General features: G+C 70.8%; 199 protein-coding genes and 1 pseudogene (1 of these 200 only partly in view). 94 read left to right on the top strand and 106 right to left on the bottom strand.

Annotated features, from left to right (window positions below; all coding sequences use genetic code 11):
• Positions 1-333, bottom strand: the 5' portion of a protein-coding gene (locus OG782_RS25110) for a M48 family metallopeptidase (RefSeq protein ID WP_406454566.1). Its footprint begins 291 nt before the window's first position; 333 of the gene's 624 nt are visible here — the first part of the coding sequence; it begins with the start codon at positions 331-333; its stop codon lies off the left edge, out of view.
• A gap of 186 nt (positions 334-519) precedes the next feature.
• On the opposite strand from OG782_RS25110, the gene OG782_RS25105 reads away from it, so the two are divergent.
• Positions 520-1665: a ThiF family adenylyltransferase gene (locus OG782_RS25105; protein WP_406454564.1), complete on the top strand. Its 1146-nt coding sequence runs from the start codon at positions 520-522 to the stop codon at positions 1663-1665.
• A gap of 41 nt (positions 1666-1706) precedes the next feature.
• On the top strand, positions 1707-3164 hold the full coding sequence (locus OG782_RS25100; RefSeq protein WP_406454562.1) for an ABC1 kinase family protein: 1458 nt from the start codon (positions 1707-1709) through the stop codon (positions 3162-3164).
• Positions 3165-3300: 136 nt separating this feature from the next.
• On the opposite strand, the gene OG782_RS25095 is transcribed toward OG782_RS25100, so the two are convergent.
• From OG782_RS25095 to OG782_RS25075, 5 genes are all read right to left on the bottom strand, one after another.
• On the bottom strand, positions 3301-3504 hold the full coding sequence (locus OG782_RS25095; RefSeq protein ID WP_406454560.1) for a hypothetical protein: 204 nt from the start codon (positions 3502-3504) through the stop codon (positions 3301-3303).
• A gap of 330 nt (positions 3505-3834) precedes the next feature.
• Entirely contained in the window at positions 3835-4158 is a 324-nt protein-coding gene (locus OG782_RS25090; RefSeq protein WP_406459267.1) for a hypothetical protein, read from the bottom strand.
• Between the two features lie 32 nt (positions 4159-4190).
• Positions 4191-4559, bottom strand: a complete 369-nt coding sequence (locus tag OG782_RS25085; protein ID WP_030915514.1) for a WhiB family transcriptional regulator — start codon at positions 4557-4559, stop codon at positions 4191-4193.
• Positions 4560-4732: 173 nt separating this feature from the next.
• Positions 4733-5068, bottom strand: a complete 336-nt coding sequence (locus OG782_RS25080) for a hypothetical protein (protein WP_406454558.1) — start codon at positions 5066-5068, stop codon at positions 4733-4735.
• 166 nt (positions 5069-5234) lie between these two features.
• The gene (locus OG782_RS25075; RefSeq protein WP_406454556.1) at positions 5235-7424 is read right to left on the bottom strand and encodes an ATP-dependent DNA helicase UvrD2; all 2190 of its coding nucleotides are present in this window, start codon (positions 7422-7424) and stop codon (positions 5235-5237) included.
• Positions 7425-7669: 245 nt separating this feature from the next.
• Here OG782_RS25075 and OG782_RS25070 point away from each other — a divergent pair, with 245 nt between their 5' ends.
• Together OG782_RS25070 and OG782_RS25065 are read left to right on the top strand one after the other, a co-directional pair.
• Positions 7670-7912, top strand: coding sequence for a mycoredoxin (locus OG782_RS25070; RefSeq protein ID WP_406454554.1), 243 nt, complete (start codon positions 7670-7672; stop codon positions 7910-7912).
• A gap of 158 nt (positions 7913-8070) precedes the next feature.
• Positions 8071-8883: a phosphotransferase gene (locus OG782_RS25065; RefSeq protein ID WP_406454552.1), complete on the top strand. Its 813-nt coding sequence runs from the start codon at positions 8071-8073 to the stop codon at positions 8881-8883.
• An 18-nt stretch (positions 8884-8901) separates the two neighbouring features.
• On the opposite strand, the gene nudC is transcribed toward OG782_RS25065, so the two are convergent.
• From nudC to OG782_RS25050, 3 genes are read right to left on the bottom strand one after another with little or no spacing between them, the layout of a single operon-like run.
• Positions 8902-9846 carry an NAD(+) diphosphatase gene (gene nudC / locus OG782_RS25060; protein ID WP_406454550.1) on the bottom strand — a complete coding sequence of 315 codons (945 nt, stop codon included), beginning with the start codon at positions 9844-9846 and terminating at the stop codon, positions 8902-8904.
• A gap of 44 nt (positions 9847-9890) precedes the next feature.
• Complete coding sequence (locus OG782_RS25055) at positions 9891-11285, bottom strand: dipeptidase (RefSeq protein ID WP_406454548.1); 1395 nt, start codon at positions 11283-11285, stop codon at positions 9891-9893.
• A 10-nt stretch (positions 11286-11295) separates the two neighbouring features.
• Positions 11296-14835, bottom strand: coding sequence for a UvrD-helicase domain-containing protein (locus OG782_RS25050; protein ID WP_406454546.1), 3540 nt, complete (start codon positions 14833-14835; stop codon positions 11296-11298).
• Between the two features lie 173 nt (positions 14836-15008).
• On the opposite strand from OG782_RS25050, the gene OG782_RS25045 reads away from it, so the two are divergent.
• Entirely contained in the window at positions 15009-15914 is a 906-nt protein-coding gene (locus OG782_RS25045) for an SAM-dependent methyltransferase (protein ID WP_406454544.1), read from the top strand.
• Positions 15915-15931: 17 nt separating this feature from the next.
• Here OG782_RS25045 and OG782_RS25040 read toward each other — a convergent pair whose 3' ends face one another.
• Together OG782_RS25040 and OG782_RS25035 are read right to left on the bottom strand one after the other, a co-directional pair.
• Positions 15932-19564, bottom strand: coding sequence for an ATP-dependent helicase (locus OG782_RS25040; RefSeq protein ID WP_406454543.1), 3633 nt, complete (start codon positions 19562-19564; stop codon positions 15932-15934).
• Between the two features lie 294 nt (positions 19565-19858).
• Positions 19859-20275: an MGMT family protein gene (locus OG782_RS25035; protein WP_406459265.1), complete on the bottom strand. Its 417-nt coding sequence runs from the start codon at positions 20273-20275 to the stop codon at positions 19859-19861.
• A 221-nt stretch (positions 20276-20496) separates the two neighbouring features.
• Here OG782_RS25035 and OG782_RS25030 point away from each other — a divergent pair, with 221 nt between their 5' ends.
• The 3 genes from OG782_RS25030 to OG782_RS25020 all read left to right on the top strand — a co-directional run bounded on the left by OG782_RS25030 (position 20497) and on the right by OG782_RS25020 (position 26595).
• A complete protein-coding gene (locus tag OG782_RS25030; RefSeq protein ID WP_406454541.1) occupies positions 20497-23253 on the top strand; it encodes a lysylphosphatidylglycerol synthase domain-containing protein in 2757 nt (918 codons plus the stop codon).
• Positions 23254-23333: 80 nt separating this feature from the next.
• On the top strand, positions 23334-24938 hold the full coding sequence (locus OG782_RS25025) for an alpha/beta hydrolase (protein WP_406454539.1): 1605 nt from the start codon (positions 23334-23336) through the stop codon (positions 24936-24938).
• A gap of 70 nt (positions 24939-25008) precedes the next feature.
• Entirely contained in the window at positions 25009-26595 is a 1587-nt protein-coding gene (locus OG782_RS25020) for an alpha/beta hydrolase (protein ID WP_406454537.1), read from the top strand.
• Positions 26596-26705: 110 nt separating this feature from the next.
• On the opposite strand, the gene moeZ is transcribed toward OG782_RS25020, so the two are convergent.
• The 12 genes from moeZ to OG782_RS24960 form a co-directional block, all read right to left on the bottom strand.
• On the bottom strand, positions 26706-27884 hold the full coding sequence (gene moeZ / locus OG782_RS25015; protein ID WP_406454536.1) for an adenylyltransferase/sulfurtransferase MoeZ: 1179 nt from the start codon (positions 27882-27884) through the stop codon (positions 26706-26708).
• Positions 27885-27969: 85 nt separating this feature from the next.
• A complete protein-coding gene (locus OG782_RS25010) occupies positions 27970-28812 on the bottom strand; it encodes a spherulation-specific family 4 protein (protein ID WP_406454534.1) in 843 nt (280 codons plus the stop codon).
• Positions 28800-29765 (bottom strand): NAD-dependent epimerase/dehydratase family protein, encoded by a 966-nt coding sequence (locus tag OG782_RS25005; RefSeq protein ID WP_311310369.1) that lies wholly within the window; start codon positions 29763-29765, stop codon positions 28800-28802. Before OG782_RS25005 ends, OG782_RS25010 begins: the two co-directional genes overlap by 13 nt.
• Before the next feature lie 136 nt (positions 29766-29901).
• Positions 29902-31254: a hypothetical protein gene (locus OG782_RS25000; protein ID WP_406459263.1), complete on the bottom strand. Its 1353-nt coding sequence runs from the start codon at positions 31252-31254 to the stop codon at positions 29902-29904.
• Between the two features lie 229 nt (positions 31255-31483).
• Positions 31484-33295, bottom strand: a complete 1812-nt coding sequence (locus tag OG782_RS24995; protein ID WP_406459261.1) for a DUF3492 domain-containing protein — start codon at positions 33293-33295, stop codon at positions 31484-31486.
• A gap of 190 nt (positions 33296-33485) precedes the next feature.
• Positions 33486-35075: a dipeptide ABC transporter ATP-binding protein gene (locus OG782_RS24990; protein ID WP_406454531.1), complete on the bottom strand. Its 1590-nt coding sequence runs from the start codon at positions 35073-35075 to the stop codon at positions 33486-33488.
• Positions 35072-36061 (bottom strand): ABC transporter permease, encoded by a 990-nt coding sequence (locus OG782_RS24985; RefSeq protein WP_406454529.1) that lies wholly within the window; start codon positions 36059-36061, stop codon positions 35072-35074. The genes OG782_RS24990 and OG782_RS24985 overlap by 4 nt, the downstream gene beginning before the upstream one ends.
• Entirely contained in the window at positions 36058-37041 is a 984-nt protein-coding gene (locus OG782_RS24980) for an ABC transporter permease (RefSeq protein ID WP_406454527.1), read from the bottom strand. The genes OG782_RS24985 and OG782_RS24980 overlap by 4 nt, the downstream gene beginning before the upstream one ends.
• 2 nt (positions 37042-37043) lie before the next feature.
• Positions 37044-38771: an ABC transporter substrate-binding protein gene (locus OG782_RS24975; protein WP_406454525.1), complete on the bottom strand. Its 1728-nt coding sequence runs from the start codon at positions 38769-38771 to the stop codon at positions 37044-37046.
• A 228-nt stretch (positions 38772-38999) separates the two neighbouring features.
• Complete coding sequence (locus OG782_RS24970) at positions 39000-39095, bottom strand: Ms4533A family Cys-rich leader peptide (protein WP_326738590.1); 96 nt, start codon at positions 39093-39095, stop codon at positions 39000-39002.
• Between the two features lie 167 nt (positions 39096-39262).
• A complete protein-coding gene (locus OG782_RS24965) occupies positions 39263-40645 on the bottom strand; it encodes a DUF3152 domain-containing protein (protein ID WP_406454524.1) in 1383 nt (460 codons plus the stop codon).
• Positions 40630-41595 (bottom strand): alpha/beta fold hydrolase, encoded by a 966-nt coding sequence (locus OG782_RS24960; protein ID WP_406454522.1) that lies wholly within the window; start codon positions 41593-41595, stop codon positions 40630-40632. The genes OG782_RS24965 and OG782_RS24960 overlap by 16 nt, the downstream gene beginning before the upstream one ends.
• A 109-nt stretch (positions 41596-41704) precedes the next feature.
• Between OG782_RS24960 and OG782_RS24955 the strand changes: the two genes are divergently transcribed.
• The 4 genes from OG782_RS24955 to OG782_RS24940 all read left to right on the top strand — a co-directional run bounded on the left by OG782_RS24955 (position 41705) and on the right by OG782_RS24940 (position 43584).
• Positions 41705-41920 (top strand): hypothetical protein, encoded by a 216-nt coding sequence (locus OG782_RS24955; protein ID WP_406454520.1) that lies wholly within the window; start codon positions 41705-41707, stop codon positions 41918-41920.
• A gap of 167 nt (positions 41921-42087) precedes the next feature.
• Positions 42088-42729, top strand: coding sequence for a TetR/AcrR family transcriptional regulator (locus OG782_RS24950; RefSeq protein ID WP_406454518.1), 642 nt, complete (start codon positions 42088-42090; stop codon positions 42727-42729).
• Positions 42730-42864: 135 nt separating this feature from the next.
• Positions 42865-43092, top strand: a complete 228-nt coding sequence (locus OG782_RS24945; RefSeq protein WP_024490505.1) for a DUF3107 domain-containing protein — start codon at positions 42865-42867, stop codon at positions 43090-43092.
• A gap of 222 nt (positions 43093-43314) precedes the next feature.
• Positions 43315-43584: a hypothetical protein gene (locus OG782_RS24940; protein WP_406454516.1), complete on the top strand. Its 270-nt coding sequence runs from the start codon at positions 43315-43317 to the stop codon at positions 43582-43584.
• Between the two features lie 6 nt (positions 43585-43590).
• Here OG782_RS24940 and OG782_RS24935 read toward each other — a convergent pair whose 3' ends face one another.
• Positions 43591-44325 (bottom strand): ferritin-like fold-containing protein, encoded by a 735-nt coding sequence (locus tag OG782_RS24935; protein WP_406454514.1) that lies wholly within the window; start codon positions 44323-44325, stop codon positions 43591-43593.
• 475 nt (positions 44326-44800) lie between these two features.
• On the opposite strand from OG782_RS24935, the gene OG782_RS24930 reads away from it, so the two are divergent.
• Positions 44801-46711 carry a DEAD/DEAH box helicase gene (locus tag OG782_RS24930; protein ID WP_406454512.1) on the top strand — a complete coding sequence of 637 codons (1911 nt, stop codon included), beginning with the start codon at positions 44801-44803 and terminating at the stop codon, positions 46709-46711.
• Between the two features lie 82 nt (positions 46712-46793).
• A complete protein-coding gene (locus OG782_RS24925) occupies positions 46794-47639 on the top strand; it encodes an alpha/beta fold hydrolase (RefSeq protein WP_406454510.1) in 846 nt (281 codons plus the stop codon).
• A 56-nt stretch (positions 47640-47695) separates the two neighbouring features.
• Here the strand turns inward: OG782_RS24925 and OG782_RS24920 are convergent, their stop codons facing one another.
• Positions 47696-48583 carry an NYN domain-containing protein gene (locus tag OG782_RS24920; RefSeq protein WP_406454508.1) on the bottom strand — a complete coding sequence of 296 codons (888 nt, stop codon included), beginning with the start codon at positions 48581-48583 and terminating at the stop codon, positions 47696-47698.
• Between the two features lie 222 nt (positions 48584-48805).
• On the opposite strand from OG782_RS24920, the gene OG782_RS24915 reads away from it, so the two are divergent.
• Positions 48806-48958, top strand: coding sequence for a hypothetical protein (locus tag OG782_RS24915; protein WP_198676864.1), 153 nt, complete (start codon positions 48806-48808; stop codon positions 48956-48958).
• A 77-nt stretch (positions 48959-49035) separates the two neighbouring features.
• Here OG782_RS24915 and OG782_RS24910 read toward each other — a convergent pair whose 3' ends face one another.
• The 3 genes from OG782_RS24910 to OG782_RS24900 form a co-directional block, all read right to left on the bottom strand.
• Complete coding sequence (locus OG782_RS24910) at positions 49036-49641, bottom strand: MarC family protein (RefSeq protein ID WP_406454506.1); 606 nt, start codon at positions 49639-49641, stop codon at positions 49036-49038.
• Between the two features lie 173 nt (positions 49642-49814).
• Positions 49815-50681: a PHP domain-containing protein gene (locus OG782_RS24905; protein WP_406454504.1), complete on the bottom strand. Its 867-nt coding sequence runs from the start codon at positions 50679-50681 to the stop codon at positions 49815-49817.
• 74 nt (positions 50682-50755) lie between these two features.
• Positions 50756-51400, bottom strand: a complete 645-nt coding sequence (locus OG782_RS24900; protein WP_406454502.1) for a DUF6758 family protein — start codon at positions 51398-51400, stop codon at positions 50756-50758.
• Positions 51401-51572: 172 nt separating this feature from the next.
• Here OG782_RS24900 and OG782_RS24895 point away from each other — a divergent pair, with 172 nt between their 5' ends.
• Positions 51573-52805 (top strand): MFS transporter, encoded by a 1233-nt coding sequence (locus tag OG782_RS24895; protein ID WP_406459259.1) that lies wholly within the window; start codon positions 51573-51575, stop codon positions 52803-52805.
• Positions 52806-52886: 81 nt separating this feature from the next.
• Here OG782_RS24895 and OG782_RS24890 read toward each other — a convergent pair whose 3' ends face one another.
• Positions 52887-53471 carry a suppressor of fused domain protein gene (locus OG782_RS24890; RefSeq protein ID WP_406454500.1) on the bottom strand — a complete coding sequence of 195 codons (585 nt, stop codon included), beginning with the start codon at positions 53469-53471 and terminating at the stop codon, positions 52887-52889.
• Between the two features lie 410 nt (positions 53472-53881).
• On the opposite strand from OG782_RS24890, the gene OG782_RS24885 reads away from it, so the two are divergent.
• Together OG782_RS24885 and OG782_RS24880 are read left to right on the top strand one after the other, a co-directional pair.
• Positions 53882-55003, top strand: coding sequence for a magnesium and cobalt transport protein CorA (locus tag OG782_RS24885; protein WP_406454498.1), 1122 nt, complete (start codon positions 53882-53884; stop codon positions 55001-55003).
• 33 nt (positions 55004-55036) lie between these two features.
• A complete protein-coding gene (locus tag OG782_RS24880; protein WP_406454496.1) occupies positions 55037-55555 on the top strand; it encodes a hypothetical protein in 519 nt (172 codons plus the stop codon).
• A 15-nt stretch (positions 55556-55570) separates the two neighbouring features.
• Here OG782_RS24880 and OG782_RS24875 read toward each other — a convergent pair whose 3' ends face one another.
• A complete protein-coding gene (locus OG782_RS24875) occupies positions 55571-56350 on the bottom strand; it encodes a hypothetical protein (RefSeq protein WP_406454494.1) in 780 nt (259 codons plus the stop codon).
• A gap of 205 nt (positions 56351-56555) precedes the next feature.
• On the opposite strand from OG782_RS24875, the gene OG782_RS24870 reads away from it, so the two are divergent.
• The 3 genes from OG782_RS24870 to OG782_RS24860 are packed head-to-tail and all read left to right on the top strand — an operon-like array spanning position 56556 to position 59552.
• A complete protein-coding gene (locus OG782_RS24870; protein WP_406454492.1) occupies positions 56556-57830 on the top strand; it encodes a magnesium transporter MgtE N-terminal domain-containing protein in 1275 nt (424 codons plus the stop codon).
• The gene (locus OG782_RS24865) at positions 57820-58374 is read left to right on the top strand and encodes a DUF1003 domain-containing protein (protein WP_406454490.1); all 555 of its coding nucleotides are present in this window, start codon (positions 57820-57822) and stop codon (positions 58372-58374) included. Before OG782_RS24870 ends, OG782_RS24865 begins: the two co-directional genes overlap by 11 nt.
• A 44-nt stretch (positions 58375-58418) precedes the next feature.
• Entirely contained in the window at positions 58419-59552 is a 1134-nt protein-coding gene (locus OG782_RS24860; protein ID WP_406454488.1) for an Mrp/NBP35 family ATP-binding protein, read from the top strand.
• A gap of 211 nt (positions 59553-59763) precedes the next feature.
• Here OG782_RS24860 and OG782_RS24855 read toward each other — a convergent pair whose 3' ends face one another.
• From OG782_RS24855 to sigE, 5 genes are all read right to left on the bottom strand, one after another.
• Entirely contained in the window at positions 59764-60423 is a 660-nt protein-coding gene (locus tag OG782_RS24855; protein WP_406454486.1) for a hypothetical protein, read from the bottom strand.
• 118 nt (positions 60424-60541) lie between these two features.
• A complete protein-coding gene (locus tag OG782_RS24850; protein ID WP_406454484.1) occupies positions 60542-61018 on the bottom strand; it encodes a sec-independent translocase in 477 nt (158 codons plus the stop codon).
• Positions 61019-61118: 100 nt separating this feature from the next.
• Complete coding sequence (locus OG782_RS24845; protein ID WP_406454482.1) at positions 61119-62870, bottom strand: trypsin-like peptidase domain-containing protein; 1752 nt, start codon at positions 62868-62870, stop codon at positions 61119-61121.
• A gap of 122 nt (positions 62871-62992) precedes the next feature.
• On the bottom strand, positions 62993-63994 hold the full coding sequence (locus OG782_RS24840) for a zf-HC2 domain-containing protein (protein WP_406454480.1): 1002 nt from the start codon (positions 63992-63994) through the stop codon (positions 62993-62995).
• Complete coding sequence (gene sigE, locus OG782_RS24835; protein WP_406454478.1) at positions 63991-64752, bottom strand: RNA polymerase sigma factor SigE; 762 nt, start codon at positions 64750-64752, stop codon at positions 63991-63993. The genes OG782_RS24840 and sigE overlap by 4 nt, the downstream gene beginning before the upstream one ends.
• Positions 64753-64934: 182 nt before the next feature.
• On the opposite strand from sigE, the gene OG782_RS24830 reads away from it, so the two are divergent.
• Positions 64935-65600, top strand: coding sequence for an O-methyltransferase (locus OG782_RS24830; RefSeq protein ID WP_406459257.1), 666 nt, complete (start codon positions 64935-64937; stop codon positions 65598-65600).
• Between the two features lie 150 nt (positions 65601-65750).
• Here the strand turns inward: OG782_RS24830 and OG782_RS24825 are convergent, their stop codons facing one another.
• Positions 65751-65918 carry a DUF3117 domain-containing protein gene (locus OG782_RS24825; protein WP_003966491.1) on the bottom strand — a complete coding sequence of 56 codons (168 nt, stop codon included), beginning with the start codon at positions 65916-65918 and terminating at the stop codon, positions 65751-65753.
• 313 nt (positions 65919-66231) lie between these two features.
• Between OG782_RS24825 and OG782_RS24820 the strand changes: the two genes are divergently transcribed.
• Complete coding sequence (locus OG782_RS24820) at positions 66232-67044, top strand: enoyl-CoA hydratase/isomerase family protein (protein ID WP_406454477.1); 813 nt, start codon at positions 66232-66234, stop codon at positions 67042-67044.
• Between the two features lie 51 nt (positions 67045-67095).
• Here OG782_RS24820 and OG782_RS24815 read toward each other — a convergent pair whose 3' ends face one another.
• Together OG782_RS24815 and OG782_RS24810 are read right to left on the bottom strand one after the other, a co-directional pair.
• Complete coding sequence (locus tag OG782_RS24815; protein WP_406454475.1) at positions 67096-67683, bottom strand: DNA-3-methyladenine glycosylase I; 588 nt, start codon at positions 67681-67683, stop codon at positions 67096-67098.
• On the bottom strand, positions 67680-68111 hold the full coding sequence (locus OG782_RS24810) for a DivIVA domain-containing protein (protein ID WP_406454473.1): 432 nt from the start codon (positions 68109-68111) through the stop codon (positions 67680-67682). The genes OG782_RS24815 and OG782_RS24810 overlap by 4 nt, the downstream gene beginning before the upstream one ends.
• 158 nt (positions 68112-68269) lie before the next feature.
• Here OG782_RS24810 and folP point away from each other — a divergent pair, with 158 nt between their 5' ends.
• Positions 68270-69142, top strand: coding sequence for a dihydropteroate synthase (gene folP, locus OG782_RS24805; protein WP_406454471.1), 873 nt, complete (start codon positions 68270-68272; stop codon positions 69140-69142).
• Positions 69143-69317: 175 nt separating this feature from the next.
• On the opposite strand, the gene OG782_RS24800 is transcribed toward folP, so the two are convergent.
• Both OG782_RS24800 and dapE read right to left on the bottom strand, forming a co-directional pair.
• The gene (locus OG782_RS24800; RefSeq protein WP_406454469.1) at positions 69318-70067 is read right to left on the bottom strand and encodes a TIGR00730 family Rossman fold protein; all 750 of its coding nucleotides are present in this window, start codon (positions 70065-70067) and stop codon (positions 69318-69320) included.
• 96 nt (positions 70068-70163) lie between these two features.
• Complete coding sequence (gene dapE, locus OG782_RS24795; RefSeq protein ID WP_406454467.1) at positions 70164-71243, bottom strand: succinyl-diaminopimelate desuccinylase; 1080 nt, start codon at positions 71241-71243, stop codon at positions 70164-70166.
• 35 nt (positions 71244-71278) lie between these two features.
• Here dapE and OG782_RS24790 point away from each other — a divergent pair, with 35 nt between their 5' ends.
• Both OG782_RS24790 and OG782_RS24785 read left to right on the top strand, forming a co-directional pair.
• On the top strand, positions 71279-72220 hold the full coding sequence (locus tag OG782_RS24790; protein WP_406454465.1) for a hypothetical protein: 942 nt from the start codon (positions 71279-71281) through the stop codon (positions 72218-72220).
• 287 nt (positions 72221-72507) lie between these two features.
• Positions 72508-72882, top strand: coding sequence for an ATP-binding protein (locus tag OG782_RS24785; protein WP_406454463.1), 375 nt, complete (start codon positions 72508-72510; stop codon positions 72880-72882).
• A 77-nt stretch (positions 72883-72959) separates the two neighbouring features.
• Here the strand turns inward: OG782_RS24785 and dapC are convergent, their stop codons facing one another.
• Both dapC and fdxA read right to left on the bottom strand, forming a co-directional pair.
• Positions 72960-74054 (bottom strand): succinyldiaminopimelate transaminase, encoded by a 1095-nt coding sequence (gene dapC / locus OG782_RS24780; protein WP_406454461.1) that lies wholly within the window; start codon positions 74052-74054, stop codon positions 72960-72962.
• 123 nt (positions 74055-74177) lie between these two features.
• Positions 74178-74498 carry a ferredoxin gene (fdxA, locus tag OG782_RS24775; protein WP_018956287.1) on the bottom strand — a complete coding sequence of 107 codons (321 nt, stop codon included), beginning with the start codon at positions 74496-74498 and terminating at the stop codon, positions 74178-74180.
• Between the two features lie 117 nt (positions 74499-74615).
• Between fdxA and OG782_RS24770 the strand changes: the two genes are divergently transcribed.
• Together OG782_RS24770 and OG782_RS24765 are read left to right on the top strand one after the other, a co-directional pair.
• On the top strand, positions 74616-75617 hold the full coding sequence (locus OG782_RS24770; RefSeq protein WP_406454459.1) for a GNAT family N-acetyltransferase: 1002 nt from the start codon (positions 74616-74618) through the stop codon (positions 75615-75617).
• 4 nt (positions 75618-75621) lie between these two features.
• Positions 75622-76461, top strand: a complete 840-nt coding sequence (locus tag OG782_RS24765) for a transglutaminase-like domain-containing protein (protein ID WP_406454457.1) — start codon at positions 75622-75624, stop codon at positions 76459-76461.
• Between the two features lie 127 nt (positions 76462-76588).
• Here the strand turns inward: OG782_RS24765 and OG782_RS24760 are convergent, their stop codons facing one another.
• On the bottom strand, positions 76589-78613 hold the full coding sequence (locus OG782_RS24760) for a GTP-binding protein (RefSeq protein ID WP_406454455.1): 2025 nt from the start codon (positions 78611-78613) through the stop codon (positions 76589-76591).
• A 407-nt stretch (positions 78614-79020) separates the two neighbouring features.
• Between OG782_RS24760 and OG782_RS24755 the strand changes: the two genes are divergently transcribed.
• The 3 genes from OG782_RS24755 (at position 79021) to thrS (ending at position 82164) form a co-directional block, all read left to right on the top strand.
• Positions 79021-79860 carry a hypothetical protein gene (locus OG782_RS24755; RefSeq protein ID WP_406454454.1) on the top strand — a complete coding sequence of 280 codons (840 nt, stop codon included), beginning with the start codon at positions 79021-79023 and terminating at the stop codon, positions 79858-79860.
• A 164-nt stretch (positions 79861-80024) separates the two neighbouring features.
• Positions 80025-80750 (top strand): class F sortase, encoded by a 726-nt coding sequence (locus OG782_RS24750; protein ID WP_406454452.1) that lies wholly within the window; start codon positions 80025-80027, stop codon positions 80748-80750.
• Positions 80751-80907: 157 nt separating this feature from the next.
• Positions 80908-82164: a threonine--tRNA ligase gene (gene thrS, locus OG782_RS24745; RefSeq protein ID WP_406454450.1), complete on the top strand. Its 1257-nt coding sequence runs from the start codon at positions 80908-80910 to the stop codon at positions 82162-82164.
• Position 82165: 1 nt separating this feature from the next.
• On the opposite strand, the gene OG782_RS24740 is transcribed toward thrS, so the two are convergent.
• Entirely contained in the window at positions 82166-83422 is a 1257-nt protein-coding gene (locus OG782_RS24740; protein ID WP_406454448.1) for an MFS transporter, read from the bottom strand.
• A 101-nt stretch (positions 83423-83523) separates the two neighbouring features.
• On the opposite strand from OG782_RS24740, the gene OG782_RS24735 reads away from it, so the two are divergent.
• From OG782_RS24735 to OG782_RS24725, 3 genes are all read left to right on the top strand, one after another.
• Positions 83524-84180: a sugar O-acetyltransferase gene (locus OG782_RS24735; protein ID WP_406454446.1), complete on the top strand. Its 657-nt coding sequence runs from the start codon at positions 83524-83526 to the stop codon at positions 84178-84180.
• A complete protein-coding gene (locus tag OG782_RS24730) occupies positions 84117-84674 on the top strand; it encodes a TetR/AcrR family transcriptional regulator (protein WP_406454444.1) in 558 nt (185 codons plus the stop codon). Before OG782_RS24735 ends, OG782_RS24730 begins: the two co-directional genes overlap by 64 nt.
• A 329-nt stretch (positions 84675-85003) precedes the next feature.
• Positions 85004-86812, top strand: coding sequence for a coagulation factor 5/8 type domain-containing protein (locus OG782_RS24725; protein ID WP_406454442.1), 1809 nt, complete (start codon positions 85004-85006; stop codon positions 86810-86812).
• Between the two features lie 122 nt (positions 86813-86934).
• On the opposite strand, the gene OG782_RS24720 is transcribed toward OG782_RS24725, so the two are convergent.
• Entirely contained in the window at positions 86935-87795 is an 861-nt protein-coding gene (locus OG782_RS24720; protein WP_406454440.1) for an ABC transporter permease, read from the bottom strand.
• Positions 87792-88700 (bottom strand): ABC transporter ATP-binding protein, encoded by a 909-nt coding sequence (locus OG782_RS24715; RefSeq protein ID WP_406454438.1) that lies wholly within the window; start codon positions 88698-88700, stop codon positions 87792-87794. The genes OG782_RS24720 and OG782_RS24715 overlap by 4 nt, the downstream gene beginning before the upstream one ends.
• Positions 88701-88833: 133 nt before the next feature.
• On the opposite strand from OG782_RS24715, the pseudogene OG782_RS24710 reads away from it, so the two are divergent.
• Together OG782_RS24710 and OG782_RS24705 are read left to right on the top strand one after the other, a co-directional pair.
• Positions 88834-90045: pseudogene (locus OG782_RS24710) on the top strand (sensor histidine kinase); the annotation flags it as partial.
• 308 nt (positions 90046-90353) lie between these two features.
• Positions 90354-91037: a response regulator gene (locus tag OG782_RS24705; protein ID WP_406454436.1), complete on the top strand. Its 684-nt coding sequence runs from the start codon at positions 90354-90356 to the stop codon at positions 91035-91037.
• A 62-nt stretch (positions 91038-91099) separates the two neighbouring features.
• Here the strand turns inward: OG782_RS24705 and OG782_RS24700 are convergent, their stop codons facing one another.
• The 8 genes from OG782_RS24700 to OG782_RS24665 all read right to left on the bottom strand — a co-directional run bounded on the left by OG782_RS24700 (position 91100) and on the right by OG782_RS24665 (position 98566).
• Complete coding sequence (locus OG782_RS24700) at positions 91100-91711, bottom strand: response regulator (protein ID WP_406454434.1); 612 nt, start codon at positions 91709-91711, stop codon at positions 91100-91102.
• Positions 91708-92886, bottom strand: coding sequence for a sensor histidine kinase (locus tag OG782_RS24695; RefSeq protein ID WP_406454432.1), 1179 nt, complete (start codon positions 92884-92886; stop codon positions 91708-91710). Before OG782_RS24695 ends, OG782_RS24700 begins: the two co-directional genes overlap by 4 nt.
• The gene (locus OG782_RS24690; protein ID WP_406454430.1) at positions 92883-93638 is read right to left on the bottom strand and encodes an ABC transporter permease; all 756 of its coding nucleotides are present in this window, start codon (positions 93636-93638) and stop codon (positions 92883-92885) included. The genes OG782_RS24695 and OG782_RS24690 overlap by 4 nt, the downstream gene beginning before the upstream one ends.
• Complete coding sequence (locus OG782_RS24685) at positions 93635-94570, bottom strand: ABC transporter ATP-binding protein (protein WP_406454428.1); 936 nt, start codon at positions 94568-94570, stop codon at positions 93635-93637. Before OG782_RS24685 ends, OG782_RS24690 begins: the two co-directional genes overlap by 4 nt.
• Before the next feature lie 219 nt (positions 94571-94789).
• Positions 94790-96571 (bottom strand): hypothetical protein, encoded by a 1782-nt coding sequence (locus OG782_RS24680; RefSeq protein WP_406454426.1) that lies wholly within the window; start codon positions 96569-96571, stop codon positions 94790-94792.
• A gap of 430 nt (positions 96572-97001) precedes the next feature.
• Positions 97002-97445 (bottom strand): DUF6113 family protein, encoded by a 444-nt coding sequence (locus tag OG782_RS24675; RefSeq protein WP_406454424.1) that lies wholly within the window; start codon positions 97443-97445, stop codon positions 97002-97004.
• Positions 97442-98341, bottom strand: coding sequence for an N-acetyl-1-D-myo-inositol-2-amino-2-deoxy-alpha-D-glucopyranoside deacetylase (gene mshB / locus OG782_RS24670; protein ID WP_406454422.1), 900 nt, complete (start codon positions 98339-98341; stop codon positions 97442-97444). The genes OG782_RS24675 and mshB overlap by 4 nt, the downstream gene beginning before the upstream one ends.
• 30 nt (positions 98342-98371) lie before the next feature.
• Complete coding sequence (locus OG782_RS24665; RefSeq protein WP_326738529.1) at positions 98372-98566, bottom strand: hypothetical protein; 195 nt, start codon at positions 98564-98566, stop codon at positions 98372-98374.
• A gap of 210 nt (positions 98567-98776) precedes the next feature.
• Between OG782_RS24665 and OG782_RS24660 the strand changes: the two genes are divergently transcribed.
• Positions 98777-100858 carry a prolyl oligopeptidase family serine peptidase gene (locus tag OG782_RS24660; RefSeq protein ID WP_406459255.1) on the top strand — a complete coding sequence of 694 codons (2082 nt, stop codon included), beginning with the start codon at positions 98777-98779 and terminating at the stop codon, positions 100856-100858.
• Between the two features lie 10 nt (positions 100859-100868).
• On the opposite strand, the gene OG782_RS24655 is transcribed toward OG782_RS24660, so the two are convergent.
• From OG782_RS24655 to OG782_RS24630, 6 genes are all read right to left on the bottom strand, one after another.
• A complete protein-coding gene (locus OG782_RS24655) occupies positions 100869-101915 on the bottom strand; it encodes a hypothetical protein (protein WP_406454420.1) in 1047 nt (348 codons plus the stop codon).
• A 254-nt stretch (positions 101916-102169) separates the two neighbouring features.
• On the bottom strand, positions 102170-103615 hold the full coding sequence (locus OG782_RS24650; protein ID WP_406454418.1) for a dipeptide ABC transporter ATP-binding protein: 1446 nt from the start codon (positions 103613-103615) through the stop codon (positions 102170-102172).
• Complete coding sequence (locus OG782_RS24645; protein WP_406454416.1) at positions 103605-104582, bottom strand: ABC transporter ATP-binding protein; 978 nt, start codon at positions 104580-104582, stop codon at positions 103605-103607. The genes OG782_RS24650 and OG782_RS24645 overlap by 11 nt, the downstream gene beginning before the upstream one ends.
• A gap of 13 nt (positions 104583-104595) precedes the next feature.
• Entirely contained in the window at positions 104596-105570 is a 975-nt protein-coding gene (locus OG782_RS24640) for an ABC transporter permease (RefSeq protein WP_406454414.1), read from the bottom strand.
• Complete coding sequence (locus OG782_RS24635; protein ID WP_406454412.1) at positions 105563-106486, bottom strand: ABC transporter permease; 924 nt, start codon at positions 106484-106486, stop codon at positions 105563-105565. Before OG782_RS24635 ends, OG782_RS24640 begins: the two co-directional genes overlap by 8 nt.
• A 106-nt stretch (positions 106487-106592) precedes the next feature.
• Positions 106593-108224 carry an ABC transporter substrate-binding protein gene (locus OG782_RS24630; RefSeq protein WP_406454410.1) on the bottom strand — a complete coding sequence of 544 codons (1632 nt, stop codon included), beginning with the start codon at positions 108222-108224 and terminating at the stop codon, positions 106593-106595.
• 506 nt (positions 108225-108730) lie between these two features.
• Between OG782_RS24630 and OG782_RS24625 the strand changes: the two genes are divergently transcribed.
• The 5 genes from OG782_RS24625 (at position 108731) to OG782_RS24605 (ending at position 114822) form a co-directional block, all read left to right on the top strand.
• Positions 108731-109747 carry an ABC transporter permease gene (locus tag OG782_RS24625; RefSeq protein WP_406454408.1) on the top strand — a complete coding sequence of 339 codons (1017 nt, stop codon included), beginning with the start codon at positions 108731-108733 and terminating at the stop codon, positions 109745-109747.
• Positions 109748-109820: 73 nt separating this feature from the next.
• On the top strand, positions 109821-111605 hold the full coding sequence (locus tag OG782_RS24620) for an ABC transporter substrate-binding protein (protein ID WP_406454406.1): 1785 nt from the start codon (positions 109821-109823) through the stop codon (positions 111603-111605).
• Positions 111606-111692: 87 nt separating this feature from the next.
• Positions 111693-112673: an ABC transporter permease gene (locus OG782_RS24615; protein WP_406454404.1), complete on the top strand. Its 981-nt coding sequence runs from the start codon at positions 111693-111695 to the stop codon at positions 112671-112673.
• 71 nt (positions 112674-112744) lie between these two features.
• Positions 112745-113710, top strand: coding sequence for an ABC transporter ATP-binding protein (locus tag OG782_RS24610; RefSeq protein WP_406459253.1), 966 nt, complete (start codon positions 112745-112747; stop codon positions 113708-113710).
• 26 nt (positions 113711-113736) lie between these two features.
• Positions 113737-114822: an ABC transporter ATP-binding protein gene (locus OG782_RS24605; RefSeq protein WP_406454401.1), complete on the top strand. Its 1086-nt coding sequence runs from the start codon at positions 113737-113739 to the stop codon at positions 114820-114822.
• Positions 114823-115417: 595 nt separating this feature from the next.
• On the opposite strand, the gene OG782_RS24600 is transcribed toward OG782_RS24605, so the two are convergent.
• The 8 genes from OG782_RS24600 to OG782_RS24565 all read right to left on the bottom strand — a co-directional run bounded on the left by OG782_RS24600 (position 115418) and on the right by OG782_RS24565 (position 127198).
• Complete coding sequence (locus tag OG782_RS24600; protein ID WP_406454399.1) at positions 115418-116560, bottom strand: ABC transporter ATP-binding protein; 1143 nt, start codon at positions 116558-116560, stop codon at positions 115418-115420.
• The gene (locus OG782_RS24595; protein WP_406454397.1) at positions 116553-117611 is read right to left on the bottom strand and encodes an ABC transporter ATP-binding protein; all 1059 of its coding nucleotides are present in this window, start codon (positions 117609-117611) and stop codon (positions 116553-116555) included. The genes OG782_RS24600 and OG782_RS24595 overlap by 8 nt, the downstream gene beginning before the upstream one ends.
• 11 nt (positions 117612-117622) lie before the next feature.
• Positions 117623-118573, bottom strand: a complete 951-nt coding sequence (locus tag OG782_RS24590; protein ID WP_406454395.1) for an ABC transporter permease — start codon at positions 118571-118573, stop codon at positions 117623-117625.
• A complete protein-coding gene (locus tag OG782_RS24585) occupies positions 118566-119495 on the bottom strand; it encodes an ABC transporter permease (protein WP_406459251.1) in 930 nt (309 codons plus the stop codon). Before OG782_RS24585 ends, OG782_RS24590 begins: the two co-directional genes overlap by 8 nt.
• A 169-nt stretch (positions 119496-119664) precedes the next feature.
• Positions 119665-121308 carry an ABC transporter substrate-binding protein gene (locus OG782_RS24580; RefSeq protein ID WP_406454393.1) on the bottom strand — a complete coding sequence of 548 codons (1644 nt, stop codon included), beginning with the start codon at positions 121306-121308 and terminating at the stop codon, positions 119665-119667.
• Positions 121309-121770: 462 nt separating this feature from the next.
• On the bottom strand, positions 121771-123645 hold the full coding sequence (gene typA / locus OG782_RS24575) for a translational GTPase TypA (RefSeq protein WP_406454391.1): 1875 nt from the start codon (positions 123643-123645) through the stop codon (positions 121771-121773).
• Between the two features lie 168 nt (positions 123646-123813).
• The gene (locus OG782_RS24570; protein WP_406454389.1) at positions 123814-124509 is read right to left on the bottom strand and encodes a hypothetical protein; all 696 of its coding nucleotides are present in this window, start codon (positions 124507-124509) and stop codon (positions 123814-123816) included.
• Positions 124510-124819: 310 nt separating this feature from the next.
• A complete protein-coding gene (locus OG782_RS24565) occupies positions 124820-127198 on the bottom strand; it encodes an ABC transporter family substrate-binding protein (RefSeq protein ID WP_406454387.1) in 2379 nt (792 codons plus the stop codon).
• Between the two features lie 328 nt (positions 127199-127526).
• On the opposite strand from OG782_RS24565, the gene OG782_RS24560 reads away from it, so the two are divergent.
• From OG782_RS24560 to OG782_RS24545, 4 genes are read left to right on the top strand one after another with little or no spacing between them, the layout of a single operon-like run.
• Positions 127527-127775 (top strand): hypothetical protein, encoded by a 249-nt coding sequence (locus OG782_RS24560; protein WP_406454385.1) that lies wholly within the window; start codon positions 127527-127529, stop codon positions 127773-127775.
• A 42-nt stretch (positions 127776-127817) separates the two neighbouring features.
• Positions 127818-128717, top strand: coding sequence for a hypothetical protein (locus tag OG782_RS24555; protein WP_406454383.1), 900 nt, complete (start codon positions 127818-127820; stop codon positions 128715-128717).
• The gene (locus OG782_RS24550) at positions 128718-130634 is read left to right on the top strand and encodes a fumarate reductase/succinate dehydrogenase flavoprotein subunit (protein WP_406454381.1); all 1917 of its coding nucleotides are present in this window, start codon (positions 128718-128720) and stop codon (positions 130632-130634) included.
• The gene (locus tag OG782_RS24545) at positions 130631-131407 is read left to right on the top strand and encodes a succinate dehydrogenase/fumarate reductase iron-sulfur subunit (protein ID WP_406454379.1); all 777 of its coding nucleotides are present in this window, start codon (positions 130631-130633) and stop codon (positions 131405-131407) included. Before OG782_RS24550 ends, OG782_RS24545 begins: the two co-directional genes overlap by 4 nt.
• Positions 131408-131452: 45 nt before the next feature.
• On the opposite strand, the gene OG782_RS24540 is transcribed toward OG782_RS24545, so the two are convergent.
• Together OG782_RS24540 and OG782_RS24535 are read right to left on the bottom strand one after the other, a co-directional pair.
• Entirely contained in the window at positions 131453-132004 is a 552-nt protein-coding gene (locus tag OG782_RS24540; protein ID WP_406454377.1) for an isochorismatase family protein, read from the bottom strand.
• 222 nt (positions 132005-132226) lie between these two features.
• Positions 132227-132682: a MarR family winged helix-turn-helix transcriptional regulator gene (locus tag OG782_RS24535; RefSeq protein WP_406454375.1), complete on the bottom strand. Its 456-nt coding sequence runs from the start codon at positions 132680-132682 to the stop codon at positions 132227-132229.
• A 172-nt stretch (positions 132683-132854) separates the two neighbouring features.
• Here OG782_RS24535 and OG782_RS24530 point away from each other — a divergent pair, with 172 nt between their 5' ends.
• Positions 132855-133910, top strand: a complete 1056-nt coding sequence (locus OG782_RS24530; protein ID WP_406454373.1) for a LacI family DNA-binding transcriptional regulator — start codon at positions 132855-132857, stop codon at positions 133908-133910.
• A 123-nt stretch (positions 133911-134033) separates the two neighbouring features.
• On the opposite strand, the gene OG782_RS24525 is transcribed toward OG782_RS24530, so the two are convergent.
• The gene (locus tag OG782_RS24525) at positions 134034-135011 is read right to left on the bottom strand and encodes an acetylxylan esterase (RefSeq protein ID WP_406454371.1); all 978 of its coding nucleotides are present in this window, start codon (positions 135009-135011) and stop codon (positions 134034-134036) included.
• A gap of 258 nt (positions 135012-135269) precedes the next feature.
• Here OG782_RS24525 and OG782_RS24520 point away from each other — a divergent pair, with 258 nt between their 5' ends.
• From OG782_RS24520 to OG782_RS24485, 8 genes are all read left to right on the top strand, one after another.
• Positions 135270-136520, top strand: coding sequence for a sugar ABC transporter substrate-binding protein (locus OG782_RS24520; RefSeq protein ID WP_406454369.1), 1251 nt, complete (start codon positions 135270-135272; stop codon positions 136518-136520).
• 5 nt (positions 136521-136525) lie between these two features.
• Positions 136526-137515, top strand: a complete 990-nt coding sequence (locus OG782_RS24515; protein WP_406454367.1) for a carbohydrate ABC transporter permease — start codon at positions 136526-136528, stop codon at positions 137513-137515.
• Positions 137512-138423, top strand: a complete 912-nt coding sequence (locus tag OG782_RS24510) for a carbohydrate ABC transporter permease (RefSeq protein WP_406454365.1) — start codon at positions 137512-137514, stop codon at positions 138421-138423. Before OG782_RS24515 ends, OG782_RS24510 begins: the two co-directional genes overlap by 4 nt.
• A gap of 112 nt (positions 138424-138535) precedes the next feature.
• Positions 138536-139738 (top strand): glycoside hydrolase family 1 protein, encoded by a 1203-nt coding sequence (locus tag OG782_RS24505; RefSeq protein WP_406454363.1) that lies wholly within the window; start codon positions 138536-138538, stop codon positions 139736-139738.
• Between the two features lie 281 nt (positions 139739-140019).
• The gene (locus OG782_RS24500; protein ID WP_406454361.1) at positions 140020-141489 is read left to right on the top strand and encodes a glucoamylase family protein; all 1470 of its coding nucleotides are present in this window, start codon (positions 140020-140022) and stop codon (positions 141487-141489) included.
• Positions 141490-141615: 126 nt separating this feature from the next.
• Positions 141616-142083: a hypothetical protein gene (locus OG782_RS24495; RefSeq protein WP_406454359.1), complete on the top strand. Its 468-nt coding sequence runs from the start codon at positions 141616-141618 to the stop codon at positions 142081-142083.
• 73 nt (positions 142084-142156) lie between these two features.
• Positions 142157-144280 carry a TPM domain-containing protein gene (locus OG782_RS24490; protein WP_406454357.1) on the top strand — a complete coding sequence of 708 codons (2124 nt, stop codon included), beginning with the start codon at positions 142157-142159 and terminating at the stop codon, positions 144278-144280.
• 146 nt (positions 144281-144426) lie between these two features.
• A complete protein-coding gene (locus tag OG782_RS24485) occupies positions 144427-145137 on the top strand; it encodes a PspA/IM30 family protein (RefSeq protein ID WP_406454355.1) in 711 nt (236 codons plus the stop codon).
• Positions 145138-145179: 42 nt separating this feature from the next.
• Here OG782_RS24485 and OG782_RS24480 read toward each other — a convergent pair whose 3' ends face one another.
• The 6 genes from OG782_RS24480 to OG782_RS24455 form a co-directional block, all read right to left on the bottom strand.
• On the bottom strand, positions 145180-147720 hold the full coding sequence (locus OG782_RS24480) for a SpoIIE family protein phosphatase (RefSeq protein ID WP_406459249.1): 2541 nt from the start codon (positions 147718-147720) through the stop codon (positions 145180-145182).
• Positions 147721-147913: 193 nt separating this feature from the next.
• Positions 147914-148342 (bottom strand): ATP-binding protein, encoded by a 429-nt coding sequence (locus tag OG782_RS24475; RefSeq protein ID WP_406454353.1) that lies wholly within the window; start codon positions 148340-148342, stop codon positions 147914-147916.
• A 194-nt stretch (positions 148343-148536) separates the two neighbouring features.
• Entirely contained in the window at positions 148537-149001 is a 465-nt protein-coding gene (locus OG782_RS24470; RefSeq protein WP_406454351.1) for a (deoxy)nucleoside triphosphate pyrophosphohydrolase, read from the bottom strand.
• A gap of 94 nt (positions 149002-149095) precedes the next feature.
• Positions 149096-149278, bottom strand: coding sequence for an SPOR domain-containing protein (locus tag OG782_RS24465; RefSeq protein WP_406454349.1), 183 nt, complete (start codon positions 149276-149278; stop codon positions 149096-149098).
• A gap of 236 nt (positions 149279-149514) precedes the next feature.
• Positions 149515-151248 (bottom strand): purine-cytosine permease family protein, encoded by a 1734-nt coding sequence (locus tag OG782_RS24460; protein WP_406454347.1) that lies wholly within the window; start codon positions 151246-151248, stop codon positions 149515-149517.
• Positions 151249-151489: 241 nt separating this feature from the next.
• Positions 151490-152242 (bottom strand): GntR family transcriptional regulator, encoded by a 753-nt coding sequence (locus OG782_RS24455; RefSeq protein WP_406454345.1) that lies wholly within the window; start codon positions 152240-152242, stop codon positions 151490-151492.
• 265 nt (positions 152243-152507) lie between these two features.
• Between OG782_RS24455 and OG782_RS24450 the strand changes: the two genes are divergently transcribed.
• The 3 genes from OG782_RS24450 (at position 152508) to OG782_RS24440 (ending at position 157775) form a co-directional block, all read left to right on the top strand.
• Positions 152508-153881: a glycoside hydrolase family 18 protein gene (locus OG782_RS24450; protein ID WP_406454343.1), complete on the top strand. Its 1374-nt coding sequence runs from the start codon at positions 152508-152510 to the stop codon at positions 153879-153881.
• A gap of 70 nt (positions 153882-153951) precedes the next feature.
• Positions 153952-155067 carry a pyridoxal-phosphate dependent enzyme gene (locus OG782_RS24445; protein WP_406454341.1) on the top strand — a complete coding sequence of 372 codons (1116 nt, stop codon included), beginning with the start codon at positions 153952-153954 and terminating at the stop codon, positions 155065-155067.
• Between the two features lie 107 nt (positions 155068-155174).
• Positions 155175-157775 (top strand): discoidin domain-containing protein, encoded by a 2601-nt coding sequence (locus tag OG782_RS24440; RefSeq protein ID WP_406454339.1) that lies wholly within the window; start codon positions 155175-155177, stop codon positions 157773-157775.
• Here OG782_RS24440 and OG782_RS24435 read toward each other — a convergent pair.
• On the bottom strand, positions 157762-158652 hold the full coding sequence (locus OG782_RS24435; RefSeq protein ID WP_406454337.1) for a DMT family transporter: 891 nt from the start codon (positions 158650-158652) through the stop codon (positions 157762-157764). The two genes, OG782_RS24440 and OG782_RS24435, sit on opposite strands and share 14 nt — an antisense overlap.
• Before the next feature lie 39 nt (positions 158653-158691).
• Between OG782_RS24435 and OG782_RS24430 the strand changes: the two genes are divergently transcribed.
• Positions 158692-159216 carry a MarR family winged helix-turn-helix transcriptional regulator gene (locus OG782_RS24430; protein WP_406454335.1) on the top strand — a complete coding sequence of 175 codons (525 nt, stop codon included), beginning with the start codon at positions 158692-158694 and terminating at the stop codon, positions 159214-159216.
• A 33-nt stretch (positions 159217-159249) separates the two neighbouring features.
• Here OG782_RS24430 and OG782_RS24425 read toward each other — a convergent pair whose 3' ends face one another.
• Entirely contained in the window at positions 159250-162075 is a 2826-nt protein-coding gene (locus tag OG782_RS24425; protein WP_406454333.1) for a family 20 glycosylhydrolase, read from the bottom strand.
• A 390-nt stretch (positions 162076-162465) separates the two neighbouring features.
• Between OG782_RS24425 and OG782_RS24420 the strand changes: the two genes are divergently transcribed.
• A complete protein-coding gene (locus tag OG782_RS24420) occupies positions 162466-163653 on the top strand; it encodes a hypothetical protein (RefSeq protein WP_406454331.1) in 1188 nt (395 codons plus the stop codon).
• Between the two features lie 143 nt (positions 163654-163796).
• On the opposite strand, the gene OG782_RS24415 is transcribed toward OG782_RS24420, so the two are convergent.
• Positions 163797-164960 (bottom strand): NAD(P)/FAD-dependent oxidoreductase, encoded by a 1164-nt coding sequence (locus OG782_RS24415; RefSeq protein WP_406454329.1) that lies wholly within the window; start codon positions 164958-164960, stop codon positions 163797-163799.
• A 412-nt stretch (positions 164961-165372) separates the two neighbouring features.
• The gene (locus OG782_RS24410; protein WP_406454327.1) at positions 165373-166287 is read right to left on the bottom strand and encodes a LysR family transcriptional regulator; all 915 of its coding nucleotides are present in this window, start codon (positions 166285-166287) and stop codon (positions 165373-165375) included.
• Between the two features lie 110 nt (positions 166288-166397).
• Between OG782_RS24410 and OG782_RS24405 the strand changes: the two genes are divergently transcribed.
• Both OG782_RS24405 and OG782_RS24400 read left to right on the top strand, forming a co-directional pair.
• The gene (locus OG782_RS24405; RefSeq protein ID WP_406454325.1) at positions 166398-166898 is read left to right on the top strand and encodes a hypothetical protein; all 501 of its coding nucleotides are present in this window, start codon (positions 166398-166400) and stop codon (positions 166896-166898) included.
• The gene (locus tag OG782_RS24400) at positions 166891-168552 is read left to right on the top strand and encodes a multicopper oxidase family protein (protein ID WP_406454323.1); all 1662 of its coding nucleotides are present in this window, start codon (positions 166891-166893) and stop codon (positions 168550-168552) included. Before OG782_RS24405 ends, OG782_RS24400 begins: the two co-directional genes overlap by 8 nt.
• A gap of 701 nt (positions 168553-169253) precedes the next feature.
• Here OG782_RS24400 and OG782_RS24395 read toward each other — a convergent pair.
• Positions 169254-170741: an FG-GAP and VCBS repeat-containing protein gene (locus tag OG782_RS24395; RefSeq protein ID WP_406454321.1), complete on the bottom strand. Its 1488-nt coding sequence runs from the start codon at positions 170739-170741 to the stop codon at positions 169254-169256.
• A 193-nt stretch (positions 170742-170934) separates the two neighbouring features.
• Positions 170935-171330, bottom strand: a complete 396-nt coding sequence (locus OG782_RS24390) for a hypothetical protein (RefSeq protein ID WP_406454319.1) — start codon at positions 171328-171330, stop codon at positions 170935-170937.
• Positions 171331-171866: 536 nt separating this feature from the next.
• On the opposite strand from OG782_RS24390, the gene OG782_RS24385 reads away from it, so the two are divergent.
• Positions 171867-172136: a type II toxin-antitoxin system Phd/YefM family antitoxin gene (locus OG782_RS24385; protein ID WP_385350713.1), complete on the top strand. Its 270-nt coding sequence runs from the start codon at positions 171867-171869 to the stop codon at positions 172134-172136.
• Complete coding sequence (locus OG782_RS24380) at positions 172129-172392, top strand: type II toxin-antitoxin system RelE/ParE family toxin (protein ID WP_126640886.1); 264 nt, start codon at positions 172129-172131, stop codon at positions 172390-172392. The genes OG782_RS24385 and OG782_RS24380 overlap by 8 nt, the downstream gene beginning before the upstream one ends.
• A 72-nt stretch (positions 172393-172464) precedes the next feature.
• On the opposite strand, the gene OG782_RS24375 is transcribed toward OG782_RS24380, so the two are convergent.
• The 3 genes from OG782_RS24375 to ychF all read right to left on the bottom strand — a co-directional run bounded on the left by OG782_RS24375 (position 172465) and on the right by ychF (position 175703).
• Positions 172465-173255 (bottom strand): IS5 family transposase gene (locus tag OG782_RS24375; protein WP_406459247.1). Its coding sequence is split into 2 segments (ribosomal slippage): positions 172465-172953 and positions 172956-173255, totalling 789 coding nucleotides; the frame shifts between segments, so codons are not numbered across the junction.
• 120 nt (positions 173256-173375) lie between these two features.
• Complete coding sequence (locus OG782_RS24370) at positions 173376-174152, bottom strand: hypothetical protein (protein ID WP_406454316.1); 777 nt, start codon at positions 174150-174152, stop codon at positions 173376-173378.
• 462 nt (positions 174153-174614) lie between these two features.
• The gene (gene ychF / locus OG782_RS24365) at positions 174615-175703 is read right to left on the bottom strand and encodes a redox-regulated ATPase YchF (protein ID WP_406454313.1); all 1089 of its coding nucleotides are present in this window, start codon (positions 175701-175703) and stop codon (positions 174615-174617) included.
• Positions 175704-175922: 219 nt separating this feature from the next.
• On the opposite strand from ychF, the gene OG782_RS24360 reads away from it, so the two are divergent.
• Positions 175923-176573 carry a DUF6542 domain-containing protein gene (locus OG782_RS24360; protein WP_406454311.1) on the top strand — a complete coding sequence of 217 codons (651 nt, stop codon included), beginning with the start codon at positions 175923-175925 and terminating at the stop codon, positions 176571-176573.
• 63 nt (positions 176574-176636) lie between these two features.
• Here the strand turns inward: OG782_RS24360 and ppgK are convergent, their stop codons facing one another.
• On the bottom strand, positions 176637-177374 hold the full coding sequence (gene ppgK, locus OG782_RS24355; RefSeq protein ID WP_406454309.1) for a polyphosphate--glucose phosphotransferase: 738 nt from the start codon (positions 177372-177374) through the stop codon (positions 176637-176639).
• 78 nt (positions 177375-177452) lie between these two features.
• On the bottom strand, positions 177453-178442 hold the full coding sequence (locus OG782_RS24350) for a 4-hydroxy-3-methylbut-2-enyl diphosphate reductase (protein WP_406454307.1): 990 nt from the start codon (positions 178440-178442) through the stop codon (positions 177453-177455).
• Between the two features lie 87 nt (positions 178443-178529).
• Between OG782_RS24350 and OG782_RS24345 the strand changes: the two genes are divergently transcribed.
• The 4 genes from OG782_RS24345 to OG782_RS24330 all read left to right on the top strand — a co-directional run bounded on the left by OG782_RS24345 (position 178530) and on the right by OG782_RS24330 (position 182408).
• Positions 178530-179912, top strand: a complete 1383-nt coding sequence (locus tag OG782_RS24345) for an APC family permease (protein ID WP_406454305.1) — start codon at positions 178530-178532, stop codon at positions 179910-179912.
• A gap of 158 nt (positions 179913-180070) precedes the next feature.
• Positions 180071-181282 (top strand): exodeoxyribonuclease VII large subunit, encoded by a 1212-nt coding sequence (xseA, locus tag OG782_RS24340; RefSeq protein WP_406454303.1) that lies wholly within the window; start codon positions 180071-180073, stop codon positions 181280-181282.
• An 86-nt stretch (positions 181283-181368) separates the two neighbouring features.
• Positions 181369-181635, top strand: a complete 267-nt coding sequence (locus tag OG782_RS24335; protein ID WP_406454301.1) for an exodeoxyribonuclease VII small subunit — start codon at positions 181369-181371, stop codon at positions 181633-181635.
• A 182-nt stretch (positions 181636-181817) separates the two neighbouring features.
• Positions 181818-182408: a malonic semialdehyde reductase gene (locus OG782_RS24330; protein ID WP_406454299.1), complete on the top strand. Its 591-nt coding sequence runs from the start codon at positions 181818-181820 to the stop codon at positions 182406-182408.
• A 136-nt stretch (positions 182409-182544) separates the two neighbouring features.
• Here OG782_RS24330 and OG782_RS24325 read toward each other — a convergent pair whose 3' ends face one another.
• Positions 182545-183063, bottom strand: a complete 519-nt coding sequence (locus OG782_RS24325) for a DUF4245 domain-containing protein (RefSeq protein WP_406454297.1) — start codon at positions 183061-183063, stop codon at positions 182545-182547.
• A gap of 141 nt (positions 183064-183204) precedes the next feature.
• On the opposite strand from OG782_RS24325, the gene glpX reads away from it, so the two are divergent.
• On the top strand, positions 183205-184236 hold the full coding sequence (gene glpX, locus OG782_RS24320) for a class II fructose-bisphosphatase (RefSeq protein ID WP_406454295.1): 1032 nt from the start codon (positions 183205-183207) through the stop codon (positions 184234-184236).
• 220 nt (positions 184237-184456) lie between these two features.
• Here the strand turns inward: glpX and OG782_RS24315 are convergent, their stop codons facing one another.
• Positions 184457-184828, bottom strand: a complete 372-nt coding sequence (locus OG782_RS24315; RefSeq protein ID WP_406454293.1) for a WhiB family transcriptional regulator — start codon at positions 184826-184828, stop codon at positions 184457-184459.
• 244 nt (positions 184829-185072) lie between these two features.
• Complete coding sequence (locus tag OG782_RS24310) at positions 185073-185741, bottom strand: DUF1707 domain-containing protein (protein ID WP_406454291.1); 669 nt, start codon at positions 185739-185741, stop codon at positions 185073-185075.
• A 186-nt stretch (positions 185742-185927) separates the two neighbouring features.
• Between OG782_RS24310 and OG782_RS24305 the strand changes: the two genes are divergently transcribed.
• The gene (locus OG782_RS24305) at positions 185928-187595 is read left to right on the top strand and encodes a fumarate hydratase (protein ID WP_406454289.1); all 1668 of its coding nucleotides are present in this window, start codon (positions 185928-185930) and stop codon (positions 187593-187595) included.
• 52 nt (positions 187596-187647) lie between these two features.
• Here the strand turns inward: OG782_RS24305 and OG782_RS24300 are convergent, their stop codons facing one another.
• The gene (locus OG782_RS24300; RefSeq protein ID WP_406454287.1) at positions 187648-188664 is read right to left on the bottom strand and encodes a LuxR C-terminal-related transcriptional regulator; all 1017 of its coding nucleotides are present in this window, start codon (positions 188662-188664) and stop codon (positions 187648-187650) included.
• Between the two features lie 158 nt (positions 188665-188822).
• Here OG782_RS24300 and OG782_RS24295 point away from each other — a divergent pair, with 158 nt between their 5' ends.
• A complete protein-coding gene (locus OG782_RS24295; protein ID WP_406459245.1) occupies positions 188823-190100 on the top strand; it encodes an MFS transporter in 1278 nt (425 codons plus the stop codon).
• A 457-nt stretch (positions 190101-190557) separates the two neighbouring features.
• Positions 190558-191859, top strand: a complete 1302-nt coding sequence (locus OG782_RS24290) for a M18 family aminopeptidase (RefSeq protein ID WP_406454285.1) — start codon at positions 190558-190560, stop codon at positions 191857-191859.
• Positions 191860-191995: 136 nt separating this feature from the next.
• Here OG782_RS24290 and OG782_RS24285 read toward each other — a convergent pair whose 3' ends face one another.
• The gene (locus tag OG782_RS24285) at positions 191996-193522 is read right to left on the bottom strand and encodes a ricin-type beta-trefoil lectin domain protein (protein ID WP_406454283.1); all 1527 of its coding nucleotides are present in this window, start codon (positions 193520-193522) and stop codon (positions 191996-191998) included.
• A gap of 107 nt (positions 193523-193629) precedes the next feature.
• Between OG782_RS24285 and OG782_RS24280 the strand changes: the two genes are divergently transcribed.
• The 4 genes from OG782_RS24280 to OG782_RS24265 all read left to right on the top strand — a co-directional run bounded on the left by OG782_RS24280 (position 193630) and on the right by OG782_RS24265 (position 199735).
• Complete coding sequence (locus tag OG782_RS24280) at positions 193630-195054, top strand: class II fumarate hydratase (protein ID WP_406454281.1); 1425 nt, start codon at positions 193630-193632, stop codon at positions 195052-195054.
• A 44-nt stretch (positions 195055-195098) separates the two neighbouring features.
• Entirely contained in the window at positions 195099-195785 is a 687-nt protein-coding gene (locus OG782_RS24275; RefSeq protein WP_406454279.1) for a DUF402 domain-containing protein, read from the top strand.
• A gap of 440 nt (positions 195786-196225) precedes the next feature.
• The gene (locus OG782_RS24270) at positions 196226-198142 is read left to right on the top strand and encodes a SpoIIE family protein phosphatase (RefSeq protein ID WP_406454277.1); all 1917 of its coding nucleotides are present in this window, start codon (positions 196226-196228) and stop codon (positions 198140-198142) included.
• A gap of 123 nt (positions 198143-198265) precedes the next feature.
• Complete coding sequence (locus tag OG782_RS24265) at positions 198266-199735, top strand: catalase (protein ID WP_406459243.1); 1470 nt, start codon at positions 198266-198268, stop codon at positions 199733-199735.
• An 86-nt stretch (positions 199736-199821) separates the two neighbouring features.
• Here OG782_RS24265 and OG782_RS24260 read toward each other — a convergent pair whose 3' ends face one another.
• A complete protein-coding gene (locus OG782_RS24260; protein ID WP_406454275.1) occupies positions 199822-202122 on the bottom strand; it encodes a transglycosylase domain-containing protein in 2301 nt (766 codons plus the stop codon).
• Between the two features lie 223 nt (positions 202123-202345).
• Here OG782_RS24260 and OG782_RS24255 point away from each other — a divergent pair, with 223 nt between their 5' ends.
• From OG782_RS24255 to OG782_RS24235, 5 genes are all read left to right on the top strand, one after another.
• Entirely contained in the window at positions 202346-203326 is a 981-nt protein-coding gene (locus tag OG782_RS24255; protein ID WP_406454273.1) for an SPFH domain-containing protein, read from the top strand.
• Positions 203323-203589: a hypothetical protein gene (locus tag OG782_RS24250; RefSeq protein WP_406454271.1), complete on the top strand. Its 267-nt coding sequence runs from the start codon at positions 203323-203325 to the stop codon at positions 203587-203589. The genes OG782_RS24255 and OG782_RS24250 overlap by 4 nt, the downstream gene beginning before the upstream one ends.
• Positions 203590-203695: 106 nt before the next feature.
• Positions 203696-204220: a PadR family transcriptional regulator gene (locus OG782_RS24245; protein WP_406454269.1), complete on the top strand. Its 525-nt coding sequence runs from the start codon at positions 203696-203698 to the stop codon at positions 204218-204220.
• A complete protein-coding gene (locus tag OG782_RS24240; protein ID WP_406454267.1) occupies positions 204217-204903 on the top strand; it encodes an ABC transporter ATP-binding protein in 687 nt (228 codons plus the stop codon). The genes OG782_RS24245 and OG782_RS24240 overlap by 4 nt, the downstream gene beginning before the upstream one ends.
• Positions 204900-207296 carry an ABC transporter permease gene (locus tag OG782_RS24235; RefSeq protein WP_406454265.1) on the top strand — a complete coding sequence of 799 codons (2397 nt, stop codon included), beginning with the start codon at positions 204900-204902 and terminating at the stop codon, positions 207294-207296. Before OG782_RS24240 ends, OG782_RS24235 begins: the two co-directional genes overlap by 4 nt.
• A gap of 24 nt (positions 207297-207320) precedes the next feature.
• Here the strand turns inward: OG782_RS24235 and OG782_RS24230 are convergent, their stop codons facing one another.
• Positions 207321-208286: a hydrogen peroxide-inducible genes activator gene (locus OG782_RS24230; RefSeq protein WP_406454263.1), complete on the bottom strand. Its 966-nt coding sequence runs from the start codon at positions 208284-208286 to the stop codon at positions 207321-207323.
• A gap of 132 nt (positions 208287-208418) precedes the next feature.
• Here OG782_RS24230 and OG782_RS24225 point away from each other — a divergent pair, with 132 nt between their 5' ends.
• Together OG782_RS24225 and OG782_RS24220 are read left to right on the top strand one after the other, a co-directional pair.
• Positions 208419-208973 (top strand): peroxiredoxin, encoded by a 555-nt coding sequence (locus OG782_RS24225; protein WP_103759525.1) that lies wholly within the window; start codon positions 208419-208421, stop codon positions 208971-208973.
• 12 nt (positions 208974-208985) lie between these two features.
• Positions 208986-209519, top strand: coding sequence for an alkyl hydroperoxide reductase (locus tag OG782_RS24220; RefSeq protein ID WP_123461342.1), 534 nt, complete (start codon positions 208986-208988; stop codon positions 209517-209519).
• A gap of 88 nt (positions 209520-209607) precedes the next feature.
• Here OG782_RS24220 and OG782_RS24215 read toward each other — a convergent pair whose 3' ends face one another.
• From OG782_RS24215 to OG782_RS24200, 4 genes are all read right to left on the bottom strand, one after another.
• Positions 209608-211020 (bottom strand): AI-2E family transporter, encoded by a 1413-nt coding sequence (locus OG782_RS24215; protein ID WP_406454260.1) that lies wholly within the window; start codon positions 211018-211020, stop codon positions 209608-209610.
• A 145-nt stretch (positions 211021-211165) separates the two neighbouring features.
• A complete protein-coding gene (locus OG782_RS24210) occupies positions 211166-211873 on the bottom strand; it encodes a transglycosylase SLT domain-containing protein (RefSeq protein ID WP_406454258.1) in 708 nt (235 codons plus the stop codon).
• Between the two features lie 389 nt (positions 211874-212262).
• Positions 212263-213585: a PhoH family protein gene (locus OG782_RS24205; protein WP_406454256.1), complete on the bottom strand. Its 1323-nt coding sequence runs from the start codon at positions 213583-213585 to the stop codon at positions 212263-212265.
• Between the two features lie 322 nt (positions 213586-213907).
• Positions 213908-214669 (bottom strand): isoprenyl transferase, encoded by a 762-nt coding sequence (locus OG782_RS24200; RefSeq protein WP_406454254.1) that lies wholly within the window; start codon positions 214667-214669, stop codon positions 213908-213910.
• 195 nt (positions 214670-214864) lie between these two features.
• On the opposite strand from OG782_RS24200, the gene mgrA reads away from it, so the two are divergent.
• Positions 214865-215905 carry an L-glyceraldehyde 3-phosphate reductase gene (gene mgrA, locus OG782_RS24195; protein ID WP_406454252.1) on the top strand — a complete coding sequence of 347 codons (1041 nt, stop codon included), beginning with the start codon at positions 214865-214867 and terminating at the stop codon, positions 215903-215905.
• 302 nt (positions 215906-216207) lie between these two features.
• Here the strand turns inward: mgrA and OG782_RS24190 are convergent, their stop codons facing one another.
• On the bottom strand, positions 216208-216735 hold the full coding sequence (locus tag OG782_RS24190) for a hypothetical protein (protein ID WP_406454250.1): 528 nt from the start codon (positions 216733-216735) through the stop codon (positions 216208-216210).
• Positions 216736-216787: 52 nt separating this feature from the next.
• Between OG782_RS24190 and OG782_RS24185 the strand changes: the two genes are divergently transcribed.
• A complete protein-coding gene (locus OG782_RS24185; protein WP_406454248.1) occupies positions 216788-217945 on the top strand; it encodes a winged helix DNA-binding domain-containing protein in 1158 nt (385 codons plus the stop codon).
• A gap of 85 nt (positions 217946-218030) precedes the next feature.
• On the opposite strand, the gene OG782_RS24180 is transcribed toward OG782_RS24185, so the two are convergent.
• From OG782_RS24180 to OG782_RS24170, 3 genes are all read right to left on the bottom strand, one after another.
• Positions 218031-218489 (bottom strand): hypothetical protein, encoded by a 459-nt coding sequence (locus OG782_RS24180; RefSeq protein WP_406454246.1) that lies wholly within the window; start codon positions 218487-218489, stop codon positions 218031-218033.
• Positions 218490-218558: 69 nt separating this feature from the next.
• Positions 218559-219377, bottom strand: coding sequence for a class I SAM-dependent methyltransferase (locus OG782_RS24175; RefSeq protein WP_406454244.1), 819 nt, complete (start codon positions 219375-219377; stop codon positions 218559-218561).
• A 102-nt stretch (positions 219378-219479) separates the two neighbouring features.
• Positions 219480-220337 (bottom strand): prepilin peptidase, encoded by an 858-nt coding sequence (locus tag OG782_RS24170; protein WP_406454242.1) that lies wholly within the window; start codon positions 220335-220337, stop codon positions 219480-219482.
• Between the two features lie 102 nt (positions 220338-220439).
• Between OG782_RS24170 and OG782_RS24165 the strand changes: the two genes are divergently transcribed.
• The 3 genes from OG782_RS24165 (at position 220440) to OG782_RS24155 (ending at position 223901) form a co-directional block, all read left to right on the top strand.
• Positions 220440-220820 carry a DUF192 domain-containing protein gene (locus OG782_RS24165; RefSeq protein ID WP_406454240.1) on the top strand — a complete coding sequence of 127 codons (381 nt, stop codon included), beginning with the start codon at positions 220440-220442 and terminating at the stop codon, positions 220818-220820.
• Positions 220821-221267: 447 nt separating this feature from the next.
• A complete protein-coding gene (locus OG782_RS24160) occupies positions 221268-223280 on the top strand; it encodes a hypothetical protein (protein WP_406454238.1) in 2013 nt (670 codons plus the stop codon).
• A 36-nt stretch (positions 223281-223316) separates the two neighbouring features.
• Positions 223317-223901: a hypothetical protein gene (locus OG782_RS24155; protein ID WP_406459241.1), complete on the top strand. Its 585-nt coding sequence runs from the start codon at positions 223317-223319 to the stop codon at positions 223899-223901.
• A gap of 151 nt (positions 223902-224052) precedes the next feature.
• On the opposite strand, the gene OG782_RS24150 is transcribed toward OG782_RS24155, so the two are convergent.
• Entirely contained in the window at positions 224053-224646 is a 594-nt protein-coding gene (locus OG782_RS24150; RefSeq protein ID WP_406454236.1) for a hypothetical protein, read from the bottom strand.
• Positions 224647-225136: 490 nt separating this feature from the next.
• Here OG782_RS24150 and OG782_RS24145 point away from each other — a divergent pair, with 490 nt between their 5' ends.
• Entirely contained in the window at positions 225137-225640 is a 504-nt protein-coding gene (locus OG782_RS24145; RefSeq protein ID WP_406454234.1) for a DinB family protein, read from the top strand.
• Here OG782_RS24145 and OG782_RS24140 read toward each other — a convergent pair.
• On the bottom strand, positions 225637-226572 hold the full coding sequence (locus OG782_RS24140) for a YihY/virulence factor BrkB family protein (RefSeq protein ID WP_406454232.1): 936 nt from the start codon (positions 226570-226572) through the stop codon (positions 225637-225639). The genes OG782_RS24145 and OG782_RS24140 overlap by 4 nt on opposite strands.
• A 321-nt stretch (positions 226573-226893) precedes the next feature.
• On the opposite strand from OG782_RS24140, the gene OG782_RS24135 reads away from it, so the two are divergent.
• Positions 226894-227520, top strand: coding sequence for a hypothetical protein (locus tag OG782_RS24135; RefSeq protein ID WP_406454230.1), 627 nt, complete (start codon positions 226894-226896; stop codon positions 227518-227520).
• Positions 227517-227843 (top strand): hypothetical protein, encoded by a 327-nt coding sequence (locus tag OG782_RS24130; RefSeq protein ID WP_406454228.1) that lies wholly within the window; start codon positions 227517-227519, stop codon positions 227841-227843. Before OG782_RS24135 ends, OG782_RS24130 begins: the two co-directional genes overlap by 4 nt.
• Before the next feature lie 40 nt (positions 227844-227883).
• On the opposite strand, the gene OG782_RS24125 is transcribed toward OG782_RS24130, so the two are convergent.
• Entirely contained in the window at positions 227884-228813 is a 930-nt protein-coding gene (locus tag OG782_RS24125) for a nitroreductase/quinone reductase family protein (protein WP_406454226.1), read from the bottom strand.
• 431 nt (positions 228814-229244) lie between these two features.
• Between OG782_RS24125 and OG782_RS24120 the strand changes: the two genes are divergently transcribed.
• A complete protein-coding gene (locus OG782_RS24120) occupies positions 229245-229913 on the top strand; it encodes a hypothetical protein (RefSeq protein WP_406454224.1) in 669 nt (222 codons plus the stop codon).
• A gap of 36 nt (positions 229914-229949) precedes the next feature.
• A complete protein-coding gene (locus OG782_RS24115) occupies positions 229950-230648 on the top strand; it encodes a tyrosine-protein phosphatase (RefSeq protein WP_406454222.1) in 699 nt (232 codons plus the stop codon).
• The last annotated feature ends 38 nt before the right edge of the window (positions 230649-230686 follow it).

Raw genomic sequence — 230686 nt, 5'->3', positions numbered from 1 at the left:
TCCATCGAAGTACTGCGCGGACAACCGCTCCGCGCGCTCGGCGAGTTCGGCGTCACCGAGGATGCGTTTGTTCTCCTGGGCGGCGAGTTTGTCGAGCATCACACTCACCCAGCGCTGCTCCTCGGCCTCGGACATCCGGGCGGGAATCAGCACGATGGTGCGGTCGCCCTCCCGGTACGCGGAGACCGTTCTGCTGCGCCGGGTGCTCCTGCGGACCTCGACCGCGCTCGTCGCCGAGGCACGGGGCGGATGGTCTGCCGCACTGCGCCGGTGGGTTCCGGCGCCGCGCGCGGAAGTCTCCCCGGCGAAGCCGGGTGACGGGTCGGCGGGCACGGCACGACGTTACCTGCTGCCCGTGGGAGAAGTCCCGCCTCAGGGACGGTTCACACATGATCCACCCCACGGCATGCACCATTTGAACGACTAATACCCACGCCTGTGGATAACTTTTCGCACGCTTCCGCGGCTCGCTGCATTCTGGCAACGGATCTCACACAGCCACACAGACCGGGGGAAGCCGTGCATCCGATGTTGAAGCCCGCACTGCGCCGCGCATGGCGCGGCCGCGGCACCGTGCAATTCGGAGTGACGCCCGCACACGCGGTGAAGGTCGGCCCGATGGATATCGCGACGGGCTGTTTCATGGAACTGCTCGACGGGACACGTGGGATGTCCCTGCTGCGCGAAGAAGCCAGAACGCTGGATCTGAATGACCATCAAGTAGACACGCTCGTGACGCGATTGACGGACGCCGGGCTGGTCGACGACGTACGGGCCGGCGGCCCGGAAGCCGACGCCCTGCGCAGCCGGTCGGACATCCTGGAGCGTCAGCGGCCCGACCTGGCGTCGCTCTCCGTCGTCCATCCCGAGCCCGGTGCGGGGATGCGCCGACTGGCGGCCCGTCGGTCCATGCGCGTTCAGGTGCGGGGAGCCGGCCGGGTCGGCGCGGCCGTCGCGGCGGTGCTCTCGGGATCCGGCGTGGGCCGGGTCGAGGTCCTGGACGGCGGATGCACCGAGCTCCGCGACGTATCACCGGGCGGCCTGCCCGCCACTGCCGTGGGAGAACGCCGGGACTCGGCAGCCCGGCAACTGGTACGCCGCTCGGCGCCGGGTCCGGCGCCACGCGCACCCGGGGCGGCGGGCGGTGCGGTCGTCGCGGAACCGGGCCTGTCCCTGATCGTGGTCGCCCCGCGCGACGGCTTCTCCGGCTACGTCCCCGATCCAGGCACGGCCGACCCCTGGATCAATTCGGGCACACCCCATCTCTACGCCGGTGTGATCGAGGCCACGGGCTTCGTCGGGCCCCTGGTGCTGCCGGGCGGCACGGCCTGTGCGGGATGCCTGGACCTCAACCGGCGGGACCGGGACCCGCAGTGGCCGCGGATGCTGGCTCAGTGGCAGTCCGGGCGACGCAACGCCGTGCAGGCCTGCGATCTGGGGCTGGCCACGGCGGTGGCGGGTCTCGCGGCGGCCCATGCGCTGGCCTTCCTCGACGGAGAGCTGCCCGCCAGCACCGGGGCCCGGGCGGAGGCCGCACTACCGCTGTTGGACTGGAGGTCCGAGCGGATCGGCGCGCACCTCGACTGTTCCTGTGGAGCGGCTGGGCACACTGAGGGGGTGCGCACCTCCGGGGCCGGCACGGCGCACGACACAATGGCCGGGTAACCGCCGCACGCAGCGCGGCAGTCTGGGATTTGGAGGGGCATATGTCTGATCTTCCCCGGAAGGCGGTCACCCGAACCGCCAAGCTGGCCGCGCTGCCTTTGGGGTTCGCCGGCCGCGCCACCTGGGGGCTGGGAAAGCGCATCGGCGGGAAATCCGCGGAACTGGTCGCCCGCGAGGTCCAGCAGCGCACCGCCGACCAGCTCTTCAAGGTCCTGGGCGAGCTGAAGGGCGGGGCAATGAAGCTCGGGCAGGCCCTGTCCGTCTTCGAGTCCGCCCTGCCGGAGGAGGTCGCCGGCCCCTACCGTGCGGCCCTCACCAAACTCCAGGAGGCCGCCCCGCCCATGCCGAGCGCCACGGTGCACGCGGTGCTCGCGGACCGGCTGGGCGAGAACTGGCAGGAGCTGTTCCTCACGTTCGAGGACAAGCCGTCCGCCGCCGCCTCGATCGGGCAGGTGCACCGGGCGGTGTGGCACGACGGCCGCGACGTGGCGGTGAAGGTGCAGTACCCGGGTGCCGGGGAGGCCCTGCTCTCGGATCTGACCCAGCTCAGCCGGTTCGCCCGGCTGCTCGGCCCGCTGATTCCCGGGATGGACATCAAGCCCCTCATCACGGAGCTGCGCGACCGGGTGTCGGAGGAGCTGGACTACGAGCAGGAGGCGCAGTCCCAGCGGGAACACGCCGAGGAGTTCGCGGACGATCCCGACGTCGTGGTCCCCGGTGTGGTCCACCAGAGCGACCAGGTCCTGGTCACCGAGTGGATCGACGGTGTACCGCTGGCCGATGTGATCACCGGCGGAACGGCCGGGCAGCGGGACCGGGCCGGTCAGCTGCTGGCCCGGTTCCTGTTCTCGGGCCCCGCACGCACCGGTCTGCTGCACGCGGACCCCCACCCGGGCAATTTCCGGCTGCTGCCCCCGGACGGTGACGAGGACGCCGGGGAAGCTCAATGGCGGCTCGGCGTCCTTGACTTCGGCACAGTGGACCGGCTGCCGGGCGGCCTTCCGCAGACCATCGGGGACTCCCTGCGGCTGACGCTGCAGGGCGATGCGGACGCGGTGTACGAGCTGCTGCGCGAGGAGGGGTTCGTCAAGGAGTCGATCGACCTCGCGCCGGACGCGGTGCTCGACTATCTCCTCCCGATCATCGAACCGGCCGAGGTGGAGGAGTTCACCTTCAGCCGGAGCTGGATGCGCAATCAGGCGGCCCGGATAGCGGACCCGCGCTCCCCCGCCCATCAGCTGGGCAAGCAGCTGAATCTGCCGCCCTCCTACCTGCTGATACACCGGGTGACGCTGAGCACGATCGGGGTGCTGTGCCAGCTCGGGGCGACGGTCCGGCTGCGCGAGGAACTCGAGTCCTGGCTTCCGGGGTTCCTGCCGCTGGAGGAGGCGGAAGAGCAGGAGGAAACGTCGTGGGCCGAGGACGGGCAGGCGGTGTACGAGATGGAGGCGGAGGACGAGACCGTGGACAGCGCCGCGGCCCCTGCGGACATCAAGTAGCCGCTCCCCGGCCGGACACCCGGCCGCGGACGGGGAAGCCATTCGCCCAGCCGGGGACTGCGGTGGCATTCGCCCGGCCGGGGAGGGAGAAGCTAGTCGCCCGGACCGCTGCCGACGGTGTTGTTCGGCGCGGCCGTCACCACCAGGCGGAGTCGAGGCGGCCCTCGATGGCCCTGATGTGGGTGCGGGAGCAGTCGTCACAGAAGTAGCGGCGGCTGCCGTTCTCCACGGCGAAGATCCAGGTCGGCGGTGCGCTGTCGCTCCCGGAGCGGGTTCCGCACAGGGCGCACACGATGCCCTGGGTGCCTGCTGTTCCGGGGCGATGAGTCTCCTCGTCCACCTCGTGACGATAACTCCGCTGCGGGGATCCGGCACGGCGCGGCGCTGCACGGCACACACACGTAACACAAGCCGCTCCGGTACAAGCCGCTCCGGTACAAGCCACTCCCGCACAAGCCGCTCCCGCACGAGCCGCTCCCGTACAAGCCACTCCCGCACGAGCCGCTCCCGCGCGGGCCGCCCACCGCACGACCGCGGGGCCGGTCCGAGTGGACCGGCCCCGCGGTAGGGGTGGTGACGTGGGTACTGCTTGCCGGGGAGCAGAGAGCGGCTGCCCCTCAGCGGATTCCTGCGGTGTGCGGACACTGCCGGGTGTCCGGTCCTGCTCGGTTCAGTGCATGACCGCCATGGCCAGCGCACGGCGGGCGCGCATCGAAGCTCGCTCGGCCCTGCGCTGCATCCGCCGCGCGGCGATCAGGCGCACGGCCTGACGCTCCGCATCGGCTTCCCGCAGGCGGTCGTGCATATGCGCACGAGCCAGGGCTTCTGGGATGAGTTGCATTTCACGGGTCCTGTTCTGACGCGAGTCGTTCGCGCCGATGATGGTGACGTCCGGCGTCGCGGAGCCGACGGGCTCTCTCGTGGGGATGGTCATTGGTGCCTGGTTTCGGGGGTCATGGGTCTGGGGACGGTCGATGGTTCCGATGCGCTTCATGGGTTTGGGGGCCGTGACCCCCAGTTCGGCGATCACGCCGCGACCGGGTTCTTGCGCGGACGGCCACGCGGACGCTTGCGAGCAACGACGACGCCCTGGATGAAGAGCTCGCCGCCCCAGACGCCCCACGGCTCGCGGCGCTCCTTGGCGCCGGCGAGGCAGGCCTCGACGAGCGGACAGGTGCGGCAGAGCGACTTGGCGTACTCGACGTCGGCCGGCGACTCGGCGAAGAAGACCTCCGGGTCGTAGGAGCGGCAGGGGACGGGTACGCCGAGGTTCTCGATGGCGTCGTCGAGCGCGGTGAGCGCAGTGAGCGGGATCAAGGTGGAGTCCTCCGTGAGGCCGGGCGGGGGGATCGTTTCGGAAGGCGGTACGGACGGGGCGTGCGCTTCGAGTTGCACGGTGGTGGTGTCCTCGTCTGGTCGTTTCCGGCCTGTTGGCCGGGGGGCGGCTGGTACCAGGTACTGCTTGTCCCGAGGCTCCTTCGTGCTGTCTCGTCCGTTCGGACAAAACAAAAGGGCCGCGGATCCCGAGTGGGGTTCCGCGGCCCTGAAGGCGCCGGCCTGATCGTCGATCAGGCTGGATCACTCCAGGGTTCAGGCCCACGGAAGGCCCACATCGTGTGGTGGTGCGTCGTCTGCTTCTTGGCTCCGGCTTCCGCTCCCGCACCGACGGCCGCAAAGGCATAGGCCTTGGCCTGTCCCTTCGCTACTGCTGCTGCCGGTGCCTGGGTCGGTCGCTCATTGCGCTCCCGCACGGGAAGGCTTGCCAGGGACAGCGGGCTGACGGCGGAAATGCCGGACATACCGGTGCCACGCAGCGAGGAATCCGAAGAGCAGGCGAGGCCGAGCGAGCAGGCGGAGACGACCGAGAGATCGGTCATTTTGTTGGTCTCGATGATGCTGATCACTTCAATCGCCTCCTCTCGGCGTCTCGGGGGACCGGCCAGGCCGGTCCTGCGTATTCGGAATAAGTACAGCACAGGATCAGGGCTTCAGAGAAGTCGCTGTTCCCGTGGTTAAGAACCTATGGTGACGACTGGGGCGGGCGCAAACTATTTTTTCGACGAGTTTTTCTCACATCTCCTCGTCGGGCTCCGCGAGCCCCTCGACCCCGTCCCCACCTGCGCAGATGTCCAGAACTGCGGCGCCGAACCTGCCCAGCTTCCGCGCGCCGACCCCGGAGATTCCCGCCAGTTCGCCCTCGCCGGCGGGCACGGCCTCCGCGATGGCCATCAGCGTCTTGTCGGTGAACACGCAGTAGGTGGGCTGGCCGATCTCCTGCGCGGCGGCCGCGCGCCAGTCGCGCAGCCGCTCGTACAGCGCCTCGTCCATGTCCGACGGGCAGTCGTCGCAGCGCATCAGCTTCATCTCACCGGCATCGGTGAGCGTCTTGCCGCAGACCCTGCACAGCGCGGGCCCGCGTCGCTTCCGCCGGGCCGGGGCCGGGCGCTCGATACCGCCGCCGCCACCTGCCGCGGCCCGGCCGCCGAGCGCCGCCGAACCGGGGCGCAGCCCGTTCAGGAACCGGCTCGGGCGGCGGCCTGCCCGGCCGCCGGGCGAACGGGCCAGCGACCACGACAGCGAGAGGTGGAAACGGGCGCGGGTGACGCCGACGTACAGCAGCCGGCGCTCCTCCTCGATCTGCTCGTCCGTCTTGGCGTAGGTGATCGGCATCATGCCCTCGGTCAGCCCGACCAGGAACACGGCGTCCCACTCCAGGCCCTTCGCGGAGTGCAGCGAGGCCAGCGTCACGCCCTGGACCGTGGGCGCGTGCTGGGCGGCCGCCCGCTCGTCCAGTTCGGCCACCAGGTCGGAGAGGGTCGCGCCCGGCCGGGCCTGTTCGAAGTCCTCGGCGAGCCTGACGAGAGCGGCCAGGGACTCCCAGCGGTCGCGCACGGCGCCGGACCCGGCGGGCGGCTCGCTGTTCCAGCCCTTGGTGGAGAGCACCGCGCGCACTTCGGCGGGCAGCCCCTCCGCCTCGTCCAGCAGGGAGTCGTTGCCCCCGGCCCTCGCCGCGCCGCGCAGGGCGACGCCCGCTTCCCGTACCTCTGCGCGTTCGAAGAACCGCTCCGCACCCCTGAGCTGGTACGGCACACCCGCGTCGGCGAGGGCCTGCTCGTAGACCTCGGACTGCGAGTTGACCCGGTAGAGCACGGCGATCTCACCGGCCGGAACGCCCGCGGCGATCAGGTCACGGATGCGGCGGGCGGTGCCCTCGGCCTCGGCGGGCTCGTCCGCGTACTCCAGGTAGGCGGGCTCGGGGCCGCGCTCGCGCTGCGAGACCAGTTCGAGCCGGTGCTCGGCGGCCCGGCCACTGGCCTGGGCGAGCAGTCCGTTGGCAAGGAGGACGACCTGGGGCGTGGAGCGGTAGTCCCGGACGAGTTTGACCACGGTCGCCCGGGGGTGGCGGGTGCGGAAATTCAGCAGGTGGTCGGGGGTGGCCCCGGTGAAGGAGTAGATCGTCTGGCTGGCGTCACCGACGACGCAGAGGTTGTCCCGGTCGCCGAGCCACAGGTCGAGCAGGCGCTGCTGGAGCGGGCTGACGTCCTGGTACTCGTCGACGACGAAGTGCTGGTACTGGCGGCGCACGTGGTCGGCGATGTCGTGGCGGTCCTGAAGGATGCCGACGGTGAGGAGCAGCACGTCCTCGAAGTCGATCACCGTGCGGTCGCGCTTCAGCTGCTCGTACATCGCGTAGACCTGGGAGATCTCGGCGGGATCGCGCGGGGCGTCCCGCTGGGACTTGGCGACCACGGCCGGATAGTCGGCGGGCACGGTCTGGGTGACCTTGGCCCACTCGATCTCGCTCGTGACGTCCCGCAGCTCGTTGCGGTCGAGCCGGATGCCGCAGCGGGCCGCCGCCTCGGCCACGAGCTGGACCTTGCGCTCCAGCAGCCTGGGCAGCTCGCCACCGACTGCTTTCGGCCAGAAGTACTGGAGCTGGCGCAGCGCCGCGGAGTGGAAGGTCCGCGCCTGCACCCCGCCCGCTCCCAGTTGCCGGAGCCGTCCGCGCATCTCTCCGGCGGCCCGGTTGGTGAACGTGACGGCAAGCACACTCGTCGGCTGGAGTATCCCCGCGCGCACCCCGTAGGCGATGCGGTGCGTGATGGCCCGCGTCTTGCCCGTACCGGCTCCGGCCAGCACGCACACCGGGCCCTGGAGGGCCACGGCGACCTCGCGCTGCTCGGGGTCGAGCCCGTCGAGGACGGCGTCGGCGGAGTCGGGGACCTGCGGGAAGAGGGTGGAATGCGTTGCTGATGTCACCCCGCCATGCTGCCAGGTCGAAAGGGGCGGACGGGGAAGTTGTCCACAGGGCTGCCCTGTCCGTCGTACTAATCAGGGGCGGGTCCGGCTAATCAGGGGCGGGTCCGGGAATGGTGGCCAGGTCACGTACGTTCCCCTTCAGTGCGGCAACGCACATCCCCGCTTCTCCGTGTGACGGAAGAGACCGAAACGGGATGTGGCGGGAATGCCGGGACGACCGATGAGACCAAAAGGAGCGCGAAGACATGCCGGGCACTGTGACGATGTACAGCACCACGTGGTGCGGCTACTGCCGTCGGCTCAAGGGCCAGATGGACCGCGAGGGCATCGCGTACACCGAGATCAACATCGAGCAGGACCCGGAGTCGGCGGCCTTCGTCGAGAAGGCGAATGGCGGAAACCAGACGGTCCCGACCGTGCTCTTCCCCAATGGCTCGACCCTGACGAACCCGAGCCTCGCCCAGGTGAAGCAGGCGCTGGGCGTCTGACCCACTGATGCACACGACCCCCGACCGGCCCGGCGCCGGATCGGGGGTCTTCGCATGTCCGCCCGCGCGGGGCCGAACCCGCTCGCCCCACCCGCCGGGTGGCCACGTTGTACGCATGTCCGCCCGCACGGGGCCGGCCCGGCGATAGCGTGACCGGCATGACGACCGAGGACGAGACGGCCGGCGAGGCGCTGGCCGGAGGCATGGCGAACGCGGGGGCGGTCTTCCGCCGGGGTGCGTGGGTGGAACGTCCGGCGCCGCACCACGCACGCGCCCTCCATGCCCATCTCCTCGCGTTGAAGGAGTCCGGATTCGACGCGGCTCCGACTCCTGTGGGTCTCACCGCCGACGGTCGTGAGCGGCTGACCTTCGTTCCCGGTGACGTGGCGCTGCCGCCGTACCCGTCCTGGGTGCTGACGGCGACGGCACTCCGATCGGTGGGGGTCCTGCTGCGCCGCCTGCACGAGACCGCCGCGGGCATCGGGGCCGGCCCGGACGTCGAGTGGCCCCAGGACCTCGCCGACCCGGAGGGAGGAACGATGGTGTGCCACAACGACGTCTGCCCGGACAACGTCGTTTTCCGCGACGGTCGTGCCGCCGCCCTGATCGATTTCGACCTGGCGGCTCCCGGACGTCCGCTCTGGGACGTCGCCATGGCTGCCCGCTACTGGGTGCCCATGCTCGATCCGGAATCCGCGGCTGCCATCTATCCCGCCGGGCTGGACGCGCCCGCACGGCTGCGGATCCTCGCCGACGGCTACGGCCTCTCGCCGCAGGAGCGCGGCGAGTTGCCCGGCGTGATCGAGCTGGCCACGGAGATCTGCCGGGCGTTCGTCGCCCGCCGCGTGGCCGACGGTGATCCCGTCTACGTGCGCGTGCTGGCCGAGCGTGGCGGGTGGCAGCGCTGGGACCGTATGCGGGCCTGGCTGGCCGCCCATCGTGAGACGTTCACGGTCGCGCTGCTCGACTGACCCGGCGGCCCCGCCCGGTCAGCCCGCCCGGACCGGCTTGGGGAGCGGCTTCCCGTACCAGATCTCGATCAGGCGGGCCGCGATCGAGATGCCGAACGGCGGCAGGATCTCGCCCGATTCGAAGGCGGCCGTCAGCTCCTCGCGGGAGAACCAGCGGGCCTCCTCGATCTCCTCGCCGTCGACGTTGATCTCGAACGTGGTGGCCCGTGCCATGAAGCCGAGCATCAGGCTGGAGGGGAAGGGCCACGGCTGGCTGGCGATGTACTCGACCTCGCCGACCGTGATGCCCGCCTCCTCGAACACCTCGCGGGCCACGGACTGCTCGATCGATTCGCCCGGCTCGACGAAACCGGCCAGCGTGGAGAACCGGCCCTCGGGCCAGTGGACCTGGCGGCCCAGCAGGGCGCGGTCCTGGTCGTCGGTGACGAGCATGATGACCGCAGGGTCGGTGCGCGGGTAGTGCTCCGCGCCGCACGCCTGGCAGCGGCGGATGTGGCCGGCTGCCGCGATCACCGTGCGCTCGCCGCAGCGCGAGCAGAAGCGGTGCAGCCGCTGCCAGTTCTCCAGCGCCACCGCGTGCGCCATCAGTCCCGCGTCGCGGGCGCCGAGGAGCAGGCCCGCCTCGCGCAGGCCCGCCGGGCGCGCCGACTGGTCCATGCGGCCCGGCAGCGAGTCCTTCTGGAGGGCGAAGTAGCTGACGCCGTCGTCATCGGTGCCGAGGAAGTAGCGGTGGGTCTCGGTGACCGGCGCCTCGAAGGCGGGGGTCATCACGAGTTCGGTGCCGTCGGCGGTGTCGTCGATCAGCGCCTGTCCGCCGGAGACGACGAAGACCCTGGTCGTCGGGTGGCTCCACGCAGCGGACAGCCAGGCCTCGTCGAGGCGGTGGTGCGCGGCGCGGTCGATGCCGCTCGGCGCGGTCAGACCGATGGGCCGGTCCGAGGTGGCGTTGTCGAAGGTGCTCACAGGTGCTTCCTACTCCCCCGGGATGGATCGGGTGTTCAGAGGATTCAGCGGAGTGCGGCTGCCAGTTCGCCCCAGAGATGAGCGGTGGTCTCCACGCCCTTGAACAGCAGGTCGAGTTCGACCTTCTCGTTGGGGGCGTGCCAGCCGTCGGACGGTACGGAGATGCCGAGGAAGAGGACGGGTGCGCCGAGGACGTCCTGCAGATCGGCGGCGGGTCCCGAGCCTCCTTCGCGGGTGAAGAGGATCTTCTGGCCGAAGGCCCGTCCCATGGCGCGGGCCACGGCCTGCAGAGCGGGGTGGTCCAGCGGCGTGAGGCAGGGCCGGGTGGCGGGGAGGAAGGTGATCCGGTGGCGGATCCCGGCCGGGATCCGGTCCTCGGCCCAGGCCTGCACGGCCTGCTGGACGTGGTCCGGGTCCTGGCCCGCGACCAGGCGGAAGCTGAGCTTCACCCGGGCCGAGGACGGGATGATCGTCTTGCTGCCTGCGCCCTGGTAGCCGCCGCCGATGCCGTTGACCTCGGCGGTGGGGCGGGCCCAGATGCGCTCCAGCGTGGAGTAGCCCGTCTCGCCGGACGCGGCCTGCGACTTGGCGGTGCGCAGCCAGGTGGCCTCGTCGAACGGCAGCTCGGCGAAGAGGGCGCGTTCGGTGTCGGTGAGCTCGGCCACACCGTCGTAGAAACCGGGGACGGTGACCCGGCCGTCGGCGTCGTGGAGGTCCGCGACGAGGCGGGCGACGGCGGTCGCGGGGTTCGGTACGGCGCCGCCGAACGAACCGGAGTGGATGTCCTGCGCCGGTCCGTGCAGCTCGATCTCGCACTCGGCGAGGCCGCGCATTCCGGTGCAGACGGTCGGCGTCGTCTCGTCCCACATGCCGGTGTCGGAGACGATCACGGCGTCCGCGGTGAGGCGGCCGGCCTGCCGCTCGACCAGGGCGCGGAAGTGCGGGGAGCCGGACTCCTCCTCGCCCTCGACCAGAAGCTTGAGGTGGACCGCGGGGCTGGTGCGGCCGGTGGTGGCGAGGTGGGCCCGGACGCCGAGGGTGTGGAAGAACACCTGACCCTTGTCGTCGGCCGCGCCGCGCCCGTACATGCGGCCGTCGCGGATCACCGGCTCGAACGGGTCGGTGTCCCAGCCGTCCTCGCGGGCGGCGGGCTGCACGTCGTGGTGCCCGTACACGAGGACCGTGGGGGCGTCCGGGTCGTCGGAGGGCCACTCGGCGAACACGGCGGGCGCGCCGTCCGTCTCCCAGATCTCGCTGACCGGGAAGCCGGTCTCCTTCAGCTTGGCGCACAGCCAGCCGGCACTGCGCCGTACGTCCCCGTCGTGCTCCGGCTGTGCGGATACGGACGGGATGCGCAGCCACTCGGCGAGGTCGTCGAGGAAGGCTGCGCGGTGCTGCTCGGTGTACGTACGGACGGCGTTGTCCGGGGTGTCGCTCATGACCTTCAGCTTATCCGTCCGTGGGAGGTGGCTCGTCCAGGAGGATCTTCTCCAGCTCCGGACGGCCCGGGAGGCGGGCCGGGCGGACGCTCTCGCCGCTGCGTACGAAGAGGAAGGTGGCCGTGACGTCGGTGAGCGCGAGGCCGTGCAGTTCGGCCCAGGCCAGGCGGTAGACGGCCAGCTGGAGGGGGTCGGCGGTGTTGGTGCGGCTGGTCTTCCAGTCGACGATCTCGTACGTGTCCCCGGTGCGGTACACCGCGTCGATACGGCCCCGGATCACCCGGCCGGCCAGGGTGATCTGGAAGGGCGTCTCCACGCGGTAGGGGGTGCGACGGGCGTACTCGGTGCGCTCGAAGGCCTCCTTGAGCTCGGCGAGATCGCGTTCGTCGGCGATGTCGGCGTCGCTCTCGTCGCCGCCGGGGAGCTCGTCGGGGCCGAGCATGGGCAGCGGCAGCTCCTCGAAGCGCGACTCGACCCAGGCGTGGAAGCGGGTTCCACGGCGGGCGGCGGGCTGCGGGGGGCGGGGCATGGGACGGGCCAGTTCCTGGGCGAAGCCGTCGGGGTCGTCGGCGAGGCGCAGCAGCTGGGTGGCGGAGAGCGAGGCGGGTACGAGGACGTCGCGCACGGTGGCCCGGGCGCGGCGCAGCTCCCCGGCGAGGGCGTCGAGGTCGCGGTCCCAGGACGCGAGGGTGCGGGACTCCTCGGGCGTGAGCCGGGAAGGCAGCCGCTCGGGGGCGCGGGCCGCCGGGACGTGCGGGGTCGGGGGTACGGGAGGCGGACCGCCGTCGGGGAAGGGGAAGCCGTCGTCGTCCAGGAACGGGTCGTCCTCGGGGAACGGCTCGTCGTCCGGGAAAGGGTCGTCCTCGGGGAACGGCTCGTCGTCCGGGAAAGGGTCGTCCTCGGGGAACGCCTCCTCGTCCGGGCGGAACGCGTCGTCCCGCTCGGACGACGGCTCCTCGTCGGGGAGGAACACGTCGTCCCGCTCGGACCACGGCTCCGGCGCCCCGTGCGTCTCCGTCAGCGGGCCCCTCGTGGCCAGGGCCTCCAGGTGGGCCATCACCGTTTCGGCGGCGGCCCGGCGGCGGGTCATCGCGGTGTCGTCGAGCGGGAGCGGCCAGGCGTGGTCGGCCGCGGCCTCGGCCAGGGCCGGGTTCTCCTCGTCCTCGGCCGGCTCGTCCGCCCACGCCTCGATCTCGCCGTGACCGGCCTCGCAGTGCTCGTACAGCGCGTGCAGGAAGGCGGACGGGCCGCGCGGCTTCTTCTGGGTCGGGCCCCACCAGTGACCGGAGCCGAGCAGCAGGGTGCGGGGGCGGGTGAAGGTGACGTAGCCGAGGCGGAGCTCCTCGGTGTGCTGGTGCTCCTTCATCTCCTCCTTGAAGCCCTTGAGCCCCTTGGCGTCGAAGGAGTGGAGGACGGGCAGGGTGGCCGTGTCGCCGCGCAGGGCGTGCGGAAGGACCTTGGACTGGGAGGTCCAGGCGTCCCGGGACTGGCCGCTGGGGAACTGGCCGGTGACCAGGCCTGGCACCGCGACGACGTCCCATTCCAGGCCCTTGGACTTGTGGGCGGTGAGGACCTTGACGGTGTTCTCGCCGCCGGGCAGCGCGTTGTCCAGGCCCTTCTCGTACTGCGCGGCGGTGCGCAGGAAGCCGAGGAAGGCGAGCAGGGTGGCCTCCCCGTCGACGGAGGCGAAGCGGGCCGCGACGTCGAGGAAGTTGGCGAGGGTCTCGCGCCGGCGGGCGGCCAGGGCCTGCGGGGACGCGGACAGCTCGACCTCGAGGCCGGTGGTGGCCAGGACCCGGTGCAGCACGTCCATCAGCGGGTCGGAGAGCGAGCGGCGCAGGTCGCGCAGCTCGGTGGCGAGGCGGGCGAAGCGGACGCGGGCCTCGGCGGAGAACGGAAGGCGGTCGTCCTGTTCGCCGCCGGAGCCGAGGAAGGTGTCCAGCGCGTCGGCCAGCGAGATCACCTCGGCCGGGTCCACTCCCTCGACGGCGTCGGCGAGCCGGCGGTCGGGGTCGAAGTCCTCGTCGTCGCCGTGGGCGGCGCGGTGGACGAGCAGACGGGCCCGGCGGCCGAGCAGCGCCAGGTCGCGGGGGCCGATCCGCCAGCGGGGACCGGTGAGCAGCCGGACCAGGGAGGCGTTGGCCCCCGGGTCCTGGAGGACTTCGCAGACGGCGACGAGGTCGGCGACCTCGGGCAGGTGCAGCAGCCCGGAGAGGCCGACGACCTCGACCGGAATGTCGCGGGCGACGAGCGCGGCCTGGATCTCCGGGAAGTCCCCGGCCGTGCGGCACAGCACGGCGATCTCACCGGGCGCCTTCCCGGTCCGTACGAGGTGGGCGATCGAGTCGGCGAGCCAGTCGGTCTCCTCGCTGTGCGTGCGCAGCAGGGCGCAGCGCACGAGGCCGTCGCGCTCGGCGCCCGGGGCGGGGCGCAGGGCTTCGACGCCCTCGTGCATGGCGCGCAGGGGTGCGGCGAGGCCGTTGGCCAGGTGGAGCAGGCGGCCGCCGCTGCGCCGGTTCTCGCTGAGGGAGTAGCGGGTGGCCGGGGTGCCGTCGGCGTGCGGGAAGTGGCTCGGGAAGTCGTCGAGGTTGGCGACGGAGGCGCCGCGCCAGCCGTAGATGGCCTGGCACGGATCGCCGACGGCGGTGACGGCGTGGCCGGACGCGGCGCCGTCGGGGCCGCTGCCGAAGAGGGCGGAGAGCAGGAGGCGCTGGGCGACGGAGGTGTCCTGGTACTCGTCGAGCAGGACGACCCGGTACTCCTCGCGCAGGATCGCACCGACCTCGGGGCGGGTGAGGGCGAGCCGGGCGGAGAGGGCGATCTGGTCGCCGAAGTCGAGCAGATCGCGGCTCCGCTTGGCCTCCCGGTAGCGACGGGTCAGGGAGAGCAGTTCGCGGCGGGCCCCGGCGGTCTCGGGGATCTTGCGCAGTTCGGCGTTGCTGAGCTTGGCGCTCTCCAGGGTGCGGAGCAGTTCCGTGTCGTACTCCGCGAGCAGGCCGGGTTCCACGAGGTGTTCGGCCAGCTCGGCGTCGAGGGCCAGCAGGTCGCTGACCAGGGTGGGGAACGACCTGGTCAGGGCGGGGTAGGGGCCGGGTGCTTCGCGCAGCACGCGGGCGGCGAGCTGGTAGCGGGTGGCGTCGGCGAGGAGCCGGGTGGTGGGTTCGAGCCCTATCCGCAGCCCGTGCTCGGTCAGGAGCCGCCCGGCGAACGCGTGGTACGTGGAGATGCCGGGTTCGCCCGGGGGGTTGTCGGGGTCGATGGCATCCGGGTCGGTGACCCCGGCGGCGATCAGGGCCTTGCGGACGCGCTCGGCGAGCTCGCCGGCCGCCTTGTTGGTGAAGGTGAGCCCGAGGACCTGCTCGGGGGCGACCCGGCCGGTCCCGACCAGCCACACCACGCGGGCCGCCATCACCGTGGTCTTCCCCGAACCGGCTCCGGCCACGATCACCTGCGGGGCGGGCGGCGCGGTGATGCACGCCATCTGCTCCGGGGTGAAGGGGATCCCGAGAAGCTCCTTGAGCTGCTCGGGATCGGTGATACGAGGGGACACTCCACAGAGGCTAACCGGCCGCACCGACAACCCGCGAAGCCGTGAGCGGGGCCACAGCCCCGGCGGGTGCGACGCCCCAGGGCCATCAGCATCCGGGCGGTAGTGCCCGTAAGCCGTGCGGGAACGTCTAGATTGACTGCTTGTCGCATCAACAGCCTTATGAGGACGGTCATATGAGCGCCGACGCACCCGCCCCTGACGCCACTGGGCTCAGGAAGCGCATCGACACGACGAAGGCGCACCCGGCGCGGGTCTACGACGTCTTCCTCGGCGGCAAGGACAACTACCCGGCCGACCGTGAGGCAGCGGCCATGGCCCTGGCCGCGAATCCGCGCGGCTACCTCACCGTGCGCCACAACCGGGACTTCATGCGGCGGGCGGTGACCGCCGCCGCGAAGGACGGGATCCGGCAGTTCCTGGATGTCGGCACGGGGCTGCCGACCCAGCAGAACGTGCACCAGATCGCGCAGGCCGTCGCCCCCGACGCGAGGGTCCTGTACGTCGACAACGACCCGGTCGTCCTCGTCCACGCCCAGGCCCTGCTCACCAGCGGCCCGGAAGGCCGTACCGACTACATCGAGGCGGACCTGCGCGACCCCGCCAGGATCCTCGAGGCCGCCCGCCGCACCCTCGACCTCGACCGGCCCGTCGCTCTCGTCCTGGCCGCCGTCCTGCACTTCATCGAGGACGACGAGGCCTACCCCGTCGTGAAGCAGCTCGTCGACGCACTCGCCCCCGGCAGCTGCCTCGTACTGAGCAACGTCAGTTCGGATCTCAACCCCGCCCAGGTCGGTGAGGTGACGAAGGCGTTCAAGGAGCGCGGCTTCGCGATGGTCCGCCGCACGCGGGCGCAGGTGGAGCGGTTCGTGACCGACAACGGTCTGGAGATGCTCGACCCCGGAGTGGTCCCGGTGCACCGCTGGCGTCCGGAGCAGGTCATCGATCTGGCCGAGGCCGCCGATCCCGACCCGGATTTCGTGGCCGGTCTGGACGAGGTGGACCGGACGCGCTACCGGGACATCAACGACGTCACCGACGCGGACATCAGTGTGTACGGAGTGATGGCCCGCAAGCACTGAAAGCGCCGGCGGGCGGCTCACTCCAGGACGTGCCGTCCCTCCGGCTGCGCGCTGCACGAGGCCCTGAAGGTGCAGTGGGTGCAGTGCTGGCCGGTCGTGGGGGTGAACCGTTCGTCCAGGACACGGCCCGCCGCGGTCGCCAGCAGATCGGAGACCCATTCGGTCTCGGGCGGCTCCTGGGCCTGCACCTTGGGAACGGCGTCGCCGCCCTCCTTCTTCGGGGCGGGCTGGCGCAGCTGTACGAGTTCGGCGCCGCCGGACTCGGGACGCCGGCCGTCGAAGACCTCGTCGACCGCGCCTTCCCGGACGGCCAGCTGGTACACGGCGAGCTGGGGGTGGCGGGCGACCTCGTCCTTCGTCGGGGACTGCTTGCCGGTCTTGAAGTCGACGACGTAGGCCCGGCCCTCGGCGTCCTGTTCGACTCGGTCCATGGAGCCGCGGATGCGTACCTCGTACTCCCCCGCCTCCAGCGTCACGTCGAAGTCGTGCTCGCTGGCGGCCGGGGTGCGGCCGGTGCGGTCCATGACGTGCCAGCGCAGGAAGCGTTCGAGGGCGATGCGCGCCTGTTCCTTCTCCTGCCGCGATTTCCAGGGTGCGTCGAAGACGAGCCCGTCCCAGACCGAGTCGAGCCGTTCCATGAGGACGGCGAGATCGGCTGGTGTACGGCCGGAGGCCACCTCGTCGGCCAGGACGTGGACGACGTTGCCGAAGCCCTGGGCCGCGGTCGCTGGCGCGTCGGCCTTCACCTCGCGCCCCAGGAACCACTGGAGCGCGCAGGTGTTGGCGAGCTGGTCGAGGGCGCTGCCGGAGAGGGCGACGGGATCGTCCCGGTCGCGCAGCGGGACGGCCGAACGGGTCGGCTCGTACAGGCCCCACCAGCGGTACGGGTGGGCGGACGGTACGAGCGGCTGCCCCTCGTCGTCGGTGAGCGCGGCGAGGCGGGCGAGGCGGTGGGCGGCCTCCTCGCGCAGGGCGTCGGATGCGGCCGGGTCGACGGTGGTGGCGCGCAGCTCGGCGACGAGGGCGGCGACGGCGAGGGGCCGGCGCGGGCGGCCGGTGACATCGCGGGGCTCGACGCCCAGCTCGGCGAGGAAGCGGGACGGCTGGTCGCCGTCGTCGGCGGGGGCCTTGACCGCGGTGACGACCAGGCGTTCGCGGGCGCGGGTCGCCGCCACGTAGAAGAGCCGCCGTTCCTCGGCGAGGAGAGCGCCGGGCGTGAGGGGTTCGGCGAGACCGTCGCGGCCGATCCGGTCCGCCTCGAGCAGTGAACCGCGCCGGCGCAGGTCGGGCCAGAGGCCCTCCTGCACTCCGGCGACGACGACCAGCCGCCACTCCAGGCCCTTGGACCGGTGGGCGGTCATCAGCCGTACGGCGTCGGGCCGCACGGAGCGCCGGGAGAGGGTGTCCGCGGCGATGTCCTGGGCGTCGACCTCCTCCAGGAAGTTGAGCGCGCCCCGGCCGCCGGTGCGCTCCTCGGCGCGGGCCGCGGTGTCGAACAGGGCGCAGACGGCATCGAGGTCACGGTCGGCGTTGCGGCCGCCCGCGCCGCCGCGCAGGGCGGCGCGCTCCAGCCTGCCCGGCCAGGGCGTGCCGGACCACAGCGCCCACAGCGCCTCCTCGGCGGTGCCGCCGCCTTCGAGGAGCTCGCGCGCCTTGCGCAGCAGCGCGCCGAGGCGCTGGGCGCCGCGGGCGTACGCCGGATCGTGCGCCACGAGCCGCTCCGGTTCGGCGAGCGCGCGGGCCAGCAGTTCGCCGGAGGGCGCGGGCACCCGGTTGCCGGCGGCGCGCTCCTCGTCGCGCAGGGCCCGGCCGAGCCGCCGCAGGTCGGCCGCGTCCATGGAGCCGAGGGGGGAGGTGAGGAGGGCCAGAGCGGTCTCGGTGTCCAGCCAGGACGCGGGGGCGGGGGCCTCGGATTCCGCCCCGGCCCCGGCCCCTGCCCCGGCTTCCGCCTCTGCCTCCGCCTCTGCATCCGCATCCACGTCCGCCTCAGGAACCTCCGCCTCTGCATCCGCATCCACGTCCGCCTCAGGAACCTCCGCCTCCGCCTCCGCGTCCACGTCCGCCTCAGGAACCTCCGCCTCCGCCTCCGCGTCCACGTCCGCCTCAGGAACCTCCGCCTCCGCCTCCGCGTCCGCGTCCACGTCCGCCTCAGGAACCTCCGCCTCCGCGTCCGCGTCCACGTCCGCCTCAGGAGCCCGGGCCCCCGGACCCGCGTCCGCGCTCCGGCGCAGGGCCGCCGTGGCCACCGTGCGCAGGGCGGTCAGGAGCGGGGCCACCGCCGGCTCGTGCCGCAGGGGCAGGTCGTCGCCGTCGACCTCCAGCGGGACGCCCGCCGAGGTCAGGGCCCGGCGCATCGCGGGGATCGTACGGCCGCCGGCGCGGACCAGTACCGCCATCTCGTGCCACGGCACCCCGTCCTCCAGGTGCGCCCGGCGCAGCAGGTCGGCGATGTTGTCGAGCTCGGTGGACGCGGTCGGGTAGGTGTACGTCTCGACGGCGCCGCCCTCGCGCACCGCGCCGAGCTCCCGGTGCGCTCGGACCTTCGCCGACGGCAGCCGGGTGAGCGGCATCCGGCGGGTGAGCAGCCGGGTGGCGGCCAGCAGCCCTTCGCCGGAGCGCCGCGAGGTGGTGAGCACGCCGACCGGGGCCGGGGCGTCGTCCGCACGCCGGAACACCTCGGGAAAGTCGAGGATGCCGTTCACATCGGCGCCCCGGAAGGCGTAGATCGACTGGTCCGGGTCGCCGAACGCGATGAGGTTGCGCCCCCCGCCGCCCCCCGGGGTGCTCCCCCGGTTGCCGGCCAGCGCGTGCAGCAGCCGTACCTGGGCCGGGTCGGTGTCCTGGTACTCGTCGACGAACACGGTGTCGTAGTCCCCGGCCAGCAGCGCCGACACCTCCGGGCGCTCCGCGAGGAGCACCGCGCGGTGGACCAGTTCCGCGTAGTCCAGCACCCCCTGGGCGTCCAGCACGTCGAGGTACTCGGCGAGGAACTCGGCGGCGGCGCCCCAGTCGGGCCGGCCGGTGCGCCGGGCGAAATCGGCCAGGGCGTCCGGTCCGAGGCCCAGCTCACGGCTGCGGGCGAGCACCGCGCGCACCTCGTCCGCGAAGCCGCGCGTCGTCAGGCAGGCCCGCAGCTCGTCCGGCCAGCGGATGTGGGCGCGCCCCTGCTTCTCCAGGTCGAGCTGGCCGGCCAGCAGATCGCGGACGGTGACGTCCTGCTCCGGTCCGGAGAGCAGCCGCAGCGGATCGGCGAAGAGGTCGGCGTCCTGATGGGCGCGGACCAGGGCGTAACAGAAGGAGTGGAACGTGGTGGCCTGCGGTCCGCGCACGGCACCGAGCCGGGCGGCCATCCGGTCGCGCAGCTCGACGGCCGCCTTGCGGCTGAAGGTGAGGACCAGGATGCGGGCCGGGTCGGCGCCCCGTGCGATGCGGGCGGCGACCGCTTCGACGAGGGTGGTCGTCTTCCCGGTTCCGGGTCCCGCGAGCACCAGCAGCGGGCCGCCGGGGTGATCAACCACCGCACGTTGCGCTGCGTCCAGGAGAGGGGGATCCACGGAACCCGGCAGGGTACGCACCAGCCGGTACGCACCCGTGGTCCCCTGCCGTGCGTGACGGTGGGGACTGTGCCGGGTGATGGAGGAGGAGCTCACGTGGGATCGCCGGTCCTGGTGGGTGTACGGGGAGTGAATGCAGACGTACGGGGAGTGGAGGTGCGGCGTCTGCCGCGAACTGAAGACGCTACTCCGGCGAAGGCCCCGAATGCGGCGGGACGACTGCGTGGATCGTCACGTTGCGCGGCCGCGGCGGGCCCCGCACTCGCCGCACGCCCCGCACGCGCCGCGCTCACAGCGAGATCCACCGCACCCGTGCCGCCCCCGCGTCACGCTTCCTGTACGCCGTACGGACCCGGCTCCACCGGATGTGCCCCCGGATGGCCGAAGCTGTCAGGTGTGAGCCGCTCCCCCGCCGTCGCCGCTGTCCGCCCCCGGACCGCCCTTCGCCTCGCCCGCCGGTCCTTCGGGCACGCCGTCCCACCGCGCACGTCTCATGTCGAGACGCGGAAGGTGGCCGTCCGCGCTCCGCGAGGCCTCGCGCAGCGGGGTGCCCTCCTCGCGGTAGTGATCCAGCGCACGCAGCTCGTGGCCGGGCAGCAGCCCGCCGTCGGCCCGCACCACGCGCCACCAGGGCACCGCTCCCCCGTACAGCGCCATGACCCGGCCGACCTGGCGCGGGCCGCCGTCCCCCAGCCACTCCGCGATGTCTCCGTAAGTCATGACGCGGCCGGGCGGGATCAGTTCGGCGACGTCGAGCACGCGCTCCGCGTACTCCGGCAACGCGTCGCTCGTCGGGTGTTCGCTCATCCGGCCCATCCTGCCGTACGCCACCGACAGTCCCGGCTGCTCCGGGCCCGTCCGCAGAAGGAGTGTGCGGCCGACGGGAATGGGGCGTATCTTGCGCATCGCGCGCCCCCGCATCACACCCTGATGCCTCCGTCCGTCCGCCGGCCGTGCCACCATCATGCGGGCGGTGACCGGTGATACGAGAACACGAAGACCAATCAGAGGCGACGAAGGAGCAGGGCGTGCAGCCACCGAAGGCGGCCGACGCCTCTGATGCGGAGCCCAGCCCGGACAAGGACCGGCAGGAACAGCGCCCGGACAAGGACCGGCAGGAGCCGGGCCCCGACCAGGAGAACGCCTCCGGGCGCCTGGCCGGCTCGACGCTCTCGACCTGCGAAGAGACACTGACCGACCGCGTCTCGGGTGACGAACCCCTCCTCCCTGCCCGGGTGCACCGCCCCTCCGACCTGCTGCGGCTCCTCATCGGGGTCCTGGCCGTCGTCGTGCTCTTCTTCGTCGCCGCCTTCGCCCACGGCACGACGACCGGCCTCGAACAGGACATCAGCAAGGGCACCGGCCAGGCGCCCGATCTGCTCATCAAGATCGCCGGACTGGTCTCCAGCATCGCCGTGCTGCTCGTCCCGGTGGCCTTCGCCATCGAGCGGCTGATCAAGCGCGACGGGCTGCGGATCGCGGACGGGGTCCTGGCGGCCGTACTGGCGCACGGGGTGACGCTCGCCACGGACCTGTGGGTCGCCAAGTCCGCCCCCGGCACCATTCAGGACGCCCTGACCCAGCCGGCTCCCGGTGACGCGCTCACCGATCCCGTGCACGGCTACCTCGCTCCGGTGATCGCCTATATGACGGCGGTCGGGATGGCGAGACGGCCGCGCTGGCGGGTCGTGCTGTGGGTGGTGCTGCTGCTCGACGCCTTCGCCATGCTGGTGGGCGGCTACACGACCCCGTTCTCGATCATCCTCACGGTGCTCATCGGCTGGACGGTGGCGTACGGCACGCTGTACGCGGTCGGCTCGCCGAACGTCCGGCCGACCGGCCAGCACCTGATGGCCGGTCTGCGCCACGTCGGCTTCCGCCCGGTCACCGCGATGCGCGCGGAGGACTCCCCCGACTCCGGCGACCAGAGCGACCGCGGGCGCCGCTATCTGGTGTCGCTGGAGGACGGGCCACCCCTCGATGTCACGGTCGTCGACCGCGAGCAACAGGCCCAGGGCTTCTTCTACCGGGTGTGGCGCAGGCTCACCCTGCGCGGCATCACCCAGCGGCGCTCCATCCAGTCGCTGCGCCAGGCGCTGGAGCAGGAGGCGCTGCTCGCGTACGCGGCGATCGCCGCCGGGGCCAACGCCCCCAAGCTGATCGCCACCTCCGAGCTCGGTCCCGACGCCGTGATGCTGGTGTACGAGCACATCGGCGGACGTTCACTGGACGCGCTGGAAGACAGCGAGATCACCGACGACCTGGTGCGCGGTGCCTGGCGTCAGGTGAAGGCGCTCCAGTCGCGGCGGATCGCGCACCGCAGGCTCACCGGTGACGCCATCCTGGTGGATCGTTTTGGCAAGGTGTTCGTCACGGATCTGCGCGGCGGCGAGATCGCGGCCGGTGATCTGGTCCTGCGGATGGACATCGCCCAGCTGCTCACCACCACCGGTCTGCGGGTGGGCGCCGAGCGCGCCGTGGCGGCCGCGCTGGCGGTGCTCGGCCCGGACGCCGTCGCGGACTGTCTGCCGCTGCTCCAGCCGATCGCGCTCAGCCGCTCCACCCGGGCGCAGCTGCGCAGGCTCGCCCGTGAGCGCTCGCAGCGCGAGCGCGAGGCCGTGCTGGACGCGTCGGACGCGGCCAAGCGGGCTCGCGCCCATGACGCGGAGCTCTCCCGGGACGCCGGGCGCAAGGCCGCCCGCAAGTCGCTGCGTACCGAGAAGCAGGCCGAGAAGCGGGCCATGGACGACGCGCTGGACGAGGCCCGCGAGGAGGATCTGCTCACCCAGATCCGCCGGGAGGTGCTGCTGATCCGGCCGCAGGCCCCGGTCGAGCCGGTCCGTCTGGAGCGCATCAAGCCGCGCACGCTGTTCAGCTTCATCGCCGGCGCCATCGCCGCGTACTTCCTGATCTCGCAGGTCACCGAGGCCGACTTCGGTGCGGTGGTCGAGCAGGCGGAGTGGGGCTGGGTGGCGGCCGCGCTCGGCTTCTCGGCGCTCAGCTACATCGCGGCCGCCATGAGCCTGCTGGGCTTCGTGCCCGAGCGGGTGCCGTTCGGCAAGACGGTGCTGGCCCAGGTCGCCGGATCGTTCGTGAAGATCGTGGCCCCGGCCGCGGTGGGCGGGGTCGCCCTGAACACCCGCTTCCTCCAGCGCTCCGGAGTCCGCCCGGGGCTCGCGGTCGCGAGCGTCGGCGCCTCGCAGCTGTTCGGCCTCGGCTGCCACATCCTGCTGCTCGGCGCCTTCGGCTATCTGACCGGTACGGAGAAGACGCCGTCCTCGCTCACTCCGTCCAGGACCGTGATCGCGGGGCTGCTGACGGTCGCCGTGCTGGTGCTGGTGGTGACGGCGATCCCGTTCCTGCGGAAGTTCGTCGTGACCCGGGTGCGGTCGCTGTTCGCCGGCGTCGTGCCGCGCATGCTCGATGTCGTCCAGCGGCCGCAGAAGCTGCTCACCGGCATCGGCGGGATGCTGCTGCTGACGGGCCTGTTCGTGATGTGCCTGGACGCGTCGGTCCGGGCGTTCAGCGGTCCGGACGTGCCGCATCTCAGTTACGCGAGCATCGCGGTGGTCTTCCTCGCCGGCAACGCGCTGGGGTCGGCGGCCCCGACCCCGGGCGGTATGGGTGCGGTGGAGGGTGCGCTGACGCTGGGTCTGATCGCGGTCGGCCTGCCCAAGGAGGTCGCGGCGCCCGCGGTCCTGCTGTTCCGGCTGATGACGCTGTGGCTGCCGGTCCTTCCGGGCTGGCTCTGCTTCAACCATCTGACGCGCAAGGGCGAGCTGTAGCGCGGGGCCGGTCCGCGGGCTTCCACCCGCTTGGACCGGCGCCCCGTGCACCCGCCCGGCCCCCGCCGCACGATGGAGCGATGAGGACCTCCCCTGCCCTGCGCGCCGCGGCCCTCGCGGCCACCGTGACCGTGCTGCTTCCCCTCACCGGCTGTTCGGAGGGCGGTGACGAGGACGCGCCCGGCCGGTCGACGAGTCCACCGCACGCGGCGAACGCCGCCGCGACCGGCAGCCCGGCCGGCCTCGCCGCCCAGGAGCTGAAGTGGAAGCCGTGTCCGGCCCCGTCCCAGGCACAGGGCGGGGGGACCAAGCCCTCCCCGCTGCCCGGCGGAGCGGCCTGGGAGTGCTCCTTCATGGACGTGCCGCTCGACTACGCCGAGCCCGGCGGCGACACCATCGAGCTGGCCCTCATCCGCGCGAAGGCCATCAACCGGAAGAAGCGGATCGGCTCGCTCATCTTCAACTTCGGTGGCCCCGGCGGCTCGGGCGTCGCCACTCTGCCCGCCTTCGGGACGGAGTACGACAAGCTCCGCACCCGCTACGACCTGGTGAGCTTCGACCCGCGCGGGGTCGGCCGCAGCGACGGGGTGGAGTGCGAGGACGACAAGCAGCTGGACGCGCGGTACGAGGCCGACGGGACACCGGACGACGCCGCCGAGGAGAAGGCGTTCACCGCGGACACGAAGGCGTACGCCGCGGCCTGCGAGAAGAACTCGGGCAAGGCGCTCCCCTTCGTCGGCACGACGAACGCCGCCCGCGACATGGACCTGATGCGCCAGGTGCTCGGCGACGACCGGCTGTACTACTTCGGCATCTCGTACGGCACCGAACTGGGCGGCGTCTACGCGCACTTGTTCCCCAGGAGCGTCGGCAGGGCGGTACTGGACGCGGTGGTCGATCCGACCGAGAACTCCGAGGAGTCCTCCCTCGGCCAGGCCAAGGGCTTCCAGCTCGCACTGGACAACTTCGCGCAGGACTGCGTGGCCCGGGGCGACGCCTGCAAGCTGCCGGGCGCCACCGCGGCCGAGGTCGAGCAGGGCGTGCTGGATCTCCTGGGCCGGCTGGAGAAGAAGCCCGTTCCGGGGCTCGGTTCACGGGAACTGACGCAGACACAGGCCACCACCGGCATCGCCGCCGCCCTCTACTCCAAGGAGACCTGGCCGCTGCTGGAGCAGGGCCTGGACGAGGCCGACGGCGGTAACGGCGGGCTGCTGCTGGCGCTCGCCGACTCCCTCAACGGCCGCTCCGAGGACGGTCACTACGACAATTCGGCCGCCGCCTTCACCGCCATCAGCTGCGCCGACTCCAAGGAACGCTTCACGCCGGCGCAGACCAGGGCGAAGCTCCCGGAGTTCCGCGACGCCTCGCCGGTCTTCGGCGACTACCTGGGCTGGGGCCTGATGGCCTGCACCGGCTGGCCGGTGGCGGGCGCCTGGGAGACCCCGGACGTCAGCGCTCCCGGTGCCGCACCCGTGCTCGTCATCGGCAACACCGGCGACCCGGCCACCCCGTACGCGGGCGCGAAGGCGATGGCCGACGAGCTGGGCCTTGGCGTCGGCGTGGAGTTGACGTACAAGGGCCAGGGGCACGGCGCGTACAACAGCGGCAACGCCTGTGTGCAGAAGGCGGTGGGCGGATACCTGCTGGACGGCAAGGTCCCGGCCGACGGGAAGGTCTGCGGATAGGGCGTAGCAGTACGCGCCCTACCATGGGCGAACTGCCGGACGGGCAGGCACAACGGGGAGGGACGTACACGTGGTCGCATACGTACGGGCCGGGGCGCTGGCCGCCGCCGCACTACTGCTGACGGGAGTGCTCGCGGGCTGCGAGGACGGCACGGACGACAAGCCGGGCAAGGGTGCGGACGGCGCCGGGGCCTCCTCGGCCGCGTCGGCGTCCCCGCCGTCCGCCGCTCCGTCGGCCGACGCGAGCGGCAAGCCCCTGCCCGCCTCCCTCACCTCGCAGCGTCCGGAGTGGAACCGCTGCAAGGCCCCCGAGGGCGGCTCCGCCCCGGGCTCGGAGTGGCGCTGTGCGACGGTCCGGGTCCCGCTGGACTACGCGAAGCCGGACGGCGACACGATCGGGATCGCGCTGATCCGCAAGGAGGCCCGGGACAAGGGCCGGCGCCTGGGCTCGATGCTGTTCAACTTCGGCGGCCCCGGCGGCTCGGGCGTCTCCATCCTGCCGCGCGCCGCCTCCTCGTACGGGAAGCTCAACACCCGCTACGACCTGGTGGGTTTCGATCCGCGCGGGGTGGCCGGGAGCGCCGGGGTGCGGTGCCGCACGGACCAGGAGCAGGAGTACGCCAACCGGAAGATCGACATGACTCCGGACACGGCGGCCGAGGAGGCGGCGTTCATGAAGGACGGCGCCGACTTCGGGGCCGGCTGCGAGCGCCGCTCGGGCAAGGTCCTGCCGTTCGTCGGCACGACGAACGCCGCCCGGGACATGGACCTGATCCGCGAGGTCCTCGGCGACAGGAAGCTGACGTACTTCGGTATGTCGTACGGCACCGAGCTGGGCGGCACCTACGCGCACCTCTTCCCGAAGAATGTGGGACGTACCGTCTTCGACGCCGTCGTCGACCCGACCGCGGACACCGTCGGCCACGCCCGCAACCAGGCGACCGGTTTCCAGCGGGCGCTGGACAACTACCTCAAGGACCGCGGCCAGGACCCCGAGGCGGGCACCCGGCGCATCGCGGCGCTGCTGAGGCGGATCGACGCCAAGCCGCTGCCGACGGGTACCGGCCGTGAGCTCAACGAGTCGCTGGCGATCACCGGCATCGTGCTGCCGCTCTACTCCAAGGACAGCTGGCCGACGCTCACGCAGGCCCTGGACGAGGCGGAGAGCGGCACCGGATCGATGCTGCTTCAGCTGGCCGACTCGTACAACGGCCGTGACGAGAACGGCCATTACGACACCCAGAACCATTCGCAGCGGGCCATCTCCTGCGCCGACACCAGGGCCAGGCCGACGGCGGCCGAGGCGAAGGCGACGCTGGCCGAGTTCAAGAAGCTGTCCCCGGTCTTCGGCGCGTTCCTGGCCTGGGACACCGCGGGCTGGTGCTCCGACTGGCCGGTGAAGGGTGAGCACGACACCCCGGAGGCGAGCGCTCCGGGCGCCGGTCCGATCCTGGTCGTGGGGACGACGGGCGACCCCGCGACGCCGTACGAGGGTGCACGGAAGATGGCGGACGAGCTCGGCAAGGGCGTCGGCATCCTGCTCACCAACAAGGGTGAGGGGCACGGCGCCTACGGCGGGAACTCCTGCGTGACGTCGGCGGTGGACTCGTACTTCCTGGACGGGAAGGTGCCCTCGGACGGCACGACCTGTTCGTAGCGGACCTCGCGCACGTCACTCGTTACGGAGACCTCGCGCACGCCGAAGGGGCCGGCCCGCATGACGCGGACCGGCCCCTTCGAAGCGTTCAGCCTCCAGAACGGGAGGCTTTAGTACACCGGCTTCTCGGGCTCGATCTGGTGGACCCAGCCGATCACGCCGCCGCCCACGTGGACCGCGTCGGCGAAGCCCGCCGACTTGAGGACCGCGAGGACCTCGGCGCTGCGGACACCGGTCTTGCAGTGCAGCACGATGCGCCTGTCCTGCGGGAGGTCCTGGAGGGCGTTGCCCATCAGGAACTCGTTCTTCGGGATCAGCTTCGCGCCCGGGATCGAGACGATCTCGTACTCGTTCGGCTCACGGACGTCGATGATCTCGATCTTCTCGTCCGCGTCGATCCACTCCTTGAGCTGCTTGGGAGTGATCGTGGAGCCGAGCGCCGCCTCCTGGGCCTCCTCGGACACGACGCCGCAGAAGGCCTCGTAGTCGATGAGCTCGGTGACGGTCGGGTTCTCGCCGCAGACCGCGCAGTCGGGGTCCTTGCGGACCTTGACCTGGCGGTACTGCATCTCCAGCGCGTCGTAGATCATCAGCCGGCCGACGAGCGGGTCGCCGACGCCGGCGAGCAGCTTGATGGCCTCGGTGACCTGGATGGAGCCGATGGACGCGCAGAGCACGCCCAGGACACCGCCCTCGGCGCAGGACGGAACCATGCCGGGGGGCGGCGGCTCCGGGTAGAGGCAGCGGTAGCAGGGACCGTGCTCGGACCAGAACACGGATGCCTGGCCGTCGAAGCGGTAGATGGAACCCCAGACGTACGGCTTGTTCAGCAGCACCGCGGCGTCGTTGACCAGATAGCGGGTGGCGAAGTTGTCCGTGCCGTCCACGATCAGGTCGTACTGGGCGAAGATCTCCATCACGTTCTCGGCCTCGAGCCGCTCTTCGTGAAGGATCACGTTCACCAGCGGGTTGATGCCCAGCACCGAGTCCTTGGCGGACTGCGCCTTGGACCGGCCGATGTCGGCCTGGCTGTGGATGATCTGGCGCTGCAGGTTCGACTCGTCGACCTCGTCGAACTCCACGATGCCGAGCGTTCCGACACCGGCGGCGGCCAGGTACATCAGGGCCGGCGATCCGAGACCGCCGGCGCCCACACAGAGCACCTTCGCGTTCTTCAGCCGCTTCTGCCCGTCCATCCCGACATCGGGGATGATCAGGTGGCGGGAGTACCTGCGGACCTCGTCGACGGTGAGCTCAGCAGCTGGCTCGACCAGGGGTGGCAGCGACACAGGAACCTCAACAATGCAGGTGGTCGGTTTCTACGTACTTCGGCTACGTACGGTTGTTCTTGCCGTAACACTGCCACGCCCCCTCTCATTCCGAGATACCCGGTCCGATCCGCGAGACAATTTCGTCCCAGTACCTGGGCAGTGTCGCGAATGGATCGCTTTGTCCACGCCCGTTCGCGGGATCCGCCTCTCCGGTGCGGTCGGTGAAGAAGATCGTCCCGGCGCCCTGCCAGCGGGCGATGCGCATCGCCTCCTCCAGATGGGTGCGCGGGACACCGTGGACGAAGTGGGCGAAACGGCCGGGCGGATAGGCGGCCGTCCACTCCGCCACCTGGGACCAGCGGTAGTCGGTCCAGGCGCCGCGGAAGGTGACGAGCTGGTCGGCGGCCTCGGCGTAACCCGGATACGGATGCGTGTCGTGCCCCAGCACCAGGTGTCCGCCGTCCGGCCCGCTGTCGCTGTCCTCCAGGAGCGCGGCGAGCGTGCCGGTGAGACGGCGTACGGCCGGGAGGCCGGACCGCTCCGCCGGGGCCCGGTCGAGGTAGAAGCCGTCGACCCGGTACCAGTCCAGGAAGGACCGGGCGTCGGCGGTCAGCTCGTCGAAGGGCCTGTGGCCGTGGGCCAGGTCGATCCGGCCGAGCAGCCTGCCGCCCGATGCCCGCACGGAGTCCAGCGGCTCCTCGCCGTGCACGGCGCGTTCACGGGCGTTGCGGAGCCGGCCCGCGGCCTCCAGGCAGTGCGGGTCGGGCCGGGTGCCGGGGCCGTTGTCGATGTCGAGAACGGCCCAGTGCAACGGGGTGCCGGGGCGGGTGAGTTCGGCCCATTCCACCGGTGCGAGCAGCGGGTGCGCGTAGCCGGGGACACCGAAGCCGAGCTGTTCGGCGCCGCTGGTGCGGCGGGCGGTGCCGGTACTGGTCAGATACGGCACGCCGCCTCCATCCAGATGTCCGCGAGGGACTCCTCCAGATTGATCCGGGGGCGCCAGCCGAGCCGGTCGCGGGCGGTACGGACATCGGCCTGCTGCCAGGCCCCGCAGCCGTCCGGGTAGGGGGACGGGGTGGCCGAGAGGTGTTCCATGACCGACTCGGTGGAGGTGCGCGGGGCTCCGATGGGCAGCCGGGCGGGGGGCGTGTCCAGCTCGTGGAGTGCGCCCGCGTAACCGGCGACCTTGGCGAGGACGGCGGCGGCGTCGCGCAGTCGTACCGCCCGGCCGGTGCCGATGTTGACGACCCCCTGCGCCGCGGAGAGCGAGGCGGCGTGCACGGCGCGCGCGACGTCGCGCACATCGACGAAGTCGCGCTGCACACCGAGGCCGCTGAGCTTCAGTTCGCCGTCGCCCGACTGCATGGCGCGGCGCATCGCCTCGGCGAGCCGGCCGAGCGGGGACCCGGCCGGGGTGCCGGGGCCGACCGGCGAGAACACCCGCAGCACGACCGCGTCGAGGCCGGAGCCGAGGACGAGTTCGGTGGCGGCGAGCTTGCTGACGCCGTACGGGCCGCCGGGGCGCGGGATGGCGTCCTCTGCGGTGGACGAGCCGGGCTGCGAGGGGCCGTACTCCGAGGAGCAGCCGACCTGGACCAGGCGGGCGGTGCAGCCGCTGCGGCGCATCGCCTCGCACACCGTTGCGACGGCGACCGTGTTGTGGCGGGTGAGGTCGCGGGCCCCGCCCCGGGTGGCGCCCGCGCAGTTGACGACGACTCCGGGGTGGACGGCGTCCAGGAAGCGGGTGAGCGCTCCGGGGCTGCCGCCTGCGAGGTCGAACCGTACGTCGGCGTCGTCGCCGCGGCCGAGCGCCGTGAGGTGCACGGCCGGGTCGGCGAGCAGCCGGTCGGCCACGAAACGGCCGATGAATCCGTTGGCTCCGAGCAGCAGCACCCTCATCGCGCGCCCCCTGGGTGCCGACGGCGGCCTGCCGGTGCGGGGGATTGGGGGGTCATGTCCGGTGTCTCCTTGGGGCAGTTGCGAGCGGTGCGGGACGGGACCCGCGGCGTCGGCTCCGCGGGGGCTCTGGTGTGCGTCAGGCGGCGGTGTGGGCGGACGCCCGGGAGAGGGCGACGATGGCGGTGGTCAGCAGACCGAGGGCGGCCGCGCCACAGGCGAGCAGGGGTACGCCTCCGGCGCCCGCCGCCTCGACGAGGGCGTCGACGGGGCGGGCGAGCGGGTCGAGACCGGGCAGCCGGCCCCCGAGGATCAGGGCGGGGGCCGCGGCCTCCACGGCGCAGGCGGCGGTGAGTCCGGTGGCGGCCGCTTCGGGAAAGCCGTGGACGGCGAGGAGCCGGGCCAGCAGGAGCAGCACCCCGAGGGCGGCGGCCCCGGCCTGCGAGCCGCCCCCCGCGATCCCGAGGCCGGCCAGGTACAGCAGGCCGGTGAGGACGCAGAGGAAGCCTGCGACGGCGCCGAACAGCAGGGGGCGCACGCCTGCGGCGAACTCCTCCAGTGCGCGGCTGCCGTTGAGTTTGCGGTGCGCGTGCACGGAGAAGAGGTGGGCGCACCAGGCCGCGGGTGCGACCGCCACGGTGAGCCCGAGCAGGGGCGCCGGGGTGATGTCCCAGGGGCCTTCGGGGCCGCCGCTGAGGACTTGGTGGAGCAGGGCGTCGCCGTACAGGACGTAGCCGAGGAGCCAGACTCCGCAGAGGCCGGCGGTGCCACCGGATCGCCCGTCGGCGCTGAGGGGGCCGGTGCGCAGGGCGAGGGTGAGCCCGATGAGCGCGAGGAGGGTCCCGCCGCCGCCGATGGCGAGCCGCGCCTCGCTGCCGAGCACCCCGTCGGTGAGCCGCAGTGCGACCAGGGTCGCCAGGCAGGCGGCGCCCGGCAGCAGGGCGCGCAGCGACCATGCGGCGCGCGTCTCGATGTCGCGCGCCGGTCCGAACGAGGCCCCCACGGGCTCCCCCGCGACGCCCGGGACCCGGGCGAACAGCTCCTCGGCGAGCGAGAACACATCGCGGTGCCGGTAGCGGGCGGCGGTGCGGTCGGTGACCCCGTGGGCCTCGAGTCCGGCGGCGATCTCCAGCGGATCGACGGCGCGCTCGCAGAGCTCGCGGTGCCGGTGCATGAGGGACTTCACGGGGTCGGCGGGACCGCGCCGTCCGGTGGCGAGCTTGCGCGCCGGGGCGGTGGGGGCCGCGTGGGCGATCTCGGGAGCGCGGGGGGTGGGGCGCGGCGCCGCCCCTTCGTCCGGGGTGGTGGGTGCGGGGTCCGGTGCGTCGTCGGAGACCCGCGCCGGGCCGGGGGTGGGGGCGTGCGCCGGTGCGGGGGTGGGGGCGCTCCCGAAGTCCGCGGCCGGGTCCGGGGCGTTCCCGGCAGCGTCGGCTGGCCCGTCTCCGGAGCGGGGCGCCTCCTCCGAGGAGGCGCCCGGCTCCGAGACGTCCACCCCCGCCCCCTCCGGGGCGGACAGCCCCCACGCCGGTTCGGAGACGTCCGCGACCAGGGTCCCGGAAACCGGCGCCCACCTGCGGTGGTCCCCGTTGCTGCCGGTCATCGGTGTGCCGGGTGCTTCGGGCACCTCGGTCGGGCGGCCCATCGTCGTTCCTCCGTGCTCCTCACCCGGTGCGCCGGGCAGTCCCGATCGGTCCCTGAGGCCGGGCGCGGCCGCGTCGTGGTCACTCATCGCCGCCCCCCGCCCCGTGCACGCCCGCGCAGACTCCCCGGCCGGCCCAGCTCGGTGTGCGCTCTCCCGGTTCCGGGTCCGCGTACGGCTCCGGCCACAGGCCGATGACATGGGCCTCCGGCGGGGTGGCGAAGGGGCGGGGTCCGCCGTCGGCCGGCCCGGACACCCTGCGTACGGGCGCCTGGGCGATCAGCTCCAGGTAAATGCCACGAAATGCCGCGAGGTTCTGTTCGACAGTGAAGAGTTCGAGTGCGCGGGCGCGCGCCGCGGCTCCCAGCCGCGCGCGGCGCTCGGGGTCGCGCAGCAGCGCCAGGCAGGCGTCCGCGAGCGCCCGCGGATTGCGCGGCGGCACCACGAGCCCCGTACCGCCGATGACTTCGACGACCGCGCCGACGTCCGTGGAGACCGTGGCCCGGCCGCAGAACATCGCCTCGACCAGGCTGATGGGGAAGCCCTCGACCACGCTGGACAGCACCACGACACCGCCCGCCGCATACGCCTGGGCGAGGTCGGGAACCTCGGCGCCGCCGATGTCCTCGAAGGAGACCGGGTTGTCGCCGACGGCGTGCGCGCCGGCCGCCTCGTCGGGGAAGAGCTGGGCGGCGAGTGCCCGGCAGTGCGCGAGATAGGTGGCGCCCTCGGGCCCCTGGGCCGCCGCGCCGATGATCCGCAGCCGGGCGTCGGGTTCGGCCGTGCGCACCTCGGCGAAGGCGTGCAGGAGCGCGATCAGGTCCTTGGCGGGCTCGATCCGGCCGACCCAGACGAGCGTGTCCGGACCCCCGCCGTCCTCGCTCTCGCCGAGCGCCGCGAACCGGCCCGACTCCATGCCGGGGTAGACGGTGCGCACCTTGGCGGGCTCCGCGCCGCAGCGCTCCTGCCAGCGGCGGGCATGGGTGTTGCCGGGGGTGATGAGCGCGGCCTGCCGGTACACCTCGGCGGCGAGCCGTCCATGAAAGTTCGCCAGCAGCGCGCGCACCGGCGCACTCACTGGCATGCCGCTCGCCGCGAGGTAGTGCGCGCGCAGCTGCACGGCGTGCTCGGTGACCAGCAGCGGCACCCCGAAGAAGCGTTTGGCCAGCAGCCCGGGCAGGGCGGCGGCGCCGCCGGACGCGGCATGGCAGAGGTCGACGGCGCCGAGGCTCTCCTCGTCGTACCAGTCGAGGGAGAGCGGGCGCAGCACCCGGTCGAGTTCCGCCGCGAAGGCGAGGAGGTCGGGGACGGTGGCGGTCTGGACGGTGCGGCCGGTGCCCGGCGCGCGGCAGGCGGTCTCGAGGATCCGGACCGCGGTCTCGGAGCGGAGTGCTGCGGGAAGTCCGCCGTGCTCGCAGGCCAGTTCGGCGAGTCCGTAGAGGCCTTGGGTGAACTGCGCGTCCACGGCCCGCATGTCCACACCGCCCGCGGGCCGGCCCCGGCCGGCGTCCTCGCCCGCGTCCCCCCGCTCGCCACCCGTCACACCCGCCACGCAGACCGAGGTCGCGAGCGCCGTGAAGTGGGTGACGAAGCGCCGGCGTTCGCGCCGCCCGTAGGAGCGTGCGCCCCCGCCGGTCAGCAGGCGCGACAGCATTCCCCGGGGTGCGTGGAGGCCCAGGGTGTCCTCGTCGGCGGTCCACAGGGGGGCTGTCCGCACCCTGCTGACCTGGGCCGGGAGCTGAACCCAGCCCTGCGCCTCCTGTTCGGCGGTACGGCTGAGCGCGAAGAGATCGAACTCGTGCTGCGCGAGTCCGCGCACCAGACGGTCGCACCAGAGTCTGGACTCACCGGTCGCATACGGATAGCCACCGTCGGTGAGCAGTCCGATCCGCACGAGCACACCCCCGATCTCCCTTGTGAGCGGCCGCCGTTGGATCGGCGACTCGCAGCGGGACGACCGTAAGCGGATACAGCGGTGGCGCGACGGACGGTTGTCCGTCGCGCCACCGAAAGGGGTGAACCGTCGTAACTTTCCCACCCCGGTAGCGTTCCGTCGCGCTATAGAGGTGGCCGGTCACACAGGGTCAGGCTGCGGCCAGCTCCTTGCGGGCCGCACGGCGCACCGCCGCGAGTGCCGGATCGAGCGCCGGGACGGCCGCCAGGAGCTGCTTGGTGTACGGGTCGCGGGGCTCGCCGTACACCTGCTCCACCGGGCCCTCCTCGACGATCCGGCCTTGCCGCATGACGGCCACCCGGTCGCTGACCTGCCGTACGACGGCGAGGTCGTGGGCGATGAAGACCAGCGCGAGTCCCAGTTCCTGCTGGAGCTCGGCCAGCAGGGCGGTCACCTGGGCCTGGGTCGTCACATCGAGGGCGGAGACCGCCTCGTCGCAGACGATGAGCTCCGGTTCGGCGGCCAGCGCCCGCGCGATGCCGACGCGCTGGCGCTGGCCGCCGCTGAACTCGTGCGGGTAGCGGTCGTACTGCTCCGGGTCGAGTCCGACGCGCTCCAGCAGATCCCGTACGCGCGCCCTGATCGCTCCCTCGTCGCGCTGCCCGCGCGCCCTCAGCGGGTCGGCGACCGACTCGCCGACGGAGCGGCGTGGGTTGAGCGAGGAGACCGGGTCCTGGAAGACCATCTGCACCCGGTCCACCCGGCCGAGCCGGCCGGAGGTGGGCTCCAGCAGGCCGACGAGCATCCGCCCGAGGGTGGTCTTGCCGCTGCCGCTCTCGCCGACGATGCCGAGCGTCTCGCCGCGGCGGACCGTCAGGGAGACCCCGTCGACGGCGGCCAGGGCGGACTTCCCCCGGCCGAACACCTGCGTGACGTCCTCGGCCCGGACCAGCACTTCTCCCTCCGGGGTGGCCTTCCGGCCCTCGCCGGTGACGCCCCGCACCTCCGGAGCGATGCGCGGCACCGCGGCCAGCAACGCCCTTGTGTACGGCTCGCGGGGCGCGCCGAGCACCTCGGCCACCGGTCCGCGTTCCACGGCGCGGCCCGACCGCATGACGAGCACCTCGTCCACCGACTCGGCCGCCACGCCCACGTCATGGGTGACCAGCAGCAGTCCCATGCCCGTCTCGCGGCGCAGATCGTGCAGCAGGTCGAGGATCTGGGCCTGGACGGTGACGTCGAGCGCGGTCGTCGGCTCGTCGGCGATCAGCAGCTGCGGCTCACAGGCCAGCGCCATCGCGATCAGGGCCCGCTGGCGCATCCCGCCGGAGAACTCGTGCGGCCGGGAGCGGGAGCGGCGTACCGCGTCCGGGATCCCGACCCGGTCCAGCACCTCGACGGCCCTGGCCCGCGCCGCCCGCCGGGACACCCGGTGGTGCACGCGGTACACCTGGGCGATCTGGTCGCCGACCGCGTAGTACGGGTCCAGCGAGGAGAGCGGGTCCTGGAAGACCATGGCGGCCTTCGCCCCCCGCAGTCCGCGCAGTTCCGCGTCACCGGCGGCCTGGACGTCCACGCCGGCGACCCGGACGGAGCCGCCGACCTTGGCGCCGGTGCCCCGGTGCAGTCCGAGCAGGGCGTACGCGGAGGCGCTCTTGCCGGAGCCGGACTCGCCGACGACGCCGAGCGCGCCGCCCGCCTCCAGCGAGAACGACAGTCCGCGCACCGCGTGCACGTCGCCGAACGAGATCGAGAGATCGGTGACCTCGACGAGACTCATGACAGCACCACCCGTCGGTCGGCCATCGCCTGGAGGATGTCGGCGACGGCATTGGCGAGGACGACGAAGAATCCGGTGACGAGCACCAGACCGACGACGACCGGGAGGTCCACCTGCTTGACGGCCTCCACGAGTTCGCGGCCGACACCGGGAATCCCGAAGAGGGACTCGGTGAGCACGGCGCCGCCGAACATCGAGCCGACGTCGAGTGCGCCGAGTGCGATCACCGGGGCCAGCGCGCCGCGCAGGGCGTGCCGTCCGACGATCGTCCGCTCGCCGACCCCGTACGCCCTGAAGGTGCGCACATGGTCCTCGGCCAGCGTCTCCAGCATCGAGGCCCGGGTCATCCGGGCGTACGGGGCTGCGGAGATGAGCGCCAGCGAGATCCAGGGCAGCAGCAGGTTCCAGGCCCACTGCTCCGGGTTCTCGGTGAGGGGGACGTAGTCCGGGAAGGGCAGGATCTGGAGCGCCGTGACACAGATGATGATCAGCAGCAGGCCGATCACGAAGACGGGTGTGGCCATGCCGGCCAGGGTGATCCCGGTGAGGATGCGTTCGGTGACGCGGCCGCGCCGCCACACCGAGAGCACTCCGGTACCGACCCCGAGCAGCATCCACAGCACGAACGCGCCGACGGCGAGCGAGGCGGTGGCGGGCAGCTTGGCGAGGATCAGCTGGGTGACCTGCTGACCGCTCTGGTACGAGAGCCCGAGGCACGGGGCCTGGCAGTGCACCACACCGGTTCCGGTGGAGTAGTCCCGGCCCGCGAACAGGGCCTGGAGGAAGTGCGCGTACTGCACGTACACCGGGTCGCCGAGGTGCAGTTGCTCGCTGACCTGGGCGACCTGCGCGGGCGAGCAGCGCGGACCGCAGGCGATCTGTGCGACATCGCCCGGGGCGACGTAGAACGCGGCGTAGACGACCACGCTGAGGGCGAGCAGGACGAAGAGCGCCCCGCCGGTGCGGCGCAGCAGGAACATGCTCATGCTCCGGCCTCCTTCCTGGCGCCGGTGCCGATCCGCAGCCGGGAGGCGGCGCGCGGGTCGAGCGCGGTGCGCACGCCCTCGCCGAGGACGGTGAGGGCCAGCACGGTGACGAAGAGCAGCAGGGCCGGGATGAGCAGGTAGGTGGGCGCCGCCTGGTACCAGGTGTCGGCGTCGCTGAGCATCTGTCCCCAGGACGGCGTGGGCGGCTTGATGCCGACGCCGAGGAAGGACAGGGCCGCCTCGACGACGATGTTGGCGGGGAAGAGCAGGACGGCGTAGGTGATGACGGGCGCGGCCAGCGCGGGCAGCAGCTCGCGCCGGGCGATCTGCCAGGAGCCCCAGCCGCTGAGCCGGGCGGCCGCGACGTGGTCGCGCGACTTGAGGGACAGCGTCTGGGCGCGCACGATCTTCGAGATGCCGGACCAGCCGACCAGGCCGACGATCACGGAGATCAGCACGGGGCGAGGGAAGCCTGCCGGGACGACGGCGAGCGCGCCGAGCGCGGTCACCATGACGGGCAGGGCGACCACGACATCGGTGATCCGGCTGAGCGCCTGGTCGACGAAGCGGTTGCCGAGTCCGGCCGAGAGGCCGATGACGACACCGATGGCCACCTGGAGCAGGGTCGCGCCGAGGGCGACGCCGAGCGAGACCCTGGCGCCGTAGGCGACGCGGGCGAACAGGTCGCGTCCGGTGAGCGGTTCGACGCCGAGCCAGTGCTCGGCGCTGATGCCGCCGAAGGAGCCGAGCGGCACTCCGCCGGTGGCGGAGTCGACGAGGCCGGGGTGGTACGTGGTGGGGTCCTGGCCCTCGATGCCCGTGAGCAGGGGTGCGGCGAGCGCGGCGAGGACCAGCAGGGCGACGACGACGGCCGCCACGAGGGCGGCGGGGCGGGCGCGCAGCCGGCGCCAGAACGGATGGGCCCCCAAGGCGGGGGCCGCGACGGCCCCCGCCTCCTTGACCAGCAGTGCTTCGGCCATGGTTACTTGACCGCGGCCTGCGAGATGTCGAGCACGCCGGTCCAGTCGCTGATGACGACGTTCTTGACGGACTCGCCGTACAGGCGCTTGTAGACCGGGTGGAACAGCGGCACGGTCAGCGCCTGCTCACCGACCTTCTTGTCGAGCGCGCCCCAGCGCTCGGCGGCGGCGCTCAGGTCGGTCAGCTTGTTGATCTCGTCGATCTCCTTGTTGACCGCGGGGTCGTCCAGCTGGGCGGAGTTGAAGTTGTACCCGGCCTTGACGATCTGGCGTCCGTCGAAGATCGGCGCGAAGAACGGACCGCCGGAGGGCCAGTCGGCGCCCCAGCCGCCGAGGAAGAAGCCGGGCTCGGTCTTCACGTTGTAGACGGTGTCCGAGTAGGCGTTGGACTCCAGGCCGCGGAGCTTGACGGTGATCCCGGCTTTCTTGAGCGCCTCCTGGAGCGCGGTGGCGATCTCCGGGCTGGTCTCGAAGTTCTTCTCGTTGTTGTGCGTGAGGGTGACGGTCAGCCCCTTGGGATATCCGGCTTCCTTCAGCAGTTCCCTGGCCTTGTCCGCGTTGCCGTTCTTCCCTGCCGGGAAGGCGTCGTACGGCGTGTAGCCGAAGGAGGCCTGGTCGGGCAGGAAGGTGGTGGCGGGCTCGGCGAGCGAGGAGCCGCCGGCGGCGTTGACCACGGAGGTGCGGTCGACGGCGTACGAGATGGCCTGGCGGACCTTCGGGTTGTCGAACGGCTTCACCTTCGGGTTGAAGGCGATGTAGTTCGTGTAGCCGAAGTGGCCGGTGCCGACGCGGGCGGCGAGCTTCTTGTCGCCGGTGACCTTGGCGAGTTCGGCCGGGCCGAGGTTGGTGTCGGTGGTGACGGCGGCGGCGTCGGCGCCCTGCGAGGCGGACAGCCGCTGGTTGATGACGGCGGAGTCGAGCCCGGAACGGACGTCGATCCGGTCGGGGTAGGCCTTGCGCTCCTCGTCGGTGGCGGCCGACCAGTAGGTGTTGCGCTCCAGGGTGAGGCGCTCGCCGTCGCCCTCGTTCCTGACGACCTTGTACGGGCCCGAGGAGAGCGGGTGCTCCTCGTACTTCGTGCCGGTGTCCTTGGCCTTCGGTACGGGGGTGGTCTGCGTCTGGGTGGCCAGGAAGGGGAACTCGCCCTCGGGCTTGTTGAGGTGGAAGACGATGGTCTTCGCGTCGGGCGTCTCGATCGAGCCGAGGCCCTTCTTGTCCTTGTACGGGCCCTGGTAGGCGGCTCCGCCGATCAGCCAGTCGCGCAGATAGGGCGCGCCGCCGGACAGCTCGGCGGCGAAGGAGCGCTCGATGCCGTACTTGATGTCGGCGCTCGTGATGGCGCTGCCGTCCTCGTACTTGAGGCCGTCCTTGAGGGTGTACGTCCAGACCGTGGCGTTCTTGCTGGGCGTGCCGAGGTCGGTCGCGAGGTCGGGGACGACCTTGGAGCCCGCGGCGCCGTCCTCGCGGTTGCGGGTGGTGAGGGTGCGGAAGACGAGGGAGGGGACGTTGCCGCCGCCGGAGGTGTAGAGCCTCGCGGGGTCGAAGTCCTCCTGCGGCTTGGCGTTGAGGACGGTCAGCGTGCCGCCCTTCTTGGGGGCGCCCGCCGCGCCGGAGGTGTCGTCGCTGCCCTTGCTGCTGCCCTCGGGGCCGCAGGCCGCGGCGCCCGCGGCCACGGCGAGTACTGCGGCGGCCGCTGCCACGCGGCGCGATATGACGGAGGGTTGACGCATCGGAAGGTGACCTCTCGGAGTACTGCCTGAATGGAGGAAACAGCAGGTGATTCCGCGCAGGCGGCGGCGAGAGGCATGTGCACACAACCGGTCGGAACAGGGTGAGGTGACCGGAACACTGGAACTGCCGCGCCTGCGGACGGAGTACGCCCGGGCGCGGCAGTCGGGGAAGGGCGGTCCGGAGCCATCAGGGCTCGGACGGGGGGCCGACGCGCACTCGGGCAGGCGTCAGCAACAGTCGATGTCGGCGACGCTGTGCCCGGTCACGCCGATGAGCGCCAGCTCAATGGCGGCGCGATCGGAGGTGACGAGGCTGCGTGACATGCCGAGAAATATCGGCGAACGGCTGCGCGATGTCAACGCAATATGAGACAGCAGTCTCATCATATGGACAGCATGTTCGGCGCGGCACCCCACGGCCCCCCGCGGCACGCTCCCGCCGGACCGCCCGGGGCACTCCTGCGGCCCGCCCCGGCCGAGGCGCGCCGGGCTCAACCGGTCGGATACACCCAGGCGTTGGGCCGGCACTTGATCCCGCCGATGTCCAGCGACTTGGTCTGCTGCTGCATCACCGGGGCGAGGGCCCCCTTCGTGCCGCAGCTCACATGGTTGTGGCCCAGCCGGTGACCGACCTCGTGGTTGATCAGCATCTGGCGGTAGGAGAAGAGCTTGTCCGGCCCGAAGGTGGACGAGCCCTGGGCCCAGCGGTAGGCGTTGATCATCACGCGCTCGGTGGCGGCGGAGTCGCAGGAGACGTTGTCCTCCATCGTGTCCAGACCCGACTTGCGGCACCACTCCCCCGTGGTGCCCGGGCTGGCCAGCGTGATGACGAAATCCGGATCGCCGCTGGAAATCCGTTCGAAGGTCATGTCGCCGTCGTGGGCCCAGCTGCGTTCATCATTGAGGGTCTTCTGCACCGCCTGGGCGAAGAGCCCGGAGTCGAGACCGAGCCCCTTCTCGACATCGATCCGGTAGCGGTACGCATGCCCCTTGCCCGGAGCCTTCGCCGTACCGGGGACGCTCTCGAATGCCCCCGACGCCTTCAGTTCCGGTGCCAGCGGATACGCCTTGGCCATCTTCTGCTCGTACGTGAGGGGCTTGACCGCCGCAGGCTCGGGGGCGGGCGTCGTCCGGCTGTCCGAGCGGGAGGTGTCGCTGGCGGTGTCCCGGTCCGCGCTCGTGGGCTGCGCGGCGCCGGTCCGGCCGCCGCCGTCGTCGTGGGCGACCTGGCCCGCCACGACCACGGCGAGCACGGTGGTCACCGCCGCGGCGGCGATGCCGGTGAAGGTGCGGCCCTTGCCGCCCTTCGCGTCCTTCGGCTCACCGGCGGGAGCAGCGGCTCCCTCACCACCGGCGGGCGGCGAGTCGTCCCACTCGGTGACCGAGCGGTACGGATCGGCCGGCGCCGCGGCCGGTCCACGAGGCGCGGGCGGTGCGGGCGGACCGTCGAAGGCGTCGACGAACTCGCGTCGCGGTCCCGGTATCAGCGGCCTGGTGCCGGCCGCCTGCTGGTGCTGCGCATCGCGCGGCGTCTGCGGCCGTCCGGGCGCGGCGGCCGGTGCGCCGAAGTGCCCGCCGCCGGCGACGCCCTGACGTTCGGTGTACCGCCCCATGGGCCCGGTGCCCCAGCCGCCGCCGGGTTCGCGCTGTTCCGGATGGCCGCCGCGCACCTGGGGTGCGCCCTGGAACGGGGTGTGGCCGTCCGTGCCGGGCGGCATGTCGCCCGGCCGTCTGCGCCGGCCGCTGCCGGTGACGGGCGGGGCGGCCTCGCGCCCCGCACCCGCCTCGGCCCCGGCCTGCCCGGTCTCGGGCGCCCTGGGCGCCGGGCCCTTTCGACTGTGTCGTCCCACGCCCCGGATCAGCTCCCGCCGCATTCGTCGAGCAGTTCCCGGAACGCCTGGGCGACCGTCTCCGGGTACTCCATCATCGCCACGTGCCCGGCATCGGGCAGTGTCAGCAGCCGCGCATCGCGGAATGCCGCGGACGCCCTGCGTGCCATCCGGTACGAGACGAGCCGGTCCCGTCCGCCGTACACGAGCTGGGTCGGTGCGAGCACCCGCTCGGCCTGCCGCCACAGTCCGTGCTGACCGCCCAGCGTGTACGCATCGACGATGCCACGGGCGGAGCGCGCCATGGCGTCCCAGAAGTACGGCAGTTCCAGCCGTCGCTCCATCTCGGCCACCGCGTCGCGGAAGCCGGTCTCGGAGACCCGTGCCGGATCGCCGTAACAGAGTGCCATGACACCGCGGGTACGTTCCTCCGCGCTCCACTCACGGGTCAGCCGGGCGAACAGGGATACGACCCCGGGGACGGCGAGCAGCGCGGTCGGCGCGGCCGACCACTGCACCCGGATCTCGGGGAGCGCGGGCGAGATCAGGGTGAGCGTGCGCACCAGGTCGGGGCGGACCGCGGCGATCCGGGTCGCCACCGAGCCGCCGAGCGAGTTGCCGAACAGATGGACGGGGCCGCGCTCCTCGGCGTCCAGGAAACGGATCACCGCGCGGGCGTGGCCGGTGACCGAGTAGTTGCCGTCGTCCGGCGGCGGGGAGTCACCGAAGCCGGGCAGGTCGAGCGCCTCGCTGTCCAGCACGTCCTGGAGCAGCGGCATCAGCGCCGTCCAGTTCTGCGAGGAGCCTCCGAGCCCGTGCACGAAGAGCGCGGGCGGCAGCCCGGTCCGCTCCGGCGGCCTCGAACGGACGGACAGCGTCAGCCCCGGGAGCGTGACGGAGCGGAGCCGCTCCCCCTCCGCCACCCTGACGGCACTCACCGCGGGGGCCACCGCTGCGGCGGCGGCCCGGACTCCCGGCAGCTCGGTCGAAGACATGCGGCAATGTTACGAGACGATCACGCAGTGGTTCATGTGTTCGCCGTCACAGACCGCGTAGCGGCTTCGGGGGGTACCTCCTAGTCTCGAAGCAAGGAAGGGAGTCACCATGACGGTCGACCCCAGTGATCCGGAGACCTTCGAGGACGTCCAGCCGGACGAACCCGGTCAGGAGACACCCGAGGCGGACGCCGCCGAACAGCAGGCGGAACTGCGGCCGCAGCGCGACGAACCACTGACGGAGCTCGACCGCAACGGCGCGAACGAGGCGGATGCCGCGGAGCAGGCCCGCGTCGTCGCACAGGATGAGGACGATTACCGCTGATACATCCCGCTCTGCGACAGGAGCAGGGAATCTGTGGCTACCGCAGTCGTCCGGTCCGTGAAATTCTGCGTCCGCGCCGCGCATACCCGGGTTACCCAAAAGTACGATGTCGGTATGGCGCAGCGTGCAAGGAACGGCTGTGTCCGATCACAAATTTGGGAGGCGGCGTGACAGCCATCGAGCAGACCGAGGCGGCGCGCCCGCGGGGCACTCGCCTGCCCCGCCGCGCCCGACGCAATCAGCTTCTGGGGGCCGCGCAGGAGGTCTTCGTCGCGCAGGGCTACCACTCGGCCGCGATGGACGACATCGCGGAGCGGGCCGGGGTCAGCAAGCCGGTGCTCTACCAGCACTTCCCGGGCAAGCTGGAGCTCTATCTGGCACTGCTCGACCAGCACTGCGAGTCACTGCTCCAGTCCGTACGTACGGCACTGGCGTCGACGACGGACAACAAGCTGCGCGTGGCCGCGACGATGGACGCGTACTTCGCCTACGTCGAGGACGAGGGCGGCGCCTTCCGGCTGGTCTTCGAATCGGACCTGACCAATGAGCCGTCCGTGCGCGAGCGTGTCGACCGCGTCTCGCTGCAGTGCGCCGAGGCGATCTCCGACGTCATCGCCGGCGACACGGGGCTGTCCAAGGAGGAGTCCATGCTCCTCGCGGTCGGTCTCGGCGGGGTGTCCCAGGTGGTCGCCCGCTACTGGCTCTCCAGCCGGTCCGCCATTCCGCGCGACACGGCGGTGCAGCTGCTCACCTCACTGGCCTGGCGGGGCATCGCGGGCTTCCCGCTGCACGGCATCGATCAGCACTGACCGGGGGCGGCCGGAGGCGGTGTTCGCTGCGGGCGTTGCCCGCCGAGCCCTGACGGCTCCTCTGCGCGGGCTAATGTGTGCTGCGTACGGCGCGGTTCACACCGCGCAGGGACTGACCGTCGGAGGGACATAGCCGTGGAGGTCAAGATCGGGGTGCAGCACACGCCCCGGGAGATCGTTCTGGAGAGCGGGCTTTCCGCCGAAGAGGTCGAGAGCGCGGTTTCCGAGGCTCTCGCCGGCAAGGCGCAGCTGCTCAGCCTCACGGACGAGAAGGGCCGCAAGGTCCTGGTGCCGGCCGACCGGATCGCCTACGTGGAGATCGGCGAGCCCAGCACGCGACGGGTGGGGTTCGGCGCGCTGTAGCGGCACGCCAGGACAGAGTGACCGTGGAAAGCGGCCCGGCGGGGATTTCCCCGCCGGGCCGCTTTCCGTTGTACCGGCGGTACGGGCGGCGCCCCTGGCGAGACCGCCGATCCGGTGCGACGGCTGGGCGAAGCCTGTCCGCAGGAGGGTTGCATTCCGCCGCCCGGGGGTAGGACCGCCTACGACCGATTTGCCCGCCCCGTACCTGCGAGGTGATCGTCTGTGATCTTGGAAACGCTGGGCTCCGTCGTGCTCGGACTCGCCCTCTCCTGGGCGGCCCTGCGCTCGCTGTCGCACAGGCTCCCCGCCCGCCGCGCCGTGTTCGGCACCGGCGCGCTGGGCGCCCTGTTCGGCGTCTGTCTCATGCACACGGTGCTGGGCCCCGGCCATGTGCCGGCCGCCCTGATCGGCGCGGTGGCGATCTCCGCGGTGACGCTGTCCCTGCTGATCCGGCCGCGCAGCCGCCGGCTGAGCCGGTCGGCGGCGGCCTGACGGGCCCTACGCCGCCAGCCCCAGGGCGGCCATCCGCTTGGTGTGCGCCTCGGTGATCCGCGAGAACATCCGGCCGACCTCGGCCAGGTCGAACCCGTCGGCCACCCCGCCCACCAGCATGGTCGACAGCGCGTCCCGGTCGGCCACCACCCGCTGCGCCTGCGAGAGCGCCTCGCCCATCAGCCGGCGCGCCCACAGGGCCAGCCGGCCGCCGAGCCTCGGGTCCGCCTCGATCGCGGCGCGCACCTTCTCCACGGCGAAGTTGCCGTGGCCCGTGTCGTCGAGCACGGCGAGGACCAGGGAGCGGGTGTCCGAGTCGAGCCTTGCCGCGACCTCGCGGTAGAAGTCACTGGCGATCGAGTCGCCGACGTAGGCCTTGACGAGGCCCTCCAGCCAGTCCGACGGCGCGGTCTGGCGGTGGAAGTCGTCGAGCGCCTTGGCGAACGGCTCCATGGCGCCGGTCGGCTCCACCTCGATCGCGGTCAGCCGGTCCGTCAGCCGCTCGAAGTGATGGAATTCCGCGGACGCCATCTTCGCCAGCTCCGCCTTGTCGGCCAGGGTCGGCGCCAGTTTCGCGTCCTCGGCGAGCCGCTCGAAGGCCGCCAGCTCCCCGTAGGCGAGTGCTCCCAGCAGGTCCACGACGGCGGCACGGTACTGCGGCTCAGTGGCCGCGGTGGCCCAGTCCTGGTCGGCGATTCTGGTGGATGCGGGTGCTTCAGTGGCGTTGTCAGGCGTCTCCATGAAGCGCAGAATAGCCCGCTCACCGACGGGCGGAAGGGTCCGGCCGCCGACTCACGTCACACCGTTCCGATGAATTCGCCCAACACAGATGCGCGAATCCGGGGTACAGTGGTATTGCGCTTACTGAGCATTTTGCAACTGCTCGTGGCGCGAAATTGAATGAGGATGCCCGGTCGGTGGCCCGATCGGCTCCGACCCGACAGCCCTCCACGCGGTGCGTACGACACGTACGACCGCAGATGAGGGGCCCCCTCAGCGGCACGAGCGCTCGAGCGACGGCAGTGGTCCCGCGCCACCCGGCCCATCCACGGCCGGATGACCAACCCCGGCACGGTACGACCCCCTTCGTTCGCCTCGGACCGCGTTTCACAGAAGAGGCAGCACCCTGACTACGTTCCGAGACCTCGGGATCCTTTCCGAGACGGCCGAAGCCCTTGAGGCTGTCGGCATCACGTCCCCCTTCCCCATCCAGGAGATGACGCTCCCCGTCGCGCTCTCCGGCTCCGATGTCATCGGACAGGCCAAGACCGGCACCGGCAAGACGCTCGGTTTCGGCCTGCCGCTGCTGGAGCGCGTCACCGTCCTCGCGGACGTCGAGGCAGGCCGGGCCAAGCCCGAGAAGCTGACCGACGCCCCGCAGGCCCTGATCGTCGTCCCGACCCGTGAGCTCTGCCAGCAGGTCACCAACGACCTGCTGACCGCCGGCAAGGTGCGAAACGTCCGCGTTCTCGCCATCTACGGCGGCCGGGCGTACGAGCCCCAGGTCGAGGCCCTCAAGAAGGGCGTCGACGTGATCGTCGGCACCCCGGGCCGGCTGCTCGACCTGGCCGGCCAGCGCAAGCTCGACCTGTCGCAGGTCCGCGCCCTCGTCCTCGACGAGGCCGACGAGATGCTCGACCTGGGCTTCCTGCCCGACGTCGAGCGCATCATCACGATGCTGCCGGCGAAGCGCCAGACGATGCTGTTCTCGGCGACCATGCCGGGCGCGGTCATCAGCCTCGCGCGCCGCTACATGTCGCAGCCGACGCACATCAACGCCACGTCGCCCGACGACGAGGGCTCGACCGTCAAGAACACCGCGCAGTACGTCTACCGCGCGCACAACATGGACAAGCCCGAGATGGTCTCGCGGATCCTCCAGGCCAACGGCCGCGGGCTCGCGATGATCTTCTGCCGCACCAAGCGCACCGCGGCCGACATCGCCGAGCAGCTGGAGAAGCGCGGTTTCGCCTCCGGCGCGGTCCACGGCGACCTCGGCCAGGGCGCCCGCGAGCAGGCGCTGCGCGCCTTCCGCAACGGCAAGGTCGACGTGCTCGTCTGCACCGACGTCGCGGCCCGCGGTATCGATGTCGAGGGTGTCACCCACGTCATCAACTACCAGTCGCCCGAGGACGAGAAGACCTATCTGCACCGGATCGGCCGGACCGGCCGCGCGGGTGCCAAGGGCATCGCGATCACGCTGGTCGACTGGGACGACATCCCGCGCTGGCAGCTGATCAACAAGGCCCTGGACCTGAAGTTCCCGGACCCGCCGGAGACGTACTCCACGTCCCCGCACCTGTACGAGGAGCTCGACATCCCGGCCGGCACCAAGGGTGTCCTGCCGCGCACCGAGCGGACCCGTGCCGGTCTGCGGGCCGAGGAGCTCGAGGACCTCGGTGAGACGGGCGGCCGTGGCCGCAAGTCCGCCGCCGCGTCGGCCCCCGCGGTCCGCGAGGAGCGTGCGCCCCGTACGCCGCGTCAGCGTCGTCGCACCCGGGGCGGTTCCGCCGCCGAGGACGGCGTCGCCACGGTGCCCGCACCTGCCACGGAGGCCGTCGAGGCTCCCGAGGCCGCTGACGGCCCGTCGGAGCCCCGTACCCCGCGCCGTCGCCGGCGCGGCCGCGTCGGTGTCGCGGAGGTCGCCGCCGAGGCAGCGGTCGCCGTGGCCGAGGCTCCGGCCGTGGTCGTCGACGCCGAGCCCGAGGCCGAGCCGAAGAAGCGGACCCGGACCAGGACGGCCAAGGCCAAGGCCGAGGTCGTCGTGGACACCGAGCCGGTGACCGTGACCGAGACGAAGCCGCGCCGCAGCCGCGCGCGGGTCGTCAAGCCGGTGGCGGACGAGGTCGACTTCCAGACCGCCCCGGTGGCCGAGCCGGCCCCCGAGGCGACGACGGTGACCAAGCCGCGCCGCCGTGCCCGGGTGATCAAGCCGGCCGAGGACGAGGTCGACTTCCAGATCGCGCCGATCGCCGAGCCCGAGACGGAGACCCGTCCGCGCCGCCGCACCCGTGCGGCCGCCAAGCCGAAGACGGAGGCCGTGGCCCAGGCCCCGGCCGCCGAGGGCGAGGCCAAGCCGCGCAGGCGCCGGGCACCGCGCACCACTGCCGCGAAGTCCGAGGGCTGAGCGCACACCGCACAGACATGCCGGACGGGCCCGAGGACTCTCCTCGGGCCCGTCCGGCTGTTTCACGGCTTAACCTCGTGCCATGAGCAGGCCACCGACTTTCACCCCGCCCCCCTGCGCCCGTCCCCGCGCGCTGCACACCGAGCGCGGGGACTTCGCCGTGCTGGACGCGGCACCGCGTACGGATCCACGGGGAACCGTCCTCCTGATGCCCGGGTACACCGGCAGCAAGGAGGACTTCATCGCCCTGCTGCAGCCACTCGCCGACGCCGGCTACCGCGCCGTCACCGTCGACGGGCGCGGGCAGTACGAGACCGATGGAACGGGCCGTCAGGAGACGTACGCCCAGGGCGAGTTGGCTCTTGACGTACTGGCACAGGCGGCCGCGCTCGCTCTGGGCGACGGTGCGGTCGACCTGCTCGGCCACTCGCTCGGCGGGCAGATCGCGCGCGCCGCCGTACTCCTGGACGCCGCGCCGTTCCGCTCGCTCACCCTGATGTCCTCGGGGCCGGCCGAGGTCGTGGAGGGCCAGCAGGTCAAGCTGAAGATCCTCGGTGACGCGCTCGCGACCATGAGCATGGACGACGTCTGGGCGGCGATGCGCGCCTTCGACCCGCCGGCCGAGGCGGACACCGGCGGCGAGGACCTGCGGCGGCGCTGGCTGCGCCACGACCCCGCCCAGCTCATCGCCACCGGCCGCCTGCTGGCCACCGAACCGGACCGGGTGGCCGGGCTCGCCGCCACGGGGCTCCCGTTCCATGTGATCTCCGGCGAGCGCGACGACGTCTGGCCGGTGCCGCTGCTCGACGAGATGGCGGAGCGTCTCGGCGCGCGCCGGACCCGGATCGAGGGCGCCGAGCACTCCCCCAACACGGGCCGGCCGGAGCCGACGGCGGCGGCTCTCGTCTCCTTCTGGGACAGCCTGTAGGCGGCGGGCGCCAGGGTCTTGCGTCTGGATCCGGCCCGCTCCCCGGACGAGAGGCCCTAGTACTGCGCCTGGAGGTGCTGCCAGAAGCCGTCGCGCAGCGCCCGCCGCAGACCGGCGTGGCCGCGCAGTGAGTGCTGGAGCAGGCGCTCGGCCTCGACCAGCAGGTCCTGGTCGACGGAGCCCGGCAGATACGGGTGCCCCGGCAGCAGGTCGGCCAGGGACTCGCGGCCGCGGGCGGAGAGCCAGTTCGCGGCGATCTGCGCACCGACGAAGCGGACGTCCTCGCGCGAGGGCGCGGGGGTGTCCTCCTCGTAGGTGGTGACGGGGCGTCTGGTGACGTACGGGCGGCAGAAGTCGAGGTCGAAGGTGCGCTGGCTGTCGACCTCCCAGAGCAGCGGCTCGGCCTGGTTGCGCCCTTCCGCGGCCTCGATGCCCCACAGATGGACCCGGGCGCCGTATCCCTGCGCGGCCTCGACGGCCGACACCAGGTCCTCGTCGCCGCCCACGAGCGCGGCATCGCTGATGGCGCGGTGGCGGGCGAGGGATTCGAGGTCGGTGCGGATGAGCGAGTCGACGCCCTTCTGCTGGTTGTTGGCGTTGAGGTTGCCGAGCCTGACCTTGACGTCGGGGAGTTCGGCGATGGACTGCTGCTCGACGGTGTGGATCCGGCGCCGGGCTCCGTCGTACCAGTACACCCGCAGCAGCCTGCTGTCCGCGAAGATCGTGCGGGCCTTGTCGATGAAGGCCTCGATCAGCCCTTCGGAGTCGAGGTCGAAGGAGCGCCGGTCCTCGGTGCCGGTGACGAGCAGTCCGGCCGCGGCGTACACATAGCCCGCGTCCACGAAGATCGCATGCGTCGAAGGGGTCTTCGACACCTCGGCGAGCATGCGCTGGAGCAGTTCATTGACGCGGTCCAGGCGATCACCGATCTCGGCCTCGTTCATACGGGCCCCGTCGCCGGTGTCATCGTCCGCGCATGCTCGATTACCCGCTGGTACTTAGACATCCAAAAAATTTCCTTAGCGTAGGGAATGATTGCAGGCAGCAAGTCGTTGTACACCCCGTGGGGCGCAGGTGAGACATGCCTGGCGCTCTTCATCCTTGCGGACGGGCCACCCGTCCTCCCAGTAGTTCTCCAGCAGGAGGATCAGACGAAGGGAAGCCATATGCGCTTCGAGATCATGCGACTCGACGATGTCGACGGTACCGCCGTGGACAGCACCGTCGTGGACGCCGCCTCCGTCAACCGGATCGTGCAGCAGGCCGCCGCAATCGGCCAGCGCATCTATATCCGCCCGGCCGAAAGCTCGGCTTCGTAACGCATCACCGACGTAAAAAGACGAAGCGCCCCCGCACGGATGGTCCGTACGGGGGCGCTGTGGTGCGCGGGGGCGGGTCAGGCGCTCTGGATGACCTGGGTGACGCCGTTGATGATCTGCTGCACGGCGATGGCCGACAGCATCATTCCCGCCAGCCTGGTGACCAGCACGACGCCGCCGTCCTTGATGACCCGGATGATCAGCAGCGAGTAACGCATGGTCAGCCAGAGCACGAGGTGCATGGCGACGATCGCGGTCCAGACCGAGATCTGGCTGTCCACGGTGTCGGCGTGCTGCACCGCGAGGATGACCGAGACGATCGCGCCGGGACCGGCGAGCAGCGGCATGCCCAGGGGCACCAGCGCCACGTTGACGTCCTTGGTCTGGGTCGGCTCGTCGGTCTTGCCGGTCAGCAGATCGAGCGCGATCAGCAGGAGGAGCAGCCCGCCGGCGATCATCAGTGCGGGGACGGAGACATGCAGATAGTCCAGGATCTGCTGGCCGAGCAGACCGAAGACGGCGATCACCCCGAAGGCCACGGCGACCGCCTGCATCGCCATGCGGCGTTGCATCTTGGCGGGACGGCCGGCGGTGAGCGCGAGGAAGATCGGGGTGATTCCGGGCGGATCCATAATCACAAAAAGGGTGAGAAAAAGGGATCCGAAAACAGCGACGTCGAACACAGTGAGCCTTGCGGGGAGAGAGCGGAAATGCGGTGGGGGCGCGCCGCGGTCCTGCCGGACCGGCGGCCGTCGGGAGTCCGACAGCAGCCGCGGCGACCGGTGCGCGTGGGGTGTGAGGGGCGGGAGAGGGGAGACGGGAAGGGAACGGCCGCGCGGGCGTGGCGCGGATGCCGTTACGGGGTGACGGGTCCGCCGGCCCCCGGCACCGGGAAGGCTCCCGTGGCGCGCCGGGTGATCTCGCCGTAGATCTCCGGGTCGGTGGTGTACTCGCCGATCCGTACGGTCTTGCGGCTGCCGTGGTAGTCGCTGGAACCGGTGGTCAGCAGCCCCAGCTCGCGGGCGAGTCCGCGCAACCGTGCCCGGGTCGGCTCGTCGTGGTCCATGTGATCGACCTCGATACCGTCGAGTCCGGCCGCGGCGAGCTCGGCGATCGCCGACTCGGGGACCACCTCGCCGCGCTTGACGGCGGCCGGGTGGGCGAAGACGGTGACGCCGCCGGCGGCCTTGACCAGCCGGATCGCGTCGAAGGGGTCGAGCTCGTGCTTCTGCGCGTGGGCACGGCCGCCGTCGGCGAGCCACTCGGGCGTGAAGGCGTCGGACACGGTCGCGACGACGCCGAGTTCGACCAGCGCTGTGGCGATGTGCGGCCGCCCGACCGAGCCGTCACCAGCGATCCGGGCAACCTGCTCCCACTCGACCGGGACGCCCAGCTCCTGGAGCTTGCGCACCATCGTCCGCGCGCGCGGCACCCGGTCGTCGCGCACCAGCTCGCGCTCGCGCGCCAGCTCGGGCTCGTCTGGGTCGAAGAGGTACGCCAGCATGTGCAGGCCCACGCCGTCGATGCGGCAGGAGAGTTCGGCGCCGGTGACCAGGGTCAGGCCCTCGGGGAGGGCCGCGATCGCCGCGGCGTGGCCGCGGACCGTGTCGTGGTCGGTGAGGGCGACGACGTCCAGACCCGCGGCGGCCGCGTTGCGCACCAGTTCGGCGGGGGTGTCCGTACCGTCCGACGCGGTGGAGTGGGTGTGCAGGTCGATGCGCACGACTCGTACTCCAGTGCTCGCAGCCGGGTGGGGGACGCTCAAGGATAACCGGCGAACCGTCCCGTGCCGGACGCTCAGGGCGCGGTCAGCAGGCGGGGGGTGAGCGCGCCGCAGGGCACCAGGCCGACCTCTCCGCCGGCGTCGCGCAGATCGGTCAGGACCAGCTCGTCGTACATGAGGAGACCCGACTGCTCGGGCCGGACGATCGCCCAGAGCCACAGTCCGCGCGCCTCGCCTGCGAAGACGGCCCGGTCGGAGGGGGCGTCCTTCACGTGCCAGAGCGGGGTCGGGCGGCCGGCGGCGAGCACCTTGACGTCGGGCGGCCCGTCGACCCGCAGCTGCGGGCCCGGATCGGGACCGTCGATCCCGGCGTAGCGCGCACCGAGTCCGACGCCGAGCTCCTCGGCGACGAGCAGCAGTTCGCCGAGACCGCCGAGCGGGGACGGTCCGGAGCAGGCGACGGCGGTGGCCCGTCCCCCGCTGCGGTCGTCACCCGCGCACGCCACACCGGTGAACAGCCAGCCGACCGGCAGCGGCCAGGGCATCCACACCGGCACCCGGGCGCGGTGCACCGTCACCCCGAGTCCTTCGACGCTGGGCGGGATGACCGGCTGGAGCGGATGCACGCTGCCGTGCACATCGCACTGCCAGGTGTCGGCAAAGAAACCGGGCGCCCTGACCCGGCCTCCGCACTTCGGGCAACTTGGTTCGCCCCTCATAGCGACCAACGGTCCTCCCCGGCCGTCGCCGCGTCAAGGACGATCACCCTTCCGCAGCGTGGCTCCCCCGTCGGAGGCCCCCCATCAGCGGATTTAGATGTAGCTTGCATTCATTAGATCCTCTAACTTATTGTGTGCATAACACAACGACCTAGTGGAGAGCGAGAAGACCATGCAGGGAGAGGATCCGTTCGATCCGGGAACGGCGAGCATCCTGCGCCAGCCGAAGGCCGTCTGGGCCACAGCGGGCGCTTCCGTCGTCGCGTTCATGGGAATCGGCCTGGTGGACCCGATCCTGCCGTCCATCGCCAAGGGCCTGGAAGCGACGCCGAGCCAGGTTTCCCTGCTCTTCACCTCGTACTTCCTGATCACCGCCGTCGCGATGCTCGTCACCGGTTTCGTCTCCAGCCGGATCGGCGGCCGCAAGACACTGCTGACCGGCCTGGCCCTCGTGGTGGTCTTCGCCGCGCTCTCCGGCACCTCGTCGTCCGTCGCGGAACTCGTCGGCTTCCGGGCCGGCTGGGGCCTGGGCAACGCGCTCTTCGTCTCGACCGCGCTCGCCGTCATCGTCGGAGCGGCGGCGGGCGGCAGCTCGGCGGCGATCCTGCTGTACGAGTCGGCGCTGGGGCTCGGCATGGCCTGCGGGCCGCTGCTCGGCGCCCTGCTCGGTGACGCCAGCTGGCGCTACCCGTTCTTCGGCACGGCCGCGCTGATGGCGATCGGCTTCGTCTGCATCACCGCGTTCCTCAAGGAGCAGCCCAGGCCGGCCCGTAAGACCTCGCTGCTCGACCCGGTCAAGGCGCTTGGCCACGGCGGGCTCGCCTCCGTCGCGACCTCGGCGTTCTTCTACAACTACGCGTTCTTCACGATCCTGGCGTTCACGCCGTTCGTGCTGAACATGTCGCCGTACAAGTCCGGCGCCGTCTTCTTCGGCTGGGGCCTGCTGCTGGCGGTCTTCTCGGTGCTCGTCGCACCCCGGCTGCAGAAGCGCTTCGGCTCGCTGAAGGTGGTCGGCGCCTCGCTGGTGCTGCTCGCCGCCGACCTGGTGATCCTCGGATACGGCAACCACATGACGGCGATCGTCTGCACCATCGTCTCCGGCGCCTTCATCGGCATGAACAACACCGTCTACACGGAGCTGGCGCTCGGCGTCTCGGACGCGCCCCGCCCGGTGGCCAGCGCGGGATACAACTTCGTCCGCTGGTTCGCCGCGGCCGCCGCGCCCTACCTGGCACCGAAGATCGAGGAGTGGAGCAACATCCACATCCCGTTCGTGGTCGCCGCCGGTGCCGCGCTCCTCGGCGCTGTCGTGGTCTGGGTCCGGCGCTCGGCGCTGACCCACGATGCCGAGGAGCTGGAACCGAAGCACGCCACCGAGGACGGCGTCACGGCCTTCGCCAACTGACGCTCCCCGCCCCCGCCCCGCCCACGGCTCCTCTCCTGGCCGCGCGGCGGGGCCTTCGCGCGCAACGGCGTACGGCCCCCGTCAGTCCAGGGCCACCGAGGCGCGCAGCGGGTCACGCAGGTCCGTCCCGTGCGACAGCCACCGCTCCTGGAGTTCCTGCGCGCCCCGGACCCGCTTCCAGGCCGCCTCGTTGTGCGTCATCGGCAGCAACGGCAGGAACCGTACGGGCTCCATCGGCTCCTCCAGTTCCAGGTCCTCCACGAGCCCCCCGGACTCGGCGACCAGCACGGAGCTGAACGGCGCCCCGGGCCACAGCGGTTCACCGACGTCCAGGGAGGCGCCGGGGGCCACGATCAGGCCCTCCACCTGCGGCGAGGCCGCCAGCACCGCGAGCTTGCGGAGCACCTGGTCGGTATCGGCGAGCCCGAGCCGCACCGAGAGGACCAGCTCCGCGCGCGGCCCCTTCACCGGGTCGGCGAGGGTCGCGGTCGGATCTGCCATCGGCTGGACGGACATGCCGAGCGTGGCGTACCTCACCACATCGCCGTCGATGAATCGGAGTACCTCGATCCGGTCCGTCCCGAGAAACGTCACTGCTGCGCGTGCGTCCGGTTCACCCAGGGCCGTCCGCAGACGTGCCTCGACCAGAGCAAGAATTTCTGCCATGCCGCGAGCATAGGACGCGTATGGAACGGGCAAAGTAAGGGATTGACCCTGTACCGGCTGCTAGCCTGGGGTGCCGGTCGGGACAGCACGCAGAAGCGTCGCTCTCAAGTCCCGACGAAACGTCATCCCCTACGGGGGACCGACCGGAGGAGGTGGGGCTGCGGTGGATCCAAGTCGACCGTGCAGTACCAACCGCTCTTCCGCTCGACACCTTTCTTCTGTGATCTGACGCCTTCTCGGTCAAGGCCCATGGCATTTCGCACGACGGAAGAGCACTCCTTTTTTGCCTGTCTGTAGCGATCGCCGTCGTCGCGCCTCCGCGGTGCCGCCCGCTTTGCGGACGTGAGCCCACGTCCCCATTCCGGGCTGTTCCACGCCCTCGCCGACGGCCCTCCGTGAAGGAGCCAGCCATGTCGATGATCCGTGACCTGCGTGCCGTGGTGCGCCCGTCCCTGCGCAAGACCAACCCCCTGCACAACAGCTACGACACCACACGCGACCCCTCCGCATCCAGCGCGGTCGTCGACTGCGCGGTCTACCGCGACGGCCGCCGGCTCGCCGAGGTGGACGGCACCTGCCGTACGCCGCACGAGGCGATGCTCCGGGTGCGGGAGAAGGGCGGCTTCGCCTGGATCGGCCTCCACGAGCCGACCGAGGAGGAATTCGCAGGCATCGCCCGGGAGTTCGGGCTGCACCCGCTGGCCGTCGAGGACGCCGTCCACGCCCACCAGCGGCCGAAGCTGGAGCGGTACGACGACACGCTGTTCACCGTCTTCAAGACCATCCACTACGTCGAGCACGCCGAACTGACCGCGACCAGCGAGGTCGTCGAGACCGGTGAGGTGATGTGCTTCACCGGCCGGGACTTCGTCATCACGGTGCGGCACGGCGGCCACGGCTCGCTGCGGGCGCTGCGCCACCGCCTTCAGGACGACCCCGAGCTGCTCGCCAAGGGCCCGTCGGCGGTCCTGCACTCCATCGCCGACCATGTCGTCGACGGCTACATCGCGGTGGCGGCCGCGGTGCAGGACGACATCGACGAGGTGGAGATCGAGGTCTTCTCCACACCGGACAAGGGCAGCCCGCGCGGTTCGGACGCGGGCCGGATCTACCAGCTCAAGCGCGAGGTACTGGAGTTCAAGCGGGCCGTCTCGCCGCTGCTGCGCCCGATGCAGCTGCTCAGCGAACGGCCGATGCGGCTGATCGACCCGGACATCCAGAAGTACTTCCGGGACGTCGCCGACCACCTCGTCCGGGTGCAGGAGGAGGTCATCGGCTTCGACGAACTGCTGAACTCGATCCTCCAGGCCAACCTGGCGCAGGCGACCGTCGCGCAGAACGAGGACATGCGCAAGATCACGTCGTGGGCGGCCATCGTCGCCGTACCGACGATGATCTGCGGCGTCTACGGCATGAACTTCGACCACATGCCGGAGCTGCGCTGGACGTACGGCTACCCGATGGTGATGGGCTTCATCGGCGTCGTCTGCTTCTCCATCCACCGCATGCTCAAGCGCAACGGCTGGCTCTGACCCGTACGCCAAGGGCCGTCTAAGCTCTGCCCCATGACTGCTGCTGACACGCTGCTCGGACCGGCCCTCGTCGAGGAGGCCACCAAGAAGTCGGGCCTCATCTGGGTGCGGGGCACCGGTCCCGCGCGGGCGCTGTGGCACGTGTGGCACGAGGGGGCGGCCCATCTCGTCGGGGACGGCCCCGGCGAACAGCCGCTCCCGGCCGGCCTCACCGACGGCGCCACCGCGGAGGTGACCGTCCGCAGCAAGGACAAGGGCGGCCGTCTCGTCGCCTGGTCGGCCTCGGTGGCCCAGCTCGCACCGCACTCCGAGGAGTGGGAGGCGGCCGTCGCCGAGCTCAAGGGCAAGCGGCTCAACGCGCCGGACGCGGAGCAGATGCCCGAGCGGTGGGCGCGCGAGTGCCGGATCGTCCGGCTCACGCCCCTCGACTCCCGTACCCGGCTGCCGGACACCTCCGGGGCGGCCGCACCGCTGCCCACCACCGCGACCACCCGGCTGCCGGTGCCCGCCGGCCTGCCGCGCCTGCTGAAGCGGTCGCTGCGCAAGTCGTAGCGGCAGGCCGTAACGTTACGAGGCCGACTTCGGCAGCTGCTGCCCGTAGTCGACCGTGTCGTCCTCGGCCGGGGCCTCCAGCGCGAAGTCCTTGCCCCAGTCGGCGAGCGTGATGGTGCCCCCGCCGCCGCCGCGGGCGAAGCGGAGCGGATACGGCTTGCCCTCCAGGGACACGTCCAGCGCACCGCCCTCGCCCTCGCTGCCCATGATCCGGATGGTGCGCACACCGCCGACCTTGTCGCGGTCGCCCTTGCCGACCTCGCCGTGCAGCGCGAGCAGCCCGCCGAGCAGCACCTTCTTGTCCGTGAAGCCGCTCAGCTGCTTGTACGTGGGGTCGTCCTCGGGGACCTTCACGTACTTGTCCTCGAGCTTGTCGGCGGCTGTGCCGCCCGCGTCACCGGTCTTCCCGGCGTCCGTCCTGCCCTTCTCGTCATGGGTCCAGAAGCCGGCATCGGCCTTGAGATAGAGCTCGTCACCGATCCGCAGCAGCTCGAACGTGCTGTTCTTCGAGGTGACGGAACCGGCACCGCCCTTGTCCTTGAGCCTCATGTCGATCTTGTACGTGCCGCCCTTGCTCACCAGCGTGCCGGACAGCCGGACCGCGTCGGCGGAGTCCACCGCCGCCTGCGCCTTCTTCTCGATCTCCGGCGCGGTCAGTCTGCCGACCCCGTTGGTCCCCTTGTCCGGATCCTCGCCCGCGCATGCGGTCAGGGCCGCGGTCAGCCCGGCACAGAGCACGACGGCGAGGGTGGCGGTCCGGCGGCGGGCCCGGACGGGCGGGACAAAAGAGGTCACAGGCGCACTGCCTCTCATCTGCATGGCGGGGGTGGCAGACGGCAGCGTACCCGTGCGGCCTACGTCTTCCGGCAGAGAGCCGTACGGACGGTTCGCCGGGGCGGCACACAGCGGTACGGGCTAGCCTGATCACGTCATAAGGGTGCAAGAACTGTCGGAACACACCGGATGCGTAAAGCCCGGCGGCGAACGAGGAGGCGCACGCATGGCCCCAGGCACGCCCCGCGTCTTCGTCTCCCACCTGTCCGGCGTACCCGTCTTCGATCCCAACGGCGACCAGGTGGGACGCGTCCGCGACCTGGTCGCGATGCTCCGGATCGGCGGCCGGCCGCCCCGGCTGCTGGGCATGGTGGTCGAGGGGGTGAGCCGGCGCCGGATCTTCCTCCCGATGACCCGGGTGACGGGCATCGAGTCGGGGCAGGTGATCACCACCGGCGTGGTCAACATGCGGCGCTTCGAACAGCGGCCCACCGAACGTCTGGTGCTCGGCGAGTTCCTCGACCGGCGGGTCAGCCTGGTGGAGACCGGCGAGGAGGTCACCGTCCTCGACGTGGCCATCCAGCAGCTTCCGGCCCGTCGCGACTGGGAGATCGACAAGTACTTCGTACGCAAGGGCCGGGGCGGGGCGCTGCGCCGCAAGGGCGAGACCCTGACCGTCGAGTGGTCGGCCGTCAGCGGGTTCTCTTTGGAGGAGCACGGGCAGGGCGCGGAGTCGCTGGTCGCCACGTTCGAGAAGCTGCGCCCCACCGATGTGGCCAACGCCCTGCACCACCTCTCCCCCAAGCGGCGGGCGGAGGTCGCGGCCGCGCTGGACGACGACCGGCTCGCCGACGTCCTGGAGGAGCTCCCCGAGGACGACCAGGTGGAGATCATCGGCAAGCTCAAGGAGGAGCGCGCGGCCGACGTCCTGGAGGCGATGGACCCCGATGACGCCGCCGACCTGCTGTCCGAGCTGCCCGAGGAGGACAAGGAGCGGCTGCTGACGCTGATGCGTCCGGACGACGCGGCCGATGTGCGGCGCCTGATGTCGTACGAGGAACGCACGGCGGGCGGTCTGATGACCACCGAGCCGATCATCCTGCGCCCGGACGCGACGGTCGCCGACGCGCTCGCCCGGGTCCGCCAGTCGGACCTCTCCCCGGCGCTCGCCGCGCAGGTCTACGTGTGCCGGTCGCCGGACGAGACGCCCACGGGCAAGTACCTCGGCACGGTGCACTTCCAGCGGCTGCTGCGGGACCCGCCGTTCACCCTGGTCAGCTCGATCGTCGACAGCGACCTGGTGGCGCTGACCCCGCAGACCCCGCTGTCGGTGGTGACCAGTTACCTGGCGGCGTACAACCTGGTCTCGGTGCCCGTGGTGGACGAGAGCGGCTCGCTGCTGGGTGCGGTGACGGTCGACGACGTCCTGGACCACCTGCTGCCCGACGACTGGCGCGAGACCGACTTCCACGGCCATGAGGGGATGCTCCGTGGCCGGTGAGGAGCGTTCCCGCGCGTCGAACGGCTCGACGGCGCTGACCCGCACCCCCAGGGCCCGGCTCGACCAGCCCAAGGACCCGCGGCGGCGGCTGCTGCCGGCGTACGACCCCGAGGCGTTCGGCAGGTTCTCGGAGCGGATCGCGCGCTTCCTGGGCACCGGGCGGTTCATCGTCTGGATGACGCTGATCATCATCCTGTGGGTGGTGTGGAACATCTTCGCGCCCGGGAACCTGCGGTTCGACGAGTATCCGTTCATCTTCCTGACCCTGATGCTCTCGCTCCAGGCCTCGTACGCGGCCCCGCTGATCCTGCTCGCGCAGAACCGGCAGGACGACCGCGACCGGGTCACCCACGAACAGGACCGCAGCCAGAACGAGCGCTCCATCGCCGACACCGAGTACCTGACCAGGGAGATCGCCGCACTGCGGATGGGTCTCGGGGAGGTCGCCACCCGCGACTGGATCCGCTCCGAACTGGAGGACCTGGTGAAGGACCTGGACGACCGCCGGGCCCTGCTCCCGGCCGAGAGTGACGAAGACCGCTGACAGGGCTACCCGCGCGTAGCACCAGGCGCCGTACCATCGTCCGTATGGCTACGGAAGACGCGGTGCTTGAGGCACTGGCGACAGTGAACGACCCGGAGATCCACCGCCCGATCACCGAGCTCGGCATGGTGAAATCGGTCGAGATCGATCCTGACGGTGTGGTCGCTGTCACGGTGTATCTCACCGTCTCCGGCTGTCCGATGCGCGAGACGATCACGAAGAACGTCACGGACGCGGTGGCCCGCGTCGAGGGTGTGTCGCGGGTCGAGGTCACGCTCGACGTGATGAGCGACGAACAGCGCAAGGATCTGGCGACCTCGCTGCGCGGCGGCACGGCTGAGCGCGAGGTGCCCTTCGCCAAGCCCGGCTCGCTGACCCGGGTGTACGCGGTCGCCTCCGGCAAGGGCGGCGTCGGCAAGTCCTCCGTGACGGTGAACCTCGCGGCGGCGATGGCGGCGGACGGTCTCAAGGTCGGTGTCGTGGACGCGGACATCTACGGGCACAGCGTGCCCCGGATGCTCGGCGCGGACGGCAAGCCGACCCAGGTCGAGAACATGATCATGCCGCCGTCGGCGCACGGCGTGAAGGTCATCTCCATCGGCATGTTCACCCCCGGAAACACCCCGGTGGTGTGGCGCGGACCCATGCTGCACCGCGCGCTGCAGCAGTTCCTCGCCGATGTGTACTGGGGCGACCTGGACGTCCTGCTGCTCGACCTGCCGCCGGGCACCGGTGACATCGCGATCTCCGTGGCCCAGCTGGTGCCGAACGCGGAGATCCTGGTCGTCACGACCCCGCAGCAGGCCGCGGCCGAGGTGGCCGAGCGGGCCGGTTCGATCGCCGTCCAGACCCACCAGAAGATCGTCGGTGTCGTCGAGAACATGTCGGGCATGCCGTGCCCGCACTGCGACGAGATGGTCGACGTGTTCGGCTCCGGCGGTGGCGCACGGGTCGCCGAGGGGCTGACGAAGACGATCGGCGCCGAGGTGCCGGTGCTCGGCTCCATCCCGATCGACGTACGGCTGCGCGAGGGCGGCGACGAGGGCAAGCCCGTCGTCCTGTCCGACCCCGACTCCCCGGCCGGCAAGGCCCTGCGCTCCATCGCGGAGAAGCTGGGCGGCCGTCAGCGCGGCCTGTCCGGCATGTCCCTGGGCATCACGCCGCGCAACAAGTTCTGACCGCGGGAAGCGACGCAACGCACTGGTGCCGGGGACCGATCGGTCCCCGGCACCAGTGCGTTGCGTCGCTCTTGGACCTACCGTGCGGTGACGCGTACGACGCGATGCGTCCGGCGGGTCCGGCAGGTCTTACGCGTACGACACGACGTCCCCGGCGGGTCCGGCAGGTCCTACGCGTACGACGTGACGTCCCCGGCCGGTCCGGCAGGGCCTACGCGTACGACGCGATGTCGGCGACGACCGAGAAGCCCAGGCCGTACGCGCTCATTCCCCGCCCGTACGCCCCGATGTGCACCCCGCCGTGCGCCGATCCCGCCAGCACCCAGCCGAACTCGGACTCGCGGTAGTGGAAGGGCACCGGCACGCCGTCGACCGGCAGGGACAGCGCCGACCACGCGGGGCCGTCCAGATCGTCGGCGAGCTCGAACGCCGTCTCCGTCTGCTGGTCCAGCCAGTCGTCGCGCAGGGTGTGGTCCATCTGCGGGGGCCAGGTGCAGGCCAGCAGGCCGGAACCCGCCAGCCAGGCCGCGGAGGAGACCGTCGTCGCGTCCAGGACCCCCGTACCGTCGCCGCTGCCCCGCACCGGGCTGCTGGCCACGGTGACCACGACCGCGAACCTCTGCTTCTCCGCGCCGGAGTCGCTCCGCGCCAGGGGCTCGTCGCCATGACCGGTGGAACCGTGCTGCACCGTGCCGTCCGCGGCGGTGCCCACCTGCATCAGGCGGCGGGGACCGGTGAAGGCCTCGTCCAGTCCGTACCAGGGGAACGGCGCCTGCAGAAAGCCGTCGACCGTGAGCCGGGCCGCCGGCACCCCTTCCGCCGCGACTGTGTCCGGCGCACCTTCCGCGCCCACCCGACTCGTTGTCTCCATCAGCCCGGCCGCCTCCTCGATCGTCAAGGTCCGGAGCGGCCCGCCCCCCACGGGCGTCCTCACAACCGGACAGATGGAGAATAGCCATACCGTCCGGACGAGCCGGGATTGACGGGTCTCAGGTGGCGTCTGCGTCGAAGGGAACCGGGGCTTCCTTCACCGGCGTCTCGCGCTTCTTGAGCAGGTCGGGAGTGCCCGCCGAGCCGTTCGCGGCGGCGAGCGCGGAACTGTCCGACACGCCGCTGCCGGCCTCCACGGACTTGGTCTCGCGACCATTGACCGCGTCGGTCACCTCGGCGACCTCCTTGCGCAGGTCGAAACTCTCCCGGATCTCCTTCAGCCCCAGATCGTCGTTGCCGTCCATGAGCTGCTTACGGACGAACGTCTTGGGGTTGAGGTCCTCGAAATCGAAGTCCTTGAACTCCGGGCCGAGCTCCGAGCGGATGTCTTCCTTCGCGCTCTCCGAGAACTCACGGATCTTGCGGATGAAGCGCGAAGCGTCCTGAATGACCTTGGGAAGCTTGTCCGGGCCGAAGACGAGCACGCCGAGAATCGCGAGCGCAACCAGCTCGAGTGGGCCTATGTCATTGAACACCTTGCGGCTCCTCGTGTTCTCCCGCGACCAGGTCGGATGGGGTCCGGACCCGGCCCACGGTACCCGGCGGAACTGTCCGGGCGGTAGCTTCCCGTGGCCGTCACGTGCCGGTTGCCGACCCGAGCGTCAAAGTCATGGACAGGTCTTTACCACCGCGGGTCAGTGTGAGGTCCAGTTGGTCGCCCGGCCGGTGCGAGCGGATCTTCACTATCAGCTCCTCACCGCTGTGCACCTGCTGCCCGTCCACGTCGGTGATGATGTCGCCGGGCTTGATCCCGGCCTTGGCCCCGGGGCCGCCCGGTGCGACGGACGACGAACCGTCGGCGCCCTTCGGCCCGACCTTGGCGCCGTCCCCGACGTACTTCATGTCGAGTGTGACGCCGATCACCGGGTGGGTGGCCTTTCCGGTGTTGATCAGCTCCTGAGCGATGCGCTTGCCCTGGTTGATCGGGATGGCGAAGCCGAGGCCGATGGAGCCGGACTGGCCGCCCTCGGTGGTCGAGCCGCTGTCGGCGGCACGGATGGCGCTGTTGATCCCGATGACGTGTGCGTCGGTGTCCACCAGCGGGCCGCCGGAGTTGCCCGGGTTGATCGGGGCGTCGGTCTGCAGCGCGTTGACGTAACTGATGTCGCTGCCGTCGCCCTTCTCGCCGCCCGCGGTGATCGGCCGGTCCTTGGCGCTGATGATGCCGGAGGTGACGGTGTTGGACAGATCGAACGGGGCGCCGATGGCCACCACCGGATCACCGACCTGCACGTTGTCGGAGTTGCCGAGGGGCAGCGGCTTCAGACCGGAGACGCCGCTGACCTTCACCACGGCCAGGTCGTAGCCGCTGTCCTTGCCCACGATCTCGGCGCTCGCGGTCTCGCCGCCGCTGAACGTGACGGTGATCTCACCGGAGGAACCGGCCGGGGCGACCACGTGGTTGTTGGTGAGGATGTGGCCCCGGTCGTCGAGGACGAAGCCGGTGCCGGTGCCGGATTCGCTGGCGCCGCTGACGTGCAGGGTCACCACGCTGGGCAGGGCGCTGGCCGCTATGCCGGCGACGCTGTCCGGGGCGCGTCCGCCGCCGTTGCGCTCGTCCTGGGGCAGCTCCACCTGGGTGAAACCGCCGTTGCGCTCGATGTAGGCGCCGATCCCGCCGCCGATGCCGCCGGCCACCAGGGCAAGGAGCAGCGCACCGATCAGGACCGGTCCGCGCCGGTTCTTCCGCCGCCCGCCGTCGGAGCCGAGCGGGGGGCCTGGGTTGGTGACGAGGGGCTGCCGGGGGGCGCCCCAGGGGTCGTACTGCATCCACTGCGGGGACGGAGCGTGCGGCTGGGGCTGCGCAGGCTGACCGTGCTGGGGCTGCTGGGGCGGCTGCGGGTGCTGAATCTGGGGCTGCTGGGGCAGTGGGGGCGGGAAGGCGGGGGCCGGAGCCTGGGCGGGCGCCTGGGCGGGTGCCTGGGCGGGCACCGTCATGCCTGCGCCGTTCGTCCCCGAGTACGGCGGCGGTACGGGGGTGCCGTGCGCCGGGGTCGGGACGGGGCGCTGCACGGGCGGTGCGGGCGCCCAGGGGCCGGGGCCACCGTAGGGCGGGGTGCTGTACTGGTCGGGCTCGTGCAGCGGCTGAGCGGTCCGCGGTGCGGTCACCGCGAGCTCGGACGTCACGGGCTCGGACGTCACGGGCTCCTGCGGCTCCGTTTCCGGCGCGGGCTCCGCTTCCGTCTCATCGAGCGGAGCCACCGCGTCCACCGGGGGCACCGCGTCCTCGACGGGCGACGGCTCCTGAGGCGCTGTTCGTGTGCCGCGCCCCGGCGTGGGCCTGCTCCACCACTTCGCCTTCGGCTCGGTGGGCTTCCCGTCGTCCATGTTCTCCCCGCAACTGCCGCAACCGGCCTCCGCACGCCCCCGCAGGGGCGTCCCTCCCGAAATCCTGCCGGAATTCAACCAGGTTTACGCAAGGCCTGCGCTGCCCCGTCCGGAGTCCTGGATCAGCGGCGGGGCGAGAGGGGCAGCCCGTGATCGGCGGAGGCCGGTTCCCCGGCGGCCGATGTGGGGGTCCAGGAGGACTCCGGTGAGGGCGCCGCCGGGGCCGGGGCGAGTCCGCTGCCCAGGGCCTGGGCGAACAGGGAGCCGGCTCCGCCCGGGCGTATCAGCGAAGGCGCGGACACCTGCGAACGGACGGGCAGCCCGAAGGCGTTCCCCGTGAGGCTGCCGGAGCCGAGCAGGGAAGGCGCCGGGGTGAACGCCAACGGTGCTGCGTTCACCGCGAGGGACACCGGGCGTTCACCGGTGCCGGAGGCGGAGAGCGTGCCGTGGCCGGCGCCGCCCCGGCGGCTGACACCGATGCCGCTCTCCGCGCGGGCATCCGCGTCGAGCGGGGTCGCGTTGCTGCCCGGGCCCTCGGCCCGGGACTGGACGTCGGGGCCCGCGTTCGCCGGCAGGGTGCCGCCGAGCGCGATGGCTGCCAGCGAGACGGCGCTGGCGGCGGCGAAGGCGAACCTGCGGCCCCGCCAGGGCGAACGGTCGGCCTCACGGCCCACCTCGTGGATCCGGAAGACGGAGCCGGCCGGTGCGGCGGGCAGCACCGCGCTCGAACCGTGCACGGTCGGGAGGTAGCCGAAGCCGTCCGGGGGAGCGCCGCCGCGGAGCGGTTCCACCGGGCTGCCGGAGGGCCGCATCACAGGGAAGACCCCGTCACCGAAACGCCCGGAGCCGTCCAGTGGTCTTCCCCGGCTGTCGTCGTCACCGCCCGGTCCGCCGGGAAGGCCCTGGAGACGGGCAAGGAACCCCTCGGAGGGCGAGGGCGGGGCCGACTGCGCGAAGACGCTCTTCAGGCGCCGCTGGGCGGCAGCCTCGGCCTTGCACTTGGCGCAGGTCGCGAGGTGCGCGAGGACCCGGTCGCGGGCATCGTGTTTCAGCTCACCGTCGACAAGCGCGGCGAGCCGGTCCCCCAGGTGTTGTTCCGCGGAGGCCGGACCTGTGCCACTCACGCCGTTCCGCCCTCCCCTGCCACCAGGGCACCCGCCAGCGAGCGCTGCTCGGCGCGGGCCTCGGGGGAACGGTGCTGCAGCGCCTTGCGCAGGTGCGAGCGTCCGCGGTGGATACGGCTGCGCACGGTGCCGAGCTTCACGCCGAGTGTCGCGGCGATCTCCTCGTACGAGAGGCCCTCGATGTCACAGAGCACGACGGCTGCTCGGAATTCGGGCGCAAGGGTGTCCAGCGCCTGCTGGACGTCCGCGTCGAAGTGGGTGTCGTTGAAGGCCTGCTGCGGCGACGGCTCGCGGCTGGGCAGCCGCTCGGCGGCGTCGTCCCCGAGGGAGTCGAAGCGGATGCGCTGCTTACGGCGGACCATGTCGAGGAACAGGTTGGTCGTGATGCGGTGCAGCCAGCCCTCGAAGGTGCCGGGCGTATAGGTCGACAGCGAACGGAAGACCCGGACGAAGACCTCCTGCGTGAGGTCCTCGGCGTCGTGCTGGTTACCCGTCAGTCGGTAGGCAAGGCGGTAGACACGACCGCTGTGCGTGCTGACGATCTCTTCCCATGTGGGCGGCGTCCACGCCTGGGATTCCGCATCTGAGGCGAAGGTCGCGGTCGTTGCGGAGTCGTTGGAAGAACGGTCAGCAATGTTGGTCACGGATTTCGGCTCACCCGCCGACCTGAGAAAGCGCCGCAGCACTCCTCCCCGATCCACAGGCGCAGCCGCACCTCCCCTGTCGGCTCTGGTGGTGTCCAGTGGAGCCCCTACCATAGCCACCTCGCCCGTTAGCTCCGGATAAGCCTTTTTCCAGCTGGGGCCGGGGATCGCCCCGGGAACCGCCTGCCCCTGGTCCCCGGACCCGATCTGCGGGCCTGGTCCACGGGCTTTCCCCTGCCCTTTCATAACGCCCGGTCCCATCTGCGGGTTCCCGGGTGCAGCGGATACAGTCACCGTTGCGCCAACTAAGGGGACAGGAGAGGGTCATTACCGCCAACCGGCAGACGAGCTGGGCGTTCGCCGACGCCTTTGTCGCCGAGGACGAAGCATTGCGCTGGGCCCGGGACCGGGCCCGGGACGCGGGGCTTCGCTCGGTGTCGCCAGGCACCGGCGCAGCGCTGCGCCTGCTCGCTGCCACGACGGACGCCAAAGCGGTGGCTGAAATCGGCACGGGTACCGGCGTGTCCGGCATCTATCTGCTGCACGGCATGCGGCCCGACGGGGTGCTGACCACGGTCGACCCCGAACCCGAGCGCCAGCAGTTCGCCCGTGAGGCCTTCCGGGCGGCGGGGTTCGCCACCAACCGGGCCCGCTTCATCCCCGGCCGCGCCCTCGACGTACTCCCCCGCCTGGCGGACGGCGGCTACGACCTCGTCTTCTGCGACGGCGACCGGATGGAGAGTCTGGACTGTCTCGCTGAATCGTTGCGCCTGCTGCGACCTGGCGGCCTGGTCTGCTTCGAGGGTGTCTTCGCGGACGGCCGTACGGTCGACTCCGCCCCGCAGCCCGCGGAGGTGCTGCGGCTGCGCGAGCTGCTGCGCGCGGTCCGTGAGAGCCAGGAGCTGATGGCGACGCTGCTGCCGGTGGGCGACGGCCTGCTCTGCGCGGTACGGCGCGGCTGACCCCGGCAGCCGGCGCCCCGGCGCGGCACGGGAACCACAGAAACACCTGGCCCGGCGCGGCACGGGCACCGTATGGACAAGGCACGGAACGCACCACTGCCCCGGCACGGATACCGTGCCGGGGCAGTGGTGAAGTGTGGGCGCCTCTGCTCAGCCGACGACCTTCTTGAGGGCATCGCCGAGCGCATCGGCCTCGTCCGGAGTCAGCTCCACGACAAGCCGACCGCCACCTTCGAGCGGAACGCGCATGACGATGCCCCGCCCCTCCTTTGTCACCTCGAGCGGGCCGTCGCCCGTCCGCGGCTTCATGGCCGCCATGCTCGTTCCCCTTCCTGAAACCAGCTCATCGCAACCGGCGGCCCCATGACAGGCGCTGCCTCACCGGCATCGAACACATTGCTTCCAGGCCATTATCCCGCATCACAGACCCTGATGACCAACATCGCTCTGCATCGCTTGCGCAACGCGCTCACTCAAAACCACCCAATTCGGCGATCTGGCTGCGATACTCCGTCCCCTTTACCCCTCCATCGGGGCGGAATTGTTAGACGCAGGTCACATGTTCGCTTCCGCCGAAGTCGGCCATGCTTGCGTGGACAGGCATGTGAACAAGACGCAAAGGGGACCGCACATGGCCGATCTCGACGCCGCCGTGCTCCACGAAGTGAGTGACGGACTCGCAACGATCACGATCAACCGTCCTGACGCGATGAACGCCATGAACACCGCGACCAAGGTGGCGCTGCGCGATGCCCTGCAGTCGGCCGGCGCCGACCCCGCCGTGCGGGCGGTTCTGCTCACGGCGTCCGGCGGGCGCGCCTTCTGCGTAGGCCAGGACCTCAAGGAGCACGTCTCCAAGCTGACGGAAGCCAGTGAGTCGGGCAGCGGAAACGCACTCAGCACCGTGCAGGAGCACTACAACCCCATCGTGCGGGCCATCACCGAGATGCCGAAGCCGGTCGTCGCCGGGATCAACGGGGTCGCGGCCGGCGCGGGCTTCGGTTTCGCACTCGCCTGCGACTACCGGGTGGCCGCCGACACCGCCTCGTTCAACACCTCGTTCGCCGGGGTCGCCCTCACGGCCGACTCGGGCGTGTCCTGGACGCTGCCCCGCCTGATCGGCCACAGCCGCGCCGCCGACCTGCTGCTCTTCCCGCGCTCGATCTCCGCGCAGGACGCCCACGACCTCGGCATCGTCAACAAACTGGTGCCCTCGGCCGACCTCGCCGCCGAGGCCGTCGCCGTGGCCCGCGCCCTGGCGGACGGCCCCACGGTGGCGTACGCGGCGCTCAAGGAATCGCTGGCCCACGGCGCCGGTCACACGCTGCGCGAGGCGCTGGAGAAGGAGGACGAACTCCAGACCCGGGCGGGCGCGTCGCAGGACCACACCATCGCCGTGCAGGCCTTCCTCAACAAGGAGAGGCCGAAGTACCTCGGCCGGTAGCCGCCCCCGGTTCCGCGCCCGCGGCACCGCGGGCGGTGGCCCGTCCCCGGGCTACGCCCCGGTGCCGCGGGCCACACAGTCGGCGAGATGGTCGTCGACCAGCCCGCAGGCCTGCATCAGGGCGTAGGCCGTGGTCGGGCCGATGAAGCGCAGCCCGCGCTTCTTGAGGTCCTTCGCCAGGGCCGTGGACTCCGCGGTGACCGCGGGTACGTCCCCGAGGGTGCGCGGGGCGGGACGGCCCGCCGGGTCGGGGGCGTACGACCAGATCAGCTCGTCCAGCTCGCCGTCCTGCCAGCCGGCCAGCACCCCGGCGTTGGCGAGCGTGGCGTCGATCTTCGCGCGGTTGCGGATGATGCCCGCGTCGGCGAGGAGCCGTTCCCGGTCGGTGTCCGTGAACGCCGCCACCTTGGAGATGCTGAACCCGGCGAACGCGCTGCGGAAGCCCTCCCGGCGGCGCAGGATCGTCAGCCAGGACAGCCCGGACTGGAACGCCTCCAGGCACAGCCGTTCGAAGAGGGCGTCGTCGCCGTGGACCGGGCGGCCCCATTCGGTGTCGTGGTACGTGAGGTAGTCATCGGTGGACAGGCCCCAGGGGCAGCGCAGACCGCCGTCCGCCGCCGCTTCGGCGCCGCCGCTCAACGTCCGGTCTCCTCGTCGGGGCGCGGGTCCTCGCCCTGCGGGGGCTCCGCCGGCCGCTCCGGCGCCTGCCAGGGCGTCTGTGTGCGGTCCTGGGGCTCCTCCTTGAGGAGGCCGGGGCGGCCGGCCCTGGTGGCCTGCGCGCCGGCGAGCGCCGACTCCAGCTCCGCGATGCGGGCGTCCCGTTCGGCGAGTTCGGCGCCGAGCCGGCCCAGCGCGTCGTCGACATCGGCCATCCGGTAGCCGCGGGGGGAGACGGGCAGCCGGAGCGCCTCGACATCCGCCCTGCCCACCGGGCGTGTCGCGGGCAGCGGATCCGTCAGCTGCTCGGGCGCCACGTCCTGCAGGATGGCGCTCCTTCCTCCGCCGACCACCGCAAGGGTGACCGCGGCGACCACCACCACCATCGCGAGCAGCAAGAACCAGAACACGCGTATCTCCCCGGGAGCCGAATTCGTCCGGGTCCGATCGTGCCATGAGGGACTGACGGTCAGTGCCTCGCCCGGACAAACCGCACCGGGCGAGGCACTAGGGTCGCAGTCGGCTCCGGCAGGGCATCTGCCGGGCGGATTCAGAGGAGAGACACGGGATGCGAAGCGGTGCGCTCAGGCTGGGGCGGCGCGAGTTCGGTGCGCACGAGCCGGTGATCATGGCGATCGTGAACCGCACTCCGGACTCGTTCTACGACCAGGGCGCGACCTTCCACGACGAGCCCGCGCTCTCCCGGGTCGAGCAGGCCGTGGCCGAAGGTGCCGCGATCATCGACATCGGCGGGGTGAAGGCGGGCCCGGGCGAGGAGGTCACCGCCGAGGAGGAGGCCCGCCGCACGGTCGGTTTCGTCGCCGAGGTGCGCCGCCGCCACCCGGACGTGGTGATCAGCGTCGACACCTGGCGCCACGACGTCGGCGAGGCGGTGTGCGAGGCCGGCGCCGATGTGCTCAACGACGCGTGGGGCGGCGTGGACCCGAAGCTGGCGCAGGTCGCCGCACGGTACGGGGCCGGGCTGGTGTGCACCCACGCGGGCGGTGCCGAACCGCGGACCCGGCCGCACCGGGTGGGGTACGAGGACGTGATGGCCGACATCCTGCGCGTGACGCTGGGACTGGCCGAGCGGGCCGTGGAGCTGGGAGTCCGGCCGGACGGGATCATGATCGATCCCGGTCATGACTTCGGGAAGAACACCCGGCACTCGCTGGAGTCGACACGCCGCCTCGGCGAGATGGCGGAGACGGGGTGGCCGGTGCTGGTCTCCCTCTCCAACAAGGACTTCGTGGGCGAGACGCTCGACCGGCCGGTGAAGGAGCGGCTGCTCGGCACGCTGGCGACGACGGCGGTGTCCGCGTGGCTGGGGGCGCGGGTGTACCGGGTGCACGAGGTGGCCGAGACGCGGGACGTGCTGGACATGGTGGCGTCCATCGCGGGGCACCGGGCGCCGGCGGTCGCACGGCGCGGGTTGGCGTAGCCCGGGTGTTGGCGTAGCCCGGGTGGCGGGCGGGGCGGCGCCTCGGGCGGGCCTGTTCCCCTGCCCGCCCCTTCCCGTAACCGGGGCTCCGCCCCGGACCCCGCTCCTCAAACGCCGGCGAGACTGAAAAACAGACGCCGGAGGGGCTGAAAGGCAAGCCGGGCGAGGCCGGGAGTCAGCGCCCGACCTCCTTGGTCACCAGGTTCACCGCCTCGTCCACGTCGTCCGTGACGTGGAACAGCAGCAGGTCCTTCGCGGACGCCTTGCCCTGCGCCACGACCGTGTCCCGCAGCCAGTCCACCAGGCCGCCCCAGTACTCCGTACCGAACAGCACGATCGGGAAGCGGGTGACCTTGCCCGTCTGGACCAGGGTGAGCGCCTCGAAGAGCTCGTCCAGGGTGCCGAGGCCGCCGGGCAGGACGACGAAGCCCTGCGCGTACTTCACAAACATCGTTTTCCGGACAAAGAAGTAGCGGAAATTGACGCCGATGTCGACGTGCTGGTTGAGGCCCGACTCGAAGGGCAGTTCGATGCCCAGGCCGACCGAGACGCCCTTCGCCTCCCGGGCCCCCTTGTTCGCCGCTTCCATCGCTCCGGGGCCGCCCCCGGTGATCACCGCGAAGCCCGCCTCGACCAGCGCCCGGCCGATCCTTACACCCGCCTCGTACTCCGGCGTACCGGTCGGCGTGCGGGCCGAGCCGAAGACGCTGATGGCGCTCGGCAGTTCCGCGAGTGCGCCGAAACCCTCGACGAACTCCGACTGGATGCGCATCACCCGCCAGGGGTCGGTGTGCACCCACTCGGAGTCACCCTCGGAGTCCAGCAGCCGCTGATCGGTGGTGCCGGGCTGTACCTGTTCCCTGCGGCGCAGCACCGGGCCGAGTCGCTGTTCCTCGGGGATCTGTGCTCCCTCGGGGTTGCCCATGACCTGCTCCCTCCGACGACGTCGGAGCCGCCCTGCGGCGCTCCGTCTCAGGCCAGCCTAGATCGCCGGAGGTTACGGACAGGGGAATGCGAGAGGTCAGATCGTGAGCCAGGAGCGGAGCCGGTCCTCGCAGTGGGTGATCCGCTCGACCCGCACGTGCTCGTTGCGCTTGTGCGCGAGGATCGGGTCGCCGGGGCCGTAGTTCACCGCGGGGACGCCGAGCGAGCCGAAGCGTGCCACGTCCGTCCAGCCGAACTTGGGCCGGGCGGTGCCGCCGACCGCGTCCATGAACGCCTTGGCGGCCGGGTGGGAGAGGCCGGGCATGGCCGCGCCCGAGTGGTCGTCGACGGTGAATTCGGCGACGCCGCAGTCGGCGAAGACCTCGTGGACGTGGGCCAGAGCCTCGTCGGGGCTCAGGTCCGGGGCGTAGCGGTAGTTCACGACGACCGTGCAGGCGTCGGGGATGACGTTGTTGGCGACGCCGCCCTCGATCCGTACGGCGTTGAGGCCCTCGTGGTACTCCAGGCCGTCGATCACCGGCTTGCGCGGCTCGTACGCGGCGAGCCGGGCGAGAACCGGGGCGGCGGCGTGGATGGCGTTGGAGCCCATCCAGCTGCGCGCGGAGTGCGCCCGCTCCCCCTCCAGGCGGAGGAAGACGCGCAGCGTCCCCTGGCAGCCGCCCTCGACCTCTCCGTTGGAGCCCTCCAGGAGGACCGCGAAGTCGGCCGTCAGCCAGTCGGGGTGGGCGTCGGCGATGTGGCCGAGGCCGTTGAGGTGCGCGGCGACCTCTTCGTTGTCGTAGAAGACGAAGGTGAGGTCGCGGTTGGGCTCGGGCACGGTCGCGGCGATCCGCAGCTGGACGGCGACGCCCGACTTCATGTCGGAGGTCCCGCAGCCCCAGAGCAGGCCGTCGGCATCGAGCCGGGAGGGCACGTTGTCGGCGATCGGCACGGTGTCGATGTGCCCGGCCAGCACGACGCGTTCGCCACGGCCCAGATTCGTCCTGGCCACGACGTTGTTGCCGTACCGGTCGACGGTCAGGTGCGGCAGGGTCCGCAGCGCCGACTCGATGGCGTCGGCGAGGTCCTTCTCCTCCCCGCTGACCGAGGGGAAGTCGACGAGCCGCGCGGTGAGGGCGGGCCCGTCCAATGTGAGGTCAAGCGTGCTTTCGGCCATGGCTACGACCCTAGTCCCTCGCGTACGGTGACCCCGTGCCCCGGACCGTATCCTCTGCCCGCCGACACACCGGCCGCAGCCGCCGCTTGCGTATCGCGGCCGCCTTCGCCGTGCTCGCGGCGCTGGGCGGGTATCTGACCGTGCAGTACGTCTCGGGCGGCAAGGGATCCGAGCAGTGCACCGTGCGGTCGGCCGACGGTTCGGACGGCCGGGGGCGGACGTACGTGCTGACCTCCGAACAGGCCGCGAACGCCGCGACGATCTCCGCCGTCGGCACCACCCGCGGGATGCCGGAGCGCGCGGTGACGATCGCGCTGGCGACCGCGCTGCAGGAATCCGGGCTGCGCAACATCGAACACGGCGACCGGGACTCGCTGGGCCTGTTCCAGCAGCGTCCCTCGCAGGGCTGGGGCACCGAGAAGCAGATCCTGGACCCGGTCTACTCGGCGGGGAAGTTCTACCAGCACCTGGCCGAGGTGCCCGGCTATTCGAGGCTGCCGCTGACCGTGGCCGCACAGCGCGTCCAGCGCAGCGGCTTCCCGCAGGCGTACGCGAAGCACGAGCCGGACGCGGCGCTGCTGGCCGCGGCGCTGACCGGCCGGACGCCGTCCGCGCTGACCTGTGCGCCGCCGCGGACCACGGCCGGGACGGGCGAGGCCTCGAAGGTCAGGGCCGCTCTGGTCCGTGCCTTCGGCAAGGATGTGCTGCCGGCCACGGACGGGGCTGCCGAGCAGACCCCGGCCGCGGGTGCGACGGCCGCCGGTTCGCTCTCGGTGCCGGTGCGGCCGGACCGCCGCTCCGCGGGCGGTGCGCGGCAGCACGGCTGGGCGCTCGCGCACTGGGCGGTCGCGCAGTCCGAGGCGCTGGGCATCGACGAGGTCGCGTACGCGGGCCTGGTGTGGGAGCCGGAGTCGGGCTGGCGCACGGAACGCAAGGAATCGGGCACCACCGAGGTCCGAATGAGCCTCGTGCATTAGTACGGCCCGTCACCCGCGCAGGGGGTCCGCGCCGTCCCGGAACGGACTCCGCGCAGCACCTCGTACATCTTCCTCACCGCACCCCGATTTCCTTGCGGGAAAAGGGAAGTGACGGTTCGGCGGGCACCCCGCCCAGGCATTGTCCACCCGGGTTCCTCCACTGCGGATTATGTGACGCATTACCCAGTCTTTACGTTGCCCCACCGCAACCTCACCCGCCCCCACGACGGTTGTCATGGCGTCCGACCCACGGACAGCAAGATTCCCCACCCCGTCGAAGGAGCATCATGTCCCTCCCCCTGACCCGTCGGATCGCCCGTACCGCGCTGCTGATCGCGGCGGGTGCGGCCCCCGTGGTCGGTGCGGCCGGTGCCGCAGGTGCCGCGGAGCTCCCGCAGGCCCCGGAGCTCGGCGGTCTCACCACCGTCGAGGGCGCCGGACTCGGCAAGGCCGTCGACGGCGCGGCCGCGCCGGCCGCCGACACCGCGGGCCAGGCAGGCGCCAAGGTCGTCGGGACCACGCTGCCGGTGGCCGGCAAGGCCCTCACCGAGACGGGCGCCAAGGCCGTCCCCGCGGCGAAGACCGCGGGCAAGCCGGCCACCGGCACCCTCGGCGGCCTGCCGACGCAGGGCCTGCCCACCCAGGGCCTGCCGATCGGCTGACCCGCCACACCTGTCACGTACGCGCGAGGGCCTCGGGAGTGCGCACTCCCGAGGCCCTCGCGCGTACCTGCGTCCGGCTAGCCGAGCCGCTTGACCGCGGCCGCCACGCGCTCGTCGGTGGCCGTGAACGCCACCCGCACGAAGCGGTCGCCCGCCGGGCCGTAGAAGTCGCCGGGCGCCACCAGGATGCCCAGCTCCGCCAGGTACGCCACGGTGTCCCAGCAGGGCTCGTCGCGGGTCGCCCACAGGTAGAGGCTCGCCTCGCTGTGCTCGATCCGGAAGCCGTGGGCCTCCAGGGCCGTGCGCAGGGCGGCGCGCCGGTCCGCGTACCGGGCGCGCTGCTCGGCCACGTGCGCGTCGTCGCCCAGCGCCGCGACCGTCGCTGCCTGGACGGGCGCGGGCGTCATCATGCCGCCGTGCTTGCGGATCAGCAGCAGCTCGCTCAGCACGGCCGCGTCGCCCGCGATGAACGCGGCGCGGTAGCCGGCCAGGTTGGAGCGCTTGGAGAGCGAGTGGACGGCGACGATGCCCTCGTACGTACCGCCGCAGACGTCCGGGTGGAGCACGGAGACCGGTTCGGCCTCCCAGCCCAGCTCCAGGTAGCACTCGTCGCTGAAGACCAGCACATCGTGCTCGCGCGCCCAGGCGACGATCCGGGTGAGCTCGTCCTTGGGCAGGACCCGGCCGGTCGGGTTGGACGGCGAGTTGAGCCAGAGCAGCTTCAGTCCGGCCGGGTCGAGCTCGGTCGGGTCGTCGTACGCGACGGGCTCGGCCCCGCAGAGCCGGGCGCCGACCTCGTACGTCGGGTAGGCGAGCCGCGGGTAGGCGACCTTGTCGCCGGCGCCGAGGCCGAGCTGGGTCGGCAGCCAGGCCACCAGTTCCTTGGAGCCGACGACGGGCAGCACGTTCTCGTGCGTCACCGCCACCGCGCCCAGACGCCGCTCCACCCAGCCGGTGAGAGCGTCGCGCAGTGCGGCGGTCCCCCACACCGTCGGATAGCCGGGGCTGTCCGCGGCGGCGACGAGCGCCTGCTGGATCAGCTCGGGCACCGGGTCGACGGGCGTGCCGACGGACAGGTCCACGATGCCGTCCGGGTGGCTCTCGGCCGTCGACTTGTAGGGCGCGAGCCTGTCCCAGGGGAAGACCGGGAGGCGGGAGGAGACTGCGGACACGGATCTCTGCTTTCTCGTACGGGGTTCACGCGGGCGGCACGGCAGGGGCGGCCGGGAAAACACCTCGGTCCCGCACGGTGACGAGCCGTACGGGACCGGGGCGACGCACGTGCCGGAACGCTGCTACTGGTTCTGCGGCGGCAGCGCGGCGATGAACGCGTGGTCGCGCTCGATCAGGCCCAGCTTGGAGGCACCACCCGGCGACCCGAGGTCGTCGAAGAACTCGACGTTCGCCTTGTAGTAGTCCTTCCACTCCTCCGGGGTGTCGTCCTCGTAGAAGATCGCCTCGACCGGGCACACCGGCTCGCAGGCTCCACAGTCGACGCACTCGTCCGGGTGGATGTACAAGGACCGCTGGCCCTCATAGATACAGTCGACGGGGCACTCTTCGATGCAGGCCTTGTCCTTTACGTCGACACAAGGCTGCGCGATGACGTAGGTCACGCTGTCGTTCCTCCTCGGTAGGGCGTTGGCTCTCGCGCGGGAGCGCGGCGTCGTCGATGCCCGCCCCTAGTATCTCCGTTCCGGGGCACGATCCGAACAGGAGGGGCGGACAGAGCTGTGGAATTCACCATCGGCGGACGACTCGAGGTCCGAATTGCACCGGCTGACGTGGGTAAACGGGTATCGGTCCGGCGCCTGACCGAGAACGGCTCCCGGGGTCCGAAGTTCACCGACACGGTCGGTGTTCTCACATCGTGGAACAATGGTGTGCTCTCGGTCACACCGAAGAGCGGTGACTCCGTCCGTATCGCTGAATCGTCCCTGGTGGCGGGCAAGGTCGTGCCGTCCGCACCGGCCCGCCGGCGCGGTCCTTCCGCTTCCTTCCCCGAACTCGCCCCGGTGTACGCCCGCGCCTGGCAGCCGTTGGAGAGCGAACCGCTGGGCGACTGGCTGCTGCGCGCCGCCGGCGGTTTCACCCGGCGCGCCAACTCCGTGCTGCCGCTCGGCGATCCGGGCATGCCGCTCGACGAGGCGCTCGAGCGGGTCAGGCACTGGTACGCGGACCGGGAGCTGCCCGCGTACATCCAGACCGCGACCGGCGGCGAGGGCACCCAGGAGGAGCTGTGCGCCGCCCTGGAGGGCCACGGCTGGCGGCGTGAGGTGACGGCGGAGGTACGGATCGCGGCGCTGGCCCCGGTCGGTGACCTGGCGGCGGAGGTGTCCCGGGTGCGGCTGAGCCGCACGGTGGACGATGCCTGGCTCGCCCGCTACCAGCGCTTCGTGACGCCGGGCCCGCAGGTGGCCGCGGTGCTCGGCAGCGGGCCCTCGGTATGGTTCGCGACCGTGCCGGGCGACCAGGGGGACGAGGCGCCCGCCGCGATCGGGCGGTGTGTGGTGGACGGGCGGTGGGCCGGCTTCATGGCCGTCGAGGTGGCTCCGGAACACCGCAGGAAGGGGCTCGCCACCACGGTGATGACCGCGCTGGCCCGGCAGGCCATGGACGAGGGCGCGTCGGCCGCGTGGCTCCAGGTGGAGGCGGACAACGACGGCGCGCGGGCGCTGTACGACGGGATGGGCTTCGCGACGCACCACCTGTACCACCACTTCCGGGCAGCGTAGCGCGGTGGCTGCCGGGGAGCGGGACACGGACGGGGTCCGACGCCGGTTCGCCGAAGAGGTGCGGGCCGAACGGCCGGACCTGGCGCTGCTCTGTCTGCTCCTGGGCGCGGAGGCGGACCCGTCACTGGACGCGAACGGCGTGGACGCGGCTCAGATCGAACTGGACCGGCTCGCGGGCCTGCTGCCGTTCGGACTGCGCGGTGGCCGTGCGTGGGCCTCGGCGCTGGCCGAACTGCTCGGTGAGCGGTGCGGGTTCGAGGGCACGTCGGCGGAGTACCAGCGTCTGGACTCCTCTCTGCTGCACGAGGTGCTGCGGCGGCGGCGCGGGCTGCCGATCCTGTTGTCGGTGGTGTGGATCGAGGTGGCGCGGCGGGCGGGCGCCCCGGTGTACGGGGTGGCGCTGCCCGGCCACTTCGTGGTGGGTTTCGGCGACCCGGCGGAGCGGGTGCTGGCCGATCCGTTCGCCGGTGGCCGGCCGCTGACGGACCAGGACGCGGAGCTGCTGGTGACGGGCGCGACCGGGGAGCCGCTGGAGGCTTCGATGCTGGTGCCGGCCAGGCCGCTGGAGATCGTGCTGCGGATCCTGAACAACATCCGGGCGTGGGCGGCGGCCCGCCCGGAGCGCACGGACGTGGCGCTGTGGGCGGTGGAGCTCTCCCTGCTCCTGCCCGCGCACCCCGCCCGGCTGCGCTACGAGCGGGCCCAGCTGCTGGTGCAGAGCGGGGAGTTCCTGCGCGGGGCGGCTGAGATGGAGGAGTACGCGCAGGTGGTCGAGGAGGTCGAGCCGACTGCCGCGGAGGCGGTGCGCCGGTGGGCGCGGGCGGCCAGGGCGCTGCTGAACTGACGGGGCGCCGGCGACGGGGACGGCCATGCCGGGCCCCTTCCGGCGACCGCCCGTCGCACCGTGTGCGGCACACGCTCGTGCCGGGCCCCTTCCGGCGACCGCCCGTCGCACTGTGTGCGGCACACGCTCACGCCTCGTCTCCGCCGGCACCCGCCCGTCGCACCGTGTGCAGCAGGTACTCCTTCCGGTTGAGCGGGTCGTGGTCCGTGCGGGAGCGCCGGGGGACGGTGCCGGTGACGGGGCGGTGGGAGTCGAAGGCGGTTTCCAGCACTCCTTCGCCCCGGGTCAGCCCCGGGATCCGCTGCTGGAGTTCGTGCACCCGGGCCGCCGGGACCTCGCCCTCGAGTACGCAGTGCGCCGCGTCGACGGACGGGGTGCGCGGGACGGCGTGCAGGTGGGCCAGGAGCGCGAGCAGCGGCCCGAGCGTGTCCGCGGGAAGCTCCAGCCGGAAGCGGTGCATCGGCTCGTACACCGTGGTGCCGGCCCGCTGGAGCGCCGCCATCAGGACCAGTGGGGTCAGATTGCGGAAGTCACCGGCCGTGCTCGACATGGATTTGTCGAAGACGGCGTGCGAATGGCTCTGGCGCGGCCAGTAGCCGGAATGCGTCAGCGTGACCGTGCAATCGGTGACGTGCCATCCGTACAGGCCCTGTCCGAGCGTTTCGACGACGGTTTCCTCGACCGCCCGCATGAGGGAGTACGGCATGGAGCCGAGTTCCACTTCCAGCCGGTACCGCAATCCGCTGCCGATCGGGGCGGGGTCGACGCGCAGTCCGACCGTCGCGAGGAACGGATTGTCGTCCTTGTCGATGATCTCGAATGCGGCGCCGGTTCCGCTCGGCCTTTCCAGGCAGATGGTCGTGGTCCCGCGGAAACTGACGTCGATTCCGAATTCGTCCGCGAGTGTCGCCTGGATGACTTCCTTCTGCACTTCTCCGTAGAGCGAGACGGAGATTTCCTTGCGGATGTCATCCTGGCGCAGATTGATCAGCGGATCCTGCTCGGCGAGCCGGGCCAGTGCGAAATGCAGTTCACCCCTGGTCGCGGGTGGTACCGGCACCACGACGGATTCCAGGGTCGGCGGGGCGAAATGGCGTCCGGTCGTGGCCGTGCCGATATCACCGACCGCATCGCCGATCCTGATGTCGCCGAGCCCCCGGAGTTTCGCGATCCGCCCCGGTCCGACCGAGGCGGCAGCGGTGTCCGTACCGTCCGCGAAGACGCTGATCCCGGTCACCTTTCCCTCGGCGACGGCACCGCCGCCGGGCCCGAACGGCAGCCGCTCGCGGGTGCGTACGGTCCCCGAGAACATGCGGACCCAGGCGGTCTTCTCGCCCGCCGGGCCGCGTTCGACCTTGAAGACGGTGCCGGAGACCGGCCCGTCCGCCGCGCTCCCGGCGGCGGGCAGCAGCTCCTTGATCCCGTCGATCAGCGCGGCGGTCCCCTCGCCCGTGACGGCCGAGCCGAAGTAGACGGGGTGCACCAGCGCCCGCCCGGTCTGCGCCGCCAGCTCCGCGCGGAGCCGGGCGGGTGCGAGCGCCTGGCCGCCTCCCTCGACGTACGCAGCGAGCAGGGCGTCGTCGTGCTCGGTGAGCAGGTCCGTCAGCCGGCCGGTGAGCCGGGGGTCGTCGGCGGCGTACGGCGCAAAGCGCGCGTCGCGGGTGCCGAGGCCGCTGACGGCGGGTCCCATCGCGACCGCGTTCGGGGTCAGCCTCTCCGCGATCTCGCGCAGCACCGGTCCGTACCGGGCTCCGGCACGGTCCGTCTTGTTCACGAAGACGAGGGTGGGAATGCGCAGCCGCTGCAGGGTGCGCATCAGCACGCGGGTCTGCGCCTGTACGCCCTCCACGGCGGAGACGACCAGGACCGCGCCGTCGAGCACGCTCAGCACCCGTTCCACCTCGGCGATGAAATCCGGGTGGCCGGGGGTGTCGATCAGATTGACGGTGACGTCGTCGACGGCGAACGAGACGACCGCGGACTTGATCGTGATACCGCGCTGCCGCTCGAGCGCGAGGGAATCGGTCTGCGTATTCCCGTCGTCGACGCGGCCGATCTCGTCGATGATTCCGGCGGTGTGGAGCAGCCGCTCCGTCAGGCTCGTCTTACCGGCGTCGACGTGCGCCAGAATGCCAAGATTCAGCGTGTGCACAGAACTCCATGTTCTCAGCGGTGGGGTCAATTCCCGTCTGAACGAACATGCGAGATCGGCGCATCGATATCTCCTGGTCCTGTCGGCTGGTGCGGCGAGTACAGCAGCGGGACGGCCGGCGCCGCAACCGGTTTACCGGTACGCGGATACCGCTGCGACCCCCGGTGAGGCACCGTCAGCGAACGGGGGATACGGCACCTCCCAAACCTCCGCTCGGCGCGCCGTGCCGTCCAACGGGTGATTATCCGTTCCCCGCCACTCGATGAGCCCATGCCGTAGCTCCAATGCGGTGCTCCCCGATGGCGCGCTCCGGAGTTCGGGCTGACGGTGGATCACGTAGCCACTGCGCCACTTTGAGTAGACATTCCGTCACTCTTCGCAGTCGCGACGAAAGGAAATGTGTTCAGATGCGCTCTGCCCGCACACTGTTCGCTTCGGCCGCCGTCACGGCGGTCCTCACCATCACCGCTCCCTCCGCCTACGCCATGACTGTGGCCGGCGACTGGGAGAACGACAGCGGTTCGTCCTCCAGCAGCGACGAGCACGGAAAGTCCGACGACGGCGGCTGGACGAAGGACAAGCCCAACGGTGGTGTCCACACCGGCGGCGGCGCCCTGGCCAAGACCGTGGCCGGGGACGACGAGCACGGCAAGTCGGACGACGAGGGCTGGAAGAAGGACAAGCCCAGCGGTGGCATGCACACCGGCGGCGGCGCGCTGTCGATGACGGTCGCCAAGGAGTGGCAGCCCGGCAACGACGAAGAGGGCGGCAGCTCCGACCGGAACAAGGAGAAGCCCAGCGGCGGCGTCCACACCGGTGGCGGCGCGCTGTCGATGACCGTGGCCAAGGAGTGGCAGCCCGGCAACGACGAAGAGGGCGGAAAGTACGAGGACGAGGGCAAGCCGAACGGTGGCATGCACACCGGTGGCGGCGCCATGTCGCTGACGGTCGCCAAGGAGTGGCAGCCGAGCAGCGACGAGGGCGGCAAGACCGAGAAGGGCGAGAAGGGCGAGAAGAGCGAGAAGTCGTCCGAGAAGTCGCAGAAGAGCGACTCGAGCGGCTACCAGAAGTCCGAGGACGAGGGCTGGAAGAAGGACAAGCCCAGCGGTGGCATGCACACCGGCGGCGGCGCGATGGCCATGACCGGCAGCGGTCTGGCGGCCGGTTCGCTGCTGCTGCTCGGTGGTGTCGGTGTCGGCGCGTACAAGCTGCGCCGCCGCCAGGCGACCGGTGGCGCGATGGCCTGACCCGGCCCCGCCGCAAGCCGGTCGCTTCGCTGTCGCGGCCGCCGTCCCTCCGGACGGCGGCCGCGGCGCCTTCGTTTTCCCCCGCTCCCCCGCCCCGCGCTCTTCGCCCGCCCTCCTCGCACCGCCCTCCTCGCACCGCCCGTACAAAGGAAAGGCACGTTCCCATGGCCGCCCCGCAGTCGCCCGGTTCCTCCTCCTCCCGGACTGCTTCCGACACCGTCACGCTCGGCCGCGCCCTGCTCTGGCCCGCCGCAGCGGCCGGTCTCGGCATGCTGCTCATCTACAACTCCATCGGTTCCCCGGCCGACGACAAACCCCCCGCCCCACCCGCGGCCGCCGCACCCGCCGCCCCGGCCCCCGCCTCCTCACCAGCAGCCGTCGTACCGAAGCAGGCCGCCCCCAGCCCCTCCCTCTCCCCCGCCCTGCCCCGTTCCCTGCCGACCCGGCTGAAGATCCCGGCCATCGTGGTGGACGCGCCCTTCACCCCGCTGTCGATCGGCGCATCCGGCCGCCTCGACGCCCCGCCGCCGAACGACAGGAACCTGGTGGGCTGGTTCAAGGACGGTGTGACGCCCGGTGAACGCGGGGCGGCGATCGTGGCGGGTCATGTCGACACCATGACCGGCCCGGCGGTCTTCCTGCAGCTGCGGTTCCTGCGGCCCGGCTCGACGGTCGACATCACGCGGGCGGATGGCACGGTGGCCTCGTTCAAGGTCGATTCCGTCGAGAAGTTCAGCAAGGCGAAATTCCCCGACAAGCGGGTCTACGCCGACACCCCGGACGCCCAGCTGCGCCTGATCACCTGCGGCGGCACCTACAACAAGAAGGCCAAGGACTACGAGGACAACGTGGTCGTGTTCGCCCACCTCGACTCGGCCAGGAAGGGCTGAGAGGTCCCGCGGAAAACCCCGTGCGGACGGCCGCGGGCCTTGCTACCGTCGCCCGCATGAAGCGTGCCGCCGCCATGACGACGACGCCGGAGAGTGTCCCGGCGCGCTGACTGCTGACCAGTCCGAAGCCCCGGGGCGAGTGCCCCGGGGCTTCTGCTTGCGGTCACTCGCCCTTAGTAGCGAGGAGACCGCCATGCACGACCACCGCAAGCTCGGCCGCGAGCTGGAGCTGTTCGACACCGACCCGCTGATCGGCGCGGGGCTTCCCTACTGGCTGCCGGACGGGGCGGCGCTGCGGCACACCCTGGAGGAGTACATCCGCACCGCCGAGCGCCTGGCCGGCTACCGGCACGTGTACTCGCCGGTGCTCGGCAAGCGGGAGCTGTACGAGATCTCGGGGCACTGGTCGCACTACAGCGACGACATGTTCCCGCCGATGGATCTCGGCGGCGAGCAGGTCGTACTGCGGCCGAGTCTGTGTCCGCACCATGCGGTCATCTACCGCTCCCGTTCGCACAGTTACCGCGAACTCCCGCTGCGGATGGCCGAGCTGGGCGGCATGTACCGCTCCGAGCTCTCCGGGGTGCTCGGCGGGCTGACCCGGGTGCGGGCCATCCAGCTGAACGACGCCCACATCTTCTGCACCCTGGACCAGGTCGCCGGGGAGGCGCGGGCCGCCCTGGACATGATCCGCCGGGCGTACGAGGCGCTCGGAATCCGGCCGGCCCGCTTCCGGCTCTCCCTCCCCGGGCCCGGCGGCAAGTACGTCGCGGCCCCGGAGATGTGGCAGCGCTCAACCGCGCTGCTGACCGGGGTCCTGGAGGAGTCCGGGCTGGCGTACGAGGCCGCGAAGGGCGAGGCCGCGTTCTACGGTCCGAAGATCGATGTCCAGGTCGCCGACGCGGCGGGCCGTGAGTCGACCCTGTCGACCGTCCAGGTCGACTTCCACCAGCCCGAGCAGTTCGATCTGCACTACATCGGTGCGGACGGGGCGAAACACCGGCCGGTCATGGTGCACCGCAGCATCATCGGCAGTGTGGAGCGGGCCGTCGCCCATCTCATCGAGCAGCACGGCGGGGCGTTCCCCGCCTGGCTCTCCCCGGTCCAGTTGGTGATCCTGCCGGTCTCGGACGCCGAGTCGGAGAACGCGCGGGCGCTCGCGGCGCGTTGCGCCGCGCTCGGGCTGCGCGCGGAGGTCAGCGGCCGGGAGCGCGGGAGCCTGGGAGCCCGCATCCGGGAGGCCCGGCTGGTGCCGTACCAGGCGGTCATCGGGGCGGCGGAGGCCGCCGACGGCCTGGTGGCGCTGCGGCTGCGCGACGGCCGGCGGATCGACCCGCTGCCGGCCGCGCAGTTGCTGGAACGGATCGGCGCGCTGGTCGCGGCGCACGGCACCGAGCTGTGGGACAGCCTCTAGTTCAGTACGGGCTCGGCCTCCGCGCCGGCGCGGCGGCCGAGCTGTGGGACAGCGTCTCATTCAGTACGGGCTCGGCCTCCGCATCGGCGCGCTGGCCGGTGTCCAGGGCACCGGCCAGCGTGGCCGCCACGATCAGCAGGGCGAGGACGACGGTCATCGTGAGCCGGAGCCCTACGTGGTCGGCGAGGAAGCCGAGCGCGGGCGGGCCGACGAGGAAGGCGAAGTAGCCCGCAGTGGAGACGGCACCGACCCGTGCCGCCGCGTCGCGCGGATGGTCGCCCGCCGCAGAAACGGTGACGGGGAAGCCGAGTGAGGCGCCCAGCCCCCACAGGACCGTGGCGGCGCCCGCCATCAGGGGGCTGGGCGAGACGATCACCACCAGCAGCCCCAGGGCGGCGGTCACGGCGCTGATCCGGACGACCAGGACCCGGCCGAAGCGTTCAAGGACGGGTCCGCCGGCGAACCGGCCGAGGGTCATCGAGGAGGCGAAGACCAGGAAGGTGAGCGACCCGGCCGTGGCGCTGACGTGGTAGCCGTCCACCATGAGCAGCGGCAGCCAGTCGTTGGCGGCCCCTTCCGCGAAGGCCATGGCCAGGACGATCACCCCGATGAGGACGAGGCGCCGGTCCCGCCACACCGTCAACTGGCCCCGCCACCCGCCAGGTCCGGAGGTGCCCGCCGCCTCCTTGCCCGTGCCGTGCGGGATCGCGCGGACGGCCCGCACCCCGGCAGCGGCGATGAGGGCCGCGACGGCGGCCAGATGCCATCCGACGGGGAACGCGGCCGCGGTCAGCGCCATGCCCAGCAGCGCCCCGATGACGGTGCCCAGGCTGAAACAGCCGTGCAGCACCGGCAGGACGGGCCGCCCGATGACGCTCTCGACGGCCGCGCCCTCGATGTTGAAGGCGACCTCGGCCAGCCCCATCCCACCGCCGAACAGGGCCAGTCCACCGAAGACCCCGCCCGCCAGCGACAGGCTCGTGCCGGCGGCGATGACCAGCAGGCCGGCAACGATCAGCGCCGCTCCCACGCTGATGGCCGCCCGGCCCCCGTAGCGGCGCACGAGCGGGCCGGAGGACATGACACCGGCCATCGAGCCGGTGGACAGCCCGAACAGCACCAGCCCCATGGAGCCGGTGGACACATCGAGTCCGTCCCTCACCGCCGGGGTACGTGCCACCCACGAGGCCACTCCGGTGCCGGCGGCGAGCATGAAGAGGAACAGGGCGGCACGCCAGCGGCGCGTAGCGGCATCCATGGCAGCGGGGCCTCAGCAGACTGATCGGAGAGCGGAACACATCGAAGAGAGCGGAACAACAAGAGCGTACGATCGTACACCTAGAGTGTACGCTCGTACCCATGACGGACCACTTCGCGGGAGACCCGCGTACGAACCATGAACGGATGCTCGCCGGGGACCTCTACATCGCCGACGATCCCGACATCGTGGAGGCCCAGCGGCGCGCCGTGCGGCTGGCCGCCCGCTACCTGGCCGCCTACACCGAGGACCCGGACGCGGCACAGCCCGTCGTCGCCGAACTCCTCGGCGGTGTGGGTGCCGGTGCGCACATCCGGCCGCCGCTGTACGTCGACTACGGCACGTACATCACGGTCGGCGAGGACACGTTCATCAACTACAACCTCACCGCCCTGGACGTCGCCCCGATCACCATCGGCCGCGACTGCCAGATCGGGCCGAACGTCCAGCTGCTCACCCCCACCCACCCGGTGGAGCCGGAGCCGCGCCGGGACAAGCTGGAGGCGGCCAAGCCGATCACGATCGGCGACAATGTCTGGCTCGGCGGCGGGGCGATCGTGCTGGCCGGTGTGACCATCGGGGACAACAGCGTCATCGGCGCGGGAGCCGTCGTCACCAAGGACGTCCCCGCCAATGTGGTCGCCGTGGGCAATCCGGCCCGGGTGATCCGCTCGATCCAGAAGAGGGAAGCACCGTGGCGACCGGACAGAACGACCCCGAGCGGCGGGAGCGCATCATCACCGCCGCGCTCGACCTGATCGCACAGGAGGGGGTCGCCGGGACCTCGCACCGCAAGGTCGCCGCCCTCGCCGGTGTACCGCTCGGCTCGATGACGTACCACTTCGGCGGCATGGACGAGCTGCTGCGGGAGGCGTTCACGCGCTTCTCCAGCAGCATCGTCGCCGTCTTCGAGGAGCGTCTCGGCGCCGCGACCACGCCCGACGAGGCGCGGGAGGCGGTCGCCGATCTGGTCCACCACCTGTCCGGGGGCAACCAGCGCGAACTGGTCCTCACCCACGAGCTGTACACCCTCGCGGCCCGCAAGCCCGCCTACCGCGAGCTGACCCGGGAGTGGATGCGCCGCAGCCGCGTCGCCCTGGAGTGGCACTTCGACCCGGCGACGGCCCGGCAGCTGGACGCGCTGATCGAGGGTCTGTCCATCCACCGCGCCCTGGAGACCGAACCGCACGACCGTGCCCTGACCGTCGAGGCGATCGCCCGCATCACACAGGCCGGCGGCGCGCGTTCCTGATCCACCCCCAAACCCCCTGGCCGGCGCCCCACCTGACCAAGGCGCCGGCCAGGGAACAGGGGATCAGGATTCGGCGGAAGTCGCACGGGGGGCGGTGAACATCATCTTCTGAACCCAAGCGCACCCCGAACTGAGCGCAGACCGGGTCAATTGCCATTCCGATGGCGTTAATTGTTGCGAACATCGAGATCTATTGAGGCTCCTGTTGCACACCTCTTGACGTTTCCCGGGTGACAGCGGAACCATCAACTCCCGTCGGAGAGCGCTCTCTTGGCGCTCACCGAGAGCTCGTCGTGTCACCCGTACCACGACTCAGGAGACGTACGTCTATGCATGTTCCCCCCACGGAAACCCTCACAACTCCCCCCACGGGAACCCCCACCGCGTCGCGTCGCCGGCGCCGGACCCGCTCGTTCGGGTTCGCCGCGTTCGCCGTTTCGCTGCTCATGGCCGTCCCCACGGCGCAGACCGCCTTCGGTCAGGACGCGCAGGCCATCGAGGGCGGCGGCGATCTCGGCCCGAACGTCCTGGTCTTCGACCCGTCGACGCCGAATATCCAGGCCAAGGTCGACGAGATCTTCAAGCAGCAGGAGTCGGCGCAGTTCGGTACCGGCCGCTACGCGTTGATGTTCAAGCCGGGCACGTACAGCAACATCAACGCGCAGATCGGCTTCTACACCTCGATCGCCGGTCTCGGGCTCAAGCCCGACGACACCACGTTCAACGGTGATGTGACCGTCGACGCCGGCTGGTTCAACGGGAACGCCACGCAGAACTTCTGGCGTTCGGCGGAGAACCTCGCGCTCAACCCGGTCAGCGGCACGGACCGCTGGGCCGTCTCGCAGGCCGCACCCTTCCGCCGGATGCACGTCAAGGGCGGGCTCAACCTCGCACCCAACGGCTACGGCTGGGCGAGCGGCGGGTACATCGCCGACAGCAAGATCGACGGCCAGGTCGCACCGTACTCGCAGCAGCAGTGGTACACCCGCGACAGCACCATCGGCAGCTGGGGCAACGGCGTCTGGAACATGACGTTCTCCGGCGTCGAGGGCGCACCCGCCCAGAGCTTCCCCAACCCCCCGTACACCACGCTGGAGAACACCCCGGTCTCCCGCGAGAAGCCGTTCCTCTACCTCGACGGCAACGACTACAAGGTGTTCGTCCCCGCCAAGCGCACCAACGCACGCGGCGTCTCCTGGAACGGCACACCGCAGGGCGAATCCATCCCGCTGGACCAGTTCTACGTGGTCAAGCCCGGCGCCTCCGCCGCCACCATCAACGCGGCCGTCCAGCAGGGCCTGCACCTGCTGTTCACACCCGGCATCTACCACGTCGACCAGACCATCAACATCGACCGCGCCAACACCGTCGTCCTCGGTCTGGGCCTGGCCACGATCATCCCGGACAACGGCGTCACCGCCATCAACGTCGGCGACGTGGACGGCGTGAAACTCGCCGGCCTGCTCGTCGACGCCGGTCCGCAGAACTCCCAGGTGCTGGTCCAGGTCGGCCCCGACGGCGCATCGGCCGACCACTCGGCGAACCCCACCACCGTCCAGGACGTGTTCGTCCGCGTCGGCGGCGCGGGAGCCGGCAAGGCCACCACCGCCATGGTGATCAACAACGACGACACGATCGTCGACCACACCTGGCTGTGGCGCGCCGACCACGGCGACGGCGTCGGCTGGGAGACCAACCGCTCCGACTACGGCCTCCAGGTCAACGGCGACGACGTCCTGGCCACCGGGCTGTTCGTCGAACACTTCAACAAGTACGACGTCCGCTGGTCCGGCGAAAGGGGCAAGACGATCTTCTTCCAGAACGAGAAGTCGTACGACGCCCCCAACCAGGCAGCCGTCCAGAACGGTGACACCAAGGGATACGCGGCCTACAAGGTCGACGACTCCGTCACCACCCACGAAGGCTGGGGCCTGGGCAGCTACTGCTACTACAACGTCGACCCGACCATCCGCCAGGACCACGGCTTCGAGGCCCCCGTAAAGCCCGGCGTGAAGTTCCACGACCTGCTCGTCGTCTCACTCGGCGGCCAGGGCCAGTACGAACACGTCATCAACAACACCGGAACACCCACCTCCGGCACCACCACCGTCCCGTCCAACGTGGTGTCCTTCCCGTAGGAATGTGAACCATGCCGGAGTCCGGTCGCCGCAGCGCGTCCGGTCTCCGCTCCCCGCGAAGCAGTGCGCCCCGTCATTCCCTGGCGGGGCGCACTGCTGTCAGGCCCGGCCGCATGGGCGATTCACTGATCCCTACGGTTCCCCGCGAACACCGCCACCGCGCCCGCCAGCAGTGCCCAGAGAACGTAGACCGTCCACGCTCCGCCGGTCGTCCACGGGAAGAGTTCGTTGGAGCGCTGCATCTCCGTGCTCGTCAGGCGCTCCCACGCGCTGAACGGCAGGGTGTGCTGGAGCACCGCCGTCAAGTGGCGGCGGTCGCTCAGCACCATGGGGAGCAGGAGCAGCACCACGACGCAGCCGACTATGGAGCCCCCGGTGTGGCGGATCACCGTGCCGATCGCCAGACCGGCCAGCGCGGCCAGCGGCGCGAGGAGTGCGGAGGCCACGACGAGGCGCAGGGCCCCGGGGTGATCGAGGGGGACCGAGGCGTTCCGGCCGGAGAGGATTGCCTGGGTCGATGCGAACGAGACCCCGGCGACCAGTGCGCCGAAGACGGTGGTGACCGCTGCGAGCACGAGCACCTTGGCCGCCATCACCGAGCGCCGGGCCGGGACGGCGGTGAACGTGGTGCGGATCAGCCCGGTGCCGTACTCACCGGTGACCGATACGGCGCCGATCGCGGCGACGGCCAGGACCAGCACCATGGCGGAGTTCGTGGTGAAGGCGTCGACGAGCGGGATGCCGAGGGTGACGAAGTCGCTCCGGCCGGACGCGTCGTACTGGTACCAGTACTTGTAGTGGTCATAGGCCGTACCCACGTTGAACGCTATGACGGCCAGCGCGGTGAGCGCGTACATCCAGGGTGTCGAGCGCAGCGACCACGTCTTCAGCCACTCGGCGGCCAGCAGGTCTCCGAAGCGGGCGCGGGGTTCGTCCCGCGTCACGCGGCCGGCGGGTGCGGTCGGGGCGGTGGCCGTGGTCATCGGGGATCTCCTGCGGGGTATTCGACGCTGTCTGCGGTCAGTTCCATGAACGCCTCCTCCAACGAGGCGCCGAGCGTGGTCAGTTCGTGGAGCAGGACGCGGTGGCGGAGGGCGAGCTCACCGATCCGGACGGCGGGCAGACCGGTGACCGTGAGCCGGTCGCCGTCGGGGACGACCGAGGCTCCCTCCGCGGTGAGGAGCGGGGTGAGGGCGCCGGCGTCGGGGGTGCCCACGGTCACGCTCAGCCGGGTACTGCGCGCGGCGAACGCGGTCAGGCTCTCGGCGGCGATGAGCTCGCCGCGGCCGATGACGACGAGCCGGTCGGCGGTGTTCTCCATCTCCGTCATCAGGTGGCTGGAGACGAACACCGTGCGGCCCTCGGCGGCGAGGCGGCGGAACAGCCCGCGCACCCACAGCACCCCTTCCGGGTCGAGGCCGTTGAGCGGTTCGTCGAAGAGCAGCACCGGTGGGTCGCCGAGCAGCGCGGTGGCGATCCCTAGGCGCTGGCGCATGCCGAGCGAGAAGCCGCCTATGCGGCGGCGGGCCGCTGCGGCGAGGCCCACTTCCTGGAGGAGTTCGTCGACCCGGGCACGCGGGATGCTGTTGCTGCGGGCCAGCATGGCGAGGTGGGCGCGGGCAGTGCGGCCGCCGTGGACATCGCCCGCGTCGAGGAGGGCCCCGACGTGGCGCAATCCGCGTGCGTGGTCGCGGAACGGCCGGCCCTGGAGGGTGGCCGTTCCGGCGGTGGGTTCGACCAGCCCCAGAAGCATGCGCAGGGTGGTGGTCTTGCCGGCCCCGTTGGGTCCGAGGAAGCCGGTGACCTCGCCCGGCCGTACGGTGAAGGTGAGGTCCTTGACGGCGGTGGCGGTGCCGTATCGCTTGGTGAGTCCGTTGACTTCGATCACGGTTCCAACGGTGCCTTCCGCCACCGCCGTTCGTCGTCGGACCACCGCTGACATCTGCCGGGGCCAGGTGTCGACCGTGGGTGTACAACCGTGGTCCGATGCCGGGCCGGGCGGGGGTGGCTACGATCGGCGCATGTCCTCAACGCCCTCGTCGCCCCTGCTCAAGCGCGTGCCGCCGGGTTGGTGGGTGGGGTCGGCCTGGTACGCGGGCGTGCTGCTCACCTTCCTCGTGCGGGTCCGGCTGCCCGGCGAGTACGAGCCGTCCGTCCGGGCCGGGGTCGTCTTCTACCGGTGGGACGGTCTGCTGACCCAACTGCTCGCCACGGCCCTGGCGGCCAGTGGCTGCCTGGTGCTGGAGCGGCGTCCGCTGAAGGGTCTGGCGCTGATCCTGGGTGCCTCCGCGCTCGCCACCACCTCGCTGAGCGTGGCGGAGATACCACTCGCCCAGTTCCTGGCCGCCGACGCGGCCCTGTACTTCATCGCGGCCTCCCGGCCGAACAGGACCGGACTCGCCGCCCTCGGCATGTCGCTCGGTGTCGTCGCCGGCTTCCTGGCGCTGCGGCTGCTGGCCGGGTGGCCGGTGGGCACGTCGGCGGGGCTGGTCGTCGCCCTGACCGCGGTCGTCGCCTGGCTGGTGGGCCGCGCGGCGTACGAGGCGCGCCGGCACGACGAGAATCTGAACGCGCGGGCCGCCGAACAGGCGGTAGTTGCGGAGCGGTTGCGCATCGCCCGCGAGATGCACGACTTGGTCGCGCACAGCGTCGGCATCATCGCCCTCCAGGCGGGTGCCGCGGCCCGCGTCGTGCACACCCAGCCGGACGCCGCGCGCGAGGCGATGAGCGCGGTGGAGATCGCGGGCCGCGAGACGCTGTCGGGGCTGCGCCGGATGCTCGGTGCGCTGCGGGAGTCCGAGCCGGGGTACGAGGGGGCGGAGCGGGGGGCCGCGCCGCTGCGCCCGGCGGAGGGTCTCGCCGATGTCGACCGGCTGGCGAGGACCACGACGGCGGCCGGGGTCCGGGTGGATGTGGGGTGGCGGGGCGAACGGCGGCCGCTGCCGCCGGACATCGATCTGTCGGCGTTCCGCATCATCCAGGAGTCGGTGACCAATGTGGTCCGTCATGCCGCCACCGATTCCTGCCGGGTGTCCGTCGGGTACGGCGCCGAGGAGCTCACGATCGAGGTCGCGGACAGCGGCCGGGGTGCCGGCGGTTCCACGCCCGCCGGGTTCGGCCTGGTCGGGATGCGGGAGCGGGTCGCCCTGCTGCACGGCGAGTTCAGTGCCGCCCCGCGTCCGGACGGCGGCTTCCTGGTGACGGCCCGGCTGCCGGTTCCCGCCGCCACGCCCACCTCCGCGCCCACCTCCGCCTCCACCTCCAGCTCCGCGCCCTCGTCCAGCTCCGCCTCCGCCTCTACCTCCAGCTCCGCGCCCTCGTCCAGCTCCGCCTCCGCCTCCGCCGTCGCGCCCACGCCCCCGTCCACCTCCGCGCCCGCCTCCGCCGTCGCGCCCACGCCCCCGTCCGCCTCCGCGCCCGCCTCCGCCTTCACCTCCACCTCCACTGCCGCGCCCGCCCCCACCTCCACCTCCACGCCCGTCTCCACCCCCACGCACACCTCCACCCCCGCGCCCGCGCCCGCCTCCGATGGAGAAGCGGCATGACTGAACCCACGACCGCAGCCGTGGCGCCGATCCGTGTCGTGCTCGCCGACGACCAGCCGCTGGTGCGTACCGCGTTGCGCATGGTCATGGCCGACACCGCCGGCATCGACGTCGTCGGCGAGGCGGGCACGGGCGACGAAGCGGTACGGCTGACCGCCGAACTCGCCCCGGACGTCGTCGTGATGGACATCCGGATGCCGGGGCTGAACGGCATCGAGGCCACCGAACGGATCGCCGCCGGTTCCGGCGCCACGCATGTGGTGGTCCTGACGACGTTCGACGACGACGACTACGTGTACGGCGCCCTGCGCGCCGGCGCGGCCGGGTTCCTGGTCAAGGACATGGCGCTGGACGACATCCTGGCGGCGGTACGGGTGGTGGCCGCCGGGGACGCCCTGATCGCGCCGAGCGTCACCCGGCGGCTGATCAAGGACTTCACGAGCCGCCCCGCCGCCGCCTCGCAGGCGCGGCCGCTCACGGCGATCACCGACCGGGAGCGTGAGGTGCTGGTGCTGGTCGGCAGCGGGCTGTCCAACGCGGAGATCGCCGAGCGGCTCTTCATCAGCGTGGCCACGGCCAAGACCTATCTGACCCGGCTGCTCGCCAAACTCGGCGCCAGGGACCGGGTGCAGCTCGTCATCATCGCGTACGAGGCGGGGCTGGTGTCACCGGCCCGGTGAGGCCGCCCGGGCCCCGGGCCGGGGGCTGCTGCCGGCCCCGCCGGGGCCCCGGTGAACAGGCCCTACAGCCAGCCCTTCTCACGGGCCATCCGGACCGCCTCCGCACGGTTGCGCGCCGCCATCTTCTGGATCGCCATGGAGAGGTAGTTGCGGACCGTGCCCTGGGACAGGTGCAGTGCGGCGGCGATCTCCGCATTGGTCGAGCCGTCCGACGCCGTGCGCAGCACCTCGCGCTCCCGTTCGGTCAGCGGGCTCGCGCCGTCGGCGAGGGCGGCGGCCGCGAGGGTGGGGTCGATGACGCGCTGGCCGGCGAGCACCTTGCGTACCGCTTCGGCCAGTTGGGACGCCGGTGCGTCCTTCACCAGGAACGCGTCCGCGCCCGACTCCATCGCCCGGCGCAGATAGCCGGGGCGGCCGAACGTCGTGACGACGACGACCTTGACGTCCGGGAGGGCGCGACGCAGCTCCGCCGTCGCCTCGATGCCCGTCATGCCGGGCATCTCGATGTCCAGAAGGGCGACGTCGATGGCGTGTTCCCGGGCGGCGGCCAGCACCTCGTCCCCGCGGGCGACCTGGGCGACGACCTCGATGTCGGGTTCCAGGCCGAGGAGCGCCGCGAGGGCCTCGCGCACCATGGACTGGTCCTCGGCGAGGAGGAGTCTGATCATGCTCATTCCGGGGATCCTAGGCCGGAACCGAGCGGAACGCTGAGGACCATGGTGAAGCCTTTGCCCGAGCGGGGGTGGGTGGACCGCGTGGCCAGGGTCCCGTCGACCGTGGCGAGGCGTTCGGCGATGCCGGTGAGTCCGTTGCCCGGCGCCTTACCGGAGGCGCCGCGGCCGTCGTCGGCGACGGTGAGTTCGAGGACCCTGCCGTCGAGCGTCTGGCGTGGGGCGAGGGTGACGGTGCAGCGCCCCGCGCCGCTGTGGCGTACGACGTTGGTGACGGCTTCCCGCAGGGCCCAGGCGAGCACCTCCTCCGGCTTCTCGGGCAGGTCGTCGGGGGCCTCGGCCGGGATGTCGGCGTCGATTCCGGCGGCGGCGAGTGCGGTCCGGGCCCCGGCCAGTTCGCCGGGGAGGGTCGGCCTGCGGTAGCCGGTGACGGCGCTGCGTACGTCCACCAGGGCCTGGCGGCTGACCTGTTCGATGTCGGCGACCTGTTCGGCAGCCCGGTCCGGGTGGTCGGGGAGCATCCGGCCGGCCAGTTCGCTCTTGAGGGTGATCAGGGAGAGGGAGTGTCCGAGCAGGTCGTGCAGGTCCCGGGCCAGCCGCAGCCGCTCCTCGTTGGCGGCGAGCTGGGCGACGGTGGCGCGGGCCTCGCGGAGCTGGATCGTGGTGCGGATCATCTGCCGGACGCCCGTCATCGCGAAGCCGCCGAGCAGCGCCGGGAAGACGAGTGCGGTGACGATCTCGCGGGGGTGTTCGCCGGTCAGGCCGATGGCGACCAGGACGGCGGTGACGACCGGGATCAGCCAGCGGGCGGTCTCCAGGGGCAGGGTGGCCCCGACGGAGACCGAGACGTACACGAACAGCACCAGCCACGGGGTGCCCATCGTCAGGGACAGGACGACGGACAGGACCCCGAGGAAGGCGATCGCGGCGCGGACCCGGACCGGGTCGAGCGCCTTCGATGTGTGGCGGTAGACCAGGAGCAGATAGCTGCCGACGAAGACCAGCAGCCCGAGGGTGCCGAGCGCGGTGGCCCACGGGGTGTGGCCGCCGTCGAGGAGGTCCTTGACGGGCGCGCTCATGAAGGCGAGCCAGATCCCGATCCACAGGGCCTTGATCCCCATCTGCCTGCGGTTCTCCGGCGGGCGCCCGATACCCACGGCCGTCTCGTCCTCGTTCACGCCTTCAGGGTGTCCTTCCGGTAGAGCCAGGCCGCGCCGCCCGCGAAGAGCAGGAAGTAGACGCAGAGGATGGCGACGTCCTTGGCGTGCGGCGCACCGCCCATCTCGACGGCCTGGCCGAGTGCAGCGTACGCGTGGGTGGGCAGCCACTCGGAGACGTTCTGGAGCCACTGCGGGAAGGTCGCGCTCGGCATCCACAGGCCGCCGAGGATCGAGAGCACGAAGTAGATGATCATCGTGATCGGGCGGACCGCGTCCCCGCTGGCGAGGTAGCCGATGGCGACCCCGAGCGCCGCGAAGACCAGCGAACCGGCCCAGATGACCCCGGCCAGGGCGAACCACTGCCACAGGTCGAACCGGACGTGCTTGACGGAGGCGGCGACGAGGAAGACGACGACGATGCAGGGCAGCGTGACCATCGCGGCACTGGCGATCTTCGCCAGGACGTAGCCGCGGCTGGGCAGTGCGGTGAGCCGCAGCTGGCGGACCCAGCCCTTCTCGCGCTCCTTGGCGATGCGTTCGCTGTTGCCCATCAGGACGGCGGTCAGGGCGCCGAAGGAGGCCATCGAGACCATGAAGAAGGACTGCAGGGTCAGATCGGTGTGCGGCACCTTGTCGGTGGTGTTCTGGGTGCCGGAGATCAGCAGGTAGATCACCGACGGGTAGATGACCGAGAAGAACATGAACTTCTTGTTCCGCAGGGTGCGGGTCACTTCGAGCCTGATGAGCGCCCATGAGAAGAAATTCATCATGCGGTCCTGGCCTCCTCGGCCTCGGTGATGGCGACGAAGGCCTGTTCCAGGCCGAGTCCGGCGACCTCGAGCTCGCGCGGGTACAGGCCCAGCCCGTAGACGGCGTGCACGGTGGCGTCGGCGTTGTGCGACTGGATGCGGACGCGGTGGCCGCTGATGTCGAGCGCGGCGAGGAACGGCAGGGCGCGCAGGGCCGCTTCGTCGACCGCGCCCTGAAGCTCGAAGGAGATCCGGCGGGCCCCGGCCATCGCCTTGATCTCGGCGGCGGTGCCGTCGGCGAGGAGCCGGCCCTTGTGCAGGACCAGGACGCGGTCGGCGATCGCGTCGGCCTCCTCCAGGTAGTGGGTGGCGAACAGGACGGTACGGCCCTGATCGGCCTGCTCGCGCATGGTGGCCCAGAAGGCCTGGCGGGCGGTGACGTCCATCCCCGTGGTCGGCTCGTCGAGCACGATCAGGTCGTTGGCCCCGGCGGTGGCGAGGGCGAACCGTACGCGCTGCTCCTGGCCGCCGGAGAGCTTGTTGACCATCCGGCCGGCGATCGGCGCGATGCCGGCCCGGGCCAGCACCTCGTTCACCGGGTAGGGGCTGGGGTGTAGATCGCAGACGAGCCCGACCAGTTCCGCGACGGTGACGTCCTCCATCAGGCCGCCGGACTGCAGCATGGCGCCGACCCGGCCGGCGGCGATGGCCGCCTGCGGGGTCGTACCGAACAGGCGGACCGTGCCGGAGTCGGCGGTGCGCAGCCCGAGGAGGAGGTCGAGGGTGGAGGACTTGCCGGCGCCGTTCGGGCCGAGCAGGGCCACGGTCTCGCCGGGGTACAGGTCGAGGGTGAGTCCGTCGACGGCGCGTACGTCTCCGTAGGCCTTGCCGACCTGGTCGAAGCTGACCACGGCGGTCTTCGCCACGGTGACTTCGGGGGCTGTCGTTGTCATGTGTCCAGCCTGGCGAAGCGGGGGCGCGCCCGGCAGGGTCACGGGTCGTGGATCCGGGATGACAGATGTCATGCCGTACGTGTGAGAGCCGGCCCGCACCCCACTGTCCCGAACCCCACCACCCCGAACCCCGCCACCCCCGAACCTCACCTCCCCGAACGCCACCGCCCCCGGCCGGAAGTCCGGTCGGGGGCGGTGGGTGTGGCGGGTGGGGCAGGGTCAGCCGTTGCCGCCGAGGTCGATCGTGACGGTCCGCTCGGCCTGGGTCTTGCCCATCAGCGCGCCCTTCATGGCGAAGGCCACGTCGTCCGCGCTGAGCTGGTGCTTCGTACCGTTGCCCTTGGTGATCATGATGCCGTCGAAGACGCCCTCGCAGAGGGTGTCGATGGCCTTCTTGTCGTAGTGGTCCACGAGCTTGCCGTCGATCGGCACCATCGAGAGGATCTTCGGCAGCGACTTGGCCGGGCCGAACTGGATCTCCTTCGGCCCTGCCTTGATCGTGATCAGGCCGGACATCGCGGGCTCCGCGAACTCCTTCATCGCCCGGTCGATCTCGGCCTGGCTGATGGTGGGTTCGGTGCTGGTGACGGGCAGCTCGACGATGTTCGCCTTGCCCGTCTGGACCTGGGCGCGGTAGGCGTCGCGTACGGACACCATCGACTGGTTGACGTCGAGCGCCTGGCCCGCCTTGCCCGGGACGGCGACGGCCTTGCCCGGGACGAACTTGACCGTGCCGTCGTTGGCCGAGCCCGAGGCGCCCGCCAGGTCCTTCAGCGCGACGCCGAGCTTCTCCTCGTCGACCGGGATCACCGGGTCGACCGCGCGCCGGCCGCCGAAGAGGGAGCCGATGACGGAGACCGGGTTGTAGTCGCTGCCCGCCGCCGCGCGCACGGTGGCCTGGCTGTCCAGGGAGAGTCCGGCCCGGTCCGGGGCGAGCTCCGACTTCTTGCCGTCCACGCTCAGCTGGAGCGCGGCCTTGGCACGTTCACCGAGTGCGGCGTCCAGCTTCTCGACGCCGTCCTCCTTCGTGCCGCCGCCGATGTCGACGCCGAGGACGGTGGTGCCCTTGGGGACGTCCGAGTGGTTCATCAGCAGCCCGGCGCCGTACGTGACCCCGAGCAGGCAGACGGCCGCCACGGCGAGCAGCACCAGCTTCGAGCGGCCCTTCTTCGCCGGGGCGCTCGTCCGTGCGGGCGCCGGGGCGGGACGGGCGGCGGGCTCGGAGCCCTCGTCGGTGAACCCGCCCGGTCCGGTGCCCATCGGGTTGTCCGGCATCCGCGGGGTGAGGTCCGGACCCCGGAACGGCGACGGGGGCTTCGTGGAACGGCGCTCCGACGGCACGACGGGGATGCCGCTGTTCAGCGTCTCGCCCGAGACGTTGCCGCCGGGGCCGGCGGCGGACGGCGGGAACTGCGGGGTGAGCACCGCGGTGTCGTCGGACATCCGCGGCGGCACGCCGCCCGGCCCGCCGGGGCCCTGCGGACCGGGGCCGGCCTGGCCCGGGGCCGCCGGACCCTGGCCGAAGGGACCGGGTCCGCCGAGGTCCGGGGTGAGGGCAGAGGTGCCGGTGGCCGGTCCCGTGGTGGGGCCGGCCGGGCCCGGCGTACGGACACCGAGGTTCGGCGTGGGGCGCTCCGCCCCCGGGGCGTCGGCGCCGAAGTCCGGGCCGGGCGCACCCGGCTGCGGACCGTCCGAGAAGTAGGGCAGATCGGCGCGGGGACCCGTGGGCGGGGTCACCGGGCCGTCCGGCCGGCCGCCGGGGGCTGCCGCGCCACCGGCGGAGAAGCCCGCACCGTCCGAGGCGCCGCCCGGCGAGGACTTGCGCGGCGCGAACCAGTCGCTGCCGCCCTTCTCCTTGGCCGGCTTCTCCGGGGCGGGTTCCGCCGCGGCGGAACCCTCTCCGGTGCCGGGGCCCTGCGCATCCGGCGTCCCCGGCGCGGAGGCACCCGGGCGCGGGGTGGAGCCGGTGCGCTCGCCGCCGGATCCGTCGGCGTCGCTCATGGGCGTACGCATGACGACCGGCGGGATGGGACGCGAGCCCGGAATGTTGATCCGGATGCGCGTCGTCAGCGTCGTCTCGGTTCTCGGCTCTTCGGGCTGAGGCGGATCCGCAGCCTCCGGGGACTCCTCCGGGGCGTCCTGCGAAGGGTGCAGCGACGGATACTGGCGGGATCCGTACGGCGGCGTACCCGAGGGGTACGCGGCTCCCCCGCGGCCCTGGGGCCCGGAGGACGAACTGTCAGTTTCACGACTCAAAGCAGGTTCTCCCGATTGGCTCCGCCGCCCGTACTTCCCCCGTGCCGCAGGCCGGGGGACGGCTAGGCGCGCGAACCACCATACTGGCCGCGGCCGACAGACACCCCGCGACCGGGGGAAACGGCTGCGCACCCCCCGGACGGACAGGGGGCATTACGGGACCGGACGTGGCACATTACTTGCCAGGTCGGCCGTTGTCGGCCCCCAGTTGGGGCGACCGCGACAGGGTGGCGCAGATCACAGCGACGGCCATCCCGCCCAGCAGGAAGAGGGCGAGGCCCAGTTCGTCACCGAATACGTAGTCCCCCTCAGGTCGTCCCATGAGCAGAACAATGACCGAAATCAGCCATCCCGCGGCGGGCGCCAGAGCCCCCGGCTGCGTCCCCATCAGACGGCGGCCACCGTGGAAGAGGCCGGCGCAGGCGAGCAGCGCGAGCAGCAACCCGCCGGGAAACCAGGCGGCTTGGACCAGCGTCCCGGCGATCCCGACGAGAGCCCCGAGGACCGCGAGGCCCAGCAGCGCGGCGATCCGGCCGGGGTTGAGGGGCGCGGCCAGGCCGGTGGCCGGAATGTCCTTGGGGGGCGCTTCGGTCCGCGTCGCCCGCGACCTGCTGCTCACTGCTCCGCCTCCGGCAGTCCCGCGAAGAGATCCTTCTCGATTGTTCCCTCGGGAGCGCCCGGGGTGCCGCTCACCAATTCGTAGTACTCGGTGGTGAGAACAGGCTGTCCCAGATCGTTCGACAGAGCGAAGAAGGGGCCCTTCAGCGCGATCTGAGTGGCGTGCGCCCGCATGGCCGCGGTCTTCGCCTCCTCGTGTCCGGCGCCGTCGACCTCGGTGGTGATCAGGGTGTCGTTCACCACACCCGGTACGTCGTCGATCGCGGCGATGCCCGGGAAGGCGTCGGGGGCGGTGGCCCGCAGCCGGGCGAAGGCGTCCTCGGCGACCGTGCGCGGCACCCGGTTCCAGTAGATCTTGGCGATGGTGTGCGGGGCGCCGGAGCCGGGGGTGTGCGCGGGGTCGGCGGCCAGTTCCGCTGCCCGCATCGCGACCCGGTGGGCCTGGATGTGGTCGGGGTGCCCGTAGCCCCCGTCGGGGTCGTACGTGACCAGGACCTGGGGGCGCACCTCACGGATCACCTCCACGAGGTACCCGGCGGCCTCGTCGACACCGGCGGACCAGAAGGCGCCGGGGCGGTGGTTCTGCTCGACGCCCGTCATTCCGGAGTCCCGGTAACGGCCCGGACCGCCGAGGAAGCGGTGGTCGGTGACCCCCAGCTCCTTCATGGCCGCCGCGAGTTCACCCTGGCGGTAGGGGCCCAGGGCGTCGTCCCGGTCGGCGGCGAGGTGGGCGAGTGCGGGCGGGATGACCTCGCCCTCCTCGCCGAGGGTGCAGGTCACCAGCGTGACCAGGGCGCCGTCAGCCGCGTACCTGGCCATGGTGGCGCCGTTGTTGATCGACTCGTCGTCGGGGTGCGCGTGCACCAGGAGCAGACGCCGGGCGGGAAGGTCCGTCATGGGGACCACCCTACGAGCCGGGCGCCGGTGTCAGAACTTCATGCCCCCGATCATGCCGGCCACGTTCGTGGTCAGCTCGGAGATGGTGGGTGCGACGGACGAGCTGGCGAGGTAGAAACCGAGCAGCATGCAGACGACCGCGTGTCCGCCCTTCAGTCCGGATTTCCGGATCAGCAGGAAGACGACGATCGCCAGCAGCACCACCGCCGAAATCGAGAGCACCACGACGGTTCACCTCCATCTGTACGGTCGGGGACGGGCAGCACGCATGGAGCCAGCAGGTTCTTACCCACCGAGCGCTACGGATCATAACTATCCGTCGCAACGCATTGATCGGGGCACAGCAGCACGAGGGGCGCACGGACCGGGAGCGGCCGATAGGTTCGGCGCATGACTTCGCCAGAGATCACGTTCCCCAAGCAGTCGGCCCGGACGATGCGTTTCACCCTCGGAGCACCACGCGCGTTCACGGTTTCACCCGACGGTGAACGGGTGGTCTTCCTGCGCTCGGGGTCGGGCACCGACCGCTCGGGCCGGCTCTGGGTGCTGGACCTGAGCGACGGCGCCGCCCCGCGGGAGCGGGTCGTGGCGGACCCGGCGGTCCTGCTGGGCGGTTCGGCGGAGCGGCTGTCGGTGCAGGAGCGGGCCCGGCGTGAGCGGAGCCGCGAGGGCTCGTCGGGGATCGTCGGCTACGCGGTCGACGCGGCCGCCGAACTGGCGGCGTTCGCGCTCTCGGGGAAGGTGTACGTCGCGGAGCTGCGCGCCGGTACGGCGCGTGCGCTGCCCGTGCCCGGTCCGGTGATCGATCCGCGCCCCTCCCCCGACGGACGGCACATCGCCTATGTGTCCAAGGGCGCGCTGCGCGTGGTGGGGGCCGGGGGCGAGGAGGACAGGGCGCTCGCCGAGCCGGAGGACGACCAGGTCTCCTACGGCCTCGCGGAGTTCATCGCGGCCGAGGAGATGCAGCGTTCGCGGGGCTTCTGGTGGTCGCCGGAGTCGGACCGGCTGCTGGTGGCCCGGGTCGACGACAGCCCGGTGCGGCGGTGGTGGATCGCCGACCCCGCGCACCCGGAGCGCAAGCCGGCCGAGATCGCCTACCCGGCGGCCGGCACGCCCAACGCCGATGTGCGGCTCTTCGTCACGGACCTGGCCGGGGAGCGTACCGAAGTGGTGTGGGACCGGACCCGGTTCCCGTATCTGGCGCAGGTGCACTGGTCGTCGGGCGGGGCGCCGCTGCTGCTCGTGCAGGCCCGTGACCAGCAGAGCCAGCTCCATCTCGCGGTGGACCCGGAGACCGGGGCGACCCGGACGGTGCACGCGGACGAGGACCCGGTGTGGCTGGACCTGTTCCCCGGGGTGCCCGCGTGGGCGCCGGACGGGCGGCTCGTGCGGATCGCGGACGAGGGCGGGGCGCGGGTACTCGCGGTCGGCGACCGGCCGCTGACCGGGGCGCAGTTGCAGATCCGGGCGGTCCTGGACATCGGCGATTCGGACATCCTGGTGTCGGCGTCGGCGGGTGAGCTGGCGGCCGCGGCGGAGATCGGCGAGAGCCATGTCTACCGGGTCAACGAGCTGGGCGTGGAGCGGGTCTCGGAGGGCGCGGGCGTGCACTCCGCGGTCCGGTCCGGCGGCGTGACGGTGCTGGTCTCCACCTCCCTGGATCGGCCGGGAACGACCGCGCAGGTGTTCCGGGACGGGAAGCGGCTCGCCACCGTCGCGAACCACGCGGAGCAGCCGGTGCTGTCCGTCCGGGCGCAGCTCACCGAAGGGGGCGCACGCCGAATTCCGTGCGCCGTGATGCTCCCCACCGGCTACAAGGAATCGGATGGTCCGCTTCCGGTCCTGATGGATCCGTACGGCGGGCCGCACGGCCGCCGGGTGGTCGCCACCCACAACACGCATCTCACCTCGCAGTGGTTCGCGGACCAGGGCTTCGCCGTGGTCGTCGCGGACGGCCGGGGCACACCCGGCCGTTCGCCCGGCTGGGAGAAGGCGGTCAAGAACAATCTCACCCGCACCCTCGACGACCAGGTCGAGGCGCTGCACGCGCTCACCGAGCGGTTCCCGCTGGATCTGGACCGGGTGGCCATCCGGGGCTGGTCGTTCGGCGGGTTCCTGGCCGGCATGGCGGCGCTGCGGCGGCCCGACGTCTTCCACGCGGCGGTCGTGGGCGCCCCGGTGACCGACCAGCGGCTCTACGACACCCACTACACCGAGCGCTACCTCGGCGACCCCGCGACGCAGCCGGAGGTGTACGCGGACAACTCGCTGGTCACCGACGAGGGCCTGTCGCACGCCGCCGACCAGGTGCGGCCGATGATGATCATCCATGGTCTGGCGGACGACAACGTGGTGGTCGCGCACACACTGCGGCTGTCCTCCGCCCTGCTCGCCGCGGGCCGGCCGCACGAGGTGCTGCCGCTGAGCGGGGTGACCCACCTGACCCCGCAGGAGGAGGTGGCGGAGAATCTGCTGCTGCTCCAGGTGGACTTCCTGAAGCGGTCGCTGGCGCTCTAGAGAGGGCCGGCTACCAGCCCGGCGGCGGCTGCGAGGGCGGCGGGGGCGGTCCGAAGCCGCCGCCGCCCTGCGGGTATCCGTATCCGGGGGCGGGCGGCTGCCCGCTCCCGTACGGGCCGGGCTCCTGGCCGGGGGGCGGCACGGGGCCGTACCCGGGAGGCCCGTAGGCCGGCGGGCCGTAGCCGGGTCCCTGTCCGGATCCGTACGGGCCGGGGACGTCGGCGAAGCCCCTGGGGGCCAGCACGATCAGCACGGCCACCGCGACGAGGGCCTGGAAGAACCAGCTGACCAGCGTGAGCTGGGTCTCGGTCGGCAGCGAGCCGAAGTGGTCCATCAGCTTCAGGTCCACGGCCCGGACCAGGCCCAGCACCGCTCCGGGCAGCAGCAGCGCGGCGGCCACGAGGCCGAACGGCCGTGCGTGCACGGCGCGGAAGATGGCGCTCACCCCCGCGAACGCGCAGAACAGCACCAGCAGCACGGTGGTCCAGCCGGCCGGCGGATCGATCAGCGCATGCGGCACCTGGTCGCCGCCCACGTACCACTCGGGGAAGATCTCGGGGTACTTCACCACCTGGCGGATCTCCCAGGCGACCAGCACCGCTGCGGCCGCACCCAGCAGCAGGAAGGCCGTGATGCCCGCGCCGATTCCGGGCCTGGTGGGCGCCGGCTCGTAGGAGTCGGCAGGCGGCCTGCGGCCGGCCCCGGCGGTGATGATCAGCGCGATACCCGCCGCGAGTGCCACGAAGGCGCAGATCAGGGCCCGCGAGCGCAGGTCGTCGTCGTACGACGACTCCATCGCCTTGGTGCCGATGTTCCAGAGTCCGGGGAACTGCACGCCGAGCGTGATCACTCCGACGGCGACCAGCACGGTGGCGGCGACCGCGGAGCGCATCGCGGCGAAGGCGGCGGCCACATACACCACGAGGAGGACCACATCGATGGCCGAGGTCGTCGGCAGGACTTTCGGGCGGGCGCCGAGGAACCCGGCCCAATACCGCAGAAGTTGACCGAAATCAGCCCCCTTGGCATCCCGTATCAGCCAACTTGCGACGATCACCGCAAGCACACCGCACAGGACGGCTCCGGTGACTCTTGCTCCCCGCGTGAGTATCACCCGAGCGATACTCCACCGCGCCGGGCCGATCGACAAGGGGGCGATCGCGTCCGCGTCCCTCTCGGGCGACCGGCCGGGGGGCATGAAGCCCTCCGGCCGGTCCACGGCACCCGCACGGCCGTACGCTGTCCATGCTGACGGGTCCGTATATCGGACGTGAGACAGCCGAGTTGCCCGCGCGTTAACGGACCGGCCGGTCAGCTGATCCGGGTACTGCCGGAGGGCGGCGGCGGTTCGTCGTCCGTGCCCGCGGTCCCCGCGGACGGCGGCTCCTCGCCCTCGCCCGCGCTCCCTGCCGACGGCGGTGGCACCTCCTCCTCGGAGACCTGATCCGCCGGATGCGGGACCTCGTCCTCGGGGGCCTGATCCGCCGGCGGCGGCACCTCGTCCTCGACGGCCGACGACGCGGCCGGCGGCTCCGCCTGCGGCGGCCTGCGGGCCTCCCGGTCCACCTTCTCCACGTCCGGACCGGGCCCGGCCGCCCCCGGGCCGCCCTCGCCCTGCACCTGCTCCAGCCTCCCCTCCGGCGGCACCACCCGCTTCTCCTCAGCGAAGTGACAGGCCGAATCGTGCTTGGCCGCTGTCTCGGTCAGCCGGAAGACCGCCGGGACCGCCAGCAGCGGCACCTCCAGTTCGCACCGCTCCTGCGCCTTCCAGCAGCGGGTGCGGAAGCGGCAGCCGGACGGCGGGTGGGCGGGCGAGGGCACGTCGCCGTGCAGGATGATCCGCTCGCGGTACTCGCGCGCCATCGGGTCCGGCACCGGCACGGCGGAGAGCAGCGCCTGGGTGTACGGGTGCGTGGGGTGTTCGTAGATCTCCTCGTCCGTACCGATCTCGGCGAAGCGGCCGAGGTACATGACGCCGACGCGGTCGGAGATGTGCCGGACGATGGAGAGGTCGTGCGCGATGAACACGTAGCTCAGGTTGAACTCCGCCTGGAGCCGGTCCAGCAGGTTGACGACCTGCGCCTGGACGGAGACGTCGAGGGCGGAGACGGGTTCGTCGGCGACGATGATCTCGGGGTTGAGCGCGAGGCCGCGGGCGATGCCGATGCGCTGGCGCTGGCCGCCGGAGAACTGGTGCGGATAGCGGTTGATGTACTCCGGGTTGAGGCCGACGACGTCCAGCAGGTCCTGGACCTTGCGCCGGCGTTCCCCCTTCGGGGCGACCTCGGGGTGGATCTCGTACGGCTCCCCGATGATGTCGCCCACCGTCATCCGGGGGTTGAGGGAGGTGTACGGGTCCTGGAACACCATCTGGATGTTGCGGCGCACGGCCTTCAGGGCGCGGCCGGAGAGCTTGGTGACGTCCTCGCCCTTGTACCGGATCTCACCGGCCGTCGGCTGTTCCAGGTGAACCAGCATCCGGGCGACGGTCGACTTCCCGCAGCCGGACTCCCCCACGATGCCGAGGGTCTCGCCCGCCGCGAGGTCGAAGGAGACCCCGTCGACCGCCTTGACGGCACCGATCTGCTTCTTGATCAGGATGCCCTGGGTCAGCGGGTAGTGCTTGACGAGGTCGCGCACCTCCAGGATCGGTTCACCGCCCGCGAACGCGCTGCCCTCCCGCGACTTCGCCAGGAGGGTGCGTGCCACCTCGCCCTCTTCGCGCGCTTCCTTGCGCCCCGAGTGGTCAGCGTTCATCGAGCGTCTCCTTCCAGAAGTAGCAGGCGCTCTGACGGTGCTCGGCCACGTCGAACAGCGGCGGCACGTCGGTGCGGCAGATGTCCTGGGCCATCGGGCAGCGCGGGTTGAAGGCGCAGCCGGGCGGGATGTGCAGCAGGTTGGGCGGCAGACCCTTGATCGCGTACAGCTCCTGCCCCTTCTGGTCCAGGCGCGGGATCGATCGCAGCAGGCCCTTGGTGTACGGGTGCGCGGGCGCCCTGTAGATCTCGTGGACGGGTGAGGTCTCCACGATCCGGCCCGCGTACATGACCGCGATCTTGTCGGCGACGTCGGCGACGACGCCCAGGTCGTGGGTGATCAGGATCAGACCCATGTTGAGCTCGCGCTGGAGCTCCGCGAGCAGGTCCATCACCTGGGCCTGGACGGTGACGTCGAGGGCGGTGGTGGGTTCGTCCGCGATGATCAGCGAGGGCTCCAGGGCCAGCGCCATGGCGATCATGATGCGCTGGCGCATACCGCCGGAGAACTGGTGCGGGTAGTTGCCGACCCGCTCCTTGGCGGCCGGGATGCGGACCCGGTCCATCAGCTCGACGGCCTTGGCCTTCGCGTCCTTGCGGGACAGTCCGCGGTGCACGACGAACATCTCGCCGAGCTGCTCCCCCACGGTCAGCACGGGGTTGAGGGAGGAGAGCGCGTCCTGGAAGATCATGGCCATCTCCTGGCCGCGGATCTTCCGGCGCTCCTCCTTCTTGAGCTTCAGCAGGTCGCGGTCCTTGAAGAGGATCTCGCCGCCGCTGATCTTTCCCGGCGGCATGTCGAGGATGCCCATGATCGCCTGTGCGGTGACGGACTTGCCGGAGCCGGACTCGCCGAGCACGGCGAGCGTCTCGCCCTCGGCCACCGAGTAGTTGACCCCGTTGACGGCCTTGGCGACCCCGTCCCGGGTGTGGAACTCCACGTGCAGATCGCGCACTTCGAGCAACATGGCAGCGGACTCCTCAGCGCAGCTTGGGGTCGAGGGCGTCGCGCACCGCGTCGCCGAGCATGATGAACGCGAGCACGGTGACCGCCAGCGCGCCGGCGGGCCAGAGGAGCATGTGCGGGGCGTTGCGGATGTACTGGGACGCGGCGGAGATGTCGATGCCCCACGAGACGGCCGGTGGCTTCAGACCGACGCCGAGGAACGACAGGGTCGCCTCCAGGGAGATGTACGTACCGAGCGCGATGGTCGCGACGACGATCACCGGGGCGACGGCGTTGGGTGCGATGTGGCGCAGCATCATCCGCCCGTTGGAGGCGCCGAGCGCGCGGGCCGCCTGTACGTAGTCGTTGTGCTTGGCGGTGATGACGGAGCCGCGGGCGATGCGGGCGATCTGCGGCCAGCCCAGCAGCACGATGAAGCCGATCACGGGCCAGACGGTGGAGCTGGTCACCACGGAGAGGAAGACCAGGCCGCCGAGGACGACCGGGATGCCGAAGAAGACGTCGGTGAGGCGGGAGAGGATCGAGTCCCACCAGCCGCCGAAGAATCCGGCGAAACCGCCGAGGATGCTGCCGATCAGGGTGACGCCGATGGTCGAGCAGATGCCCACGGTGACCGAGTTCCGGGCTCCGTACACGACCCGGGTGTAGACGTCGCAGCCCTGGCCGTCGTACCCGAAGGGGTGGCCGGGCTGGGAGCCCTGCTGGGCCTTGTCGAGGTCGCAGTCGAGCGGGTCGCCGGAGGCGATGAGCTGCGGCCAGATCGAGATGATCACCAGGAACAGGATGATCAGCGCGGAGATGATGAAGACGGGGTTGCGGCGCAGGTCGCGCCAGGCGTCGGACCACAGGCTCTGCGGCTTGGTGCCGGGTCCCGTCCCCTCGGGGCCGCCGGGGGTTTTTTCGAGGCTGTCGCCCTCGTCGAGAGCGAGGTCCATCGTTCCGCCGGCTCCGGCCGACGAGATCGCCTCGTCCGGTGTCTGCTCAGGCATAGCGGATCCTCGGGTCGAGTACGGCGTAGAGCAGGTCGACGATCAGGTTCGCCGCCAGGAAGACAAGGACCAGGACGGTGACGAAGCCGACGACGGTCTGTGAGTTCTGGCGCAGGATGCCCTGGTAGAGCTGGTAGCCGACGCCATGGATGTTGAAGATCCGCTCCGTGACGATCGCTCCGCCCATCAGGGCGCCCACGTCCGTACCGATGAAGGTGACGACGGGGATCAGCGAGTTGCGGAGCAGGTGCCGGACGACCACGCGGCGCCTGGGCAGGCCCTTGGCGGTCGCGGTGCGGACGTAGTCGGCGCGGGCGTTCTCGGCGATCGAGGTCCGGGTGAGCCGGGTGACGTAGGCCAGCGACACGGAGGCGACCACGAGTCCCGGGATGATCAGCTCGTTGAACGGGGCCTCGGAGGAGACGGACGGTTTGATGACGCCCCATTCCACGCCGAGCAGGAGCTGGAGCAGCAGGCCGGTGACGAAGGTCGGGATGGAGATGACGACCAGGGTCAGGATCAGCACCGAGGTGTCGATGGGCCGGCCGCGGCGCAGGCCGGTCACGACACCGAGGCTGATGCCGATGACGATCTCGAAGAGGAGCGCCACGATGGTGAGGCGGATGGTGATGGGGAAGGCCGTGGCCATCAGCTCGGTGACCTTCTGCCCGTTGAACGCGGTGCCGAAGTCGCCGGTGAAGACATTGCCCATGTACGTGAGGTACTGCTGCCAGACCGGCTTATCGAGGCCGAACTCGGAACGGAGTTGGGCGGCGGTCGCCGGATCGCACTGGCGGTCGCCGCAGAGACCCGCGATGGGGTCACCCATCACGTTCACCATGAGGAAGATCAACAGCGTGGTGCCGAAGAAGACCGGGATCATCTGCAGCAGCCGCCGGATCACATAACGTCCCATGAAGGGCTCCGGGGGTCGCGGGGTGGCTGAGGTGTCATCGGGGGCCGGGGACGGGGAAGCCGGGTGACCGGTGCGGGGAGCGCACCGGTCACCCGGCCTCAGCCGCCTACTTGACCTTGATCTGCTCGTACACCGGCACGCTGAACTGGTTCAGCGAGACGTTGGTGACGTTCTCCGAGTAGCCGGCGCTGCCGTTCTGGTACCAGAGCGGGATGACGGGCATCTGCTCGACCATGACCTTCTCGGCGTCCTGGAAGGTGGAGACCGCCGTGGCCTTGTCCGACTCGGCGTTGGCCTTGTTGATGAGGGCGTCGAACTGCTTGTTGTTCCACTTGCCGTCGTTGGACGAGGCGTTGGAGTAGTAGACGGGCTGCAGGAAGTTCTGGATCAGCGGGTAGTCCATCTGCCAGCCCGCGCGCCAGGCGCCGTGCAGCTTCTGCTGGGAGACCTGGCTGCGGAAGTCGGCGAAGGTGCCGACCGGGGCGCCCACGCACGCCTTGTTGTTGCCCATGACCTTGTTGATGCTGTTGCAGACGGCGTCGACCCATTCCTTGTGGGAGCCGGTGTCCGCGTTGTACGAGATCTTGAGCTGGCCGCCGGGGATGCCGCCGCCGTCCTGGATCATCTTCTTGGCCTCGGCGGCGTTGTACGTGCACTCCTTGCCGCAGAGCCCTTCCTTGAAGCCGCCGTCGGCGCCGAGGACCGGGGAGGTCCAGTCGGAGGCCGGGGTGCGGGTCTTCTGGAAGATCTGGTTGGTGATCTGCTCACGGTTGATCGCCATGGACAGGCCCTGACGGACCTTGATCCCGCCGGGGGTGTCCCACGCCTTGTCGTAGAAGGGGAAGGCGAGGGTCTGGATGATGCCGGCCGGGGTGTTGATGTAGCGGTCACCGAGGTCCGCCTTGACGTTCTTGAGCTGGGAGGCGGGCACGTCGTCGACGAGGTCGAGGTTGCCGGCCGTCAGGTCGGTGTAGGCGGTGTTGTTGTCGGTGTAGACCTTGAGGTCGATCCCGCCGTTCTGCGCCTTGTCGTCACCGGGGTAGCCGTCCCACTTGCGCAGGTTCATCGACGAGCCCTTGGCGTACTTGTCGATCGTGTACGGGCCATTGCCGATCGGCTTGGACACCCAGGCGGCATGGTCGGTGAAGAAGGCCTGCGGCAGCGGTGCGAAGGCGGGGTAGCCGAGGGTGTCGGGCCACAGGGAGAACTTCTGCGTCAGCTTGACGGAGAAGGTCATGTCGTTCACGAGCTTGAGGCCGGAGAGCGTGGTGGCGCTCGCCGCGCCGGTCTCGGGGTGGACCTTGTCGTATCCGTCGATGTAACCGAAGAAATAGGCGTTCTTCTGGTTGTTCTTCAGCAGGGCGCCGTAGTTCCAGGCGTCCACGAACGACTTGGCGGTGATCTTCTCGCCGTTGCTGAACGTCCAGCCGCCCTTCACGGTGATCGTGAAGTTCTGGTTGTCCGAGGACTCGATCTTGTCGGCGAGCATGTTCGTCGCCTCGCCGGTCTTCGGGTCGTACTTCTTGAGCCCCCGGAAGATCATGTCGAGGACCTTGCCGCCCTGCACCTCGTTGGTGTTGGCAGGCTCCAGCGGGTTCTGCGGGTCACCCCACGACGAGCTCACGATCCCATTCGCGCCACCGCCACCGCCGCCGCTGCCCCCTCCGCCACAGGCCGTCGCCGCCAGGGCGACGGCCACCGCACATGCGGCCCACTTGACCTGTGTGGCTCCGCGCATGGAGTGCCTCCTCGTAGTGCTCCGTCTTACGTGAAGTCAAATATCACCGCATACCTGGCCTTGTGCACATTTACTCCCGCCATTCGGGCGCGGCGAGGGACGCCGGGACCGGCCACCCGGATGCCACCCGGCGACCTTCCGGCCCGAACGCGTCGGGCGATGACGGCGTCCGACCAGGCCCGACGGCCGGTGAAGCAATAACGGCGGGACAACGAACGCGCATCGACCCCGCACCGGTACAGCGGGGTGTACGAATTCCGAGACGACGCCGCCCGGATATCGGACTCATTGCCGGAATTGAACCGCTTTACGGGTGAATTTGATTTACGGGAGCTAAACAGAACCTAAAGGGATGGCCATATTTAGGTCATGCCCAGGTCAAGCTTCCAAAGAGCGGCTCAAGGCGGCCCGACATTCATTGACCCTGCATGAATTGCGTTGAAAAAGTCCGGGTAGCCCGTAGGTGTGCCCTGCGGAGTCCTTCGACCCTCCGGGCCAGGAGCACCATGACGATTCCAACCTCGAACGCAGCAGCACCCCTTGAGGCCGCGGAAGTGAAGACACCTCCTCCCGCACCCAAGGGAGGTGACGGCCGGTCACCGGGAAAGCTGGCCTGGCGCCGATTCAAGCGCGACCGCAGCGGTGTCATTTCGGCCTATGTTGTCATTTTCTTCTTTGTGGTGGCCATCGCCGCCCCATTGATCGCCAAGCTGTACGGGAAGGATCCGTACACGACGTACGGCCAGAACGACACCAGCCTGCTGGACGACTTCGGTTCGCCGGTCCTCCCCAATGGGGGTATCAGCAGTGATTTCTGGTTCGGCATCGAGCCCGGCCTCGGCCGCGACGTCTTCACCTTCCTGCTGTACGGCATCCGTAATTCCCTGCTCATCGCCACGGCCACGACGCTGCTGGTGACCGTGATCGGCATCGCCGTGGGCATCACGGCGGGCTACCTCGGGGGGAAGACGGACTACCTGGTGGGCCGGGTCATCGACATCCTGCTGGCCTTCCCCTCCACGCTCTTCTTCATCGCCTTCTGGCCCGTGATGATCTCGATCCTGGTCGACCCGGAGGAGAACACCCCGGTCTGGCTGACCGTCGTCACCCTGATCTCGGTCATGACCGCCTTCGGCTGGGCCTCCATCGCGCGACTGCTGCGGGGCGAGGTCCTCGCCCTGCGCGAGCGCGAGTTCGTCGAGGCCGCCAAGGTCACCGGCGCGTCCCCCGCCCGGATCATCTTCAAGGAACTGCTGCCGAACCTCTGGACGCCGATCCTCATCCAGGCCACGCTCGCGCTGCCCGCGTACGTCACGGCGGAGGCGGGCCTCGCCTTCCTCGGCGTCGGACTCACCTCGCCGACCCCCGACTGGGGCGTGATGATCCAGCGCGGATCGGACGTCTACCAGAGCGACATCACGTTCATGCTCTTCCCCGGCGCATCGATGGTGATCTTCGTCATCGCGTTCAACCTCCTCGGCGACTCGGTGCGTGACGCACTGGATCCGAAGACCAAGCGCTGAACCCGCCGTACTCCGGACGGGCGACGGGGCCCACCGGATCCATCGTTTCTCCACTCGACCAGAGCAGGAAGCCATGTCTCTCTCCCGCAGAAACTTCGTCATCGCCACGTCGGTCGCGGCCGGCAGCTCGATGGTGCTCTCCGCCTGCAGCAGCGGCAGCTCGAACGCCGGCAAGGACAAGGACAAGGGCCACGGCGGCACCGACAAGTACACCGGCGCGGTCGTCGTCGGCACCAAGGCGGACTCGACGGGCCCGGCTCCCGAGGTCCCGGGTGCGAAGAAGGGCGGCACGATCCGCGGCATCGCCCCGGACGACTTCTCCCACCTCGACCCGCAGCGCATCTACTTCTCGTGGAACTCCGCGGTCGGTGACCTCTTCATCCGCTGCCTGACCGGCTACAAGATCGCCGACGACGGCTCGATGAAGCTGATCGGCGACCTCGCCACCGACGCGGGCACCATGAGCGACGCCGGCAAGACCTGGTCCTTCACCCTGAAGGACGGCCTCAAGTGGGAGGACGGCAAGGAGCTCACCGTCGAGGACGTGCGCCACGGCATCGAGCGCGGCTTCGCCACCTTCACCACCGAGGGCGCCGGCTACGCCCAGCAGGCGCTGACCGGCTCGGCCGACTTCCGGTCGAAGTACAAGGGCCCGTTCAGCGGCAAGCACCTCGAGTCGGTCGTCACGGACGCCGCGGCGAAGACCATCACCTTCAAGCTCGCCGAGGCCCGCCCGGACTTCAACTTCACCCTGGCGATGACGTCGTACGGCGCCGTCCCGGTCAAGGGCGACAGCAAGGACAAGTACGACAAGGACCCGGTCTCGGCCGGCCCGTACCGGATCAAGGCGCACGCCGTCGACAAGTCGATGACGCTGGTGCGCAACGAGCACTGGGACCCGAAGACGGACGCGATCCGCAACGCCTACCCGGACACCTTCGTCTACGAGTTCGGCCCGGAGTCGCTGCAGGCCGCGGACCGTATGATCGCCGACTCCGGTGACGACCAGTACGCCGTCATGGCGTACAGCGGCGTCCCGGCCGAGCGCATCCAGAAGGTCCTCACCGACCCGGAGCTGAAGAAGCGCACCTTCAACGGTCTGCTGACCGGTATCTACTACTACGCCATCAACACCAAGCGGATCACCGATCTGAAGGTGCGTCAGGCGCTCATCCACGCCTGGCCGCTGGAGCAGATCCGCAAGATCTACGGCGGTCCCTCGGCCGGTGACTACGCGACCTCCATCCTGAGCCCCGACATCCTCGGCTACGCCAAGGACGACGTCTACGGCAAGCTGAAGAAGCCGCAGGGTGACCCGGAGAAGGCGAAGCAGCTGCTGAAGGAAGCGGGCAAGGAAGGCCAGAAGATCGTCTACGCCTTCCCGCAGAGCAACACCTACGACAAGACCAAGGTCGTCATCGAGAACGCCCTCAAGGCGGCCGGCTTCGACCCGGTCATCAAGCAGGTGGACTCCACCAGCTACTACGACCAGATCCAGCAGATCGACAACAAGTTCGACGTCATGTGGTTCGGCTGGTCCCCGGACTGGCCGACCGGCTACACGCTGATGCAGCCGCTGTTCGACGGCGGCACCATCGCCAACGGCGCCAACAACATCTCGCAGCTGAACGTCGACTGGGTCAACGCCGCGATCAAGAAGAACGTCGTCATCGCCGACCCGGTCGAGGCCGGCAAGGAGTGGGCCGCGCTCGACAAGCGGATCATGACGGAGGAGGCGCCGATCATCCCCGAGACGTTCCAGCGCCGCTTCTACCTGTACGGCTCGAAGGTCGGCGGGGCGATGTTCCACCCGCTGTGGTCCTCGGCCGTCTTCTACAAGCTGTTCGTGAAGGCCTGACGCCGACACTTCTGAGGCGGGGCGCCCTCGCGGCGCCCCGCCCGCTCCCCTCCCCCTCGTCGGCGTCTGCCAGGGAAATCCATCGCCATGTTCCGTTTCCTCATCCGCCGGGTAATCGGCGCACTGGTCATCCTGCTGATCATCAGTGCCATCACCTTCGTCCTCTTCTACGTCGCACCCCGCGACCCCGCTCGTGTGGCCTGCGGCAAGGTGTGCACGCCGGAGACACTGGCGCTGGTCAAACGCAACCTCGGCATCGCCGACCCGCTGCCCGTGCAGTACTGGCACTGGCTCCAGGCCGTGTTCGTGGGCCGGGACTACACCTCGTTCGGCCACTGCCCCGCGCCGTGCCTGGGCTACTCCTTCCACAACCGTGAGCCGGTCCTCGGCACCATCCTGGACCGCTTCCCGACGACGCTCTCCCTCTCCATCGGCAGCGCGATCGTCTTCGTGGTCTTCGGTGTGGGCACCGGCATGCTGGCGGCCGTGAAGCAGGGCAAGGCGCTGGACAAGGTCGCGTCCTCTGCGTCGCTGATCTTCTCCTCGATGCAGATCTACATCGTCGGCGTGGTCGCCATGTACTACCTGACCGACCAGTGGCACATCCTGAGCCGTCCCAAGGACGTCCCCTTCACCCAGGACCCGGCCGCCTGGTTCAACGGACTGCTGCTGCCCTGGCTGGTGCTGGCGCTGATCTTCACCGCCAACTACACGCGCATGACCCGCTCCCAGCTCGTCGAGACACTGAGCGAGGACTACGTCCGCACCGCACGCGCCAAGGGCCTCTCCCGGCGCACGGTGTTCTTCCGGTTCGCCTGGCGCGGCGCCATGGGCCCGATCGTCACCATCTTCGGACTCGACATCGGCCTGCTGCTCGGCGGTGCGATCATCACCGAGAAGGTCTTCGGCCTGCACGGCATCGGCGCCCTCTCGATCAAGGCCGTCAACGACAACGACCTTCCGCTGATCCTCGGTGTCGTCCTGGTCGCGGCGGCGGCGATCGTCTTCTTCAACATCATCGTCGACGCCGTCTACGCCCTCATCGATCCACGCGTCCGCCTCGCCTAGGGAGAGATCCAGTGAGCACCCCCTTCCTCTCCGTACGCGATCTGCGCGTGCACTTCTCCACCGACGACGGCATGGTCAAGGCCGTCGACGGGCTGTCCTTCGACGTCGAGCGGGGCAAGACCCTCGGCATCGTCGGCGAGTCCGGCTCCGGCAAGTCCGTGACCAACCTGGCCATCCTCGGCCTGCACCACCCCGAACACACGGAGATCGACGGCGAGATCCTGCTCGACGGGCAGGACCTGCTCTCGGCTTCGGAGCGGGAGCTGGAGCGGCTGCGCGGCAACAAGATGGCCATGGTCTTCCAGGACGCGCTGGCCTCGCTCTCGCCGTACCACACCATCGGCGCGCAGATCGGTGAGACGTACCGCAAGCACACCGGGGCCTCCAAGCGGGAGGCCCGGGCGCGGGCCGTGGAGATGCTCACCAGGGTGGGTATCCCGCAGCCCGATCTGCGGGTGGACGACTATCCGCACCAGTTCTCCGGCGGTATGCGCCAGCGCGCGATGATCGCCATGGCGCTGGTCTGCGACCCCGAGCTGCTGGTCGCCGACGAGCCGACGACGGCGCTGGACGTCACCGTGCAGGCCCAGATCATGGACCTGCTCAAGGACCTCCAGCAGGAGACCGGCACCTCGGTCATCTTCATCACCCACGACCTCGGCGTCATCGCCGACATCGCGGACGACGTGCTGGTGATGTACGGCGGGCGCTGTGTGGAGCGCGGTACGAAGAAGGAGGTGCTGCGGACGCCCCAGCACCCGTACACCTGGGGCCTGCTGGGTTCCATGCCCACCCTCGACGGCCCGGTGGACGTACCGCTGTCACCGATCCCCGGGACCCCGCCGAGCCTCCTCAACCCGCCGACCGGCTGCCGCTTCCATCCTCGCTGCTCGTTCACCGAGCAGGTCGGCGGCGACCGCTGCTCGGCCCAGCAGCCTCCGCTGGACCTGGTGTCCGGGCGCGGGGCGGCCTGCCACCTGACGCCGGAGCAGCGCGCGGAGTTCTTCGCGGACTTCGCCGGCACACGGTCCAACTGACGTACAAGAGACGGGACTTCCCTTCTATGAGCAGCACCGATCCCCTCCTGGACGTCTCCGGACTCACCAAGCACTTCCCGATCAAGGGCGGCTTCCCGATCCGGCGGACGGTCGGGGCCGTCCAGGCCGTGGACGGGCTCGACTTCACGATCGGCCAGGGCGAGAGCCTCGGCCTGGTCGGCGAGTCCGGCTGCGGCAAGTCGACGACGGGCCGGCTGATCACCCGGCTCCTGGAGCCGACCGCCGGCCGGATCTCCTACCGCGGGCAGGACATCAGCCACGCCTCCCGCAAGGAGCTGGCCCCGATCCGCTCCGAGATCCAGATGATCTTCCAGGACCCGTACGCCTCGCTGAACCCGCGGCAGACCGTGGGCAAGATCGTCGCCGCGCCGATGGAGATCAACGGCATCGACCCGGCCGGCGGCCGCGAGGCGCGGGTCCGGGAGCTCCTGGAGACCGTCGGCCTCAACCCGGAGCACTACAACCGCTTCCCGCACGAGTTCTCCGGCGGCCAGCGCCAGCGCATCGGGGTCGCCCGCGCGCTGGCCCTGGAGCCGAAGCTCATCGTGGCGGACGAGCCGGTCTCGGCCCTGGACGTGTCGATCCAGGCCCAGGTGGTGAACCTGCTCCAGAAGCTCCAGAAGGAACTGGGCATCGCCTTCCTGTTCATCGCCCACGACCTGGCGATCGTGCGGCACTTCTCGCAGCGCGTGGCCGTCATGTACCTCGGCCGCATCGTGGAGATCGCCGACCGCGAGGACCTGTACGGCAATCCGCGCCACCCGTACACGCGGGCGCTGCTCTCCGCCGTCCCCGAGGCCACCGCGGACGACGTACCGGCCCGCGAGCGCATCCGGCTGACCGGCGATGTGCCGTCCCCGGTCAATCCGCCGTCGGGCTGCCGCTTCCGTACCCGCTGCTGGAAGGCGACGGACAAGTGCGCGAGCGAGGCGCCGCCGCTGGTGCAGGTGGGAGGCAGCCGGGACGGGCACCTGACGGCCTGCCACTACCCGGAGGAGCCCGGCACCGCCTCGGCGGTCCCTGCGGCGCGCACGGCGTCCGACGGACCGCGGCTCGACAAGCCCGCCAAGAACCCGAAGGCCGGGGGCTGACACCCCTCGCTCCCGCCCCGGGGGCGTCCGGCGACAGCGGGCCCACCGGTCCGGGAACCGCGGGACTCCCCCGGCCCATGGAACCGAGCACGTCGGCCCATTGACCCGAGCCACCTGCGAGGCCGGTTCCCGGGTACACGGGAAAGGCGCCCGGAACCGATCGGTTCCGGGCGCCTTCGGTTTGTGGAGGCGGGTTCAGCTCTCCGAGGCGGGGGACGTGAAGTCCGCTCAGGCAGCGTTACCGAAGGCGAGCCGGGCCCCCTGGATGTTCTTGGAGTCACACGCCAGGACGCTCAAGCAGCACGCTCAGCGTTCTGCACCGCGTGCAACACGCGGACTCCGGACCACACGACGACGTGGTCTCCGGTCGACGACTTCGCCCCGGAGGCGGAGTTCCCGTAGTACTTCCACCGCCAGGTCTCAGGACCACGGTGAAGGCCGCGAAGCCGGGCGGCCACCACCGCCGCGCAAGTCTTCACCACGGATCGCTGACCGGCCACGGCCGGTGTGCGAAAGATCGGACCCCTCGGGTTCCCGTAAGGGCTCCCGAGGGGTCCGATGTGTTCGATACGTCCGCGGCGGACGTCGCAGCGTGTCAGGCCGCGTGCACCACGTCCTTCTCCTCCGCGAAGTGGCAGGCCGACTCGTGCGCGGCCGGCGTCTTCGAGGACTTGAAGCGCTCGGGGATCGCCAGCAGCGGCATCTCCGTGGCGCACTTGTCCTGGGCCTTCCAGCAGCGGGTGCGGAAGCGGCAGCCCGACGGCGGGTTGGCCGGGGACGGGACGTCGCCGGAGAGGATGATCCGCTCGCGGCCCTCGCGGGCCTCCGGGTCCGGAACCGGGACCGCCGACAGCAGCGCCTGGGTGTAGGGGTGCGTCGGGTGGTCGTAGATCTGCGTGTCCGTACCGATCTCGGCCATCTTGCCGAGGTACATGACGCCGACCCGGTCCGAGATGTGCCGGACGATCGACAGGTCGTGCGCGATGAAGAGGTAGGAGAGGTTGAACTCGTCCTGGAGCTTCCCCATCAGGTTGATGACCTGGGCCTGCACCGACACGTCGAGCGCGGAGACCGGCTCGTCGCAGATGATGATCTCCGGGTTGAGCGCGAGGCCGCGGGCGATGCCGATGCGCTGGCGCTGACCGCCGGAGAACTGGTGCGGGTACCGGTTGATGTACTCCGGGTTGAGACCCACGACGTCCAGGAGCTCCTGCACCTTGCGGCGCCGGTCGCCCTTCGGGGCCACCTCGGGGTGGATGTCGTACGGCTCGCCGATGATGTCGCCGACCGTCATACGCGGGTTCAGCGAGGTGTACGGGTCCTGGAACACCATCTGGATGTTGCGGCGCACGGCCTTCAGCGCACGGCCGGACAGCTTGGTGATGTCCTGGCCCTTGTAGAAGACCTCGCCGGCGGTCGCCCGCTCCAGCGTCATCAGGAGCTTGGCGACGGTGGACTTGCCACAGCCGGACTCGCCCACGATGCCGAGCGTCTCGCCCGCGTAGAGATCGAACGAGATCCCGTCCACGGCCTTGACCGCGCCGACCTGCTTCTTGAACAGGATGCCCTGGGTCAGCGGGAAGTGCTTGACCAGGTTGCGGACCTGGAGGATCGGCTCGCCCTGCGACACGGGTGCGTCGATGGCGGCTACGGCCTCCGCCTCGGTGACCGCGTCGACCGTCTCCACTTCGGTGACGTTCGGGGTGGCGTCCACGGGTTCCTTCTTCATGTCAGCCATGGATCGTCTCCTTCCAGAAGTGGCAGGCGCTGCCGCGTCCGACCAGCTCGGTACCGTCCTGCTCGGTCACCGGCGTGAGCGCCGGAATGTCCGTACGGCAGATGTCCTGCGCGGCCGTGCAGCGCGGGTTGAAGGCACAACCCGTGGGCACACGGAGCAGGTTGGGCGGCAGGCCCTTGATCGCGAAGAGCTCCTGGCCCTTCTGGTCCAGGCGCGGGATCGACTCGAGCAGACCCTTGGTGTACGGGTGCGCCGGGCGCTTGTAGATCTCGTGCACCGGGGCGGTCTCGACGATCCGGCCCGCGTACATGACCGCGATCTTGTCGGCGACGTCCGCGACGACACCGAGGTCGTGCGTGATCAGGATCAGGCCCATGTTGTACTCGCGCTGGAGTTCCGCGAGCAGGTCCATGACCTGAGCCTGGACGGTCACGTCGAGCGCGGTGGTCGGCTCGTCCGCGATGATCAGGTCCGGCTCCAGGGCCAGCGCCATGGCGATCATGATGCGCTGGCGCATACCGCCGGAGAACTGGTGCGGGTAGTCCGAGACACGAGCCGCGGCGGCCGGGATCTTGACCTGGTCCATCAGGTCGATGGCCTTGGCCTTCGCTTCCTTCTTGGACAGGCCCTGGTGGACCCGGAACATCTCGCCGAGCTGGTAGCCGACGGTGAGGACCGGGTTCAGCGAGGAGAGCGCGTCCTGGAAGATCATCGCGATCTTCTGGCCGCGGATCTGCCGGCGCTCCTCGTTGGACATCTTGAGCATGTCCTGGCCGCGGAAGAGGATCTCGCCCTGCGGGATCCTGCCCGGCGGCATGTCGAGGATGCCCATGATGGCCTGCGCCGTCACGGACTTGCCGGAGCCGGACTCACCGAGCACGGCGAGGGTCTCACCGGCGTTCACGCTGTAGTTGACACCGTTGACCGCCTTGGCCACACCGTCGCGGGTGTGGAACTCCACGTGCAGATCACGGACATCGAGCAGGGGGCCGACGAAGTCGTCCCCCGAGCGTGCGGACGGGACTTCAGCGGTCTTGTTGATGGTGGCCACGTTCGCCCTCCTTATCGCGACTTCGGATCGAGGGCGTTGCGGACGGCTTCGCCGAGCATGATGAACGCCAGAACGGTGATGCTGAGCATGATCGACGGGTACAGCAGGATGTGCTGTGCGACGCGGATCTGGTTCGCGCCACCGGAGATGTCCATGCCCCACGAGATCGTCGGGTCGGCGAGACCCAGACCGAGGTAGGACAGGGTCGCCTCGGCCGAGATGTAGACACCGAGCGAGATGGTGGCGACCACGATCACCGGGGCCATGGCGTTGGGCAGGATGTGCCGGAAGAGGATCCGGCCGGTACCCGCACCCAGCGCTCTGGCGGCCTGCACGTAGTCCGACTGCTTGATGACGATCACCGCACCACGCATGACACGCGCGATCTGGGTCCAGCCGAGGAACGCCAGGGCGAAGATCACCACCCAGACACTCCGCTCGGGGAAGGCCTGGAGGACAACCATGGCGCCGAGCAGGAACGGGATGCCGAGGAAGACGTTGGTGAAGAAGCCGGAGAGCAGCGCGTCGACCCAGCCGCCGAAGTAACCGGCGAACATGCCGACCAGTCCGCCGAACAGCGTCACCAGGAGCGTGACGCAGACGCCGACGGTGACCGAGGCGCGGGTGCCGTAGATGACACGCGCGTAGACGCTGTGGCCCTGGACGTCATAGCCGAGCCAGCCCTCGGAGCCGATCTTGCTCAGCTCCGGCTTGCCCAGGTAGTGGTGCACCAGGTCGGACGAGGTCGGCGAGGCGCTGGTGAACAGGCCGGGGAAGACGGCCATCACGAGCAGGATGAGGATCAGCACCGACGAGACGATGAAGTACCAGTTGGTACGCAGGTCTCGCCAGGCGTCGCCCCACAGACTGCGGGCCTTCTCCGCCTTCACGGGCGCCGACGGGGCCGCGAGGGGCGCCTTGGCGTCCTCGGGCGCGGGGGCGGTCTTGGTCACGTCAGGCATAACGGATCCTCGGGTCCAGGACCGCGTACAGCAGGTCGACGATGAGGCTCATGAGGAGATAGACGAGCACCAGGATGGTGACGAGGCCGACGAGCGTCGTGCCTTCACGCTTCTGGATCGACTCGTAGATCGTGCCACCGATGCCCTTGACGTTGAACAGGCCCTCGGTGACGACCGCGCCGCCCATCAGGGCACCGAGGTCGGTGCCGAGGAAGGTGATGACGGGGATCAGCGAGTTGCGCATCAGGTGCACGCCGACGATGCGTCGCTTGGGAAGTCCCTTGGCGATGGCGGTGCGCATGTAGTCCGAGCGCAGGTTCTCGGCCATCGTCGTACGCGTGAGTCTCGCTACGTAGGCGAGTGAGAGCGATCCCAGCACGATGGCCGGAGCCAGTAGTTCGCTCCATTTGGCATCGCCGGACACGTTCGGCGAGATCCAGCCGAGCTGGAAGGCGAACACGGCCTTGATGATGAAGCCGAGGACGAACACCGGGATCGAGATGATCAGCAGCGTGAAGACCAGGACCGCGTTGTCGGTGAAACGACCGGCGCGCAGGCCGGCAATCGTCCCGAGACCGATACCGATGACGATCTCGATGACGAACGCCATACCGGCCAGCCGGAGGGTGACGGGGAACGCGTCGCCGAGGACGTCCGTGACGGGACGCCCGCTGGCTATCTGCTTACCGAAATCGCCATGCAGGACACCCCACATGTAATTCCAGTACTGCTGCAGGATCGGCTGATCGAGCCCGTGCTCGTGGCGCAGCTTGGCCAGCGTGGCAGGGTCGACGCCCTTGTCCCCGAACAGGCCACGCACGGGGTCGCCGGGCAGCGTGTAGACCATCAGGAAGATCAGCAGGGTTGTCCCGAGGAAGACCGGGATCATCTGGAGCAGTCGTCGTGCGACATAGCGCCCCATCATGCCTCCATGTAATAGGCAAGCAGCAGCCAACGGGCCCTCCCCCGCACCGACTCCCCCTGTGGGGTGGTCGGTTACGTGGAAGGGCCCCCCGGCCACGGCGTGCGGACAGGCGCGGACCGTCCTTCAATGCCGGTCCCGCGCCTGCGCGCGGACTACGTCGGTGTGGTTACTTCTTGACTTCGATGCCGGTGAGGATCGGGTCGCCGTCCTGTGCGTACTGCACGTTCTGGACCTTCTCCGAGTAACCGGCGTTGACCTTGTAGTACCAGAGCGGGATGGAGGGCATGTAGTTCACCAGCTCCTTCTCGATCTTCTGGTACGCCGCGACGGAGTCGTCGAGCGAAGCCGCGGAGTCGGCCTTCTTGATCTCCGCGTCCAGGCCCTTGTCCGAGAAGTCACCCTGGTTACCAGCGGCGCCGGTACGGAACAGGTCCGAGATGAAGTTCGCGTTCACCGGGTAGTCGAGCACCCAGCCGGAGCGGTACAGGGACTTGACCTGCTTGTCGTCACGCGCGTTCGTGTCGGCCTGGAAGTCGGCCTTCGAGTCGGTGGCGCACTTGACACCGGTCGACTGCGTGATGCTGTTGCAGACCGCCTCGACCCATTCCTTGTGGCCGCCGTCGGCGTTGAACTGGATCGAGATCTTGTTGCCCGGGACGCCGCCGCCGTCCTTGATGAGCTTCTTGGCCTTCGCCGGGTCGTACTTGGTGACGTCGCCCGCGGCGTCCTTCTGGAAGCCGAGGACACCCTTGGCGACCCAGCCGGTGGCCGGCTCACGCGTGCCCTGGAGCACGGTCTTGGTGATCGTGTCGCGGTCGATACCCATCGACAGGCCCTGGAGGACCTTCGGGTCGATCTTCTTCCACTGGTCGGTGTAGAAGGCGACGGCGATCGTCTGGATGGCGGAGTACGCCTGGTCCACGGCGCGGTCACCGAGGTCGGACCGGTAGACCGGGAGGTCCTTCGGGCCGATCTGGCGCAGCACGTCGACGTTGCCGGACTTCAGGTCCTCGTAGGCGGTCTCGAGGGTGGTGTAGTTCTTGAAGACCACACCGCCGTTCTTCGCCTTGTCGGCACCCTTGTAGTCGTCGTTGCGGACGACCTTGATCTGCTTCTTGTGGTCCCAGCTGACGAACTTGTACGCGCCGTTGCCGACCGGCTTCTCGCCGGCGGCCTTCGGGTCCGCGTAGAAGGACTCGGGGAGCGGGGAGAAGACCGTGTAGCCGAGCTTGTACGAGAAGTACGGGAGCGGGGCGTTGAGCTCGATGGTGAACGTGTAGTCGTCCACCTTCTTCAGACCGGACATGGCGTCGGCCTTCGGCTTGGCCTTCGCGTCCGCGGGGTGGACGTCCTCGAAGCCCTTGATGTCGCCGAACCAGGACGCGTTGGTCTGGTTGTTCTTGATGTTCGCGGCCCAGTTCCAGGCCTTGATGTAGGACTCGGCCGTGACGGGGGTGCCGTCGTGGAACTTCCAGTCCTTCTTGAGCTTGACCGTCCAGAGCTTGCTGTCCTTGGTGTCGACAGACTCCGCGTTGATCATCTCAAGCTTGCCGGACGGGTCGTAGTCCACCAGCTGCGAGAAGATCGCGTCGGTGACAATGCTGCCGTTCGACTCCATCGTGTTGGCCGGCTGCAGCGGGTTCTGCGGCTCACCGACCTCGACGGAGAAGATGCCGTCAGCATTGACGGCACCCTTGGTGCCGCCCTTGTTGCCCTTGTCGGCGTCGTCGTTGCCGCCGCCACAGGCAGTCGCAGCCAGGGCGATGATGGCCGCTCCCGCGACCCACTTGGCGCTGTTGGCACCACGCATGGGTTTCCTCCTCATGAGTCCACTTTTGACTACAAGAAGGGCACTGGGTCGATTCACCGACACCCCTGACGGTGATCGTTTCAGTGCCCTTAGTGTGCTCGTGAGTCGGCACTCCCCACAGTGCGTGACCCATTGACCCGAGCTCAACGGAGCCAACTATTAAGTACGACTGGGCCGTAAACCACACTTAAAGGGTCTCGGTTTGACAACATCCATAAGCCGTGCCGACCAAAATCCGGACAAACTGATCCCAGACAGACACCCCCGAAACGGACTGTTAACACATGTTTCGGAGAGCGACGCCCGATAAACGAACACTTCTGTCTCGGATTCTGGACATGCGGTCGCCAAAAACCGGTTGACCAATGGCCAGGGCCCCCACAGTGTCTGTGAGGGCCCTGGCCTTCTGCAATGCCTGGCGCTGACGGATCGTCGGCCGAAAAGGGCCTACCCGCCGTCAGGTCAGTTGTGCTTGGCGCGCGACGCGGAACGGCCGCGCTGCTTCTGGTCGAGGACGACCTTGCGGATACGCACGGTCTCCGGGGTCACCTCGATGCACTCGTCGTCGCGGCAGAACTCGAGCGACTGCTCGAGCGACAGCTTGCGGGCGGGCACCACGTTCTCCGTGGTGTCCGCGGAAGCCGCACGCATGTTGGTGAGCTTCTTCTCCTTGGTGATGTTCACGTCCATGTCATCGGCGCGCGAGTTCTCGCCAATGATCATGCCCTCGTAGACCTCGGTGGTGGCCTCCGTGAAGATGACACCCCGCTCCTGGAGGTTGACCATCGCGAACGGCGTCACCACGCCGGCGCGGTCCGCCACCAGCGAGCCGTTGTGACGGGTGCGCAGCTCGCCGAACCACGGCTCGTGACCCTCGAACAGGGAGTGCGCGATGCCCGTGCCACGGGTCTGGGTCAGGAACTCCGTACGGAAGCCGATGAGGCCGCGGGACGGGACGATCCACTCCATGCGGACCCAGCCCGAACCGTGGTTCGTCATCGTCTCCATGCGGCCCTTGCGGGTCGCCATGAGCTGCGTGATGGCGCCGAGGTGCTCCTCCGGCGAGTCGATCGTCATGCGCTCGATCGGCTCGTGCGTCTTGCCGTCGACCTGCTTGGTGACCACCTGCGGCTTGCCGACGGTGAGCTCGAAGCCCTCCCGGCGCATGGTCTCGATGAGGATCGCGAGGGCGAGCTCACCGCGGCCCTGGACCTCCCAGGCGTCGGGGCGCTCGGTCTCCAGGACGCGGAGCGAGACGTTACCGACCAGCTCGCGGTCCAGACGGTCCTTGATCTGGCGGGCGGTGACCTTGTGGCCCTTGCCGCCCTTGCCGACCAGCGGCGAGGTGTTCGCACCGATGGTCATCGAGATGGCCGGCTCGTCGACCGTGATCAGCGGCAGCGCGATCGGGTTCTCGGTGTCGGCCAGGGTCTCGCCGATCATGATGTCCGGGATACCGGCGATCGCGCAGATGTCGCCCGGACCGGCCTTCTCGGCCGGCTTGCGGGTGAGCGCCTCGGTCATCAGGAGCTCGGTGATGCGGACGTTGGACTGCGTGCCGTCACGCTTGATCCAGGTGACCGTCTGGCCCTTGCGCAGCTCGCCCTGCTCGACACGGCAGAGCGCGATACGGCCGAGGAAGTTGTCGGCGTCCAGGTTGGTGACGTGGGCCTGGAGGGGCGCGTCCTCGTCGTACTCCGGGGCCGGGACCGCGGAGAGGATGGTGCTGAAGAACGGCTCCAGGCTGTCGCTGTCCGGCGGGACGGTGCCGTCCTCCGGCTTGGTCAGCGAGGCGACGCCGTCACGGGCGCAGGCGTAGACGATCGGGAACTCGATCTGGTCCTCATCGGCGTCCAGGTCGAGGAAGAGGTCGTACGTCTCGTCGATGACCTCGGCGATCCGGGAGTCCGGCCGGTCCGTCTTGTTGATGCAGAGGATGACCGGCAGCTTGGCCGTCAGTGCCTTGCGGAGCACGAAGCGGGTCTGCGGCAGCGGGCCCTCGGAGGCGTCGACCAGCAGCACGACCGCGTCCACCATCGACAGGCCGCGCTCGACCTCACCACCGAAGTCGGCGTGGCCGGGGGTGTCGATGATGTTGATCGTGATGACGTCGCCGCCATCCTTGGGGTGGTACTTCACGGCCGTGTTCTTGGCCAGGATCGTGATGCCCTTCTCACGCTCCAGGTCGTTCGAGTCCATCATGCGTTCGTCGAGGTTCTCGGCGGCGTGCGCGGCGAACGCGCCGGCCTGCTTGAGCATGGCGTCGACCAGCGTGGTCTTGCCGTGGTCGACGTGGGCGACGATGGCTACGTTACGGATGTCGTGGCGCGTGGGCATGGGTGGCTTGCGCTTCTCTCGGATCGGGGATTCAGGCGTCTTAGTCGGTCTTGAGTCCTCGTACGCCCGCCGGGCGGACGCGCCACGGCTAGTCCCATGGTACGGGGCGGGCGCGCCTGCGGCTTCCCGGGCGGTTTTGGCCTTGGCAGGACAGGCGCTCGGGCAGTCCTACCCGTGGCAGGACAGGCGCTCGGCCTCGCGTGCGGCGGCCGAGACGTCCTTGGTCAGCGGCTCCTCGCAGTTGAGGATTCCCGCGACGGTCTTGCTCCATGTCGATACATGGCCGACGGTCGGCTCACGGTGCTCGCCGCCTCTGCAGGTGTAGCGGAAATCCACATCGACCATCGTGACGGCGCTGTAGTTCACCAGGCGGGCGGCATGCCCGCTGACCTCGCCGCCGCCCTCGTCGACAGGCGCGTACGACCCCGGCTCCCCCAGCCCCGACCCGCCCTGCGGGTCGTCCCCCTTCTCCGCGAAGCCGAGGTGCACGCTCAGCGCGAAGAGCACGGCCTGCGAGTCCAGCCTCGGGCCGTCGGACGTCAGGGACGCCTGGTCCGTGCGCAGCCGCCGCATCGGCTCGGTCATCTTCGTGGGCTCGGCCGTGACGCGCTGCACATCGGTGACCCCGTTCAGCACGGATTGCTCCTGCATGTTGAACCAGGTGTACGTGCCGCCCTTGCACGCCCGTTCCTCGGGGGCGGCAACCTGCTCCGCGCCGGTCTCCGAAGCCGTCCGTGACCCGGCCGGCTTCGGTTTTCCGCTCGTGCCCGGTTCGTCCGGCGCCGAGCTGCAGCCGCTCGCGCCCGCGAGCATTCCCGCGACGAGCAGGGCCACCGCGCAGGTGAGAGCCCGCGTCCGCTTCATGTTTCCGCCCCCGTGATCAGTTCTTCCGGCGGAGTTCACCGGTGGTCGTGACCACGGTCCCCCGGGCGGTGCGCGCGGACGCGGGACTTGAGCAACTTCAGAGGTGGGGCTCCGAAGCCGCAGCTCCGAGGTGGGGCTCGGAGCGGGACTCCGCGGCAGGATCTACGGGGTTGGGGCCCCGGAATCCGGAAGGCGGAGTGGCTACCCGGGTCAGCGGGTGGACACAGCCTTGCCCGCCGGCAAGCCGGCGGGCAAGAGAATTGAGCCAGTTCTGAGCTTTCGCCGCTCCCCTGACCTGCTACTTCACCTGCTACTTCTTCCGATTGGCCGGGGCCCCCGCGGCCTGCGGCGTCTTGAAACCGATGTCCTGGTAGTGCGGCACCCCGAAGCCGAAGGCTCCGACGTTCACGAGCTTCTTGTCGGTCGCGACCAGCTGCGGGCGCTGATAGAGAGGAATCGATCCTGCGGCGGCCCAGATCCGGGCGTCCGCCTGCTTCATCAGGTCCCTGGCCGTACCCTCGTCGAGCTCCGAGACCGCCTGGTCGAAGAGCTGGTCGATGTGGTCCGTACCGACGCGGGTGTAGTTCTGCTCGACGAGCAGCGAGCCGTCGGTCGCGGGCACCGGCTTGGCGAAGATCGGGCGGTCGTCCGTGGCCGGGTAGGCGGTGGCGGGCCAGGAGTACAGCGCCAGGTCGTAGTCGCCGGATGCGATGTGGTCCTGGAAGTAGCTGTCGTCGGAGACCTTGGTGATCTCGGTGCGGATCCCGATCGTGTCGAGCATCGCCGCGATCTTGTCCCCGACGCTGCGCAGCGACTCGGAGCCCGCACCGGAGGGCAGGACGAACCGCAGGGTCAGCGGCTCGCCGTTCTTGCCGAGGGGACCGCGGGCCGAGTCGGCTGCCTGGGCGGGGGCGGCGGTGCCGGCCGGAGCGTAGGCGCCGGCGGCGCCACCGGGCTGCCGGTCCTGGGCCCGGACGTCCTCGGAGGTGCCCGTCCCGCCCAGGTGTCCGGCCTGGCGCAGCAGGGCGGCGCTCTGTACGGCGGCGGCGGGGGCGGGCGCGATGACGTGGGTGGCCGCGCCTTCGGCCTCGCCGGGCTTGTCGTCGTCGCCCACGATGTACAGACCCTCGTCGGGGGAGGGCTCGCGCCGGGCGGCGTCATTGGTCTTGCCGTCGTCCTGCGACCCGGCGGACTCCTCGCCCTCCTCCTTCTTCTCCTTGTTCTCCTTGTTCCCCTCCGCCTTCTTTTCTCCTGCCTTGTCCGCGTCCTTCTGCTTCTCGCCCTCGCTGCCGGCCTTGGTGCCGTCCGTCTTCCGGGTCGCGCCCTCGCGCGTCCAGCCCGCGTCGGCCAGCAGCGCCTGCGCCTCCTTGGTGTCCTGGCCGCCGAGTGCGTCACTGCCGTCCTTGTAGCCCGGCTGCCCGGCCAGGGCCAGATGGCTGCCGAGCGGGTCCGCGGGCAGGCCGAGCGGTTTGAGTACGGTGTCGGCGAGCTCCTGGCGGTCCAGGGCGCGGGCCACGGCCCGGCGCACCCGGTCGTCGGCGAGCGGCCCGGTCTCACCGTTCAGCGCGAGCTGGGTGTATGCGGGCTCCAGGGACTTGCGGACCACGTAGCCGCGCAGATCGCTCTGCTCGACGGCGTACGCCTCGGCGGCCCGGGCCTTCTCGTCCCTGGCCGCCTGAGCCTCCTCGGCCACGTCCTCGTCGGAGCCGTGCGCCAGCGCCCAGGAGCGCAGCGCCGCGGCCGGACTCGTCGCGGAGCCGGGGCCGTGGGCGGGCGGTGCGCCGTTGGCGCCGGTGTCCCGGGCCGCCTGGACGATGCGGTGGGCCGCCGCCGCGTCGATGTCGGCGACGTCGATCCTTCCCTCGGTCAGGGCCTCGGTGCGGTCCTGCGGCTTGACGGCCTTGAAGACCAGCGAGTCGAGCTTGGCCGGGCTGCCCCACCAGCGCGGGTTGCGGGTCAGCGTGACGGAGCCCGACTCCTTGTCCACGGTGCGCAGCCGGAACGGTCCGGCGGTCGCCTCGATGGTGCTCCGCGCGCCGTCGTTGAAGGCGTCCGGGGAACCCGTCACCTGCTTCGGGTAGAGAGGGGAGAAGAGGGAGCGCCAGTCCGCGTACGGCTTGGCGAAGGTGACCTTGACCTCGAGGTCGTCGGCGCCGCGTTCGATCTTCTCGATGCGTTCGTACCCGGCGTTGCGTGCGGTCCAGAACGCGGAGTCCTTGCCGCTCAGCGCCCGCCACTGGGCGACGAAGTCCGGCGCCCCGATCTCGCGGCCGTCGCTCCAGACCGCCTGCTGGTTCAGCCGGTAGAGCACGACCTGCTTGGGCTCGGTGTCGACCACCTTCGCGGATTCGAGGTAGTCGGGGTTCAGCTGCGGCCGGCCCTGGGCGTCCAGCGGGAAGAGGGTCGGCAGCAGGGCGCCGGTGATCCGGGTGGTGGCGCTGTCGGCGTCCGCCTGGAAGGCGTTGAGGGTGGCGGGCATCGCGTCGATCGCCCAGTTGACCGTGCCGCCCTCGGCGACCTGGGCGCGGGCCGCGGGTGCGACGTCCTGCGGGACGACGGCGGCGGTGCCGGCCTCGTCGCCGCCCGAGCTGCAGCCGGCCAGTACGGGGAGCGTGAGTACACCCGTGGTGAGGAGCGCGAGCGAGCGACGCTTTCGGGCCGTCCCGCGCGGGACGCCGACGTGGGACATAGCTGATACCTCCGGGGACGGCCCGGCCCACCCGTACCCGAATGAACCGTTCTAAGCGTGTTTGGTGGCATTTGCAGTTGATCACACTGGTTCCGCCCGTCCACTGAAAGCGCCCACGCGCGAGAGACGGCGCAGACACGGCGCAGCCACGCCGAACCTCACCCGTGCGGCGGAGCCCCGGCACCGGCCGGAATCCGACGCTCGCGGGAGCCGTACGGCCGCGCACCCAAGACGGGGCGGCCCGCTCCCTTCCCAAACCGGATGTGACGCGCGACACTCGCATGCGCATGAACGTGGCCACCCGCGACTGCGGAAGTGAGATCAAGTCATGTCACTGCAACACGAATTGACGGCGGTTCAGCACTGCCTCGACGACCTGGTCCGCACCGTCGGACGGCTGGAGCGGAGCCTCGCGCAACTGCGCGCGGCGGACACCGCCCCGGCCCCGCTCGACCCGGCCGGCCACGCCGATCCCGCCGACGGCGTCATCACGATCACCGAGGCGCCGTACGACACCACCCTGTGGACGGACTCGGACGACGAGGGTCTGGGCGTCCCCGGCAGGCACGCCCCCTAGACGGGGGCCCGACGAATGCCTGACAGCCCCTAGGAGAGTTCCTTGGCCACCGGTACGGAAGCAGGAACGGATTCAGGCAAGGACCCGGGCAGCACCCCGGGTACGGAACCGGGCAGGGAACCACGGCCCCCGGACAATCCCGCCGCCCGGACGGCGGGGGTGCACCACCCCACCCGGGCCGCCATCGCCGCCCGCCATCTGCGGACCGACCGCTGGTGGCTGGCTCCCGCCGTGACGGCGGGCGGACTGCTCGCCTTCATCGTCTACTCGACGTGGCGGGCGTTCTCGAACGCGGACTACTACGCAGCGCCGTATGTCTCGCCGTTCTACTCGCCCTGTCTGGCCGACAGCTGCGCGCCCATGCGGCACGGCCCGAACTGGGATCTCCTCGGCAGCTGGTGGGGGCTGTCCCCCGCCCTGCTGATCCTCATCTTCCCGCTCGGCTTCCGGCTGACCTGCTACTACTACCGCAAGGCCTACTACCGGGGCTTCTGGGCCTCGCCCCCGGCCTGCGCGGTCGCCGAGCCGCACCAGGCGTACAGCGGCGAGACCCGCTTCCCGCTGATCATGCAGAACATGCACCGGTACTTCTTCTACGCGGCGCTGCCGGTCGCCGGGATCCTCACGTACGACACCGTGCTCTCCTTCCGCGACGAGCACTACGCCTGGGGCCACATGGGTCTCGGCTCCCTGGTCTTCGTCATCAACATCGTCCTGATCTGGGCGTACACCCTGTCCTGCCACTCCTGCCGGCACATCATCGGCGGCCGGCTGCGGCACTTCTCCAAGCACCCCGTGCGCTACCGGCTGTGGGGCTGGGTGGGGCGGCTCAACGCCCGCCACATGCTGCTCGCCTGGGCCTCGCTGATCAGCGTGGCGGCGTGCGACTTCTATGTGTATCTCGTCGCCTCCGGCGCCTTCGACGATCCGAGGTTTTTCTGAATGACTGAGCTCGAACGGCAGCAGTGGGACGTCGTCGTGGTCGGTGCCGGAGGTGCCGGGCTGCGCGCAGCGATCGAGGCACGGGAGCGCGGAGCCCGTACCGCCGTCATCTGCAAGTCGCTCTTCGGCAAGGCGCACACGGTCATGGCGGAGGGCGGCATAGCCGCCTCCATGGGCAATGTGAACTCCGGGGACAACTGGCAGGTGCACTTCCGCGACACCATGCGCGGCGGGAAGTTCCTCAACCAGTGGCGGATGGCGGAACTGCACGCCAAGGAGGCGCCCGACCGGGTCTGGGAGCTGGAGACCTGGGGCGCGCTCTTCGACCGCACCCCCGAGGGGAAGATCTCCCAGCGCAATTTCGGCGGCCACGAATATCCGCGCCTGGCGCACGTCGGGGACCGTACCGGCCTCGAACTGATCCGCACCCTCCAGCAGAAGATCGTCTCGCTCCAGCAGGAGGACTACCGCGAATCCGGGGACTACGAGGCCCGGCTGAAGGTCTTCCAGGAGTGCACGGTCACCCGGGTGCTGAAGGACGGCGAGCGGGTCTCCGGCACCTTCTGCTACCAGCGGGAGTCCGGCCGGTTCTTCGTCCTCGAAGCCCCCGCCGTCGTCCTGGCCACCGGCGGCATCGGCAAGTCCTTCAAGGTCACGTCGAACTCCTGGGAGTACACCGGTGACGGCCACGCGCTGGCCCTGCTGGCGGGCGCGCCCCTGCTGAACATGGAGTTCGTGCAGTTCCACCCGACCGGCATGGTCTGGCCGCCCTCGGTCAAGGGCATCCTCGTCACCGAGTCGGTACGCGGCGACGGCGGGGTGCTGCGCAACTCCGAGGGCAAGCGGTTCATGTTCGACTACGTCCCCGATGTGTTCAAGGAGAAGTACGCGCAGTCGGAGGAGGAGGGCGACCGCTGGTACGAGGACCCGGACAACAACCGCCGCCCGCCCGAACTGCTGCCCCGCGACGAGGTCGCCCGCGCCATCAACTCCGAGGTGAAGGCGGGCCGCGGATCGCCGCACGGCGGGGTGTTCCTCGATGTGTCGACCCGGATGGACGCGGAGCGGATCCGGCGCCGGCTGCCGTCGATGTACCACCAGTTCAAGGAACTGGCGGACGTCGACATCACCGCCGAGGCGATGGAGGTCGGCCCGACCTGCCACTACGTGATGGGCGGCATAGCCGTCGACTCCGACACCGCCGCCGCCCTGGACGTGCCCGGTCTGTACGCGGCGGGCGAGGTCGCGGGCGGCATGCACGGCTCCAACCGGCTCGGCGGCAACTCCCTCTCCGACCTGCTGGTCTTCGGTCGTCGGGCGGGGCTGCACGCCGCCGCGTACGCCGAGGCCGCCGACGGCCTCCTGCCGGTGGTGGACGAGGCCCAGATCGACGCCGCCGCCTCGGAGGCGCTGCGCCCGTTCAGCGCGGAGGACCTCGCCGAGGGTGCGCCGGCGGAGAACCCGTACACCCTGCACCAGGAACTCCAGCAGACGATGAACGACCTGGTCGGCATCATCCGGCGGGCCCCCGAGATGGAACAGGCCCTGGAGAAGCTGGCCGGGCTGCGCGAGCGGGCCCGGCGTGCCGGGGTCGAGGGGCACCGGCAGTTCAACCCGGGCTGGCACCTCTCGCTGGACCTGCGGAACATGCTGCTGGTCAGCGAGTGCATCGCGCGGGCGGCCCTGGAGCGCACCGAGAGCCGCGGCGGCCACACCCGCGAGGACTGCCCGGACATGGAGCGCTCCTGGCGCCCGGTCAACCTGCTGTGCCGGCCGGCCGATGTCTCCGCCGCGCCGCTGGAGGGCCGGATCGACCTCGTACGCAAGGCGACCGAACCCATCCGTCCGGATCTGCTCTCCCTCTTCGAGAAGGAGGAGCTGGTCAAGTACCTCGCCGAAGAGGAGCTGTACGAGTGAGCAGCTACAACGCACGGTTCAGGGTGTGGCGCGGGGACACCGGCGGCGGCGGTCTGGAGGACTTCGAGGTCGAGGTCAACGACGGCGAGGTCGTCCTCGACATCATCCACCGCATCCAGGCCACCCAGGCGGGCGACCTCGCGGTGCGGTGGAACTGCAAGGCGGGCAAGTGCGGTTCGTGCAGCGCGGAGATCAACGGACGGCCGCGGCTGCTGTGCATGACGCGCATGTCGGTGTTCACCCGCGAGGAGACGATCACGGTCACCCCGCTGCGGGCCTTCCCCGTGGTGCGCGATCTGGTGACGGACGTGTCGTTCAACTACGCCAAGGCACGGGAGGTGCCGGCCTTCGTTCCCCCGGAGGGGGTGAAGGCGGGCGAGTACCGGATGCAGCAGATCGATGTGGAGCGCTCGCAGGAGTTCCGCAAGTGCATCGAGTGCTTCCTGTGCCAGGACACCTGCCATGTGGTGCGCGACCACGAGGAGAACAAGGCGGCCTTCGCCGGGCCGCGCTTCCTGATGCGGGTCGCCGAGCTGGACATGCACCCGCTGGACGCCGCCGCCGAGTCCGGTCTCGACCGTAGGGCGACGGCCCAGGAGGAGCACGGGCTCGGCCTCTGCAACATCACGAAGTGCTGTACGGAGGTCTGCCCCGAGCACATCAAGATCACCGACAATGCGCTGATCCCGCTGAAGGAGCGGGCCGTGGACCGCAAGTACGACCCGCTGGTGTGGCTGGGGAACAAGATCCGGCGGCGCGACCCGTCGTCCTGAGGGTGCACGGTCGCGGCGGCCCGGCGGGGCCGCCGCGACCGGCGGTCAGCCGAGCAGCTTGATGATCTCGTCCGTGGTGCCCCGCTCGCCGAGGCGCGGGAAGATCCGCTCGACGCTGTTGTCGTGGGCCTCGGCGTTCATGTCGGTCACCGCGTCCGTGGCGATCGTGACGTGATAGCCGTGCTCGTGTGCCGAGCGGGCGGTGGACTCGACGCCGATGCTGGTCGCGATCCCGGCCACCACGACCTGCGTGATCCCGCGGCGCCGCAGCCGGAGGTCGAGGTCGGTGCCGTAGAAGGCGCCCCACTGCTGCTTGGTGACGACGATGTCGCTCTCCTGCGGGCCGAGCTCGGGGACGATCTCGGCCCAGTCGGCGGCCGGCTTCCCGCCACCGGTGGGGCCCTCGGTACGGCCGGGCGCACCACCGGTGACACGGACCAGGACGACCGGGAGGCCCTTGGCCCGGAAGGCGTCGGCGAGGGCCGCGGAGTGCGCGATGACATCGGCGGCGGGGTGCGCGGTGGGAAAGCCGACGATGCCCTTCTGAAGGTCGACGACGATCAGTGCGGTCTTCGGGTCGAGAGTGGTCACGCTCATGGTGCTGGGGCTCCTTGGTCGGGTGGTGCTTACGGGGTGGGGGTGGGCGCCGCCTGTCGTAGATGTGCCTGCGGGGCGGGGGCGGACGCAGCCTGTCGCGGATGTGTCTGCGGGGCGGGGCCGACGCGGCCTGGCGTAGACGTGCCTGCGGGGCGGGGGCCGACGCGGCCTCCCGCGGATGTGTCTGCGGGGATGTCGCTCCGGGCAGCGGGTCGCGCTCGGTCATGAACCGACCAGGCGCTCGATGAGGGCGGCGGCCTCGGCGACGGTGCGCCGCTCCGCCCCGTCCAGTTCGGCGGCGACGGCCTCGGCGAGCCAGTTGCGCTTGGCGGCCCGGACCTGCGCGAGGGTCGCGCGGCCGGTGTCCGTGATCGACATGACCGACTTGCGGCCGTCGGCCGGATCGGGTGCCCGCTCGACCAGCCCCTGCCCCTCCAGCGCGCCCAGGGTCAGCCGCATGGACTGGGGGCGCACCAACTCGGCGCGGGCCAGACCGGCCGTGGTCGTCGGGCCCCCGTCGTCCAGCCGGGCCAGCACCGAGCGCTGGGCCGGCGTGAGCAGACTCTCCGACGACGAGGAGCGCAGCCGCCGCAGCAGCCTGCCGACCACGGCGGCGAGCTGGTTCGCCACCTCCTCGGCGGTCGGGTCGGCGGGCACGGCTGCGGACGGTCGCGTCATGCGTCCACCGTAAAAGATGCACAGGACATCTTGCAAGGTTACCTGCCGACTCCCGGGATGGCCTTGCTCCGCGCACGGCCCGCGATCTAGGGTGAATGCGCTTTCATAATGTGTACGTCGACGCCCCTGTCGGTACGCGTCGGTACGGAAGAAGAAGCGGACGGTCGGTCGAGTGAGCGCCCCAACGGTGTACGACGTCGCGGAGCGGTCGGGCGTCTCCATTGCCACGGTTTCGCGGGTCTACCGCACTCCGGAATCGGTACGCGCCCAGACCCGTGAGCGGGTCCTGGAGGCGGCCCGCGAGCTCGGCTACGTACCGAGCGGCAACGCACGGGGGCTGGCGAGCCGCACCACCGGAGTACTGGGACTCTGCTTCCCCGACTACGCCGACCCGGACGCCGAGGCCGACGCAGAGGCGGACAGCGACGCCGACGACGCGGTGATGCTCTACTCCGACCAGATCATCCGCGGCATGGAGCGCGCGGCCCGGCGGCACGGCTACGCGCTGCTGATCGCGGCGTCCCTGGAGGGCGGCCCCGAGAGCCTGGTGGCGAAGGTCGCGGGACGGGTCGACGGCTTCGCCGTCCTCGCGCAGACCGTGCCGACCGAGGACCTCGAGGTGATATCGCGCCGGCTGCCGGTGGTGATGCTCGCGGGGCCGCGCGAGATCGACCACCTCGACCACATCGTCGTCGCCAACGCCGACGGCGAGCGCGAGCTGACCCGTCACCTGATCGAGGACCACGGCCTGCGCAGGCTCGCCTTCGTCGGGGGCGACACCGATTCGCCCGACGCCGAGGCCCGCTTCCGCGGCTTCCGGCAGGCCTGCGGGGACGCCGGCCTTCCCGTACCGGACGAACCGGCGTTCCGGACGACGATGATGAAGCAGGCCGAGGGCGCACTGGCCGCCGACGCCCTGCTGGACCGGGAGGGGGAACGGCCGGAGGCGATGCTGTTCGCCAACGACCAGATGGCGGTCGGCGCCCTGCGCGCACTGGCGCGCCGGGGCGTGCGGGTGCCCCAGGACATGGCGGTGACCGGCTTCGACGGAATCCCGCTCAGCCGGATTGTCCAACCGCCGCTGACGACGGTCCGCCAGCCGATCCGCCAACTGGGCGAGCAGGCGGTCGAGTTGCTGGTTCAGCGGCTGAACAACAGCGGCCGCGACCCGGTATCGCTCACCCTCCCGGTCTCCCTGATCCGCCGCAGGAGCTGCGGCTGCGGCTGACGGCGGCTCTCTTCGCGACCGGCGGCGGGCACGTGCGCACCCACCCGCGACCACCCGTGCCACTTCGGGAGCGGCCACGGACGGGTGCGCCCACACGCACCCGCCCGTGCCCGCCCGTGCCCGCTAAGCCAGCCACTTCCCGAAGAACTCGCGCCGCGCCGCCACCAGCCCGGCCACCTCCTCGGCCAGCCCCGCGTGCTCGAAGTGCCCCGCCGCCAGCACCAGCAGCTCCCGCTCCCCCGCCAGCGCGTTGTACACGGCGAACTGCCCCGGCGGCGGCACGGACGGGTCGAACAGCGCGGCGGCCACCATCGTCGGCAGCTCCACGAGCCCCGCGGCCGTCGCGGCGTCGAAGTACCGCAGCACCTCCACGACCTCGGGATGCTCGCGGTGATACCCGCGCACGGACTCCCCGCTCCCCGCGCAGCGCAGCGTGAGCCGCAGCGGGTGGTTCCCGAAGGTGGGCACCGTCAGCTGCGCCGCCCCGATCCGGTCGTCCCACGGCAGGGCCAGCGCGCCGAGCCCTCCGCCGAAGCTCTCCCCGAGGAGGCCCAGCCGGCCCGTCCCCGCGAGCTCCGGCACCAGTTCCTGGAGCGCCGACGCCGCGCACCACAGGTCGGCCACGCAGTCGCCGATGACATACGTGTCACGCGACTCGATGCCGTGCAGCACATGCGCGGAGGAGACATCGGGGATGCCCGCCACGAGTCCGCGCGGCCCCGTCCCCCGTACGCACGGCAGGATCGCGGCCGACGAAGGCAGCGGCAGCGGCACATCGGGCCCGGGGCTCTGGCGGCCCCCGTACCCGTGCCCGATGACGAACCCGTGGCGCACCGGCTCCTCCACCGGAAGCGCCAGCCAGCCGCCGATCCGCACCCCACCGACGGAGTTGTACGTCACACCGTGGATCCGCACACCGTCGCGCTCGTCCTCCAGCGGGCCGATCTCCGGCTCCGTGGCGACCTTGCGGGCCGCGTCGTGGCGCGCGCGCCAGAAGTCGGCGAAGTCGTCCGGCGCGGGCGGCGCGGGCACGGCCTTCAGCTCGTCGAGGGTGCGCCCGTAGGCCGGATCAAAGGGGAAATCATGCGCGAACGAAGTCATGATCACGACACTATCCCCGTCCATTCGGCGGGCAGGATCCCGTCCATCCCGGCGCGGAACCAAAGGTGCGGAATCGGTCACACCCCCACCTTTTCGGCAAACGACACGCTTACCGTTGCAAACCGAACCAACAGGTGTCCAGCACGTTGCACGAGTGTGACCTAGCACCCTCTTGCGGATTCCTGAATCCCTGCCGCAGAGTGATGTATGCGCTTACAGGCAGCGCATACATTCGGATTGCTCAAGGAGGAGCCCTCCATGTCCCGCACCGCCAGAAATGCCTCCACCGGCATCGGTATCGCCGTCGTTCTCGCTCTCGGTCTGACCGCGTGCGGCAGCTCCGGGGGCGACGACGTCGCCGCGGACAAGAAGCAGACGCTCACCGTCTGGGCCATGGGGGCCGAGGGCGAGAAGCTCGCGGATGTGGCCAAGGTGTACGAGAAGGCCAACCCGAACATCACCGTCAAGGTGACCCCGGTCGGCTGGGACGTCGCCCACCAGAAGCTCGTCTCCGCGGCCGCCGCCGGCACCATGCCGGACGTGGCGCAGATGGGCGGCAGCTACATGGGCGAGTTCTCCGAGCTCGGTGTGCTGGAGCCGGTCGACACCAAGACCTTCCAGGAGAAGGACTTCTTCCCGGCCGGCTGGAAGCAGGGCGAGGTGGACGGCCAGGCGTACGGCGTGCCGTGGTACGTCGACACCCGCGTCCTCTACTACCGCACCGACCTGGCCGAGAAGGCCGGCATCACCAAGGCTCCGACCAACTGGAAGGAGATGCAGGCCCTCGCGACCGCCTACCAGAAGAAGGCGGACACCAAGTGGGGCCTGTCCATCCAGCCCAGCGGCCTGGACACGGTGCAGAACTTCTATTCCTTCCTGTACTCGGCCGGCGGCGAGATCGTCAACGACAAGGGCGAGGCCGTCATCGACAGCCCCGAGGCCGTCAGGGCGCTCAAGGAGTACGGCTCGTACTTCGACAAGGGTCTCTCCAACAAGTCCGTGCAGCCCGGCTATGACGTCGTGAAGGACTTCGGCAACGGCCGCGTCCCGATGTTCTTCGGCGGTCCCTGGCACGTCACCCTGATCAACGAGGGCCAGCCGCAGATCAAGGGCAAGTGGGCGGTGGCCAACGTGCCCGCCGACAAGTCCTCCACCTCGATGGCCGGCGGCTCCTCCCTGGTGATCTCCAAGGACAGCGAGCACAAGGCCGCGGCCACCGAGTTCATCAAGTACCTGACGGACACCAAGGGTCAGGCCGACTGGTACAAGCGCACCAAGGACCTGCCGGCGAACACCGCCGCCTGGACCTCGGGTGCCCTCGCCGACGACGCCGATCTGCAGATCTTCAAGAAGCAGATGGACACCGCCAAGTCCTCCCCGTCGCTGTCCAACCTGAGCGAGATCACCGACAAGGTCGACCAGGCGATAGCGAAGGTGACCCAGGGCAAGGCGTCCGCCGAGGACGCGCTGAAGACCGCGCAGTCCGAGATCGAAGGCCTCGTGAAGTAGGAGCCATGAGCACCACGACCGGAAAGGCCGCACAGCCGGCCAAGGTGCAGGCCGGGCCGGGGACCACGTCCCCGGCCGCCGGGCCCAAGGGTTCGCGACGTCGCAGGAAGCCCTCGATGGGCGTGCAGAACATGGCCGGCTGGCTGTTCTCCACCCCCTTCCTCGTGCTCTTCCTCGTCTTCATGGCCGTCCCGATCATCGCCACGCTGGTGATGAGCTTCACGGACTTCGGGCTGCGCAATGTGACGCACCCGCTGGACGCGAACTTCATCGGCTTCGAGAACTACACCAAGCTGTTCAGTGACGAGAAGTTCCTCAAGTCGCTGTTCAACACGGCGTACTTCGTGGTCGTCGGCGTGCCGCTGACGATCCTCCTCGGACTCGTCGTCGCCGTACTGCTGAACAACGGCATCGACAGGGCCCGCACCTTCTTCCGCGTCGGCTTCTACGCCCCGGTCGTCACCACCATCGTCGCGGTCGCCGTCGTCTGGCGCTTCGTACTCGATCCGAGCGACGGTCTCATCGCGGGCCTCTTCTCCGAGGTGGGCCTCACCGCACCGGACTTCCTGGGCTCCGAGAAACTCGCCATGCCCTCGATGATCGCGATGGCTGTCTGGCGCAACCTGGGCACGGTCATGGTGCTCTTCATCGCCGGCCTCCAGGCCATCCCCACCGAGGTGCGGGAAGCGGCACGGCTGGACGGCGCGAACATCTGGCAGGAGTTCAAGGGCATCACGGTTCCGCTGCTGCGGCCCACGCTGCTCTACGCCACGGTGATCACCACCATCGGCTACCTCAACGTCTTCGAGGAGCCCTTCGTGATGACGCAGGGCGGGCCCTCGGACTCGACGCTGACCGTCTCGCTGAACATGTACCGCGAGGGCTTCAACTTCTTCCACATGGGCTATGCGAGCGCCATGGCGTATGTCCTCTTCGTAGTGATCATGGGCATCACGGTGCTGCAGCTCCGACTGCTGAAGGACAACACGAAATGAGCGCCACCAGTGCACCGGGCGCCGTCTCGACGGCGCCGTCGAAGAAGCCCGGGAACGACGGGAGGCCCAGCCGCCCCAAGCGGCCGCGTTCGCTGAAGCGGGTCCTCGTCTACGTCCTGCTCTCGCTCGGACTGCTGATCATGTCGGCGCCGTTCCTGTGGATGGCCCTGTCCGCGTTCAAGACGACGAGCGAGCTGACCGCGAGCCCGCCGGTCTGGATCCCGACCGAATGGACCCTGGACAACTTCCGGGACCTGCTCGACAAGCTCGATCTGCCGCTGTACTTCATGAACTCGGTGATCGTGGCGGTGCTGGTCACCGTCTCGAACCTGGTGTTCTGCTCGATGCTCGGGTACGCCCTGGCCAAGCTGAACTTCGCCGGCCGCAACAAGATCTTCGGTCTGGTGCTGGGCGCCCTCATGGTGCCGGGCAACCTGATGCTGCTGCCGCTCTTCGTGCTGATGAGCAAGATGGGCCTGATCGACTCGTACGCCGGTCTGGTGCTGCCGTTCGCGGCGGGCGCCTTCGGGGTCTTCCTGATGCGGCAGTTCATGCAGTCGATCCCGGACGAGCTGCTGGAAGCGGCCCGGATGGACGGCGCCGGCGAGTGGTACATCTTCTGGCGGATCGTGATGCCGCTGGTCAAGCCCGCCCTGGCGACGCTGTCGATCTTCACGTTCCTGGGGTCCTGGAACAACTTCGTCTGGCCGCTCATCGCGACCAACGACCCCGACAAGTACACCCTCCCCGTCGCCCTGGCGACGTTCGCCACCGACCCGAACAAGGCGGGTGGCTCCAACGGCATGCTGATGGCCGGGTCCTTCCTGATCGTGCTGCCGGTGCTGGTCGTGTTCATCGCGCTCCAGCGGCACTTCACGCAGGGCATCGCCACGGCGGGCATGAAGTAGCCCGCCCCGGGCTGCCGGACCCCCTTCCCGGCAGCCCACCGATACATACGGGGCCGCGCGGCCCGCACCCCGCGCCGGCCACACCCCTCACGCACCAGAAGGACAGTTTGCGATGACTCACACCCAGGTCCCGTTCCCCGAAGGCTTCCTGTGGGGCGCCTCCACGGCCGCCCACCAGATCGAGGGCAACAACACCAACAGCGACTGGTGGGTCAAGGAGCACACCGCGGGCACCCACATCCAGGAGCCCAGCCTGGACGCCTGCGACAGCTACCACCGCTGGCACGAGGACATGGACGTGCTGGCCGGGCTGGGCTTCACCGACTACCGGTTCTCCATCGAGTGGGCCCGTATCGAGCCCGCCGAGGGCCAGTTCTCCCGGGCCGAGCTCGCCCACTACCGCCGCATGGTCGAGGGCGCCATCGAGCGCGGCCTGCGCCCCATGATCACCCTGCACCACTTCACCGTGCCGCAGTGGTTCGAGGCCCGCGGCGGCTTCACCGCCGAGGGCGCGACCGAGCTGTTCGCCCGCTACGTCGCGGCCTGCGCACCGGTCATCGGCGAAGGCGTCAGCCACGTCTGCACCATCAACGAGCCGAACATGATCGCCGTCATGGCGGGCCAGGCCAAGCGCGGCGACATCGGCTTCCCGCCCGCCGGCCTGCCGACCCCGGACGACGAGACCACCGTGGCCGTGATCGCCGCCCACCACGCGGCCGTCAAGGAGGTCAAGGCGATCAACCCCGACATCCAGGTCGGCTGGACCATCGCCAACCAGGTCTACCAGGCCCTCCCGGGTGCCGAAGAGGTCACCGCCGCCTACCGCCACCCCCGCGAGGACGTCTTCATCGAGGCGTCCCGCGGCGACGACTGGATCGGCGTGCAGTCCTACACCCGGACGAAGATCGGCACGGACGGCCCGATCCCCACCGCGGACGACGTCGAGCGCACGCTCACGCAGTGGGAGTACTACCCCTCCGCCGTCGGCCACGCGCTGCGTCACACCGCCGACGTCGTGGGCCACGACGTGCCGCTGATCGTCACCGAGAACGGCATCGCCACGGACGACGACAGCCGCCGGATCGACTACTACACCGGCGCGCTCAACGAGGTCGCCTCCGCGCTGGAGGACGGCCTCAACATCCAGGGCTACCTGGCCTGGAGCGCGCTCGACAACTACGAGTGGGGCTCCTACAAGCCCACCTTCGGCCTCATCGGCTGGAACCCGGAGACGTTCGAGCGGCTGCCGAAGCCGTCCGCCGTCTGGCTGGGCGAGATGGGCCGCACCCGCGCCCTGCCGCGCAACGCCGGCTGACACCGGCGCAACGCCGGTTTGCACCGGCCCCCTGACCGGGAGCACCTGACAGCTCCCGCGCGTACGGGGACCGGCGGAACCTGACATCCGCCGGTCCCCGTACCGCACCTTCCGCACCACCGCACCTTCAGCTTCACCGCACCAACGGCGCGGTCCGGGTCCCACAGCCCCGGCCGTGCCGACAGCCGTACCCGAAAGCGGCGGCGGAGGCGCGCCTCCGCCGCATCGAGCACGCCACGGAACTCCCCCATCCCCCTTCTGCCACCGGGAGCTGGACCTTCATGGACCGTCGCACGTTTCTCACCGCCGCCGGGACCGGGGCCGCGGCCCTGTCCCTCGGAGCCGTATCCGCGCCCTCGGCGGGCGCCGCCCCGCTCGGCCGCACCCCGGACCCGCAGCTGCTGCACTGGTTCCGCGACACGTACCGCTCGATCGAGGCCATGACGACCGGGCTCGGTCTCGCCGTCGACAAGATCGACGTGAGCGGACCGGGCGGCCCCGTCCAGTCACGCCAGACCTCGCCCACCAACATCGGCTGCGGCCTGTGGTCCACCGTCGCCGCCGCCGGACTCGGCGTGATCAGCGACGCCACGATGCGGCGCAGGCTGGAGCTCACCGTCCGGTCCGTCGAGAAGCTGGAGCGCCACCACGGCTTCTGGCTCAACTGGTACGACGCGCACGACGGTTCGGTGCTGACCCAGTGGCCCGGCACCGGTGATCCGGTCCGCCCGTTCCTCTCGTCCGTCGACAACGCCTGGCTGGTCACCGGCCTGCGCATCGCCGCGGACGCGGCTCCCGCGCTGCGTCCGCGCATCGCCCGCATCCTGGCGGACGCCGACTGGTCGTACTACTACACGCCCTACGATCCGGCCGACCCGGTCGCCGGCCCCGGCCAGCTGCGCGGTGGCTTCTGGACGGACACCGAGGAGCCCACCGGTCACCACTACGGGGCCCTCAACACCGAGCCGCGCATGGCCAGTTATCTGGGCATCGCGGACGGTTCGCTGCCCGCCGACCACTACTGGCACCTGCTGCGCACCATGGTCCCGGGCAACGGCCAGGAGCAGGAGCCGCAGGGCAGTTACGTGGCGATGGACGGAATCCGCGTCTGGCAGGGCCACTACACGCACCGCGGCCGCAGGATCGTGCCCACCTGGGGCGGATCGATGTTCGAGGCGCTGATGGTTCCGCTGTTCGTACCGGAGCCGGAGTGGTCGCCGCAGTCGTGGGGCCGCACCCATCAGCGCTACGTGCGCGGCCAGATCGAGCACGGCATGAAGGAGGCGGAGTACGGGTACTGGGGATTCTCGCCCGCCAACATCCCCGAAGGCGGTTATCAGGAGTACGGCGTCGACGCGCTCGGCATGCAGGTCGACGGGTACGCCTCCAACACCGACCGCACGTACACGACGGACGGAGCTCCGCTGCCGCCCGCGTCGGCGTTCACCAACGGGGTGGTGACCCCGCACGCCTCGTTCCTCGCGCTGCCGTACGCCCCGGCCGAGGCGATGGCGAACCTGCGGGCGCTGGACCGCGACTTCGGCGCGTACCACGACGGCTACGGCTTCCGGGACTCCGTCAACGTCTCCACCGGACGGGTCAGCGACTATCTGCTCGCCCTCGACCAGGGGATGATCGCGGCGGCCCTGGCCCAGGCGCTCCGCCCCGGCCTGCTGCAACAGCCGTTCCGGACGGGCGGGTTCCGTTCCCGGGTCCGGCCGCTGCTCGCCAAGGAGCGCTTCAGTATCTGAGCCCCCTGCCGGTACGCCGTCCGGTCGCCGCCCCGCGCGGCGACCGGACGGCGTGCGGCGCGCCCCACGAAGTGCCGGTGTGCCGTGGCAGTATGAGCGCCATGATGTCCCCCTGCCGAAAGGCCCATGCCGCGTAAGCGGCCCGGCGCGCTGCGCGCCGCCCCTGCCAGAACGCCCGTCTGGCTGTGCGAACCGGGCAGGATCGACTCGCTCTCGCTCGCCACCAGCGCCGCCGTCCGGCGCGTGGAGTACGCGCACGAGTGGTACGACATGTATCCCGGCGTCACCTCGCTCGCCCTGCTCCACTACCGGCGCTTCCTCGCCCGGCCCGGGCGCCTCCTGTATCCGAGCCTCGCCCTGTGCACGTGCCGAGGCTGCTCTCTCGACGACGTGACCCACGCACGCGACGCGCTGGCCGAGGTTCTCGCACTGCTGCCGGACCGGCCCCGGGCCGAGCTGTCCCGCCTGGTCACCCGACTGGACCGCGGGCTGCTGAGCCGGACCCTGCCCTGCCCGCACGCCGGGACGCATCCATGGCGCAGCCAGGCCTGGTGGCGGATGCGCCTGTACGACGGGGAGGTGGATCCGGCGTGAGGCGTGGTGCCGGTCCATCGCCGGGTCGCGGGCCACCGGGGGCGGACATAGCCTCGCAAACGTGATGCCGCCTGTGAGCCGAACCCGGATCCTCATACCGGGCCGGGCCCTGCTCGCCGTGTTGATGACGGTGTGCTGGCTGGCCCTTCCCGCCGCGACGAGCGCGCGCGCCGACGACCCCATCACGCTGTCCCGGGACGGCCAGATCACCGACAAGGTCGGTGCGCTCGGGGACCGCAGGCCCCAGGTGGTCACCGCGCTCGACCAGCTGTACGAGAAGCGCCGCATCCAGCTCTTCGTGGCGTACGTCCGTGACTTCTCCGGGCGCTCCGCGCAGGACTGGGCCGACCGGACGGCCGACCGCAACGGGCTCGGCCGCGACGACGTGCTGCTGGCCGTCGCCACCCACGACCGGCAGTTCGCCTACTCCGTCGACCAGGACTCCCGCTTCACCGACGCCCAGCTCCAGGACGTGGCGAGCACCGCCATCGAGCCGGCGCTCAGGGAGAACGACTGGGCGGGTGCCGCGATCGGGGCCGCCAACGGATACGCGGCCGTCCTGGCCGGCGGGCCCGTCCCCACGCCGGCGATCACGCCGGGCGCCGACGACCCCGGCACCGGCAAGTCCGTCGGGACGAGCGCCGGGGACCTGGTGCTGCCGATCGTCCTCGTCGGCGGCGCCGGAGCGGTCGCCGCGTACGCCTACACCCGGCGCAAGCGGCGCGCCGCCACCCGTACGACCCCGGGTGCGAAGGGCTGGGGACCGGCCGGGGCCGGGCAGGACGCCGCGCCGCCCCCCGCTCCGCTGCCGGAGCTCGACGCCCGCGCCAAGGAGACGCTCGTCGACACGGACGACGCGGTCCGCACGAGTGACGAGGAACTCGGTTTCGCCACCGCCCAGTTCGGCGAGGAGGCCGCCGCGCCGTTCACCGAGGCGGTCACGTATGCCAAGGGCGAGCTGACGGCGGCGTTCCGGCTGCGCCAGCAGCTCGACGACGCGTTCCCGGAGGACGACGCCACCCGGCGGCGGATGCTGGACGAGATCATCAGCCGCTGCACGGACGCCAATGCCCGGCTGGACGCGGTCTCCGAGGACTTCGACCGGCTCCGGGAGCTGGAACGCAACGCCCCGCAGGCGCTGGCGGCGGCCGAGAGCGCGTTCCGGGCGCTCGCCGGCCGGGTCTCCGCGGCCGGGGCCACGCTCGTCTCGATGCGCGGCAGTTACGCCCGGTCGGCGTCGGCCGCCGTCGCGGGCGACATCGAACAGGCCAAGGACCGGCTCGTCTTCGCGACTTCCTCGCTCAACCAGGCCCGGCAGGCGGCCGACAGCGGCGACAACTCCGCGGCGGCGGTGTACGTACGGGCCACCGAGGGTGCGATCGGCCAGGCGGCCACCCTCGTCGACGGCATCGACCGGCGTGCGCGGGAGCTCGGCGAGGCGGCGGGCAGACTGCCGGCCGCGCTCACCGAGATGGAGACGGACCTGGCCGATGCGGGCGGGCTGTTGGAGGGCACGGCGCAAGGGGTGTCCACCGCGGACCTCCGCGGCCGGATCGCCCGCGCGCAGTCCGTGGCCCGTGATGTGCGCCAGGAGGTGGGCGCCGGTCCGTACGACCCGATCGACGCCCTGCGCCGGGTGGAGGAGGCGGACGCGGCGCTGGACGAGGCGCTGGCCGGTGCGCGCGAACAGGAACAGGGCAGCCGGCGGGCCCGCTCACTGCTCGACCAGGCGATGCTCACCGCACGGTCGGCGATCGGTGCCGCCGCCGACTACATCACCACCAACCGGGGTGCGGTCGGCAGCGAGGCCCGGACCCGGCTGGCGGAGGCCCAGCGCCGGCTGGAGCGGGCCGGCGAACTGTCCAGGACGGACGACCCCCAGGCCGCGCTGGCCGAGGCGCAGCGGGCGGACGCACTGGCCGGGGAGGCGCGGAGTCTCGCGGAGCAGGACGTGCGCGCGTACGGAGGGCGCGGCGGACCGGGCGGCGGCATGCCGGGAGGCGGCGGCGCGGGCGGGGGCATGGGCGGTGCGGTCCTCGGCGGGATCATCCTCGGCGGGCTCCTGGGCGGCGGAGGCGGCCGGGGAGGCGGGTTCGGGGGCGGCGGCTTCGGCGGCGGGTTCGGCGGGGGCGGCGGACCGGGCAGCTTCGGCGGCGGGGGAACCCGCGGCCGGCGGGGCGGCGGCGGCCGCTTCTGAACACCGCCCGGGGACCCGCCCGGCGCGCTTCTGAACGGCGCCACGGGGACCCGCCCGGCGGAGCCTTACGCGTACACATCGCTTCGAGCCGCACGGCCGGACGCACAGGACCGGACACGCACGACCGGACACACAGGAGAGGTGCCATGACCAAGCAGACCATCCTCGGACGCGTCACCCAGCTGGCGAAGGCCAACATCAACGCCCTGCTGGACCAGGCCGAGGACCCGCAGAAGATGCTGGACCAGCTGATCCGCGACTACACGTCCAACATCTCGGAGGCCGAACAGGCCGTGGCCGCCACCATCGGGAATCTGCGGCTGATGGAGCAGGACCACCGCGAGGACGTCGAGGCGGCCGGGGAGTGGGGCGGCAAGGCGCTCGCCGCCAGCCGCAAGGCCGATGAGCTGCGGGCGGGCGGATCGGGCGCCGACGCGGACAAGTTCGACAACCTGGCCAAGGTCGCACTCGGCCGGCAGCTCCAGTCGGAGAAGGAGGCCAAGACCGCCGAGCCCACCATCGCCTCGCAGACCGAGGTGGTGGACAAGCTCAAGTCCGGCCTGGACCAGATGAAGGAGAAGCTGAAGGAGCTGAAGTCCAAGCGGGACGAGCTGGTCGCGCGTGCCAAGTCCGCGCAGGCACAGAACCAGATGATGGACTCCGTCAAGAGCATCAACGTCCTCGACCCGACCAGCGAGATCAGCAGGTTCGAGGACAAGGTACGGCGCGAGGAGGCCAAGGCGATGGGCAAGCAGGAGCTTGCCGCGTCGTCCCTGGACGCCCAGTTCGAGCAGTTGGACACGCTGGGTGCGAGCGCCGAGGTGGAGGCCCGCCTCGCCGCGCTGAAGACGGCCTGACGGCTCCCGGCCGGGCCGGGTTCAGTACATGCCGGGCCGGGTTCAGAACATGCTGAGCAGTTCCTCCACCGTGCGCTCGGCGGCCGGTCCGCCGTCGGGCAGCGGCAGTTCGAACCAGACGGTCTTGCCGCGCGGTGTCCGCCTCGATCCCCAGGCGGCGCTCAGCAGCCCGACCAGCTGGAGTCCGCGCCCGCCCTCGTCCGTGTCGCGTGCCCGGCGGCGCCGCGGCTGGACGAGGCCCGCGTCCCACACCTCGCACACCAGGGTGCGGTCGCGCAGCAGTCTGAGCCGGATCTCGCCCTCGCCGTACCGCAGGGCGTTGGTGACCAGCTCGCTGACCAGCAGTTCGGTGGTGTCGACCAGGTCGCCGAGGTTCCAGGTGAGCAGCTGGCCGCGGGCGAGTTCGCGGGCGCGGCCGACCGAGCGGGGCTCGCGCGGCAGCCGCCAGTCGCCGACGGCGTCGGCGGGCAGCCCCTGGATGCGCGCCATCAGCAGGGCGATGTCGTCCTCGCCGTGCCGGGTGTCGAGCGAGCTCAGGACGTGGTCGCAGACGTCCTCGAGGGGGCGGGCGGGTTCGACCAGGGCGCCGCGCAGCGCCTCCAGCCCCTCGTCCAGCGGGTGGTCGCGGGACTCGACGAGACCGTCGGTGTAGAGGGCGAGCAGGGCGCCCTCCTTGAGCTCCACCTCGACCTCCTCGAAGGGCTCGCCGCCGACGCCGAGCGGCATCCCCGGCGGCACGTCGAGGAGCAGCGCCGCTTCGCCCGGCTCGACGACGACGGGGGGCAGGTGGCCCGCGTTGGCGAAGGTGCAGCGCCGGGTGACCGGGTCGTAGACGGCGTAGACACAGGTCGCCAGATAGACCTCGGAGAGGTCCGCCTCGCGGGACTTGTGGGCGGCCCGCGAGGGCCACTGGGCGCCGCCGCCGGACGAGATGGCGGCCCCGGGGGTGCCGAGTCCCCGGGCGACCTCGTCGAGCGCGGAGAGCACCTCGGCGGGTTCCAGGTCGAGGAGGGCCAGGGTCCGTACGGCGGTGCGCAGTTCGCCCATGGCCACGGCGGCGCGGAGCCCGCGGCCCATCACGTCGCCGACGACCAGGGCGGTGCGGTGCCCGGGGAGCTCGATCACGTCGAACCAGTCGCCGCCGACCTCGGTCGCGGTGTTGCCAGGCAGGTAGCGGCAGGCGATGTCCAGGCCGGCGGCCTCGGGGTCGCCGGGCGGCAGCAGGCTGCGCTGGAGGATCAGGGCGCGCTCGTGCTCGCGCCGGTAGAGGCGGGCGTTGTCGATACAGACGGCGGCGCGGGCGGCGAGCTCGGTGGCCAGGGCCCGGTCCCGCTCGCCGAAGGGTTCGCTGCCCTTCGTACGGGAGAACTGCACCAGGCCGACCACGGTGTCATGGGCGACCATCGGCACGGCGAGCGTGGACTGGACGAAGCCCCGGTCGTCGCCCGGCACGTCCTCGACATGGCCGGTGCGCAGGGCGACGGCGCAGGGCGAGCCGAAGGAGTAGCGGTGCACGGCGCCGAGCGCGGGCGGGCCGGTGGCGGTCCTGGGGCCGGGGATGTCGGGCAGGGCGCCCGACACGGCGCTGGCGAAGGCGACGCGGCGCAGTTCGGCGGAGCCGCCGACCGCTTCCTCACGGAGCGGGCTCCAGCTGCCCGGCGGTGCCTCCTCGCCGGTGAGGAGGGCCTGGTAGAGGTCCACGGAGGCGAGGTCGCAGAAGCCGGGTACGGCGACGTCGAGGAGTTCGCGGGCGGTGGTCTCCAGGTCGAGGGAGTTGCCGATGCGGGCGCTCGCCTCGTTGAGCAGGGCGAGGTTGCGCCGGGCGCTGGCCGCCTCGCGGGCGGCTATGTGGCGCCGGGTCACATCGGTGGCGAGTCCGGCGATGCCGGTGGGGCGGCCCGATCCGCTGTGCACCCGGTAGAGGTTCATCGACCAGTGGCGGCGCTCGGTGTCGCCGGGGGCGGTGCCGACGAGCTGGAGGTCGGTGACGGCGTCGCCGGTCGCCAGGACACGTTCGAGCGTGGCGGTCAGCCGGGCGGCCTCGGCGCCCGCGAGGTAGTCCTCGACGGTGCGGCCGCGGTGGTCGTCGGCCTGGCCGCCGAAGACGGTGGCGAACCTCTGGTTGGCCCGCACGACGGTGAGATCGGTGCCGAACAGTACGAACCCGAAGGGAGATTGACCGAAAATGGCCTGCGATGCCGCAAGGTCCGTCTCGATCCGGCGCAGCGCGCGGACGTCCACGACGATACAGACGGCAGCCCGTTCGCCGGCCGCCGTCTCGCTGGGCATCACATAGATCTCGGCGAGTCCGTGCACGGCGTCCTCGCCCGGCATGCGGAACGGGACGAGGCCCGTCCACTCCCTGCCGTCGAGCACCTCGCCGACCCGGCGGTGGCCGTCCCCGCGCAGTTCCGCGGGCATGAACGCCTCGACCGGGTCCCTGCCCAGCGCCTCGTCGGCGGCAACGCCGAAGAGACCGGCGGCCCGCCGGCTCCACTGCTCGATCAGTCCATCGGGGCCGATCGAGAAGGAGGCGACCCTGATGTAGTCATAGATCGAGCCAGGCGGACTGCTCTGCCACACGACGTCGCCCGCTGTCCCAGGTATTTCGCTCACGCGACCGTCCCCTCCAGCTCACACACCGGACCGGTCCTGCCCGCAGTATTCAGCACTACGGCCCCGTCCGGCACGGCGTTCACGATCACAGCACGGTCTCAGTCCCTTTCAGCCAGGTTCTGCCCGACCTCCGGTGATCGCTGTCCGTCCCACCTCACTCCTAACCAGGCAGGGCCAGCTCGAACCACACCGTCTTGCCACTCTTTCCGCGTCTGGTCCCCCAGCGGCGGGCGGAACACGCCACGAGCTGCAGCCCTCTGCCGCCTTCGTCGTCGGGTCCCGCCATACGTTCGGTGGGCGGATCCGGAAGCGGATCGGAGACTTCCACCAGCAGGCCGGGATGCGCCGCGGGAGTGTCACCGTCGGGGCGGGGGCGCACCAGCCGCACCCCGATGGGGCCCGGCGTGTAGCGCATGGAGTTGGTCACCAGCTCGCTGACCAGCAGGACCGCCACATCACCGACGGCGGCGTCGAGCCCCCAGCAGCGCAGTGCGTCGTGAACGGCGTGCCGTGCCGTGCGTACGGCACCGGGAACAGCCGGAAAGCTCCACTCGGCGCAGTCGCCTTCGGTATCGGTCACGCCGATCACTTCCCAAGACCAGCAACGGAGAATGTCCTGTTTGCGGGGGCTAAACAGCACATACCCGATATTCCTGGCGAAATACCGCTGGTGTCGGCACGTGGGGCGTACGGGTGTATGACCGTGCACGCGAACGGGTGTGCGTGGCGAGAGGGCGCGCGCCCTGTCGCGCGTGCCTCCGCCGGGCACTTGCCGCGCCTCGCTCAGCGGTCCGATCCGCCGGGCATGCGCCGTTCGGCCTCCGCGACGGGGGGCATGCTCTGCGCGGCCTCCCCGACCGGGGGCATGCGCCGTACGGCCTCCGCGACGGCGGGCAGGTCCTGTTCCAGCCAGTCCACGGTGTCGATCTCGCCGGGTCCCAGCCAGCGCAGTTCGTCGTGCTCCTCGTGCGGCGCGGGCACACCGGACGCCAGACGGACCGTCCACACCTGGAGCACATATCCGGGCTTGAGCGGCCATTCGCCGGGAATCCGCTCCAGCGGCTCCGCCTCCACACCCAGCTCCTCGCGGAGCTCGCGCACGAGCGCCTGCTCGCCACTCTCCCCCGGCTCCAGTTTGCCGCCGGGCAGTTCCCAGCGGCCGGCCAGCTCCGGCGGGGTGCTGCGGCGCGCGGCCAGCAGGCGCCCCCGGTCGTAGACGGCTCCGGCCACCACCACGCGATCAGTCATGATCGGGAGCGTAGTGCCACGCTCCGGCCGCCCCGGAACGTGCCGTTGATGACGACGGGCTCAGCCGGTGAATCCCACCGGCGCACGAGAGGCCCTACGAGCGGGTGGTCTGCCCGATGCGCTCCACCCAGTAGAGCCGCTTGTGGCCGCGGTCCTCGAGCTTGTCGGCCGTCCGCCGGGCCTCTTCCTGCGTGGCATACCTGCCCACGCGGTAGCGGTTGCCGTTGTCGTCCTGCCGTATCACCAGCCAAGGGAGCACGGCACCGCTGTCGGTCATCGTGTCCCTCCCGAGCATTGCGCCCCTCCCCTGTACGGCGTGCACGTCTCTAAGGATCCCCAGGAAACCGCAGTACGCATATGCCGGAGCCTACGCCTGACCTTCACTCAACGCATGCGTAATTGCACAAAGAGATACCGATCCGGCCAGGAGTGGACCAACGCACCGGGGGCGCATCCGACTGGATGCGCCCCCTGGGCGATGCACGGCGACGGTTTGCACCCGGGGCGGGTGCGCTACACCCGGCCCGCCCCCTCGCGCAGCACCGGCATCGGCATGAGAACCGGGCCGTCGGCGGGCTCCTTGCGGCAGACGTCCCCGCACTCCGCGTCCAGCGAGCAGCAGAGCGAGCAGATCGGCCCGGACTGCACGGGGCAGTCGGCGATGTCCGGGAGCTCGTAGGCCGTTTCGCAGACCGAGCAGGTGTGGGTGGCGGTGATGTCCGCGACCTCGACTCCGGGCCCGTTCACGGGATTGGGCCGGGCCAGGTAGTACTTCCCCTTCGTCGCCCGGGCGATCAGCGGACAGAGCGTCAGCGAGAGGCCCGCCGCGATGAAGGTCGAGAACGCCTCCGCGTACGTACCGAACAGCCCGAAGAAGGCGAGGATCGAGACGGTCGAGGCGATCACCATCGCGCCGAAACCGGCCGGGTTCACCGCGTACAGATAGGCCCGTTTGAACTCGATGTACGGGGGGCTCAGCCCGGTCCGCTTGTTGATGACCAGGTCGGCGGCGACCGCGGCGATCCAGGCGATGCCCACGTTGGAGTAGAAGCCGAGCAGCTTGTTGAGGGCGGCGAACATGTTCATCTCCATCAGCGTCAGGGCGATGACGAGATTGAGGAAGATGTACCAGACCCGGCCGGGGTGACGGTGGGTGATCCGGGAGAAGAAGTTCGACCAGGACAGCGAGCCGCTGTAGGCGTTGGTCACATTGATCTTGACCTGGGACACGATCACGAACAGTGCGGCGGCGGGCAGCGCGAACGAGCCGAGCCAGGGCTTCAGCGCCTCGATCTGCGGGGCGATCGGTTCCAGCGCGTGGGTCTTGCCGACCGCCTCCAGGGCGACGAAGGCGAGCAGCGCGCCGCCGAGCTGTTTGGCGGCGCCGATGACGACCCAGCCGGGTCCGGCGGCGAGGACCGCGAAGTTCCAGCGCCGCTTGTTGGCCTCCGTCTTCGCCGGCATGAAGCGCAGATAGTCGGCCTGCTCGCCGATCTGGGCGATGAGCGAGAGCGCGACACCGGTGCCGAGCCCGAACCCGATCCAGGAGAAGCCTGATCCGGCCCCTTCCGTACCGCCGAAGGAGCCGAACGCGCCCCAGGCGTCCGGCGCCTCGAAGGCGAGGACGACGAACGGCAGGACCATGCCGATGATCCAGACGGGCTGGGTCCAGGCCTGCACCTTGGCCAGAGCGCCCATGCCGCGGAAGACGATCGGGATGACGATCAGAGTGGTGATCAGATAGCCCGCCTCGACCGGCAGGCCGACGGCCTGGTGCATGGCCTGGGCCATGATCGAGCCTTCGAGCGCGAAGAAGATGAAGGTGAAGGACGCGTAGATCAGCGAGGTCAGCGTCGAGCCGAAGTAGCCGAATCCGGCGCCCCGGGTGACCAGGTCCATGTCCAGGCCGTACTTGGCGCAGGCTCGGGCGATGGGGATTCCGGTGAGGAAGATGATCGTCGCGGCGGCCATGATCGAGGCGAATCCGCTGGTGAAGCCGTAGGTGAAGACGATCGAGGCGCCGATGGCGAAGTCGGCGAGATAGGCGATCCCGCCGAGCGCGGTGCCCGCGACCGTGCCGGGCGACCAGCGCCGGAAGGAGTGCGGCGCGTAGCGGAGGGAGTAGTCCTCCCGGCTCTCGTCGGCGGCGAGTTTCGCGTAACTGCGACTGGGGGGTGGGGCTCCGGAGCCGCCTGCGAGGTCTCCCCCGGAGGCGGTCTCCGTCGTCGGTACGGCCGTGTCCGTCATCGGTGGCTTCCCGTTCGTCGGTTCGGTGTGCGGGTCCGAACGGGAAGGTAGGAGCGGGACATGACAAGTCAACACGGTCGGTGATTGCCCGGCTGTTACGGGACCCGGGCGGCCGTTAACTTGTGGTGACGGACGCCGGACGCACACCTCCGGGTATCGGTCACCCGACAGAAACGACTCCGCCGGACACCCGCCGCCCGTTGCCGTCCGGCGGAGAGGTGACGGGCCATCCGGTCACCCCTCATCTGACCGGAAGGTGGTAGGCGATCCGGTAGCGATCGGCGGGCACCACCACGTCGGCGGTCTCGACCGCCCGGCCCGACGCGTAGTACGTGCGCTCGATGACCATCACCACATGGCCCGGCACCCCGCCGAGCGCCAGGAGCTCCTCCGCCAGCCCCGGGCGCGCGCCGACCTGTTCGGCCACGTTGTCCACGACGACATCGATCGCGGCCATCCGCTCGACCACCCCGCAGCCGCCCAGCGGGCCCTCCTCCGGCAGCATCACCGGCGTGCGCCCCGTGACCGCGAGGGCCTCCCAGGAGGTGGAGAGCATCATCGGCTCACCGGCGTCCCGGAACACGTAGCGCGTACGCATCACCCGGTCGCCGGGCTCGATCCCGAGCCGTTCGGCGACCTCCGGGCTCGCGCCCTCCTGTTCGCTGCGGGACTCCCAGGTCCCTCGCGCCCCCTCTGCCGTCTGCTCCTGCCGGAACGGGCCGGCCCCGGTCTGTGAGCGGTAGCCGGAGCGGGCGATCCGGCGCGGGACGGGGCGCTCGCGCACATACGTACCGGAGCCGGAGCGCCCCTCGACCAGACCTTCGGCCATCAGCACCTTGCGCGCCTCCAGCGCGACGGTGTCCGAGACTCCGTACTCCTCGCGGATACGCGCCTGCGACGGCAGGCGCGTATGCGGCGGCAGCGAACCGTTGACGATCTTCTCTCTGAGATCGCTCGCAACGCGCAGATAGGCGGGCTGCTCACCGAAAGTCACAGGCCACTCCCCAAGAGGTCGACAGACTGCAACAGCGTCGCAACCGTCGGTTCCGGACTGCAAGCGCAGGCCAGGGTTTCACTCGAAGTGATGATTCGCGAGCCGTGTGCGCATAACCCCGGTCAGGGCCGCCAGGGCATCTTCGGCCGTTCCGATCCGCCCGCCCTCTTGACCGCATTTGGTCCAGACCAATAGCTTCCTGTCCACACAGCACGGCCACGCACCTCTCAGCACATGCCTCCGCACACGCACAGGAACGGGCCTCATGCGTCGAAGAACCCTGTCCTCACTGGCCATTGCCGCCTGCGCCCTCTCGCTGGCCGCCACGGTCTCCCCCGCCGCCAACGCCTCCGGGGAACACGGCGGAAACGGCAGCCACCACAGCTCCGCACCCGCCTACAAGCGCGTCGGATACTTCACTCAATGGGGTGTCTACGGACGCGACTTCCAGGTCAAGGACCTGGAGACGAGCGGCACGGCGGCCAGACTCACCCACATCAACTACTCGTTCGGCAACGTGAGCGCCGACGGCAAGTGCTTCACCGGCAACGTGCCCGGCGAGGCCGACGCCTGGGCGGACTACGTCCGTCCGCTGGACGCCGCCGGCTCGGTGGACGGCGTCGCCGACACCGACGACCAGGCCCTCGCGGGCAACTTCAACCAGCTGCGCGAGCTCAAGGCCGAGCACCCGGGCCTCAAGGTGATGATCTCGCTCGGCGGCTGGAGCTGGTCCACCCACTTCTCGGACGCGGCCCGCACCGCCGCCTCCCGCAAGGCCTTCGTCTCGTCCTGCATCGACCTGTACATCAAGGGCAATCTGCCGGTGGACGGGACGCGCGGCGGCGAGGGCGCGGCGGCCGGTCTCTTCGACGGGGTGGACATCGACTGGGAGTGGCCGGGATCCGCCGGTGACACCGACACGGTGTACCGCCCCGAGGACAAGCGGAACTTCACGGCCCTGGTCCATGAGTTCCGTACCCAGCTCGACGCGTACGCGAAGAGTGCCGCGGCGCGCAAGGGCGGGCACCACGGCTCGAAGCCCAGGCACTACGACCTCTCGGCGTTCGTCCCGGCGTCGCCCGAGAAGATCGACGCCGGTTTCGACGTCCCGCGCATCATGCGGGACTTCGACTTCGTGAACCTCCAGGGCTACGACTTCCATGTCTCGGGCGAGAAGACCACCGCCCAGCAGTCCGCGCTGTACGCGAAGGGCGACTTCAGCGGTGACCGGACCGTGCGCGACTGGCTGAAGCGCGGCGCCCCGGCCCGCAAGCTGGTGCTGGGGATGCCGTTCTACGGTCAGGGCTGGACCGGTGTGACCGGTGGCGGCGACGGCCTCGGACAGCCCGCCGCGGCCCCCGCGCCCGCGACCTGGGCAGCCGGTTACGAGGACTACAAGGCCCTCAAGAAGCTGGCCGAATCCGGTACGTACAAGGTCCACCGCAACGTCCGTGACGGCAGCGCCTGGCTGTTCGACGGCACCACGCTGTGGACGTACGACGATCCGCAGGTCCTGCGCACCAAGACCACGTACATCCGCGACCACCGGCTCGGCGGCGCGATGTTCTGGTCGCTGGACGGGGACACGGACGACGGCGAGCTCATGAAGGCCGTCGACCGCGGGCTCTCCCGGCGGTAGGAACCACGCCTCCGGGGCGGCCGCGACACTGCGGCCGCCCCGGACTCCGTCCACCTGCTGGCATGCTGGCATGCTGGCCGTCATGCTCCCCGGATACCGCTGCCCCCAGGACGGCGCCCGCGCCGACATCACGACACCGCACTGGTGCTGCCCGGTCTGCCGGGGGCCCTGGGACCTCGACTTCGGCGTCACCGGGCCGCTGCGCCCCGACGCCCTGCCCGGCCGGGTCAACTCCCTGTGGCGCTACGAGGAGGTCCTGCCGCTCTCCGCCCCCGCGACCAGCCTCGGCGAGGGCCGCACCCCGCTCGTACCGCTCACCGGCACGGTCTCGGCCAAACTCGACTTCCTGATGCCGACGCTGTCCTTCAAGGACCGGGGCGCGGTGATGCTCGCCGAACTGGCCCGCCGTCTCTCGCCCGAGCGCGTCGTCGCCGACAGCAGCGGCAACGCGGGCACCGCCGTCGCCGCGTACTGCGCCCGCGCCGCACTGCCCTGCACGGTGTACGTCCCCGAGGGCACGTCCCCGAAGAAGACGGAGCAGATCCGGGCCCACGGCGCCCGGCTGGAAATCGTCCCCGGGGACCGCGAGGCGACCGCGCGGGCGGCCCGCGCCGCCGCCGACGCCCCCGGCACCTTCTACGCCTCGCACGTCTTCAACCCGTACTTCCTGCACGGCACGAAGACGTACGTGTACGAGCTCTGGGAGGACCTCGGCGGGCGGCTCCCCGACGCGATCGCCGTACCGGTCGGCAACGGCACGCTGCTCCTCGGCGCGGCCCTGGCGACCTCCGAACTCCTCGCCCAGGGGCTGATCGGCACCCGCCCGGCCCTGATCGCCGTCCAGGCCGAGGCCGTGTCCCCGCTGGCGGCCGCCTTCCACGCGGGGGCGCCCGGCCTGCTCGACGCCCCGGCCGGATCCGCCGTCTCCCCCACCCTCGCCGAGGGCATCGCCATCGCGCGCCCGCCGCGCGCGGCGGCGATCCTGGCGGCGGTGCGCGAGTCGGGCGGCACCTTCCTGACCGTGACCGAGGAGCAGATCCGCACCGCACAGCTGGATCTGGCCGCGCGCGGCTTCTACGTGGAGACGACGGGTGTCGCCTGCTGGGCCGCGGTGGGCGGGTGGACGGACCGCAGTGTCGTCGTCCCGCTGTGCGGCGCGGGTCTCAAGACGGGGCTCGCGGGCTGAGCCCTGCGCGCACCGGCGTGCGTCGGGCCCACGCGCACCCCCGTGTCAGCCGTTCACCCCGCGCGCCGTGCCCCGCCGCACCGCGCCCGCTTCCCTACGTTCGTACCGTGAGCCTCTCGCGTACCTCTCTCCTCACGTCCCTCGTCGCGTGCGCCCTGGTCGCGTCGGCGCCGCTGCCGCCCGTCGCGTTCGCCGCCGACCGGCCCTCACCCGCCCCGGCGGCCGTGGCCTGCGGCCGGGACACCGATCCTGCCTGGGCCCTGACCTCCACCACGTTCGGCGAGGCCGCCGGCTACGACCCCTATGTGGGCAACGGCTACCTCGGGCACCGCGTACCGGCGGCCGGCGCCGGGTACGCCGCGCGCGACGAGAAGACCGGCTGGCCGCTGTACACCCCGCGCTACGACGGGGCGTTCGTCTCCGGGCTCTTCGGCCGCGAGAAGGACCTGGCGGCAGGCCGCGAGGTGGCCGCCGCGCTCCCGAGCTGGACGAACATCGATGTGCGCGTCGGCGGCGAGACATACGGCTCCGCCACCCCGGCGGGCCGGATCTCCCGGTACCGGCAGACGGTGTTCCTGCGCTGCGGGCTGGTGCGTACGTCGCTGCGCTGGACCACGGCCGACGGGCGCGCGACCGACCTGACGTACGAGGTGCTGGCCGACCGCGCCGATGTGCACACCGGGGCCGTGCGGCTGCGCATGACCCCGCACTGGAACGGCACGGCGACGGTCACCGGCCGGCTCGACCCGCGCGGCGCACGCCGGATCGCGCTGGAGGACGACGGGACGTTCCGCACGCGGGGCACGGGGACGGCGGGCGCGATCGTCCAGACGATGCGCCCGGCGGCCGCGAACCCGGTCGTGTCCCGGGTGAGTGCCGGGCGTACGTTTACGTTCGAGAAGTACGTCGGGGTCGACACCGCGCTCACCTCGCGTGCCCCGCGCACCACCGCGCGCGAGGCTTCACGGGCCGCGGCACGGCGCGGCTGGTCCGCCGTCCTCGCCGAGAACAGCGCCGTCTGGCGCCGGGACTGGTCCGCCGATGTGTCGGTACCGGGCAGCCCCGATCTGCAGAAGTGGCTGCGCTCCGCCCAGTACGGACTCCTCGCCTCCACCCGCACCGGGTCCCGCGACAGCATCGCCCCGGCCGGGCTGACCAGCGACAACTACGCGGGCATGGTGTTCTGGGACGCGGAGACCTGGATGTACCCGGGGCTGCTCGCCACCCGTCCCGAGCTGGCCCGTTCGGTGGTCGAGTACCGCTACCGCCCCCGGGGCGAGGCCCGTACCAACGCCGGGAAGCTCGGATTCAAGGGGCTGTTCTTCCCCTGGACGAGCGCGAGCAAGGGCAGTCTCTGGTCCGAGTGCCAGAGCTGGAACCCGCCGCACTGCGTCACACAGAACCATCTCCAGGGCGATGTCTCACTGGCCGTGTGGCAGTACTACCTGGCCACCGGCGACCGCGACTGGCTGGCAGGCCACGGCTGGCAACTCCTGAGCGGCATCGCCGACTTCTGGGCCTCGCGCGCCACCGCGAACGACGACGGCAGCTACTCCGTGAAGGAGGTCGCGGGCCCGGACGAGTACAGCAACGGCGTCACCGACGGGGTGTTCACCAACGCCGTCGCGGCCACCGCCCTGCGCAACGCCACGCGCGCGGCGCAGCTGCTCGGGCACCCCGCCCCGCCCGAGTGGAGAAAGGTCGCGGACGGGCTGCGCATCCCGTACGACCCGGAGCGCAAGCTCTTCCTCCAGTACGCGGGCTACGACGGCTCGACGATCAAGCAGGCGGACACGGTCCTGCTCATCTATCCGCTGGAGTGGCCGATGGAGGCGGGTGCGGCGGCCGCCACGCTCGACTACTACGCGGCGCACACCGATCCGGACGGCCCGGCGATGACGGACTCGGTCCATGCGATCGACGCGGCCGCGATCGGGGAGCCGGGCTGTGCCACGTACACATATCTCCAGCGTGCCGTGCGCCCGTTCATGCGCGGCCCGTACGCCGTGTTCAGCGAGGCGCGTGGCGCGAAGGCGGGCGCGCAGGACCCTCTCTCCGGTTTCCCGGCCGAGGACTTCCTCACCGGCAAGGGCGGCTTCCTCCAGGTGTTCACGCACGGGCTGACGGGGCTGCGGCTGCGGGAGGACGGCGTGCGGCTGGACCCGATGCTGCCGCCGCAGCTGCGCGAGGGGGTCGAGCTGACGGGCCTGCGCTATCGGGGGCGTACGTACGACATCGCGATCGGCCCGCGGACGACACAGGTCCGTCTCACCTCGGGCGCCCCGTTCACGCTCCACACCCCGTCCGGACCCCGCTCCCTGTCCACGTCCCTCACCCTCCCGACCCGGCGCCCGGACCTGGCCCCGACCACCGACGCGGCCCGCTGCCGCCCGGCGACGGCGACGTCCGAGACGCCCGGCCTGTACGCGGCCGCGGCGGTGGACGGCAGCCCGGCGACGGCGTGGTCGCCGGACGGGGCGACGGGCACGCTGACGGTGGACCTGGGGCGGACGGCCCCGGTGGCGTCGGTCGTACCGGAGTGGACGGACGTGCAGCCCGCCTCGTACGTCCTGGAGACCTCGGCCGACGGCAGCCACTGGCAGCCGTACCGGGCGGGGGCGGTGGCCCGCGAGGTGCGGGTGACGGTCCGTTCGGCGGACGCGGCCGAACCGGCGGGCGTACGGGAGCTGACGGTCACGCGGCCTTAGGGTCTGCGCGGCGGACCTCGGCCGGCCGCTTGCGTACGACCGGCCGGCCGAGCACGATCCCGCCCAGCACGAGCACGAGCCCGCAGATCTGCCGCGGGCCGAGCGACTCCCCGGCGACCACCGTGCCGAGCAGCACCCCGGTCACGGGGTTGAGCAGCCCGATCAGACCGACCGTCGCCGCGGGCAGATGGCGCAGGCCCGCGAACCAGGCGGCGAACGCGAGGGCGGTCGCCACCACGGTCACGTATCCGAACGCGAGGACGGCCGGCCCGTCGAGCGCGGGCGGCGCGCCCTCCACCACGGCGGCGAGCGGCAGCAGGAGCAGGCCTCCGGCGATCAGCTGCCAGGAGGTCGAGGCGAGGATGTCGGTCCCGGCGCCCCAGCGCTTGGTGAGGATGTAGCCGAGGGACGACATCAGCAGGGCGGCGACCGAGGCCAGCACTCCGCGGATGTCGGCCGGGGCCGACCCGGTCAGCAGCATGAGGCACACCCCGCCGATCCCGGCGGCGGCCCCCGCGAGGGGCAGCAGCCCCGGCCGTTCGGCGACGAGTGCCCACGCGATCAGCATCATGGCCACCGGTGAGGCGGCCATGATCGTCGAGGCGGTGCTGGTCGGGAGCAGCTGCGCGGCGACGTACACGAGGGCGAAGAAGCCGCCCATGTTCAGGACGCCGAGCACGGCGGCCTTCCACCACCAGGAGCCGTGGGGCCGCCGTCGGGCGACGGCCAGGAGCAGCAGCCCCGCGGGCAGGGCCCGGATCGCGGCGCCGTACAGCGGGGTTCCGGCGGGCAGGTAGGCGTGGGTGACGTAGTAGTTGGCCCCCCAGGCGACCGGAGCTATCGCCGTGATCAGCACCCATCGCAAAGTAGCTTCCATGGAAGTTAATGTACCTTCCTGGGAAGCTATAGTGAAGTCATGCCGGATTCCACCGCCCCGCACCCCCTGGACCACGTCGCTCGCATCCAGGCCGAGTGGGCCCGCGAGCGCCCGGATCTCGATGTGAGCCCCCAGGGCGTGATCGGACGGCTGCACCGGCTGGCCGGGCTGCTCACGGAGGAGCTGTGCGTGGTCTACCGGCGATTCGGCCTGAGCGAGGGCGAGTTCGACGTGCTGGCGACGCTGCGGCGGACCGGGGAGCCGTTCGAACGGGCCCCCGGCGAACTGGCGGCGCGCACCATGGTCACCACCGGCGCGATGACCAAGCGCATCGACCGCCTGGAACGCTCCGGACTCGTCACCCGCCGCCGGGCCGCCGGCGACGGCCGCGCCCGGGTGGTCGCCCTCACCCCCGCCGGCCGCGAACTGATCGACCGGGCCTTCACCGAGCACATGCGCAACGAGCGCCGCCTCCTCGACACCCTGACGGGGGACGAGGCGGCGGCGCTGGAGCCGTTGCTGACGGCATGGCTGGCGCGGGTGGAACCGCCGCAGGGCGGCTGAAAACGCGACCCCGGCGCCCTCGGCGGCGGCGAGTTACACGGGGCGGCCTCCCACATTGATCTCCGCCGCGCCGGCGAACGCGTTGCCCGCCGGGGAGTCGAGGCCCGTCAGACGTACGTACCGGCCGCGGCCGGCGCCGAACTCGACGTTCTGCGGGGTGAGCGCCTCGGTGAAGGAGCCCGTGGCCACCGGTGTCCAGGTGGTGCCGTCGGCGGACACCTCGATCCGGTAGTCCTTGATCCGGCCGTTGCGGGCGTTCTGCCGCTGGGTGTACTGCAGGCCGGTGACGTCGTACGACTTGCCCAGGTCCAGGGTGAGGTGATGGGGGAAGCCGGGGGCGGCGGCGGACCACTCGGTGTGCCAGTACGTGCCCGGGTCGCCGTCGACGGCGTTCACGGCGGCACCGTTCTCACCGGCCGTCTCCTGGCTGTCGGTCTCGTGCACGCGGAGCGAGGACTGGTCGATGAGATCGGGCAGCGGACGCTGCCCGCCGGTGACCGACACGGTGGCCGACGCCGAGCGGTCGCCCTGGACGGCGCTGACGGTCCGGGTGCCGTCGTAGGTCGCGGCCGGGATGACGCCGTGGCGGGCGAACCGGCCGGCGTCGTCGGCGCGCACCGTGTAGACGGTCTTGCCGTCGACGCGGATGTCGACGTAGCCGGGCGCGAAACCGCTCAGCTTCAGCGGCACCCAGGTTCCCGCCTTCACCTCGCCCGGCACCGAAAGCGCCGGAGCGGCCGGAGCGGGAGGGGTGCGGTCCTTGGCGGAGGCGCCGCCCGGCCGGACGCGGACGGACACCGGGTCGCCCGCCGACGGGGTCAGCACACAGGTCACAGCCCGGCCGAACGCGGCCTCCACGCCCGCGGTGTACAGACCGGCGGCGTGCAGGGAGTCGCGCGCCCGGCTCGGGGTGAACGTCACCGGCAGCACACGCCCTGCGCAGGTCGCCGTCGCCGTCAGGGGCTCGGCCAGTGCGGAGCCCGAGGCGGGGTCGCCGTCGCTCGACACGGTGTCCGGCACGATCCGGGTACCGTCCTCGGAGACCTTGGTACCGGGGGCGGCGACGGAACCCACCTCGATCCGGGAAGCGGCACCGCGAGGGGCGACCGCGTCCGTGCCGGAGACGGTGGCGGCCCACGGGGCGCCGGGACTCTCGTAGAAGTTGACGCCGCTCACGGTGAGGTGCGGGCCGAACCGGGCAAGACGGGCGGCGAAGTCGGTGACGTCCTTCTGGTCCTTGGGCGTCCAGCCGGTCTCCAGGATCGCGGCCGCTCGCGGCAGTGCGAGGAACTCCGCCTGGTCGACGCCGCGCAGCGTCTCCGACCACAGCGGGCCTTCGACCCCGAGCACACCCGCCTCGGGGATGCCACCGGACACCGTCGTCGTCGGGTCCCAGCCGTAGTAGCGCGGGAAGTCGCACGTCCCGCCGCAGGCCCACGACAGGCCGATCGGGGTGCTCGGGGTGTACTTCTGGTCCAGGTAGGAGCCGCCCGCGTCCGACACGACGGCCTTGCCGCCCTTGGCGATGAAGTCGCGCACCCAGTCACCGGAACCGACCCAGTACTGGACGACCGAGCCGTCCCAGAAGCCCGGCTGCTGCTTCAGACCGGCCTCGGCGTACTCCGACCAGCCCATCACCCCGGTACCCGTGGCGTCCTTCACCTCGGTCACGGCGCGGGAGACGAAGTCGACGTAGCGCTCGTGCCCCATCGCGTGGGACTCGTCGCCGCCGATGTGCACGTACGGACCGCCGGTCATCTCGGCCAGCTGCCGGAAGACGTGCCTGACGAACGTGTAGGTGAGGTCGCTCCGCTCGTCGAGGGCGGAGTACCCCACGTTGCCGGTCCCGTTCCAGTCGACGACGCCCGTCCCGGGGTCGGACGCGGGCAGGGACCGGTCCGTGTTGAGCTGCGGGACGGCGTGCAGGGCGGCGTTGGTGTGACTGGGAACGTCGACCTCGGGAACGACGGTGACGAACCGCGCCCTGGCGTAGGCGACGATGTCGCGGTACTGCGCCTGTGTGTAGTAGCCGGTGCGGCCCAGCTCGTTGCGGTAGCCCTGCTGGTTCATCGCGGTCGCACCCGAGACACGGTGCAGCGCGGTGTAGTCGATCGGGTCGCCCGGGGCCTTGCCGTCATTGGTGATCTCGATGCGCCAGCCCTGGTCGTCGGCGAGGTGCAGGTGCAGCACGCTCATCTTCAGCCGGGACAGGGTGTCGATCTGGCGCTTGACCTCGCCGACCTCCTGGAACGAACGGGCGACATCGAGCATCACGCCCCGGTAGGAGAAGCGCGGCGCGTCCTCGATGTGCGTGGCGGCCACACGCCAGTCGGCGATGACCGGGGTGGGCGATTCGGCCCACGCGGGCAGGAGTTGACGGAGCGTCTGGACACCGTTGAAAGCCCCGTGTTCGGTGAGCGCGGTGATCGTGACGCCGCCGGACTTCACATCCAGGACGTACGACTCCGCCGTGGGCGCCGCGCCGTTGACGGTGTACGCGGCCGCCGGGTCCACGGTGACGCGGATGGCCTCACCGCTACCGCTCGGGCGCACCGGCACCCGGAACCCGGTCGCGCGCCGCAGCTGGGAGGCGAGCTGCTCGCCCACGCGGGCCGCCTCGCCCCGGGCGACGACTGCGAGCGAGGCATCCAGACGGAACGGCTTTTCACCGTCGGCCTGTTGCACCACGACGGGACGCGGGATGAGCGCGGTGCCGGCCGGCGCCGCGGCCGCGGCCGGCCCGGCGGCTGCCGACGGCGCGCCCGCAAGACCGGCCATGGTCGCCAGGATCGCCGCGAACAGCAGGGACGGCTGACGACGCCGCAGGGGGACGGAACTTCTCTTCTTCCACAACCGCACGGGGGCTCCCTCGAGGGTGACCATCAAATGCATGCATCCGCTTGAACTGTGGTGCCTTCTTGCAATTTCGAGCACCATAGCGACATGGACATGAAGTGGTCTAGTCCCTTGCGGCACCTCGGACCGAGCGCCACAAGGCGACCCCCGAGGGAGCGGGCGCCGTGACTCGGAAGGGCAACGCTGTGGAACGGGGCGGCTCTTGACGCGCGGTCCACGCCGCACCGCCCCACGAGCTCACCGCCGGACTCCACCCCATCGCCGGATTCCCCCGGCTGCGGCGGCGGCGAGCAGCGCGCACATTGGGGTCGGCCGGAATCCGCTGAAGGGCAGCGGCACCGCTGTCCGGGCCGACCGCGCCAGATTGTCAGTGGTGGCTGCTTTCATGACGCCATGAGCACCGTTCACGAGATCGCCGCCCTCCTCCCCGACCCCGCCGGCCTCCGCGTCCATGTGCGCGCGCTGGCCGTTCTGGACGCCGCAATCGGCGACGATCCGAGGTTCAGCCTCTACACCTTCGACGCCACCTGGGGCCCCGGTGAGGAAGCGGCCTTGATGGAGAACGGCTCGGGGGACGACTTCTCTGTCCTCTTCACCCCTGCCGGCGTGCTCATACGCGGCTTCGACCACGAGTCGCGGATGAGCCCGTACGGGACTGACGACGAGCAGGTCTGGCCCGGTGTCATCGACGATGTGCCCGCCTCGCTGCGCCCGCTCCTGGACGAACCCGCTTTCCGCGACGAGGGCATCGACGCCCCTCGTGTCACCGCCTGCCTGTGGCGGGAGACCGGCGACACGACCTGGCGCACCGGCTCGGCCATCGACTTCCCGCCCGGCAACGAGGACCCCGACGGCTCCGGCTTCCTCTTCCACCTCCTCACGGACCGGTCCCCCGAGTCCGTCCGGGCCCACTTCGAGGACTACTACGAGCGCCCCGTCCCCCTCCACGCCGTCCGGCACGTCCTCACCGGACATCCCCTCACCCCTGCGATCGCCGCGGCCCTCAACCCGGCCGCCCTGTCGGACGACGCCTTGCTTCGCAGGATCGCCGCACACCCCGAGGTCTCCGCCTACCTGGCGTGCGACGGCGAGTTCGACCTCGCCCGCACCGACCCGATCGAGCCGGTCGCCCTGCCCAACGGCCTGCCGGTTGAGCCCATCGCCGGCTGCAACGCGGGCGGCACCCACTACCTCTGCGGCCCGGCGTCCCCCGACGGCCCCCGCCCGGTCCTCTACACCGACTCCGAGGGCCGGGCCTCACTGCTAGCCGAGTCCCTCGCCGAGGCCCTGACCCTGGCCATCGTTCTCCCGTCCTGGCACGACGCCCTGGCCGGCTTCCGGCCTCCGGCCCTCAACTCCGACTACCTCGAGGACCACCCGGACCACCCCGTCGTCCGCGACCGCCTTCTCGCCGAGCTGAGGCTCCCCCCGGCCGACGATGTGGAAGTCCTGGACCGCCTCCTCGCCACCGCCGCCCGCACCGTCCCCGACGGCTTCCTCCCGCACGTTCCCGCCGAGGAGGACTCCGCCTTCCAGCCGATGCTCGAACTGCCTGCAGACCGAGGAATTTCTGCGAGCTGACCCTGACCTGCGGCGGAGCCCCGTACAGGGCTCCGACCCGGTACTTCGACGTCGGCACGCGCCGGCTCCCGACGGCCGTTCACGTGGTGAAGGTGACAGCAGCGGCCGCAGTACGGTGAACCGCCCGGCATGCTCGTCGGTGGTCACGCGGCCACCCTCGCGGCACGCGGTCCGGCCTTGTACCACACGACGGTGCCCGGGTTGCGTGCCTCCATGCCGATGCCCATCACCGTCTTGCGGCACTGCTCCTCCTTCATCTGCGCGCCCTCCTGCCCGTCGACGCAGGTGCCCAAGGGAGTGTCATCCGCTTGGACGAGCTGCTTGATACCGGCATGCCGGCCCAGGCTGATGAGCACCCCCTTGAAGCCCTGGTCGAGCACCGCCGGCGCGGTTCCCGCGATACGGCTCAGCACGGTGTCGGCGGCCTGCACGCCAAGTGGTATCGCGGCCTGGCAGCTCATCCGCAGCGGCCGGCCCGACGGTGAACCGGCGTCACCCGCCGCGACGATGCGGTCGTCATCGACGCTGGTGAGCGTTTCGTCGGTGAGCAGCCGGCCCAGCTCGTCCACGCGCAACCCGCTGGCCGCCGCCAGACCCGGCACACCGAAGCCCGCCGTCCAGACGGTGAGGGCGCTCTGCCGTACCGCTCCATCGGTGAGGACGACCGCGTCCCGCCGGACCTCGGCCACCGCGCTGCCCTCCAGCACAGGGACACCGTTCTCGGACAGCCACGTCGCGACGGACCGGCGGCCAGGCGCGCTGAGCGTGGGGGCCAGGCTCCTCCCGGCGACCAGCGTGACCTTGCACCCTTGTTCGGCGAGCTCCGCGGCGGTCTCGATGCCGGTCAGCCCGCCGCCGACCACGGTGATCGCGGCCGAGGCCGGCAGCTCCGCCAGCCTGGTGCGCAGCCGCTCGGCTACCTCGAACTCGGCGACCGAGTAGGCGAATTCGGCCGCGCCAGGCACGGAGGAGGGGACCGCGCCGGTGCTGCCGACCGCGTAGATGACGTAGTCGTAGTCCAGCGCAGCGCCCGACGCCAGCTCCACCGTGCGGGTGGCGGTGTCGATACGGGTGGCGTTGTCGACCACCAGCCTGATGCCGTCGCCGAGCAGGGTGCCGTAGTCGACCGAGGCGTCGTAATTGCCGACGACGAACTGGTGCAGCCGGATCCGTTCGACGAACGCCGGGCGGGAGTTGACCAGGGTGATGTCGACGTCGTCGCGCGACTGGAGGTGGTTGGCTGCGACCGTTCCCGCATACCCGCCGCCGATGACCACGATCTTGTGTGAAGTGCTGTGTTCAGTCATGCCCTCAAGACACCGGGGACCGCAGTGACGTGACAGGTGGCGGCGTGACGTACGTCACTCCACCCAGCAGTCCGGACAAGCTGTTCTCCGACCTCACGCCCGCCTTGCGGGAACGGGTGCTGTGGCGGCTCCCGCACGACTCGGCCACCCGCGCCGAGGATCCACCTTGGCCTGGAGTTCCGCCGCACCCGCGTCGTCTCCGAGGGCGGCGCCGTCGAATACGCGCACTGGGCCACCTCGACGGCCCGGCTGCCGAGCGGCGTTACCGGCCGATCGGCGCGCCCCTTCCTCCGGCCGCCGCGTGCGCCTGACGACGAGACCTCAGAGGATCACCGGGAGGCCGAACCGCCACGCAGGGAAGTCCACCACAGCCGGTGCAGGCGCCTTTGGGGCGGCGCATCCGGGCGCGGGGTCAGGGCCGGCGGGCTGGTCGTCCCTGGTACCGCTCGGCCGCCTCGGCCCAGGGCCAGGTGGTCAGCACGGTGCCCATCAGCTGCGCCGCGGTCGACAGGCGTGCACCGGTGGCCCGGTACAGCGTCAGGGTGCGACGGCTGGCCGGGTCATCGATGGCTATCCAGGCGATCGGCGTGTGCGCCGTGGAGGCCAGGGCCATGGCCGGGATGAGGGTCAGGCCGAGCCCGGCGGACACCAGGACCGCAGTGGCGGCCGGCTCGTCGCCCTCGCAGACGATACGGGGCGTCAGGTTGTGTGCGGCGAACAGCCGGTCGAGCAGGCGGCGTTGCCAGTGACCGACGCGGGAGATGACGAACGGCTCGTCGCGCAACTGCGGAACGGTCACCGAAGCGAGCGAGGCGAGCCGGTGGCCGGGCGGCACAGCCAGGTAGACGGGCTCGTCGTGCAGGTGGACGCCCTCCAGGCCCTCCCCGGGGACGGGTTGGGAGGCAACGCACCAGTCGACGGTGCGGGCGTGCAGCGCACGGGCCATCTCGTCGGCCGGCATCTGATACAGCTCGACATCGGTGTCGGGATGAGTGTGCTTGAAGGCCGCCAGCGCACCGGTGACGGTCAAGAAGGTCTCCGAGGCCAGGCGGACCCGGCCGAAGCCCTCACCGGCAGCCTCGACCGCCGCCCGCTGCCCAGCGTCCAGCTCGCCCAGGGCCCGCTCGAGGTGATCACGAAAACGACGGCCCGACTCGTTCAGCCGCAGCCGCCCGGCCCGGTCGAACAGCGGCACCCCCAGCTCGGCCTCCAGGCGGGCGACCGTGCGGCTCAACGACGGCTGCGCCACCCGCAGTTCCTCTGCCGCCCCGCTGAGGTGCTCCCGCCGCGCCACCACCAGGAACTGTCGAAGTCCGTGCAGGTCCACTGTCGTACGCCCCCCTCTCGCGTTCCGGAGCTGTCCATACCACCGGCAACATACCAACATAGCGATATTGGTCTTTTACATGATAGCTCTCTGGGTATGACGATGACGGCGTGACCTCTCCTCTTGAGCAACCGTCAGCCCGACCGCGCACCACTGGTGTCAGCGGCCGCATCCTGCGCGCGGCGGTGACAGCGCACGCCGTCGCTGCGTTCGGGCAGCCGGTCTTCGCCGGCGTCTACCTGACCGGCGCCATCGGCGGCCTGTCCTGGCACGCCCGGGGTGCCGACGTGGTCTACTCGCTCGCGATCGCCCAGCTCGCGGCGGCCGCCGCGGTGTGGCCGAGGACCGGGACACGCTGGCCGCTGTGGGTGTCGCTGGCCGTCGTGGCCGGGGAGTCGGTTCAGTACGCGGCGGGCCTCGAAGGGCTGCTGTGGCTGCATCTGCCGCTCGGAGTGGCGATCATCGCCGCGCTGACCGTGCTCGTGACGGCCGTGTGGCGGCGACCGCTGCCGGACCGGGAGCGCGGTGGCCGCAGTGCCGACCGGCCGCCCGTACCCGACAGCCGGGCTGCCGGTGCCGATGCGCGGGTCGGGGGTGGCTCCGATGTCTGAGCGTGCGGCAGGTCCCGCCGGGCGGACGGCCGGCCACGGCCCGGGGCCGTCGCGGCGGCGGGTGCTCGGGATCGGCGGCGGTCTCGGCCTGGTCGCGGCGGGCGGGTTCGGTCTCGCCGGAGCGATGGCCCACCACCCTGCCACCACCGGCGAGGTGCTGCGCAGCTCCGTCCCGCTGCCGGAGCCGTACACCGTGCCGCTGCCACTGCCCCGGGTACTGCGACCGGTCTCCACCTCCGGCGGCACCGACCACTACCGGATCACCCAGCGGGAGACGGTGGCGGAGCCGATACCGGGGGTGCGCACCCGGCTGTGGACTTATGACGGCACCTTTCCAGGACCGACCATCGAGGCGCGGCGCGGGCGGCCGGTCACCGTCGAGCACCGCAACGAACTGCCGGTGCCGACCGTGGTGCACCTGCATGGCGGACACACGCCCGCGGCCTCCGACGGATACCCCACCGACCTGGTGCTTCCGGACGGTTGGGCCGATCCGGCCGCCGGGGGTCACGGCGAGCACAGCGGGCACGGCGCTCAAGGCAGCGGTGGCGGGCACAGCATGGCCGACCCCCGCGCGGTGACCAGCCGCGTCACCCGGGAATACACCTTCCCGACGGACCAGCGGGCAGCGCTGCTGTGGTACCACGACCACCGGATGGACTTCACCGCCCCGGCGATCTGGCGGGGGCTGGCCGGGCTGCACATCGTCCGCGACGAAGTGGAGGACGCCCTCGACCTGCCCGGCGGAGAGCGCGAACTACCGCTGATGATCACCGATCGGGCGTTCGACGGGAACGGGGCGCTGCTCTATCCCGCACTCGACCCGGAGCTGCGCTCGCGCCCCGGCGTGACCGAGCAGTACTCGGCCGGAGTACTGGGAGACGTGATCCTGGTCAACGGCGCGCCGTGGCCGGTGCACGAGGTGGCGGCGGTCCGCCACCGGCTGCGGCTGCTGAACGCCTCCAACGCCCGGCACTACGAACTGGAGGCGGTCACCGAAGGAGGCCGGCGGCTGGAGCTGGTCCAGATCGGATCGGACCAGGGGCTGCTCGCCGCGCCCGTCCGGTACACCGCGCTGCCCATCGCGCCGGCCGAACGCTTCGACGTACTGGTCGACTTCGCGGGGCTGCGCCCCGGCACCCTGGTGCGGCTGCGAAACCGGCTCGGCGCCGGACGCACCCGGGAGGTGATGGCCTTCCGCGTGGCCCGGCGCGGCCGGGACGGCAGCCGCGTCCCGGCGCGGCTCGCGAACGACCTGCCGGTGTGGCGGCGGTCGGAGGCCGGCGCGGTGCGGGAGTTCGCGTTCCGGGCCGGGCGCATGGAGCACGGACGGGGGTGGCTGATCGGAGGCCGGGCCTTCGACCCGGCGCGCACCGACGTCCGCACCCGGCTCGGGGCGCTGGAGGTGTGGCGGTTCGTCGCCGATGTGCACCATCCGATCCATCTGCACCTGGTCGGTTTCCGGGTGCTGTCGCGAGGCGGGCGGCCGCCCCGGCCGCAGGACGCGGGCCTGAAGGACACCGTGTCGCTTCGGCCCGGCGAGTCCACGGAGATCATCACCCGCTTCGACGGCTACCGGGGCCGATACCTCTTCCACTGCCACAACGCCGAGCACGAGGACATGGGGATGATGGCGAATCTGGAGGTCATGTGACTGAGACTCCCGAAGACCCGGTGCGTATCAGGACGCTGGGTAGGCAGTACGCCGTCTCACCCAAGCCCCGATTGTGTCAAGCGAGTAGGAGGAGTGCCACGCCCGCACTGCCTTCACGCTCGGCCAGCGCCCTGCTCGCACACATCCCAGCACGGGTCCCTCATCCCATCCCAGCACAATCCCGGCACGGTACGGATGACCAGGGATGACGACAGGTGACGAGGAATCAGCTATCCCGGCACCATCCCGGCACGGGAAAAGACAAAGGGTCCGACTCCGAAGAGTCGAGCCCCTTCTGACCTGCGTGTTTTCCAGATCAGTGACGTGGCGACATGTCAGCCGCTACACGTTGAAGCGGAACGTCCACGCTGACGCCCCCACCTGCGGAAACGTCATTTGGGACGGGTCAAGTAGGCAAAGCGTCAGCACGGGCAGCGGAGCCTGCGGGACAGCGTCTCGCGCAGGGTGTGCCGCGCCTCCCGGCCCGGCTTCGCGCCCTGACCAGCATGGCGATGTGCGAGCGGGAGACGGCCGCCGGGCCCCGTACGCCGCATTCCGCGGCCACTCGGGCGACCGCAGCGGCTGCTTGAGGCTGGGACCAGCCCGCCGAATCCAGTCACCGGGCGGGCCGGGCCTGGTCAGTCGTACGGAAGGCCCCCTCTGGTCGCTGCCGCCCGCCGGCGACAGCGACCCACTGCCCGTCAGCCGATGTTCGGCCCGTTGTCGTTGGACAGGTTCAGGCCGAACCGGGCTCCCGGCACGAGGGCGCCCAGGTCGACCGGGTTGAACGCGAAGGCGCCCGTAGTGGTCAGGCCGGCGGCAGCGCCGCGCAGCGACCACACCGCACCGCCGTCCGCGACCGCGTCGAGGTTCTCGCCGGGGGCGCCGGCCGTGAGGTCCGCCTTGCCGTCCTTGTTGAGGTCCAGCAGCCGGACCGATCCGCCGAAGTGGTCACCGCTCTCCGCCACCCCCGGCACGCCGGTCGTGTCCTGGTGGAAGGACTTCGCGCCGGTGCCGCTCAGACCGCCCGCGCCGCCCTTCAGCAGCACCACCGCACCCGCTCCCTTGACCGACCCGAGAGCCTCGAAGGGCACCCCCACGGCCAGGTCGGCGTACCCATCGCCGGTGACGTCACCCGCGCTGAGCCGGGCGCCGAACTGGTCGCCCTTCTCGCTCACCCCGGGCACGCCGGTGGTGTCCTGGGTGATCGTCTTCGTCCGGGTGGTGCTCGGTCCGGACGCGGAGCCGTAGTAGATCTTGACGGTCCCGGGGTCCGTGGGCAGGTCCTCCGTGATGCCGCCCGGGACCACCCGGGTGGCGAGGTCGTCCTTGCCGTCCTTGTCGAAGTCACCGACCGCGGTGGCCGCGGCGCCGGGGAGCCGGGTGGACTTCGTGGACAGGCCCTTCGGGGTGCCCAGCCACAGCTTGCCGCCCTCGGCGTGGTTCTCGTACACGTAGAAGGTGCACAGGTCGTCGATGCCGTCGCCGTTGAAGTCACCCGCCGCGGTGTCGGACATGGAGTTGTCCGTGTCGAACATGTTGATCCCCTGCTCGCGGGCGGGCACACCGGCCCGGGTGAACGGCCCGTAGAGCACCTTGCGGTAAGCCCAGTCGTCGCCGTGAAGCATCATCAGGTCGGTCGTCCCGTCGCCGTCGAAGTCACCGGCGGTGAGGTTGTCCCCCACCTGGGTGTCCGGCGAAGCCCGTAGACGGACCGCGCCCTGCCCGGTGATGCCGCCGGTGCGGCCCCACAGCGCGATGACGGAGCCGTAGATGCCGTACCCCTCGCCCGCGATCGATTCACGGGTGACCAGAGCGAGGTCGGTCAGCCCGTCGTGGTCGAGGTCCTCGGCGAACAACCGGTAGCCGAAGCCGTGATCATCCCCGGGCACTCCCGGCACGCCCGGGGTGTTCTGATCGATGACCGTGGTGTTCGCTGTCGTCAGGCCCTTGGCCGAGCCGTAGCTGACGGTGATGTAACCGGCCCAGGAATGGCCGGCCACCGTGGCGGCGGGGGCGGCGACGGCGAGGTCCTGATAGCCGTCCCCGTTGAAGTCCTCTCGCACGGTGGTAGCTGCTGTACCCCCGGCCGTACCCGCGGACGTGCCGCCGGGAGCTGCAACGGCCGTGCCGACCGACAAAGCCGTGGCAGCGCAGACGGCTATGGCCAGCGTGGTGCGAATGCCCACAAATTTCTCCTTGTTCGCGTACGCGGAGCCAGTGGCGTACGAGGTGTGAGGGCTCGCATAGGAGACACCCGTAACAGGCAGATGGTTGCCCCATTGACGGGAGGTGAACTCGACGGGAGGGAAAGGGAGTCGGGGCCGGGGCCGGTCACCGTGGGCAAGGACCGGTGCGCCCGCGGCCGTCCCCGCACCTCGTTCAACTGCCCGCGAGGAGGGTGAGCGTATCGATCACACGGTTCGAGAAGCCCCACTCGTTGTCGTACCAGGCGGACACCTTGATGTGACGCCCCTCGACCCGGGTGAGGGCCGAGTCGAACGTGGACGAGGCGAGGTGGCCCTTGATGTCGGACGACACCAGCGCAACCTCCGAGTACTCCAGGACGCCGGCCGGCGGCCCGGCCCGGTGCGCCTCCAGTACCTCCTGGCGCGTCACGTCTCGCGCCACCGTCGTGTTCAGCTCGACGATCGAGCCCAGGGGTACCGGTACGCGGACGGAGCCGCCCGACAGCTTGCCGTCGAGGTTCGGCGACGCGGCCGTCACTCCGAGCCGGTCACGGACCAGGTGCTCGAACTCAGCCCGGTGATCCAGCAACCACGTCCGGTACGGAACAGCTTCAGTCCCGACACCTCCCCCTCCTTGATTCGGAGATCAACAACGCGGGGCAGGTGTGAATTTGTCTCCACGAGAGCCTTCGAAGCCGTGAAGAAGAAGTGAGCGCTGGCCGCTCGGCTTGCTCGCTTCCCCCCTTCCGAAGTTTCAGCCTACGAACCAGCACGGGAGCGTTGACGGCATCCCCGCACGATCCCAGCACGGCAGAGGTGAGCAGGGGTGATGGCAGATGACGAGGGGTCAGGTTTCCCGGCACCGTCCCAGCACGGGAAAGAACCAGGGGCCCGACTCGAAAGAGTCGGACCCCATTCGACCTGCATGTTTGACAGATTAGCGACGTGGTGGCATTTCACCCGCTACACATTGAAGCGGAACGTCCAGCGCAGCGCTCCGACCTGCGAAAACGCGGTTCTGAAAGTGGCTATCCAGCACCGATCCAGCACAGTGCGGGTTCATCCAGCTCATCCAGCACCACGGGAGAGTGGTGTACACATGGCACACTCGGTACACTTGAGCGCATGACGCAGCCGCTGCCCATAGAGTCCATCCGCGACGTGCGCGCCCACCTGGCGGAAGTCGTGGAGCGCGCGGACCGCGAAGACGTACCCACAGTCATCACCCGCCGAGGTAAGGAAGTCGCCGCCGTCGTCTCCATCGAGGTGCTGCGCAAGTACCAGGAGTGGGAAGAGCGCGAGATCAACCGGATCATCGATGAGCGCATGGCCAACCCCGCACCCGGCATCCCGATCGAGGACATCATGAGGGAGACGCTGGCGCGCGGTGAGTGAGTACCGAACAGTCTTCCGGCCAGAGGCACAGGCCGAGCTCCGGAAGATCCCTCGCGACATGGCCCTACGCATCCTGACCAAACTGACCGAACTGGAGAGCGACCCCCTCGGCTTTAACACCACCGCGCTCGTGTCACAGCCAGAACGCCGTCGACTGCGGGTCGGCGACTACCGGGTCGTCTACACGATCGACAAGGGAGAGCTCGTGGTGTGGGTCGTCCACGTCGGGCATCGCTCCACCGTTTACGACACCTGATCCCGACTGATCCAGCGTCTGAACATCCAGCACAGGTCCAGCAGAGGAAAACCCTTAGAGCTCGTAACACGATCATGATCGGGCCTTCTTGAGTCGTCTCCAGCAGATGAGGCTGCAGGCGAGCGAGATGAAGGCGTCGTGGAGTTCGGTGCGGCGTTCCCAGCGGACTGCGAGGCGTTTGAAGTGGTGGAGCAGGGCGAAGGTCTGCTCGACGACGTAGCGGAGCTTGCCGATGCCCTTGATGTTGGGTGATCCCTTGCGGGAGATGACGGGCAGGATCCGTCGGTGACGCAGTTCGTTGCGGTGTGCGTTGGAGTCGTAGCCCTTGTCGCCGAGCAGGGCGTCGGGGCGTCGGCGGGGCCGGCCGGGGCGACCCGCGACGGGTGGGATGCCGTCGACCAGGGCGAGGGTCTGGGTGACGTCGTTGACGTTGGCCGCGGTCGTGATGACTTTGAGCGGGGTGCCGCGTCCGTCGCAGATCAGGTGGTGCTTGCTGCCCGTCTTCCGCCGGTCGACCGGCGACGGACCGGTGTCGGGTCCCCCTTTTTCGCGCGGATGTGGGAACCATCCACGCACGCCCGCGACCAGTCGAGCTCGCCGGCCGCGTTCAACTCGGCGAGCAGGACCCGGTGCAGCCGGTCGAAAACCCCTGCCTTCTGCCACCGGTCCAGCCGCCGCCAGCAGGTCTGTCCCGAGCCGAACCCCAGCTCCAGCGGCAGCAGTTGCCAGGCTATGTCGCTGTACAGGACGAACAGGATGCCTTGCAGGCAGAGCCGGTCCGACACCGGCCGCGGTCCCGGCGACCGATCCGGCCATGGCGGCAGCAACGGCTCGATCAACGCCCACAACTCATCGTCCACGATCCACGGTCGAGTACCCACACCCTCACGAACGGCCGAATCGCCACACCGGTTACGCCCCACCAGCGCACTTCAGCAAGATCGTGTTACGAGCTCTTAGCCTTCTACACATACATGCGGGCGCTATTCTGTCTCACTACTCCGTTCCCACTGAGCGCTGTTCCAAAGCGCCGTGATGACAGGAACCATGTGCTCGGGATCCTGATAGGGCACCATCTCCGACAGCGCTCTAACAAACTTGTGCAGCATGCTGAGAGAGAAATTTTCAGGCTGCATGAAGTTCTTGCGCAGCGTCTCGCGCGTGTTCGGCGCGAGGCCCATGGCAGCGATTGCTTCGGCGAATGTTGGCGTGCCGGCATCGACGTACAAGAAGTACAGGCAGCGCCCTAGATTCCTTCTGGCGCCCAGGGAAGCCGCATGGGGTGGCGCCCATGGTCTCCTTGAAGAGTTTATCGACTGAGTAGCGTGGGCCGAAGCCGCCTGCTTTACAGCGTCTTCGTGATCTGCAAACGCACGAGTTACGTCGTCGCCCCAGGCAGCCGGTGTTCCATCGGTAGCATCAGCCGTCCTAGCGCCTTCAGTACTATCGCTGGACACATCCTTCTGCTCTCCAATTGCCGCTTCATCCCACAGCATGTGGAACCGAGCAACTTCAGGCTCGGGTTCCAGGCCGGCAATATCCTGAGCAAGGATCAGAACGACCAGCGCGAGGAAACCCCAGTCGGGGAGCACCGGCTTTGAGAACAGGTCGTGCACGCGCCCGTGACTACCGATCCCGTTCGTCCTGCGGGCCAGTTCACGCGTTGACGGAAATCCGGCCTTTCGATGCAGCGCATGCAGCTCTTCACTCAGCCGTTGCATGGGCCCATCCGGCAGCCCTGGCGCCCTCAGCTTTGCCACGGTCTCCCCCTCCGAGGCGAACCTCGACCACTGCGCGTGACACGCGTCTGATCCCGTCCAGTGACGTCTGATGTTGTCCAATGCTGTCCAGAACTGTCAAAACTGCGCGCGCGGCGGGCCACGCTTGATGCGTCAACATCGAGCGAGAGGACGCGACATGACTCTGCAACGGCTTCTAATCGAGGGCCTACTCACTCAGCTACCTGCATCCCTGATCGCTGGCGGCTTGGCAGCCGCGGGCAGCTGGGCCGTCCGCCGCTGGCGGCGCCGGAAGGCAGGAGCTGACGCAACCGATCAGGTCGTCACAGCGGTTCCATCCCCAGGGCCCAGCAGAGGTGACTAATCGTCAGAAAATCCAGCACCGAACCAGCACGGTATGGACCAATGGGCCGGGCTCTCAAGAGCCCGGCCCCTTCTGATCTGCTTGTTTGACAGATTAGCGACGTGGTGGCATTTCACCCGCTACACATTGAAGCGGAACTCCACCACATCCCCGTCCTGCATGATGTACTCCTTGCCCTCCATGCGCGCCTTGCCCTTGGCGCGGGCCTCGGCGACGGAGCCCGTCTCGACGAGGTCCTCGAAGGAGATGATCTCCGCCTTGATGAAGCCCTTCTGGAAGTCGGTGTGGATCACACCGGCCGCCTCGGGGGCCGTGGCGCCCTTCTTGATCGTCCAGGCGCGGGTTTCCTTCGGGCCTGCCGTGAGGTAGGTCTGCAGGCCCAGGGTGTCGAAGCCGACGCGGCCGAGGGTGGCGAGGCCGGGCTCCTCCTGGCCCATCGACTGGAGGAGTTCCAGGGCCTCGTCGTCGTCGAGCTCGATCAGCTCGGACTCGATCTTGGCGTTCAGGAAGATCGCCTCGGCGGGGGCCACCAGGGCGCGCTGCTCGTTCTTGAAGTCCTCGTCGACCAGCTCGTCCTCGTCGACGTTGAACACGTAGAGGAACGGCTTGGTGGTGAGGAGGTGCAGCTCGTGGAGGAGGCGGCCCTTCTCGGTGCCGGCCGTGATGCCCGCGTGGAAGAGCGTGTCGCCCGCTTCGAGGATCTTCTGGGCCTCCTCGACCGCGGCCAGGACGGCGACCTTCTCCTTCTGGAGGCGGGCCTCCTTCGTCAGGCGCGGGACGGCCTTCTCGACGGACTGGAGGTCGGCGAGGATCAGCTCGGTGTTGATCGTCTCGATGTCGTCCTTGGGCGAGACCTTGCCGTCGACGTGGACGACGTTCTCGTCCTTGAAGGCGCGGATGACCTGGCAGATCGCGTCCGACTCGCGGATGTTCGCGAGGAACTTGTTGCCCAGGCCCTCACCCTCGCTCGCGCCGCGAACGATGCCCGCGATGTCGACGAAGTCGACCGTTGCCGGGAGGATCTTCTGCGAGCCGAAGATCTTCGCAAGCGTGTTCAGGCGCGGGTCGGGAACGCCGACCACGCCGACGTTCGGCTCGATCGTGGCGAACGGGTAGTTGGCCGCCAGCACGTCGTTCTTGGTCAGGGCGTTGAACAGGGTCGACTTGCCGACATTCGGCAGACCGACGATTCCGATCGTGAGCGACACGGTGGCGACTTCCCTAGGGGGTGGACGGACTCGAATTGGCGTCGGGCCCGGGTGGGCCGATTCTCCAGTTTACGGGCGGGGGCGACCGGTCATTCACGGGTCCGGTCGGGTGCCGAATCGGTTCCCGTTGGACCATGTGGCATCGAACTCATCGCCAAGGTCGGCCAAAGCGCGTGTCCCGCACCTGATTCTTCCCGTCCGGCGACCTACGTTGTCCCGGTGGAGCAGCACAGGACACGTCCCCCGCAGCGCAGGCAGACCCCGCAGGCCCCGCTGTCCCCGCTGGGGACCAAGGGAGCCAAGGGCACCATCGGCGAAGGCGCCACCGTGTACCGGGTGACGGGCGCCCCGGAAGGCCGGGCCCGCCCGGTCGCTCCCGCCGTGCTCGCCCTGCGGCGGCTGCCCAATCCCCGGCTCACAGGCATCGGCGCCGGGCTCTTCGCGGCCGCCGTCATGTTCCTGATCGGCTGTGCGGACTGGCTGCTGTTCGACGGCTCGGCCGCCGTGTTCGGTGTGCTGTTCCTGCCGGTCAGCGCGCTGACCGCGCTCTGGGTGCGGCCGGCGGACCTGGTGACCGCGCCGATCAGTGTGCCGATCGCCTTCGCCATCGGCATCATCCCGATCTCCGGCGGCACGGGCGGCTTCGGCGGGCAGACCATGGCCGTCGTCACCGCCCTCGCCGTCCACGCCGGCTGGCTGTACGGCGGCACGCTCGTCGCCGGGCTCATCGCGACCGTACGCAAGGTCCGGCTCATGCGGTCCCGGCAGCGGCGGATGCTGCTGGCCGCGCAGACCGCACGGCCCGCGCCGCAGCCGTCGCCGGCTCCCCGGGCCGCCGAGCGCAAGCCCCGGCGCCCGTCCCAGCGCTGATCCCCGTCCCGGCAGGCGCGGCCCGCCGCGTCACCTGACCGGCAGCAGGGGCGCCGGGCGCTGTCAGCGGCCCGCCGCCGCCATCGCCGCGCCCACGATGCCCGCGTTGTTCTGCAGTTCCGCGGGCACCATCTCGGCCCGTACGTGCTCGATCAGCGGCAGGAACTTGTCGGCCTTGCGGCTGACGCCGCCGCCGATGATCAAGAGCTCGGGCGAGAACAGCATCTCCACATGGGCCAGGTACTTCTGCACCCGGTGCGCCCAGTGGTGCCAGCTCAGGTCCTCGTCCTCCTTGGCCTTGGTGGAGGCGTGCTTCTCCGCGTCGTGGCCGTGCAGCTCCAGATGGCCCAGCTCGGTGTTGGGCACGAGCCGGCCGTCGATGAAGAGCGCGCTGCCGATCCCCGTACCGAGCGTCAGCACGATGACCGTGCCCTTGCGGCCGCGGCCCGCGCCGAAGGTCATCTCGGCGATGCCGGCCGCGTCCGCGTCGTTCAGCACGGTGACCGGGAGGCCCAGCTTGTCGCCGAGCAGGGTGCGGGCGTCCAGGTCGATCCAGCCCTTGTCGACGTTGGCCGCGGTCCGGGTGAGGCCGTCGGTGACGACGCCGGGGAAGGTGATGCCCACCGGGCCCGACCAGTCGAAGTGGCCGACCACCTCCGCCACGGCACCGGCCACGTCCTCGGGGGTGGCCGGGTGCGGGGTGAGTACTTTGTGGCGCTCCTGCGCCAGGTCCCCGCGGTCCAGATCCACGGGAGCACCCTTGATCCCTGATCCGCCGATGTCCACGCCGAAGATCTCCATGTGATCCACGGTACGGGCACCCGGCCCCGCTCACTTCCTGGAACGGGAAACCCGGCGGAGACCCGGTGCCGCCAGGCGCTACTTCGCCGACAGGGCCGCCGCCTCCGCGCGCAGGTCCCGGCGGAGCTCCTTGGGCAGCGAGAACACGATGGACTCCTCGGCGGCCTTCACGATCTCCACGTCCTCGAAGCCCCGCTCGGAGAGCCAGGCCAGGACGCCGTCGACCAGCACCTCGGGTACGGACGCGCCGGAGGTGACGCCGACCGTGGAGACACCCTCCAGCCAGGCCTCGTCGATCTCGTCGGCGGAGTCCACGAGGTGGGAGTCGCTCGCCCCCGCGCCGAGGGCGACCTCGACCAGGCGGACCGAGTTCGAGGAGTTCTTGGAACCGACGACGATCACCAGGTCCGCGTCCTCGCCCATCTGCTTCACCGCGATCTGGCGGTTCTGCGTGGCGTAGCAGATGTCGTCGCTGGGCGGCGAGATCAGGAGCGGGAACTTCTCCTTGAGCGCGCCGACGGTCTCCATCGTCTCGTCGACCGACAGCGTGGTCTGGGAGAGCCAGACGACCCGGGAGGGGTCGCGCACCTCGACGTTCGCGACGTCCTCGGGGCCGTCGACCAGGGTGATGTGGTCGGGGGCCTCGCCGGAGGTGCCGATGACCTCCTCGTGGCCCTCGTGGCCGATCAGGAGGATGTCGAAGTCGTCCTGCGCGAAGCGGACGGCTTCCTTGTGGACCTTGGTGACCAGTGGGCAGGTCGCGTCGATCGTGGCGAGCCTCCGCTCGGCCGCCTCCTCGTGCACGGTCGGCGCGACGCCGTGCGCGGAGAACATCACGATCGATCCCTCGGGGACCTCCGCCGTCTCCTCGACGAAGATCGCGCCCTTCTTCTCCAGGGTCTGTACGACGTACTTGTTGTGGACGATCTCGTGGCGCACGTAGACCGGGGAGCCGTACTGCTCCAGGGCCTTCTCCACGGCGATCACGGCACGGTCCACGCCCGCGCAGTAGCCCCGGGGGGCGGCGAGAAGGACGCGGCGGGGTGTCGTAGCAGTCATGCGTCCCATCGTAACGGGAGGCCGTAAGGCCGTACCGAACAGGCGCGGGGCCGACGGGGTCGGGAGACTGATCATCACGCGACCAACGGAGGGCTCATGGCCGGCACCGGCACGGATTCCGGCGGCACCATCGGCAGCGGCGGCAGCACCGCGGACCGGACGGGGCTGCGGCGGACGCTGGGCTTCCGGGATCTGGTGGTCTACGGGCTGCTCTTCATCGCCCCGATGGCCCCCGTCGGGGTGTTCGGCACCCTGGACGCGAAGTCCGACGGCGCCGTGGCACTGGTCTACGTCGCGGCGACGGTGGTGATGGCGTTCACCGCCTTCAGCTACGCCCAGATGGTCCGCGTCGCCCCGCTGGCCGGTTCGGTCTTCGCGTACGCCCGCAAGGGGCTGGGCGAGGGGCCGGGGTTCATCGCCGGGTGGATGGCGATGCTGGACTACCTGCTGATCCCGGCGGTCGCCTACCTGTTCTCCGGTATCGCCATGAACTCGCTGGTGCCGGAGGTCTCGCGATGGGTGTGGACGGCACTGGCGGTGGTCCTCACGACGCTGCTCAACCTCTGGGGCGTACGGGCGGCGGCCCGGGTCGGCTTCGCGGTGCTGGCCATGGAGATCGTGGTGCTGCTGGTGTTCCTGGTGTCCGCCGCGGTGGTGCTCGTACAGGACGGGGCACAGCGCGGCTGGCTGACTCCGCTCACCGGGGATTCCGGGTTCTCCGCATCGGCGGTGCTGGGTGCGGTGTCCGTGGCGGTGCTCTCGTATCTGGGCTTCGACGCCATCGCCTCGTTCGCGGAGGAGGTGACGGGCGGTTCGCAGAAGGTGGCGCGGGCGCTGCTGTTCTGTCTGGTGCTGGCGGGGGTGCTGTTCGTGGCGCAGGCGTATCTGGCGGCGCTGCTGGAGCCGATGACGTCGGCGGAGCTGGCCGCCGATCCGGCCGCGCAGGGCTCGGCCTTCTACGACACGGTGGATTCAGCGGTCGGCACCTGGCTGCACGATCTGGTCGCGGTCAGCAAGGCCATCGGGGCGGCGTTCGCCGCGCTGGCCGGGCAGGCGGCCGCGGGACGGCTGCTGTTCGCGATGGCCCGCGAGCGCCGGCTGCCCGCGGTGCTCTCCAAGGTCGATCCGCGCTCGGGGGTGCCGCGGATCGCGATCCTGCTCGCCGCGGCCGTGACGCTCGTGGCGGCGGTGTGGGCGGCCCGGCGCGACGACGGCCTGGACCATCTGGTCTCGGTCGTGGATGTCGGGGCGCTGACGGCGTTCCTCCTGCTCCACGCGTCGGTGGTCGGCTGGTTCGCCGTGCGGCGGATGGAGGGTCCGCCGAGCTGGTGGCGGCACGTCCTGATCCCCGTGGTCGGGGCCGGGGTGCTGATCGCGGTGATCGTGGAGGCGACGGCGAGCGCTCAGGTGGTGGGGGCGTGCTGGCTGGTGGTGGGGTTGGTGGTGCTCGCGTTGCAACGGGGACGCCGGGTGGCGTGAACCCGGTGCCCGCGTTGCAACGGGGGCGCCGAGTGGGTGGCGTGAACCCGGTGCTTGCGCGGCAACGGGGACGCCGGGTGGTGTGAGCGGCCACGCCCGCGCGGGCGTGCGGTCGCGGGACCGGTCCGTTGTCGGCGCCTGCCGATACGCTCGCTCGCATGGCTCTTCAGACTTCCCCGGAAGCTCCGCTGCCCGTCGGTGATGTGTCACGGCTCATCGGCGGCTGGATCGACCGGCTCGGCGCGGTCTGGGTCGAGGGGCAGATCACCCAGCTGTCGCGGCGGCCGGGAGCCGGGGTGGTGTTCCTGACACTGCGCGACCCGTCGCACGACATCTCGGTGAGCGTGACGTGCTTCCGGCAGGTCTTCGACCGGATCGCCGACGTGGTGACGGAGGGGGCGCGGGTCGTCGTCCTCGCCAAACCCGAGTGGTACGCGCCGCGCGGCCAGCTCTCGCTGCGTGCCACGGAGATACGGCCGGTCGGCATCGGCGAGCTGCTGGTCCGGCTGGAGCTGCTGAAGAAGTCACTGGCCGGGGAGGGTCTCTTCGCCCTGGACCGCAAGAAGCCGCTGCCCTTCCTCCCCCAGCTGATCGGGCTGGTCTGCGGGCGCGCCTCGGCGGCCGAGCGCGATGTGCTGGAGAACGCCAGGCGCCGCTGGCCCGCAGTCCGCTTCGAGGTGCGCAACACCGCGGTGCAGGGCGTCCACGCGGTGAATCAGGTGGTCCGGGCGGTCAAGGAGCTCGACGCCCTGGACGACGTGGACGTGATCGTCGTGGCGCGCGGCGGCGGCAGCGTGGAGGACCTGCTGCCGTTCTCGGACGAGGAGCTGATCCGTACGGTCGCGGCCTGCCGCACCCCGGTCGTCTCCGCGATCGGGCACGAGCCGGACTCCCCGCTGCTCGACCTGGTCGCCGATGTACGGGCCTCCACGCCCACGGACGCGGCGAAGAAGATCGTGCCCGACGTGGGCGAGGAGCTGGACCGGGTGCAGCAGCTGCGGGACCGGGCGCTGCGCACGGTACGGGGACTGCTCGACCGGGAGGAGCGGGGGCTGGCGCACGCGCTGGGGCGGCCCTCGATGGAGCACCCGCAGCGGATGGTGGACGAGCGCGCGGCGGAGGTCGACGCGCTGATCGGGCGTGGCCGGCGGGTGCTGGGCCATCTGCTGGACCGTGCGGACTCGGAGCTCGCCCACACCCGTGCCCGGGTGGTCGCGCTGTCGCCCGCCGCGACCCTGGAGCGCGGCTACGCGGTGCTCCAGCGGGCGGACGGGCACGTGGTCCGCGATCCCGCCGAGGCGGGCGCGGCCGGGGACGCGCTGCGGGCCCGGGTGTCGGGGGGCGAGTTCGTGGTGCGGGTCGACGGGTGAGCGACGGCCCTGCGGGTCCGGCGGACGGGCTGCGGGGCCGAGCGGGGCCGAATGGGACGGACATGCCGACGCATAGGGTGGATCACATGACGGACGACGGGACGACGACGGCTGCGGCCACGGGCACGCTCGGTTACGAGCAGGCGCGCGACGAGCTGATCGAGGTGGTGCGCCGGCTGGAGGCGGGCGGCACGTCGCTGGAGGACTCCCTCGCGCTGTGGGAGCGGGGCGAGGAGCTGGCGAAGGTGTGCCGGCACTGGCTGGAGGGTGCACGCGCCCGGCTGGACGCGGCCCTGGCGAAGCCGGCCGACCGCGAGGACGGCACCGGGGACGCGGCGGCGGACGCGGGCTGAGGGCCGCGTCGGGGGGCGCGACTGGGCGCATACGGGTGCAGACCGGGCGTAACGGCGCAAGGTATCGGTGTTGTGGAGTGAGTCACTCCCCCGCCGTTTTAGTTGAAAGTTAACCTAAACCTGCCGTACGGTGATCCGGAGTTACTTGATCCCCGTGTTCGTCCGGAAGGTAATAACGCAAGATGTCCATCGTTCTTGACCCCGCCGCCCAGGACCTCCTCTTCCGTGAGGCCCGCACCGCCAACACCTTCACCGACGAGCCGGTGACCGAGGAGCAGGTCCAGGCGATCTACGACCTGGTCAAGTTCGGTCCGACCGCGTTCAACCAGTCGCCGCTGCGCGTCATCCTGGTCCGCTCGGACGACGCCCGCGCGCGCCTCGTCTCGCACATGGCCGAGGGCAACCAGGCCAAGACGTCGACCGCCCCGCTGGTCGCGATCCTGGCCGCGGACAACGAGTTCCACGAGGAGCTCCCGGCCCTGCTGCCGCACTTCCCGCAGGCCAAGGACATGTTCTTCTCCGAGCGCCCGGTCCGTGAGTCCGCCGCCTCGCTGAACGCCGCCCTGCAGGCCGCCTACTTCATCATCGGCGTCCGCGCCGCCGGCCTGGCCGCCGGCCCGATGACCGGCCTCGACGCCGCGGGCATCGAGAAGGAGTTCCTGGACGGCGACCACAGCCTGCTGATGGTCATCAACATCGGCAAGCCGGGCGAGGACGCCTGGTTCCCGCGCCTGCCGCGTCTCGCCTACGACGAGGTCATCAAGACCGTCTGAGCCGGACAGCCCTCAGGGGCACATGAACACGAGGAAGGCCCTGGAGCACGCGCTCCAGGGCCTTCCTCGTGCTCTCGCGGCCTCGTCGACGCCGAAGGGCGTCAGGACGTCCTGAGCCAGCCGATGCCGAGGGGTGTCAGGACGTCCTGAGCGACGCGGCCATCTCCGCCAGCCGCTCCGTCGACGCCGAGCCGGTCACGACCGTGGTCGCGCCCTTCTCCTGGCGCACGAGGGCGTCGTACTTCGGGCCCTTCCAGTGCTGCCAGGTCTCCCCGGCGACCTGCTGCGTGCGCCCGGTGTTCTTCGCTTCCTGGCTCACGGCGGTGACGTACTTCTTCGCCGGGGACGTGGACTGCTCCACCGCGACGTATTTGCCGTCCGGATCGAGGAAGCCCAGGTGCCAGCTGTCGCCGGCCTGACGCTCGTAACTGACCGAGGTCGGCTTCCAGTCCTGCGCCAGACCGCTGGGGGCGGCCACCGGGTACGGGGCCGCGCGCCGCGCGGTCAGGAGCTCGACGCGGTAGTCGACCGCCTTGACCGGGTCGGCCTTCTCGTCGTGCGGAACGAAGATGTAGACGACGCCCGCCACGGCGGTGATCACCGCCAACGACAGGAACATGTCCCGGACTGTCTGCTTGCCTCGCTTGCTAGCCACGGGTCCATCGTCGCATCAGCCCCGGCGCGGCCGAATCGGGGGCGCCCGCTCATACGTGACCCGGTCTGCTCATTTTATCGACCTGACGATAGAGTCACATCACCCTCATCCGGTCGTCGTCGTACAGAAAGGTGCGCTCCGATGTCCGAGCATCATCTGCCGTCCCAGCTCGAGGTCTCCCCGGAGGCCCCCGACCGCAACCTCGCCCTGGAGCTCGTACGGGTCACCGAGGCCGCCGCCATGGCCGCCGGGCGCTGGGTCGGCCGCGGGGACAAGATCGGCGCCGACGGTGCCGCCGTGAAGGCCATGCGGACCCTCGTCTCCACCGTGTCGATGAACGGCATCGTCGTCATCGGTGAGGGCGAGAAGGACGAAGCCCCCATGCTCTTCAACGGCGAGCGCGTCGGTGACGGCACCGGTCCCGAGGTCGACATCGCCGTCGACCCGATCGACGGCACGACCCTGAACGCCAAGGGCATGCCGAACGCGATCGCCGTGCTGGCCGCCGCCGACCGGGGCGCGATGTTCGACCCGTCCGCGGTCTTCTACATGGACAAGCTGGTCACCGGCCCCGAGGCCGCCGACTTCGTCGACATCAACGCCCCCGTCTCGGTGAACATCCGCCGGGTGGCGAGGGCCAAGAACTCCATGCCCGAGGACGTCACCGTCGTCATCCTGGACCGCCCGCGCCACGAGGGCATCGTCAAGGAGATCCGGGAGACCGGCGCCCGGATCAAGTTCATCTCCGACGGCGACGTCGCGGGCTCGATCATGGCCGCGCGCGAGGGCACCGGCGTCGATCTGCTCATGGGGATCGGCGGCACGCCCGAGGGCATCATCTCGGCCTGCGCCATAAAGTGCCTCGGCGGTGTCATCCAGGGCAAGCTCTGGCCGAAGGACGAGGCCGAGCGGCAGCGCGCCCTGGACGCCGGGCACGATCTGGACCGGGTGCTGTCCACGGACGACCTGGTCAGCGGGGACAACGTGTTCTTCGTGGCGACCGGCATCACGGACGGCGAGCTGATGCGCGGCGTGCGCTACCGCGCGGAGACGGCGACCACCGAGTCGATCGTCATGCGGTCCAAGTCCGGCACCATCCGGAAGATCGACTCGACCCACCGGCTGTCGAAGCTGCGCGCCTACAGCGCCATCGACTTCGACCGCGCGAAGTGACGATCGGTTTCGACCGCGCGAAATGACGCGGGGGCTGCCGGCGGTGACGCCGGTACCCCCACGACGCGAGACGACCCGGGCGTGCCCGCGGTGACGCGGACCCGTCCGCACGAAGAGGCGCCCCCCATGTGCGGTGGGGGCGCCTCTTCGTGCGGACGGGTCCGGACGGACGGCGGAGCACGACGGGCCCGGACGGGCCGGTGACGGGGCGGTGGCCCCGTCAGCCCGCCGCGGCGATGTGGTCGGTCGCGCCGGACGCCTTGAGCTCCGCCTCGCGCCGCCTGCGGCGGGCGAGGGCCACGCGGCGTTCGGCAGCCGTGAGGCCGCCCCACACCCCGTACGGTTCCGGTTGCATCAAGGCGTGTTCCCGGCACTCGACCATCACCGGACAGCGCGCGCAGACCCGCTTCGCGGACTCCTCCCGCGACAGCCGGGCAGCAGTCGGCTCCTTCGACGGGGCGAAGAACAGCCCGGCTTCATCCCGGCGGCACACCGCCTCCGAGTGCCAGGGGCCGGCCTGGTCCTCCCGAGCGGGGGTCCGCTGGGAAGGAACGGCGGCGACCTGCAGGGGCTGATGCGGCAGTTGCAGCACGGTCCACTCCTGACGACGGCTTCGCGAGCGAGAGACGATGCAGCACTCCCTACCCGCTGTGCGCGCGCCTATGCACTGAGTGGCACTCAGGTCCGGACTGCGGAATTACGGTCGAGAGCCATTTCGGCGCGAAATCGCGCCCGAAACCAAGCCTGAAACCACGCCCGAACCGCGACCGCCCACCTGTCCCGGGACACCGCCCCGGGACACCGCCCCAGGACGGATTCCGGTCGTCGCGCCGCCGTCAGTGGCCGAGGTGTTTGCGCAGCCGGTCCTGCAGATCCGTGATGAACTTGCCGCGCTTGGGCTTTGCCTCGACGGTGCCGAACACCGAATAGCCATTGACCACGACCACGGGCGCCTCGGGATCCGCGGATTCCAGAGTGACCACTTCGAAATTGCCGAAGATGCCCGTTCCGCTGCCGCGCAGCGAGATGTTCTCGGGGACCCTGATCTCTACACTTCCGAAGACCGAGGTCGCGTTGATCACCGTGAGCCTCTGGCCGAAAAGCGCCTCGGTCAGGTCGATTTCCACACTGCCGAACAGCGCGAACGCGTTCGTACGGCCGCCGACCCGCCAGCGTCCCTTGCGGGTCGAGCTGCTGAAGATCGCCACCAGATTGTCGGCGGGACCCGTCGGCTCACCGGAGCCGTACGCGTGCGACGTACCGGCCTCGGCCCTCACGGACGCACCCGGCGTCGGCAGATCCCGTACCAGCGGTTCGAGTTCGCCGACGGTCTTGGCGCGGTAGACGGAGTCGACCCGTTCCGCATGTTCCTCGGCGGTCAGCCGGCCCTCGGCCATCGCCTCCCGCAGGATGTCCGCGATCCGGTCGCGGTCCGCGTCGGAGGCGCGGATGACGTCGGGTTCCGCCCGCGCGGTGGGCTGCTGGGGGTGCTTTTCGAGGTCCACCGGCCCAGCGTACCCAAACGCGATAGATCGCGACTAGGCCCTGTTCGCCGATCGGCGAGCCGCACCCACGCGAGTCGGCCAGGTGAGCCCTACCTCACAAGCCCGCCACCCCCGCGGGGTCCTACCCTGGTGGGTGCGCTGTCCAAGGGTGGCCAGCTGCTGTCTGCCGAGTGAGGAATGGCCGTAATGCCAGAGTTTGCGTACTCCGATCTGCTCCCCCTGGGAGAGGACACCACGCCGTACCGTCTGGTCACCGCCGAGGGTGTGTCCACCTTCGAGGCCGACGGGCGTACGTTCCTCAAGGTCGAGCCGGAGGCGCTGCGCACCCTGGCCGCCGAGGCCATGCATGACATCTCGCACTATCTGCGGCCCGCGCACCTGGCGCAGCTGCGGCGGATCGTGGACGACCCCGAGGCCTCGTCCAACGACAAGTTCGTCGCGCTCGACCTGCTGAAGAACGCGAACATCGCCGCCGCCGGCGTGCTGCCGATGTGCCAGGACACCGGCACCGCGATCGTCATGGGCAAGCGCGGGCAGAACGTGCTGACGGCGGGCGGTGACGAGGAGGCCCTGTCGCACGGCATCTTCGACGCGTACACCAAGCTCAACCTGCGCTACTCGCAGATGGCCCCGCTGAACATGTGGGACGAGAAGAACACCGGCTCGAACCTCCCGGCCCAGATCGAGCTGTACGCCACCGACGGCGGCGCGTACAAGTTCCTCTTCATGGCCAAGGGCGGCGGCTCGGCCAACAAGTCGTTCCTCTTCCAGGAGACCAAGGCGGTCCTCAACGAGGCCTCCATGATGAAGTTCCTGGAGGAGAAGATCCGCTCCCTTGGCACGGCGGCCTGCCCGCCGTACCACCTGGCGATCGTCGTCGGCGGTACGTCGGCCGAGTTCGCGCTCAAGACCGCGAAGTACGCCTCCGCGCACTACCTGGACGAGCTGCCCGCCGAGGGCTCCCCGACCGGCCACGGCTTCCGTGACAAGGAGCTGGAGGAGAAGGTCTTCGAGCTGACGCAGAAGATCGGCATCGGGGCGCAGTTCGGCGGCAAGTACTTCTGCCACGACGTGCGCGTGGTCCGTCTCCCCCGGCACGGCGCCTCGCTGCCCGTGGCGATCGCCGTGTCCTGCTCGGCCGACCGCCAGGCCACCGCGAAGATCACCGCCGAGGGCGTGTTCCTGGAGCAGCTGGAGACGGACCCGGCCCGCTTCCTGCCGGACACCACCGACGAGCACCTCGACGAGGCGGGTGACGTCGTGCGGATCGACCTGAACCGGCCGATGGACGACATCCTCGCCGAGCTGACCAAGTACCCGGTCAAGACCCGGCTCTCGCTGACCGGCCCGCTGGTCGTGGCGCGCGACATCGCGCACGCCAAGATCAAGGAGCGGCTGGACGCGGGCGAGGAGATGCCCCAGTACCTGAAGGACCACCCGGTGTACTACGCGGGTCCGGCCAAGACGCCCGAGGGCTACGCCTCCGGTTCCTTCGGCCCGACGACGGCCGGCCGGATGGACAGCTACGTCGCGCAGTTCCAGGCGGCGGGCGGCTCCAAGGTGATGCTGGCGAAGGGCAACCGGTCGCGGCAGGTCACCGAGGCGTGCGACGCGCACGGCGGCTTCTACCTCGGTTCGATCGGCGGCCCGGCGGCCCGTCTCGCGCAGGACTGCATCAAGAAGGTCGAGGTCGTCGAGTACGAGGAGCTCGGCATGGAGGCGGTCTGGAGGATCGAGGTCGAGGACTTCCCGGCGTTCGTCGTCGTCGACGACAAGGGCAACGACTTCTTCACCGAGCCCGCCCCCGCGCCGACGTTCACCAGCATCCCGGTGCGCGGCCCCGGCCTCGGCTGACGTACACCCGGACAGGCCCCGAGGGGCGCCGCGGCCGTGGCCGCGGCGCCCCTCAGCCGTCGAGCAGCCCCGAGGTCGCCACCAGATAGCCGAGTTGGGCGCGGCTGGTGCTGCCCAGCTGCTCGGAGACCTTGCGCATGTGCTCGGCGACGCTGCGGCGGCTCATCCCGATCCGCCGGGCGATCGAGGCGTCCGTCTCCCCGTTGACCACCGCTTGCAGGATCGCGCGCTGCAGGTCGGACGTGACGACGGGGGTGCGCAGGGGCGCGCGTTCGGGCCGGACCGGTACCGCGCGGGCCCATGCCTCGTCGAAGCTGCGGGCCAGGAACCGCACCAGGGACGGGTTCTGGATGCGCAGGGCCTCGTGTGCGTCGTCGGAGAACGGGACGAAGGCGAGGTCCAGGTCGAAGACGATCACCCGGTCGGCCACCTCGGCGAGCGTCCTGATCTCCGCTCCCGCGGCGGTGACCTGCTCGATGTACGCGAGCGTCGTCCGGTCCGAGCGGACGGTGTGCTGGTAGATGGTCCGCTGCCGGATCCCCCGCCGCAGGTTGCCCAGGTCCCGGATCAGCGCCTCCTCGAGCACGTGCGCCGGCCGGCCGCCGCCGGGGTGTGCCGTGCGGACCTGTTCCCGGCAGCCGGCCACCCCCGCGTCCAGCGCCTTGCTGATGACGGGCTCGCCGGAGAGCCGGGTGAGTGCGGGCTGTTCGCTGCGGTGGACGTCCGCGTACAGGGCCTCGAAGACGGAGAGCGTGGCCCGGGTGGAGCGCAGATCGCGGCGGCGTTCGAGGACGGCCTCCTGGAGCGGGGCCAGCGCGGAGTAGGAGGCGGTCTCCGGTGGTACAGGAATCATGAAGCCCGGTGACTCGCGGTCCGTCACCATCAGATGCAGGGCCCGCAGACAGCCGGCCACCTCGCCCTGCGGAAGGCTTCCCGCCACCAGCGCACGCCGGTAGGAGGCGAGCGCCGCCTCGCACGGCTGCTCCGGCGGACGGAATCCCCGCGCGACGCCGCCCGGCGACGATTCGCGGCAATCACATGCCGGTGGGCTGGAATGATCGTCCTTCACAAGTATGCAGATTACCTTTGTGCATACGGGATGACCGCGGCGAGTTCGCGCACTTCCACGACGATGAACGGGTGACACCCGGCACCGAGCACTCCATCAGCCCACCGACCGGCGAATCGGCCAACTCCTCTCGCGGGGAACGGCGTTATCGATTCCTGGTGACCGGCTACGCCGTCTCTTCGTACGGCACGTTCCTGAATATGGTGGCGCTCAATCTGTTCGTCTACGAGACGACGGGCCGGGCTCTCGCCATGGGGCTGTTCATGGCGGTCCGGCTGGCTTCCGGATTTGTCGCCGGGCTGACCGCGGGCGGTCTGCTCGCCCGGTTCACGGCGAAAAGCGTCATGCTCTGGACGAATATCGCGCAGGCGGCGGTGATGCTGCTGCTGATTTTCGCGCCGGACGGACTGCGGACGGCCGCGCTGGTCGCCGTCTCCGTCGTCGTCGGCTCCTGCGGAACGCTGTTCATGGTGTCCCTGCGCAGCTCCATTCCCGAGATGGTGGGTGAGGACCGGCGCTCCTGGGCGAACTCACTCTCCATCACCGGCCGTTCGCTGGCGATGGTGGCCGGCTTCGCGTCGGCGGGCGTCGTCGTCTCGCTCGTCGGGTACACCGCCGCGTTCGTGGTGGACATGGCCACCTTCGCGGTCTGCGCCGTCACGGTGGCCCTGCTGCCGATCGCGGGCGGCGGGAAGGGAAGGCCGGAGAAGGCCTCCGGCGCGGACGGGGCAGCATCCCCCGGCCCGGACGCCGCGGACGGGGCAGCGCCCCCCGGCCCGGACGCCGCGGGCGCGGCCGCCTCCCGGCCGGCCCGGCGCCGGATGCCCGTCGCGCTCGCCGCACTGGCCGGCGCCCCCGCTCTGGGGCTGATGGTGGCGCTGCGCGGTGTGGACGCGCTGGGCTCCTCGTCGCACAACGCGGCCCTGCCGGTCTACTCCAGCGAGCTCGACGCCTCGCACCCGGCCGTGTTCGTCAGCGCCTTCTGGTGCCTGTGGGCGCTCGGCAACATCGTGGCGCAGCAGCTGATCCAGCGGTACGGGCGGCGCACCGGCCGGTCCGTCGGCGCGCCGGGCTTCGGCTACGGCACCTGTGTCATGTCCGGGGCGTTCATCCTGGCGTTCGCCGGGTTCCCGCTGACGGCCACGGCGGTGATCGCCCTGGTCGCGGGGGCCGCCGACGGCCTCACGGAGGTCTCGTACACCTCGCATCTGCAGACCCTGCCGGCCGGGCTGCGCGCCCACGCGTTCGGTCTCTCCGCGACGGTGGAGAACCTCGGCTTCGGCGCCGGGATGATCCTCGTCGCGGCGGCGCTCGACCACTACAGCCCGCTGACGGTCGTGGGCTGGTCCCACGGGGTGGCTCTCGTGGTCGCCGCCGTGTTCCTGTTCCGGGTGGCGGGGCCGCGCAGGACGGCGTCGAGCCCGTCGGCGCCGTGAGGGCTGCCCGGCCGGTCCGCGTGCAACGGATTTCAGCCAATCTTGCGCGGCGCCGTCCGGCGGCGCCCGCCACGTTCCCGGCGGCGGCCCGCGCCGGCGGCGCGGCCCCGTACCGGACGGGGGTCGCCCAGGACGTGCGGGCCGGGCCGCGCGCCGCCGCGCCGGTCAGGGCCGTGCCGCCCGCCGGCGTCCCGGCCGCACCGCCGCTTTCGCGCAGCGGGCCGTCCGCACGGCTTGCGGGACACCGGGCCGATGCGGTGAGTTGTCCGACGTTGCCGGAGAACTCCCCCTGCCCCCGGCCCCGCTCCTCCCGGTCCCGAACGCCGCACCGCACCGCCCCCGGTCCCGAACGCCGCATCAGCCCCCGCCCGGCCCGAACGCCGCACCGGCACACCGCCGCCCGAACCCTTACGCCCGAACCACTCTCACCGTCCCACTCCGGAAAGGCGGACACCGCATGACGCCGGTCCCCCACCGCAGCCACGCCGACGACCTTCTCTCCTTCATCAGGGCCAGCCCTTCCCCGTACCACGCCGTGGCGAGCGCCGCCCAGCGGCTGGAGAAGGCCGGCTTCCGTGAACTGAGGGGCACCGACGACTGGACGGGCACCACCGGCGGCGGCTTCGTCGTCCGCGGGGGCGCGCTGATCGCCTGGTACGCCCCCGAGTCCGCACCCGCCCACACGCCGTTCCGGATCATCGGCACGCACACCGACTCACCGAACCTGCGGATCAAGCCCACCCCCGACACCTCGTCCGCGGGGTGGCGGCAGATCGCGGTGGAGATCTACGGCGGAGTGCCGCTCAACACCTGGCTCGACCGTGACCTGGGCATCTCCGGCCGGCTGGCTCTTCGCGGCCCGGGCGGCCGGACCGATTCGCGGCTCGTCCAGATCGACGAACCGCTGCTGCGGGTGCCCCAGCTGGCGATCCATCTGGACCGTACCGTCAACGACGGCCTCGCCCTGGACCGGCAGCGTCACATCGCCCCCGTCTGGTCGCTCGGCGCCACCGAGGAGGGGGCGCTGCTGCGCCGGGTCGCGGCTGCGGCGGAGGCCGAGCCGGACGAGGTGCTGGGCTGGGACCTGATGCTGCACGACATCCAGCCGCCCGGATACCTGGGCGCGGACCGGGAGTTCCTGGTGTCCGCGCGCCTGGACAACCTGGTGTCGGTGCACGCCGGTGTCACGGCGCTGACCGCTGCGGCGACGGCGGCCGAGGAGCCCGCGTACATCCCCGTGCTGGCGGCCTTCGACCACGAGGAGGTCGGCAGCGGCTCGGACACCGGTGCGCAGAGCCCGCTCCTGGAGCGCGTCCTGAGCCGTTCGGTCTCGGCGCGGGGCGGCAGCCAGGAGGACTGGTCCCGGGCGCTGGCCGGTGCGTTCTGCGTCTCGGCCGACATGGCACACGCGGTCCACCCCAACTACGCGGAGCGGCACGACCCCGACCACCGCCCGCTGCCCAACTGCGGCCCCACGATCAAGGTCAACGTCAATCAGCGTTACGCCACCGACTCGACCGGGATCGCGCTGTTCGCCTCGGCCTGCGAGCGGGCGGGCGCACCGTGGCAGCCGTTCGTCTCCAACAACGCGATGCCGTGCGGCACCTCGATCGGCCCGCTGACCGCGGCCCGGCTGGGCGTACAGACGGTCGACGTCGGTGTGCCGGGGCTTTCGATGCACTCGGCGCGCGAGCTGTGCGGGGCGGAGGACCCCGGGCACCTGGCGGCGATCCTGGGGGCGTTCGTGACCTCCGGCTGACCGCCCCGGCACACGGTGCACCGGGGCGGTCAGGGGCCGGATGCGGCCCGTACAGGGCGGGGAGGGCCGGATGCGGCCCGTACGGAGCGGGGAGGGGCCGCATACGGCCCCTCCCCGCCCCTGTGGAGCCCGTGGGCTACGCGAAGCGCTGGCTCGCGCTCCCGTCGCAGGGCTGGAGCCTCAGCGGGTCATGGGCACCCGCCAGGGTCGCGCACAGTCCGGTCGACGCGGCCGGGCGCAGGGTGCCCGACTGCTGGACGAACTGCTGGTTGGCAGCGCCCCCGCAGTTGTAGAGGATGAGCGCGGCGCCGGCCTTGTAGTCGGCGCCCGGTACGTCCAGGCAGCGGTCGTGGCTCAGCTGCGGACGGACGTTCTTGGTGCCGGAGTCGTACCACCAGCCCTGGTTGCGGCCGCCGTGGCACTCCCAGCCGGTGACCCCGGTGTTGTTGCGGGTGACCGAGGCGGGGACGTCCAGGCAGCTGCCCGTGGCCTCGCCGCGCACGGGCTTGAAGAGGTCGTCCCAGGCCGCGGGCTGCAGCACGGGCTTTCCGGTGCTGGCCGGGTCGGCGCAGCTCGCCTCGCGCAGGCCCGAGTTGTAGATCTGGGTCAGGCAGGAGGCGAAGGCGCCGTGGCCGGCCGCGTTCGGGTGGAAGGACTGCCGGACGGAGTTGGAGTCCGGCGGGAAGTGCGAGAGGTCGATGAACAGGCCGCGGGCCCAGGTGGACTCGCTGCACACCTCGTGGCCGTGGAAGAGCCGGGAGTTGTCCAGGTAGACGGCTCCGGTCTCCGTGGCCGCCTTGCGCATGCCGCGCTCGAAGGCGGGAACGGCGACGTTACGGCCCCAGGCGGCGTCGGAGTCGTATCCGGCGCAGCCGCCGGGAAGCTTGCCGGGGAAGTTCGCGTTGTCGTAGAAGTCCGGGCCGATGGGGCTCGGGTAGCCCATGACGACGAGCTTGTAGTCGCCGTCGGTGTATCCGGCGCCGCTCATCACGGTCTTCAGGTCGCGCACGGTCTTCTCGACCTTGGGCACGAGCGCGTCTACGCGGGCCTGCCAGCCGCCGTCGTACTTCGGCTCGCAGGTCCCCTGGGACAGCACCCAGCGCTCGACGCAGTCCGTCATGACCGGGCCGAACTGGAGGTCGTCGTTGGCGCCCGCCACCAGCACGATCATCTTGATGCGGGTGTTGCGCGCCTTGATGGCGAGGTTGTCGCTCTGCACGAGCTGGTCGGCGTACTGCTTCGAGCCGCCGATGACGATGTTCCCGGTGTACGCGCCGGAGCAGGAGACGTTGTACGTGACGTCGGCCGGGATCCCGGTGCGGTGGATCGCCGAGTCGGGCGAGCGGTGGCACCAGTTGTCGGGGCCGTTGGTGCCGGCCTCGTACGTGCCGACGCCCTCGCCCGAGATCTCGCTGTCGCCGAGCGAGATCAGTCCGGTCTTGCGGTCGGCCAGCGGGCGCTCGGCCGGGTCACCGTACAGCTTGGTGGCCTCGGCGGCGCGGATGGCCTCCAGGTCGGGCGGCAGTGCGGTGGATGCGGTACTGGTGGTACCGGGCTGGGCGGCTCCCGCCGGTCCGGCGGCGGCGGTCATCCCGCCCACCGCGGCTGCCATGGCCGCGGCGGCCGCGACCGTACATCGGAGTCGGTATCTGGTGCGCTTCATTGCGCCTCCCGAGGTTGTTGTTACCCACGGTATTTACTGGTCGGTAGGCAACTTGGGAATACATAGAACAAGACAAGTGCTCATCTTTTTCAGGAGGTTGAACGCAGATGAACGACGAAACGGGCCGGACCGGGAACAACCCGGCCGGTGGGGACTACCGCGTCGAGCACGATTCGATGGGCGAGGTGAGGGTGCCCGCGGACGCGAAGTGGCGGGCCCAGACCCAGCGGGCCGTGGAGAACTTCCCGGTCTCCGGACAGCGCCTTGAGCGGGCCCACATCGAGGCCCTGGCCCTGATCAAGGCCGCGGCGGCCAAGGTCAACGCCGATCTGCTGGTGCTCGACCCGGACATCGCTCTGGCCATCCAGGAGGCGGCGGCCGAGGTCGCCGGCGGACGCTGGGACGCGCACTTCCCCGTCGACGTCTTCCAGACCGGCTCCGGCACCTCGTCGAACATGAACACCAATGAGGTCGTGGCCACGCTCGCCACCGAGCGCCTGGGCCGCGAGGTCCACCCCAATGACCACGTCAACGCCTCGCAGTCGTCCAACGACGTCTTCCCCTCCTCCATCCACATCGCCGCGACCGGCGCGGTGACGGGCGCGCTGATCCCCGCCCTGGACCATCTGGCGGCCGCGCTGGAGCGCAAGTCCGCCGAGTTCGCGACGGTCGTGAAGTCGGGGCGTACGCACCTGATGGACGCCACCCCGGTCACCCTGGGCCAGGAGTTCGGCGGGTACGCCGCACAGATCCGCTACGGCATCGAACGGCTGAACGCCTCACTCCCCCGCCTCGCCGAACTGCCGCTCGGCGGCACGGCCGTCGGCACCGGCATCAACACCCCGCCCGGCTTCTCCGCCGCCGTCATCGCCGAGGTCGCCCGCGTCACCGGACTGCCGCTCACCGAGGCCCGGGACCACTTCGAGGCGCAGGGCGCGCGCGACGGGCTGGTCGAGACGTCGGGCCAGCTCCGCACGATCGCGGTCTCCCTCACCAAGATCTGCAACGACCTGCGCTGGATGGCCTCGGGCCCGCGCACCGGACTGGCCGAGATCAGCCTCCCCGACCTCCAGCCGGGCTCCTCGATCATGCCCGGGAAGGTGAATCCGGTCATTCCCGAGGCCGTGCTGATGGTCGCCGCCCAGGTGATGGGGAACGACGCGACGGTCGCCGTCGCGGGCGCCGCCGGCAACTTCGAGCTGAACGTCATGCTCCCGGTCATCGCGAAGAACCTGCTGGAGTCGATCCGGCTGCTCACAGGGGTGTCCCGGCTGCTCGCGGACCGTACGGTCGACGGGATCACCGCCGACGTCGAGCGCGCCAGGGAGTACGCGGAGTCCTCGCCGTCCGTCGTCACCCCGCTGAACAAGTACATCGGTTACGAGGAGGCGGCGAAGGTCGCCAAGAAGTCCCTCGCCGAGCGCAGGACGATCCGCGAAGTGGTGCTGGCCTCGGGTTATGTCGAGCGCGGGGACCTCACCGTGGAACAGCTCGACGAGGCACTGGACGTGTTGCGTATGACTCGTCCGTGACGTGCATCGCTGTGCCGGGGCGGCCGCGTCACTAAGATCCCTCCATGACAGGTACCGGAGAGACCGAGCGCTGGGCGCCGGGTGATCAGATCCTGTGGCGCTACCGCGGCAACGGACCGCTGCGGCACGACCGGAGCCCGAACCCGGTGCACATCTGCCGCCCCGTCACCGTCGTCCAGGACACGGAATCGCTCCTCGCCGTCTGGGTGGCGCCCGGCACCGAATGCATGAAGCCGGTCCTGACGGACGGCACCGATGTGCACGCCGAGCCGCTCGCCACCCGGTACACCGCCCCGCGCACCACCGCCCGCTCGACCTGGCTGGGCAACGGGGTGCTGAAGCTGGCCCGGCCCGGCGAACCGTGGTCGGTCTGGCTGTTCTGGGAGCAGGGCTGGCAGTTCCGCAGCTGGTACGTGAACCTCGAGGAGCCGCGGACCCGCTGGGCGGGCGGCATCGACTCCGAGGACCACTTCCTCGACATCTCGGTCTACCCGGACCGCAGCTGGCTCTGGCGCGACGAGGACGAGTTCGACCAGGCCCAGCGGGTCGGCCTGCTGACCCCCGAGGTCGCACAGCAGGTGCGTGCGGCCGGGCGGGCGGCGGTCGGGGTGATCCGTGAATGGGGGGCGCCGTTCCGGGACGGCTGGGAGCACTGGCGGCCCGATCCGCACTGGCGGGTTCCCGCGCTGCCCGATGACTGGGACCGTACCCCCTCCCCCATGCCGTCGTGAGACCCTTGATGCACCCCAGGGGGGCAAACGTAGGATCGTCCCGAGGAAGGCAGCTCCGCCCCAACCGGCAGGTACGGGACGCGACCTGACCGCAAGTCATCCAGTCATCGCACACGTGGCACGCTTCACGAACCGCATCAGCCGCACGAACCGCATGAGTCGTACTCGTCGCACGATTCACATGAGTCGTACGAGTCGTACGAGTCGCATGAGTTGCCCGTATCGCATGAGCCACTACGAGGGGGTGGGGACGTGCTCGCATTCCGCCGCCGCGCCGCCGGAAACGTTGTCACCGAACCTCTGCGCAGACATCCGGTTTCGGCCCCTCGTACCGGGGCAGGCGATGTCAGCCGTTGTTATTGCCGCTCTTGGCGGGGCACAGTAGCGCCCCACGAGGTGATTGCCTCATACAACCGGCCCGGACGGACGGAACCCCACGCGTGACGGAGCACCCCACCTCCCACGAAGGCCGGCAGCCTCTCGCCGCCCGGCCGCAGGAACGCACCCGGCCGCGGCAGCGGGATGCCGCATCCGCGGCGGCTGCCGCCTCCGCGGCGATCCCGGGCCCGGCCAAGGGGCCGAATCCTGCCGCTTCCGGCACGGGCCCCGCGACCGGCCCGGACCCTCAGGCCGTAGCCCGTCGCGAGGGCGACCGGCTGCGCTTCGTGGGGGCCGCGACCCGGCGGATCGCCCGCGGGATAGACCTGGACGAGATCGTGCTGGGCCTGTGCCGGGCCAGCGTGCCGACGTTCTCCGACGCCATACTCGTCTACCTCCGCGACCCGCTGCCGGTCGGCGACGAACGGCCCGTCAACCCGTTCGTGCTGCGGCTGCGCCGCTCCGACCGGCTGCGGCTGGCCGACGAGGAGACCGAGGGCCTGTCGGAGACCGAACGGCTGCGGCTGCCCGCCATCGATCCGCAGGCCGATCTGACGCCCGCCTCCGAACTGTGCGAGGTCCGGGCCGGCGGTGCGCTGGCCGAGGTGCTGCGCGGTGTACGGCCGGTCTTCGGCGACTCCGCCGCCGCCCGGGTCGCACTGCCCGAGCTGCTCGGCGCGGACCGCACCGTGCCCTCCGGACACCGGGCGATCCTGGCCCCGCTGCGCGGCCGGCGCCGGGTGATCGGCGCCGCGGTCTTCCTGCGCGGCACCGAGCGCCCGCCCTTCGAGGCCAACGACCTGCTGGTCGCCGCCCAGCTGGCGACGCACACCGCACTCGGCATCGACAAGGCCGTGCTGTACGGGCGCGAGGCCTATATCGCCGACGAGCTCCAGCGCACCATGCTGCCCGACTCACTCCCCCAGCCCACCGGGGTCCGGCTCGCCTCCCGCTACCTCCCGGCCGCGGAGACCGCCCGGGTCGGCGGCGACTGGTACGACGCGATCCCGCTGCCCGGCAGCCGGGTCGCCCTGGTCGTGGGTGACGTCATGGGCCACTCCATGACGTCCGCCGCGATCATGGGCCAGCTGCGCACCACCGCGCAGACCCTGGCCGGGCTCGACCTGCCGCCGCAGGAGGTGCTGCACCACCTCGACGAGCAGGCGCAGCGGCTCGGCAGCGACCGCATGGCGACCTGCCTCTACGCGGTGTACGACCCCGTCGCGCACCGCATCACCATCGCCAACGCCGGCCACCCGCCGCCCGTCCTGCTCCACCTCGGCGGCCGCGCCGAGGTGCTCCGGGTGCCGCCCGGCGCCCCGATCGGCGTCGGCGGGGTGGACTTCGAGGCCGTCGAGCTGGACGCACCCGCGGGCGCCACGCTGCTGCTGTACACCGACGGCCTGGTCGAGTCCCGGCTGCGGGACGTCTGGACCGGCATCGAGCAGCTGCGCGAGCGGCTCGCCGCGACCGCCCGGCTGACCGGCCCGGACCACTCGCCGCCGCTGGAGGCCCTCTGCGACGACGTGCTGGACATGCTCGGTCCGGGCGACCGGGACGACGACATCGCCCTGCTCGCCGCCCGGTTCGACGGGATCGCGCCGAGCGACGTCGCGTACTGGTTCCTGGAACCGGAGGACTCCGCCCCGGGCCGCGCCCGCAGGCTCGCCCGCCGCGCCCTCAGCAGGTGGGGTCTCGATGACCTGTCGGACTCGGTGGAGCTCCTGGTCAGCGAGGTGGTGACCAATGCCGTGCGGTACGCGGAGCGGCCGGTGACCCTGCGGCTGCTGCGGACCGACATCCTGCGCTGCGAGGTCGGCGACGACGCCCCGCAGCTGCCCCGGCAGCGCCGGGCCCGGGACATGGACGAGGGCGGCCGCGGGCTGTTCCTGGTGAACCGGCTGGCCCGGCGGTGGGGGGCGACCCGGCTGTCGACCGGCAAGGTCGTCTGGTTCGAGATGCCCACCGGGGGGCAGTGAGCGGGGCCGTCGGGGCGGCGGTCACGCAGCGTTTCCAAATGTTGCCGACCTCCTTCGTGCGGAGTTGACTTCAGTCGTGTGCGACGCGACCTGACCGAAACCCCCACCGACGGGAGGACGCTCGTGACCGAGGAGTCCAGGACCAAGAACGCCCCCTACACCACCACCAACGCCGGAATCCCGGTGGAGAGCGACGAACATTCGCTCACCGTCGGAACCGACGGCCCGATCCTGCTCCAGGACCACTACCTCATCGAGAAGATGGCCCAGTTCAACCGTGAACGGGTCCCCGAACGGGTGGTCCACGCCAAGGGCTCCGGCGCCTACGGCACCTTCAAGGTGACCAACGACGTCAGCCAGTTCACCAAGGCCGACCTCTTCCAGCCGGGCAAGCAGACCGCCATGCTCGCCCGCTTCTCCACGGTCGCCGGTGAGCAGGGCTCCCCGGACACCTGGCGCGACCCCCGCGGATTCGCACTGAAGTTCTACACGGAGCACGGCAACTACGACATGGTCGGCAACAACACGCCGGTCTTCTTCGTACGGGACCCGATGAAGTTCCAGGACTTCATCCGCTCGCAGAAGCGCCGCCCCGACAGCGGGGTGCGCGACCACGACATGCAGTGGGACTTCTGGACCCTGTCCCCCGAGTCCGCGCACCAGGTGACGTGGCTGATGGGCGACCGGGGCATCCCGAAGACGTACCGCCACATGGACGGCTTCAGCTCGCACACCTATATGTGGGTGAACGCGGGCGGCGAGCGGTTCTGGGTGAAGTACCACTTCAAGACCGACCAGGGCATCGAGTTCTACACCCAGGACGAGGCCGACGCGATGGCCGGGACCGACGGTGACGTCCACCGCCGCGACCTGTTCGAGTCGATCAAGCGCGGCGACCACCCGAGCTGGACGCTCTCCGTCCAGATCATGCCGTTCGACGACGCCCCGGACTACCGGTTCAACCCGTTCGACCTGACCAAGGTCTGGCCGCACGGCGACTACCCGCTGACCGAGGTCGGCCGGATGACGCTGAACGAGAACCCCGAGGACTTCTTCGTCCATATCGAACAGGCGTCCTTCGAGCCGTCGAACCTGGTGCCCGGCATCGGTCCGTCCCCCGACAAGATGCTGCTCGGCCGGCTCTTCTCGTACCCGGACACCCACCGTTACCGGATCGGCCCGAACTACGCGCAGCTGCCGCCGAACCGGCCGCGCTTCTCGCGCAACTCGTACTCCAAGGACGGCCCGATGCGGTACGAGCCGTCGCGTACGGGTGCCGTCTACGCCCCGAACTCGTACGGCGGTCCGGCGGCCGACACCGCGCGCTTCGGCGAGCCGGCCGGCTGGGCGACGGCGGGCGAGATGGTGCACGAGGCGTACACGCTGCGCCGGGACGACGACGACTGGGGCCAGGCGGGCACGATGGTGCGCACGGTCCTCGACGACGCGGCGCGCGCGCGGCTGGTGTCGAACATTTCCGGCCATCTGCTGGACGGTGTGAGCCGCCCGGTCCTGGAACGGGCGCTGCAGTACTGGCGCAACGTGGACAAGGATCTCGGCGACCGTGTCGCGAAGAAGGTCGCAGGCGGCTGACCGGGGCGGGCGCAACACGGAACGGGCGGTGTGCGAGGGCGGAACCCTCGCACACCGCCCGTTCGGCGATGCGGCGCGCCGGCGGATCAGCCCGTCAGCGCGTTGTCCTTGTTGTCCGGTCTGTTCTCCCCCGGCTTCACCGGAACGTCTCCCGTGGCCGTGGGGCCGGGCTCGGTCGCCGGGTCGGTGGGTGGCCCGCTCGTCGGGTCCCCCGTGGGGCTGGCGGGCGGCGTGGTGACGGGCGACTCGGTGTCCGTGGGCGGCTCGGACGTGGGTGCGTCGGTGGTCGGCTCCTCGGAGGGCGAGGCCTTCTCGGAGGGCGACGTGGTCGCGCTCGGCGAGCTGGTGTCCGGCGGCGGGGTGACCGCGGCGCCCATGTCGGTGTCGAGGACGAACTTGCTCGGCTCGCCCATGGCCTTCGCGGTGAAGTCGGCCCAGATCTCGGCCGGGAAGCCGCCGCCGTTGACGCGGCCGCCGCCGCCGGCGCCCTTCAGGGTCACCTGCGCGCCCTTCTGGACCTTCTTGCCGTCGTCGCCGGTACGGGGGTAGGCCGCTTCGCCGAAGAGGCCGACCGAGGTGACGAGGTCGGGCGTGTAGCCGGTGAACCAGGCGGACTTGTTGTCGTCCGAGGTGCCGGTCTTACCCGCGATCTGCTGGTCGGTCAGGCCCTCGGCGTTGCGCACGGACCCCTGGGCCGTACCGTCGTCGACCACGCCGGTCAGCACGGAGGTCACGGAGTCCGCGGCCTGGCGGCTGATGACCTGGTCGCCGATGGCGTCGGGCATCTGCACCGGGTCGTCGCCCTGGTGCACGGCCGACTTCACGATCTGCGGGGTGACCTTCTTGCCGTGGTTGTCGAGCGTGGCGTAGATCCCGGCCATCTCCATCGGGCTCGCGCCCATGGAGCCGAGTGTCTGCGCGGGCACGGCCGGGAGGCCTTCCACGTCCATGCCGAGCTTGCCGGCGGTCTGCATCACCTTGTCCATGCCGACGTCCACGCCCATCTGGGCGAAGACGGAGTTGATGGACTTGTTCATCGCCGTCTGGACGGTGACCGGGCCGTAGTCCCGGTCGTCCTCGTTCTCCGGCGCGAAGGCCTGGTCACTGCCCTCGACCGGGCGCTTGCTGGTCCCGTCGTAGCGGGTGTTGGCGGTGATCCGCTGGTCCTCCTGCGTCACCGACTCCTGGTCGAGTGCGGCGGCGAGGATGACCGGCTTGAAGGTGGAGGCGGGCTGGTAGTCGCGTCGCCCGGCGTTCGACGTCCAGTGCTCGGACTGGCCGCGACCGCCGTACAGGGCGATCACCGCGCCGGTCTTCGGATCCACCGAGACGGCGCCGGCCTGGATGTCCTGGTCGAGCTTGCGCTGCTTGGTGTCCAGCTTGTCGATCAGCTTCGTCTCGACCGACTTCTCCAGCTTCTGCTGCTGCTTCTTGTCGATGTTGACCGTGACCGTCCAGCCGCCGAGGTCGAACTGCTCGCGGCTGATGCCCGTCTCCTTCAGCACCGCGTCGCGGGCCGCATCGACGATGTACCCCTTCTGGCCGGCGGCCCCGTTCAGCGGCTTGGGGTCCTTCGGGTACGGGAACGTCTGCTTCTGGCGCTCGCCGGAGTCCAGCCACTTCTCCTCGACCATGTTGTCCAGCACGTAGTTCCAGCGCTCCTTGACGAGCGCCTTCCCCTTCGGGCCGGCGACGGCCCAGTCGTACTGGCTGGGCGCCTGGAGCAGCGCGGCGAGGTAGGCGCCCTCGGCGACGTCCAGGTCCTTGGCGTCCTTGTTGTAGTACGCCTGTGCCGCGGCCTGGATGCCGTACGCGCCCCGGCCGTAGTAGCTGGTGTTGATGTACCCGGCGAGGATCTCCGACTTGCTCCGCTTCTGGTCGACCTTCAGCGAGATGACCAGCTCTTTGAGCTTGCGGGTGACCGTCTGGTCCTGGTCGAGGTAGTAGTTCTTGACGTACTGCTGGGTGATGGTCGAGCCACCCTGCTTGCCCTTGCCGGAAACGGTGTTCAGCAGGCCGCGGGCGGTGCCTTTGAAGTCGACGCCCTGGTCCTGGTAGAAGGACTTGTTCTCGGCGGCGACGAAGGTCATCTGGACCTCCTTCGGCACCTGGGCGAGGTCCACGATCTCGCGGTTGACCTCGCCGGTCCTGGCCATCAGGGTGCCGTCGGAGTACTTGTAGATGTTGCTCTGCAGCTTGGCCTGGGCGTTGCCCTCGGGCACGCTCACCATCATGTAGAGCACGGCGAAGGCGCCCATGCCCAGCAGGCAGACCCCGAAGGCCGTGCCCAGTAGTTTCCGCCAGGTGAAGAGTCTGCGTATGCCGCCGCTCTTCTCGGCCCGCCGCGACCCGCGCCGCTGGGCTCGTCGCGCATCCGCTCGACCCATTGCTGTGTTACTCCCGCTTCTCTGCTCGACCGGATCAGCTCGGACCTGCCAGCTAACACCGTCGGTAAGGACAAAAAGCTGGCGATCCGGTGTTTTCCGGACGTGACAATCAGCACCCGTTCCCAAAGGAACCGACTCACGAGAGGTGCGCAGGGTTGCGAAAAGCATTAATGTGTAATCACATTGCTAGCGCAGAGCTAGCCCACACTCAACGGGGGATTCCATGACCGATCCACAGGTTCCGACCACACCCACCGGTCCGGCCGCACCGCCGGCCGGCCTTGAGCCCGACGCCCCGCAGATGCCGGAACCGCAGGTCCGCGAGGTGCGGGCGCACAGCATCGCGGGCGGCCTCGGCCTGCTCCTGACCGTGCTCGGGGTGATCGTCGGCATCGGTCTCGCCATCATCGGGGGCGTCATCGGGAGCAACGGCAACAACGGCGTCGGCGTCCCGGTCTGCATCCTGGGCGTGCTGCTCGCCATCGCCTCGTTCTTCTGCATGGGCGGTGTGAAGATGGTCGCACCGGGCGAGGCGAGGGTCATCCAGCTCTTCGGCCGGTACGTGGGCACCATCCGCGCCGACGGGCTGCGCTGGATCAACCCGCTGACCTCCAGCCGCAAGATCTCCACCCGGGTCCGCAACCACGAGACCGCCGTCCTCAAGGTCAACGACGCCTACGGCAACCCGATCGAGCTGGCCGCGATCGTCGTCTGGAAGGTCGAGGACACCGCACAGGCCCTCTTCGAGGTCGACGACTTCCTGGAGTTCGTCGCCACCCAGACCGAGGCGGCCGTCCGGCACATCGCGATCGAGTACCCGTACGACGCCCACGAGGAGGGCGGCCTCTCGCTCCGGGGCAACGCCGAGGAGATCACCGAGAAGCTGGCCGTGGAGCTCACGGCACGGGTCCGGGCAGCGGGCGTGCGGATCATCGAGTCCCGCTTCAGCCACCTCGCGTACGCCCCCGAGATCGCCTCCGCGATGCTCCAGCGCCAGCAGGCGGGCGCCGTGGTCGCGGCCCGGCAGCAGATCGTGGAAGGCGCGGTCGGCATGGTCGAGATGGCGCTGGCCCGGATCGCCGAGCAGGACATCGTCGAGCTCGACCCGGAGCGCAAGGCCGCCATGGTGAGCAATCTGATGGTGGTGCTGTGCGGCGACCGTGCGGTGCAGCCGGTCCTCAACACGGGCACGCTCTACCAGTGACGGAAGAATCCCCCCGGCGCAGGGCGCCGCAGTCCCGGCCGCAGCAGCGCAAGCAGATGCTGCTGCGGCTGGACCCCGCCGTGCACGACGCGCTGGCGCGCTGGGCCTCGGACGAGCTGCGCAGCGCGAACGCGCAGATCGAGTTCCTGCTGCGACGGGCGCTCGCGGAGGCGGGACGGCTGCCGGGCGGCGCGGCGCCCATCCCGCGCCGGGGCCGCCCGCCGAAGGCGCCTGAACCGGACCCGGGGCCGGGGCCGGAGTGATCCCGGGCCGGTTCCCGGGGATGGGATCAGCCGTCGTTCACTCGAAGGGACGACTTCCGCCGATCGGTATACACGCGAGGTATACACACCGTGTAGAGTCCTGGTCATGTCTATCGGCCACACCCTGCTCGGGCTCCTGGAGTCCGGCCCCCGCCACGGCTACGACCTCAAGCGGACCTTCGACGAGAAGTTCGGTCACGACCGTCCCCTGCATTACGGACAGGTCTACTCGACGATGTCCCGGCTCCTCAAGAACGGCCTCGTCGAGGTCGACGGCGTGGAGACCGACGGCGGTCCGGAGCGCAAGCGCTACGCCATCACCGACGCCGGCATCACCGATGTCGCCGCCTGGCTCGCGCAGCCCGAGAAGCCGGAGCCGTACCTCCAGTCGACCCTGTACACCAAGGTCGTCCTGGCCATGCTCACCGGCCGCAGCGCCACCGATGTGCTGGACGCGCAGCGCTCCGAGCACCTGCGCCTGATGCGGATCCTCACCGATCGCAAGCGTCACGGCGACCTCGCCGACCAGCTGATCTGCGACCACGCGCTGTTCCACCTGGAAGCCGACCTGCGCTGGCTGGAACTGACCGCCGCGCGACTGGGCCAGCTCGCGAAGGTGGTGGCCGCGTGACCCCCGCCGGCTCCCTGCTCGCCGCCCGCGACCTGCGCAAGACCTACGGGACGACCGCCGCACTGGACGGCGCCTCGTTCTCCATCCACCCCGGTGAGGTCGTCGCCGTGATGGGCCCCTCCGGCTCCGGCAAGTCCACCCTGCTGCACTGCCTCGCCGGGATCATCACCCCCGACTCCGGGACCATCTCCTACGCCGGCCGCGAGCTGTCCGCGATGTCCGACGCCGAGCGCAGCGCCCTGCGCCGCAGCGAGTTCGGCTTCGTGTTCCAGTTCGGCCAGCTCGTCCCCGAGCTGACCTGCGTGGAGAACGTCGCCCTGCCGCTGCGGCTGAACGGCACCCGCCGCAAGGACGCCGAGCGCATCGCCCTGTCGTGGATGGAGCGCCTGGAGGTCGACGACGTCGGCGCCAAACGCCCCGGCGAGGTCTCCGGCGGCCAGGGCCAGCGGGTCGCGGTGGCCCGCGCGCTGGCCGCCTCCCCGAAGGTGGTCTTCGCGGACGAGCCGACCGGCGCCCTGGACTCCCTCAACGGCGAGCGGGTCATGCAGCTGCTCACCGAGGCCGCCCGGTCGGCGAACGTCGCCGTGGTGCTGGTGACCCACGAGACCCGCGTCGCCGCCTACTCCGACCGCGACATCACCGTCCGCGACGGCCGCGTCCTCGGTCTGGAGTACGCCGAATGACCATGCTCGACGCGAAGAAGGCCCCGGCCGGCCCGTCGGAGCGTCCCGGTGCCCCCTCGCGCACAGCACCCTGGCTGCGCGACCTCTGGCTCGGCATCCGGTTCGCCGCCGACGGTGGCCGCGAGGGCTGGATCCGTACCCTGCTCACCGCCGTCGGCGTGGGAATCGGTGTGGCACTGCTGCTCACCGCCTCCTCCGTGCCGCACATGCTCGACGAGCGGTCCGCCCGGGACCGGGCCCGCTCCGAGACCAAGATCTCCGAGTCCCCCGACGCCTCGGCGAAGAAGTCGGACAGCACGGTCCTGCGGATAGAAGCGAGCACCGAGTACCACGACCGCTCCATCACGGGCTTCCTGATGCGCGCGGACGGCGACCACCCGGTCGTCCCCCCGGGGATCGGTGAACTCCCCGCCCCCGGCGAGATGGTGGTCTCCCCCGCGCTCGGGAGACTCCTCGACTCCCCGAAGAACGCGCTGCTCAAGGAGCGGCTGCCGTACGAGGTCACCGGCACGATCTCGGACGAGGGCCTGCGCTCACCCGGCGAGCTGTGGTTCTACGCGGGCAGCGACACCCTCACCCGCGCGTCGGGCGGCCACCGGATCGCCGGATACGGCAAGCCCGGCCCGACCGACCCGCTGCCACCGATCCTCATCGTGCTGACCATCATGGTCTGCGTGGTGCTGCTGGCCCCGGTCGCCATCTTCATCGCCACCGCCGTCCGCTTCGGCGGCGACCGCCGCGACCGCCGCCTGGCCGCCCTGCGCCTGGTAGGTACGGACATCCGGATGACCCGCCGGATCGCGGCCGGTGAGGCACTTTTCGGCTCGGCGCTCGGCCTCCTCATCGGGCTGGCCGTGTTCCTGACGGGGCGCCGGTTCGTCGGCCACATCGAGATCTGGGACGTCAGCGCCTTCCCCGCCGACCTGTCCCCCGACGTCCGGCTGTGCGTGCTGATCGCCCTCGCGGTCCCGCTCACCGCCGTGCTCGTCACCCTGATGGCCATGCGCTCCGTGGTCATCGAGCCGCTCGGCGTCGTACGCAACAACCGCAGCCGTAAGCGTCGCCTCTGGTGGCGGCTGCTGCTGCCGGTCGCCGGACTCGCGGTCTTCGGACTCGGCGGCAGGATCGATGAGTACAGCCCCGTCAACCCGTATCCGGTCGCCGGAGGCGCGGTGCTCGTCCTCGTCGGGCTGGCCCTGCTCCTGCCCTGGCTGGTCGAGGCCTGCGTCGGGCGGCTGCGCGGCGGCCCGGTCCCCTGGCAGCTGGCCACCCGCCGGCTCCAGCTGAGCAGCGGGGCGGCCTCCCGCGCGGTCAGCGGCGTCACCGTCGCCGTGGCCGGTGCGGTGGCCCTGCAGATGCTGTTCGCCGCGATGAACGACGACTTCAACAGGATCACCGGCCAGGACCCGTCCCGCGCCCAGTTCTACGCCGCCTCCCAGATCGTCAGAGGCGATGCCGCCCTGCGCTCGATCAAGGAGTTCCGCGCCACCAAGGGCGTCACCCAGGTCATCGGCACGGTCGAGGCGTACGCGACGAAGCCGGGGACGTACAAGGAGGACGAGATCCAGCCCACCACCTCGTTCACCGTCGGGGACTGCGCGACCCTGCGCGAGATCGCCCGGATCACGACCTGCCGGGACGGCGACACCTTCGTCGCCCATCCCAAGGACAAGGGGCAGGCCGGCTGGGTCGACCAGACCGCTCGCAAGGGCAAGGTGCTCGAATTCGACAGCTACGGCCACGGCACGCCGCTGCACTGGACGCTGCCGGCCGGCTCGCGGACCGTCGCGGCCCGGACCGACCCGTACGGCGAGGAGCGCTCGGGCATCCTGGTCACGCCCGGAGCGATTGACGCGCGGACCCTGCCGGGAGCCGAGACCGTCGCGCAGATCCGCATCGACGAACAGGTCCCGGACGCCGCCGAGTACGTACGCAACACGGCGGCGCGACTCGACCCCGGCATGCGCCTGGTCACCCTGAACTCGTTCGAGCGCAACCGGCAGTACGCGAGCATCCAGACCGGCCTCCAGGTCGGCGCGACCGCCACGCTGCTGCTGATCGCCGCATCCATGCTGGTCTCCCAGCTGGAGCAACTGCGCGAGCGCAAGCGGCTGTTGTCGGTCCTGGTCGCCTTCGGCACCCGAAGGATCACGCTCGGCTGGTCGGTGTTGTGGCAGACCGCGATCCCGGTGGTCATCGGGCTCGCGGTGGCGGTGGCCGGCGGCCTCGCCCTCGGCGCCACGCTGTGCTGGATGGTCGGCAAACAGGTGTCCGGCTGGTGGCTGTTCCTGCCGCTGGCGGGGGCGGGCGCGTCGCTCATCCTGCTGGTCACCCTGCTGTCCCTGCCGCCGCTGTGGCGCATGATGCGCCCGGACGGGCTGCGCAGCGAATAGCTCCCCCGCCGGCCGGACCTGTGCTCAGGTCCGGCCGGCCGTCGCCACGCGCACCGGCAGGGCCGCCATCGCGCCGCGCAGCGCCGCCGCGAACTCCTCGAACTCCTCGTGCCGGGCCGCTCCCGTCCGCATCCCCAGCGCCACCCGCCGTGCGGGAGCCGGGTCCGCGAAGTATCCGGTGGTCAGCGCCTCGTTGCGGGCGGTCTCGACCGTCACCGCGGTCCGCGGCAGCAGTGTCACCCCGAGCCCGCCGGCGACCAGCTGCACCAGCGTGGAGAGCCCGGCCGCGGTCGTGGTGACCGGAGCGCCCTCCGTCCGCCCCGCCTCGCGGCAGATGTCGAGCGCCTGGTCGCGCAGGCAGTGCCCCTCGTCGAGCAGCAGCAGCGGCAGCTCGCGCAGCGCCTCACGCGGAATGTCCTGCCGTCCGCCGAGCCAGTGACTGCACTCCATGACCAGCACGAAGTCCTCGTCGAAGAGCGGGAGTTCCGTCACCCCGGGCACGCCGAGGGGCACCGCGAGCAGCAGCAGGTCCAGCCGCCCCGCGGCCAGCCCCTCCAGCAGCGAGGAGGTCTGCTCCTCGTGCACCTGGAGGTCGAGGTCGGGGTAGCGCTCATGGACCAGCCGCAGCACGGTCGGCAGCAGATACGGGGCGACGGTCGGGATGACGCCGAGCCTGAGCACTCCGGTGAACGGCGCCCGGACCGCCTCGGCCTCCTCCATCAGCTCGCCGACGGCCTCGAGCACGGACCGGGCGCGGACCGCGAGCCGTTCCCCGGCGGGCGAGAGCAGCACCTTGCGCGTCGTACGCTCGATGAGCTGGACACCCAGTGCCTCCTCCAGCGCGGACACGGCGCCGGAGAGTGCGGGCTGACTCATCCCGATTGCTGCCGCGGCGTCCCTGAAGTGCAGATACTCCGCCACGGCGGCGAAGGCGCGCAGCTGCGAGAGGCTGGGCTGTTTGGGGCGATTGCCCTGATTACTCTGGGCCACTGATAGGCACCTCCGATCATCACGACCGAGTGTAGCTATTTCCGCTATCAATGCACTCTGTGCCAAGGTGGACACCGTCCAACCCTCAGGAACACCCCCAAAAAGGGTCTTCCTACGCTGCAAGGAGAGCGCGTGCTCACTGTCGGTGACAAGTTCCCCGAGTTCGATCTGACCGCTTGTGTTTCGCTGGAGAGCGGCAAGGAGTTCGAGCAGATCAACCACAAGACCTACGAGGGTCAGTGGAAGATCGTCTTCGCGTGGCCCAAGGACTTCACCTTCGTGTGCCCGACCGAGATCGCCGCGTTCGGCAAGCTGAACGAGGAGTTCGCCGACCGTGACGCCCAGGTCCTCGGCTTCTCCGGTGACTCCGAGTTCGTGCACCACGCCTGGCGCAAGGACCACCCGGACCTGACCGACCTGCCCTTCCCGATGCTGGCCGACTCCAAGCACGAGCTCATGCGTGACCTCGGCATCGAGGGCGAGGACGGCTTCGCCCAGCGCGCCGTCTTCATCGTCGACCAGAACAACGAGATCCAGTTCACGATGGTGACCGCCGGTTCCGTGGGCCGTAACCCCAAGGAGGTCCTGCGGGTCCTCGACGCCCTGCAGACCGACGAGCTGTGCCCCTGCAACTGGACCAAGGGCGAGAACACCCTGGACCCGGTCGCGCTCCTCTCGGGCGAGTGAGCTGACACCGACATGGCACTCGACGAACTGAAGGCCGCCGTTCCGGACTTCGCCAAGGACCTCAAGCTGAACCTCGGCTCGGTCATCGGCAACAGCGAGCTCCCGCAGCAGCAGCTGTGGGGCACCGTGCTGGCCTGCGCGATCGCCTCGCGCTCGCCGAAGGTGCTGCGCGAGCTGGAGCCGGAGGCGAAGGCCAACCTCTCCGCGGAGGCGTACACCGCCGCGAAGTCGGCCGCCGCCATCATGGCGATGAACAACGTCTTCTACCGGACCCGGCACCTGCTGTCGGACCCCGAGTACGGGACGCTCCGTGCGGGCCTGCGGATGAACGTGATCGGCAAGCCGGGCGTGGAGAAGGTCGACTTCGAGCTGTGGTCGCTCGCCGTCTCCGCGATCAACGGCTGCGGCCAGTGCCTGGACTCCCACGAGCAGGTGCTGCGCAAGGCCGGCGTGGATCGTGAGACCATTCAGGAAGCCGTCAAGATCGCCTCGGTGATCCAGGCGGTCGGTGTGACCCTCGAAGCCGAGGCCGTCCTCGCCGAGTAGCACCCGCAGTACCCCTGATACGAGAAGGGCCCCGAGGACGACCGACCGTCCGAGGGGCCCTTCTTACTGCTCTTTTCCGTGCGTCCGCTCAGGCCTTCCCGGGCACGCCCGCCGCCGGCTCCTCGTCACTGCCGTCGTCGGTCTCCTCCGGCGGTGAGCCGGGCCCCCGGGTCGGTGCCGCGTCCAGTGACGTCGAGCCGTGCGGCGGTGGTGAGTGGCGGCGGGACTCCTCCTGCCCGTACGTGCGCAGATAGCCGACCACCGTATTGGTCACCGCGACCAGCGGCACCGCGACGACCGCACCCCCGATACCGGCGATCATGCCGCCCGCGGCGACCGAGAGCACCACGGCCAGCGGGTGCACGCGCACCGCGCGGCCCAGGATGAACGGCTGCAGGATGTGGCCCTCGATCTGCTGCACGGCCAGCACCACGGCCAGCACCATCAGCGCCGTGAACACTCCCTCGGTGACCAGCGCGACGACCACCGCCAGTGCGCCGGAGACCACCGCGCCGACGAGCGGGATGAAGGCGAAGAGGAAGATGAAGACGGCCAGCGGGACGGCCATCGGCACATTGAGGAAGTAGATCCCCAGGCCGATGAAGATCGCGTCGATCAGCGCGACTATCACCGTGCCCCGTACATAGGCGGTCAGCGTCCGCCAGGCCCGCGGACCGGCGCCCGCGACGCCCGGCCGGGCCTGGGCGGGTACGAGCTTGAGCACCCAGTGCCAGATGCGCTTGCCGTCGTACAGCAGGAAGAGCGTCGAGAACATCGCCAGCAGCATGCCGGTGAGGATCTCCACCATGACGGTGACGCCCTGCAGTCCGGCGGAGGTGATCGCCTCGGTGTTGGTGCCGACGGTGTCGCTGAGGTTCTTCGCGATGTCGTTGATCTGCTTGTCGGTCACATGGAACGGGCTGTCCAGCAGCCAGTTCTTCAGATCGTCGATCCCCGTCGTCACCTTGTCGGACAGGGTGTCGATGTTGTCCATGACCTGCCAGACCACGAACCAGCCGACCAGTCCGATGATGACGAAGCCCAGGATCGCGGTGACGGCGGTGGCCAGCCCGCGCGGCAGTCCGTACCGCTTCAGCCGGGCGACGGTCGGCTGGAGCATCGCCGTGACGAGCAGTGCGGCGACGAACGCCAGCACCACCAGCTGCACCGCGCTGATGACCCGCATGAGGACCCACAGGGTGCCCGCGAGCACGAGCAGCCGCCAGCCCGCCTCGGCCGCGACCCGCATCCCCCAGGGGATCGCCGCGACCGGGTCGGGGCGGGCGGCGACGGAGGGCGCGTACGCGGGCGGCGGCGGCACATGGTCGGCCACGGCCGCGCCGGTGTCCGCCGGCGCTGCGGCGGCGACCGCCGCCGGCGCCTCCTCGTGCACGGCCTTGTGGTCCTCGGCCTCCGTCTCGGCCCGCCGTTCCTCCAGGCGCTCGCCCAGCCTGGTCAGTTCAGCACCCAGTTGCCCGAGCCACCCCGGCAGTTTTGACATAACGGTTCCTCTACCCCCGTCCGCGCTCCCCACCACTCCCCCGGGAGCCGCTGCGCATGACCGTACACGCGCGAAGCCCCTCACCGTAGGACGGCGGGGGGCTTCGTGAGGTTGAGACCTGAACCTCGGAAGGTTCCAGGGTTCTCTAGTACCAGTGGTTGGCCTGCCAGAACGACCAGGCGGCGCACGGGCTGCCGTAGCGGCCGCTGTTCATGTAGCTGAGGCCCCACTTGATCTGCGTGGCCGGGTTGGTCATCCAGTCGGCTCCGGCCGTGGACATCTTCGAGCCGGGCAGCGCCTGGACGAGCCCGTAGGCGCCGGAGGACGGGTTGCTCGCCTTGTAGTTCCAGCTCGACTCGACGTTCACGATGTTGCTGAAGCACTGGAACTGGTCGGCGGGCACGATCTGCCGCGCCATCGCCTGGATCTCGGCGACGGTGTACGAGCCCTGGGTGGCGAACGCCGCGGTGCTGCGTACCTCGGAGCGGCTGGCGCGTTCGGCGGCGTCCTTCTTCTCCTGACGCTCCCGCTCCAGCTTGTCCTCGGCCGCCTGCTTCTTGGACTTGGCGTCCTTGGCGGCCTGTACGCGAGCTGTCTCCTCCGCGGACTTCTTCGCTGCGGCGTCGGCGGCTGACGCCTGGGCGTCGGCCTGCTGCGTCAGCGATGCGGTCTGCACCTGGGCCTGCTGGCCCGCGGGGATGTCTGCGAGCAGCGTGGTGTCGGCTGCGGTCGCCTCGAAGTTGTTGTCGTCGACAGCAGGGGTGCTGCCCGATGCAACGCCTACGACGGCGCCAACGGTGGTTACCGCAGTGGCAGATGCCACGGCGAACCCCCGGACCGAGATCCGGCTCACACGGTGTCCTTCCAGCATCGCCCGCTTAGGTGACCTCGCGGGCGAAATCGTGCCCCTGGCACTGGCCTCCCTACTGCTTGGGTCACGGGAGGCACGGGCCCGGTGGGCGACTCCCCGGAGGGAGCGCCGCGTGGTGCTCGCGGGCGGCATACGGACGGCGGTTGTTGAGTTGTGTGGTGTGTGGCACCTCTGGAGGTGCCGGTGTGCCGTATGCGGGGCCTGACGGAAGCAAGACTCTGCCGGAACGGGGCGCCGCGAGGCAATTCTCTGCTGCGTGTGAAAGCTCACACCTCGTTTGGCGCACATGAATTACGGAAATGGCGCCGCAACGCGATGCCGCCCGGCTAAGCTCCTTGGCTCGCCGGGCGGCATCAACGGTCCAACTCGTATCAGATCTGGCCTTCCTCCAGCATTTCGGTCACCAGTGCGGCGATGCGGGAGCGCTCCGAACGCGTGAGCGTGACGTGCGCGAAGAGCGGGTGTCCCTTGAGCTTCTCGACCACGGCGACCACGCCGTCGTACCTGCCGACCCGGAGGTTGTCCCGCTGGGCCACGTCATGCGTGAGTACGACGCGGGAATTCGACCCGATCCGGGACAACACGGTCAGCAGGACGTTCCGTTCGAGCGACTGGGCCTCGTCGACGATCACGAAGGCGTCGTGGAGGGAACGGCCCCGGATGTGGGTGAGCGGCAGGATCTCCAGCATGCCGCGTCCCAGCACCTCCTCGATCACCTCACGGCCGGAGACCGCCGAGAGCGTGTCGAAGACGGCCTGGGCCCAGGGGCTCATCTTCTCGGCCTCGCTGCCGGGGAGATAGCCGAGCTCCTGTCCGCCGACCGCGTACAGCGGGCGGAAGACCATCACCTTCTTGTGCTGCCCGCGCTCCAGCACCGCTTCCAGCCCCGCGCAGAGCGCCAGAGCCGATTTGCCGGTGCCTGCCCGGCCGCCGAGGGACACGATGCCGACTTCCTGGTCCAGGAGCAGCTCCAGGGCGATGCGCTGCTCGGCGCTGCGGCCGTGGATGCCGAAGGCCTCCCGGTCGCCGCGGACGAGGCGCACATTGCCCTCGGGTGTCACCCGGCCGAGCGCCTTGCCCCGTTCGGACTGGAGGACCAGACCGGTGTGCACGGGGAGCTCGGCGGCCTCGGGGACGTACAGCGTCTCCTCGGTGAAGAGCAGGTCCACCTGGTCGGCCGAGAGGGGAAGTTCGGACATCCCCGTCCAGCCGGAGTCGGTGATGGCGAGTTCGGCGCGGTACTCCTCGGCGAGGAGTCCGACCGAGGACGCCTTGATGCGCAGCGGCAGGTCCTTGGAGACGACCGTGACGTCGTACCCCTCGGCCTGGAGATTGCGTGCGACCGCGAGAATCCGTGAGTCGTTGTCCCCCAACCGGTAGCCGGCGGGCAGTACGCCGGGATCGGAGTGGTTGAGTTCGACGCGCAGCGTCCCGCCCAGGTCCCCGAGGGGGATCGGGGCATCCAGCCGGCCGTACCGGACCCGGAAGTCGTCCAGCAGGCGCAGGGCCTGCCGGGCGAAGTACCCGAGCTCCGGATGGTGCCGTTTGGCCTCCAGTTCCGTGACCACGACGATCGGGAGCACGACTTCGTGCTCGTCGAACCGGGCCATGGCGTTCGGATCGGCCAGCAGGACGCTGGTGTCGAGAACATAGGTGCGCCTGTCGGGCATGCGGCGCTTTGTGCTGGTCACCACGGAAGGACGTACCCCCTCGGACGAGGTTGGGGTGCGACGGCGTCGCGGAGCATCCCAATGGGAGAGGACGGACCGGGCTGCGGCCACCTTGCGCGGGCCGAGCGCCGGCCCTCCGCGTCGGCCGCACTGTATGTACGGTCCTTCGTGTGCAAAGGGCCTCCCGGGCGAGCGGACTCCATGCCGCTCACTTGGACACGACGTCCGCCTGGTTGGTGACCGGACGTCGACCTGTCTGGGGTATGCCCTCGAACAAGCCAAGCCATGCCGACCTGGCCACTTCCGGACGAACCCGTCCCGGGGGCCGCCCCGCGTCCGTTGCCCCTCAGCCGCCGTAGCGGCGGTGGCGGGCGGCGTAGTCACGCAGGGCCCGCAGGAAGTCGACGCGGCGGAACGCCGGCCAGAAGACCTCGCAGAAGTAGTACTCGGAGTGCGCGCTCTGCCAGAGCATGAAGCCGGACAGCCGCTGTTCCCCGCTGGTGCGGATCACCAGGTCCGGGTCCGGCTGGCCGCGGGTGTAGAGGTGCTCGGAGATCAGGTCGGTGGAGACGATCTCGGCCAGGTCCTCGAAGGAGGTGCCCTTGGCGGAGTGGTCGAGCAGCAGCGAACGCACCGCGTCCGCGATCTCCTGGCGGCCCCCGTAGCCGACGGCGACGTTGACCAGTATTCCGTCGACCCCGACCGTGGCCTGCTCGGCCTCCTTGAGGACCGTCTGGGTGTGCGCGGGCAGCAGGTCGAGCGTGCCGACGTGGTGGACCCGCCAGCGGCCGTCCGCCACCAGGTCGCGCACGGTGTTCTCGATGATGCCGAGCAGCGGGGTGAGCTCCGACTCGGGCCGGTCGAAGTTGTCCGTGGACAGCATCCAGAGGGTGACGACCTCGACATCGGTCTCACTGCACCAGCCGAGGAGCTCCTTGATCTTGTCCGCACCTGCCTGGTGTCCTTCGGCGGCGGTACCGCCGGACGCCTTGGCCCAGCGCCGGTTGCCGTCGAGGATGACGCCGATGTGCTTGGGCACCTGGGCGTGATCGAGGCGGGCCTCCACCCGGCGCGCGTAGAGCCCGTACACCAGGTCGCGCAAGTTCACTGAGTCCACCTCTCGGTTCCGTGCGGGCCCGCCCGCCCCTCTGCCCGGGGGCCGGGGTCGCCCCCTGGGGATCGCCGCACCGGAAGGGGGCGATCGCCCCGCCGTGCCGTGGCAGTCCCGAAGCGGCCACATTACTGCGCAGGCGCCGCACCGGCCCAACCCGGCCTGTCACAAGTCCGTGATAAGGAGGGAAACGTGACTGATTCCTCTTCCTCCTACCGGGCCGCCGGGCCGCGCTACGACTCCATGGAGTACCGGCGCTCCGGACGCAGCGGCCTCAAGCTCCCGGCCGTGTCGCTCGGCCTCTGGCACAACTTCGGCGACGACCGCTCGCTCGACTCGCAGCGCGCCATCCTGCGCCGCGCCTTCGACCTCGGCGTGACCCACTTCGACCTGGCGAACAACTACGGCCCGCCGGCCGGCTCCGCCGAGCTCAACTTCGGCAAGCTCTTCGCACAGGACTTCGCCCCGTACCGCGACGAACTGATCATCTCCACCAAGGCGGGGTACGAGATGCACCCCGGCCCGTACGGCGAGTGGGGCTCCCGCAAGTACCTGCTGTCGTCCCTCGACGCCTCGCTGAAGCGGATGGGGCTCGACTACGTCGACATCTTCTACTCGCACCGCTTCGACCCGGACACTCCGCTGGAGGAGACGATGGGGGCGCTGGCCTCCGCCGTGCGCCAGGGCAAGGCGCTGTACGTGGGGGTGTCCTCGTACAACTCCGAGCAGACCGCCGAGGCGGCCCGGCTGCTCAGGGAGATGGGTGTGCCGGCCCTGATCCACCAGCCGTCCTACTCGATGATCAACCGCTGGACCGAGGACGACGGGCTGCTCGACACCCTGGAGGCGGCCGGCATGGGCTGCATCTCCTTCGTGCCGCTCGCCCAGGGTCTGCTGACCGGCAAGTATCTGAAGGGCATCCCGGAGGGCTCGCGCGCCACGCAGGGCAAGTCCCTGAACCCGGATCTGCTCTCGGACGAGGTCGTCCGCCGGCTGAACGGGCTCAACGACATCGCGCAGCGCCGGGGCCAGTCGCTGGCCCAGCTCGCGCTCAACTGGGTGCTGCGCGACAGCCGTATGACGTCGGCTCTGATCGGCGCGTCGAGCGTGAAGCAGCTGGAGGAGAACGTCGCGGCGCTGGCCGGTCCGGCGCTCTCGGCCGAGGAGTTGAAGGAGATCGACACCTTCGCCGTGGACACCGCGGGGGCCAATATCTGGGCCGGACGGGCCTGAGGTCCCCTCCGGGCACCCCCGTCCGCGACGGCGGTACGGGCCCGGCTGAGCCGGGGCACAAAAAACGGGCCGGTCCGTGGGGGGGGTTACGGACCGGCCCGAGGGGGGGTTTCCACCATAACCCTTCGTAAGTGATGCTGCGTGCCACGCCACGAAATAATTACTCTCCGGATCCACGGGACTGCGCTGCGAGCACGGAATCCGGGGCTCCGCGGGGCCTGGAGCTGCGCGGACGCCCCGAGGCGCCGCCTTGACGCCGGAAGCACCCACAGGACATGCACAGGATGCCCACATTCCGGTTGTCAGTGGCCGCCCTCGGGCCTCACGCAGCCCGTTCCCTCGATGTAGACGCCGTGCACGTCGGCCTCGACGAGCCCGTTGACCATGCCGTCCAGCGTCCCGTCCACGCAGATGCGGTCGAGGGTCAGGGTGAACGCGGTGCGGTGCGTTCCGAAGGTCCGGGTGGTGATCGTCCCGTCGCCGTAGCCCAGCGCCCTGAGCGCCTTGAAGACCTGGGGCTCGGTGGTCCTGCGCCCCTCGGCGATTCCGGCGAGTCCCTGCTCCACCTTCCTCACCTCCGCCTCGCCCCTGGTCCGGTCGGCGGCCGACAGATCGGCGGCGGACTGGAAGGCGTGGTTCTCCGCGTAGCGCGGGTTGGTGTCGCCCTCACCCTCCTCACCGTAGGGCGTGGCACCACCCGGAGACGCGCTGCTCCCGACGGGCGCCCCGAGCGCGGGGGACTGGAGCGTCCCGCACCCCGCCAGAGCCGGGACCACGACGATCAGGACCGCACCGGCGAGGACTCGGGCTGTACGTCTCACTGAGGTCATGGCGCCGAGTATGGGACGGGCCCTGACCTGATGAGCCGATAGTTTTCGAATCATGACGACGCGAAGCGCAACCGTGACCTGGGCCGGGGCGAACGCCCGCCGGATGGAGCGCCAGGGACTGACCGCCCCGCTCGGCGCGGCCACCCCGGCCACCGCCGTCTCGGCGATGCCGGCCGCGCACGCCCAGGTGCTCTCGGCCGCGGAGCTCTCCGTGGGACTGCGGACGGCGGAGCTGAATCGCGGCGATGTGCGCGCGGCCCTGTGGACGGATCGCACGCTCGTGAAGACGTTCGGGCCGCGGGGCACGGTCCACCTGGTGGCTGCGGACGAACTTGCGCTGTGGACCGGGGCGTTGTCGGCCCTGCCGGTGGCCCGCAGTGTCCATCCGGAAGGGGTGCGGATGACGCCGGAGCAGACGGAGGAGGTGCTCGCCGCGATCGCGGACGCCCTGACGGGCGCGGAGCTCACCGTCGACGAGCTGACGGAGGCCGTCGTGGCCCGCGCCGGGGCATGGGCCGGTGAGCCGGTGATGCCCGCCTTCCAGACGCTGTGGCCGCGCTGGCGGCAGGTGACCCATCTGGCGGGCCACCGCGGCGTGCTCTGCTTCGGCGCGGACCGCGGCCGCAAGGTCACGTACACCAACCCGGGGGTCGCCCCGCTCGACGGGCCAGGGGCCTCGGCCGCGCTCGTCCGCCGCTACCTGCACGCCTACGGACCCGCCACCCCGCAGGACTACGCCAAGTGGCTGGCCACGTCGGGCCGCTGGGCCTCGCAGCTGTTCGCGGGGCTGGCGGCGGACGGGGCGATCGAGGAGGTGGTGTACGAGGACGGCGCGGCGGCCTGGGTGGTGGCGGGCGACACCGTCTTCCCGGACCGGGCGGTGCGCGGGGTGCGGCTGCTCCCCTACTTCGACGCGTTCGTCATCGCGTCCCAGCCGCGCGGGAGGCTCTTCCCCGGCACGGCGTACACCCGCGCCCTGGCGGGCGGCCAGGCGGGGAACTACCCGGTGCTGCTGGTCGACGGCACCGTGGCCGGGGTGTGGCACCAGCGCCGGGCGGGCGGGCGGATCGTGGTGACCGTGGAGCCGCTCTCGCCCCTGGCTGCGGAGCAGTCGGCCGAGCTGGAGCAGCAGGCGGCCCGGGTGGGCGAAGTGCTGGAGGGGAGGGCGGAGCTGACGGTGGGGACGGTGACGGTGGGGGCGCACGCGTAGGGTCTTTCGTTCGGATCAGGCCGGACCCCGCGAGCCCGGCCTGATCCGAACGAGAGGCCCTACGCCGTGCGGTCAGGCCGGGCGGTCAGGTCGTGGCGGCCGCGCCCCGGTGGCCCCGGGTGAAGCGGATGCCGACGGTGTCGCCGCCGGTGACCACGAAGCGGCCGCCCTCGCACCGGATGACGGCCTCGTGCACCTCGCCCCGCTCGTCCCTGCGTTCCTCGGTGCACCGCACCGTCCAGCCGCCGTGGGGCGGCTGCGGCAGCCGGGCCATGGAGGCGAACTCCCACTGGGCGGCCGGCACACACCAGTCGGGAAGGTCCGGCCAGGTTCCGGCACCGACATGCAGGGTGCCGTCGGAGGCGCAGGTCAGGAGCACCGACTGGCCGTCGTCCAGCAGGAACGCGACGGCTTCCGGCTCGCCCATCCGGCCCTCGGGCCGGTAGAAGATGCCGAGGACGCCGACGATCCTCGCGCCCCTGAGCCATTCGGCGTTCCCCTGCCGCGGGCCACGCGTGGCTTCCTCTTCGTTGCCGACCCTCATGGCCTGCTCCTTCCGCGTGCGGTCAGCAACCAGGGTGCCATCCTTCGGGCCGCGGAAACGGTTCTGCCCTCACCCGGGTTTGCGGGCCTCGATCAGAAAGCGGGTCGTGTGGGCCACGAACGGCCCCTCGTTCTCGAGCCGGTGGTGCAGCGCGGCGAGTTGGGACCGGTACCGCCCGACCGTGAAACCGGGCACCATCCAGATCACCTTCCGCAGGAAGTAGACGACGGCGCCGATGTCGAAGAACTCGGTGCGCAGCCGCTCCAGCCGCAGGTCGACGACGTCCAGTCCGGCCGCCTCGGCCGCGGCGCGTGCCTGTTGCGGGTCGCGGCCGGCGCGTACCTCCGGCGGCTGCGGGCCGAGGAAGTACTCGACGAGCTCGAAGACGCTGGCCGGGCCGACCTGTTGGGAGAAGTACGTGCCACCGGGTGTCAGGACCCGCGCGATCTCGTCCCACCATGTGGTCACCGGGTGCCGGCTGACGACGAGGTCGAAGGCCGCGTCGCCGAACGGCAGCGGCGGCTCGTCCTCGTCCGCGACCACGACGGCGCCGAGCGGGTGCAGGAGGGCGGTGGCGCGGGCGATGTTCGGCGGCCAGGACTCGGTGGCGACGGTCAGCGGCGCCAGCCTCGGCGCGGAGGCGAGGACCTCGCCGCCACCGGTCTGGATGTCGAGTGCGGCCGTCGCCCCGGCGAGCCGCTCCCCCATGGCCCGGGCGTACCCCCAGGAGGGGCGCTCCTCGGTGGCCCGGCCGTCGAGCCAGGAGAAGTCCCAGCCGGCCACGGAGACGGTGTCCGCCTCGGCGACCAGGGCCTCGAACCGGGCGCGTTCGGGTTCGGGTGCGGCTCCGGCTGCTGTCGCCTGTGCGTCTTCGGGTGTCGCGGGCATACGGGCATGCTCGCAGCAGTGCGTGCCCGGCCGCGACCGTATTAAGGCCGCACGGAGGGAAGCGTCGACCCTTTCCGCGCAGCGGCTGAAGGGGTGGGGCTCTCAGGCGGCCAGGCCGCCGAACGCGATCCCCAGCAGCGCGCCGGCGATCATGAACGGGCCGAACGGGATGCCCGTCTTGCGCCCGGCCCGCCGCATGATCACGAGAGCGGCGCCGTACACCGCGCCGAACAGGAACCCCGCGAAGCCTCCGGCGAAGACCACGGCCCAGCCGTACCAGCCGAGGACCAGGCCCAGCGAGAGGGCGAGCTTGACGTCGCCGAAGCCCATCCCGCTCGGGTTGATGAGGAAGAGCAGGAAGTAGAACGCGCCGAGTGCCGCTCCGCCGAGCAGGGCGGCCGGCCAGGATCCGGCGTGCTCCGGCAGCAGGGCGGCGAGGCCCAGGAGCGCGGCCGCCGCACCGGCGGCCGGAAGTGTCAGCCCGTCGGGCAGCCGGTGGACGCGGTGGTCGATGGACGCGAGGAGTACGGCGACGGGGGCGAGCAGCAGCCAGACGGCGAGCTCGGGGCGGGTGCCGGTGCTCGCGGCGAGGGCGGCGCAGGCGAGGGCCGTGACGACGGGGGCGACGCGGTACGGGGCGTAGCGCGGGCCGGCCGTGCGCGGTGTCGCGCCCTGCTGGTCCGGGTCGTCGCCGGCGGCCTCGTCGTCCTCGGGTCCGGGCCCGGCCGTCGTGGCGGTCGCGGCCGTGTGCACGTCGACGGCCGCGACCGTCCCGGCGCAGGCCGTGCAGTACGTGGAGCCGAACCAGCCGCGGCCGGGGCCGGTGAGGGCGTGGCCGGCGGGGCAGGTGTCCCGGCGGGCCTCGTCCGGTTCGACGGAGAACCGGTAGGCGGCACGTGGGACGAGCAGTCCGGTCGCGGCTCCCCAGAGGGCGGCGACCCCGATCAGGATGGCGTACACCTCAGCGATCCTAGAGGCCCTGGGTGCAAGGGTCTTGGGCCCGGGGGCCCACTGCGGGCGATACGTGCCCGCACGCCGCCGGGCGGCGCTACCGTCATGTCCATGGCTCGATGGCGCAATGGCACAGGAACGCTGACGATCACGGACCGGGACGGTGAGAAGGAGATCCGGGTGCCGCTGCGGATCGCGGCCTCCTACCGGCACCGGACCCGTGGACTGCTCGGCCAGGACGGCATCGACGGCGCGCTGATGATCACGCCGTGCGGGAGCGTGCACTCCTTCCGGATGCGGTTCACGATCGATGTGGCCTATCTGGACCGGCGGTTCAACGTCGTGGCGGTCCACACGATGAAGCCGGGGCGCATGGGCATGCCGCGGCTCCGGGGCCGTCATGTGATCGAGTCGGAGGCCGGTGCGATGGCGGCGTGGGGGCTGCGGCCCGGCATGCAGGTACGGGTGGAGCAGACGGCACAGACCCGCTGACCGCGCGCCGCGCGCACTTGGGCCCACGGACCCATCGCGGCGGGCGGCGGCCGGCCTCCGCCCCGGGGACCGTGGGCGGCCGCTCTCACGCTCCCGGAGTCCTTCCGTAGTACGCCCGGACGGTCCGGCCCGGTTTCCGCTGGACGGACCGCAGCATCCGGAGCGCCGGCTCGTCCGCGAGTCCGTCACCGATGCGGGCCGCCCCACTCCAGGAGGGCCCGGCGGCAGCAGTGCGGTCTCGTCCGCGGTGAGCAGTCCGCTCGCCGCCCGCTCATCGCCCTGTGCCGACGCCCCCCGCCTTCCACCGCCCTTGCGGTTCAGGCGACTTGGGCCCGTTATTGGGGCCTGGGGCCCAGGTCAAGGGGGTGTTTCCAGCCGTACGCTCACGCCACGCCCGAAGTCGGCAGTACGGGCACAGGCAGGCATGAACGTCGGAGAGGGAGAACCGTGAGCGGTGGCAGCGGCTGGGGCAGCGGAAGCGGGGGTCACATACCCCCGGGGCACGGTCCCGGCCGGGCGGGCGGGGGCGGATCCGGCGGCAGCGGGGGCGTGTTCTTCCCGCTGACCCGTAGCTGGGCCGTCGGCATCGTCGTCTATCTCATCGCCGGCTACCTGGTGTCGCGCGGGCTCGTCGAGATGCTGGCCACCGAGGAGCGGCTGGACGTCTTCACCTGGCGCCTGGGGCTGCTGCACGTGCCCGCGGTCGTGACGACCGTACTGACGGTTCTGTCCGCCGCCCGGGTGCTGCCGGAGGAGCAGCGCGAGTCCCGTCCCCTGTATCTGTCGGCCGCCCTCGGCGTCCCGCTGGGCGCGCTCTGTTACGGGTACGCGATGTCGTGGCAGGTGTCGAACGCCGAGGGCGTCGTGATGCCCCTGGTCGCCCTGGCGACCGGCGCGGCGGTGGGGCTGGCCGTCGACCGGCTGATGGAGGACAGCGACACGGAGGCGTCGCCCGCCACTCCGTACTCCTGGCGTGACGGCGGAGCCACCGTCACGGAGTACCTCGGGGTCATCATCCTGACCGCGGCCATTGTCGCGGCGCTCATCACCACCGGGGCCGGCGGCTCCATCGCCACCCGGTTCCGCTGCGCCATCGGTTCGGTCATCGGCTCGGGCGGCTCGTGCGCCGCCGGCGGCGGCGGTGACCCGGCCGCGAAGCCGAAGACCGACGCCGACTACGAGCCCGACCAGTGCCAGATCTCCAGCATCTCCGACACCGTGGGCGACAAGGTCAAGATCGGCTGGTTCGAGTGGGGCAATGAGTACGGCTTCAAGCAGGAGGTCAGCCAGGCCAAGACGGATGTGAACGAGGACGGCAAGGTGGATGACAAGGACAAGGTCGTCACCATGACGTTCACGGACGCCGCGTCCATCGGGGCGAGCGCCAAGGCCGGCGGCAAGATGGGCAAGCTCGGCAAGGCCGAGGTCGATGTCGGCGGCGGGATCAAGATCACCAATGGTGACACCTGGGTCTTCAACAGCGAGGAAGACGCCGCGAAGATGCGGGACGACATCGAAGAAATGAAGATGTGGGAGACCTCGACCAAGTACAGCGGCGCGTACGGCGGCGGCTGGTACTCGGGCATGAAGTGGGCCGAGAAGAAGGAGGACGTCGAGAACAAGATCGGTGACAAGAAGATCTCCTACTCGACCATCGGCCTCAACGCGTACGCGGACGGCGGGCTCTCCATCAGCGCGGGTGACGAGTCGGCGCTCAGCGCGAAGCTCGGCGGCAAGGCCCAGTTCTCGCCCGATGTGACCATCACGAAGGACGACATCAGCGGCAACGAGTCGTACACGTACAGCGCCAAGCTGGAACTGGAGGCCACGGCGTCCGGTACGGCCGGTCCGTTGACCGGTTCGCTCGGCGGCAAGCAGAGCCGTACCGGTTCCATGACGGTCACGCGTGACCAGAAGACCGGCAAGATCGTGCGGATCGACATGACGCAGACCGTGGAGAACAGCGGGAAGGGCACGGGCAAGGTCGAGGAGGGCGGCGACAACGGCAAGAAGGACAAGGACAAGCGCGGCGGCAAGGGCGGCATCTCCGACTCGTCCACCGAGTCCGGCATCGAGATCACGTCCAACTCGATCGTCTTCGGCAAGGACACCGACCAGGCCACCGAGGCCAAGCGGGCCATCGCCGAGCAGTGGCTGGACGGCTCGGGCGACAACACCGCCCCGTTCGCCTACATGTTCGGGGACCACTCGCTCCAGGAGAAGCCCGCCGGGTCCGACCCCTTCGAGCAGATGATGTTCCAGGACGGCCTGTCCACGGATATGAAGTACCACGGTGAGACGGACGCCCAGGAGTTCGGCTTCGAGCTCTCGCTCGGCATGAGCATCGGGTTGACCGTCACCGACGAGCACAAGAAGGAGACACTGACGGACGCCCAGTTCCTGGGGGCTCCGCAGGACGGCAAGCGCACGTACCTTCCGTACAGCTACTGCGCGAACTGATCACGTACGACCACGAGGCAAGAGGCGATGACGACGATGAAGAGGTCCCGGGCACTCGGCGCAGCCGCAGCCGCAGCCGCCGCCATCGGCCTGACCCTGCTCACCGGTTGCGGCGGCGACGCCGCCGCGACCGTCCCGGACGGCTGGGCCACGCTGGACACCAGAAGCCTGTCCGTCGGCTACCCGAAGGACAAGGGGTACCGGGAGCAGCCCGCGGCCGACCGCAGCAAGAACAACGCGGCGGTCGCGCTCAAGGAGGAGGCCTGGGGGCTGCGCGCGGGAATGGTCTCCGTCCAGCTCGACTTCGCCGAGGGTGTCGGCGACGCGGAGGAGGCGGCCGCCGCCGCGGGCGCCGGCATCGGTCTGGGCGCGACGCGCAAGGACACCTCGGACGTACGGCTCGCGGGCGCGGAGAGTGCCCGGCAGGCCCGCCGGATCGACTACGAGTTCACCTCGTCCGGCAAGGAGCGGACCCCGGCCAAGGGCACCCGGATGACGGGCGTCGTGGTGGCGGGCGTCGATTCGAAGGATGTGCCGTTCGCCGTCCGGATCAACGCGGTGAAGGGCTCGCTGAGCGCCGCCGACCTGGACTCGTTCGTCGAGTCGATCACGGTCAAGTAGCGGCTGTACTCAAGGGTGTTGCCATGGGGGGCGGGTCCGGGACCCGCCCCTTCCGCCTGCCTGTCGGGCTTCCGCTTACCTGTCGGGCTTCCGCTTACCTGTCGGGCTTCCGTCTGTCTGTCGGGCTTCCGTCTGTCTGTCGGGCTTCCGCTTACCTGTTGGGCACGTCGCTGCCGTAGACGACCCAGGGCGACTGCTCGAACGAGTTCACGCCGCCCAGTTGCGGCTGCACCGTGGCGACTTCCGGGCGCACGGCGAGCGTGTCGGGCCAGCAGTCGAAGTACACGGCTCCCCGCACGATGAACCCGCGCCAGTCGGTCGCCGCCGAGGCTCCCTCGCGGTCGACGACGAAGCCGACACAGAGCAGCGAGGCGCGGCCTATCGCCTCACGTATCGCCCGGACGACCCGCTCCTCCTCGGCGCGGCTCAGCCCGCCGAGGGCGAAGTGCAGCGTGACCGTCCCGTCCTCGTTCCGCCGGATCCGGGCCGGGACCTCCGCCCCGCTGCGCAGCCAGAGCAGGAAGTCGACCTGGTCGAGCCGTTGCAGACCCGCCAGGAGCACCAGCTGCTCCCTGGTGACCCAGGACTGCGTGCCCGACATTTCGGCTCCGGGGCAGATCAGCGTGATGCGCCGGGTGATGGGGTGATCGGGCCGCACGCCCGCCGCCTCCAGGTCGCCGAGCAGCGACTCCGCGTCGGGTCGGCTCCAGCCCAGGTGGTACGAGTAGAAGAATCCGTCACTCATCGACACGTCACCTCATAAAAGTGTGAGCAGTCCGCTTCACCCGGGCGCACCGGATGAGAGGTGCCCGCTCTGCTGGTCAGGTAGAGCGAGAGGGAGCCCGCAACACCGGAGCACGCCTGCTCAGCCGCTGGTGGCGGCGGGTCAGCGGCTCGCGGCCGGTCCCTCGATGTCGGTCGCTCCCGAGCGTAAATGAGCTCCGTGGCCCGGGGCGTGGGCCCACGGGCCCATGGGCGGACCCCAAGAATCCGCCTGGGCCACGAGGACGGCTCCGGGCCCCCTGCCCCGCCGTACGGCGAGTCCGGCCCGTACGGCGAGCTCTGCCCGCGCGGTAAGTCCTGCCCGTACGGCGAGCTCTCTCCGTACGGCGAGTCCTGCCCGCGCGGTACGTCGCACCCGTACGGCCGCCGGGTCTGCGTGTCGGTCCGGCACGGCTGACTGCGGCGTCTAATCGATGGACAGGGCAACGGCCGACGCGCGATGGTGTGCGGCAATGACACGCACCGATTCGCCTCCCGCATGGGACGAGCGCACCCAGCTGACCACCTTCCTCGACTACACCCGCGCCACCGCACTGGCCAAGTGCGAGGGCCTCTCGCAGGAGGACGCCGCCAAGGCCCCGCTGCCGGGATCGCCTCTGATGACGCTCGCGGGTGTGGTCAACCACCTCCGCTGGGTCGAGTACTTCTGGTTCGAGGTCTCGTTCCTCGGCGGGGAGGACGAGGGGCCGTGGACGGACGAGGACCCCGACCGCGAGATGCGGATCGCCGTCGACATGCCGATCGCCGATGTCCTGTCGGAGTACGAGGAGCAGTGCGCCCGCTACCGGGAGCTCGTCGCGGCCCACGACCTGGACACCCCGGCCAAGCGGCCGCACAGGGGCGGCCGTCACCCCGATCTGCGCTGGATCCTGCTGCACCTCATCGAGGAGACCGCCCGGCACAACGGCCACATCGACATCATCCGGGAGATCGTCGACGGCACCACGGGCTACTAGGCACTTTCATTTGGTGCCTGCGGAACACCGCGCCGGGCCCGGTTCAGCTCGACGTTGAACTGGGCGCCGGTCAGCAGCGCCAGGTTGGTGAACCACACCCAGATCAGGAACACCACCAGCCCCGCCAGTGATCCGTACAGCCGGCTGTAGGAGCCGATGTACGTCGCGTACAGCGCGAATCCCGCCGAGGCCACCAGCCACAGCACCGCCGCCAGCACCCCTCCCGGCAGCCCCTGCCGGGCCCCCCGCGCCGACGCCGGGCCGGTCCGGAAGAGGACCATGATCAGGCAGGCGACCAGGCAGAGCAGTACGGGCCACTTCAGCACCGCCCACACCGCGTCGCCCAGATGCGCCAGGCCCAGCCGGTGCCCCAGCCAGCGGGCCAGCGGCCCGGAGAGCACGAGGGCGAACGCGCTGGTCATCAGCAGCAGCAACAGCCCCACCGCGGACACGACGATGAGGTGCGCCTTGCGCAGGGCGGGCCGGGTGTCCCGGACCCCGTGCATCGCGTGCAGCGCCCGCCGGAACACGGCGAGATAGCTGGACGCGGACCAGACGGCGCTGACGGTCCCGGTCGCGACCAGCACCCGGACCGCGGTGCGCTGCTGCGTGGCCGCCTCCAGCGGCTGGCGCAGCGCGGCGCCGGACTCCGCCGGGGCGAAGGCGGTGATGTCGGCGATCAGCGCGTCCGTGGCGTGGGGATTGGCCAGCCCGATGACCGACACCGTCACCAGGAGCGCGGGGAGCAGCGCGAGGATGGCGTAGTACGTGAGGGCCGCGGCCCAGTCCGCGAGGTCGTCGTTCCACACCGAGACGGGCGTCCGGCGCAGCGCGACAGGCCAGCGCCGCACCCGCGCCGGGGATCCGGTCCGGGGACGGCCGGCCGGGCGGGGCGGGGCCCCGGCGGCGAAGCCGCTGATCTTGCTGAACACGGATGAGGCTCCGGGGACGTAGGAGGGGTGGCGCGGCCGGGTGCCGCGCGCCGTGCGGACGCGGGTGGCGGCAAGGTGGGGAAGCGCTAGGAAAGCACAGGGAACGCGAGGGGACACCGTGTGCCGCCAACCCTCTTCTGCTCCCGTTTGCGGCCGGTACACCCGATTCCTCCGTACGGCGACGACAGGTGCCCCCCGTACGGCGGGTGTGCGGGGCCGGTGCGGCGGATACCGAGGACCGATGACCTCCCCTCGCGCGACGCCCCTTCACCGACTCGCCCGTACGCTCACCGAACGGTTCGGCGGCGACCGCCCCAGGCGGTGGTCACCACCGAGTGGTCCGACTCCGCGCGGGCGTGGACGTTCGCATGGACCGACGGGCCGACCGTCGCGCAGGTCCGGGCCGCCTGCCTGGAGGCCGGACCGGAGGCGAGCGACGGCCTTCGGTACGTGCGCACGCTCTCCGAGGAAGCCGTCGCACTCGGTGCCGTCCGCCTGACCGTCTCCCGCCCCGCTGTCACACCCCCGTCGTACGCTCCCGCCATGAGCGTCTCTCTCTACTACAGCGCGCAGCGCGCGACCCCGCTGACCGATGCGGAGTCCGCAGCCGTCGAGCGCATCGTCGCCGCGCACATGGCGTCGTTCCCGTACGAGTACGAGGAAAGCCTGTACCTGTACGACCGGGATGCGGACGAGCCGCAGAAGATCGTGACCGGGTCCACCAAGATGCCGTTCGACCCGGGCCGTCTGATGCCGGTGATCGCCCATGTACTGGATTCCGTGACGGAGTTGCGCCGGGCCCTGCCGGATGCCGAGTGGCGCGTGCACATGGACGATCTCGACGTCCCGTGGGACGAGACGGAGGGGTATGTGCTGCCGGGGATGCGCGACGCCGGTCTCATCGCGGAACTCGCGGCGGCCAACGACGAGGACGGGGCGGTGCGATGAGGGACGAGAGCGCGGGGAGCGCGGGGAGGCCCGCGGACGCCTCGCCGCTGCCGCCGACGCCGCCTGTTCCGACGCCGGAGCAGCGGCTCCTTCTCGAGTTCGGGGAGGAGCTGTCCCGCCGTATCGCCCCGCACGCCCGGATCGCGCATGTGCTGCTGCCCGAGGACGACGCGGTGGCTGTCGTGCAGCAGGGGCGGGGCGGCGGGAGCATCCTGGTGGCGGCGGACCGTTCGGTGTACTTCTTCGGCTCGGCGCTCGGCATCAGCGCCGCTCTGCCCGAGTTCAGGGCCGGTGCGCGCACACCGGTGGAGCGGTTCGCGTAGGGAGACGACACCCGGCCCGTCACGGGCCGGGTGACCCGGCTCAGCCGGCCGCGCCCGCGCCCGCCGGGGGTGCGGGCGGCCAGGGCACATCGGCCAGCAGGGGCACGACCGTCTCCTCCTCGTAGTCGAGGTGGTCGTTCAACTCCTTCGACATCGCGCCCAGTTCGGTACGGAAGCGCTGCGGGTCGGCGATGGCGATGCCGGCCAGGAGCTCCGCCAGGTCGTTCTGGATGCGTGCGACGGTGCGGTGTTCGTCGCGGAGCCGTTCGAAGGTGTCGCCCAGGTCCGGGTGGTACCGCGCGATCCCGGGGAACAGGTGCTCGTCCTCACTGGTGTGGTGGAACTCCAGGGCCTGGCAGAACGCCAGGCAGCGCTGCCGGATCTGTAGCCCGAGCCCCGGGACCGGGGGCTCGCCGGGGCCCTGATGGGCCGCGCGTGCGGCGAAGTGCGCGTCGGTCTCCGCCTTCACCTGGCGCAGTTGGCCGCGCAGCCAGGTGTGGACCTCCATGACCTTGTCGGCGAGGGTCCTGATTTCGCGGGGCCGCCCCTCCCACATGTCGGGATCGGCGCGCTCCAGCACGACGACCAGCGGGACGCGGTCGGCGGGAACGGACGGGCCGCCGGTTCCGGGGGCGGCCGGCAGGGCATGGCCGAGCAACTCCTCGGCGTGCGGGCCCTGGTCGGGGACCGCGAGCGCCTGGAAGGTCTCCGTACCGATCTCCACTCCCACCACGGGCCGGGCGAGCAGATCGTGGTACCAGGCGGGGTGGTTCGGCGTGCCGGTGCCGGACCCGACGACGGTGAGGGAACCGTTGCGGCGTACGTAGCCGAGCGCGGTGGTCCGCGTGGTTCCGGACCGCGCGCCGGTGGTGGTCAGCAGGAGCAGGTCGCGGCCCTCGAAGGGACCACCGGCCTTCCCCCGGTTGGTGCGGAACTCCTCGACGAGCGTTTCATTGAAGGGCGTGGGCATACGGATTTCTGTCTCCGGAAGATGTTGGGATGCGGTGCGGCCGCAGCGGCTGCGGCCGTGGCGGACGAAGACGCACACCGCGCGCAGGCCTCGGAACAGGGCGGACCAGGGCGGACGGACAGCCCGTGACACGCGCAAGGACGCAGGAAGCGACGGGAGGCGACGTGCGGTGCGCTACGTCGGATGCTCGGATGCGGTGCTCGAATGCGGCTGCTCAGATACAGAGCGCGGAGTATGAACTCACGACGGGCTCCTGAGTGCGGGGTGCTCGCCCGATCACCGGCCGGCCCACTGCTCTTTGGCCGGCGTCACGCGACACCGCCTCCATTACAGACACCCGGCCGCCCGCTGTCAACGCGCGGTCTCCGGACCCGGCCACGAACGCCCGGCTAAGGTACGGCGGCAGACAGAGCACGGGGGCAGGGGGACGGGTGGAACAGCGGGTACGCGTGCACAAGGCGCGGCTGGGCCGGGACGAGGTCCGGGTGGTCCGGCCCGACCCGGTCGCGGGACGGCTGGCGCTGCGTGACGACGGCCGCTGGCTGTCGCTGTACGCGGACCGCGAGGGCGCCGCGCAGCTCGTCGTCCTCTGGTCGCTGGCCGCCCGGTCCGCCCGGTCGCTGGTCCACCTGCCGATCCGGGCCAACGCGGCCCCGGACGGGGTCGTGAGCGACGGCGTCCCGGTCCCGCTGGACCTGGTCCTGCTCCACCACAGCCTGCAGTTCCCGCCGTCGTCGTGGAAGGGCATACGGGCCCGGCTCGGCGCCGGCACACCGCACGTCGCGGCGACCCCGGACGACGACTTCCCCGACGAGAGCGCCATCGACCACGAGCGGCGACACCACCCGGAGTACCGGGACCACCTCGGCTTCGACATCGCGGCGCACACCCTGTTCGTCGTGGGCAGCCCCACCGCGTTCCGCGAGCACGGCGCCACCCTGCGCGGCCTCGTCGACGAGGCCCCCTCGTACCTGCACCGCCACCCGCACGCCGGGCACTTCTGCGCGGAGCTCAGCGCCGGCCCGTGGCTGCGGCCCCGGACGCGCGGGAACGTACCGGCCCACCTGCACATCCAGTACTGCGACGACTGGCAGGTCTGAGGCCGGGCGCGGGAACGGCTCTCATATATTCGTACGGTGACCACACGCACCGACAGCCCCGCATCCGTACCCGACGGCGCCCCGGACATCCCCGGCGTCCGGAACTTCCGCGATGCGGGCGGCGTCGGAACCCTTCGCCGCGGGGCCCTCTACCGCTCGGGCGCTCTCGACGCACTGACCGCCCAGGGCGCCGAGCGGCTCAGGGAGCTCGGGCTGCGCAGCGTGATCGACCTGCGCAGCACGCCGGAGGTGGCAGCGGCACCGGACCTGCACCACGGCCTCGGCCCCGGCCTCGCGCACCGTCACATCCCGGTCTTCTCCGAACAGCGCTGGCCCGCGGACCAGCGGGAGCTCTACCCGGCCATGGCCGAGGCGGCCGGGCGCTCGTCGGTCGCCGTCATCCGCCGGCTCCTCGCCCCCGGGGCCCTGCCCGCGCTCGTCCACTGCGCCTCGGGCAAGGACCGCACCGGGGTGACCGTCGCCATCATCCAGACGCTCCTCGGCGCCTCCGAGGCGGAGATCACCGAAGACTTCGTCCGCTCGAACGCGGCCCTCGGGCTCGACGGGTCCGCGGCCGCCGCCCGGCCAGGTCACGGCTCCCTCCCCGTCACCGCGACCCACCTGCGCCACGCGATGATCTGGATCCGCAGTCACTACGGTTCCGTGCCCGCCTGCCTCCTGGCGCACAGCGCGAAGGAGTCCGAACTGGAGGCGCTGCGAACGGCCTTGGCCTGACGAATCAGGCACGCAGGCGCGCAGACGCGCAGACGCGC

Source organism: Streptomyces sp. NBC_00876, assembly GCF_045207435.1.
Taxonomy (GTDB): Bacteria; Actinomycetota; Actinomycetes; order Streptomycetales; family Streptomycetaceae; genus Streptomyces.
The sequence above is the reverse complement of the archived record's forward strand: the minus strand, read 5'-3'. Positions and strand labels throughout refer to the sequence as shown.

Bases quoted from the DNA above. Each gene is read 5' to 3' on its own strand.
- OG782_RS25100 (WP_406454562.1), top strand. From the start codon at position 1,707: ATGTCTGATCTTCCCCGGAAGGCGGTCACCCGAACCGCCAAGCTGGCC.
- OG782_RS25090 (WP_406459267.1), bottom strand. From the start codon at position 4,158: ATGAAGCGCATCGGAACCATCGACCGTCCCCAGACCCATGACCCCCGA.
- OG782_RS25070 (WP_406454554.1), top strand. From the start codon at position 7,670: ATGCCGGGCACTGTGACGATGTACAGCACCACGTGGTGCGGCTACTGC.
- OG782_RS25065 (WP_406454552.1), top strand. From the start codon at position 8,071: ATGACGACCGAGGACGAGACGGCCGGCGAGGCGCTGGCCGGAGGCATG.
- OG782_RS25055 (WP_406454548.1), bottom strand. From the start codon at position 11,285: ATGAGCGACACCCCGGACAACGCCGTCCGTACGTACACCGAGCAGCAC.
- OG782_RS25045 (WP_406454544.1), top strand. From the start codon at position 15,009: ATGAGCGCCGACGCACCCGCCCCTGACGCCACTGGGCTCAGGAAGCGC.
- OG782_RS25035 (WP_406459265.1), bottom strand. From the start codon at position 20,275: ATGAGCGAACACCCGACGAGCGACGCGTTGCCGGAGTACGCGGAGCGC.
- OG782_RS25025 (WP_406454539.1), top strand. From the start codon at position 23,334: ATGAGGACCTCCCCTGCCCTGCGCGCCGCGGCCCTCGCGGCCACCGTG.
- OG782_RS25005 (WP_311310369.1), bottom strand. From the start codon at position 29,765: ATGAGGGTGCTGCTGCTCGGAGCCAACGGATTCATCGGCCGTTTCGTG.
- OG782_RS24990 (WP_406454531.1), bottom strand. From the start codon at position 35,075: ATGAGTCTCGTCGAGGTCACCGATCTCTCGATCTCGTTCGGCGACGTG.
- OG782_RS24985 (WP_406454529.1), bottom strand. From the start codon at position 36,061: ATGAGCATGTTCCTGCTGCGCCGCACCGGCGGGGCGCTCTTCGTCCTG.
- OG782_RS24980 (WP_406454527.1), bottom strand. From the start codon at position 37,041: ATGGCCGAAGCACTGCTGGTCAAGGAGGCGGGGGCCGTCGCGGCCCCC.
- OG782_RS24975 (WP_406454525.1), bottom strand. From the start codon at position 38,771: ATGCGTCAACCCTCCGTCATATCGCGCCGCGTGGCAGCGGCCGCCGCA.
- OG782_RS24970 (WP_326738590.1), bottom strand. From the start codon at position 39,095: ATGTCACGCAGCCTCGTCACCTCCGATCGCGCCGCCATTGAGCTGGCG.
- OG782_RS24965 (WP_406454524.1), bottom strand. From the start codon at position 40,645: ATGCGGCGGGAGCTGATCCGGGGCGTGGGACGACACAGTCGAAAGGGC.
- OG782_RS24960 (WP_406454522.1), bottom strand. From the start codon at position 41,595: ATGTCTTCGACCGAGCTGCCGGGAGTCCGGGCCGCCGCCGCAGCGGTG.
- OG782_RS24955 (WP_406454520.1), top strand. From the start codon at position 41,705: ATGACGGTCGACCCCAGTGATCCGGAGACCTTCGAGGACGTCCAGCCG.
- OG782_RS24935 (WP_406454514.1), bottom strand. From the start codon at position 44,325: ATGGAGACGCCTGACAACGCCACTGAAGCACCCGCATCCACCAGAATC.
- OG782_RS24930 (WP_406454512.1), top strand. From the start codon at position 44,801: ATGACGCTCCCCGTCGCGCTCTCCGGCTCCGATGTCATCGGACAGGCC.
- OG782_RS24925 (WP_406454510.1), top strand. From the start codon at position 46,794: ATGAGCAGGCCACCGACTTTCACCCCGCCCCCCTGCGCCCGTCCCCGC.
- OG782_RS24920 (WP_406454508.1), bottom strand. From the start codon at position 48,583: ATGAACGAGGCCGAGATCGGTGATCGCCTGGACCGCGTCAATGAACTG.
- OG782_RS24915 (WP_198676864.1), top strand. From the start codon at position 48,806: ATGCGCTTCGAGATCATGCGACTCGACGATGTCGACGGTACCGCCGTG.
- OG782_RS24900 (WP_406454502.1), bottom strand. From the start codon at position 51,400: ATGAGGGGCGAACCAAGTTGCCCGAAGTGCGGAGGCCGGGTCAGGGCG.
- OG782_RS24895 (WP_406459259.1), top strand. From the start codon at position 51,573: ATGCAGGGAGAGGATCCGTTCGATCCGGGAACGGCGAGCATCCTGCGC.
- OG782_RS24890 (WP_406454500.1), bottom strand. From the start codon at position 53,471: ATGGCAGAAATTCTTGCTCTGGTCGAGGCACGTCTGCGGACGGCCCTG.
- OG782_RS24885 (WP_406454498.1), top strand. From the start codon at position 53,882: ATGTCGATGATCCGTGACCTGCGTGCCGTGGTGCGCCCGTCCCTGCGC.
- OG782_RS24880 (WP_406454496.1), top strand. From the start codon at position 55,037: ATGACTGCTGCTGACACGCTGCTCGGACCGGCCCTCGTCGAGGAGGCC.
- OG782_RS24870 (WP_406454492.1), top strand. From the start codon at position 56,556: ATGGCCCCAGGCACGCCCCGCGTCTTCGTCTCCCACCTGTCCGGCGTA.
- OG782_RS24860 (WP_406454488.1), top strand. From the start codon at position 58,419: ATGGCTACGGAAGACGCGGTGCTTGAGGCACTGGCGACAGTGAACGAC.
- OG782_RS24855 (WP_406454486.1), bottom strand. From the start codon at position 60,423: ATGGAGACAACGAGTCGGGTGGGCGCGGAAGGTGCGCCGGACACAGTC.
- OG782_RS24845 (WP_406454482.1), bottom strand. From the start codon at position 62,870: ATGGACGACGGGAAGCCCACCGAGCCGAAGGCGAAGTGGTGGAGCAGG.
- sigE (WP_406454478.1), bottom strand. From the start codon at position 64,752: ATGGTAGGGGCTCCACTGGACACCACCAGAGCCGACAGGGGAGGTGCG.
- OG782_RS24825 (WP_003966491.1), bottom strand. From the start codon at position 65,918: ATGGCGGCCATGAAGCCGCGGACGGGCGACGGCCCGCTCGAGGTGACA.
- OG782_RS24820 (WP_406454477.1), top strand. From the start codon at position 66,232: ATGGCCGATCTCGACGCCGCCGTGCTCCACGAAGTGAGTGACGGACTC.
- folP (WP_406454471.1), top strand. From the start codon at position 68,270: ATGCGAAGCGGTGCGCTCAGGCTGGGGCGGCGCGAGTTCGGTGCGCAC.
- OG782_RS24800 (WP_406454469.1), bottom strand. From the start codon at position 70,067: ATGGGCAACCCCGAGGGAGCACAGATCCCCGAGGAACAGCGACTCGGC.
- dapE (WP_406454467.1), bottom strand. From the start codon at position 71,243: ATGGCCGAAAGCACGCTTGACCTCACATTGGACGGGCCCGCCCTCACC.
- OG782_RS24785 (WP_406454463.1), top strand. From the start codon at position 72,508: ATGTCCCTCCCCCTGACCCGTCGGATCGCCCGTACCGCGCTGCTGATC.
- OG782_RS24755 (WP_406454454.1), top strand. From the start codon at position 79,021: ATGCGCTCTGCCCGCACACTGTTCGCTTCGGCCGCCGTCACGGCGGTC.
- OG782_RS24750 (WP_406454452.1), top strand. From the start codon at position 80,025: ATGGCCGCCCCGCAGTCGCCCGGTTCCTCCTCCTCCCGGACTGCTTCC.
- OG782_RS24740 (WP_406454448.1), bottom strand. From the start codon at position 83,422: ATGGATGCCGCTACGCGCCGCTGGCGTGCCGCCCTGTTCCTCTTCATG.
- OG782_RS24735 (WP_406454446.1), top strand. From the start codon at position 83,524: ATGACGGACCACTTCGCGGGAGACCCGCGTACGAACCATGAACGGATG.
- OG782_RS24725 (WP_406454442.1), top strand. From the start codon at position 85,004: ATGCATGTTCCCCCCACGGAAACCCTCACAACTCCCCCCACGGGAACC.
- OG782_RS24720 (WP_406454440.1), bottom strand. From the start codon at position 87,795: ATGACCACGGCCACCGCCCCGACCGCACCCGCCGGCCGCGTGACGCGG.
- OG782_RS24705 (WP_406454436.1), top strand. From the start codon at position 90,354: ATGACTGAACCCACGACCGCAGCCGTGGCGCCGATCCGTGTCGTGCTC.
- OG782_RS24700 (WP_406454434.1), bottom strand. From the start codon at position 91,711: ATGAGCATGATCAGACTCCTCCTCGCCGAGGACCAGTCCATGGTGCGC.
- OG782_RS24690 (WP_406454430.1), bottom strand. From the start codon at position 93,638: ATGATGAATTTCTTCTCATGGGCGCTCATCAGGCTCGAAGTGACCCGC.
- OG782_RS24685 (WP_406454428.1), bottom strand. From the start codon at position 94,570: ATGACAACGACAGCCCCCGAAGTCACCGTGGCGAAGACCGCCGTGGTC.
- OG782_RS24680 (WP_406454426.1), bottom strand. From the start codon at position 96,571: ATGAGCGACGCCGACGGATCCGGCGGCGAGCGCACCGGCTCCACCCCG.
- mshB (WP_406454422.1), bottom strand. From the start codon at position 98,341: ATGACGGACCTTCCCGCCCGGCGTCTGCTCCTGGTGCACGCGCACCCC.
- OG782_RS24660 (WP_406459255.1), top strand. From the start codon at position 98,777: ATGCGTTTCACCCTCGGAGCACCACGCGCGTTCACGGTTTCACCCGAC.
- OG782_RS24650 (WP_406454418.1), bottom strand. From the start codon at position 103,615: ATGAACGCTGACCACTCGGGGCGCAAGGAAGCGCGCGAAGAGGGCGAG.
- OG782_RS24645 (WP_406454416.1), bottom strand. From the start codon at position 104,582: ATGTTGCTCGAAGTGCGCGATCTGCACGTGGAGTTCCACACCCGGGAC.
- OG782_RS24640 (WP_406454414.1), bottom strand. From the start codon at position 105,570: ATGCCTGAGCAGACACCGGACGAGGCGATCTCGTCGGCCGGAGCCGGC.
- OG782_RS24635 (WP_406454412.1), bottom strand. From the start codon at position 106,486: ATGGGACGTTATGTGATCCGGCGGCTGCTGCAGATGATCCCGGTCTTC.
- OG782_RS24630 (WP_406454410.1), bottom strand. From the start codon at position 108,224: ATGCGCGGAGCCACACAGGTCAAGTGGGCCGCATGTGCGGTGGCCGTC.
- OG782_RS24625 (WP_406454408.1), top strand. From the start codon at position 108,731: ATGACGATTCCAACCTCGAACGCAGCAGCACCCCTTGAGGCCGCGGAA.
- OG782_RS24620 (WP_406454406.1), top strand. From the start codon at position 109,821: ATGTCTCTCTCCCGCAGAAACTTCGTCATCGCCACGTCGGTCGCGGCC.
- OG782_RS24615 (WP_406454404.1), top strand. From the start codon at position 111,693: ATGTTCCGTTTCCTCATCCGCCGGGTAATCGGCGCACTGGTCATCCTG.
- OG782_RS24610 (WP_406459253.1), top strand. From the start codon at position 112,745: ATGGTCAAGGCCGTCGACGGGCTGTCCTTCGACGTCGAGCGGGGCAAG.
- OG782_RS24605 (WP_406454401.1), top strand. From the start codon at position 113,737: ATGAGCAGCACCGATCCCCTCCTGGACGTCTCCGGACTCACCAAGCAC.
- OG782_RS24600 (WP_406454399.1), bottom strand. From the start codon at position 116,560: ATGGCTGACATGAAGAAGGAACCCGTGGACGCCACCCCGAACGTCACC.
- OG782_RS24590 (WP_406454395.1), bottom strand. From the start codon at position 118,573: ATGCCTGACGTGACCAAGACCGCCCCCGCGCCCGAGGACGCCAAGGCG.
- OG782_RS24585 (WP_406459251.1), bottom strand. From the start codon at position 119,495: ATGGGGCGCTATGTCGCACGACGACTGCTCCAGATGATCCCGGTCTTC.
- OG782_RS24580 (WP_406454393.1), bottom strand. From the start codon at position 121,308: ATGCGTGGTGCCAACAGCGCCAAGTGGGTCGCGGGAGCGGCCATCATC.
- typA (WP_406454391.1), bottom strand. From the start codon at position 123,645: ATGCCCACGCGCCACGACATCCGTAACGTAGCCATCGTCGCCCACGTC.
- OG782_RS24570 (WP_406454389.1), bottom strand. From the start codon at position 124,509: ATGAAGCGGACGCGGGCTCTCACCTGCGCGGTGGCCCTGCTCGTCGCG.
- OG782_RS24565 (WP_406454387.1), bottom strand. From the start codon at position 127,198: ATGTCCCACGTCGGCGTCCCGCGCGGGACGGCCCGAAAGCGTCGCTCG.
- OG782_RS24560 (WP_406454385.1), top strand. From the start codon at position 127,527: ATGTCACTGCAACACGAATTGACGGCGGTTCAGCACTGCCTCGACGAC.
- OG782_RS24550 (WP_406454381.1), top strand. From the start codon at position 128,718: ATGACTGAGCTCGAACGGCAGCAGTGGGACGTCGTCGTGGTCGGTGCC.
- OG782_RS24540 (WP_406454377.1), bottom strand. From the start codon at position 132,004: ATGAGCGTGACCACTCTCGACCCGAAGACCGCACTGATCGTCGTCGAC.
- OG782_RS24535 (WP_406454375.1), bottom strand. From the start codon at position 132,682: ATGACGCGACCGTCCGCAGCCGTGCCCGCCGACCCGACCGCCGAGGAG.
- OG782_RS24525 (WP_406454371.1), bottom strand. From the start codon at position 135,011: ATGACTTCGTTCGCGCATGATTTCCCCTTTGATCCGGCCTACGGGCGC.
- OG782_RS24520 (WP_406454369.1), top strand. From the start codon at position 135,270: ATGTCCCGCACCGCCAGAAATGCCTCCACCGGCATCGGTATCGCCGTC.
- OG782_RS24515 (WP_406454367.1), top strand. From the start codon at position 136,526: ATGAGCACCACGACCGGAAAGGCCGCACAGCCGGCCAAGGTGCAGGCC.
- OG782_RS24510 (WP_406454365.1), top strand. From the start codon at position 137,512: ATGAGCGCCACCAGTGCACCGGGCGCCGTCTCGACGGCGCCGTCGAAG.
- OG782_RS24505 (WP_406454363.1), top strand. From the start codon at position 138,536: ATGACTCACACCCAGGTCCCGTTCCCCGAAGGCTTCCTGTGGGGCGCC.
- OG782_RS24500 (WP_406454361.1), top strand. From the start codon at position 140,020: ATGGACCGTCGCACGTTTCTCACCGCCGCCGGGACCGGGGCCGCGGCC.
- OG782_RS24495 (WP_406454359.1), top strand. From the start codon at position 141,616: ATGCCGCGTAAGCGGCCCGGCGCGCTGCGCGCCGCCCCTGCCAGAACG.
- OG782_RS24485 (WP_406454355.1), top strand. From the start codon at position 144,427: ATGACCAAGCAGACCATCCTCGGACGCGTCACCCAGCTGGCGAAGGCC.
- OG782_RS24470 (WP_406454351.1), bottom strand. From the start codon at position 149,001: ATGACTGATCGCGTGGTGGTGGCCGGAGCCGTCTACGACCGGGGGCGC.
- OG782_RS24465 (WP_406454349.1), bottom strand. From the start codon at position 149,278: ATGACCGACAGCGGTGCCGTGCTCCCTTGGCTGGTGATACGGCAGGAC.
- OG782_RS24460 (WP_406454347.1), bottom strand. From the start codon at position 151,248: ATGACGGACACGGCCGTACCGACGACGGAGACCGCCTCCGGGGGAGAC.
- OG782_RS24450 (WP_406454343.1), top strand. From the start codon at position 152,508: ATGCGTCGAAGAACCCTGTCCTCACTGGCCATTGCCGCCTGCGCCCTC.
- OG782_RS24445 (WP_406454341.1), top strand. From the start codon at position 153,952: ATGCTGGCCGTCATGCTCCCCGGATACCGCTGCCCCCAGGACGGCGCC.
- OG782_RS24435 (WP_406454337.1), bottom strand. From the start codon at position 158,652: ATGGAAGCTACTTTGCGATGGGTGCTGATCACGGCGATAGCTCCGGTC.
- OG782_RS24430 (WP_406454335.1), top strand. From the start codon at position 158,692: ATGCCGGATTCCACCGCCCCGCACCCCCTGGACCACGTCGCTCGCATC.
- OG782_RS24420 (WP_406454331.1), top strand. From the start codon at position 162,466: ATGAGCACCGTTCACGAGATCGCCGCCCTCCTCCCCGACCCCGCCGGC.
- OG782_RS24415 (WP_406454329.1), bottom strand. From the start codon at position 164,960: ATGACTGAACACAGCACTTCACACAAGATCGTGGTCATCGGCGGCGGG.
- OG782_RS24400 (WP_406454323.1), top strand. From the start codon at position 166,891: ATGTCTGAGCGTGCGGCAGGTCCCGCCGGGCGGACGGCCGGCCACGGC.
- OG782_RS24385 (WP_385350713.1), top strand. From the start codon at position 171,867: ATGACGCAGCCGCTGCCCATAGAGTCCATCCGCGACGTGCGCGCCCAC.
- ppgK (WP_406454309.1), bottom strand. From the start codon at position 177,374: ATGGAGATCTTCGGCGTGGACATCGGCGGATCAGGGATCAAGGGTGCT.
- OG782_RS24350 (WP_406454307.1), bottom strand. From the start codon at position 178,442: ATGGGACGCATGACTGCTACGACACCCCGCCGCGTCCTTCTCGCCGCC.
- OG782_RS24345 (WP_406454305.1), top strand. From the start codon at position 178,530: ATGGCCGGCACCGGCACGGATTCCGGCGGCACCATCGGCAGCGGCGGC.
- xseA (WP_406454303.1), top strand. From the start codon at position 180,071: ATGGCTCTTCAGACTTCCCCGGAAGCTCCGCTGCCCGTCGGTGATGTG.
- OG782_RS24335 (WP_406454301.1), top strand. From the start codon at position 181,369: ATGACGGACGACGGGACGACGACGGCTGCGGCCACGGGCACGCTCGGT.
- OG782_RS24330 (WP_406454299.1), top strand. From the start codon at position 181,818: ATGTCCATCGTTCTTGACCCCGCCGCCCAGGACCTCCTCTTCCGTGAG.
- glpX (WP_406454295.1), top strand. From the start codon at position 183,205: ATGTCCGAGCATCATCTGCCGTCCCAGCTCGAGGTCTCCCCGGAGGCC.
- OG782_RS24305 (WP_406454289.1), top strand. From the start codon at position 185,928: ATGCCAGAGTTTGCGTACTCCGATCTGCTCCCCCTGGGAGAGGACACC.
- OG782_RS24290 (WP_406454285.1), top strand. From the start codon at position 190,558: ATGACGCCGGTCCCCCACCGCAGCCACGCCGACGACCTTCTCTCCTTC.
- OG782_RS24285 (WP_406454283.1), bottom strand. From the start codon at position 193,522: ATGAAGCGCACCAGATACCGACTCCGATGTACGGTCGCGGCCGCCGCG.
- OG782_RS24280 (WP_406454281.1), top strand. From the start codon at position 193,630: ATGAACGACGAAACGGGCCGGACCGGGAACAACCCGGCCGGTGGGGAC.
- OG782_RS24275 (WP_406454279.1), top strand. From the start codon at position 195,099: ATGACAGGTACCGGAGAGACCGAGCGCTGGGCGCCGGGTGATCAGATC.
- OG782_RS24260 (WP_406454275.1), bottom strand. From the start codon at position 202,122: ATGGGTCGAGCGGATGCGCGACGAGCCCAGCGGCGCGGGTCGCGGCGG.
- OG782_RS24255 (WP_406454273.1), top strand. From the start codon at position 202,346: ATGACCGATCCACAGGTTCCGACCACACCCACCGGTCCGGCCGCACCG.
- OG782_RS24245 (WP_406454269.1), top strand. From the start codon at position 203,696: ATGTCTATCGGCCACACCCTGCTCGGGCTCCTGGAGTCCGGCCCCCGC.
- OG782_RS24235 (WP_406454265.1), top strand. From the start codon at position 204,900: ATGACCATGCTCGACGCGAAGAAGGCCCCGGCCGGCCCGTCGGAGCGT.
- OG782_RS24220 (WP_123461342.1), top strand. From the start codon at position 208,986: ATGGCACTCGACGAACTGAAGGCCGCCGTTCCGGACTTCGCCAAGGAC.
- OG782_RS24215 (WP_406454260.1), bottom strand. From the start codon at position 211,020: ATGTCAAAACTGCCGGGGTGGCTCGGGCAACTGGGTGCTGAACTGACC.
- OG782_RS24190 (WP_406454250.1), bottom strand. From the start codon at position 216,735: ATGACCTCAGTGAGACGTACAGCCCGAGTCCTCGCCGGTGCGGTCCTG.
- OG782_RS24185 (WP_406454248.1), top strand. From the start codon at position 216,788: ATGACGACGCGAAGCGCAACCGTGACCTGGGCCGGGGCGAACGCCCGC.
- OG782_RS24180 (WP_406454246.1), bottom strand. From the start codon at position 218,489: ATGAGGGTCGGCAACGAAGAGGAAGCCACGCGTGGCCCGCGGCAGGGG.
- OG782_RS24175 (WP_406454244.1), bottom strand. From the start codon at position 219,377: ATGCCCGCGACACCCGAAGACGCACAGGCGACAGCAGCCGGAGCCGCA.
- OG782_RS24165 (WP_406454240.1), top strand. From the start codon at position 220,440: ATGGCTCGATGGCGCAATGGCACAGGAACGCTGACGATCACGGACCGG.
- OG782_RS24155 (WP_406459241.1), top strand. From the start codon at position 223,317: ATGAAGAGGTCCCGGGCACTCGGCGCAGCCGCAGCCGCAGCCGCCGCC.
- OG782_RS24150 (WP_406454236.1), bottom strand. From the start codon at position 224,646: ATGAGTGACGGATTCTTCTACTCGTACCACCTGGGCTGGAGCCGACCC.
- OG782_RS24145 (WP_406454234.1), top strand. From the start codon at position 225,137: ATGACACGCACCGATTCGCCTCCCGCATGGGACGAGCGCACCCAGCTG.
- OG782_RS24130 (WP_406454228.1), top strand. From the start codon at position 227,517: ATGAGGGACGAGAGCGCGGGGAGCGCGGGGAGGCCCGCGGACGCCTCG.
- OG782_RS24125 (WP_406454226.1), bottom strand. From the start codon at position 228,813: ATGCCCACGCCCTTCAATGAAACGCTCGTCGAGGAGTTCCGCACCAAC.